Raw genomic sequence first — 226,087 nt, forward strand, 5'->3', positions numbered from 1 at the left:
GTGTAGGGCGCGGCGGGCGCGGTGCACAGCACGGCAGCGCCGTCCTTGAACGTGACCGCGCCCGTGGGGCTGCTCGCGCCCGCCAGCGTGGCGGTGAAGGTCACGCCCTGGCCCCAGGTGCTGGGGCTGGCGGGGGAGGCAGAGAGGCCGAGCGTGGGAGCACCTCTCGGCGTGACCGCGTTGGTGACGGCGGGGTCGGAGAACTGGCCCGCCGAGCCGTTTTTCGCCACCACGCGGAAGGTGTAGCTGGTGCCGTTGGTCAGGCCAGTGACGGTGCAGCTGGACGCGGCCCCGTCGTTGGCGGTGCAGGATTTGGTAGGGGCTTCGACGGCGGTGGCGGTGTAGCTGTCCACCGCGACGCCGTAGGGGTCTGTCCACACAGGCGTCCAGCTCACCTGCGCCGTGGTGTTGCCCGCCGTGGCGGTGACGCTGGCCGGCTGGGGCGGCTTGCCGGCCAGCACGGTGATGGAGAGGGGCTTCTGGGCCGACGCGCAGCCGCTGTTGTCCGAAGCCGTCACGCCGAAATTGAACGTGCCGGTGGCCGTGGGGGTGCCGGAGATGGCGCCGCCGGACGACAGCGCCAGGCCGGGCGGCAAGGCCCCTGCCGTGATGGCGAAGGAGGGCGCGCCCAGCGCGCCCGTCTGCGACAGCGTGGCACCGCCGTACGCCTCGCCAGCCGCCCCGCTGCCCGGCGTGCCGCTGACCGTGAGGGTGGGGCAGACGTAGGGCGTGTACGCCACGTCGTCGAGGCCGATGTAGTCGCTGTTGGTTCCATCGGGTCCGCCGTTGGTCACGAAGTAACGGTAAGCGATGCGGCCGGACGTGGGAGCAGGCAAGCCGGCAACCGTAATCGTGTACTGGGTCCACGTCTGCGGGTAAACGCCCGCTTGCAAGGCGGGGTTGATATCCAACAAAAGCGTTGTGAAGTCGCCCAGGGCGGTGGCACCGGATCCCACGTTCGTGCTCGCGCCATTGGTACTCAATCGGATCTGTAGACGATCAGGGTAGTCGGTCTGGCCGCTGCCAATCGTGGGTTTTCGCGTGTAGAACGTCAGTACGTCGCCATTGCGCAGTGTCCGGTTCGGCATGAGCAGCCAGTTGCTGATGGTGTTGTTGCCGGTGGTGTTTGCGCTGTTGGCCGCGATGTAGGCATTGGCCGCGCCGCTGCGGGCGGGAAATGTAGTGACGTCGACGAGGCCCTGATACCAATTCGGCATGAGGCCGACCGGATTGCTGTTGTTCTGCATGACCCAGCCCTTGCCCGCCAGGGTGGTGACGTCATCGAAGCCCTCGGTGATGGCCTGTGCCCGGGCCACGCCCGGCAATGCGGCGGCGGCTGCCAGCAGCAGGGCCGCCGAGGCGCGCACGGCAGGCGCGTGGATGGATGTGTTCATGGTGTGCCCTTTCCCGTCTCAAGAAGGCGGGCACGGTAACAAACCGCAACCAGCGAAGATTGCACTGGATTACAGTGCCTGGCAGCCGTGCGGATGTTTTAGGTCAAATCAGGCTCAAACCCTTTGCTGGAAAGCGCTGGAAGCTATGAATAGCGAAGCATGCGCCACGCCCCTGCGCCCGGTTTCAGGCGTCGCGCGGCGCCAGCCGCAGCGGCAGGGTCAGCCGGTAGCCCTTGCCGCGCTGGCCGGTGATGGGGTTGCCCGCGCCCGGCGGGTCTTGCAGCTTGTGCCGCAGCCGGCTGATGAGCACGGCCAGGTTTTCGGCCGTCAGCGGGGCGCCCATGTGCCGGCCCAGGGTGTAGAGCAGGCGTTCGCTGTCCATTTCCTGCTGCGGCGCCAGGGCCAGGGTTTCCAGCAGTTGGGCCTCGCGCGCGGTCAGCGCCCAGGCGTGGCCGTCGGGCGCACGCAGTTGCTGCTGCCGGGGCAGCAGCTGGTAGCACGGGCTGGGCTGGGGGCGCTGCACGCGGCGCAGCAGGTTGGCGATGACGGCTTCCAGCTCGACGACGTTGGTGGGCTTGGTGAGGTACACGTCGCCGCCCGCGCGGTAGCCCGTGGAGCGGTCCGAGGGGCGGGTGCGGGCCGTGAGCAGGACGATGCCCAGCTCGGGGTGGGTCGTGCGCAGGCGCTGCGCGATGCTGAAGCCGTCTTCGCCGGGCAGGTTGACGTCCAGCACCGCCACGTCGATGGGGTGCCGCGCGATCAACTGGTTCAGGGCCTCGCCCGAGTCGGCCTCCAGCACGCGCCACTGCGGGCGCTGCAGGTAGTCGCGCATTTCTTCGCGCAGGTCGTCGTGGTCTTCCACCAGGACGACGGTCAGGGGTTCAGGCATAGCTCGAAAACGATGTGGTGGGGGTCGGGCACATGGCGCACGCTGGCATGCATCAGCCGCGCCACCTGGGCCACCCAGTACAGGCCCAGGCCGGTGCCGCTGCAAAAGAGCGCGCCAGGCGCGCGGTAGTACTTCTGGAACAGTTGCGCCGGGTCGGGCCAGCCGCCCCGGCCCGGCGCGTTGCGCACGGTGATACGGGCGCTGGCCGCGCTGGCCGCCAGCTGCAGCGTGACGGGGCGGTCCGGGTCGCCGTAGCGCAGGGCATTGTCCAGCAGGTTGCGCACCATCAGGCGCAGCAGCACGCCATCGACGTGCGCCCGCACCCCGGCTTGCAGCTCCAGCCGCAGCCGCTCGGCCTGCGGCGCCTGCCCGGCGCATTCGGCCAGCAGCGCGGCGAGGTCTTCCGTCCGGGCCTGCACCGTGAGGGCGCCCTGCTCCAGGTGGTCCACGGCCACGCAGCGCTCCAGGATGGTGTCGATGTTGTCCACGGCCCGCTGCATCTTGGCCAGGCGCGCGGCGCGGTCTTCGGGCGGGGCGTGGGGGTCGCGCTGCAGGTGCTGGGTGGCCACCCGCAGCAGGGACAGGGGGTTTTTCAGCTCGTGCAGCACCATGCCGAGGAAGCTGCTGGTTTCCGCGTGGCGCTGTTTCTCGTAGTGCAGCGCCAGATCGGTGGCGTGCTTCTGCTGCGCCACGGCGGCCTGGCGCTGGAATTCGAGCTGCGTGTGCCGGGCCATGATGGCCAGGGTCATCAGCATGGTGAAGAAATTGCTGGGCAGGGTCGGGTACAGCGACAGGGTGGACGGTATGGTGAAAGGCACGATGGCGGGCAGCAGCCACAGCAGCAGGTAGACCACGAGGCAGATGCCGAAGGTCTTGAACAGCACCCGCAGCGCCCGGTCCTCGATGGACACGAACCAGACTACCACCCCGCCCCACAGCGAGATGCACAGCATGCCCAGGTTGTTCAGCGCCATCGCCTTGGCGCCGTGCCCCAGGCCGATCAGCAGCAACTGCGCAGGCAGCAGCGCCATGCAGGCCGTGTAGGCCCAGGTACACCAGGGCGGGACGTGGAACAGGCGCAGCATCTCCCGGAACAGCAGGCAGGCCAGCGTGAAGTGAATGCTGTTGGTGCAGAAAATGGCCAGGTCGAGCACGCCTTGCGACTGGGGCAGCACATACTTCGCGAACAGCCCCATCTGCAAGCCCACCATCACGAAGGTGGCGAAATCGAACCCCGCGGTAATCAGCCACAGGGACTGGCCCGTGGCGCGCCAGCCCAGCAGGGAGATGCACAGCACCACGACGCTGAAGCCGATGTACAGGCCAACGAGCACGTGGGTCTGGATGTCGAATTCGCGGCTTTCCGGCGCCGAGATGACCGTGAAATGCGCAATCGCCGAATCGCTGCGCACCCGGACATACACCGTGGAGCCCTCCCCCGGCGGGCTGTGCAGCAGCACGCTGAACGCCAGCTCGCCACGCTCGCGCGCCTGGTAGGCATGGCTGCTGCCCAGGCGCTGCACCGCCCAGGCGCCATCCTGCGCGCGCTGGAATACCTGGATGTCCTGCAAGAGGCCGGGCTGTACCCGCACGACCCAGTCACCCGCGGGCGGCGGCGGCACCTGCAAGCGCACCCAGAAAGGGGTGCCCTTGTTGCGCAGCGGCAAAAGGCCGGTGAAGGGCTGCCAGCCCTGGGCGTGCTGGATGTCGTCGATCGACAGCGCGCCGCCCGGGTCTTCCAGGTAGCTGCGCTGCTGCACCAGGTCCAGCGCGGCGTGCGCTGGCAGCGCCAGCCCGGCCCACGCCAGCAGCGCGCAGCACAGCCGCCGGACCAAGACGCGGAGGGGATGAAGCCTGGGGGCGGGCGCGAGGGGGAGTGGAAGCATTGCCATGGATTTTCATGGCAACGCCTGCGCCCCATCTAGAACAGCACGCGGCAGCGGATGGTGCCGTCCACCTGCGAGAGTTTTTCCAGCGCCAGTTCGGAGGACTGCGCGTCCAGGTCGATGACCACGTAGCCCAGCTTGTCGTCGGTCTGCAGGTACTGGCCGGCAATGTTGACGCGCAGTTCCGCGAACACCTGGTTGATGGCCGAGAGCACGCCCGGCTGGTTGTGGTGCACGTGCAGGATGCGGTGCTTGCCCGGGTGCGCGGGCAGCGCCACCTCGGGGAAGTTGACCGAGGTGATGCTGGTGCCGTTGTCGCTGTACTTCACCAGCTTTTCCGCCACTTCCAGGCCGATGTTGGCCTGCGCCTCCTGCGTGGAGCCGCCGATGTGCGGCGTCAGGATCACGTTGTCCAGGCCGCGCAGCGGGGAGGTGAATTCGTCCTTGTTGCTCTTGGGTTCGACGGGGAACACGTCCACCGCCGCACCCGCCAGGCGGCCTTCGCGCAGCGCCTGGGCCAGCGGGTCGATCTCGACCACGGTGCCGCGCGAGGCGTTGATGAGGATGGCGCCGGGCTTCATCGCGGCGATTTCGGCGGCGCCGATCATCCACTGCGTCGAAGGCAGCTCGGGCACGTGCAGGCTCACGATGTCGCTTTGCTCCAGCAGCGCGTGCAGCCCCGCCGCCTGGCGCGCGTTGCCCAGCGGCAGCTTGCCCACCACGTCGTGGAAGACGACCTGCATGCCCAGCGCCTCGGCCAGCACCGACAGCTGCGAGCCGATGGCGCCGTAGCCGACGATGCCCAGCGTCTTGCCCCGGGTCTCGTAGGCGCTGTCGGCGCTCTTGAGCCAGCCGCCGCGGTGCGCGGCGGCATTGCGCGCGGGCACGCCGCGCAGCAGCAGGATGGCTTCGGCCAGCACCAGCTCGGCCACCGAGCGCGTGTTGGAGTACGGCGCGTTGAACACCGCGATGCCGCGCTCGCGCGCCGCCTGCAGGTCCGCCTGGTTGGTGCCGATGCAGAAGCACCCGATGGCCACCAGCTTGTGCGCATGCGCCAGCACCTCGGCCGTGAGCTGGGTGCGCGAACGCACGCCGATGAAGTGCGCATCGGCGATCTTGCGCTGCAGCGCCTCGCCCTCCAGCGCGCCGGGCAAGGCCTCGATCTGGGAATAGCCCGCCGCGCGCAGCACCTCCTGGGCACTGGGGTGAATGCCTTCGAGCAACAGGAAACGGATCTTGCTTTTGTCCAGGGATGTCTTGTGCAGCATGGGAGGGCCTTTGGCGGAAAGTGACAGGGGACAAGCATGCTGCATCGCACAAAACCTTAGCGAATGCACCGCTATTGGGCAAGCGCCGCGCCATTCGTCACAATGCGCCCCTGACGGCAGGCTGACGACGGGTTTCCCCCGGTTGTGACCCAGGGGAGGCTTGTGCGACAACGACACCGTTCTGTCATCGGCGCCCCCTACCCTGGGTCGTTTGGTGGCCCTTGCCATCCCAACAGGAGTCTTTCATGCAATTCAAGCAACTGGCCTTGGCCGCAGCCATCGCCGCCACTGCGGCGGCTGCGCAAGCGCAGACCGAAATTCAATGGTGGCATTCGATGACCGCCGTGAACAACGAGTGGGTCAACGACCTGGCCAGGCAGTTCAACGAAAGCCAGAAGGACTACAAGGTGGTGCCCACGTTCAAGGGCTCCTACCCCGAGAGCATGACGGCCGCCATCGCCTCGTTCCGCGCGGGCAACTCGCCGCACATCCTGCAGGTGTTCGAGGTCGGCACGGCCACCATGATGGCCAGCAAGGGCGCCACCGTGCCCGTGGGCAAGGTGATGCAGGACGCCGGCCTGGCGTTCGACCCCAGCGTATACGTGCCGGCCGTGGCCGCCTACTACACGGCGCCCAACGGCCAGATGCTGAGCTTCCCGTTCAACAGCTCCACCACCATCTTCTATTACAACAAGGACGCCTTCAGGAAGGCCGGCCTGAACCCCGACAAGGCCCCCGCCACCTAGCCCGAGGTGTTCGAGGCGGCCAAGAAGCTCAAGGCCAGCGGCCACAGTTGTCCCATGACGCTGGCCTGGAACGGGTGGACGCAGCTCGAATCGTTCTCGGCCTGGCACAACGTCGAGTACGCGACGCACCAGAACGGCCTGGACAAGGAAGGCTACAAGGCGCGCCTGAAGGTCAACTCGCCGCTGCACCTGCGCCACATCGAGAACCTGGCGCAGGCCGCGAAGAACGGCGAGTACGTCTACAAGGGCCGCAACGCCGACGCCGAAGGCTCGTTCGTCTCGGGCGAGTGCGCGATGATCCAGACCTCCTCCGGCTTCTATGGCAACGTGGCGAAGAACGCCAAGTTCACCTACGGCCTGGCTCCCCTGCCCTACTACCCGGACGTGAAGGGCGCGCCGCAGAACACCGTGATCGGCGGCGGCTCCCTGTGGGTCATGGCGGGCAAGAAGCCCGAGGAATACAAGGGCGTGGCCCGGTTCTTCGACTTCCTGTCGCAGACCAAGGTGCAGGCCGCCAGCCACCAGCGCACCGGCTACCTGCCCATCACCATGGGCGCCTACGAGCTGACCGACAAATCGGGCTTCTACCAGCAACGCCCCGGCACCGACGTGGCCGTGACGCAGATGATCCGCAAGGTGACCGACAAGTCGCGCGGCATCCGCCTGGGCAACTACCTGCAGATCCGCACCATCGAAGACGAGGAGCTGGAACTGGTCTGGGCCGGCAAGAAGACGCCCCAGGAAGCGCTGGACGCCATCGTCAAGCGCGGCAACGAGCTGCTCGCGCGCTTCGAGCAGGCCAACAAGGGCAAGTAAGCGGCCTTCCGCCTCGGCCTCCGCCGCCCACGGGCGCGGAGGCTTTTTGCCGTTTCTGGAACGACCTTCATGGAAAAACGTGTCCTCTTCCGCTCCCGCTGGCTGCCCTGGGCGCTGCTGCTGCCCCAGTTGGCCATCGTGGGCGTGTTCTTCTTCTGGCCCGCGAGCCAGGCCATCCTGCAGTCGGTGCAGATGGAGGATGCCTTCGGCATGAGCCGCGAGTTCGTCGGCCTGGAGAATTTCCGGCGCCTGTGGGACGACGCGGCCTACCTGGATTCGTTCAAGATCACCGCGCTGTTCTCGGTGCTGGTGGCGGGCGTGGGCATCGTGCTGGCGCTGGTGCTGGCGATCTTCGCCGACCGCATCACGCGCGGCGCGCTGGTCTACAAGACGCTGCTCATCATGCCGTACGCCGTGGCGCCGGTCATCGCCGGGGTGCTGTGGATGTTCATCTTCTCGCCCTCGATCGGCGTGCTGGCCTACGGGCTGGGCAAGCTGGGCTACACCTGGAACCACCTGATGAACGACAACCAGGCCATGGCGCTGATCGTCATCGCCTCGGTGTGGAAGCAGATCTCGTACAACTTCCTGTTCTTCCTGGCGGGCCTGCAGTCGATCCCCAAGTCGCTGATCGAGGCCGCCTCGATCGACGGCGCCGGCCCGTGGCGGCGCTTCTGGAGCATCCAGCTTCCGCTGCTCTCGCCCACCACCTTCTTCCTCCTGGTCATCAACATCGTCTACGCCTTCTTCGACACCTTCGGCATCGTCGATGCCACCACGCACGGCGGACCGGGGCAATCCACCTCCATCCTGGTCTACAAGGTGTACCAGGACGGCTTCAAGGCGCTCGACCTGGGCGGCTCGGCCGCGCAGTCGGTGGTGCTGATGGTGATCGTCATCGCGCTCACCGTGGTGCAGTTCCGCTACGTCGAAAAGAAAGTGCAGTACTGAAATGACCCCCACGCTCATCGCTTCGCGTATCGCCGCCCCCCGAGGGGGCGAGTCAGTGCCTTCGGGCGGCCGGGCGGCACTGCCATGATCGACCGCCGCCCCTGGCTCACTCTCCTGTCGCACGCCGTCATGGTCCTCGGCGTGGCCGTGGTGGCCTTTCCGCTCTACCTGGCCTTCGTGGCCTCCACCCACACGCCGGACGCCATCGTGCAGGTGCCCATGCCGCTGCTGCCCGGCAGCCACATGTGGGAAAGCTACAAGGCCGCGCTGTTCGGCGCGGGCAAGCTCGGCTCCAACACCACGGCGGCGCACATGATGTGGGTCAGCTTCGTGGTGGCCATGGTCATCACCGTGGGCAAGATCGCCATCTCGCTGCTGTCGGCCTTCGCCATCGTGTACTTCCGCTTCCCGTTCAAGATGCTGTGCTTCTGGGCCATCTTCCTGACGCTCATGCTGCCGGTGGAAGTGCGCATCCTGCCCACCTATAAGGTGGTGGCCGACCTGGGCCTGCTCAACAGCTATGCGGGCCTGACGCTGCCGCTCATCGCCTCGGCCACGGCCACCTTCCTGTTCCGCCAGTTCTTCCTCACCGTGCCCGACGAGCTGGTGGAGGCCGCGCGCATCGACGGCGCCGGCCCCATGCGCTTCTTTCTCGACATCCTGGTGCCGCTGTCGCGCACCTCGATCGCCGCGCTGTTCGTGATCCAGTTCATCTACGGCTGGAACCAGTACCTGTGGCCGCTCTTGATGACCACCACCGAGGACATGTACCCCATCGTCATCGGCATCAAGAGCATGGTGGCCACGGGCGGCGATGCCGCCATCGACTGGAACGTCGCCATGGCCACGGCCATCCTCGCCATGCTGCCGCCCACGGCCGTGGTGATCCTGATGCAGAAGTGGTTCGTCAAGGGCCTGGTCGACACCGAAAAATAAGCATCAAAACCGGCTCCAGCCCTTGCCCATCAAGCGCTGGCAGCTATCAAACCGATTGCAAACATGGCATCCATCTCCCTGCGCAACATCGTCAAGCGCTACGGCCACGGGCCGAAGGCCCACCCGGTGATCCACGGCGTGAACGCCGAGATCGCGGATGGCGAATTCATCGTGCTGGTCGGCCCCTCGGGCTGCGGCAAATCCACGCTGCTGCGCATGATCGCCGGGCTGGAGGAAATCACCGGCGGCGAGCTGCGCATCGGCGACCGCGTGGTGAACGGCCTGGAGCCGGCCAAGCGCAACATCGCCATGGTGTTCCAGAACTACGCGCTGTACCCGCACATGAGCAACTACGAGAACATGGCCTACGGCCTCAAGCTCGCCAAGGTGCCCAAGGACGAAATCCGCCGCCGCGTGGACAAGGCCGCCAGGATCCTCGAACTCTCGCACCTGTTGGAGCGCAAGCCGCGCGAGCTCTCGGGCGGCCAGCGCCAGCGCGTGGCCATGGGCCGCGCCATCGTGCGCGAGCCCCAGGTGTTCCTGTTCGACGAGCCGCTGTCCAACCTCGACGCCAAGCTGCGCGGCCAGACCCGCATCGAGATCCAGAAACTGCACGCCGAGCTGGGCATCACCAGCCTGTTCGTCACGCACGACCAGGTCGAGGCCATGACGCTGGCGCAGCGCATGATCGTCATGAACGCCGGCAACGTCGAGCAGTTCGGCACGCCCGAGGAGGTCTACCACCAGCCCGCCTCCACCTTCGTCGCCAGCTTCATCGGCTCGCCGCCCATGAACCTGCTCAAGCATGCGCCCGGCGGCCAGGCCGGGCGCATCCTGGGCGTGCGGCCCGAGCACATCGACCTGGCGCCCGGCGACGGTAGCGGCGGCTGGGAATTCACCGTCGAAACCGTCGAGCTGCTCGGCGCCGAGCGCCTGCTCTACGGCAAGGTGGGCGGCGAGGACGTGACCGTGCGCGTCGAGGAAGGACGCCCCTACCCCAAGCCCGGCGAAACCACGCGCATCGCCGCGCGCGCCGACCGCCTGCACTGGTTCGACCAGGCGACAGGCCATAGGATCACGGCATGAACACGTCCCTCCCCGCCTGGCCCTACCCCCGCTGGATCGCCCACCGCGGCGCCGGCAAGCTCGCGCCCGAGAACACCCTGGCCGCCTTCCGCCTGGGCGCGCGGCACGGCTGGCGCATGTTCGAGTGCGACGCCAAGCTCAGCAGCGACGGCGTGCCCTTCCTGCTGCACGACGCCACGCTGGAGCGCACCACCAGCGGCCAGGGCACCGCGGGCGACCTGCCCTGGGGGGCGCTGGCCCGGCTCGACGCAGGCGCCTGGCATTCGCGCGCCTACGCGGGCGAGCCCCTGCCCACGCTGGAAAACGTGGTGCGCTGGTGCCTCGCCAATGGCCTGGACCTGAACGTGGAGATCAAGCCCACCCCGGGCACCGAAGACGCCACGGGCCGCGCCGTGGCCGTGCTGCTGGCGCGGCTGTGGCCCGCCGCCCGCACCGCGCCGCTGCTGACCTCGTTCCAGCCCGCCGCGCTGGAAGGCGCGCGCGCCGCCGCGCCGGCGCTGCCGCGCGGCCTGCTGGTGGACCGCCTGGCGCCGGATGGCGGCGACGTGCAAGCCGCCCTGGCCCTGGGCTGCCAGGCCATGGTGCTGAACCACGCACTGTGGGACGCCGCGCTGGTCGCGCACGTGCACGGCACGGGCCTGCGCTGCCTGAGCTACACGGTGAACGACGAAGCGGCGGCGCAGCGCCTGGCCGGCCTGGGCACCGACGGGGTCATCACCGACCGGGTGGATCTGTTCTGCCCCGCAGGCTGAGAAAGCGCCAATTCAGCGCCAGCCACGCTGCAGCAGCCACTGGCAGCTCGCGCACACCAGCACCAGCGCGGCGTAGGTGAGCATCCGGCCGTCGCGCCCCAGCCACCACAGGCCGGCCAGCAGCACGGCGCAGCCCACTACGCTATTGATAGCTGCTTGCGCATACCAGGCAAGGGCCGAGGCCCCTTTGGGCCCAAAGAAACGCCCACCCAGCGCCAGCAGCAGCGCCAGGAACAGCGCGGGCGCGGCGAAGTTGAACAGGTGGCCGAGGAAGGCGAAGAAGTCCACGAGCGTGACGTAAATCAAGACATATGCAGTACCCATTTCCCGGGGCACCGCAGGGGCAGCGGCGAATTTTATAATCCGCCCCCATGGCAGTCTGGGCCCTCGGCATCAACCATACGACCGCGCCGCTTGATCTGCGCGGCCGTTTTGCGTTCGCGCTTGACCAGATCGCGCCCACGCTGCAGGGCCTGCGCCAGGCCTTGACCGAAGGCACGCGCCACCCGGCGGTCGAGACCGCCATCATTTCCACCTGCAACCGCACCGAGATCTACTGCGCCGCCACGCAGCCCGCGCTGGACCACACCCTGGGCTGGCTGGCGCACACGGGCGGCGTGAATGCGTCGGTGCTGCGCTCGCACTCCTACACCCTACAGGACGGACTGGCCGCGCGCCACGCCTTCCGCGTGGCCAGCGGGCTCGACTCCATGGTGCTGGGCGAGGCGCAGATCCTCGGCCAGATGAAGGACGCCGTGCGCGCTGCCGAAGGCGCGGGCGCGCTGGGCACCACGCTGAACCAGCTGTTCCAGCGCAGCTTCGCCGTGGCCAAGGAGGTGCGCACCAGCACCGACATCGGCGCGCACAGCATCAGCATGGCCGCCGCCGCCGTGCGCCTGGCGGGCCAGCTGTTCGAGGACCTGGGCCAGATCCGCGTGCTCTTCGTCGGCGCGGGCGAGATGATCGAGCTGTGCGCCACGCACTTTGCGGCCAAGACGCCGAAGCACATCGCCATCGCCAACCGCACGCTGGAGCGCGGCGAGAAGCTGGCCACGCGCTTCGGCGGCGAGGCCATGCGCATGGCCGACCTGCCCGAGCGCCTGCACGAGTTCGACGCGGTGGTGAGCTGCACCGCCAGCAGCCTGCCCATCATCGGCCTGGGCGCCGTGGAGAGCGCGCTGAAGAAGCGCCGCCACCGCCCCATCTTCATGGTCGACCTGGCCGTGCCGCGCGACATCGAGCCCGAGGTGCAGCAGCTCGAAGACGTGTACCTGTACACCGTGGACGATTTGGCCAGCGTGGTGCAGAAGGCCCACGCCAACCGCCAGGCCGCCGTGGCCCAGGCCGAGGCCATCATCGACGCCGGCGTGCAGAGTTTTCTGCACTGGGTCGAGCTGCGCAGCCCAGCCCAGGGCGGTGCCGGCGGCACCGGCGGCGTGGTGCCGCTGATCCAGCAGCTCAACGCCCAGGCCGACGAATGGCGCGCGCTCGAGATCGCCCGCGCCAAGAAGCGGCTGGCCAAGGGCGAGGACATCGACAGCGTGCTCGAAGCCCTGTCGCGCGGCCTCACGCAGAAGATGCTGCACGGCACCATGGCCGAGCTGCGCGCGGGCGACGCCGAATCGCGCACGCAAACGGCGCAGACCGTCTCGCGCCTGTTCCTGCGCTCGCAGAGCAAGAGCAGCCTGTAGCGGCGCTGCACGCGCCCGCCTTCCGTTTTTCAAGCCTTTTCGGCCTCCAGCGCTTGCCAGGCAAGCGCCATCAGCTACCAAGGTGGTAGCAAAACCCCTCCGATTCCCATGAAATCCTTTCTCCGCAGCCAGTTGGAACGCTACGCGCAGCGCCTCGAAGAGCTGGACTTCCTGCTCTCGCGCGAAGACATCATGGCCGACATGGCGCAGTACCGCGCCATCTCGCGCGAGCACGCCGACGTGACCGCCGTGGCCGGGCGCTACGCACGCTACCGCCAGCGCGAGGCCGATCTGGCGGGCGCGCGCGAGATGCTCGAAGACCCCGACATGGCCGAGATGGCGCAGGAGGAAGTCGCCGCCGCCGAGGCCGAGCTGCTGCAATTGGAAGACGAATTGCAGCGCCTGCTTTTGCCGAAGGACCCCGACGACGCGCGCAACGCCTTCGTCGAAATCCGCGCCGGTACGGGTGGCGACGAATCGGCCCTGTTCGCCGGCGACCTGGCGCGCATGTACACGCGCTACGCGGCCACGCAGGGCTGGAAAATCGAGGTCATGAGCGCCAACGAGAGCGAGATCGGCGGCTACAAGGAAGTGGTGCTGCGCGTGGAAGGCGACCACGTGTACGGCGCGCTGCGCTTCGAGTCGGGCGGCCACCGCGTGCAGCGCGTGCCCGCCACCGAGACGCAGGGCCGCATCCACACCAGCGCCTGCACCGTGGCCGTGATGCCCGAGCCCGACGAGACACAGGCCGTCACGCTGAACCCGGCGGACCTGCGCATCGACACCTTCCGCGCCAGCGGCGCGGGCGGCCAGCACATCAACAAGACCGACTCCGCCGTGCGCGTGGTGCACATTCCCACCGGCATCGTCGCCGAATGCCAGGACGGGCGCAGCCAGCACAGCAACAAGGCCAAGGCGCTGCAGGTGCTGCAGGCGCGCATTCAAGAGAAAGAGCGCAGCGAGCGCGCCGCCAAGGAAGCCGCGCTGCGCAAGGGCCTCATCGGCTCGGGCGACCGCAGCGACCGCATCCGCACCTACAACTTCCCGCAAGGGCGGCTCACCGACCACCGCATCAACCTCACGCTGTACAAGCTGCTGGCCATCATGGAGGGCGACCTGGGCGAAGTGCTGCAGGCCCTGCAGCACGCGCGCGAGGCCGAGCTGCTGGCCGAGCTGGAAACCTCGATTTGAAAGAAAAAGGCCTCCAACCCTTGCCAGGCAAGCGCTACCAGCTCCTGAAACCATAGTGAATACCCCTCTGCACAACGCCTTGCAGCACGCCCAGCAGCACCTGGGTCTGGCGCGCATCGACGCGCAAATGCTGCTGCTGCACAGCCTGGGCCGCGACCCGCACGACCGCGCCTGGCTGCTGGCGCACGACGGCGATGCGCTGCCCGCCGGCACGCTGGCCGCCTACCAGGCCCTGTGCCAGCGCCGCGCCGCGGGCGAGCCCGTGGCCTACCTGACGGGGCGCAAGGCCTTCTATGGCCTGCCGCTGGCCGTGGATGCGCGCGTGCTCGACCCGCGCCCCGACACCGAGACCCTGGTGGACTGGGCGCTGGAGCTGCTCGCGCCGTGCGCCGCGCCGCGCATCGCCGACCTGGGCACCGGCAGCGGCGCCATCGCCCTGGCCCTGCAAAGCCAGCGCCCCGACGCCCAGGTGCTGGCCGTGGACGCCAGCGCCGGCGCGCTGGCCGTGGCGCAGGCCAACGCCGCGCGGCTGGGCCTGCCGGTGCGCTTCGTGCGCAGCCACTGGCTCGACGGCGTGGCCGGGCCGTTCGACGCCATCGTCTCCAACCCGCCCTACATCCGGGCGGACGACCCGCACCTGGCCGCGCTCACGCACGAGCCGCTGTCGGCCCTGGCCAGCGGCGCCGACGGGCTGGACGACATCCGCGCCATCACCGCCCAGGCGCCCGCGCGCCTGGCGCCCGGCGGCTGGCTGCTGCTGGAACACGGCTGGGACCAGGCTGAGGCGGTGCAGGCGCTGCTGCGCGCGGCGGGCTTTGCCGCCGTGGCCAGCCGCCACGACCTGGCGGGCATCGCCCGCTGCACCGGCGGGCGCCGGGACGGCTAGGACGTGTTCAGGGGGGCCGCACCAAAGCCCTTTGGCGCGAAAGATGCACCAAGGGTGAAATAATCGCCCCCACCGCCGCGCGCACCCACACGTCCCCCGCGCGCGGCCCGTTTTCAGGAGTATCCATGGACAACGCTACCCGCGAACGCATCGACCAACTGGTCAAAACCAACGACATCCTGCTGTTCATGAAGGGAACGGCCAGCTTCCCCATGTGCGGCTTCTCGGGCCGCGCGGTGCAGATCCTCAAGGCCTGCGGCGTCGATGCCAAGGACATCGGCGCCGTGAACGTGCTGGAGGACGACGCCATCCGCCAGGGCATCAAGGACTACAGCAGCTGGCCCACGATCCCGCAGCTCTACGTGAAGGGCGAATTCATCGGCGGCTCGGACATCATGATGGAGATGTACGAATCGGGCGAGCTGCAGCAACTGCTGGGCGCGCAGGGCTGATCGCCCCCCGCGCCATGCTTCCGGGCCGCCTTCGGGCGGCTTTTTCGTTCCACATGGCCCCTGGCTACACTGTCACGCATGAGTCTGCTCGAAAGCTTTCTGACCATCGTCCTGCTGATCGCCGCCAGCGCGTTCTTCTCGATCGCCGAGATTTCGCTGGCCGCATCGCGCAAGCTGCGGCTGCGCCAGATGGTGGACGAAGGCGACGCGCGCGCCGGGCTGGTGATGCGCACGCAGGAGCAGCCGGGCGAGTATTTCACCGTGGTGCAGATCGGGGTGAACGCCGTGGCCATCCTGGGCGGCGTGGTGGGCGAAGGCGCGCTCACGCCGTATTTCTCCGGCTGGCTTGCGCCCTGGCTGGCGCCCGAGACGGCGGCCACGGTGGGCTTTCTCGCCTCGTTCGTCCTCATCACCTCGCTGTTCATCCTGCTGGCCGACCTGCTGCCCAAGCGCCTGTCGATGGCCGAGCCGGAGCGGCTGGCGGTTCTGGTGAGCCACCCCATGCAGTGGCTCACGGCGCTGTTCAAGCCGCTGGTGTGGCTGTTCAACTGGCTGGCCAACCGCCTGGCGGCGCTGCTGGGCCTGCCCACGGTGCGCGACGACCGCGTCACGTCGGACGACATCCTGGCCCTGATGGAGGCCGGCGCCCGCGCCGGCGTGCTGGCCGCGCGCGAGCAGCAGGTGATCACCAACGTGTTCGAGCTGGATTCGCGCACCGTGGCATCGGCCATGACGCAGCGCGACCGCATCGCCTACTTCCTGCGCGACGATCCGGACACGGTGATCCGCGTGCGCATCGCCGCCGAGCCGTTCTCCACCTACCCGGTGTGCGACGGCGACATCGACCACGTGGTGGGCTATGTGGATGCCAAGGACCTGTTCCAGCGCGTGCTGAACAACCAGGCGCTTTCGCTGGCCGACGACAGCCTGCTGCGCAAGGTGCTGATCGTGCCCGACCGGCTCACGCTGGCCGAGGTGCTGGAGCAGTTTCAGCAAGTGCACGAGGATTTCGCCGTGATCGTGAACGAATACAGCCTGGTGGTGGGCGTGGTCACGCTCAATGACGTGATGAGCACGGTGATGGGCGGCCTGGTGGGCCCGACGGACGAGGAACAGATCGTGCGCCGCGACGAGAACTCGTGGCTGATCGACGGCGTGACGCCCATCGAGGATGTGCTGCACGCGCTGCAGCTCGATGCGCTGCCGCACGCCGAGGAGTACGAGACCCTGGCCGGCTTCCTGATGGTGATGCTGCGCCGCGTGCCCCGGCGCACTGACAGCGTGACCTTCGGCGGCTACAAATTCGAGGTGCTGGACGTGGACAGCTACCGCATCGACCAGGTGATGGTGTCGCGCCTGCCCCTGGAGGCGGTGTCCCCTCAGAAGGTGTGAATGAATCCGGCGTGCCCGAGCGGGCCGCACAAACGTGCGCCATCAAGGCGCAAAGCGCAGCCATAGCGCGGGCTATGGCGAGCATTTGCAACGCCGAGGGCGTGCGTTTTTGCGGGATGAGCGGGCATGGCGGATTCGTTCACACCTTCTCAGCCGTTTGAGCGCAGTTCCGCCGTCTGCAGCGGCGGCGGAAAGACCCAGTTGCGCTGGGCGCCGAACACCGCGTCCGGGTAGGGCGACTTGCCCCGGCTGCCGTTGTAGCGCCCCAGGGCCATGAACAGGTCGCCACGTTCGCGCTCGATGTAGTGGCGCAGGATGACGCAGCCGAAGCGCAGGTTGGTCTGCATGTGGAACAGCTTGCCGGCATCGCCGTCGCCGATCACGCGCGTCCAGAACGGCATGACCTGCATGTAGCCGCGCGCGCCCACGCTGGAGACGGCGTACTTGCGGAACGCGCTCTCCACCTGGATCAGCCCGAGCACCAGCGACACGTCGAGCCCCGCGCGCTTGGCCTCGTACCACGCGGTCTGCAGGAAGTCGCGGCGCACCTCCCAGTCGGGCTTGCGGCGGCGCAGGCGGTCGCTCATGGTGCCGAGCCAGCGCAGGTAGTGTAGGCGCGCCTCGGTGGTGAAGAAGTCGGGCTCCGGCGGCGCCTGGTTGGCCACAGCGGAACTGAGTGCGGTGCGCACCGAATCCACCAGCGGCTCCTCCAGTTGCCCCCCCGCGTGGGCGGTGCCAGGCAGCGCCAGCCACGAGGCCGGGCCGGCCACGCCCCAGGCGGCGCAGCGCACCAGGCAGTGACGGCGGGATACAGAAGTGCTCATGGCCGTGCTCATGCCGACAGCCGGCCCCTCACATGGGCCGCGATGTCGCCCACCGCCACCTTGGTGGCGGCGGCGTCGCGCCGGTGCTGGTATTCGACCACGCCATCCTTCAGGCTCTTGTCGCCGATGGTGACGCGGTGGGGCACGCCGATCAGTTCCCAATCGGCGAACATGGCGCCGGGGCGCTCGCCGCGGTCGTCCAGGATCACGTCCACGCCCGCCGCGAGCAGGTCGGCGTAGAGCTGCTCGGCCGTGGCCTTCACGGCCTCGCTGCGGTCCATGCCGACCGGGCAGACGACCACGGTGAAGGGGGCGATGGCGTCGGGCCAGATGATGCCGCGCTCATCGTGGTTCTGCTCGATGGCGGCGGCAGGCAGGCGGGTGATGCCGATGCCGTAGCAGCCCATCTCGAAGAACGCCGGCTTGCCGTCCTCGCCGAGGAAGGTGGCGTTCATGGCCTTGGAATACTTGGTGCCGAGGTAGAACACGTGGCCCACCTCGATGCCGCGCTCGATGGCCAGTTCGCCCGCACCGTCGGGCGACTTGTCGCCCGCCACGACGTTGCGCAGGTCGGCCACGGTGTCGGGCTCGGGCAGGTCGCGCGCCCAGTTCACGCCGGTGATGTGGTAATCGGCCTCGTTGGCGCCGCAAATCCAGTCGGCCATCACGGCCACTTCGCGGTCGGCAATCACCTTCACCGGCTTCTTCAGGCCCATGGGGCCCAGGTAGCCCGGCTTGCAGCCGAAATGGTCTTCGATCTCGGCCAGAGTGGCGAAGCGGAAGCCCTTGTCCAGCCCAGGCACCTTGGAGACCTTGATCTCGTTCATGTCATGGTCGCCGCGCAACAGCAGCAGCCAGACCTGCGAGCCCACGATGTCGCCGGCGTCGTTCAGCGTGTCGGTAGCCAGCACCAGCGACTTCACGGTGGTGGACAACGGTACGCCAAGCAACTGCGCCACGTCGGCGCAGGTGGCCTTGCCCGGGGTGGGCGTCCTGGCCATGGGCGCCGAGGCACCCGGGCGCGGGGCGGCGGGCGCGAGCGCCTCGGCCTTTTCCATGTTGGCGGCGTAGTCGCTTTGCGGGCAGTAGACGATGGCGTCCTCGCCGGTCGCGGCGATGACCTGGAATTCCTCGCTCAGGTCGCCGCCGATGGCGCCGCTGTCGGCGGCCACGGCACGGTAGCGCAGGCCGAAGCGGTCGAAGATGCGGCGGTAGGCTGCCGCCATGACCTGGTAGCTGGCCTTGGCGCTGGCCGGGTCGCGGTCGAAGGAATAGGCATCCTTCATGATGAACTCGCGCCCGCGCATCAGGCCGAAGCGTGGACGGCGCTCGTCGCGGAACTTGGTCTGGATCTGGTACAGGTTCTTGGGCAGTTGCTTGTAGCTGCGCAGTTCCTGGCGGGCGATGTCGGTGACCACTTCCTCGCTGGTCGGCTGGATCACGAAATCGCGGTCATGGCGGTCCTTGATGCGCAGCAGCTCGGGGCCCATCTTCTCGAAGCGCCCCGTCTCCTGCCACAGCTCCGCCGGCTGCACCACGGGCATGGCGCACTCCACCGCGCCCGCGCGGTTCATTTCCTCGCGCACGATGGCCTCGACCTTGCGGATGACGCGCAGTCCCATCGGCATGTAGTTATAGATGCCGGCCCCCAGCTTCTTGATGAGCCCGGCCCGCATCATGAGCTTGTGGCTGGCCACCTCGGCGTCCGCCGGGGCTTCCTTGAGGGTCGAGATGAAGAATTGGGAGGCTTTCATGGATGGGCAATCGGGCTATTCGGGCAAGTACCCTTGGCAGGTACAGGGCAGCAGGCATAATGGCTGCAGTTTAAAAATTGGGGTTAGATTATGCTTGACCGGGACGGCTTCAGGCCCAACGTCGGCATCATCCTGCTCAACCACAGGAACCAGGTGTTCTGGGGCAAGCGCATACGCACCCACAGCTGGCAGTTTCCGCAGGGCGGCATCGACCGGGGCGAATCCCCCGAGCAGGCCATGTTCCGCGAGCTGCACGAGGAGGTGGGGCTCCATCCCCACCATGTACGCGTGGTGGCCCGCACCCGGGATTGGTTGCGCTACGAGGTGCCTGACCGGTATATCCGCCGCGACGCGCGCGGCCATTACAAAGGCCAGAAACAAATCTGGTACCTGCTGCAGCTGGTGGGGCACGACTGGGATCTGAACCTGCGCGCCACCGACCACCCCGAATTCGATGCGTGGCGCTGGAACGACTACTGGGTGCCGCTGGACGTGGTGGTCGAGTTCAAGCGCGGGGTCTACGAGATGGCGTTGACCGAGCTGGCGCGCTTCCTTCCACGCCAGGACCAGCGCAACCGGTATCTGCGCAGCGGCATGCGCACCAGGGAACAGCAACCGCCCCACGCTGCGCACAGCCTGCAACGTCCCTCCGGCATGGAGCTGCCGCCGGGAGCGAGCTTCGATCCCGATCCCCAGGCCAGCGAAGCACCTGCCTGCCCTGCCCCTCCCGCCAATTAAGAAAGCCCGCTGCAGCGGGCTTTTTTTCATGCGGGGTCAGCGCCCCACCAGCACCAGGTTGTCGCGGTGCACCATTTCAGGTTCTGCCGCATAGCCCAGCAGTTGCTCGAACGCACTGGACGGCTTGCGGCACAGCAGGCGTGCCTCGGCGCTGGCGTAGTTGGCCAGGCCCCGGGCAATTTCCCGCCCATCCGCATCCCGGATGGCGATCACGTCGCCGCGCGAGAATTCGCCCTCGACCAGGGTCATGCCGATGGGCAGCAGGCTCTTGCCTTCGCCGCACAGCTTGGCGGCGGCGCCGGCATCGACCACGACGGCACCGCGCAGCTGCAGGTGATCCACCATCCACTGCTTGCGCGCCTGGGTCTTGGCGGTTTGGGCCACCAGCAGTGTGCCAATGGCCTCGCCCTGTGCCAGACGCACCAGGACGTCCGGTTCGCGCCCCCAGGCGATCACCGTGGAGGCACCCGAGCCCGCGGCGCGCTTGGCCGCCACGATCTTGGTGATCATGCCACCCTTGCCGATGCTGGAGCCCGCGCCACCGGCCATGGCCTCCAGCGCCGGATCGCCCGCACGCGCCTCATGCACGAACTGCGCGGATGGGTCCTTGCGCGGGTCGGCGGTATAGAGGCCCTTCTGGTCGGTGAGGATGACGAGCACGTCGGCCTCGACCAGATTGGCCACCAGCGCGCCCAGGGTGTCGTTGTCGCCAAACTTGATTTCGTCGTTGACGACGGTGTCGTTCTCGTTGATGACCGGCAGCACGCCGAGTTGCAGCAGCGTCAGCAGCGTGGAGCGCGCGTTCAAGTAGCGCTCGCGGTCGGCCAGGTCGGCGTGGGTGAGCAGCACCTGCGCGCTGCGCAGCCCCTGCTCGCGCAGCTTGGTCTCGTACATCTGCGCCAGGCCCATCTGCCCCACGGCGGCGGCGGCCTGCAGCTCATGCACTTCGCTGGGCCGGGCACTCCAGCCCAGGCGCTTCATGCCCTCGGCAATGGCACCACTGGACACCATGATGACCTCGCGCCGCCCCGCGCCGTCGCCCTGCACCAGCGCCGCCAGCTGGCGGCACCACTGCGCAATGGCCGATTCGTCAAGCCCCCGGCCTTCGTTGGTCACCAGGCTGGAGCCCACCTTCACCACGATGCGGCGGGCATCGCGCAACACACTGGAATTCATTTTTGGTCTTTTTGGGCTCTAGCGCTTACCCAGAAAGCGCCAGAAGCTATCAAACAATGAGCAAAATCACTGGGGTGCATCGTCCACGAAGCGGGGATCGACCTCCACCACGCCATGCTCGGCCTGCTGCTGGTCGTGCACATGCTGGTAGATCGCCTTGATCAACGGCTCGCAGCCTTCGCGCGTGAGCGCGGAGATCTCGAACACCGGCCCCTTCCACTTGAAGCGCTTGACGAAATCCTTGACCTTCGCCGCGCGCTCATCGGCGGGCACCATGTCGAGCTTGTTGAGTACGAGCCAGCGCGGCTTGTCGTGGAGCTGCGCATCATATTTTTTCAGCTCGCCCACGATGGCCTTGGCCTGCGCCACCGGATCCACCGCGTCGTCAAAGGGCGCCAGGTCCACGATGTGCAGCAGCAAGCGCGTGCGCTGCAGGTGGCGCAGGAACTGGTGGCCCAGGCCCGCGCCCTCGGAGGCGCCCTCGATCAGGCCCGGAATATCGGCCACCACGAAGCTCTGCTCCGGCCCCACGCGCACCACGCCCAGGTTCGGGTGCAGGGTCGTAAAGGGGTAGTCGGCAATCTTCGGCCGCGCGTTCGACACGGCTGCGATGAAGGTGGACTTGCCCGCATTGGGCATGCCCAGCAGCCCGACGTCGGCCAGCACCTTGAGTTCCAGCTTCAGGTTCTTGCGCTCGCCCGGCCAGCCTGGCGTCTTCTGACGCGGTGCGCGGTTGATGGCGCTCTTGAAACGCAGGTTGCCAAAACCGCCGTCCCCGCCCTTGGCGATCGTGATGCACTCTCCGGGCGTCAGCAGCTCATAAAGCACCTGCCCCGTCTGCGCATCGGTGATGATGGTGCCGACGGGCATCTTCAGGGTGATGTCGTCACCAGCAGCACCGAACATGTCGGAGCCCATGCCGTGCTCGCCGCGCTTGGCCTCGTGGCGGCGCGAATAGCGGTAGTCCACCAGGGTGTTCAGATTGAGATCGGCCACCGCATAGACATGGCCGCCACGCCCACCATCACCGCCATTGGGGCCGCCGAACTCCTTGTACTTCTCGTGCCGGAACGACACGCAGCCGTTGCCACCATCGCCTGCGGCGATGTCAATATAGGCTTCATCGACGAATTTCATGGGGTATCCAGTTTAGACAAAACAGCCGCCCTGCCCTGAAAAGCACAAAGCCCCGCAAGGCGGGGCTTCGCAACAGCTTGCAGTGACAGGGCCTCAGGCGGCCGGGGTCACGTTCACCGTATGCTTGCTCAGCGCACCCTTGGTGCCGAACGACACATGGCCGTCCACCAGGGCGAACAGGGTATGGTCCTTGCCCACGCCCACGTTGAAGCCGGGGTGGAACTTGGTGCCGCGCTGGCGCACGATGATCGAGCCGGCGCTGATCAGCTCACCGCCGAAGGCCTTCACGCCGAGCATCTTGGGCTTGGAATCGCGCCCGTTTCGCGTAGAGCCGCCGCCTTTTTTCTGTGCCATGACTCAGACTCCGATTAAGCAGTGATCGCACCGATTTGCAGCTCGGTGAACTGCTGGCGGTGGCCTTGGCGTTTCTGATAATGCTTACGGCGACGCATCTTGAAAATGCGCACCTTGTCGTGCTTGCCGTGGGCCACGACGGTGGCTTTCACGGTGGCGCCGGACACCAGGGGCGTGCCCACCTTCAGTTCAGCGCCGTTGCCGACAGCCAGAACCTGGTCGATCACGATCTCCTGGCCAACGTCCGCAGCAATCTGTTCTACCTTGATTTTTTCGCCGGAAGCAACGCGATACTGCTTGCCGCCGGTTTTTATGACCGCGTACATGGATAACCTCTTGGATTGGAGAGTTCTGCAGACGGATTTCCGCAGAGCCGAGTATTGTAGCACGGACACCAATTTGCACCATCGCCTGCCCTGTGCACGGCTGCCCTTCCTATAATCCCGGGCACACCGCGTGCCTCCATCTTCCCGCGAGCGCTTCCCATCTTGACCTCGACCCCCAACCCCGCCATTTCGCCCCTCGCCCTCATCGCCGACGATATGCGCGCGGTCGATCGCGTCATTGCCCAGCGTCTCACCACCAGCGTGCCGCTGATCGGGCAAATATCGCACTACATCATCGCCGCTGGCGGCAAGCGCCTGCGCCCGGCATTGCTGCTGCTGGTGTGCGGCGCGCTGGGCTACCGCGGAGAACAACGCTTCAATCTCGCCGCCGTCGTGGAGCTGATCCACACCGCCACCCTGCTGCACGACGATGTCGTGGACGAATCCACAATGCGGCGCGGCCGTGCCACCGCCAACGAAAGCTTCGGAAACCCCGCCAGCGTGCTGGTGGGAGACTTCCTGCACACGCGCTCGTTCCAGATGATGGTCGAAGCAGGCAGCATGCGCATTATGGAAATCCTGTCGGAAGCGACCAACGTGATCGCCGAAGGGGAAGTACAACAGCTCATCAACATGCATGACGCATCCCTGGATGAAGCGGGCTACCTGCGCGTCATCCGGTCCAAGACCGCCAAACTGTTTGAAGCCAGCGCCCAATTGGGCGCCATTCTTGCAAGCAGCTCGCCTACCGTCGAGGCGGCCTGCGCCACCTACGGGCAGGCCCTGGGCACCGCATTCCAGATCATCGACGATGTACTGGACTACGACGGCGAAGCGGTAGAAATGGGCAAGAACATCGGCGACGATCTGCGCGAAGGCAAATCCACCCTGCCATTGATCGCCGCCATGCAGCGCGGCACACCGGAGCAGGCAGCCACGGTGCGCCATGCCATAGAGCAAGGCTCCACCGAGTCCTTGGAAGCAATTGTTGCCATCGTCAAGGAAACGGGCGCACTGGAGGTCGCACGCACAGCCGCCCATGCGGAAGCACAGCGCGCCATCGCGGCATTGGATTGCATTCCACGCAATATGCACTCTGCAAGTTTGCTACAATTAGCGGCTCAGCTGTTGTCGCGCCGAACTTGAAGCACAACGGCAGAGCACCATCGGGGTGTAGCTTAGCCTGGTAGAGCGCTACGTTCGGGACGTAGAGGCCGGAGGTTCGAATCCTCTCACCCCGACCAGACATCGAAAGCCCAGTCGCCGCCAAGGCGGCTGGGCTTTTTGCATTGCCCTGCCAGCAGCGCCTTCCACAAGGCCGCAACAGCTACAAGTTATGTAGCAATTCCACGCATTTGCACGCTGTACATGCACCCACGCTATCGGCGATGATAGGATCGTTTGTCACCTCTAAACGTTTTCGGTTACATGGCAGCTGTTGATACCGCACAAAAAGACGCTCCGGCCGTCGCTCTCCCTGGCCTGGGGCGGGCATTGATGTCTGCGGGCAAGTTGACGCAAAAAGCCGCCGAGGACATTTATAAGAAGTCGCAAACCGGCAAAACAAGCTTCATTGCCGAACTCACCGGCTCAGGCACCGTCTCCGCCGCGGACGTTGCCTACACCATGGCCACCATGTTTGGCGCACCATTGCTGGATCTGGGGGCCTTTGACCCAGCGCGCCTGCCCAAAGATCTGCTGGACGCCAAAATCTGCCAGGCCTATCGGGTGCTGCCGCTGAGCAAGCGCAACAACCGCCTGATCGTCGCCACCGCAGACCCTACCGACCAAGAAGCGGCAGAAAAGATCAAGTTCACCACGCAAATGGGCGTGGACTGGATCGTTGCCGAATACGACAAACTCTCAAAGCTCGTAGAAACAGCCTCAAAGAGTGTCAGTGAATCCATGGAGTCGCTGACCAGTGGTGGCGACTTCGAATTCGGCGACATTAACGTCGAAGAGTCCACGGAATCCAACGAGGCAGAAACCTCCGACGTGGAGGACGCCCCGGTCGTCAAGTTCCTGCACAAGATGCTGATCGATGCATTCAACATGCGCGCATCGGATTTGCATTTTGAGCCTTACGAACACACTTATCGCGTGCGCTTTCGCGTGGACGGCGAATTGCGGGAGATCGCTTCGCCCCCCATCGCCATCAAGGACAAACTCGCTTCGCGCATCAAGGTGATCTCGCGCCTGGACATCTCGGAAAAGCGCATCCCCCAAGACGGCCGCATGAAACTCAAGGTCGGCCCGGACCGGGTGATCGATTTCCGCGTCAGCACCCTGCCCACATTGTTCGGGGAAAAGATCGTGATCCGTATCCTGGATCCGAGCAGTGCCAGGCTGGGCATCGATGCGCTGGGCTATGAGCCTGAAGAGAAAGAGCGCTTGCTGCATGCCATTGGACGGCCCTACGGCATGATTCTGGTCACCGGCCCGACGGGCTCGGGCAAAACGGTGTCGCTTTACACCTGCCTGAACCTGCTGAACAAACCCGGGGTGAACATCGCGACGGCAGAAGATCCATCGGAAATCAACATGCCCGGCGTCAACCAGGTCAACGTCAATGAAAAGGCGGGCCTGACCTTTGCAGCGGCACTCAAGTCATTTCTGCGCCAGGATCCAGACATCATCATGGTCGGCGAAATCCGTGACCTTGAAACGGCGGACATCGCGATCAAGGCCGCCCAGACCGGCCACTTGGTGCTGTCGACGCTGCACACAAACGATGCACCCACCACGCTGACCCGCATGCGGAACATGGGCATCGCCCCCTTCAACATTGCCTCCAGCGTGATCCTCATCACTGCGCAGCGCCTTGCCCGCAGGCTGTGCGCCCAATGCAAGGCACCGGCCGATATTCCGCACGAAGCCCTGATCGAGGCCGGATACAGCGACAGCGAAATCGACGGCAGCTGGGTTACCTACCGGCCCGTGGGCTGCTCGGCCTGTAACAACGGCTACAAGGGGCGGGTCGGTATCTACCAGGTCATGCCGATTTCCGAGGAGATGCAGCGCATCATCCTGCAGGACGGCAGTGCGCTCGAAATTGCCGAGCAGGCCAAGCGCGAAGGAGTGCGCTCCCTGCGGGCATCCGGACTGCACAAGGCCAAGATGGGGCTGACCTCGCTTGAAGAAGTGCTGGCTGTCACCAACGAATAAGAAATAGCAGCAACCACAGGGAACCACGAGGGAGCACCATGGCAACCGCCGCATCCAAGGACATCAAGGATTTCGTCTTCGAATGGGAAGGCAAGGACCGCCACGGCAAAGTCGTGCGCGGCGAGGTCCGCGCCGTTGGTGAAAACCAGGTGCAGGCCACCTTGCGGCGCCAAGGGGTTTTGCCCACCAAGATAAAGAAACGGCGCATGCGCGCGGGCAAGAAGATCAAGCCCAAGGACATTGCGCTGTTCACCCGCCAGATGGCCACGATGATGAAGGCGGGCGTGCCTTTGCTGCAGGCTTTCGACATCGTGGGGCGCGGAAATGCCAATGCCAGCGTCACCAAGCTGCTCAACGATATCCGTTCGGATGTGGAAACCGGAACCTCGCTGAACGCAGCCTTCCGCAAATACCCGATGTACTTCAACAGTCTCTACTGCAACCTGGTCGAGGCCGGTGAAGCCGCCGGTATCCTCGAAACGCTGCTCGACCGGCTGGCGGCCTACATGGAAAAGACCGAAGCCATCAAGGCCAAGATCAAATCGGCGCTGATGTACCCGATCTCGGTGATCATCGTGGCGTTCGTCGTGGTCACCGTGATCATGATCTTCGTGATCCCAGCGTTCAAGGAAGTGTTCACCTCATTTGGTGCCGATCTGCCAGCGCCCACGCTTTTCGTGATGGGCATGAGCGAGATTTTCGTGAAGTGGTGGTGGCTGATCTTCGGCGTCATCGGCGGCGGCGGCTATTTCTTCATGCAGGCCTGGAAGCGCAGCGAGAAAATGCAAATTGCCATGGATCGGTGGCTGCTGCGCATTCCCATCTTTGGCCCGCTGATCAACAAGGCCGCCGTGGCGCGCTGGACGCGCACGCTCTCGACGATGTTCGCTGCAGGTGTTCCCCTGGTCGAAGCACTTGACTCCGTCGGCGGTGCCGCTGGCAATGCGGTCTATGCCATAGCCACGGACAAGATCCAGCAGGAAGTCTCCACCGGCACCAGCCTGACTGCAGCCATGGGCAACGCCAACGTCTTCCCCACCATGGTGCTGCAAATGTGCGCCATCGGCGAGGAGTCCGGCTCCATCGACCACATGCTGGGCAAGGCAGCGGATTTCTACGAGGAAGAAGTCGATGACATGGTGGCAGGCCTGTCCAGCCTGCTGGAGCCCATCATCATCGTGTTCCTGGGCGGTCTGATCGGCGGCATCGTGGTATCCATGTACCTGCCCATCTTCAAACTCGGCCAAGTGGTCTGATGGCGTTCGATCCCTGGGCCAGCGCCGCGTTGGCTGGCGTATTCGGTCTGCTCATCGGCAGTTTTCTGAACGTCGTCATCCACCGGCTGCCCAAAATGCTGGAGCAGCAATGGGCCGCCGAATATGCCCACTATGCGGCCGAAGGCGCCGAAGTGCCCGAGGCGAAAGCGCCCGCCATTAGCCTGTCGCACCCCCGCTCGGCCTGCCCCCATTGTGGCCACACCATCCGGTGGTACCAGAACATCCCCGTCCTCAGCTACCTGGCCTTGCGCGGGCGCTGCGCGGGTTGCAGCATGCGCATCAGCCTGCGCTACCCGTTGGTCGAGCTGACCACGGCGGCACTGTTCGCTTTTTGCGCCTGGCGCTGGGGCATCACGCCCACGGGCGCGGCCTGGTGCCTGTTCTGCGCGCTCATCGTGGCCTTGGCGGGGATCGACTGGGACACGACCTTGCTGCCCGACGATCTCACCCTGCCCCTGCTGTGGGCCGGGCTGCTGGCATCGGCCCTGCAATGGACCGACGTGCCGCTGTTCTCCGCCGTCATGGGCGCGGCGGCCGGTTACCTGTCGCTCTGGTCGGTCTATTGGGGCTTCAAACTGGCAACCGGCAAGGAAGGCATGGGCTACGGCGATTTCAAGCTCTTCGCCGCCCTGGGCGCCTGGTTCGGCTGGCAGGCGCTGGTGCCCATCATCCTGATGGCCTCGGTCATCGGCGCCATCGTCGGCATCGCCATGAAGCTGACCAGCGGGCTGCGCGAGGGCGGCTATGTTCCCTTCGGCCCCTTTCTGGCCGGAGCAGGGCTCACGGCCCTGGTTTTCGGACCGCAAGCCGTGATGCAGCATCTTCTGGGCTGGCTGGGACTGTGACTGGCCCCGTTTCCATGGTGCGGTTGGGCGTGACGGGCGGCATCGGCAGCGGCAAGAGCACGCTGGCTGACATGCTCGCACAACGCGGCGCCGCCTGGATCGACGCCGACCGGATCGCCCGTGGCGTGACGGCCCCTGGCGGTGCTGCCATCCCCGCCATCCGGCAGACCTTCGGCGACGCGCTGATCGGCGCCAGCGGCGCCCTGGATCGTGCGCGCATGCGTGCGCTGGTCTTTGCCCAGCCCGCCGCACGCCAGCAGCTCGAAGCCATCGTCCACCCCCTGGTCGGCCAGCAGACCGCGGCCCAGGCCACCGCTGCCGCCGCGCAGGGCGTGCGCCTGGCGGTGTTCGACATCCCCCTGCTCGCGGAATCTGGCCACTGGCCGGCACGGCTCAACGCCGTGGCCGTGGTCGATTGCACGCCGGAAACCCAGCTCCAGCGCACCATGGCGCGCAGTGGGCTGGACCGTGCCACCGTGCAAGGCATCATGGCCTCGCAGGCATCGCGCGCGCAGCGCCGTGCCGTGGCCGACATCGTGGTCTGCAACGACGTGCCATCGCTGCAGGAACTGCAAGCCCAGGCAGACCGGATCGCCGCATGGTTCGGGCTATGATTCTTTTCTTGAGTGCCTCCAGGAATCCGGCAGCGTGATCCTTTACGAATACCCTTTCAACGAACGGCTGCGAACCTACTTGCGCCTGGAGCAGCTGTTTCGCCGCCTGGGCGAACTGGTCTCCCGCACGCACCCGCTCGACCACCACTTCGCGCTGGTCACCCTGTTCGAGATCATGGACGTGGCGGCGCGCGCCGACCTCAAGGCCGACGTGCTCAAGGACCTGGAGCGCCAGAAGCACCTGCTCGACAGCTACCGGGGCAATCCATCGATCTCCGAATCGGCGCTCAACGCCATCATCGCCCAGCTCGACCGCTGCTTCACCGCCCTGAGCAACCAGAGCGGCAAGGCCGGCCAGGCGCTGACCGACAACGAATGGCTGATGGGCATCCGCAGCCGCCTAGGCATTCCCGGCGGCACCTGCGGCTTCGACCTGCCCGGCTACCACGCCTGGCAGCACAGCGACCCGACCTATCGCCAGCGCGCCCTGGAAACCTGGGCCAGCACCATGGCCCCGCTGGCCGAGTCGATCTACCTGCTGCTGAAAATGCTGCGCGATGCCGGCGTGCCGCAGCGCGTGGCGGCCGAGCGCGGCCAGTTCCAGCAAAGCCTGCCGCAAGGCCGCACCTTCCAGTTGCTGCGCCTGCGCATCGACCCGTCCCTGGGCCTGGTGCCCGAGATCAGCGGCAACCGGCTGCTCGTTTCGGTGCGCCTGATGCGCATGGACGGCGATGGCCGCCTGCAGTCCTGCCAGGATGACGCGGCCTTTGAACTGACGCTGTGCGCCTGAGCGCCATGGACAACACGCCAGCCCGCACTGTCCCCTGCCCCACCTGCGGCGGCGACAGCGTTTTCAGCCCGGCCAACCGCTTCCGGCCGTTCTGCAGCGCGCGCTGCAGGCAGATCGACCTGGGCGCCTGGGCCACGGAAGAGTTCCGCGTGCCCTCGGAAGCGCCGCCTGAGGACGCCGCCTACGGCGACCCCAGGCGCGAAGACGGCTGATTTCAAGCCAAATCAGCCTCCAGGGCACATGCAGCAAGCGCCAGCAGCTCTCAACTCGATAGCATTTCAGGATCGAATACCTGGCCGCGTTCCTCGGCCAGCCAGCGCAGCACCTCGTACGCGCCGGGCAGCACGGGCCGCACGTCCAGCGGGAACTGCTGCCACGCCATCTGCTGGCCCTCGCGCATCTCGAAGTCGCCCTCCCACGCCTGCACCTTGCACCAGTGCAGGCGCACCAGGGCATGCGGGTAGTCGTACTCGGTGACCTTCCAGGCCTGCACCGCGCCAATGGTGACGCCCAGTTCCTCGATGAGCTCGCGGCGCAGCGCCTGCTCCACGTTCTCGCCCGGCTCGATCTTGCCGCCCGGGAACTCCCAGTAGCCCGCATACGCCTTGCCCGGCGGGCGCGTGGACAGCAGCATGGCGCCGTCGCCGCGCAGCAGGATGCCGACGGCCACCTCGGTGTGCTTGCGTGCCGGCGTCATGCGTCCTGCCGTCCTGCGAAGTCACGCGCAAACTGGTAGGCCACGCGGCCGCTGCGCGAGCCGCGCTCCAGCGCCCAGACCAGCGCCTCGGGCCGCGCCGCGGCGATCGCCGATTCCGCCACGCCCAGCGCCGCCAGCCACTGCGCCACGATGGCCAAGTATTCCTCCTGGCTGAACGGGTAGAAGCTCACCCACAGGCCGAAGCGCTCGGACAGCGAGATCTTTTCCTCGACCACCTCGCCGGGGTGGATCTCGCCATCGGCCGAAGTGGTGTAGCTCAGGTTGTCCTTCATCTGCTCGGGCAGCAGGTGGCGGCGGTTGCTGGTGGCATAGACCAGCACATTGGGCGTGCTCGCGGCCACCGTGCCGTCGAGGATGGACTTGAGCGCCTTGTAGCCGCCCTCGCCTTCCTCGAAGCTCAGGTCGTCGCAGTAGACGATGAATTTCTCGGGCCGCCCGGCCACCACCTCGACGATGTCGGGCAGGTCCGTCAGGTCGGCCTTGTCCACCTCGATCAGGCGCAGGCCCTGCGGCGCATAGGCATGCAGGCAGGCGCGGATCAGCGAGGACTTGCCCGTGCCGCGCGCGCCGGTCAGCAGCATGTTGTTGGCGGTGCGGCCCTGCACGAACTGCGCGGTGTTGCGCTGGACTTTTTCCTTTTGCGCGTCGATTTCCTTCAGGTCTTCCAGGCGCATCGGCGCCACCTGGCGCACCGGCTCCAGCACGCCATGGCCGCTGCTGCGCTTGCGGTAGCGCCAGGCCACGGCGGCCGACCAGTCGGGCGCGCCCAGGGGCTGCGGCAGCACCGATTCGATGCGCGCCATCAACTGCTCGGCGCGGGCCACGAGTCGTTCAAATTTTTCGTTCATTTTGGCCTCCAGCCCTTGCTGGTCAAGCGCAAGCAGCTATCAAAAACAAAGCAAACAAGGAGCTGTTCAAGAGCGGTAGTCGGCGTTGATGCTCACGTAGTCGTGGCTCAGATCGCAGGTCCACACGGTGTCCTGCGCCTCGCCGCGGCCCAGCCCGACGCGCACGGTGATTTCGCTTTGCCGCATCACGCGCTGGCCATCTTCCTCGCGGTACGCGGGGTTGCGCCCGCCCTGCGTGGCAACGTGCACGTCGTCCAGGTGCAGTTCGATGCGCGTCTGGTCCAGGTCGTCGATGCCGGCGTAGCCCACGGCCGCGAGGATGCGGCCCAGGTTCGGGTCGCTGGCGTAGAACGCCGTCTTGACCAGCGGCGAATGCGCGATGGCATAGGCCACCTGGCGGCATTCGGCAGCGGTCTTGCCGCCTTCCACGCGCACGGTGATGAACTTGGTCGCGCCCTCGCCGTCGCGCACGATGGCCTGGGCGAGCTGGCGCGCAACGCCGAGCAGCGCGGCCTGCAGCGCGCGGCCCTCGCTGCTGTCGAGCGCCGTGATGGGCGCATGCCCGGCCTGGTGCGTGGCCATGAGCACGAAGGAGTCGTTGGTCGAGGTGTCGCCGTCGATGGTGACGCGGTTGAACGAGCCATCGGCCAGCGTGCGCACCAGCGGCTGCAGCAGTTCGGGGGCGATGGCCGCGTCGGTGGCCAGAAAGCCCAGCATGGTCGCCATGTTCGGGCGGATCATGCCCGCGCCCTTGCTGATGCCGGTGATGCGCACCGTGGCGCCGCCGATCACCACCTGCGTGCTGTAGGCCTTGGGCAAGGTGTCGGTGGTCATGATGCCCTCGGCGGCGCGCGCCCAATGGCCGGGCTGGGCGTCGGCGAGGGCGGCGGGCAAGCCCGCCTCGATACGCTCCACGGGCAGCGGCTCCATGATGACGCCAGTGGAGAACGGCAGCACCTGCTGCGGCGCCAGGCCCAGGCGGCCCGCCAGTGCGACGCAGGTGGCGCGCGCGCGCGCCAGGCCGTCGGCGCCCGTGCCCGCGTTGGCGTTGCCGGTATTGACCACCATGGCGCGGATGCCCTGGCCCGCCGCCAGGTGCTCGCGGCAGACCTGCACCGGCGCGGCACAGAAGCGGTTCTGCGTGAACACGCCGGCCACGCTCGTGCCCTCGTCGAGCAGGAACACGGTCAGGTCTTTGCGGTCGGCCTTGCGCACACCGGCTTCGGCAACGCCGATGCGCACGCCGGGCACGGCATGCAGGTCTGCGGCTTGGGGGCTGGAGAGGTTCACGGGCATGGGTGTTCCTGGAAAGGGGTGGGAAAAGGGGCACAAAAGCAAACACGGGCCGCAGCCCGTGTCGTGCAGCGCTACGCCATCAGGTCAATTTGCCGTGGCATTGCTTGTACTTCTTACCGCTGCCGCACGGGCAGGGGTCGTTGCGGCCCACGCGCACGCCCGCGGGCACGACGGAAGCCACGGTGCTCGGATCGACGGTGGATTCGGCTTCGCCGCTCTCGGTCGGCGCGGTGTAGGTGACGTTGGTGATGGCCTCGGCGCGGCTCTCGAAGGCTTCGGTGGCCTGGCCGATCTGTGCGGGCGACTGCACCTGCACGGTGAGCAGGATGCGCGTGACCTCGTTCTTCACCTGGTCCAGCAACTGGCGGAACAGCTCGAAGGCCTCGCGCTTGTATTCCTGCTTAGGCTGCTTCTGCGCGTAGCCGCGCAGGTGGATGCCCTGGCGCAGGTAGTCCAGCGCGGACAGGTGGTCGCGCCAGTTGCTGTCGAAGCTCTGCAGCAGCACGGCGCGCTCGAACTGCATGAAGTTCTCGCGCCCCACCAGCTCGAGCTTGGCATCAAACAAGGCCTTGGCGGCCTGCAGCACTTTTTCGAGGATTTCGTCGTCGGTGATGCTCTCCGAGCCCGCCACTTCCTGCTGCAGAGCCAGATCGAGCTGCCACTCGCCCGCCAGCGCCTTTTCCAGGCCCGGCAGGTCCCACTGCTCCTCGACCGAATCGGCGGGCACGTACTGGCGCACCACATCGGCCAGGCAATCGTCGCGCATGGCGGCGATCATGTCGGACAGGTCGGTGGCGTCGAGGATCTCGTTGCGCTGCTGGTAGATGACCTTGCGCTGGTCGTTGGCCACGTCGTCGTATTCCAGCAATTGCTTGCGGATGTCGAAGTTGCGCGCCTCGACCTTGCGCTGCGCGCTCTCGATGCTGCGCGTGACGATGCCGGCCTCGATGGCTTCGCCGTCGGGCATCTTCAGGCGGTCCATGATGGCGCGCACGCGGTCACCCGCGAAGATACGCATGAGCTGGTCGTCCAGGCCCAGGTAGAAGCGCGAGGAGCCGGGGTCGCCCTGGCGGCCCGAGCGGCCACGCAGCTGGTTGTCGATGCGGCGCGACTCGTGGCGCTCGGTGGCGATGATGCGCAGGCCGCCCAGCGCCATGACCTTCTCGTTGTCGAGCTTCCACTGCGCGCGCAGCTCCTCGATACGCTTGGCGCGGTCTGCTTCTGACAGCGATGCGTCCGCCTCGATCGCCGCCACGGCCTTCTCGACGTTGCCGCCGAGCACGATGTCGGTGCCGCGGCCCGCCATGTTGGTAGCGATGGTGATCATGCCGGGCCGGCCGGCCTGGGCCACGATGTCGGCCTCGCGCGCGTGCTGCTTGGCATTGAGCACCTGGTGCGGCAGCCCGGCCTTGTTCAGCAGTTCGTCGATGATCTCGGAGTTCTCGATCGATGTCGTCCCCACCAGCACCGGCTGGCCGCGCTCGTGGCATTCGCGGATGTCGGCAATCGCGGCCTCGTACTTCTCGCGCGTGGTCTTGTACACGCGGTCGAGCTGGTCCTGGCGCTTGCTCGGGCGGTTCGGCGGAATGATGACGGTTTCCAGGCCGTAGATTTCCTGGAACTCGTAGGCCTCGGTGTCGGCCGTGCCGGTCATGCCGCCGAGCTTGGCGTAAAGGCGGAAGTAGTTCTGGAAGGTGATGGACGCCAGGGTCTGGTTCTCGGCCTGGATGTTCACGCCCTCCTTGGCCTCGACGGCCTGGTGCAGGCCTTCGCTCCAGCGGCGGCCAGCCATCAGGCGGCCCGTGAATTCGTCGACGATGACGATCTCGCCGTTCTGCACCACGTAGTGCTGGTCGCGGTGGTACAGGTGGTGCGCGCGCAGCCCCGCGTACAGGTGGTGCACGAGCGTGATGTTGGCCGGGTCGTAGAGCGACGCCCCTTCGGAGATCAAGCCGGCCTGCGCCAGGATGCGCTCGGCGTTCTCGTGGCCCTGCTCGGTCAGGAAGACCTGGTGCGATTTTTCGTCGAGTGTGAAGTCGCCGGGCTTGGTCACGCCCTCGCCCGTGCGCGGGTCGGCCTCGCCCTCCTGGCGCGTGAGCAGGGGCACGACCTTGTTGATCGCCAGGTACATGGCCGTGTGGTCCTCGGCCTGCCCGCTGATGATCAGCGGGGTGCGCGCTTCGTCGATCAGGATGGAGTCCACCTCATCCACGATGGCGTAGTTCAGCCCGCGCTGCACGCGGTCGCGCACCTCGTAGACCATGTTGTCGCGCAGATAGTCGAAGCCGTACTCGTTGTTCGTGCCGTAGGTGATGTCGGCGCCGTAGGCGGCCTGCTTTTCCTCGCGCGGCATCTGCGGCAGGTTGATACCGACCGTGAGCCCCAGGAAGTTGTACAGCCGCCCCATCCACTGGGCGTCGCGGCCGGCCAGGTAGTCGTTCACCGTGACCACGTGCACGCCCTGGCCCGACAAGGCGTTGAGGTACACCGGCAGCGTGGCCGTCAGGGTCTTGCCTTCGCCCGTGCGCATCTCGGCGATCTTGCCGTGGTGCAGCGCCATGCCGCCGATGAGCTGCACATCGAAGTGGCGCATCTTCATCACGCGCTTGGAGCCTTCGCGCACCACGGAGAACGCCTCGGGCAGCAGCGCATCGAGCGATTCGCCCTTGGCCACGCGGTCCTTGAACTCCTGGGTCTTGGCACGCAACTGCTCGTCGTTCAGCTTCTCGTACTCCGGCTCCATGGCATTGATGCGCGCCACTGTCTTGCGGTATTGCTTGAGAAGCCGGTCGTTGCGGCTGCCGAAAATTTTGGTGAGAAAGTTGGTGGCCATGCGAGCAAGAGCCGCCGCCGCCGCATCGCGCCGGAACAACGACCCAAAATCCCTAAAAAATGTGGAATTCAATTGGGGCCGCTATCCGGCAATGCAAGCCTGCCCATCTGGCAGCGGGACCCAAACCGGGAATTCTACTGTGCGCCCCATGCCCGCCTTCCTGCTGCAGGCCAGGGGCAGGTCAAGGTCCGGGATAATTCGCCTGTTCCCTGCCTTCACCGCCATGCACCGACGCCACCACGCCATCACCCTGCAGCAAGCCACCGAGGAATCGCCCGCGCTGGCCCAACTGGTGGCGCTCACGCGCGACTCCAGCGCGCGCCTGCAGGCCATCCAGGCGCTGCTCCCGCCCGCGCTGCGCGGCGCCATCCAGGCCGGGCCGATCGAAGGCCAGGGCTGGTGCCTGCTGGTCAAGGGCAATGCGGCCGCCGCCAAGCTGCGCCAGCTGACGCCGGCCTTGGCGGCGCATTTGCGCAGCAAGGGCTGGGATGTGCAGACGATCCGCCTCAAGGTCCAGTAGCTGAAACGGTGGCCTTGGCATTGCGGCAGGCGGCATCCGTGAGGGGCGTGACGGCATCTCCATGGGCTGGTGGGAGAGGTACCGTCAATAAAGTACCGGATGCAAGCGGCTGTGATGCACTTCGGCGGACTCCGCAGAGCGCGCCACAGAGGGGAAAAAGAAAAAGGCCGCACGTTCATGGAACTGTGCGGCCTTCAATATGGTGCCGGTTGTCGGATTCGAACTGACGACCTACCGCTTACAAGGCGGGTGCTCTACCAACTGAGCTAAACCGGCGAAAGCGCGGATTCTATACCGGCCGGAACCCAAGAATCCAGCCAGGCGCCATCGGCCTCGACTTACTTGATACGCTTGAGCGCGGGCCGCCCGCCACCGCCCGCCGGTGGCACCGGGCGCGGCTCCTCGTCATCGCCATCCGCCGCATCGGCCACAGCCAACTGCACCACCCGTTCCTCGACAGGAGCCGGAATGGAAGGCTCCACCTGCGGCAGCAATGCCGGCACGCCCTCGGGCACATCTTCAGGAGGAGGAAAGGCCATGCCCTGGCCGTTCTCGCGCGCATAGATGGCGACGACACGACTGACAGGCACGATGATTTCCCGCGGCTGCCCGCCAAAACGCGCCTTGAACTCGATGTAGTCGTTACCCAGCTGCAATGCGCTCGTGGCGTCGTAGCTGACGTTGAGCACGATCTCCCCATCCTTGACGTACTCCCGCGGCACCTGCACCGAGGCGTCCACGCGCACCACGACATAGGGGGTGAATCCATTGTCGGTGCACCACTCATAGAGGGCGCGGATCAGATAGGGGCGCGTCGAAGCGGTGTCCTGGGTATGCATGGCGTCAAGAGTCGATGGCGAAACGAGAAAGCGCTTACTTGCGCATGACCTTTTCGGACGGTGTGAGCGCCTCGATGTACGCCGGGCGGGAAAAGATGCGTTCGGCATACTTGAGCAGCGGCGCGGCGTTCTTCGACAGCTCGATGCCGTAGTAATCCAGGCGCCACAGCAGCGGGGCGATGGCCACGTCGAGCATCGAGAAGTTCTCGCCCAGCATGTACTTGTTCTTGAGGAACACGGGCGCCAGCTGCGTCAGACGGTCACGGATGTGGGCCCGTGCCTTCTCGAGCGCCTTTTCGTTGCCCTTGGTCGCACGCGACTCCAGGGCGCTCACGTGCACGAACAGTTCCTTCTCGAAGTTGAGCAGGAACAGGCGCACGCGCGCGCGATCCACCGGGTCGCCGGGCATCAGTTGCGGATGCGGGAAGCGCTCGTCGATGTATTCGTTGATGATGTTCGACTCGTACAGGATCAGGTCGCGCTCGACCAGGATGGGCACCTGGCCGTAGGGGTTCATCACGCTGATGTCTTCCGGCTTGTTGTACAGATCCACGTCGCGGATCTCGAAGTCCATGCCCTTCTCGAACAGCACGAAGCGGCAGCGGTGGGAGAAGGGGCAGGTCGTTCCCGAGTAAAGCACCATCATGGTGAAAGGCTCCTAAAAATCAAAAAGAGTGGGATGCGCGAAGCACCCACTCTGCAAAGATGACGCCCCGGCCCGCGCCTGCGAGCCGGGGTACGCCCTATGGTGTTATTTGACGTCTTTCCAGAAGGCCGCGTTGAGTCGCCACGCAATGACCGTGAACAGCGCCAGGTATAGCAGCACCCACACGCCCAGGCTCTTGCGCTTGTCCTGCGCGGGCTCGCCCATCCACTGCAGGTAGTTCACCAGGTCGCCGACGGCCTGGTCGTACTGCTGCTGCGTCATGGCGCCGGGGGTCAGTTGCTCCCAGCCCTTGAAGACATGGCTCTTCTGGCCGTGGCTCTCGACCTCTTCGAAGACGGCGCGGCGCTCGCCCTGCAGCTGCCACAGCGCGTGCGGCATGCCCACGCTGGGGAAGGCCAGGTTGTTCCAGCCCGTGGCCTTGGCATCGTCGCGGTAGAAGGTGCGCAGGAAGGTGTACAGGTAGTCGGCACCCGTGCCGTTGTGGCCCGCGCGCGAACGCGCGATCACGGTCAGGTCGGGCGGGTTGGCACCGAACCATTCGGAAGCCTGCTTGGGATCAATGGCCGCCTTCATGGTCTCGCCGATCTTGTCGGTGGTGAACAGAAGGTTGTCCTTGATCTCCTGGTCCGTGAGGCCGATGTCCTTCAGGCGGTTGAAGCGCATGAACGCCGCCGAGTGGCAGCTCAGGCAGTAGTTGACGAACAGCTTGGCGCCGTTTTGCAGCGACGCCTTGTCGGTGGTGTTCACGGGCGCCTTGTCCCAGGCGATGCCGCCCTCGGAGGCTTGCGCCCCGGTAGCGATACCCAATGCTGCGATCAGCGAAAAAAGCACTTTTTTCATTGTTGTTCTCTCCGGCTCAGTGGGGCTTGAAGGTCACGCGATCAGGCACGGGCTTGGGCGTGCCCAGACGGGTCCACCAGGGCATCAGCAGGAAGAAGCCGAAGTAGAACAGCGTGCCGACCTGCGAAACGCGCTCGCCCACCGGCGACGGCGGCTGCACGCCCAGATAGGCCAGGATCACGAACACGACCACGAACACGGCATACAGCCACGTGTGCCAGCCCGGACGGTAGCGGATCGAACGCGCCGGGCTCTGGTCGAGCCAAGGCAGGAAGAACAGGATGATCACGGCACCACCCATCACGACCACGCCCCAGAACTTGGCGTCGATCGACAGCATCAGCGCGATGACCACGGCGGCAGCGACCACGATGCCGCCCTTGATGAAGCCGGGCAGCTTGGCCTTGAGCACGCCAAAGCCGGCGCCCAGCACCACGCAGGCGATCAGGGCGTACATCATCTCGCTGGTGATGGCACGCAGCATGGAATAGAACGGCGTGAAGTACCACACCGGAGCGATGTGGTTGGGCGTCTTCAGCGGGTCGGCCGGGATGAAATTGTTGTACTCCAGGAAGTAGCCACCCAGCTCGGGCGCGAAGAACACCACGGCCGAGAAGATGAACAGGAACACACCGACGCCGAAGATGTCATGCACCGTGTAGTACGGGTGGAAGGGGATGCCGTCCAGCGGATGGCCCTTGGCGTCCACCGGCTTGCCGGAGCCCTTGATCTCGATGCCGTCGGGGTTGTTGGAGCCCACGTCGTGCAGGGCCAGCAAGTGGGCCACGACCAGGCCGATCAGGACCAGCGGCACGGCGATCACGTGGAAGCTGAAGAAGCGGTTCAGCGTCGCGTCGCCCACCACGTAGTCGCCGCGGATCAGCAGCGCCAGGTCAGGACCGACGAAGGGGATGGCCGAGAACAGGTTCACGATCACCTGCGCGCCCCAGTACGACATCTGGCCCCAGGGCAGCAGGTAGCCCATGAAGGCTTCGGCCATGAGCGCCAGGAAGATGGCGCAGCCGAAGATCCACACCAGCTCGCGCGGCTTGCGGTACGAGCCGTAGAGCAGGCCGCGGAACATGTGCAGGTACACGACCACGAAGAACGCCGAGGCGCCCGTGGAGTGCATGTAGCGGATCAGCCAGCCCCAGGGCACGTCGCGCATGATGTACTCGACCGACTCGAACGCCTTGGCGGCGTCGGGCTTGTAGTGCATCACGAGGAAGATGCCGGTGACGATCTGGATCACCAGCACCAGCAGCGCCAGCGAGCCGAAGATGTACCAGAAGTTGAAGTTCTTCGGAGCGTAGTACTCCGACATGTGCACCTTGTAGGCATCGAAGGCCGTCGGGAAACGGTTCTCGAACCAGTTGGTGAGTTTCGCGCCCGCCGAGGCGTTGGGCGAGAGTTCCTTGAATTCGCGGTAAGCAGCCATGTGTACTGTCTCCCTCAGGCCTTCTTGTCTTCACCGATCAGGAGCTTGGTCTCCGACAGGTACATGTGCGGCGGCACTTCGAGGTTGTCGGGCGCGGGCTTGTTCTTGAACACGCGGCCGGCCATGTCGAAGGTGGAGCCGTGGCAGGGGCACAGGAAGCCGCCCCTCCAGTCGTCGGGCAGCGAAGGCTGCGGGCCAGCGACGAACTTGTCGGACGGCGAGCAGCCCAGGTGGGAGCAGATGCCCACGGCCACCAGCACCTCGGGCTTGATGGAGCGCCACTCGTTGCGCGCGTACTCGGGCGTGAGCTCCGCCGGGTTGCGCTTGGATGCAGGATCGGCCAGCTGGCCATCGAGCTTGGGCAGCTCGGCCAGTTGCTCCGGCGTGCGCTTGACGATCCACACCGGCTTGCCGCGCCACTCCACGGTGATCTTCTCGCCGGGCTTGAGGCTGGAGATGTCGACCTCGACGGCCGCACCTGCCGCCTTGGCCTTCTCAGAGGGCTGGAACGTACTCACAAAGGGGACGGCAGCAGCCACGCCGCCCACCGCGCCAGCGCAGCCGGACGCGATCAGCCACGTCCGTTTGCCGGAGTCGATCGGAGTTTCACTCATGGGGGGATCCTCGGTATGCAACGCTATTAGGGTCAACCACAAATTGTAGCGGAGTGATAATCGCGGCCGGGGGGCTGTCGCGTGCCAAGGCGCTGCCCTATGTCAAGCAATAGGGCGGTTTTTCAAGTCCGCCACCACCGGAGCGCGCTGCAATGAGCATGTTGAAAGAATTCAGGGAGTTCGCCGTCAAGGGCAACGTCATCGACCTCGCCGTGGGCGTGATCATCGGCGGCGCGTTCGGCAAGATCGTCGATTCGGTCGTCGCCGACCTCATCATGCCGCTGGTCGGCCTGGTCTTCGGCAAGCTCGATTTCTCCAACCTCTTCGTCGTGCTGGGCACGGTGCCCGAAGGCACGGCGCGCACGCTGGACGCGCTGAAGAAGGCCGGCGTGCCAGTGTTCGCCTACGGCAGCTTCATCACCGTGGCGGTCAACTTCCTGATCCTGGCCTTCATCATCTTCATGATGATCAAGCAGATCAACCGCCTCAAGCGCGAAGCGCCCGCCGCCGAGCCCGCGCCCGAACCCGCGACGCCGGAAGACATCGTGCTGCTGCGCGAGATCCGCGACAGCCTCAAGCGCTGAAAGACACCGGCCCGCACAGCGCCCGTGGCATCCGCGCCACGGGCGTTTTGTTTTGCTTCACGCGGCCAGCGCGCGCGCCATGCGCACGGCCTCGATCAGGCTGGCCGCGTCGGCCACGCCGCGCCCCGCGATGTCAAAGGCCGTGCCATGGTCGGGGCTGGTGCGCACCAGCGGCAGGCCCAGGGTGACGTTCACGCCCTTGTCCACGCCCAGGTACTTGACCGGGATCAGCCCCTGGTCGTGGTACATCGCCACCACCACGTCGAACTCGCCCGGGCGCGCGCTGGTGGCGCGCGCGCGCATGAACACCGTGTCCGGCGCGTAGGGGCCGTGCACGTCGAGCCCCTCGGCGCGCGCCTGCGCCATGGCGGGCGCGATCACCTCGATCTCCTCGCGGCCGAACAGCCCGCCCTCGCCCGCGTGCGGGTTCAGCCCGGCCACCGCGATGCGCGGCGCGCGGCCCAGGCTGCGCACCAGCGCGGCATGGGTGATGCGCAGGGTCTGCAGCACGTTGCCGAAGGTCACCGCCGCCAGCGCATCGCGCAGCGACACGTGGATGCTGACCAGCACGGTGCGCAGTTCGTCGCTGGCCAGCATCATGCGCACCGGCATGCCGGCCAGCGGCACGCCCGCGTGCTGCGCCGCCTCGGCCTGGAGCAGCTCGGTGTGGCCGGGAAAATCCACGCCCGCCGCCGCCAGCGCCTCCTTGTGCAGCGGCGCCGTCACCAGCGCCGCCAGCTCGCCGCGCAGCGCCGCGCGCGCCGCCCATTGCACGCAATGCGCGGCAGCGCGCCCCGCCTCGGCGCTGACCTGGCCCCAGGGCTGCGGCCCGGGCAGGCCGGGCAGCGCCAGCACCGGCAGGCAGCGCGGCGGCATGTCCCACGCCGCGCGCGGGTGCGCCAGCAGCGCCACGGGCAAGGGCGGGCGGCCCGGCCCCTCGATGCACGCGGCAGCGCGGCACAGCGTGGCCAGCTCGCCCGCCACGAAGCAGCCGCGCAGCAGGTCTGGCGCGTCGCGGAACGCCTGGGCGATGATTTCCGGCCCGATGCCGGCGCTGTCGCCCTGGGTGATGGCGATGGGTTTTTCCGCGTGCGTGGAATTCATGGTCAGAAGTGGCTCAAATGCCCGCCAGTCAAGCGCTGGCAGCTATCAAAAAAGTATCAAGCCGGGTTGGCGATGTCGATGAACTGGTGCGCCAGCCCATGCAGCGCCGCCATGTGCGCGGCCACGGCGGGCGCGCCGTAGCGCTCGGTGGCGTGGTGCCCGGCGGCGATGAAGGCCACGCCGGTCTCGCGCGCCAGGTGGGCCTGCGGCTCGGAGATTTCGCCGGTGATGAAGGCATCGGCCCCGGCGGCGATGGCGGCCTCGAAGAAACCCTGCGCGCCGCCCGTGCACCAGGCCACGCGGCGGATGGCGCGCGCGCCCTCGCCCGGCGCCAGCGTGGCCGCGCGCCCCAGCGCACGCTCCACATGGGCAGCCAGCGCCTGGGCATCGGCGAACGCCGCCGGGGCCACGCAGCCCAGTTCCTGTTCGCCAAAGCGCTGGTCGGCCTGCCAGCCGAGCACGCGCCCGAGCTGCGCGTTGTTGCCCAGTTCCGGGTGGGCGTCGAGCGGCAGGTGGTAGGCGAACAGGCTGATGTCGTGCGCCAGCAGCAGGCGCAGGCGCTCCTTCATCCAGCCGACGACGCGCCCGTCCTGGCCGCGCCAGAACAGGCCGTGGTGCACGAACAGGGCATCGGCGCGCGCGGCAATGGCGGCCTCGATCAAGGCGCGGCTGGCCGTGACGCCGCTGACGATGCGCTGGATGCCGTCCTTGCCCTCGACCTGCAGGCCGTTCGGGCCGTAGTCCTTGAAGCGCTCGGGCTGCAGCAGCCCGTCCAGGCCGCGCAGCAGTTCGTTTCGGGAAATGCTCATGCGCCGATTGTCTCAGCCTGCGCCGGGCGCGGGGATACCGCACAATGCCGGTTTCACTGCCTCCCAAAAGAATCCATGAAGCGCTTCTGGCTGCTGTTCTCGCAGGCCGTGACCGTGCTGGTCGCGGCCTATTTCGTCGTCGCCACGCTGCAGCCCGATTGGCTGCGACGCGGCCAGCGCGTGTCCAGCGCCGGCATCACGCTGCTGGAGGCGGCGCCGCAGCCCGAGGGCGCGACCGCGCCGGGCAGCTTCAGCACGGCCGCGCGCAAGGCCGCCCCGGCGGTGGTGAGCATCAACACCAGCAAGGCCGTGCGCCACCCGCGCAGCAACGACCCGTGGTTCCAGTTCTTCTTCGGCGACCCCGGCCCGCAGGCGCAGGTGGGCCTGGGCAGCGGCGTGATCATCAGCCCCGACGGCTACATCCTGACCAACAACCACGTGGTCGAGGGCGCCGACGAAATCGAGGTCACGCTCACCGACAGCCGCCGCGCCCAGGCGCGCGTGATCGGCACCGATCCGGAGACGGACCTGGCGATCCTCAAGATCGAACTCGACAAGCTGCCCGTGATCGTGCTGGGCAACTCCGACCAGCTCGCCGTGGGCGACCAGGTGCTGGCCATCGGCAACCCGTTCGGCGTGGGGCAGACGGTGACCAGCGGCATCGTCTCGGCGCTCGGGCGCAGCCAGCTCGGCATCAACACCTTCGAGAACTTCATCCAGACCGACGCGGCCATCAACCCCGGCAACTCCGGCGGCGCGCTGGTGGACGTGCTGGGCAACCTGCAGGGCATCAACACCGCCATCTACTCGCGCTCGGGCGGCAGCATGGGCATCGGCTTCGCCATTCCCGTGTCCACGGCGCGCATGGTGCTCGACGGCATCGTGCGCGACGGCCACGTCACGCGCGGCTGGATCGGTGTGGAGCCGAACGAGCTCTCGCCCGAGCTGGCCGAGACCTTCGGCGTGAAGGCCTCCGAGGGCGTCATCATCACCGGCGTGCTGCAGGGCGGCCCCGCCGCCGAGGCGGGCCTGCGGCCGGGCGACGTGATCGTGCAGGTGGCAGGCCACCCGGTGCGCAACGTGTCGGAGCTGCTCACGGCGGTGGCGGCGCTCAAGCCCGGGCAGCCCGTGCCCTTCATGCTGCAGCGCGGCGACGGCCCGGTGGAGCTGCAGGTGTCGCCCGGCGTGCGCCCGGCCCAGCGCGCGGCGCGGCGTTAATTTTCGCCAAGCGCTATCAAAAAAGAAGCTGCCAGCGCTTGCCACACAAGCGCTGGCAGCCTTTTTGATGCCTGCTCAGGATTCCTCGGCTTCTTCCGGTGCCTTGGACACCTTGAGGAACCAGCCCGCGCCGAGAATGCCCACCTCGTACAGCAGGCACATTGGAATCGCCAGCGCGAGCTGCGAGATCACGTCGGGCGGCGTGACCACGGCGGCGATGACGAAGGCCACGACGATGAAGTAGCCGCGAAAGCTCTTGAGCTTGTCGACCTCGACGATGCCGAAGCGCACCAGCAGCATCACCACGATGGGCACCTGGAACGCCATGCCGAACGCCAGGTACAGCGACAGGATGGATTCGACGTACGAGGCGATGTCCGGCGTGGCCGCCACGCTCGCCGGCGTGAAGCCCTGGATGAAGCCAAACATCTTGTCGAGCACGAAGAACTGCACGAAGGCGATGCCGACGTAGGCCAGCAGGCTGCCGAAGAGGATCAGCGGCAGCGCGAACTTCTTCTCGTGGCTGTACAGGCCGGGCGCGACGAAGGCCCAGAGCTGGTAGATGATCCACGGCAGCACGGCCAGCACGGCCACCAGCATCAGCACCTTGAGCGGCACGAAGAACGGCGTGAACACCCCCACGGCGATCAGCTTGGCGTCGGGCGGCATGTGGGCGCGGATGGGCTGGGCGATGAAGTCGATCAGCCCGTTCGGGCCGGGCCAGATGGCGAGCACGATCAGCGCCACGGCCACGCCGTAGAGGCAGTACAGCAGGCGGTCGCGCAGCTCCATGAGGTGCTGCACGAAGGGCTGCTCGGTGCCCGCGAGCTCGTCGTCTTGGGAAGGGTTCTCGGACATGGGAGGGGTGTTTTCAGGGGCGGGCGCAACCTGGCTTGCGCTGCGGCCCCGGGCCGCGCGGCGGCCGGATCAATGGAATTTCTTGGGCCGGTAGCGCGCCACGCGCGCCGCGCCCGACAGAACCTTGGTGCGCACGCCGGCGCGTGCCTTGTACCACTGCGGCGTGGCGCCGCGCTTGAGGCGCCAGTTCTTGCCGGGGTGCTTGTAGGCCGGCGCGGGCGGCGTGTCCTCGAATGCGGAAGACGCACCATCGGCGGAGGACACAGCACCCGTGGCCTCGTTCCAGTCCTTCTCGAACGCGCGCGCCTCGGTCTGGATGGACTGCTCGACGTTGCGCGCCGCGCCCTCGACCTCGTCCTTCATCTTGCGCAGTTCGTCCAGCTCCATGCTGCGGTTCACTTCGGCCTTGACGTCGGCCACATAGCGCTGCGCCTTGCCCAGCAAGGTGCCGACGGTGCGCGCCACGCGCGGCAGCTTCTCGGGGCCGATGACGATCAGCGCCACGGCGCCGACCAGCGCCATCTTGGACAGGCCAATGTCGATCATGGCGTGGGTCAGCTCTTTTGTTTGGCTTCCACGTCGATGGTGGTCTTGTCAGCGGCCTGCTGGTTGGCCACCTGCCCCGCGGGCTTGCCTGCGGCCTCCTCGGTGGCACCGCCGTCCTTCATGCCGTCCTTGAAGCCCTTGACTGCGCCGCCCAGGTCGGAGCCGATGTTCTTGAGCTTCTTGGTGCCGAACACCATGACGACGATCAGCAGCACGATCAGCCAGTGCCAGATGGAAAACGAGCCCATGAAATTCTCCTAACGAATCCGTTCATTGTAGAGGGCGGACATGGCACCGCCCGCGCATACCCGGACGGGCGTGCGGGGCGTGAACCTCACCCCTTGAGCCAGGGGCGCGGGCCGCCCATCACGTGGATGTGCAGGTGGTGGATCTCCTGGCCGCCCTCGTCGCCCGTGTTCACCACGATGCGGAAACCGCCCTGCGGGTAGGGGCCGCAGCCCTGCTCCAGCGCCAGCCTGGGCGCCAGGGCCATCATGCGGCCGAGCAGTGCCTCGTGCGCGTCGCCCACCTGGGCCATGGAGGGCACGTGGTGCTTGGGCACCATGAGGAAATGGACCGGCGCCCAGGGGTGGATGTCGTGGAACGCGAAGACGTCGTCGTCTTCGTAGACCTTCTTCGAAGGGATCTGGCCCGCGATGATCTTGCAGAAAAGGCAGTTCGGATCGTGCATGGGGTGGAGAAGCGAGATCAGGGAATGTCGGCGATGTTGATGGTCGGGCGCAGGCCCACGTCAGAGGCATGCGCGCCCAGCCAGCGCTCGCCCTCGGCGCGGCCGAGCGCGAACAGCTGGCGCACGAAGGCCAGGTCGGCGCGCGTCTTGCTGGCGGCGCCGAAGCCCTCCAGCAGCGCGCCGCCGTCGATGCGGTGCAGGCGCACGTCCTTGTAGCGCCGGGGGTCGAGCCGCCCTTCGGCCAGCAGCCGGCGCACAAACTCGATGGCGCGCATCTCCGCCAGCAGGCTGGCGTTGAAGGTCACCTCGTTGGTGCGCTCCATGATGTCCTGCGCCGTCTCCGGCAGCGCGCGGTGCTCGATCGGGTTGATCTGCACCAGCAGGATGTCGGCGCACTCGGTGTGGTAGATCAGCGGGTGCAGGGCCGGGTTGCCCGAGTAGCCGCCGTCCCAGTAGTGCTCGCCGTCGATCTGCACCGCCTTGAACAGCAGCGGCAGGCAGGCCGACGCCATCACCGCGTCGACCGACAGGCGCGGCCCCGAGAAGATCTCGCCGCGCCCCGTGCGTACGTTGGTGGCGCACACGAACACCCGGGGGCCGCGCGCGCCGCGCACGTGGCACAGCGCGTCGAAATCCACCTCGCGCTCCAGCAGGCGGCGCAGCGGGTTGATGTCGAGCGGATTGGTCTGGTAGGGCGACAGCCACTGCGCCATGAGGCCGAGCACCGGGTTGTTCTGCAGCGGCACGCCCCACAGCAGGCTGCCCAGCGTGCCCACGCCCTCCCACAGCCGCGCCAGGGTCTGGCGCGCCAGCACGCAGCCGGCCGCGTGCGCGTCGCGCGCGTCCTGGTGCTGCAGCGCGGCCTGGGCAAAGCCATGGGCCACGGCCACGGCGTTCATGGCGCCCGCGCTGGTGCCGCTGATGCCTTCGAGCGCGAAGCGCCCGTCTTCGAGCAGCGCATCCAGCACGCCCCAGGTCAGCGCGCCGTGCGAGCCCCCGCCCTGCAGGGCCAGGTTCAGGGGCGCCAGCGGGGCCGCCGCGCGGGTGGTGTCGTCAGGCATGGACCGGGCGGTCCTGGTTCATGGCCACCATGCCGCGCACGATGCGGTACAGGAACCAGATGGAGATCAGCCCCCAGGCGATCCAGCCCGGGACGAAGAACAGCAGCCACAGCGGCGCGGTCACCAGGTACAGCACCCCGGCCCACAGCACGGTGCGGATGCGCCAGGAGAAGTGCGAGCCCTGCCAAGTGCCCTCGGCGTCGCCGCGCTTCACCAGGTCGAGCACCAGCGCGATGATGAGCAGCGCCGCGCTGGGCTGCGCGCCGGGCACGACGGCGGCCACGGCCACGATGAGGTGCAGCACGTAGCTGACCCAGCCCCAGGCCTTCAGGCCCTCGGCCTTTTCCTCGCTGGTCTGCACGTCGATGATGTCGCTCATGGAGAACCCTCCTCGGTGGCACGCGCAACCGCCTTGCGCAAGGCTTTTTCCTCGATGCCGCTGGTGCCTTCGCGGCGCTCCAGCTCGGCGATCACGTCGGCGGGCGCCAGGCCGTAGTGGGCCAGCGCCACCATGGAATGGAACCACAGGTCGGCCACCTCGTACAGCAGCTTGGACTTGTCCGCGCCATGGTCCACGTCCTTGGCGGCCATGACGACCTCGGTCGCCTCCTCGCCGATCTTCTTGAGGAAGGCGTCCGGCCCCTTGTGCAGCAGGCGCGCGACGTAGCTCTTGTCGGGGTCGCCAGCCTTGCGGCTTTCGATGACGGCGGCCAGGCGCGCGAGCGCGTCTTGCGGCGCGGGGGCCAGGGAATCGTTGGAACGCATGGGTCTTACTTGTAGATGGATTCAGGGTCTTTCAAGACCGGATCGACGGCCTGCCACGCGCCGTCCTTCAGCACGCTGAAAAAGCAGCTGTGGCGCCCCGTGTGGCAGGCGATGCCGGGCGCGTGGCCGAGTTGCGTGACCTTGAGCAGCACCACGTCGCTGTCGCAGTCGAGGCGGATCTCGTGCACGGTCTGCACGTGGCCCGACTCCTCGCCCTTGAACCACAGCTTGCCGCGCGAGCGGCTGAAGTACACGGCGCGGCCCAGCTCGGCCGTCCTGGCCAGGGCCTCGCGGTTCATCCAGGCGAACATCAGCACGTCGCCCGTGCCCTGCTCCTGCGCGATCACGGGCACCAGGCCCTGCGCATCCCATTTCACTTGATCCAACCAGTTCATGCTCTTGAATATGTAGCTGCTTGCGCGCTCTGGACAAGCGCTGGAGGCCTATTTTGCTTAGAACGTGTTCACGATCTTAAAGCCGCACCGGAATGCCGCGCTCGGCCATGCGCTGCTTGGCCTGGCCCACGGTGTATTCGCCGTAGTGGAAGATGCTGGCAGCCAGCACGGCGTCGGCGCCGCCCTGCTGCACGCCGTCGGCTAAATCGTCCAGGTTGCCCACGCCGCCCGAGGCGATCACGGGCACCTGCACGGCGTCGCTCACGGCGCGCGTGAGCTGCAGGTCGAAGCCGCTCTTGGTGCCGTCGCGGTCCATGCTGGTGAGCAGGATCTCGCCCGCGCCGCGCCGCGCCATCTCCATGGCCCACTGCACGGCGTCCAGGCCGGTGTTCTTGCGCCCGCCGTGGCTGTACACGTCCCAGCCCGGGCCGCGCTGCGCCAGGTCGTCGCCCTGGCGGCGCTTGGCGTCGATGGCCACGACGATGCACTGCGCGCCGTACTTGCCCGAGGCCTGGTCGATCACCTCGGGGTTGGCGATGGCGGCGGAGTTGAAGCTGGTCTTGTCGGCGCCGGCGTTGAGCAGGCGGCGCACGTCTTCCACGGTGCGCACGCCGCCGCCCACGGTGAGCGGAATGAACACCTGGCTGGCCACGGCCTCGATGATCGGCAGGATCAGGTCGCGCCCGTCGCTGGTGGCGGTGATGTCGAGGAAGGTGAGTTCGTCGGCGCCCTGCGCGTTGTAGCGCGCGGCGATCTCTACGGGGTCGCCCGCGTCGCGCAGCTCGACGAAGTTGACGCCCTTGACGACGCGGCCGCCGGTCACGTCAAGGCAGGGAATGATGCGTTTGGCAAGCATGCGCCGGCACTCTGGAGGTTGGGAACAAGGTGCGCAAGATACCACGGGCCGCCGCGCCTTGCGCTACCAAAAAAGTAGCTGGGTGCGCTTGGTATTCCTCGATTTCCAACGTGATTGATGGAAAAAACAAGGCCCATCAAGCGCTGCCAGCTATCAATAAAGGAGCATCGGCCAGCCTGCGCGCCTCGCCGTCCTGCCAGCGCCAGGCATCGCGGCACATGGCATCGACGCCCCGGCGCGCGCGCCAGCCCAGCAGGCGCCCAGCCAGCGCGGGGTCGGCCCAGCAGGCCGCCACGTCGCCGGGGCGGCGCGCCACGATGCGGTAGGGCACCGGGCGCCCGCTGGCCTGCTCGAAGCCGCGCACCATCTCCAGCACCGACACCGGCTGGCCCGTGCCCAGGTTCACCGTGAGCAGGCCCGGGTGCTGGCGCAGGTAGCGCAGCGCCGCCACGTGGCCCTCGGCCAGGTCGCAGACGTGGATGTAGTCGCGCACCCCGGTGCCGTCCACCGTGGGGTAATCGCCGCCGTACACGCTCAGCACCTCGCGCTGGCCCGCGGCCACCTGTGCCACGTAGGGCAGGAGGTTGTTGGGAATGCCCTGCGGGTCCTCACCGATGAGGCCGCTCTCGTGCGCGCCCACCGGGTTGAAGTAGCGCAGCCGCGCGATGCGCCACAGGCCCGGCTCGGCCGCCGCCACGTCAGCCAGCACCTGCTCCATCATCAGCTTGCTCCAGCCGTAGGGGTTGGTGGCCGAGAGCGGGAAGTCCTCGCGGATCGGCAGGCTGGCCGGGTCGCCATAGACCGTGGCCGACGACGAGAACACCATGCTGCGCACGCCCGCGTCGCGCATGGCCTGCAGCAGCGCCACCGTGCCGGCCACGTTGTTGCCGTAGTACATCAGCGGCTCGCGCACCGACTCGCCCACGGCCTTGAACGCCGCCAGGTGCACCACCGCCGAGATGGCGTGGCGCGCGAACAGCTGTTGCAGCAGGGCCACATCGCGCACATCGCCCTCGACGAAGGCAGGCGCCTGGCCCGTAATGCGCGCCACCCGCTCCAGCACCGAGGGCCGGCTGTTGCTGAAGTTGTCCACCACCAGGTACGGCTCGCCCGCCTGGGCCAGGGCCACGCAGAGGTGTGAACCGATATAGCCGCAGCCACCCGTCACAAGAATCACACAGCACCTCTTTCTTCTGCACCGCCGTGACAAACCACGGCAGGAAATTCAACTATTGTTAACAAATGAATGATTTGAAAAATCTATTAACATCTTAATAGAATCCCCGCACGCCCCAGCCTCCAGGACCTCTCTTGCCCGCCACTGAATCTAACGCAATGACGACTCTCGCCATGGCGCGGCACCTTGGGCGGCGCCTGGCGCAAGGCCTCGTGCGCCTGCTGGCGTGCTGGCTGCTGCCCGCGGCCCTGCATGCCGCCACGCCCGCCGTCGCGCTGTACTACGGCCAGGAGCTGCCGCTGTCCGACTTCCGCGCGTTCGACATCGTGGTCGTCGAGCCGGACCACGCCGCCAGCGGCACCGGCGACGCCCGCGCCCAGCTCGCGCCCACGCGCTTCTACGCCTACGTCTCGGTGACGGAGGTGCTGCCCTCGCGCGCGCACTACGCCGGGATTCCGCCGGCCTGGAAATTCGCGCGCAACAAGGACTGGCAGTCCGACGTGATCGACCAGAGCGTGGCCGCCTGGCCCGATTTCTTCGCCAGCCGCGTGGTCGCCCCGCTGTGGGAGCGCGGCTACCGGGGCTTCTTCCTCGACACCCTGGATTCCTACCGCCTGGCGGCACAGTTCGACGAACAGGCCCAGCAGGAAGGCCTGGTGCGCGTGATCGAGACCCTGCACGGGCGCTTTCCCGGCATCCGGCTCATCCTGAACCGGGGCTTCGACATCGTGCCCCGCGTGCGCGACAAGATCGAGATGGTGGCAGCCGAGTCGCTGTACCGCGGCTGGAACGCCCGCACCCGGCGCTATGAGGAAGTCGCGCCCCAGGACCGCGCATGGCTGCAGGCGCAGCTGCGCACCATCCAGCAGCGCGACGGCCTGCCCGTGCTGGCCATCGACTACGCGCCGCCGCACGACCGGGCGCTGGCGCGCGCCACGGCCGCGCGCATCGCCGCCGACGGCTTCATTCCCTGGGTCAGCGACGCGGCCCTGTCCACCATCGGCATCGGCAGCATCGAGCCCGTGCCGCGCCGCGTGCTGGTGGTCTACAACGGCGCCGAGACACCCTCGCTCAACTACGCCCTGGCGCACCGCTTCCTGCAGATGCCGCTGAACCACCTCGGCTACGTGGTGGATTTCGCCGACATCCGCGATGGCGCGCCGCCCGCCGCCGGCCGGGACCGCTACGCCGGGGTGGTGACCTGGTTCACCGGCTACGTCCAGGAAGACCGCGTGGCACCGCTGGCGCGCTGGCTGCAGGCGCGGCTGGACGAGCAGATGCCCCTGCTCGTGCTGGGCGACTTCGGCTTTCTGCTCACGCAGTCGCTGTCGGAACGCCTGGGCATCCAGCCCGTGCGGGTGAGCGGGCTGCAGCGCATCGCGCGCAAGAGCCCGCTGCTCGGCTTCGAGGCCGACCCCGAGCCGCTGGACGGCCCGCGCTTCGTCTGGAGCACCCCGGACGCGCCGCCGGGCGACGCCGCGGAGCTGCTGGTCGAGGTGCGCGACGAACGCGGCCAGGCGTTCATCGGCGGCGCGCTCATGCCCTGGGGCGGCTTCCTGGCCAACCCCTTCGTGACCGCCGAGGTGCCCGGCACCGAGTTCTCGCACTGGGTGGCCGATCCCTTCACGCTGCTGCAGCGCAGCCTGGGCCTGCCCGCGCTGCCCGTGCCCGACGCGACCACCGAGAACGGGCGCCGCCTGCTGTTCGCCCACGTGGACGGCGACGGCTTCGCCTCGCGCGCCGAACTGGCCGGCAGCCCGCTGGCCGCCGACGTGATGCGGCGCGAAATCATCGAGAAGTACCGCATTCCGCACGCCGTCTCCGTCATCGAGGCGGAAACCGCGCCGCACGGCCTGTACCCGGAGCTCAGCCCGCAGCTCGAAGACGTGGCGCGCAAGCTCTTCCGGCTGCCGCACGTGGAGATCGCCAGCCACACCTTCTCGCACCCGTTCCTGTGGGACACCAAGGTGCGCCACGGCGTCTTCGGCGACAAGTCGGAGGCAGCCGAGGGCCTGCGCATCCCGGGCTACACCATGGACCTGCGGCGCGAGATCATCGGGTCGAGCCAGTACATCAACGAGCGGCTGGCGCCGCCCGACAAGAAGGTGCGCATCCTGTTATGGTCGGGCGATACCGCGCCCAATGCCGAGGCGCTGGAGATCACCGAGCGCGCCGGGCTGCTGAACATGAACGGCGGAGACACGTCGATCACCGACAACGTGCCCACGCTGACCGAGGTCGGCCCCCTGGGCATCACGAAGAACGGCTTCCTGCAGGTGTACGCCCCGATCACCAACGAGAACATCTACACCGCGCTGTGGAAAGGCCCCTTCTACGGCTACCAGCGGGTGCTGCAGACCTTCGCGCTGACCGAATCGCCGCGCCGCCTCAAGCCGGTGGACATCTACTACCACACGTACTCGGCCAGCAAGCGCGCCGGGCTGAACGCGCTGCACAAGGTCTACGGCTGGGCCGTGGCGCAGCCGCTGCACCCGGTCTTCCCCTCGGAGTACATCCACAAGGTGCAGGACTGGCACGGCATGGCCATCGCGCGCGACGGCGCGGGCTGGCGCATCCGCGGCAATGGCGCATTGCGCACCGTGCGCGTTCCCGCGGCGCTCGGCACGCCACTGCCCGCCGCGAGCCGGGGCGTGGCCGGCTGGCATGAAGGCCCCGCAGGCTCCAGCGAAGGCAGCTACGTGCACCTCACGGGCGGCGACGCCTGGCTGCGCACCGGCACGGCCGCGCAGCCCGCCGTGCGCCCTTCGCTGTACGAGGCCAATGCGCGCCTGACCGCCTGGCAGGCCGAGGGCGCTTCGGTGCGCTTCTCGCTGCAAGGCCATGCGCCGCTGGAATTCAGCCTGCGCGACGCCGACGCCTGCCAGGTGCGCGCCGATGGCCGCGCGCTCAGCCCCCTTTCTTCGTCCCGCGCCTCCGGCCCCGCCGCGCGCGCCTACCGGCTTTCCCATGCTGCAGCAGACATCCAGGTTCAATGCACAGTCCGCTGAGCGGCCGGTCCTGGCCCCGGCCTGGCTGATCGCGCTGCTGGCCGGACTGATCGGCGGCGCGCTCTGGCTGCTGTACCCGCGCCAGGACCTGGAGCGGCGCCTGGCCACGGCCACGGCGGGCACCGACATCGCGCTGTCGGTGGTGTACCTGCAGAACCTGCTGCGCAGCGACCCGGCGAACATGCACCTGCACCTGCTGCTGGCGCGCCAGCACCTGCTGCTGGGGGAACTGCCCGAGGCACGCGAGGAACTGCAGCGCGTGCGCGGCAGCGCCGACCCGCAGATCCAGCGCGAGCTGGCATGGCTGGACTGGGAGCTCGACTACGCCGCGTACATCGCCCTCGCCGCCGATGGCGAGGAACGCGCCCGGCTGCGCCCCGCGATGAAGCAGAAACTGCAGGCGCTGCGCCAATACGACTGGCCCGCGGACCGGCTGGCGCGCCTGGGCCAGTGGGGCGCGCAATTCCACGACCCGGCCTTCGCGCAGCAAAGCGCGCGCGAGCTGGCGGCGCGGCAGGCCGACCCGGACGAAGCCGCGCGCCTGTACGAGCAGGCCGCGCGCGAGGCCCTGGGCGTCTCTGACTACGAAACCTGCGCGCAGCTCTACATCCTGGCGCGGCGCGTCACCACCGACCCGCAGCACGCCAAGGCCTACTTCCTCGCCGCCCTGGCCGCGCTGCAGTCCGGCAACCGGCTGGCCGACGCGGTGGCCCTGGGCGAGCAGGAGATCGGCGCGCTCGCCGACGACCCGCAGGTGCTGCTGCGCATGACCGAGCTGGCCCGCGCCGCGGCGCGCCCGGACGTGGCCGACCGCTACGTGCGCAAGCTCCTGCGCATGGCCCTGCTGCGGCCTGCCGAAGACGCACCGCCCCCCGTGCTGGCAGCAGCCCGCCCGTTCATGCAGCCCGCCGCGCTGCGCGCGCCGGCGCCGCGCCCGGCCCCGGTTTTCGACGACGGCGCGCACTGGCTGCTGCCGCCGGGCGCCATCGCCAGCGCGCCCCTGGGGCCATGGCGCATGATGCGCGCGGCCGATGGCGCGGCGGCGCAGCCCCGCGCGCCCGGCCTGCCCTTCGACGACAAGGTCTACAGCCTGGCCTACGAGGTCTTCCTGGAAAACCGCAAGCAGGACGACGCCTGGGCCATCGCGCGCGCCGCCGTGCGGCAGCGGCCGCAGGACATCGCCTGGCGCGAGCGCCTGGCACGGGTGTCGGAATGGACCGAGCGCGCCGACGTGGCCCTGGAGAACTGGCTCGCCATCGCGCGCCAGACGCAGCGCCCCGATGCCTGGCAGGCCGTGCTGCGCATCGCACCCGGACAGTTCGACGACGCGGCGCTGGCCCAGGCCCTGCTGTACCAGTTGCGCAGCCGCCCGTCGGACATGCGCCTGGTGCGCGAGCTGGTCGATGCCTACGAACGCCTGGGCGAGCCCCAGCCCGCCATCGACTACCTGCAGGCGCACGGCCAGGGCGCCGAGGCGCAGGAACTGCTCGCCCAACTGGCCGAACGCGCCGGGCAGCCCGCGCTGGCCCTGCAGGAATGGCGCAAGCTGCTCGCCCAGCCCGGCACGCTGACGCCCCAGCGCGCCATGCAGGCCGCCGTGCTGGCCCTGCTGCTGCGCCAGCCCCAGCTCGGGCTGCCCTGGCTCGAAGCCGCGCGCCACGGCGACATGCCGCAGACGCACGCCCAGGACTACTGGCGCATGACCGGCCAGCTGGCCGAGAGCCGCCAGCGCCAGGCCCTGGCCGTGGAGGCGTACCGCAAGCTCATCGCGCTGCCCGAGGCGGAGCCCTCGGACTTCGAGGCGCTGGTGCGCCTGCTGCGCGACGACTACCCGCTGGAGGCGGCGCGCATCAGCGAAATGGCGTGGCAGCGCTATGCCCGGCCCGAATACCTGGTGGACGCGCTCACCTTCCACGTCAGCCGCAGCCGCTGGGCCGACACCGCCCGCCTGGTGCGCGACGTGGACGCCCCCACGGCCGCGCAGCGGGAGGCCGCCGCCGCGCTGCTGGCCACGCCGGAATACCTGCGCCTGGCCGGCACCTACTACCAGAACACCGGCGCCACGGGCCGTGCGCGCGCCTACTTCGAGAACGGCCTGCGCGCCGCGCCCAGCTCCACCGACATGCGCAGCGCCCTGCTCTGGCTGTTCATCGACAGCAACGACGCCGCGGCGCTGCGCCAGTTGCTCGCCACGCACGAGGCGCGCTGGAGCGCCGACCCGGAGCTGCACGACTCCCTGGCCGCCGCCTACCAGGCGCTGTCCCTGCCCCAGACGGCCCTGGACCGCTACCTGACGCCGCAGGTGCACGCGCACCAGAGCGACTTCCTGTGGCTCATGAACTATGCCGACGCGCTGGACCAGAACCAGCAGGCCGACCAGGCGTGGCGCCTGCGCCGCCACCTCCTGATGCAGCAGCGGCAGCAGATGCACGCGGCCTCGGCCGCCGAGGCGCGCCAGCGCTGGCTGACCGAGGAGGGGCTGGACACCACGCGGCGCATCGCGCGCGCGCGCCTGCTCATGACGCAGCGGCCCGGCGACCCGGCGCTGGCCATCCTGCGCGAGCTGCTGCGCCTGGACCAGGACGCGGAGGCCAGCCTGTCGAACGCGGCGGCGGAAACCGCCATCGGCTGGCTGCAGGACGCCGGCGAATACACGGCGGAGCGTGGCTACCTGTGGCACCAGTACGCGCGCACCCACGGCCTGCGCGCCAACCGCCCGCTGTGGGCCGACATCACCGTGGCCCTGGCCGAGGACGACAAGGCCGCCACGGGCCAGCTGCTGCAGGAATTCGACGAGCGCCTGCCGCGCTACGACCGCGTGAACGCCGCCGCCGCCGTGCACGACGTGCGCCTGGCCCAGACCGCGGCCTTCGAGACGCAGCACGACCAGCACGACGATGCCCCGCTGCACCTGCAGCTGACCGAGAACCTGCTGGCCTTCAGCGACCAGGCAGGCGCCAGCACGCAGTACAGCCAGCTCGGCGGCATGGACGAAGCGCGCAACGCCGCGCTGCTGCACCTGGCGGTCAGCCCCCGGCTGTCACTCGACATGGAGCTGGCCAGCATCCGCCGCCTGCGCACGGCGCCGAACCTGCTGCGCAACGTGCCCGACGAGGAAGTGGCGCAGGTGCTGCTGCGCTGGCGCCACACCGACGGCGAGACCCAACTGCGCGCCGCCGCGCGGCACGGCTACGCCACCACCTACCCGCGGCTGCTGGCCCACGAGCAGCGCCTGGACAACCGGCTGACCCTGGGCGGCGAAGTCGGCACCCAGCAGCCCAGCGAGGAAAGCCTGGCGCTGCGCATCGGCGGCATGAAGGACCGCGCCGCCGCGAACCTGCGCTACCAGGCCACGCGCCAGGACCAGTTCACGCTCATGCACTGGGCCGAGCGCTACATGCTGCAGACCGGCGCCGTGGTGGGCACCGGGCGCCACAGTTCGCTCCAGTACAGCCACACCTACCGGCAGGACGCGCCCGGGCTGGCGTTCGGCGCGTTCTGGTCCCGCCACGCGTTCGAGCGCCGCGACCCCGGCAACTTCCTCGGCCCGCAGGGCCAGCAGTTCCAGAACCTGCTGCCGCCCGGCACCGCCATGGGGCCCGATTTCTTCCTGCCCGAGAGCTTCCGCTTCTACGGCGTCGAACTGTCCAGCAACATGCGCTACGCGCAGGAATACACGCGCGCCATGCGCCCCTACGCCAGCGTGAGCCGCACCTGGCACAGCAGCATGGGCCCCGGCTACGGCCTGCGCCTGGGGCTGTCGGGCAGCGTGTTCGGCCCGGACCACCTGAACCTGGACTGGAACCTGACCAAGTCCGGCGTGCAGTCCCTGGGGCTCACGCGCTCCTTGCAACTGTCGTACCGGCTCCATTTCTGAATTTGAATGAAAATGGCCTCCAACCCTTACCAGACAAGCGCAAGCAGCTATCAAAAAAAGAGTCACCCCGATACTGCCCGTCCCCACCCCGCCTCTTTCCAGTGCTTCCCAAGGAGAAACCACATGCTCCCTCGCCCATCGCTCACCCGCCGCCTGCGCATGCTGGCCACCGCTGGCGCCCTCTTGCTGCTGGCGGCCTGCTCCACCATCGACCGCGGCACCCCGCCCGCGCTGGAACGGCAGGCCAGCTGGGTCGTGTTGCCCTTCGCCAACCACACCGAAACGCCGCTGGCGGGCAACCGCGCCGAAGCCATCGCCCAGGCCCTGCTGCACGCCCAGGACGTGGGCGCGGTGCGGCGCGCACCCAGCACCACGCAGCAGGAGGCCCTGTTCAACGCCGGTGACAGCGCGCGCATGAACGACGCCCTGAACTGGGCGCGCGAGCAGCAGATCCGCTACGCGCTGGCCGGCACCGTGGAGGAATGGCGCTACAAGGTCGGCGTGGACGGCGAGCCCGCCGCCGGCGTCACGCTGCAGATCCTGGACGTGGCCACGGGTGACATCCTGTGGAGCGGCTCCGGCGGCCAGAGCGGCTGGAGCCGCGAGGCGCTCTCCGCCGTCGCGCAGAAGCTGATCCGCAAGCTGCTGCAATCGGGCCTGTCGGGTGCCCGCTGATCCGCCGCGCCATGGCCGCTGACCCCACCAGCTCCTCCACCGCCGGCGCCGCGCGGCGCCAGGTGGCCCACCAGGCCGACGGCCCGCTGGCCCGCAGCGGCAAGGGGCTGCACCTGCCCGTGCACCTGCTGGGCAAGCTCGCCGCCACCAGCACCCGCCCCGCCGTCATGGCGGGCGAAACCCTGGTGCTGCCGCTGATCGCGCTGGCGCTGGGCCTGCTCTGGGCGCCCGAGGACCCGCTGCAGGCGCAGGGCGCGTTCCCCTGGCCCTGGCTGGCGCCGGTCGTGCTGGCGCTGCGCTACGGGCCCATGGCCGGGCTGGGCGGCGCCTGCGTGCTGCTGGCGGGATGGCTGGCGCTCAACCTGGGCCACTTCGACGCTTTCCCGCAGCTGTACTTCCTGGGCGGCCTGATCCTGGTGCTGCTGGTGGGCGAGTTCTCCAGCCTGTGGCACGCGCGCACGCGGCGCGCGGAAACCCTGCAGTTGTACCTGGACCAGCGCCTGGAGCACCTGGTGCGCCAGCACTACCTGCTGCGCCTGTCGCACGACCGGCTGGAGCAGGAGCTGATTGGCCGCCCGATGTCGATGCGCGACGCGCTGTCCACCCTGCGCGAGGTCGGCCGCAGCGAGCGCGCGGAAGAAGAAGGCCCGGCCACCCTGCTGCGCCTGCTGGCGCAGTACTGCCAGCTCGAATCCGCCGCGGTGTACCCGGTCGCGGGCGAGCAGCCCGTGCCGCAGGCGCTGGCCAGCATCGGCACGGCCAGCGCCCTGCAGGCAGACGACCCGCTGGTGCAGCAGGCGCTGCAAACGCGCAGGCTGTGCCACATCAGCCAGACCCTGGCCGCCCAGCGCGAATCGCGCTACCTCGTCGTGGCCCCGCTGCTGGACCTGGCGGGCGAGCTGTACGGCCTGCTGGTGGTCGAGGAACTGCCGTTCTTCGCGCTGCAGGCGGAGAACCTGCAGACCATCCACCTGCTGCTGGGCTACTACACCGACGGCCTGTCGGTGCAGACGCTGGCCCGCCCCATCGTGCAGGAATTTCCCGGCTGCCCGGCGCTGTTCGCCTTCGAGGTGCAGCGCCTGGCGCACATCCACGCCAGCACCGGCGTGCCCAGCATCCTCGTGGCGCTGGAGTTCCACGCGCGCGCCGTCTCGCAGGACATACCGCAGCAGATCCAGCGCCTCAAGCGCGAGCTGGACGAGATCTGGCGCATCGAGGCGCCGCAGCGCGAGGTGCTGGCGGTGCTGATGCCCCTGGGCGACGCCGCCACAGCCGAAGGCTACATCGCGCGGCTGGAGGGCTGGATGCACCAGAAGGCCGGGAAGTCGCTGGCCGAGGCCGGCGTCTTCGCCCACGTGGTGGCGCTCGACAGCAACGCGCCCATCCACACGGTGCGCCACATCCACGGCATCGCCCATGCTTAACCTCAAGCTCGGCCTGTCGGCACTGGGGCTGGAGCTCAGCGCCTGGAGCACGCTGATCCTGCTGCAGGAGCGCTCCGACGGCGCGCTGCTCAGCTACCTGCTGCTGCACGCGCTGGCCAGCGTGGCCCTGTCGCTGACGCTGCTGCCGCTGCTGCCCAAGCGCTTGGCCAACCCGCGCTGGGCCGCGCTGCTGCTGATGGTGGCCTGCAGCTACGCCGTGCCGGTGGCGGGCTTCCTGGGCGTGGTGGCCGCCTTCGTGGTGCTGCGCCTGTACCGCCAGGGCCACACGCAGGAGGATTTCGAGTCCCTGCAGATGCCGGAATTCGACCAGCACCAGCGGCGCCAGGGGAGCTTTCGCCACGTCGGCCTGCGCTCGTTCCTGGGCAACACGCAGGCGCCGCTGCAGGCGCGCATGCGCGCCATGGCGGCGCTGCAGTACGTCTCGGGGCGCACGGCCTCGCCGCTGCTGCGCTCGGTGCTGAGCGACCCGAGCGAGGATCTGCGCCTGCTCGCCTACGGCATGCTGGACAACCTGGAAAAGCGCATCAACCGCGCCATTGACGGCGAGCTCGACGCCCTGGGCGCGGCGCAGGCCGAGGACGCCACCGGCGCCCGCGCGCTGGAGTCGGCGCGGCGCCTGTCGGACCTGTACTGGGAGCTGATCTACCAGGAGCTGGTGCAGGGCGACCTGCGCGAGCATGCCATCAAGGAATCGCTGCGCTACTGCGAGCAGGTGCTGCAGACCCAGGGCGACAACGCCCCGCTGATCCTGCGCAAGGGGCGGCTGCTGCACGCCCAGGGGCATGCCGACGCGGCGCAGGCCGCCTACGCGCAGGCCCGCGCGCTCGGCCTGCCGGCCACCCGGGTGCTGCCCTACCAGGCCGAGCTGTGTTTCGAGCGCGGCGACTTCGCCCAGGCGCGCGCGCTGATGCAGGAGCTGGGGCAGTGGGGCGCCCTGCCACGCCTGCGCCCCGTGATCGACTACTGGAACCAGCCATGAACCACCCCAAGAACGTGTTGACGGTTTTTTCATGGAGCCCGCAAGGCAGCAAACAGCCGCAATCGAGGCGCGCGCCGCAGGCCATGCTGGCGGCCTGGCCAAGGCGCGCAACGGCGAGTGCGGCTGTTTGCTGCCTTGCCCGAAGGGTTGCCCCGCAAAAGTGGCATCTGCGGCGTTGCAAATGCTCGCCGGGCCACCAGCCCGGCTGTGCTTTGCGTCTGGCACCTGCCACTTTTGCGGGGCAACGGGCTCCATGAAAAAACCGTCAACACGTCCTGAAGCACAGGCAGCCGACATCGCCCTGCTGCTCGAGGGCACGTTTCCCTACGTCAGCGGCGGCGTGTCGAGCTGGATCAACCAGATCATCCGGGCCTACCCGGAGTACCGCTTCGCCATCGTCTTCCTGGGCAGCCGGCGCGAGGACTACGGCGAATTCCGCTACGCCCTGCCCGACAACGTGGTGCACTTCGAGGAGCACTACCTCTACGCGCCCATCCACTGGCACCAGCAGCCTGCGCCGCGCCAGGGCAGCGCGCGCGGCGAGGCCCTGGCGCTGCGCCTGATCGACGCCTTCGGCCAGGGCGTGGACAGCCCCCAGGCCATGGAGGTGTTCCGCGAAGCCGCGCTGGAGCTGCTGCCCGGCGGGGCCCTGCGGCTGGAGGATTTCCTCTACAGCCAGAGCGCCTGGAACATCATCTGCGACATCTACCGCAAGCACTGCGCCGACCCGTCGTTCGTGGACTTCTTCTGGACCGTGCGCATCATGTACCAGCCCCTGTGGATGCTGGCGCGGGTGGCGCGCGAGCTCATTCCGGTGCGCGCGGTGCACTGCGCCTCCACGGGCTACGCGGGCTTCCTGGGCGGCCTGATGGCGCAGACGCGCGGCACGCCGCTGATCCTGTCGGAGCACGGCATCTACACCAAGGAACGCAAGATCGACCTGTTCAAGAGCGAGTGGATCCGCGACAACCGCAACATCTTCCAGCGCGACCCGACCGAGCTGTCGTACTTCCGCCAGATGTGGATCCAGTTCTTCGAGTGGATCGGCCGCTACTGCTACCACTGCGCCGACCCGATCATCGCGCTGTACGAAGCCAACCGGCTGCGCCAGGTGCTCGATGGCGCGCCGGCCGGGCGCACCTTCAACATTCCCAACGGCATCCAGCTGGCGCGCTTCGCGCCGCTGCGCGCGCAGCGCCCCGAGGCGCCGCCGCCCGTGCTGTGCCTGATCGGCCGCGTGGTGCCCATCAAGGACATCAAGACCTTCATCCGCGCCATGCGCCGCGTGGTCAACCAGCGCCCCGACGCGCAGGGCTGGATCGCCGGGCCCGAGGACGAAGACCCGGCCTACGCCACCGAGTGCCACAACCTGGTGCGCAGCCTGGGGCTGCAGGAGCACATCCGCTTCCTGGGCTTCCAGCGCGTCGAGGCCCTGATGCCGCAGATCGGCCTGGTGGTGCTGTCCTCCATCAGCGAGGCCCTGCCGCTGGTGCTGCTCGAAGGCTACGCCGCCGGCGTGCCCACGGTGACGACCGACGTCGGCTCGTGCCGCCAGCTGGTGGAAGGGCTGGACGACGAGGACCGCGCGCTGGGCCACTCGGGCACGGTGGTGCCGATCGCCGACCCGCAGCGCCTGGCCGACGCGGCGCTGGCCCTGCTCGGCGACCCCGCCGCCTGGCAGGCGGCCAGCCAGGCGGCCATTGCCCGCGTGGAGCGCTACTACACCGACACGCTGATGTTCGCGCGCTACCGCAAGGTCTACGAGACCGCGCTGGAGCGCACACCCCAAGCACCCCACGCCCCCGGAGGCCCCGCATGGCAGGCATAGGATTCGAGCTGCGCCACATGCTGCGCAAGAACACCCTGCTGGGGCTGGTGCAGGCCTACGCCTACGCCGGCGTCATCGGCTCCGGCCCCTGGGTGCTGTCCATCGTCGGCATCCTGCTCATCGGCATCTTCAGCGCCAGCGTGGTGGTGCCCGGCCACCTGGTGACGCAGTTCCAGACCTCGGTCACCTACCTCGTCGCCTGCAGCCTGATCTACACCGGGCTGGTGCAGCTGGCGTTCACCCGCTTCATCTCGGACCGGCTGTTCGAGAAGCAAAGGCAGCTCGTCCTGCCCAACCTGCACGGCCTGATGGTGTTCGTGCTGCTCGGCGCGGGCCTGCTCGGCTCGCTGGCGCTGTTCGTGCTGCTGCCCGGGCAAAGCCTGCTGTACCGGCTGCTGATGCTCGCCGGGTTCACGCTGCTGTGCGGCGTCTGGGTGCTCACGGTGCTGCTGTCGGGCATGAAGCGCTACAAGGCCATCGTGGCGCTGTTCGGCCTGTCGTACGGGCTGATCGTGGCCGCCTCGCTGCTGATGCGCGCCTGGGGCCTCGAAGGGCTGCTGGGCGGCTTCGTGCTGGGCCACTACGTGCTGCTGGCGGGCATGTGGCTGCTGGTGGTGAAGGAGTTCAGCCCCGCCAGGCGCCTGGTGGCGTTCGATTTCCTGCAGCGCGACAAGCTCTACCCCTCGCTGATCGCCATCGGCTTTCTCTACAACCTGGGCATCTGGGCCGACAAGTTCATGTTCTGGTTCTTCCCGCCCACCTCGGACGAGATCATCGGCAGCCTGCGCGCGTCGCTCATCTACGACCTGCCGGTGTTCCTGTCCTACCTGTCGATCATCCCCGGCATGGCGGTGTTCCTGGTGCGCATCGAGACCGACTTCGTCGAGTACTACGACAAGTTCTACGACGCCGTGCGCAGCGGCGGCTCGCTGGAATACATCGAGTCGATGCGCGACGAAATGGTGTACTCCATCCAGCAGGGCCTGGGCGAGATCGCCAAGATCCAGACCCTGGCCGTGCTGACCACCTTCGTGGCCGGCCCGGCGCTGCTCGACGCCCTGGGCATCTCGCGCCTGTACCTGCCGCTGCTGCATGTGCAGGTGGTCGGCGCGGGCCTGCAGGTCGGGCTGATGGCGGTGCTCAACGTCTTCTTCTACCTCGACCAGCGGCGCACCGTGCTGCTGCTGTGCGCCCAGTTCGTGCTGCTCAACGTGCTGCTCACCGGCTACACGCTGCTGTACGGCGCGGCCCTGTACGGCTACGGCTTCGCGCTGGCCACGCTGCTGACGCTGGGCACCGGCCTGGCCCTGCTGACGCGCCGCCTGAACCAGCTCGAATACCAGACTTTCATGCTGCAATAGAGGCCCGCGAGCCGTCACAATCGCGGCATTCCCGCCAACTCCCTGGAATCCCTCCCCATGCACCACACACCACGCGCACCCTATCGCCTCGCGGCCTCCCTGCTGGCCCTGACCGCCGCACTGGCGGGCTGCGGGGGCGGGTCGAGCGACTCCGGCGGCGGCACGACGCCCCCCACGCCAACGCAGCAGATCGACCTGGCATTCACCAGCCCCGCCGCGGCGCTGAACGTGTACGACGCCAACACCCCCGTGTACCTGGAAGTGCGCGTGGACGTGAACGGCAACCCCGCGGCCAACAACACGCCCGTGACCTTCAACGGCGCCGCCGCCAGCTTCGCGCCGGTACAGGCCATGACCGTGGGCGGCAAGGCGACCTCCACGCTCCAGGGCAACCAGATCGGCCCGCTGCAGGTGCAGGCCACGGCCACCGTGTCCAGCCAGTCGGCCAGCGTCAGCCGCACGCTGTACATCCGTCCCAAGCGCGAGCCGCTGGAAGTGCTGGTGCCGGCCTACTTCAACCCCGGCAAGGACTCCCCCTGGGACACCCTGGTCAGCGGCGCCAGGAGCTACCCGGACGTGCGCATCACCGCCATCCTGAACCCGAACAACGGCATCTTCACCAAGGAAGACGCCAAGTTCACCGAGGCCATCACGGCCTTCAAGGCCCAGGGCGGCAAGGTGATCGGCTACGTCTCCACCGCCTACGGCGACGGCAAGCGCTCGGTGGCCGACGTCAAGGCGAACATCGACAACTACCTCACCTATTACCCGTCCATCGAAGGCATCTTCCTCGACGAGATGGCCTCCGGCACCAACCGGCTCGACTTCTACCGCGACATCTACAGCTACATCAAAGGCATCAATCCGAACCTGCGCGTGATCGGCAACCCCGGCACCTTCCCCTCGGCGGCGTATGCCGGAGTGGCCAACGCGCTGGTCACGTTCGAGGGCAAGGAAGCGGCGTACCGCAGCATCGACCCGCAGCCCGGCAACACCTGGGTCTACGACCGGGCGAACAGCGCGCAGGTCATGCTGGCGCACAACGCCAACACCTGCACCGCCATGCAGAACGCGGTGAAGACCGCCGACCTGGCCCGCACGAACGCCGGCGTCGTCTACGTCACCGACCTGGAATACGACTACGCCACCGATACCGGCAACCCCTGGGCCAAGCTGCCCACGTACTGGACCCAGTTGCTGGGCACGGTGGACGCGATCAACAAGAGCCGCGCCCTGCCGTCCTGCTGATAACGGCGAGGCCCTCTGCCGCTTGCACGGCAGAGGGCCTCGAAAATGATAGCTGCCCGCGCTTGCTGCAAGCGCCCTGGCAGCCAAAAAGACGCTTAAACCGTCAGCTCATCGGCGCGTTCCTGCGCGGCGGCGAAGTCGAGGTCGCCCGAATAGATGGCGCGGCCGCAGATGACGCCCTCCACGCCCTCGGACTCCACGGCGCACAGTTGCTCGATGTCGGCCATGCCCGCCAGGCCGCCCGAGGCGATCACCGGAATGCTCAGCGCCTGCGCCAGCCTGACCGTGGCCTCGACGTTGATGCCCGAGAGCATGCCGTCGCGGCCGATGTCGGTGTAGATGATCGACTCGACGCCCCAGTCCTCGAACTTCTTCGCCAGGTCCACCACCTCGTGGCCGGTGAGCTTGCTCCAGCCGTCGGTGGCCACCTTGCCGTCCTTGGCGTCGAGGCCGACGATGATGTGGCCGCCGAAGGCGCTGCAGGCGTCCTTCAGGAAGCCGGGGTTCTTCACCGCGGCGGTGCCGATGATGACGTAGCGCATGCCGCCGTCGATGTACTTCTCGATGGTGTCGAGGTCGCGGATGCCGCCGCCGAGCTGCACCGGGATCTCGCCGCCCACCTCCTTGAGGATGGACTTGATGGCGCCGTGGTTCTTGGGCTGGCCGGCAAAGGCGCCGTTCAGGTCCACCAGGTGCAGGCGGCGCGCGCCGGCGGCGACCCACTTGCGCGCCATCGCGGCCGGGTCTTCGCCGAACGTGGTCGATTGGTCCATATCGCCCTGCTTGAGGCGAACGCAGTGGCCGTCCTTGAGGTCGATGGCAGGAATGAGCAGCATGGTCGTGCGGATGGGTGGAAAGAAGAAAAAACGGGCGCCTTCGCCGCCCAGGGAAAAAACGCTCTCAGGGATTCCAGTGCAGGAAGTTGCGGTACAGCCGCAGGCCGTGGCCGGCGCTTTTCTCGGGGTGGAATTGCGTGGCGAAAATATTACCGCGTGCCACCGCCGCCGCAAAGCGGCCGCCGTAGTCGGACTCGCCCGCGCAGTGCGCGGCATCCAGCGGCCGGGCGTAGAAGCTGTGCACGAAGTAGAAGTACGCGCCGTCGGGAATGCCGTCCCACACCGGGTGCAGCACGCCGCCGTGCGGCACCGGGTGCACGCGGTTCCAGCCCATTTGCGGCACCTTGTAGCGGCTGCCGTCGGGCTGCAGGCGCCCGGCGAGGTCGAAGCGGCACACCTGGCCGGGAATCAGGCCCAGGCCGGCCACGTCGCCCTCCTCGCTGTGGTCGAGCAGCATCTGCATGCCCACGCACACGCCGAACAGCGGCTTGGTGGCGGCGGCCTCCAGCACCGGCTCCAGCAGGCCGGATTCGCGCAGCTCGCGCATGCAGTCGGGCATGGCGCCCTGGCCCGGCAGCACCACGCGCTGGGCGGCGCGCACGGCCTCTGGCCGGGCCGTCACGACGACCTGCCAGCCCGAGCCCTCGGCGGCAGCCTGCACGGCCTGCGAGACCGAACGCAGGTTGCCCATGCCATAGTCCACCACCGCAACGGTTTTTGCTTCCATTTTCATAGCTGCCAGCGCTTATTCAGTAAGCGTCAGAGGCACTTTTCATCAATGATTTCTACAACGAACCCTTGGTCGAGGGGACGACGCCCGCGCTGCGCGGGTCGAGCTCCAGCGCCGCGCGCAGCGCGCGTGCGAAGGCCTTGAACACCGTCTCGCACTGGTGGTGCGCGTTGATGCCCTTGAGGTTGTCGATGTGCAGCGTGACCCCCGCGTGGTTCACGAAGCCCTGGAAGAACTCGTAGGTGAGCTGGGTGTCGAAGCCGCCGATGCTCGCCGCCGTGAACGGAATGTGCAGGTGCAGCCCCGGGCGGCCCGAGAAATCGACCACCACGCGCGACAGCGCTTCGTCCAGCGGCACGTAGGCGTGGCCGTAGCGGCGGATGCCCTTCTTGTCGCCCACGGCGCGCGCGAAAGCCTGGCCCAGGGTGATGCCCACGTCCTCCACGGTGTGGTGGCCGTCGATGTGCAGGTCGCCGTCGCAGCGCACCTCCAGGTCGATCAGGCCGTGGCGCGCAATCTGGTCGAGCATGTGGTCGAAGAAGCCGATGCCGGTGTTGAGGCGGGCTTCGCCGCTGCCGTCGAGGTTGACGCGCACGTGGATGCGGGTTTCGGCCGTGGTGCGGCTGACTTCGGCCGTGCGGGCCGTGGCGGCGGAGGGAACGAGTGCGGAAGACGTCATAGGGAGGCCTGGAGCGCGGCGAGCATCTGGGCGTTGTCGGCGGCGCTGCCGACCGTCAGGCGCAGGCAGCCCGCCAGCAATGGGTGCATTGTAGAAACGTTCTTGACGAGGACCTTGCGGTTTTTCATGCCCTCGAAGGTGCGTGCGGCATCGGGCACGCGCAGCAGCACCATGTTGGCCTCGCTGTCCCACACCTTCAGCACGCCCGGCAGCGCGCGCAGCTGCGCCACCAGCCGGTCGCGCCCGGCACGCAGCTCGGCGGCCTGGGCGGCGAACACGTCGGCATGCTCCAGCGCGAACAGCGCGGCCTCGGCGTTGAGCACGCTCACGTTGTAGGGCGGGCGCACCTTGTCGATCTCCTGCACCAGCGCCGCCGGGCCGATGAGGTAGCCCAGGCGCACGCCAGCCAGGCCGAACTTGGAGAGCGTGCGCATCAGCAGCACGTGGCCGTGGCGCGCCGGCTCGGCGCGCATGCGGTCGAGCCAGGTGCGGCTGGCGAAGGGCTGGTACGCCTCGTCGATGACCACGATGCCGCCCTGCGCGCCCGCCGCGTCGATGGTGCGCAGCACCGCCGCGTCGTCCCACAGCGTGGCCGTGGGGTTGTTCGGGTAGGCGATGTAGGTGATGGCCGGGCGGTGCCGCGCGATGGCGGCCTCCATCGCCGCCACGTCGAGCGCGAAATCGGGCGTCAGCGCCACGCCGGTGAAGCCCAGGCCCTGCAGCTGCGCGCTCATGCCGTACATGACGAAGCCCGGCAGCGGCGCCAGCACCTGCGCGCCGGGCCAGGCGCAGGCCAGGGCCACCAGGCTGATGAGCTCGTCCGAGCCGTTGCCCAGGACCAGCGCGCAGCCCTCGGGCATGTCCGCGTGCCGCGCCAGCGCGTCGCGCAGCACCTCGGTGCGCGGGCCCGGGTAGCGGTTCAGCGCCAGGGCGCCGAGGCGCTGGCCCAGCGCGGCCTGCAGCGCGGGCGGCAAGCCGAAGGGGTTCTCCATGGCGTCCATCTTCAGCAGGCCGTCGGCGGCCTGCACGGTGTAGGCGTGCATGGCGCGCACGTCGGCGCGGATGCGGGACAGGGCGGTTTCGGTCAGTGCGGCGGTCATGGCTCGGTGGCCTCCCCACCGGGGGCCTGCAATGCGGGGTGGACGACCTGCACGCCGCCGAACGCCGCGCCGTGCGCCAGCGTGGTGGACAGCAGCAGCGCGCAGCCGCTGTGCTGGGCGGCGGCCAGCGCCAGGCAGTCGCCAAAGGCCAGCTGGTGGCGCGCCTCGATGGCCCAGGCCGTCTCCAGCGTGGCGGCGTCGGTCTGCCAGGGCGTCCAGGCGTGGTAGCGGCGGATGGCGGCGCGCGCATCGCCCTGCGGCATGGCGCCCTCGGGGCGGGTGGTCACGTCGTCGTAGAACTCGGCCAGCGCCTGCATGCTGGTGCAGCCGCTGCGCGTGCGCCACAGGTGGTCGAGCCAGGCGCAGAGGGCGCCTTGCAGGGCCGCATCGGCCCCGTCCTCGGCGGCGATGAGCGCCGAGGTATCGACGAACACCGCGCTCATGCCGGCGCCTTGCGCGACAGCGCCGCGCCGCGCGGGCCGCCCCGGCCCGGGGCCTGTGCAGCGCCCGAGCGCCAGGTGCGCTCATCGGTGCGCCAGGCCAGGTAGGCGCGCTCGTAGGCATCCTCGCGGCGCTGCATCTCGGCCAGGAAATCGCCCACCATGCGCGACACGCTGGTGCCGCGGCGCGCGGCTTCGATGCGCGCCCATTCGAGCACGCCGTCGTCCACGGTGATGGTGAGGTTCTTCATGCCGGGCAGTTTACACGAAGTTCGTGCAACACGAAATTCGTGTTACGGACAACATCACGGATTTCCCATCCCCACCGGCCGGGGCCTGATACTGGCAGCCCTTTTGGACACAGGAGTTTCCATGCCCGCTTCGCTCACACGCCGCCAGGCGCTCACCCACACCCTGGCCCTGGGTGGCGGCCTGGCGCTGCCTTTCGGCGCCAGCGCCGCCGCCACGGCCCGGAACCGGATCCTGCAAGCCGCGCGCCAACTGCCCGCGCTGGCCCGGCAACTGCAGCGCGCTACCGGCGTTCCGGGCCTGGCCTGGGCCGTGGTGCATGGCGGCCAGACCCTTGCCGCCCAGGGTCTGGGCGTGCGCCGCCTGGACCACCCTGGCAGCGTGGATGCCGACACGGTGTTCCAGCTCGCCTCGCTGTCCAAGCCGCTGGGCGCCACGGTGGTGGCGCGCCAGGTGAGCCTGGGGCGGGTCGGCTGGGACAGCCGCATGCGCGACCTGCTGCCCTGGTTCGCCCTGTCGGACGCACAGGCCACGCAGCGCCTCACCGTGGGCGACCTCTACGCCCACCGCAGCGGCCTGCCCGACCACGCCGGCGACAAACTGCAGGAGCTGGGCTACGACGCGTTCGAGGTGATGCGGCGGCTGCACCTGCTGCGCACGGCGCCGCTGGGAAGCGCGTACGCCTACACCAACATGGGCCTGACGGCCGCGGCCCAGGGCGTGGCGCAGGCCGCCGGGCAGGACTGGGCCGGCCTGTCGCGCACCAGCCTGTATGCGCCCCTGGGCATGGGGCGCACCACCTCGGTCTACGAGGAATTCGCCGCGCAGCACAACCGCGCCTGGGGCCACGTGCGCGCACCCGGCGGCGGCTGGGCGGCGGGCCAGCCCTTCAACGCCAATGCGCAATCGCCCGCCGGCGGCGCCAGCTCCAGCGTGCGCGACATGGCGCGCTGGCTCGCACTGCTGCTGGCGCAGGGCCGCTGGCAGGGCCGCAACCTGATCGCCACGACGGCGCTGCAGCCCCTGTGGAAGCCGCAGGCCCCGGGCGGGCACTACGGCTACGGCTTCAACCTCGGCACCACCGAGGCGGGGCTGGAGTTCACCGGCCACTCGGGCGCCTTCATGCTGGGCGCGGCCACGTCCTTCACGCTGGTGCCGGCGCTGGACGCCGCCATCGTGGTGCTGACCAACGGCATCCCCATCGGCGTGCCGGAGACGCTGTGCCGCCAGTTCGTGGACCTGGCGGCCGAGGGCCGCCTCACGCAGGACTGGTGGCCGCGCTACAGCCAGGCCATCGCCCCGCTGATGGCGCCCGAAGGCCGCCTGCTGGGCCAGCAGCCCCCGGCCATGCCCGCGCCCGCCGGGACGCTGGCGCGCTACACGGGCCGCTACCACAACGCCTACTACGGCACGCTGGAGGTGGAACAGGCGCAGGACGGGCTGCAGCTCACCCTGGGCCCGGTGCGCCAGCACTACCGGCTGCGCCATTGGGACGGCCCGCGGTTCAGCTTCGCCCCGGCGCTGGAAAGCGCGCCGCCCGGCAGCCTGTCGCAGGCCACCTTCACGCTGGCGCCGGACGGCGCGGCCCCGGCGCAGCGCCTGTGGCTGGAGTACTACGACGACGAAGGCTGGGGCACCTTCGAGCGGATTTAGGCAACGAATCGGCCCCTAGCCCTTTCCTGGAAAGCGCTGGCAGCTATCAAACACGGAGCAAAAATCACCCCTGCGCGGCCAGCTCGCCCACGCGGCGCAGCGCGTCCAGGTGCTGCGCCGTCCAGTCGCCGCCCAGCCCCAGGCGCAGGCCGTTGCGAAAGCGCCCGGTGGTGCTGAACACCGTGCCCGGCGCCACCAGGATGCCTTCGGCCAGGCAGGCTTCGTGCAGTTGCACGGCGTCGCGCCCGCGCGGCAGCTCCAGCCACAACAGCAGGCCGCCGGGCGGGTCGCTCACGCGCGTGCCCGGCGGGAAGTGCCGCGCGATGACGCCGCGCGCCGCCTCGATGCGCGCGCCCGCCTGCGCGCGCAATTGGCGCATCGCCGCCGCGTGCCCGGCCTGGGTGATGAGGTCGGCCAGCGCCAGCTCCAGCACGGCCGACTGGCCGCCCGACTGCGCGTCCTTGATGCCGTGCACCGCCTGCGTCCAGCGCCCGGCCTCGACCCAGCCCAGGCGCAGGCCCGGCGCCAGCGTCTTGGAAAACGAGTGGCACAGCATGACGTGGCCGCTGGCGTCGAAGGACTTGACGCTGCGGCGCAGCTCGTCCGGCCCGGCCAGGTCGTTATAGATCGCGTCCTCGATCACCGCCAGGCCGTGGCGCTGCGCCATCTGCGCCAGGCGCCGGCGCTCGGGGAGCGGCATGCTGGCGCCCAGCGGGTTGCTCAGCGTGGGCACCACCAGCAGCGCCTTCACGGGCTGGGTGTCGAGCGCCAGCTGCAGCGCGTCGAGCGACAGGCCGTGGCGCGGGTGGGTGGGGATCTCGAGCGCGCGCAGGTGCAGGCTTTGCAGCACCTCCAGGAACGAGAAATGCGTGGGCGACTCCAGCGCCACCACGTCGCCCGGCTGCGTCACTGCGCGCAGGCACAGGGCCACGCTGTCCATGCAGCCGCTGGTGACGATGACGTTCGCCGGGTCCAGCGTACAGCCCAGCCCGACGGCGTAGCGCGCGATGGCGCGGCGCGTTTCCTCCTGCCCGGTGAACGAGGGGTAGGTGCACAGCAGGTGGCGGTGGCGCTGCACGGCGCGCGTGACGGCGCGGCGCACGCGGTCGGGGTTGAGCATCTCGGGCCCGGGCGTGCCGCTGCTGAACGACACCAGGCCGGGCGGCTGCGCGTGCCCCAGGATGCGCTGGCCCAGCCAGTCCACCGACACCGCGCGCGGACGCTGGCGCGGGCGCGATGCCGCGGGTTCCGCGGGCTCGGGCAGCGCCGCCGCGCGCGGCGCCACGAAGAAGCCCGAGCGCGGCCGCGCGACCACCAGGCGCGCGTCCTCCAGCCAGTGGAAGGCCTGTACCACCGTGCTCTGGGCCACGCCATGCTGGCGCGCCAGGGCGCGCACCGAGGGCAGTTTCTCGCCGCGCGCCAGGGTGCCGTTGCGCACGAGTTCGGCCAGTTGGCCGGCGATCTGCTGGTACAGGGGCGGGGCTTCGTCGATGGGCATGCGCGCATTCTGTACTGCCCCGCTGCCGCACAGGCAGTACAGACAGGCGCCATGCCAGCCAGTACAGCCCCCATGCACGCCCAGGCTGTACGGCCCCAGGTGGCGCGCGCCTGCGGCTGGCGCGCATGCCGTGGCGCCCGCACAGTGCAAGCCATGGCATACACCGCACTCCTCCTCCCTCCAGCCCCCCGTTCCACGCCCTGGCAGCAGACCGCGCTGGCGCCCCGCCAGCCGGTGCAGACGCTGGCCGTGCGCCGGGGCGAAACCGCCCTGGTCGAGGCCACGCAGGGCCGCATCTGGCTGACCCGCGACGGCCAGCCGCAGGACCACATCCTGGAGGCCGGGCAGCGCCTGGCGTTCACCGGCCCGGCGCGGCTGCGCGTCAGCGCCGAGGACGGCGGTGCGCAGCTGCGCTGGGCCAGGGTGCGGGCTTAGCCCTCCTGCTGGAGCCGCATCTCGGCCGCGCGGGCGTGGCCCTGCAGGCCCTCGCCGTGGGCCAGCACGCTGGCGATCTCGCCCAGCGCCTGCGCGCCCTGGGCGCTCACCTCGATGAGGCTGCTGCGCTTCTGGAAGTCGTACACGCCCAGCGGCGAGGAAAAGCGCGCCGTGCCGCTGGTGGGCAGCACATGGTTCGGGCCGGCGCAGTAGTCGCCCAGGCTCTCGCTGGTGTAGGCGCCGAGGAAGATGGCACCCGCGTGCTTCAGCAGCGGCTCCCAGCGGTGCGGGTCGTTGCTGCTCACCTCCAGGTGCTCGGGGGCGATGCGGTTCGAGATGGCGCAGGCTTCTTCCATGCTGCGCGTGTGGATCAGCGCGCCGCGCCCGCTCAGGCTCTTGGCGATGATCGCGGCGCGCGGCATCTCGGGCAGCAGGCGGTCGATGGCGGCCTGCACGGCGTCGATGTAGGCGGCGTCCGGGCACAGCAGGATGCTTTGCGCCAGTTCGTCGTGCTCGGCCTGGCTGAACAGGTCCATGGCCACCCAGTCGGGCGGCGTGCTGCCGTCGGCCAACACCAGGATTTCGCTCGGCCCGGCAATCATGTCGATGCCCACCAGGCCGAACACATGCTTCTTGGCGCTGGCCACGTAGGCATTGCCGGGGCCGGTGATCTTGTCCACCTTCGGCACCGTGGCCGTGCCGTAGGCCAGCGCGGCCACCGCCTGCGCGCCGCCGATGGTGAAGGCGCGCGTGACGCCGGCCACGTAGGCGGCGGCGAGCACCAGCTCGTTGCGCTCACCGCGCGTCGCCGTGGCGGCGCCGGTGCCGCCCGTGGCCACGCTGCCGCGCACGGGCGTGGGCACGGCCATGATGATTTCCTGCACGCCCGCCACGTGCGCGGGGATGGCGTTCATGAGCAGGCTCGACGGGTACGCGGCCTTGCCGCCGGGCACGTAGATGCCCACGCGGTCCAGCGGTGTGACCTTCTGGCCCAGCAGCGTGCCGTCCTCGTCGCGGTAGCTCCAGCTCTCGCCGCTGGCGCGCTTTTGCGCCTCGTGGTACTTGCGCACGCGGTCAGCGGCCGCCTGCAGCGCGCTGCGCTGGGCGGCGGGGATGGCGTCGAACGCGGCCTTGAAGTCGGCCTGGGTCAGTTCCAGCGCCACCATGTCGGGGGCCGAGAGGCCGTCGAAGCGGGCGGTGTATTCCAGCACCGCGGCGTCGCCGCGCTGCCGCACGTCGGCCAGGATGCCGGCCACGCGCTGCTCGATAGCGGCATCGGTGTCGGCCGACCAGTGCAGGCGCTGCGCGAAATCTTGCTCGAAAGTGGCGCTAGACGTTGACAGGCGTTCGGGAGTAGCTACAAAAGTCATAGTCCTCAATCCTGGGGTATGGCTGACGCGAAGACATCGATGATGCGCTTGAGCGGCGCCTGCTTGAGCTTGAGCGCGGCCTGGTTGACCACCAGGTGCGAGCTGATGTCCATGATGCGCTCGACTTCCACCAGGTGGTTGGCCTTGAGCGTGTTGCCGGTCGAGACCAGATCGACGATGGCGTCGGCCAGCCCGGTGAGCGGCGCCAGCTCCATGGAGCCGTAGAGCTTGATCATGTCCACGTGTACGCCCTTGGTGGCGAAGAAGTCGCGCGCGATGCTGGTGTACTTGGTGGCCACGCGCAGGCGCCCGCCCTGGCGCACGGCCTGCTGGTAGTCGAAGTCGGCGCGCACGGCCACGCTCACGCGGCACTTGGCGATCTGCAGGTCCAGCGGCTGGTACAGGCCCTGGGCGCCGTGCTCGATCAGCGTGTCCTTGCCGGTCACGCCCAGGTCGGCGCCGCCGTACTGCACGTAGGTGGGCACGTCGGTGGCGCGCACCAGCACCACGCGCACGCCGGGCTGGTTGGTCGGCAGGATGAGCTTGCGCGACTTTTCCGGGTCTTCCAGCACCTCGATGCCGGCGGCGGCCAGCAGCGGCAGGGTCTCGTCGAAGATGCGGCCTTTGGAGAGGGCGAGGGTGATCATGCGGAGATTCTTTCGATGTCTGCGCCCAGGCCGCGCAGCTTGGCTTCCATGGCGTCGTAGCCACGGTCGAGGTGGTAGATGCGGTCCACCACGGTGTCGCCGCGCGCCACCAGCCCGGCGATGACCAGGCTGGCCGAGGCGCGCAGGTCGGTGGCCATGACGGTGGCGCCCGAGAGCTGCGCGCCGCCCGTGACGGTGGCCACGCGCCCGTCGATGGCGATGCGCGCGCCCAGGCGCGCCAGCTCGTTGACGTGCATGAAGCGGTTTTCAAAGATGGTTTCGGCCACCGTCGCCGTGCCCTGGGCCACCACGTTCAGCGCCATGAACTGCGCCTGCATGTCGGTGGGAAAGCCGGGGTACTCGGTGGTGCGAAAGCCCTGCGCCTTGAGCTGGGCGGCGCCGGGGCTGTGGATGCGGATGCCGCCCTCCACCGCCTGCACGGCCACGCCGGCGTCGTGCAGCTTGTCGATCACGGCGTCGAGGTGGTCGGCGCGGGCGTGGCGCAGCAAGGCCTCGCCGCCCGTGGCCGCCACGGCGCACAGGAAGGTGCCGGCCTCGATGCGGTCGGCCACCACCTGGTGCGTGCAGCCGTGCAGCGTGGCCACGCCCTGGATGCGGATGCGGCTGGTGCCGTGGCCTTCGATCTTCGCGCCCATGGCGATGAGCATCTCGGCCAGGTCGGTGATTTCGGGCTCTTGCGCGGCGTTTTCCAGCACGGTTTCGCCCTCGGCCAGCGTGGCGGCCATGAGCAGGTTCTCGGTGCCGGTGACGGTGACCATGTCGGTGGTGATGCGCGCGCCCTGCAGGCGCTCGCGCCCGGCGGGCAGTGCCGCGACCATGTAGCCGTGCTCGACCACGATGTCGGCGCCCATGGCTTGCAGGCCCTTGATGTGCTGGTCCACCGGGCGCGAGCCGATAGCGCAACCGCCCGGCAACGACACGCGCGCGCGGCCGAAGCGCGCCAGCAGCGGGCCCAGCGCCAGCACCGAGGCGCGCATGGTCTTGACCAGTTCGTAGGGCGCCTCGGGGTTCAGCCCGCCGGGCGCAGTGAAGCTCATGCCGCCGCGCTCGCCGTGCGTCTCGGTGGCCACGCCCATGTGGTCGAGCAGGCGGCGCATGGTGCGCACGTCGTGCAGGCGCGGCACGTTGACCAGGTGCACCGGCTCGGCCGTGAGCAGTGCGGCGCACATCTCGGGCAGCGCGGCGTTCTTGGCGCCGGAGATGGTCACCTCGCCCTGCAGGGAGCGGCCGCCGCGTACCAGTAATTTATCCATGATTTTTAAGCCAAATCGGGCCCTAGCCCTTGTGCAGCAAGCGCCAGCAGCTATGAAGTAAGAAGCAATCTCAGGCCGCTTGCGCGGCCGACCACTCGGCGGGCGTGAAGGTCTTCATCGACAGCGCGTGCACCTCGTCGCGCTGCATCTTGTCGCCCAGCGTGGCGTACACGCGCTGGTGGCGCTGGATGGGGCGCTTGCCCTCGAACTCGGCCGAGACGATGGTGGCGTACCAGTGGCGGCCGTCGCCCTCGAGCGCGAGGTACTCGCAGGGCAGGCCTGCGCTGATGATGTCCTTGAGGTGGTCTGCGGTCATGGCGGTGAAATTAATTGCGGATTTTGTAACCCGTGCGCAGCAGGTGCACGGCGAGCGCGCTCACGGCCAGCCAGGCCGTGCCGACGATGGCCAGGCTGAGCCACGGCGAGGTGTCGCTCTGCCCGAAGAAGCCGTAGCGGAAACCGTCCACCATGTAGAAGAACGGGTTCAGGTGGCTCACCTGCTGCCACAGCGGCGGCAGGGACTGGATCGAATAGAACACGCCCGAGAGGAAGGTCATGGGCACGATGATGAAGTTCTGGAACGTGGCCATCTGGTCGAACTTGTCGGCCCACAGCCCGGCCACCACGCCCAGCGTGCCCAGCAGCGCCGCGCCGAGGAAGGCGAACACCACGATCCACACGGGCGCGGCGAACTCCGGCCGCGCGAACGCCAGCGTGACGGTGAACACGCCCAGCCCCACCAGCAGCCCGCGCAACACCGAGGAACCGACGTAGGCCACGAACCAGGCCCAGTGCGACAGCGGCGTGAGCAGCACGAACACCAGGCTGCCCATGATCTTGCTCTGGATGAGGCTGGACGAGCTGTTGGCAAAGGCGTTCTGCAGCACGCTCATCATCACCAGCCCCGGCACGAGGAAGGCGGTGTAGCTCAGGCGGTCATACACCTTGACGTGGTCTTCCAGCACGTGGCCGAAGATCAGCAGGTAGAGCACGGCGGTAAGCACGGGCGCGGCGACGGTCTGGAAGGCCACCTTCCAGAAGCGCAGCACCTCCTTGTAGAACAGCGTGCGCCAGCCGGTCATGCGGCCTCCGCGCGGGTATTGCTTGCGCCCATCACCTGCAGGAACACGTCCTCCAGGTCGGCGCGGCGGATCTCCACATCCTCGGGGGCGATGCCGGCCTGGCGCAGCGCCGCCAGGTGGTGCTCGATCTCGGCGGCGTCGTGCGCGGGCAGTTGCACGATGCGCCCGGTCACGCGCGCCTGCGCGGCCACGGCGGGCGGCAGCGCCGCGTCGGTCTTGAATTGCAGCACGTTGGACGTGGCGGTCTTGAGCAAATCGGACGTGCGCGACAGGGCCACCATGCGCCCGTTCTTCAGCATGGCGATGCGCTGGCACAGCGCCTCGGCCTCTTCCAGGTAATGCGTGGTCAACAGCACCGTGTGGCCCTGCTTGTTGAGTTTGTCGATGAAGTGCCACAGCGTCTGGCGCAGCTCCACGTCGACGCCGGCCGTGGGCTCGTCGAGCACGATGATGGGCGGCTTGTGCACCAGCGCCTGGGCCACCAGCACACGGCGCTTCATGCCGCCCGAGAGCTGGCGCATGTTGGCCGTGGCCTTGTCGGCCAGGCCGAGGTTTTCGAGCAGTTCGTCGATCCAGGCGTCGTTGCGCTGCACGCCGAAGTAGCCGGACTGGATGCGCAGCGTCTCGCGCACGTTGAAGAACGGGTCGAACACCAATTCCTGCGGCACCACGCCGAGCTGGCGGCGCGCGTTGGCGTAGTCGGCCTGCACGTCGTGCCCGCGCACCAGCACGCGCCCCTGGCTGGCGCGCGCCAGCCCGGCGAGGATGCTGATGAGCGTGGTCTTGCCCGCGCCGTTGGGGCCGAGCAGGCCGAAGAATTCGCCCTCTTCAATGTCCAGGCTGACCTGGTGCAGTGCCTGGAAAGGGCCCTTGGGCGTGGCGTAGGTCTTGGAGACCGATTGGAAGGAGACGGCGGCGGGCATGGGAACCTGCCATTTTACGGTTTCAACCACGGCACTGCTGCCGCGGGGTCAGGCAGCGGCGGGCAGCAAGCCGTCTACGCCATACAGGCCGGCCATGCTCGCCAGGCCGGCGGGCAGGCCCTTGACGGCGAAATCCTTGCCCCGGGTGAGGGCCTCGCGGCGGCATTCGAGCAGCACGGCCAGCGCGGCGCTGTCGAATACCGCCAGGGGTCCGGCATCGACGACGAGGCGCGGCCCCTGCAGCGCCTGCAGTCCCTGCAGCAGCAGGCGCAGGCAGGCACTGGCCTGGCGGTGGGTCAGCTCGGGCGGCAGGACCAGCATGGCGGCGGGGCTTACTTGCTCTCGCCCGTGGCGTTGCGCTGGGCCAGGGTGGCGATCAGGCCATCGACGCCCTTGGCGTTGATCTCCTGCGCGAACTGGTTGCGGTAGGTCTCGACCAGCCACACGCCCATGACGTTGAGGTTGTAGATCTTCCAGCCCGCGCCCTCGCCCGGGGTCTTTTCCAGGCGGTAGTCAAGCTGCACCGGGTCGCCCCGGCCACGCACCTCGGTGCGCACCAGCACGTCGGTGTCGCCGGGCTTGGCGCGCAGCGGCTTGACGGTGACGCGCTCGTCCTTGACCTGGGCCAGCGCACCCGCGTAGGTGCGCACCAGCAGGGTCTTGAACTCCTGCTGCAGGCGTGCCTGCTGCTCAGGCGTGGCCTTGCGCCAGCCCGGGCCCACGGCGGAGGAAGTCATGCGGCGGAAGTTCACGTGCGGCATGACCACCTTGTCCACCAGCGCGACGATCTTTGGAATGTCGCCGTTCTGGAACGACTTGTCGGTGCGCAGGGTTTCCAGCGCGTCGGCGCTGACGCGCTGGATCAGCGCATCGGGCGCCTCGTCGGCGGCCCATGCGGGGGCGGCCAGGGCCAGCACGGTGCTGGCGCCCAGGCCCAGGGCCAGGCGGTGGAGGGAGCGGCGGTTCATCATGGCGGGCATCCTTTTCTTTTCATTCCTCGGGCGGCAGGCGCCCCGCGTCGTCATCGGCGTCATCCAGCAGCAGCTCCTGGCCGGCCTGCTGGGCACGCATCTGCAGGTAGGCGTCGCGCGTGAAGGCGTATTTGTCGAGCGCGGCGTAGTCCAGCACCGAGGTCACGCCGAGCAGGTTGGCGCGCTTGTTGACGGCGCGCAGCACGTACAGCGAATTGCGCACCGGGATGTCGTTGACCCGGCGCGAGACGATGTCGCCCTCCCAGTCCACGACGAAGCCCGCAGTGTCGCGCACGCTCGACGGCCCGAGCAGCGGCAGCACCAGGTACGGGCCGCTGGGCACGCCCCAGCGCGCCATGGTCAGGCCGAAGTCCTGCTTGTGCCGCTCGACGCCAGCCTCGGAGGCGATGTCGAACAGGCCGCCGATGCCCAGCACCGTATTCACGCTGAAGCGCACGGCGCTGTTGAAGGCGCCTTCGAGCTGCAGCTGCAGCAGGTTGTTGACGAAGGACCAGGCATCGCCCAGGTTGGCGAACACGTTGGTCACGCCCTGGCGCGCCACGCCGGGCACCACGTCCTTGTAGGCCGTGGCCACGGGCTTGACGACGGCGCCGTCCACGTCGTCGTTGAAGCGGGACATGGCGCGGTTGTAGCCCTCGAAAGGGTCGGCGGGGTTGGCCTGCGGGCCGCTGGCGCAGCCGGCCAGCAGCGCGGCGCCGAGCAGCGCGGCGGCCGCAACGTGGCCGCGCGCAGCGGCGGAGGGGGTCGTCGTGGAGGTCATTTCTTGTTGGAGTTTCCGGGGGCGCTGCCGCCCTCCTCGGCCTTGCCGTAGAGGAACTGGCCGATGAGGTTTTCCAGCACCACGGCGGACTGGGTGGAGGTCACCTTGTCGCCGTTGGCGAGGTTCTTCTCGTCGGCACCGGGGTCGATGCCGATGTACTGGTCGCCCAGCAGGCCGCTGGTCAGGATCTTGAGCGAGCTGTCGCGGGGAAACTTGTAGCTGTCCTGCAGCGACAGCGTCACCTGGGCCTGGTAGGTGGTGTCGTCGAACGCGATCGACTCCACGCGCCCGACCACCACGCCGGCGCTGCGCACCGCCGCCTTGGGCTTGAGCCCGCCGATGTTGTCGAACAGCGCCGTAACGCGGTAGCCCGACTGGAAGCTGATATTGAGCAGGTTGGCCGACTGCAGCGCCAGGAAAACCAGCGCCGCAGCGCCGATCATGACGAACAGGCCGACCCAGACATCGTTCTTGGAATGCTGCATGGTTGTTTTGTCTTTCAAATGCTGAACATCAGGGCCGTGAGGACGAAGTCCAGGCCCAGCACGGCCAGCGACGCCATGACCACGGTGCGCGTGGTGGCACGCGACACCCCCTCGGGCGTGGGCTTGGCGGCGTAGCCCTGCAGCAGCGCCACGAAAGTCACCGTGAGGCCGAACACGAAGCTCTTGAGCACGCCGTTGCCCAAATCCTGCCAGACATCGACACCGCTTTGCATCTGGCCCCAAAAGGCCCCACCGTCAACCCCGATCATCAGCACGCCCACGATCCAGCCGCCGATCACGCCCACGGCGCTGAACACCGCCGCCAGCAGCGGCATCACGATCACGCCGGCCCAGAAGCGCGGCGCCAGGATGCGGCTGACCGGGTCCACCGCCATCATTTCCATGGCACTGAGCTGCTCGCCCGCCTTCATCAGGCCGATCTCGGCCGTGAGCGAGGTGCCCGCACGTCCGGCGAACAGCAGTGCCGTGACCACGGGCCCGAGCTCGCGCACCAGCGACAGCGCCACGAGCAGGCCCAGCGCCTCGGCCGAGCCATAGCGCTGCAGCGTGTAGTAGCCCTGCAGCCCGAGCACGAAGCCCACGAACAGGCCCGACACGGCGATGATGGACAGCGAGTAGTTGCCCAGGAAGTGGATCTGGTCGCCCACGAGCTGCGGACGGCGCAGCGCCGTGCCCAGCAGGCGCAGCAATTGCACGAACAGGCGCGTGCCCTGGCCGACGTCCGCCAGCTTGCCGCGCACGGCATGGCCCACATGGGCGGGGTGCCACCAGCTCATCGGCCACCTCCACCGTAGGACGTTCCGGCCGGACCGAAATCCTGCGCCACCTCGGGGCCGGGGTAATGAAAGGGCACCGGCCCCGTGGGCAACGCGTTGACGAACTGGTGCACCAGCGGGTCCTGGCTGGCGCGCACCTCTTCGGGCGTGCCCTGGGCGGCCACGCAGCCGGGGCCCAGGACGATGACGTGGTCTGCCACGCGGAAGGTTTCGTCGAGGTCGTGCGACACCAGGATGGTGGTCAGCCCCATGGCATCGTTGAGGCGGCGGATGAGCTGGGCCGCCGTGCCCAGGGAAATCGGGTCGAGCCCGGCGAAAGGCTCGTCGTACATGACCAGTTCCGGGTCCAGGACGATGGCCCGCGCCAACGCCACGCGCCGCGCCATGCCGCCCGAAACCTGGCTGGGCATCAGGTCGCGCGCGCCGCGCAGCCCGACGGCGTGCAGCTTCATCAGCACGATGTCGCGCACCAGCTCGTTCGGCAGATCGGTGTGCTCGCGCAGCGGAAAGGCCACGTTCTCGAACACGCTCATGTCGGTGAACAAGGCGCCGAACTGGAACAGCATGCCCATGCGGCGGCGCGCTGCGAAAAGCTGCTCGCGCGCCATGGCGCCCACGTCCTGCCCGTCGAACAGCACCTGGCCCTGCTGCGCGCGCTGCTGGCCGCCGATCAGGCGCAGCACCGTGGTCTTGCCGCCGCCCGAGGCGCCCATCAGCGCCGTGACCTTGCCACGCGGCACCTGCAGCGAGACGTCGCGCAGGATCACGCGCTCGCCATACGAGAACGTGACGTTGCGCAGTTCCACCAAAAGAGCGGGTTCAGCCATGCTGCGGAGGGGTTGGGGGTGTTGGGATGGAGGCGATTGTCAGGGCAAACCCGGAAACCGCGATGGTAACAGAACATACATTCATGCATGTTTGTAAGTTGCATCACAACATGCTCTGCAGAAACGCCCGCGTGCGCGCATGGCGCGGCCGGGCGAAGAACTCGGCGGCGGGGGCCTGCTCGATGAGTTCGCCCCCGTCCATGAACGCGACGCGGTGCGCCACTTCGCGGGCAAAGCCCATCTCGTGCGTGACCACCAGCATGGTCATGTGTTCCTGCGCCAGCTCGCGCATCGTGCGCAGCACTTCCCCGGTGAGCTCGGGGTCGAGCGCCGAGGTGGGCTCGTCGAACAGCATGATGTCCGGCTCCATGCACAGGGCCCGGGCAATGGCCACGCGCTGCTTCTGGCCGCCGGACAGGCGCGCCGGGTAGTTGTCGCGCTTGGCCGACAGGCCGACCTTGGCGAGCAGCTTTTCCGCCCGCGCCACGGCCACGCCGCGCGCCGCGCCCTGGACCACCAGGGGCGCCTCGATGAGGTTCTCCAGCACCGTGAGGTGCGGGAACAGGTTGAAATGCTGGAACACCATGCCCGTCTTGGCGCAGATGCGGCGCACCTGCGCCTCGGCCGGGTAGCGGCAGTGGCCCTGGGCGTCGGTACTGGCCAGCACCTCGCCCTCGATGGCGATCTGGCCGCCGTCGATGGTCTCCAGGTGGTTCAGGCAGCGCAGGAAGGTGCTCTTGCCCGAACCGGACGGCCCGATCACCGCCACCACCTCGCCGCGCGCCACCGAGAGCGACACGCCGCGCAGCACCTCGTGGTGGCCGAAGCGCTTGCGCAGGTCGCGCGCGTCGATCATCGGGGCCTCACTGGTCGAATTTGGCATAGCGTTGCTCCAGGCGCTGGAAGGCCCAGGTGAGCACCAGGGTCATGACGAGGTAGAAAGCCGCGGCCACGATGAACGGCGTGGTCGTGAAGTCGCGCTGCACGATGCCGCGCGCGGCGCGCAGCAGGTCGTTCAGCGCCAGCACGTAGATCAGCGAGGTGTCCTTGACCAGCGTGATGGTCTCGTTGCTCATGGGCGGCAGGATGTTGCGCACCATCTGCGGCAGCACGATGCGGCGCATCGTTTGCCCATAGTTCATGCCCAGCACCTTGGCAGCCTCGTACTGGCCACGGTCCACCGACTGGATGCCGGAGCGGAAGATCTCGGCGAAGTACGCCGCGTAGTTCAGGGCGAACGCCGCCACGGCGGCCGGAAAGTCCGGCAGGCGCACGCCGATCACCGGCACGAACGGCAGCGCGAAGTAGATGAAGAGCATCTGCAGCATGAGCGGCGTGCCGCGCATGAGCCAGATGTAGCCGTTGACGCATGCCGACAGCGGCTTGAGGCGCGACACCCGCGCCAGCGCCAGCGCCAGTCCCAGGGGCACCGCCAGCGCCAGCGTGATGAGAAACAGCTTCAGGGTGACTGCGGCGCCTTGCGCCAACGGCCCCAAAAGAGAGAGTACGTAATCCATGGGGTCACGACAGTTCAGTGTTTTGCACGGCCCGCAGCCGTTGCAACTGGCGCGCCCTAAGCCAGCAGACGCCGCGCAAGGGCCGCCCCGCCGCGCTGGCGGCGTCCCCCTTCCCGCAAAGCGCAGCTTTGCGAGAGAAGGGGGAAGGAGCGAAGCGACACAGGGGGTTGTTCGCTATTACTTGATGATGTTTTTGCCGAACCACTGCTCGGCGATCTTCGCGGCGCTGCCGTCGGCCTTCATGTCGGCCAGGGCCTTGTCGATCTTGCCGTGCAGCTCGGTGTCGTCCTTGCGCAGGCCGACGCCGTATTCCTCGGTGCCGAAGTTGTCCTCCAGCACGGCGTACTGGTCAGGCTTCTTGGCCACGTAGTAGCGGCCCACCACTTCGTCCACCACCACGGCTTCGAGGCGGCCGGTGGTCAGGTCCATCAGCGCGGTCACGTTGTCGCCGAAGGTCTTGAGTTCCTTGAACGACTTGTAGACGGCCTCTTCCTTCTTGATGGCGTCCACGGCGCTGGAGCCTTCCTGGGCGCCCACCACCTTGCCGGCCAGGTCGGCCTTGGCCTTGATGGCCGAGCCCGCTGCCACCACGATGATCTGGTGGTTTTCCATGTAGGGCGCGGTGAACAGGATGTTCTGCTTGCGCTCCTCGGTAATGGTCAGGCCGTTCCACAGCGCGTCCACGCGCTTGCCGGAGAGTTCGGCTTCCTTGGCGCTCCAGTCGATGGGCTTGAACTCGACTTCCAGGCCCAGGCGCTTGGCGGCTTCCTTGGCCATGTCGATGTCGAAGCCGACGAGCTGGTTCTTCTCGTCGCGGAAGCCCATGGGCGGGAAGTTGTCGTCCAGGCCCACGACGATCTTGGTCACCGCGGCTGGGGCAGGCGCGGGGGCGGCGGCGGGCGCGGCGGGCTCCTGCTTGGAGCAACCGGCGAGCACGGCGCCCAGGGTGAGCAGGGCTACGGTAGCAAACTTCTTCATGGCGTGGCGATCCTTGAAAAGAACGGACAAGGGGAAATCCCCGAACAAAACCCAGCATTGTCCCACCGAAGCAGCCGCGCGGGGCCCATGCCCCGCAAAGTCACCCGGCCCTAGCCCGGCCCCGCCGCGCCCCCGTCCATCAGCAGGCCCTGGTGGCGCGCCACCACGTCGCGCAGGAAATCCCACAGCGCCCGCACCCGCGCCAGGTCGCGGCGGTTCGCGGGCGCAGCGATCCAGAAGGTGCGCTGCACGTCGATCACCTCGGGCAGCACGGGCACCAGCTGCGGGCTGTGCGCCGCCATGAAGCACGGCAGCACCGCCAGCCCGCGCCCGGCGCACGCCACGTTGTACTGCGCCACCACGCTGGTGCTGCGCAGGGGCGTGTGCGCCTGCGGCACGACGGCGGCCAGGTAGCGCAGCTCGTTGCTGAACACCAGCTCCTCGACATAGCCCACGAAGCGGTGCCCGCGCAGGTCGCGCGGATGGGTGATGGGCGCATGGCGCGCCAGGTAGTCCCGGCTGGCGTACAGGCGCAGGCGGTAGTCGCACAGCTTGCTGCACACCTGGCCGCTGCTGTGCGGGCGCTCCACGTTCACGGCCAGGTCGGCCTCGCGCTGCGAGAGGTTGATGAAGCGCGGCACGATGAGCAGCTCGACCTGGATGCCCGGATGGCGCTCGGTGAAGTGGCTCAGGTGCTGGGCCAGGAAGAAGCTGCCGAACCCTTCGGTGGCCCCCAGGCACACGTGGCCGGTCAGCGCATGGCGCTCGCCGCCGATGTCCTCGCCCACCCGCACCATGGAGTTCTCCATCTGCTCCACATGCTCCAGCAGGCGGTGCCCGGCCATGGTCAGCACATGGCCGGCGGGGGTGCGCTCGAACAGCTGCGCCCCCAGCTCCTTCTCCAGCCGGTGCAGCCGGCGCGTGATGGTGGAGTGATCCACCTCCAGGCGGCGCGCCGCCTCCTGCGCGGACTGCGCGCGCACCACGGCGAGAAACAGGCGCAGGTTGTCCCAGTTGGTGTGCTCGATAGCCATGGCGCTGCCGGTTGGTGGTGCAAATTTGCAAGAAGGATATGCCCAAAAACCGTATCCGTTTGCAGAAGTGCTGAATTAAAGTGGCCCTGGGCATGGCGCGCGCCAGAGACCCGCAAGACACCAAGGAGACATTTCATGCGATTCATCCGACATTCGTTGGCCCTGGCCGTGCTCGCGCTCGGCGCCACGGCCCAGGCCCAGATTTCCGGCGACATGGTCAAGATCGGTGTGTTGACCGACATGGCCGGCCCCTACTCCGGCATGGGCGGCGCGGGCTCCGTGGTGGCCGCGAAGATGGCCGTTCAGGACTGCCTGCAGGCCGAGTGCAAGGGCATGAAGATCGAGGTGGTGAGCGCCGACCACCAGAACAAGGCCGACATCGCCGCGACCAAGGCGCGCGAGTGGCTGGACCGCGACGGCGTGGACGCCATCGCCGACATCACCAACTCCGCCGCCGCGTTGGCCGTGCAGAAGCTGGTGCGCGAAAAGGGCGGCATCGCCATGCACAGCGGCCCGGCCACCACGCGCCTGACCGACGACGAGTGCGCGGAGAACGGCTTCCACTGGATGTTCGACACCTACTCTTCGGCCTCCGGCGCGGCCACCGCGCTGACGAAGAACGGCGACAAGAGCTGGTTCTTCGTCACGGTGGACTACGCCTTCGGCCACTCGCTGGAAAAGGACGCCACCGAGATGGTGCAGGCCAACGGCGGCACGGTGCTGGGCAGCGTGCGCCACCCGCTGAACGCGAGCGACTTCTCCTCCTTCATCCTGCAGGCGCAGAACTCCAAGGCCCAGGTGATCGGCCTGGCCAACGGCGCGCAGGACACGGTGAACGCCATCAAGGCGGCGCGCGAGTTCGGCATCGGCGGCAAGGGCCAGAAGGTGGCTTCACTGCTCATGTTCCTGACCGACGTGCACTCGCTCGGCCTGCGCCAGGCGCAGGGGCTGATGTTCTCCGAGGGCTTCTACTGGGACATGGACGAGAAGACCCGCGCCTTCGCCACCCGCTTCGAGAAGCTGCACAAGGGCTTCAAGCCCACCATGGTGCAGGCCGGCGTGTATTCCAGCGTGCGCCACTACCTGAAGGCCGTGGCGGCGGCCAAGACCGATGACTCCAAGGTCGTGGCCCCAAAGATGCGCGAGCTGCCCATCGACGACCCGGTGATGCGCAACGCCAGCATCCGCCCCGACGGCCGCGTGATCCACGACATGTACCTGTTCCAGGTCAAGGCCCCGAACGAATCCAAGGGCCCCTGGGACTACTACAAGACCGTCAGCACCATCCCCGCCAACATCGCCTTCAAGCCCCTGGCGCAGTCGAGCTGCCCGCTGGTGAAGAAGTGAACCCCGGAGCCCTCCACATGACCACCCCGACAACCATCCACCACTTCATCGGCGGCAAGCCCTACCCCTCCCAGGCCACCGCGTGGCGCGACGTGACCAACCCCGCCACGCAGGAAGTCGTCGCCCGCGTGCCCTTCGCCACGCGCGACGAGGTGAACCTGGCCGTCGCCAACGCGCAAGAGGCCTTCCATACTTGGCGCAGCACCTCGCTGGGCGCGCGCATGCGCATCATGCTCAAGCTGCAGCACCTGATCCGCGAGCACACGGCCGAGCTGGCCCAGCTCATCACGCGCGAGCACGGCAAGACCCTGCCCGACGCCGAAGGCGAAGTGGCGCGCGGCCTGGAGGTGGTGGAGCACGCCTGCTCCATCACCACGCTGCAACTGGGCGAGATTGCCGAGAACGCCGCCACGGGCGTGGACGTGTACAACCTGCTGCAGCCGCTGGGCGTGGGCGCGGGCATCACGGCGTTCAACTTCCCCGTGATGCTGCCCTGCTTCATGTTCCCCATGGCCATCGCCTGCGGCAACACCTTCGTGCTCAAGCCCTCGGAGCAGGACCCCAGCTCCACCATGCGCCTGGTGGAACTGGCGCACGAGGCCGGCGTACCGCCCGGCGTGCTCAACGTGGTGCACGGCGGCCCGGAAGTGGCCGACATGCTCTGCGACCACCCCGACATCAAGGCGCTGTCGTTCATCGGCTCCACGCACGTGGGCACGCACATCTACCGCCGCGCGAGCGAGGCGGGCAAGCGCGTGCAGTCGATGATGGGCGCCAAGAACCACTGCGTGGTGATGCCCGACGCGCCCAAGGAGCATGCGCTGAACAACCTGCTGGGCTCGGCCTTCGGCGCCGCCGGCCAGCGCTGCATGGCGAATTCGGTGGCCGTGTTCGTGGGCGCCGCGCGCGACTGGCTGCCCGAGCTGGTGGAAAAGTCCAAGGCCATGAAGGTCGGCCCCGGCACCGACCGCGGCGCCGACCTGGGGCCGCTGGTCAACCCGCGCGCCAAGGAGCGCGTGGTGGGCCTGATCGACTCCGGCGTGGCGCAGGGCGCCAAGCTGCTGCTGGATGGCCGCGGCTGCGTGGTGCCCGGCTACGAGAAGGGCAACTTCGTCGGCCCCACGGTGTTCGCCGACGTAACCGACGCCATGGACATCTACCAGCAGGAGATCTTCGGCCCCGTGCTCAACGTGGTCTGCGTGGACACGCTGGAAGACGCCATCGCCTTCATCAACCGCAACCCCAACGGCAACGGCACCTCCATCTTCACCAGCAGCGGCTGGGCGGCGCGCAAGTACCAGCACGACATCAATGTGGGCCAGGTGGGCATCAACGTGCCGATCCCCGTGCCCGTGGCCTATTTCAGCTTCACCGGCTCGCGCGCCTCCAAGCTCGGCGACCTGGGCCCCAACGGCAAGCAGGCGGTGCAGTTCTGGACGCAGACCAAGACCGTCACCGCCCGCTGGTACGAGGAAGGCAGCCGCTCGGACGGGGTGAACACCACCATTTCGATGAAGTAGGCCCAGCCCCTCCCCTCCTCCGGCAAGCGCTGGCGTCCCTGCGTTGCATGGCTGCCAGCGCTTTTTCAATGGCGTGCGCCATTGCAGACAAAAATAGCCTGTAGCCCGCTCCAGGAAAGCGCCAGCAGCTATGAAAATAAAAGCGTCTGCAGCACCTGCATAGCCTGCACGTCAGCGTGAATGCTGCGCCACATACTCCCGCAGGACGCCGTCCATGCGCGACTGCCAACCATCGCCTGTGCTGCGAAAGAACGCCACGACCTCTGGCGACAGCCGGATGGTGGTCGGCACCTTGGTAGGCGTCTTTTGCGGCCCGCGCCGGCGAATGCCCAGTGTTTCCTGCAACGCCGGCGGCAGCACCTCAACGGCAGGACGGAACCTGGCCAAATCCTCCACCGTCAGTTCGCGGATCTCGCCATCCGCATCAATGAGGGGTTTGCGCTTGCTCATATGCCTTGACCTCCCGGCTGTTCGCCCTGCGAAAGCTGATAACACGAATGCCACCGTCGATAGGAGTGAAGCAAAGCATGTGCAGACGCTGGCCAAGATAGCCGGCAGCCACATAACGCACCTCCGGGTAGGCCTTGCGTCCATCCACTGCAACGATGGCGCTGCTGAAATCGAATTCGGCGGCACGCACGAACGACAGGCCGCGCTCGGCAATGTTCCGCTCGTCCTTGGCGGGGTCGAACTCAATCAGCATAGGTTAATCGTACATACACCCAGAGGTCGAAGCAAGCAAAATGTATGTACATAAATAGTGTTACCCCAAGAGCACAGTGACGGCCTCAGAAACGCCGGCTGATGGTGAAGCTGCCGTACACCGGCACCTCCTGCTGCCCCCGGAACTCGCGGCTGCGGTGGTAGCGCGCGAAGGCGAACTTCCATTCGTCCCAGGTCACCGCGAGGCCGTAGCCGACATCCGCCACCAGCGCGCGCTTGTCCACGTGGTGGCTGGCCTTGAAGGTATTGCCGTCCAGGCTGATGTCGCGCAGCACCCACCGGGCGTCGGTGGCCACGAACAGGTGCCCCGCCCAGCCCTGCAGGCGCCCGGCCGCCCGCAGGGGCGTGGTGTTCTCGCCCGCCGGGCGCAGCGGCGCCGTGCCCAGGTCGTCGGGCAGGCGGTAGCCCCAGCGCAGTTCGGCCCCGGCATTGGCATAAGTGGCGAAATTGCCCAGGCTCGCACCCCAGTGGCCGGTGGCGTCCCAGCCCCACCCGTCGGTGGGCGCATACCGCACGCCGCGCCGGCGCTGCTCGTACAGCAGCTGCGCCACCGGCTCGTCACGCAGCTGGTTGTCCCAGCCGTCGAACGGGTCCACGCCGATGATGTGGTGCCAGCCGTTCTGCACCTGCCGCCCGCGCGCCGACGGCCCGACGATGCCCAGGCGCAACTGGGCCGTGTGCAGCGTGCCGTCGCGCCGGGCGTTGTAGCCCACGCTGAACAGCAGCGCGGCGGCATAGGGGCGGTCCTCGGCAATCAGGTCGGTGCGCGTGCGATCGGTGGGGGTGTAGAGCACCTGGCCGAAGCCGAGCACCATGTTCTGCTCGTCCTGCCCGCTGTGCTGCAGCCAGGACAGGTGCTTGTTCAGGCTGCGTACGGCCTCGGGCAGGCAAGGATCGTCCAGATCACGCGCGAGATTGGGCGAAACCCAGGTGGCCAGGAAGCCGTTGGAATAGCCCTGGTCCTGCCCCACGCCGCCGAACATGTCGTTGTCGATGCGCAGGTTGAACGTGGCGCCCGCGCCGGGGCCAGGGCATTCGTGCGCTCCCGCCTGGGCGGGCCATGGCAGGCAGGCGGCGGCCAGTGCCAGCACCAGCGCGCGGCCATGTGGATGCATGCGTTGAAGCGTGTTCATGGCCTGACAGCATAAGGGGCCCACGGAATGACGCCCTGCGAACGCCAAGGATATCTATTCATATTTCCGCATGATCGCAGAGTAATATCCGTCGGAACGCTTTATTTTATCTATTCAAAAATTCATTCCACCATGGCCCGTGACCGCGACTTCGCTCTTCTGGCGCTGCAGGCATTGCGCCGCCAGGGCTGCGTGCTGGCCAGCGCCGAACTGCAGGCCGCGCTGGGCGTGAGCCAGCCCACCGTATCGCGCACGCTGGCGCCGCTGATCCAGGCGGGCCAGGTGCGCAAGGTGGGCGCGGCGCGCTCGCAGCGCTATGTGCTGCCACGCCACGTGCCCGGCGTGGGCAGCGAAGTGCGCGTGATGCGCATCGACGGCTTGGGCCAGCCCTCGCCGTTCGCGCGCATGGTGCCGCTCGAAGGCGGCGCCTTCTGGGTAGAGGAGGCCGATGGCCTGAACGCCCGGCACGATGGCCTGCCCTGGTTCCTGGAAGACATGCGCCCGCAGGGCTTCATGGGCCGTACCTTCGCGCATGCCCATCCCGAACTGCAACTGGGCAGCGACCCGCGCCACTGGAGCGACGACGACGTGCTGCGCGCCATGACGCTGTACGGCGACGACCTGCCCGGCAACCTCATCATGGGCGACGGGGCCTTCCAGCGCTTTCATGCGCTGGCGCGGCGCGCGTCGCGCGTGGCCTGCGCGCACGACTACCCGCTGCTGGCCGACCAAGCCATGCGGGGCGCGCACCCCGGCTCCTCCGCCGGGGGAGAGCAGCCCAAGTTCTGCACCATCGCCGCAGGGCGGCACGTGATCGTGAAGTTCTCGCCTGGCGGCAACGCCCCCACCGACCAGCGCCTGCGCGACCTGCTGGTGTGCGAGCACCTGGCGCTGTGCACACTGGCGCAGGCCGGGCTGCCCGCGGCGCGCACGCAGCTCTTCGAGGGCGCGGGGCGCGTGTTCCTCGAATCCGAGCGCTTCGACCGCACGCCGCTGCGCGCCGAAGACGGCGATACGGGCCTGGGCGGGCGCATCGGCATGGTGTCGCTGCAGGTCTACAACGCCGAGTACGTGGGCGACATCGACAACTGGGCCGCCACCGCCGACCGCATGGCCGCACGCGGCCTGCTCACCCCGGCCGACGCGCGCACGCTGCGCCTGCTGGAGGCCTACGGCCAGCTCATCGCCAACACCGACCGGCACTACGGCAACATCTCGCTGGTGCTGCGTGACGACGATTGGGCGCTGTCGCCCACCTACGACATGCTGCCCATGCTCTACGCCCCGGTGGGCGGTGAACTGGTGCCGCAAGACTTCGCCAGCCGCCCGCTGCAACCCGCGGCCGCCACGCTGGGCGAGTGGCCCGAAGCGCAGGCGCTGGCGCAGCGCTTCTGGCGGGCGGCGGCGGCGGACGAACGGGTGTCGGCCGGCTTTCGCGCCATCGCGGCCGAGAATGCAGACATCGTCAGGCGCCACTGAACCCGTGCTGCGCAGCCTTCACGGCTGCGCAGACCACCAGCCCCGCCTGCGCAGCGCCCCAGGCTGAACAGCGGCGCTGCGCCGCCCGGGTTCCAGACCACGCCGTCTCCCGTCACGCCGCGATCGCCCTCCCAGCCGGCAGTCCCCCTGCGATGGGCAGGCAGCCGCAGCATGCAGCGAATCAGGCCAAAACAGCCCCCAGCCCTTGGCAGACAAGCCCTGGCAGCTATCAAATTTGTACATCGGTGTACACATCGGCCAGCGGCAGGTCGATGTCCGGGCCATCGATGCGGTGCCGGGATACCTGCTTGCTGTCCCCGCTTTCTTCGCTTCCCTTTTTTTGAAACCATGAACTTCCCGGAACAAGCAGCCGCCTTCCTCACCCACTGCGGCAGCGCCATCAGCCTTTCCAAGCACACGCTCAGGGCCTACGCCTCGGACCTCAAGGACGCGGGCGCCTTCTTCATGCGCAAAGGCAGGCAGGACGCCATCGCCAAGGACGACATACGCCAGTACATCCGGCACATGCGCGAGGAACGCGCACTCAAGGAAAGCACGATCAAACGGCGCCTGGCGTCACTGAAACTGCTGTTTCGCTGGCTGTGCGAGGAAGAGGCCATCACGAGCAACCCCTTCACCGGCCTGAACGAACGCATTCGCCTGCCGCGCCAGTTGCCCAGAACCCTGGACCGCTCGCACACCGCCCTGCTCCACCGCGCCGTCAGCCGGCCCAGCGGCGCGCACGACTTTGACGCCTTCAGCCGGCGAACCGCCATCCAGCTCTTGCTGGAAACGGGAATCCGCGTGGGCGAGCTGTCGAACATCCTCGTGGACGACCTGTCCCTCGCCGACCATGTTCTGAGGATTCGTGGAAAAGGCAACCGGCAAAGAATCGTCTACATCCTGGCCGCGCCCCTGCGCCATGCACTCCAGCGGTACCTGGAGCAGCGGCAGAAGGTACAGGCCACTGGCGCGCGGCTGTTCGTCACCGCCAACGGCCACAGCCTCACCCCGCCCAGGCTGCGCCAGTCGCTGCGGGAAATCGCCGCCACCGCCGGAATCCAGCGCCGCGTCACCCCACACATGCTCCGGCACACGCGCGCGACCCGCTGGCTGGAGGCGGGGCTGGACATCCGGCACGTCCAGAAACTGCTGGGGCATCACAGCATCTCCACGACGGAGATTTATACGCATGTATCGGATCAGGGGTTGCTGGAGGCGTTGCGGCGTGTGAAAGGAGGGTGATAACTAGGAATTATGGATGACCGCCCCAACAAGACAATCCCTGCAAATTGCCGACCTTGAGAACTTAATCCATGGCGTGCGCGGCATCCGCGAAGACATCGCCATCGTCGTGCTGGCCGAAGACGCACACATGGCACAGGAGCGTCCCGCCCTGCACAGCGTGCGATTTCTCGAACGCATAGACCACATGAATGAATTAAGCCGGATGGAGCGCATCTACATGGAGAACGGGTTTTACTGCCGCGTTGTCTTCGGTGTTTCCCGGTTCCTGGAAATGGCGGTAGCTCAGAGCTTGTTTCCCGAGTGGGCAAAAATAAAATTAGTTATTGACAGAACAGAAGGCGGGGGACATCGTGATGGATTCGGCCCGGCCCGAAGATCGCTCGGGGCATTGCTTTGCAAACAGTTCGGTTTCCATTATGGGCATGCAGACGCCTATTCCGCCGCCATCACGCGGCACAAACACCATCAGGCACTCATAATGCATGCGGCTGGTATTCCGGCTCCGGCCACGTGGTCGTATGACGTGCGTTCAGGATGGGTGACCGGCCTCCCGCCGAAGGGCCTGAAAGTCATTGCCAAATCCACTTTCGAGGCATGGAGCATTGGCGTCAGCGAGGACACAGTCGGACCATTCAATCCAGCCATTCAAGAGAAAATTCAAGACCTTGCCGAGGAACTAGGCCAACCTATCTGTGTGCAGGAATTCATCGAAGGCAGAGAAGTTTATGCACTCGTTCTGGACATTGAATCGCCAGCAGTCGCGGGCTTGGTCGAGGCCAGATCTTCGGAAGGCCCAAAACCCAATGGCGATTACCTCGTCTTTGAAGATCACCGCCGCCCGGGCGGTATCATCTATGAAAAGTGCAACGACCTTCCTGCCGATACGGTCGATTCATTAAAGACTGCTGCCGTAGAAACATTCCGACTTCTCGGAATGACTGCCTACGGTCGCATTGATTTTCGCGTCGACAACGCGGGAAAGCCCTTCGTTATGGATATCGCCGACAACCCCGGAACGTCTCCGGCAAGCTCGCTGGCCAGGATTTTGGGTGATCGCGAGGTTGACTTGCAGGACATCCCCATATTGCTCCTAGCCGTCAGTCTGAGAGCGACGAGGCTGCTTTAATACATCGACCAGAACTGCACATCTGGCATTCTAAAACCCCGGCCTATCTCAGGCCAGATAGCGCTGGGTTCACGGGGCTTATTCTCCAGGGGGTAACGATCCCATTCCACGGGAGACATGCGAATATCTTTCTCGAAAACCTGACGAAGTACGTCGTGGCGGGTTCTGAGCAACTCTTTCGTCTCGTAAGGATTTTTATCCACCAATTGAGACAGATTGTCCCATTTGGCAAGACATTCACTGGCAGGGGCACCAAGAAGGTACTTTGCGCTGCAAAGGTTGGAGCACACAAAATATAATGGATTAGGCTCTGGGTCGACAATATTAATCAGCTCTTTTTCAAGCTCCTTGAATATTTCAATGCCTTCCGCAAGTCGCCCATCAAGACAAAGATAAACCCCAAGATGGTTCTTGGTGTAGTATGGATCAGAGGAGATGCCGAAACATTCCACCACCGCCCGCTGTAACCCTTCGGCCTCTGACGCTGAAACAACCCCGACTCGATAGCGGGCCATGACGTTCAAGGTGTGAACCATATCCTTCCGGGGGAAGGTCACCCCGCTATAACGATCCGCCAGTGCAATCGCCTTTTCGGATGCATTGATCGCTTTAAAATAATCGCCCGTCGATATGAAAAGTGCTGCTAGATTATTAAGGCAGCGGAAATATTCCGATGGTTCAAGGGGGTCACAGCCATCCTCGGGGCGATGAAAACGCTCGGCATCCATCACTCTTTGCAAAGCCACGTCTGGCATATTAAGGCTTTCCGCACTGCGTTCCAGGACATAAATACTGTATTCTGCGCTCTTGTCATAGTCCAGACGGTTGCTCAATTTTTCTCTGAGCTCATGATCTAATGTATAGGCTGGCCCCTTGTCCCGCTCAAGAACGAGGGCCGAGCGGAGGACTGACTGCAAGCGCAGTCCCTGCTCAAATTCAATATCGATATGCTTTGCCGATAATTGAAGCTCCCTTATCAATTTCTTGCGAAGCTTCTCACTCCTAGAATTCAGCTCAGCCAATGACTTGACATACAAAATTTCAGCCGAAATGATCTTGGAATGCACCGCCCCAAGGGAATTTACTATACGCAAGGTATTTTCATTATCCCCAAGGGCAAGGCTATGGTAGGCCCGCGAAAGCTCATCAATCAATCTTGCGCACCCACCTGTTTCGATAAGCACGGCGCTCTCTGCAGATGCATAGCTGGAGCTTTGATTTCCGCGCCTGAAATCGGCTGCTGCTGCGGCAACGAGAAGATCGGCAGCTTGCCTGCATTCCCCCGCTCGGAAAAGATTAGCGCTGCGGCGCACATAATCTCCCGGAGTCAATTTTCGCAGGCATTCCGCAAATGCGATCCGCAAGGTACTCTCATGAATACCCAGCTTGTCATGGAAAACATTTCTCGTCGCGTCATCCCTGAACTCTATGAGGTTGCCATTGCAATTGATGAAATTCAGTTCGCTGCACAGCTTGATGGCATTGCCAATCTGAACTCTGTCATTCAGGAGGCATGAAATCTCGTCCCGAATCGCAATCGTGCCGATAATGGTTACCGCCTGCAGAAGGGCTTCTATGGCTTCGCGGTTACCTCCTGTCTTTTTCAATCGCGCCATCAACAAGTTCCCAAAGAAATTGGTCTTGTCACTCTTCTCTATGGATGACAAGTCCCCGCCATTTTTCGATAGAAAATGACACGCCTCGCCAAGTATGGAGAGATTGCCCCCGCTCATTTCAAAGATGATTCTCCTGTCATCTTCTCCAATGGCTTGAGGAAGGCCGAGCGTCTCGGCTATTTCATTGAATTTATTTTTCTCAAGGTATTTTGTCCTTATCCTGTGATGAAATGCAGGGAGCACATCGTTGAATCGACCATCTTCCCAGATGGGGCGCGGTAGCGCTCCATCCGTAGTCACGGCAAGCAAATAGAAATTCGAAACGAATGGAAAGGTTCCTTCTATCTCTTTTTTCAATATCATGGCCAGTATGCTCAGGGAGCGGCCGTCCCACCACTCAATGTCGTCTGCAATCATGAGCACGGGACGGCCTCTCGCCTGCTGATTGAAAACGGTCAGGAGCGACACTTCTTCATCGTATAGAAAAGCAACGCCCTGCTGACTCCTGCGCTTTCCCACGTCGTACAGCTTATGCAAGTCCTGAGCATCCAGAACGCCATGGCTCATGAACTTTACAGAAATATTTACCACCGCCTTGATCACTGCCTCGATTGACGGGAAGTGGTCTGACTCCTGGGCCTGGGCTTTTTTCCAGGCATACAGCTCCCGGCCCATCTCACCTGGGCCGCTGACCCCCCGAATGACGTAGCCCCCATATTTGAGAAAAATGGCCCCGATGCTCTTGGCAAGCCACGTTTTCCCACTCCCCGGCGGGCCGGAAATCAAGGCGGATTGGGTGCTTCCGGACAGGAGGCCATTGGTGATCTTATGGATTTCATCTGTCAGCCCCATGGCATCCCATATCTGCGGGCTTGGCTCATATTCATTCATCCATAATTCCTAGTTATCGTTCATTGATTTAAAACGGCAGTCAGGTTCCACACTGTGCAGCATCTTTTTTGATACTGTTCATGTGGTAACTTTATGTATCTTGTCAGACAAGGACGCATCCGTCTATAGAACCCACAAATCCGCCGAGTCCACCTTGCGGCAATACTTATAAAAATAGCTGCTAACCCTTGCTACACAAGCGCTAGCAGCTATCAAAATAGAAGCTGATGTAGTGGGGCTATCCAAGTCCCAGTCAGGGACGGAACAGGCCCGTCTTCAGGGAACCTCTCAAAACCCATCCGATCTCTTCCTGACCCGAGAAGCCTGACCCGCCCCTTGCCATGATCACACCCCGCAGCGCGCTGAAGTTTGACCTGTTCGCCGAGGCCTCGCGCCAGCACAAGAGGGACGAGGTGGGCGATCCGCTGCAGGTGATCGCGCGGCACATCGACTTCGGAGCCCTGGCCGGGCTGGTGGATGCCTTGATCGAGCGTGGCGATGGCCGCCGGGGTGGCCGGCCGGCCTATCCCACCGAGGTGATGGTGCGCATCCTGGTCTTGAAGCGGCTGTACAACCTGTCCGATGAGCAGATGGAGTACCAGTTGCTGGATCGGGCGAGCTACCAGCGCTTTTGCCTGCTGCAGGATGCGATGAACGTGCCGGACCGCAACACGATCTGGCGCTTCGGCGAGCGGCTGGGCGTGGATGGGGCCACGGTGCTGTTCCAGGGAGTGGATGCGCAACTGCACCGCCATGGCTACATGGCCCGGGGCGGACAAGCCATCGATGCGACGCTGGTGCCCGCGCCGCGCCAGCGCCTGGACAGGCCGGAGCGCGAGGCCCTGGCCGAAGGCAGAACGCCCGATTGGAGTGAGGCCGAGCGCCGGCAAAGGGATGTGGATGCCACACACACGAAAAAGCACGGCAAGAGCTACTTCGGCTACAAGCTCAGCGTGAGCGTGGACCTCAAGCACGGCTTCATCCGCCGCATCGCCACGGGCACGGCCAGCGAGCACGACGGACACCACTTCGACGAGGTGCTGGACATGCACAACACCGGGCGCAGCGTGCACACGGACAAGGCCTACGCGAGCCGGCAGCGCCGGCAGATGCTGCAAGTGCTGGGCTTCGTGGACGCGATGCAGCGCCGGGCCCAGCCGGGCCAGCCCCTGAGCGAGTGCCAGAAGCGGCGCAACCAGCGCATTGCCAGCAAGCGTGCCCGGGTCGAACATGCGTTTGCCGGCATCCGGCACCTGGGCGGCAAGTTCGTACGCACGATCGGGCAGGCGCGGGCCACGGTGGCGATGACGATGATGGCTGCCTGCTACAACATGAAGCGCCTGGCCTCGTTCCTTGAGCGAGGCGTGGATGCGTTCTTCAAACCGGCGACCACCAAGGCACAGGTGCGCCTGCAAACGGCGAAAGCCTGAGCCATCGGGGCTGCAAGGCCCCTCAATGCACGAGGTGCAGACCGCCGTAAGGCCTCATCGCGCATTCAAAACGGCTGGCGTCCAATCGTGCCTATTCGGATCCGTCAATCATGGGGTTGTGAGAGGTTCCCTTCAGGCTCGCCTGCGCACCACCCCCAGGCGGAACAAGCCCAACAAGCCCGCCAGCAACATCAGCGCCCACTGGTTCAGCGTAGGAATCGCGTTCGCCCCGCCCGGTCCAAAGCCTGGCCCGCCAGGGTCTTGGATCACGCTCGGCGTCAAATCGGTGTCGCCCGCGCCGTTGTCCACCAACCGCAACGTGACGGTGTTGCCGCTGATCTGTGCGCGCGGGTACACATACCAGCCCGTGGCAGGGCTGTATTTGTAATAGGCCATGCCCTGCACACTTTGCGGGTAGGTCAGCACCACCGTGGCCTCGCTGCCCGCCGTGCCATTCACCAGCCGCAGGCTGACCACGCCGTGCGGCAGGGTCACGCCTGCGGGTAATGCGGGCGCGTTCAGGCTGGCAACGGTTTGCGTGCCCGCCTGGGCAAGCTGCCAGCCGTTGGTGGGCTGGGCGGCTAGCGTCAGGGGCAGGCCTTGGTGTGGACCTTCGGGCAGGGTCAAGTTCGCCGGTGCTGGCAAGGGCGCAAATGTGGCGCTGACCGTGCAGTTCGCCGTGACGGGGCCAGAAGTAAAGGTGTTGCCCGCCAAGCTGCCGCCGCAGCCCGTCACCGTATCCACTTCATGCGTCCCGGCGGGCGTAACGGTGAACGCGGGCGTGGCGTGGTAAGCCACGGTTTGCGCCGTGCTGGGGCTGATGCTGCCGCCTGCGCCTGCGCCTGCGCTGGGGGTGACGGTATACCCGCGTGGAGCCTGGCAGGTGGCTGTGGTGCTGGCGGCACACGTCCAGCCCCAGGTGCTGGTGCCGCTGGTGATGCCGCTGGGCGTGCCTGCGGCGCACAGGTTGGCTGCCGGGGCTGGGTCAGCAACGGGGCGGCGGCGGGGTTGTGCGCGCTGCCGCAGACGCCCGCCAGCGGCGCAGGCAGGGGCGCAAAAGTAGCGCTGACCGTGCAGTTAGCCGTGTTTCTTCGGCGCGATTTGCGGCGCGCGCGGGCCGATTACTTCGCTAACACATGGAAATACTCAATGGACGATCTTACGCTGTCGGGTGTAAAAAAATATGGACAACCTGGGCCTTTCACAGGCATCTGCACGGCGGAAGGTGTGCACGGCGCAAGCTGCGAACCTGCGATGGCAGGCCGCCGAGCACCACGGCGCATATGCTTTGCGTGGGCATTCGCGGCCAAGGCCGCTCCTACGGCGGCGGGGCATGCGGGGGTTGCGGCTTGCCTTGTGGGGGCGGCGGCCTTGGCCGCAAACTCTGCCTTGACCGCTGCGGAGAATGGGGCGCTGAAATGGCTTCCAGCCGTTGCCTGGCAAGCGCTGGCAGCTATGTTTTTTGAAGAGCCACGAAAAAAAACGGCCCCTGCGGTAATCCGCCGGGGCCGTTTTCCTTGATTCGCCAGGGATGCGACAAACCGTCAGGGCGCGCGGAATACCTCGTCCAGCGTGCTGGCATCCAGGATGTTGTCGGCCCATTGCTCCAGTTCGGCCAAACTGGCCTGCCGTACCCGCTGCGTCATGAGCGCCCCCAGGGGGCCGAAGCGGCGCGTGAACAAGCGCAGCAGGACGGTGGCTTCGCCTTCCTGGCGGCCTTCCTGGCGGCCTTGGCTCCACATGCGTTGGCTCAATGTCGTCATGGTCTTGTCCTCTTGCGGATGGTCCAGGATCAGGTTCTTGAAGTTCTGGTCGTGGCTGGGTATGTCGGGCATGGCGGCATGGCGGCATGGCGGCATGGCGGCATGGCGGCATGGCGGCATGGCGGCATTGTCAGGCAATTGAGGTCAAATTGGCCTTCAGCGCTTATCCAGAAAGCGCTGGCAGCTATCAAATTTGCACATCGGCGTACACGTCGGCCAGCGGCAGGTCGATGTCCAGGCAGTCGATGCGGATGCTGCCTTGCTCCACGTACTCGACGCGCCAGCCGGTGGCACGCCGGTAAACCTCGGCGCGAACCACGTCCTGCTCCAGCAGCACATAGGTTTGCAGGCTGGGCAGGGTCTGGTAGGCCAGCAGTTTCTCGCGCCGGTCGATGCGGGCGGTGGATTCGGACAGGACTTCGACGATGAGGCAGGGCGCGCGCCGGAAATAAGGCGCCCTGTCCTGCGGGTCGCACGAGAGCAGCAGGTCAGGGTAATAGAACACGGTCTTGCCGCCAATCTCCAGCCGCAGCTTCATGGCCGACGTGAACACGTGACAGCCCTTACGCCGTGCTGCCGGGATCAGGCCAAAGGCCAGGGCGGTAGCGATCAGGTTATGCGCCGCAGTGCTTTCGGCCCTGGCATACATGCGCCCGTCGATGTACTCATGGCGCCACTCGCTGCGCTCCTCATGGGCCAGGTACTCTTCAATGTTGATCGCTCGTGTGGACATGCGCGCCTTTTTGACGATGGCTTCTCGCAATGTAGCGGCCCCAAGCAAAACGGCACCTCACGGTGCCGTTTTGCATGAAGCGCCGAAACCTCAGCGCGGCAGATCCGAGTACCCCATCAGGAACTCATCCACCGCACGCGCGGCCTGGCGGCCTTCGCGGATGGCCCAGACCACCAGCGACTGGCCCCGGCGCATGTCGCCGGCGGCGAACACCTTCGGAACGCTCGTGGCGTAGCCGCCGGTGAAGTCGGTGCTGGCGCGGGCATTGCCGCGTGCGTCCTTGTCCACGCCAAAGGCGTCGAGCACGGCGGCCACGGGTGCCGTGAAGCCCATGGCGAGCAGCACCAGGTCGGCCTTGTATTCCTTCTCGGTGCCGGCAATCTCGACGAACTTGCCGTCCTTGAACTCGATGTGCACGGTCTTCAGGCCCGTGACCTTGCCCTTGCTGCCGATGAACTCCTTGGTGGCGATGGCGAATTCGCGCGCGCAGCCTTCCTCGTGGCTGGAGCTGGTGCGCAGCTTGGTGGGCCAGTAGGGCCACACCAGCGGCTTGTTCTCCTGCGCGGGCGGCATGGGCATGAGCTCGAACTGGGTGACGCTCACGGCGCCATGGCGGTTGCTGGTGCCCACGCAGTCGCTGCCGGTGTCACCGCCACCGATGACGATGACGTGCTTGCCGTCCGCGCGCAGCTGGCCCTTGAGTTTGTCGCCCGCGTTGACCTTGTTTTGCTGCGGCAGGAACTCCATGGCGAAGTGGATGCCATCGAGGTCGCGGCCGGGCACCGGCAGGTCGCGGCTTTGCTCGGCGCCGCCAGTGAGCAGCACGGCGTCGAATTCCTTCTGCAACTGCTCGGGCGTCACCGTTTCCTTGGCCCAGTTGGTGACCTTGCTGCCCTTGCCCAGGCCGTCCTTCTCGCTGCCGACGAACACGCCGGTGCGGATCTGCACGCCCTCGGCCACGAGCTGCGCCACGCGGCGGTCGATGTGCGCCTTGTCCAGCTTGAAGTCGGGGATGCCGTAGCGCAGCAGGCCGCCCACGCGGTCGTTCTTCTCGAACAGCGTCACGTCGTGGCCGGCACGGGCGAGCTGCTGCGCCGCCGCCAGGCCCGCGGGGCCCGCGCCGACCACGGCCACCTTCTTGCCGGTCTGGTGCGCGGCGGGCTGGGGCTGCACCCAGCCTTCTTCCCAGGCGCGGTCGATGATGGCGTGCTCGATGCTCTTGATGCCCACCGCGTCGTTGTTGATGTTCAGCGTGCAGGCGGCCTCGCAGGGCGCGGGGCAGATGCGGCCGGTGAATTCGGGGAAGTTGTTGGTGCTGTGCAGCACCGCGATGGCGCTCTTCCAGTCCTGGTGGTAAACGAGGTCGTTGAAGTCCGGGATGATGTTGTTCACCGGGCAGCCGTTGTTGCAGAACGGCGTGCCGCAGTCCATGCAGCGCGCGCCCTGGGTCTTGGCCTGCTCGGCGTCCAGGCCGATAACGAACTCCTTGTAGTGCTTCACACGCTCGGCGGCGGGCGCGTAGCCCTCCTCGATGCGCTCGTATTCCATGAAACCGGTGGTCTTGCCCATGATCGTGGTGTCCTGTTCTTGTGGTGGGAGGGCGCCTCAGCGGGACGCAACCGCTTCCGTTTTAGGAGCTGCTACCGCAGGTGTGGCCTGCTCTTGCAGCACTTTACGCTCATAAATTTCCGACAACGCGCGCTTGTACTCGGTTGGGAAGACCTTGACGAACTTGCTGCGCGAAGCGGCCCAGTTGTCCAGGATGTCGCGGGCACGGCGCGAGCCGGTCCAGCGGCTGTGGTCTTCCAGCAGCTTCTTGAGCTGCTCTTCGTCGGTCTGGCCACGGTGCCAGGTGCCACGGCCCACGCTGGCGATCTGCTCCTCGGCCGGCAGGATGCGCTCCAGCGACACCATGGAGAGGTTGCAGCGCGAGTCGAAGCGGCCGTCTTCGTCGTAGATGTAGGCCACGCCGCCGCTCATGCCCGCCGCGAAGTTGCGGCCGGTCTTGCCCAGCACCACCACGGTGCCGCCCGTCATGTACTCGCAGCCGTGGTCACCCACGCCTTCGACCACGGTGGTGGCCCCCGACAGGCGCACCGCAAAGCGCTCGCCCGCCACGCCGGCGAAGAACGCCTCGCCGCTGGTGGCACCGAACATGACGGTGTTGCCGACGATGGTGTTGGCCGAGGCCTCGCCCCGGAACTCGTGGCTGGGGCGCACGATGACGCGGCCGCCCGACAGGCCCTTGCCGGTGTAGTCGTTGGCCTCGCCCGTCAGGTTCAGCGTGATGCCCTTGCACAGGAAGGCGCCGAACGACTGACCGCCCGTGCCCTCGAAGTGGATGCGGATGGTGTCTTCCGGCAGGCCCTCGGGGTGTGCCTTGGTGACCGCGCCCGACAGCATGGCGCCGACGGAACGGTTCACGTTCTTGGCCACTTCCATGATGCGCACGCTCTCGCCGCGCTCGATGGCGGGGCGGCAGCGCTCGATCAGCTTCACGTCCAGCGCCTGGTCCAGCTTGTGGTCTTGCGACTCGACATGGAAGCGCGGCACATCGGCAGCGACTTGCGGCTGGGCAAACAGGCGCGAGAAGTCCAGGCCCTGCGCCTTCCAGTGCTGCAGGCCCTTGCGCATGTCGAGCAGGTCGGTGCGGCCAATGAGGTCGTCGAACTTGCGAATGCCCAGCTGCGCCATGATCTGGCGCGCCTCTTCGGCAACGAAGAAGAAGTAGTTCACCACGTGCTCGGGCTTGCCCGAGAACTTGGCGCGCAGCACCGGGTCTTGCGTGGCCACGCCCACCGGGCAGGTGTTCAGGTGGCACTTGCGCATCATGATGCAGCCCTCGACCACCAGCGGCGCGGTGGCGAAGCCGAACTCGTCGGCGCCCAGCAGCGCGCCGATGACCACGTCGCGGCCGGTCTTCATCTGGCCGTCGGCCTGCACGCGGATGCGGCCGCGCAGGCGGTTGAGCACCAGGGTCTGCTGGGTTTCGGCCAGGCCGATTTCCCACGGAGAGCCGGCGTGCTTGATGGACGACCAGGGCGAGGCGCCGGTGCCGCCGTCATGGCCAGCGATCACCACATGGTCGCTCTTGCATTTGGCCACACCGGCCGCGATGGTGCCCACGCCCACTTCGGACACCAGCTTGACCGAGATGTCGGCGTGCGGAGCCACGTTCTTCAGGTCGTGGATGAGCTGCGCCAGGTCTTCGATGGAGTAGATGTCGTGGTGCGGCGGCGGCGAGATCAGGCCCACACCCGGCACGGAGTGGCGCAGCTGGCCGATGTAGTCGGACACCTTGCCGCCAGGCAGCTGGCCACCTTCACCGGGCTTGGCGCCCTGCGCCATCTTGATCTGGATCTGGTCGGAGGACGACAGGTACTCGGCCGTCACACCGAAGCGGCCCGATGCCACCTGCTTGATCTTGGAGCGCAGGGAGTCGCCATCGCGCAGCGCGATGTCGCTCTCGACCTTGTCGGCCCCGATGATCGACGCCAGGCTTTCGCCCTGCACGATCGGGATGCCCTTGAGCTCTTTGCGGTAGCGCGCCGGGTCTTCGCCGCCTTCGCCGGTGTTGCTCTTGCCGCCGATGCGGTTCATGGCCACGGCCAGGGTGGCGTGCGCTTCGGTGGAAATCGAGCCCAGCGACATGGCGCCGGTGGCAAAACGCTTGACGATCTCGGCGGCGGGCTCCACCTCTTCCACGGCAATGGCCTGGGCCGGGTCCACCTTGAACTCGAACAGGCCGCGCAGCGTCATGTGGCGCTTGCTCTGGTCGTTGATGAGCTGGGCGTACTCCTTGTAGGTGCTGAAGTTGCCCGAACGGGTGGAGTGCTGCAGCTTGGCAATGGCGTCGGGCGACCACATGTGCTCTTCACCGCGGGCACGCCAGGCGTACTCGCCCCCGGCGTCCAGCATGGTGGCCAGCACCGGGTCGTTGCCGAAAGCGGCCACGTGGTTGCGAATGCCTTCTTCGGCGATCTCGAACACGCCAATGCCTTCCACGCGGCTGGCGGTGCCGGTGAAGTACTTGTCCACGGTGTCGCTGTTCAGGCCCACGCACTCGAACAGCTGCGCGCCGCAGTAGCTCATGTAGGTGGACACGCCCATCTTGGACATGATCTTCGACAGGCCCTTGCCCACCGCCTTGACATAGTTGTAGATGGCCTTGTCGGCCGACAGCTCGCCACTCAGGTCCTTGTGCATGTCCACCAGCGTTTCCAACGCCAGGTAGGGGTGCACGGCCTCGGCGCCATAGCCGGCCAGCACGGCGAAGTGGTGCACTTCGCGCGCAGTGCCGGTTTCCACCACCAGGCCCGCGCTGGTGCGCAGGCCCTCACGCACCAGGTGCTGGTGGATGGCCGACAGGGCCAGCAGCGCCGGAATGGCGACCTGCGTGGCCGAGAGGTTGCGGTCGCTGACGATCAGGATGTTGGCGCCGCCCTTGATCTGGTCCACGGCCTGCGCGCACAGCGACGCCAGCTTGGCTTCCACGCCCTGCTTGCCCCAGGACAGCGGGTAGGTGATGTCGATGGTGGCGCTCTTGAACTTGCCGTGCGAGAACTTCTCGATCTGGCGCAGCTTGGCCATGCCCTCGAAGTCCAGCACCGGCTGGTGCAGCTCCAGGCGCATCGGCGGGTTGATCTGGTTGATGTCCAGCAGGTTGGGCTTGGGGCCAACGAAGGACACCAGGCTCATCACGATGGCTTCGCGGATGGGGTCGATCGGCGGGTTCGTCACCTGCGCGAACATCTGGCGGAAGTAGTTGTACAGCGGCTTGTTCTTGTCCGACAGCACGGCCAGCGGGCTGTCGTTGCCCATGGAGCCGATGCCTTCCTCGCCGTTCTTGGCCATGGGGGCCAGCAGGAACTTGATGTCTTCCTGCGTGAAGCCGAAGGCCTGCTGGCGCTCCAGCAACGGCAGCTGCGAGGCGGCCGGTGCCTGGAAGTCGGCCGGCACTTCCACCTGGTCGAGCTTGATGCGCAGGTTCTCGATCCACTGCTTGTAGGGCTTGGTGTTGACGATGTTGGCCTTGAGCTCGTCGTCTTCGATCAGGCGGCCCTGCTCCAGGTCGATCAGCAGCATCTTGCCGGGCTGCAGGCGCCACTTGCGCACGATCTTGCCGTCCGGCACGGGCAGCACGCCCGCTTCCGACGCGAGGATCACCAGGTCGTCTTCGGTGACCACGTAGCGCGAGGGGCGCAGGCCGTTGCGGTCCAGCGTGGCGCCGATTTGGCGGCCGTCGGTGAACACGATGGAGGCCGGGCCGTCCCAGGGCTCGATCATGGCGGCGTGGTACTCATAGAAGGCGCGACGGCGCTCGTCCATGGCCTCGTGCTGCTCCCAGGGCTCGGGGATCATCATCATCACGGCCTGGCTGATGGGGTAGCCAGCCATGGTCAGCAGCTCCAGGCAGTTGTCGAACGTGGCGGTGTCGGACTGGCCGGCGAAGCTGATGGGGTAGAGCTTCTTCAGGTCTTCGCCCAGCACGGGCGAGGCCATCACGCCTTCGCGTGCCAGCATCCAGTTGTAGTTGCCGCGCACGGTGTTGATTTCCCCGTTGTGCGCCACGTAGCGGTAGGGGTGGGCCAGCGGCCACTCGGGGAAGGTGTTGGTGGAGAAGCGCTGGTGCACCAGGCCGATGGCGGAGACACAGCGCGTGTCGGCCAGGTCGAGGTAGTACACGCCCACCTGGTCGGCCAGCAGCAGGCCCTTGTAGACCACGGTGCGGCTGCTCATGCTGGGCACGTAGTACTCTTTGCTGTGCTTGAGCCCCAGGGCCTGGATGGCGGCGCTGGCGGTCTTGCGGATGACGTACAGCTTGCGCTCCAGCGCGTCCTGCACGATCACGTCGGTGCCACGGCCGATGAACACCTGGCGCAGGATGGGTTCCTTTTCCTGCACGGTGGGCGACATGGGCATGTCGCGGTTCACCGGCACATCGCGCCAGCCCAGCAGCACCTGGCCTTCGGCCTTGATGGCGCGCTCCATCTCCTGCTCGCAGGCCATGCGGCTGGCATGTTCCTTGGGCAAAAAGATCATGCCCACGCCGTATTCGCCGGCCGGCGGCAGCTCCACACCCTGCTTGGCCATTTCTTCGCGGTACAGCTGGTCGGGGATCTGGATCAGGATGCCTGCGCCATCGCCCATGAGCTTGTCGGCCCCCACGGCACCGCGGTGGTCGAGGTTTTCCAGGATCTTCAGCGCGCCGGTGACGATGTCATGGCGCTTGTGCCCCTTGATGTGGGCAACAAAGCCCAGGCCACAGGCATCGTGTTCGTTGCTGGAGGCATACAGGCCGTGCTTTTGCAGATGCTGGATTTCGGTTGCCGTTGTCATGGGGCTTTCCTTAGTGAAAATTCTCAGAAACGCAGCGTAATGCATCAACCCATGCACTGCAAGCATAATAATTAGGGTCAGATACAAATTAACTACCAAGCAGTTTCATCGCTTATTAATAAGGGACACATCAAATTCAGGAGCAGCTAGCGCTTTGTGTGAAAGGCCCTATGCCCTATTCGGTGGTTTTTTCTTCAGCGCGCTCCGCCATGCGAGGACGTCCGGCACGCGCCTTGGCCACGCGGCGGCCGGTGCGTTGCTGCAACGCGGTCACGAATTCCGCCCCCCCCAGAACCCAGCCGGTGTGGGCCGCGCGGCCCAGTTGCTCGGCCATTTGTGTGCCAATGCCCGCCCGCACCAAGGCGGCATAGGCAGCCTCGCGCGCGAACGGCGTATTGCCCAACCCCCAAAGCAGCGCATGGGGCGTGACCAGCGGGTCTGCGCGCAAGCCCAGGCCATGGGCGTGGCTCGACCAGGGGTAATCGCCCGGCTGCTGCGCCAGTCCGGCGCGCACCGGGTTCCAGTCCATGTAAACCATGCAGGGCAGCAGGTAACGCTCGGGCTCCAGCACGGTGCAGCGGTAGCGGCCCTCCCACAGGGTGCCGGTACGCTGGTGGCGTTGGTTGAAGTAGCGCACGTAGTCACGCCCCACAGCCTGCATCATCGCGGGCAGGCCCTCGGCCGTGGCCGGCGTGGCGAGCAGATGGAAATGGTTGGGCATGAGCACGTAGGCATGCACCGCCACGCGGTGCTTGCGCGACTGGCTGGCCAGCAGCGCCAGCATGTGCTCGTAGTCCTGCGCATCGCGGAAGATGGCCTCGCGGTTGTTGCCCCGCTGCAGCGCGTGGTGCACGAAACCAGGAACGGTGAGACGGGGAAGGCGGGCCATGGCGCGATTGTCGCGTAGCGCGGCGCTATTTTTTCCAGAGCGGCTAGCGCTTACCATACCTTGGCTTCAGGGCAAAAAGAGCCTAAAACCCTCTCCTATCAAGCGCTAGAAGCTACGTTTTCAGGAGCAATCAGCGCCGCACCCCAGGCTTGCAGGCGTGCCACACGCGCCAGCCCAGCAGCAGCCCCAGGATGGACGCGTACACCGCGACCTCGCTGAAATCATTCTTGCCCGCACGCATCCAGAAGAAATGCAGCAGCGACAGGCCGGCCACCACGTACACGCTGCGGTGCAGCGCCCGCCAGCGCGCGCCCCCGAGCCAGCGCATAGCCCCCTGGAACGATGTGGCGGCCAGCAGCGCCAGCAGCACCAGCGCCAGGGTGCCGACGAGGATGAACGGCCGCTTGGCGATGTCGTGCAGCATCTCAGCCAGCTCCAGCCCCATGTCGAACCATGCGTAGGCCAGCAGATGCAGCAGCGCATAGAAGGCCACGAACAGCCCCAGCATGCGCCGAAAGCGTGCCAGTTGCGGCGTGGCGGTGAGCACACGCAGGGGCGTCACGGCCAGCGCCAGGCACAGGAAGCGCAGCGTCCAGCGCCCGAGCGCACGCTCCAGCGCCTCGGCCGGGTTGGCGCCCAGCTGGTCGGTAAACGCCGCCGTGACAAGCCAGGCCAGCGGCCACAGGCAGAGCACAAACAGCACGGGCTTGGCCCAGGGGCGCTGCAGCGCCGCACGCAACACCGGCAGCCCCGCCATTCAATAGAACTTCTGCAGATCCATGCCCGCGTACAGCTGGCCGACCTGGGCTTCATAGCCGTTGAACAGGAGCGTCTTGCGGCGCTTGGCGAACAGGCCGCCCTCGCCAATGCGGCGCTCGGTGGCCTGGCTCCAGCGTGGGTGGTCAACCTGCGGGTTGACGTTGGAATAGAAGCCGTACTCGTTGCGCGCGGCCTTGTTCCAGGCGGTCGCGGGCTCCTTCTCGGTGAAGCGGATCTTGACGATGCTCTTGGCGCTTTTAAAGCCGTACTTCCAGGGTACGACGAGGCGCACGGGTGCGCCGTTCTGGTGCGGTAGCACCTCGCCATACATGCCGAAGGCCAGCAGCGTGAGCGGGTGCATGGCTTCGTCCATGCGCAGACCCTCGGTATAGGGCCAGTCGAGCACGCGGGAGCTCACGCCGGGCATGGTGGCCTTGTCGGCAAGGGAGACGAACTCCACGTACTTGGCGCTGCCCAGGGGCTCGACGCGCCGGATCAGCTGGGCCAGCGAGTACCCCACCCACGGGATGACCATGGACCACCCTTCAACGCAGCGCAGGCGGTAGACGCGCTCCTCCTGCGCACTGAGGCGAATCAGGTCGTCGATACCCCATGTGCCAGGCTTCTTGACCAGGCCTTCGACCTCCACCGTCCAGGGCCGGGTCTTGAGCGTGTGGGCGTTGCGCGCGGGGTCGGACTTGTCGGTGCCGAACTCGTAGAAGTTGTTGTAGCCCGTCGCGTCCTGGTAGGCGGTGGCGTTTTCCATGGTCACCGCGCCATCGACGGCCGACCGAGCGCCCGGCAGGGGTGCCAGCTTGCCAGGCGGCGTGGCGGCGGCCAGCGCATCGCGCGCGGCCCAGGCGGCCAGGGTGGCGCCGGCGGCGCCGCCAGCCAACTGGCGCAGCAAGGTGCGGCGGCTTTCATAAACGGCACGCGGGGTAATTTCGCTGCCTTGCGGGTGGACAAAACCTGTATCGCGGCGAGGTATCAGCATGGGTGGGCGCTCGGTGTGGTGTCTGGTGTGATGGTAGAGACACCCTGCCACCCCTGTGGTTCCGGGGATTTACGCCCCCACGCCGCGGCTGAACGCCCGTTCAGGCGCCCTGCGGCACGCCGAAGCGTGGGCCCAGCGCTTCAAGCAAGCCAAATTCCGCCAGGATGGCGCGCAGCCGCTCGGCGGCGCTGCGCTTTTTCTGGCCGGTGTAGCGCGCGATGATGAGCTCGTTCTTCATGCTGTGCTCCCAGCCCACCAGCTCGGTCACGGTCACCTGGTAGCCACTGGCTTCCAGATACAGGCAGCGCAGCACGTTGGTCAGTTGGCTGCCCAGTTCGCGCGTGTGCAAGGGGTGGCGCCACAGTTCGGCCAGCGGCGTGCGCGCCAGCTGCAGCGCCTTGGTCTGGCGCAGGCAGGCGGCCACTTCGGCCTGGCAGCAGGGCACCAGCACCATGGCGCGGGCGCGCTTTTGCAGGCCGAAGGCAATGGCGTCGTCAGTGGCGGTGTCGCAGGCGTGCAGCGCGGTCACGATGTCGAAGCGCTCGGGCATGGCCGCGAGCTGGGCCGACTCGGCCACCGACATGTTCAGGAAACGCATGCGCTCGAAGCCCAGCGTGGCGGCCAGCTTCTGCGACGCCTCGACCAGCGGCGCGCGAGTCTCGATGCCGTAGATGCTGCCGCGCCCGAGCGCGCGGAAGTACAGGTCGTACAGGATGAAGCCGAGGTAGGACTTGCCCGCGCCATGGTCGGCCAGCACCGGCGCATGGCCGTCGGCGGACAGTTCCTGCAGCAGCGGCTCGATGAACTGGAACAGGTGGTAGACCTGCTTGAGCTTGCGGCGCGAGTCCTGGTTGATGCGCCCATCGCGCGTGAGGATGTGCAGCGCCTTGAGCAGCTCCAGCGATTGCCCGGGGCGCAGCTCCAGCTGCTCGGCCACCGAAGGCGCAGGCGCGCCCGTGCCGCCGCGCGCGGTGCGGCCAGCGCCCTTCACTGCCCGCCCGCCTTGGCGCCGGTGACGGGGCAGCGCGGCCCCACGTCGAGCGCAGCCCAGCCTTGCGCGCCGAGTTCGCCCAGCACCTGCATGTTGCGCTCGTAGATGGTTTCGGCCTCGGGGAAGGCTTCCACGGCCTGGTCGATGCTGTCCTCGCGCAGCAGGTGCAGCGTGGGATAGGGCGCGCGGTTGGTGGCATTGGTGACGTCGTCCTCGGCCGTGCCGTCGAACTGGAAGCGCGGGTGGAACGACGCGACCTGCAGGATGCCGCCCAGATCCATGGCCTCCACCAGTTCGTCCACCAGTTCCAGGAAGTCGTTGAAGTCGAGGAAATCCTCCAGGCACTGCGGCGCCATGAGCAGCGTGGTGTCGCGCTTGGCGGGCGAGATCTCGGCCAGGGCCTCCAGCTCACGCTGCAGGTCTTCGAGCAGGCCGCGCGCGTCCGTGGCCTCGCTCACCACGTAGTGGATCTGCCCCTTGGTGTGTACGCCCTTGGCGAACGGGCACAGATTGAGCCCGATGACGGCACGCTCCAGCCAGCGCACGGTGTCCGCGATGACGGTTTCAGGGGGGAATTCAGCGGAAGTGGACATGGCGCAGGCAAGTGGAGGAAAGGGGCCGATTTTACCGGGCACACCCTCTGCCCCTGCGCCCTTCGCCGGCCTACATCAGCAACTGCTGGCCGGTGATACGGGCGTGCTCGCTGGCCGCGTAGCGGTCGGTCATGCCGGCGATGAAATCGGCCACCACGCGGGCACGGGCACTGTCGCCGTCGCTGGCCTGGGCACGGGCAGCGAAGGCAGGCTTCATCTGCGCGGGCTGGGCCAGGTACGCCGCGAACAGCTCGCGCACCACCTGCTGCGCGCGCGCCGTGGTGGCCATGACCTGCGGGTGCCGGTACAGGTTGCGAAACAGGAAGCGCTTGAGCCCCAGCGACTGCTCGCGCATGGCGGCGCTGAAGCACACCAGCGCGGGGGCGACGCGCACGTCGTCCACCTGCTGCGGGTTGGCCTGGGCCAGCGCCTGCCGCGTGGCGTCGATCACGTCGTACACCTGGTCGCTGAGCATGCGCCGGATGGCCTCGTACAGCAGGCGCCGCGGCGCGCGCGCCAGCGCCGGATGGTCCACCAGCGCCTGGGCGCGGTAGCGCTCGAACAGGGGCACTTCCTGCAACTGCTCCAGCGTGAGCAACCCGGAGCGCACGCCATCGTCGATGTCGTGCGCGTTGTAGGCGATTTCGTCGGCCAGATTGCACAGCTGCGCCTCCAGGCTTGGGCGCTGCCCGAGCAGAAAGCGTTGCCCCACCCCACCAGGCTCGCGCACCTGCAGCAGCTCGGCATTGGCACGCGAACAGTGCTTGAGGATGCCTTCGCGCGTCTCGAAGGTCAGGTTCAGCCCGTCGAACGCAGGGTAGCGCTCCTCGAGATGGTCTACCACGCGCAGGCTCTGCAGGTTGTGCTCGAAGCCACCATGGCCTTCCATGCAGGCATTGAGCGCATCCTGCCCGGCATGGCCGAAAGGGGTGTGGCCCAGGTCGTGCGCCAGGGCGATGGTTTCGACCAGGTCTTCGTTCAGCCCCAGCGAGCGCGCGATGGAGCGCCCGAGCTGCGCCACCTCCAGCGAGTGCGTGAGGCGGGTGCGGAACATGTCGCCTTCGTGGTTCAGGAACACCTGGGTCTTGTAGACCAGACGCCGGAATGCGGTGGAGTGGACGATGCGGTCGCGGTCACGCTGGTAGTCGGTGCGCGTGGGCGCCACGGGCTCGGGGTAGCGGCGCCCGCGCGAGCGCGCGGGGTGGCAAGCGTAGGCAGCAAGCGTGTTCATCGGGGCAGCCTCAGGGCAATGGTTTGATGGTCAAATCGGCCTCAAAGCCTTATGAGATAAGCGCTAGCAGCTATTATTTAAGGAGCGCAACAGGCGTCAATCACTTCACGCACCAGGGCGTCGGGGGCAGCGAGCACGCAGGCTTGGCCGGGGCCGTCGATGAGGACGAAGCGGATTTCGCCGGCTTCGGCCTTTTTGTCCACGCGCATCAGCTCCAGGTAGCGGCCAGCGTTGTCTTGGGCGTCGAGGATGGCGCCGCGCACGGGCAAGCCCGCACGGGCAATCAAGGTGGTGAGGCGCTGCACAAACGCAGCATCCACCAGCCCCAGGCGCTGCGACAGGTGCGCGGCCATCACCATGCCTGCCCCCACGCCTTCGCCATGCAGCCACTGGCCGTAGCCCATGCCCGCTTCAATGGCGTGGCCAAAGGTGTGGCCAAAGTTCAAGATGGCGCGCAGGCCCGCTTCGCGCTCGTCGCTGCCCACCACGGCGGCTTTGATTTCACAACTGCGGCGCACCGCATGGGCCAGGGCGGTGCGATCGCGCGCCACCAGGGCGTCGATATGCTGCTCCAGCCAGTCAAAGAAGGCCATGTCGGCAATGGGGCCGTATTTGATGACTTCGGCCAGCCCGGCGCTGAGTTCGCGCGGCGCCAAAGTGTCGAGCGCCTCCAGGTCGCACAGCACGCGCTGGGGCTGGTAGAAGGCGCCGACCATGTTTTTGCCCAGCGGGTGGTTGATGGCGGTTTTGCCGCCCACCGAGGAGTCCACCTGCGCCAGCAGCGTGGTGGGCAGTTGCACAAAGGGCACGCCACGCATGTAGCAGGCGGCAGCAAAGCCGGTGATATCGCCCACCACACCACCGCCCAAGGCGAACAGCACGGTTTTGCGATCGCAGCCGTGCTGCAACAGGGCATCAAAAATCAGGTTCAGGGTGGGCCAGGTTTTGTGCTCTTCACCATCGGGCAGACGCACTTCATGCACCTGGGCGTACTGGCCTTGCAGCGCGGTGCGCACGCGCTCGGCGTACAAGGGCGCGACGGTGGTGTTGCTGACCAGCAAGGCCGCACTGGCGCGCGGCAAACCGGCGTAGCTGGCGGCATCGCCCAGCAGGCCGATACCAATGTGAATGGGGTAGCTGCGCTCGCCCAGGTCAATGCCCAGGGTGTGAAGAAGGTGGCTCATGGGGGAGTTGAGAGAGGCTCTAGGGAGTATCAGAAGAAGGCGCGGTGGCAGCCCCTACTGTAGCGGCGCCAGCGGCGGGCGTGGCGGCCCACTGCAGCTGGTCGAGCTGCATGGTCATCAGGTTCACCACGGCGTGGGCCGTGCCATGGCCTGCATCGACCACGCTGTGCGCCACTTCGCGGTACAGCGGATCGCGCTGGGCGTACAGGTCGCGCAGGCGCTGCAAGGGGTTGGCCACTTGCAGCAGCGGGCGCTTGGTGTCGTGGCGCACACGGCGCCAAATTTCATCGGGGGTAGCGCGCAAATAAAACACCTGCGCCGCCGTGCGCAGGAGCGCGCGGTTCGCACTGCGCAACACCGCGCCGCCGCCCGTGGCCAACACACCGTGCGCGCCACCTGCCAGCAACTCAGCCAACACGTTTTGCTCGACATCGCGAAATGCCTCTTCGCCATGGCTATCGAAATAGCTGCGAATCGTGCATCCCAAATGTTGCTCGATGCGCTGGTCCGCATCGACAAAGTCCAACTGCAACCTGCGCGCCAGCAAGCGCCCAATGGTCGATTTGCCGCAACCCGGCATGCCAACGAGAACGATCATAAAAACAGGGCAAAAAAATCCCCGGACGGGCCGGGGATAGGGAGGAAATTCAACCGTCGGGCAGAAGGCCCACCCGACGGGAAAATGCTTCAGGTATCAAGCTTCATTTCATGTTACGGGCTGACCGTGACGAGAATATCTACCCGACCTGCTGCTACATCACGGACAGTGACCGTCGCCGAACCCACAGCCAAGCCCGTGATGCTGAAACCGTTTTGACTGGACAAAACCACACGGGCTACAGCAGGGTTGCTCGACTCAACGGTATACGGTTGCACGCCACCGCTAATTGAGTAAGTGCGCGAGCTACCAAGCAACACCGAAGTAGCAGGCCCTGCGGTTGTCGTAAACCCAGAAGAGGCTGGACAAACGCCAGGCATACCAGAACCGTTATCACGGATGCTCATCACGCTGGTGGCAAAGGCACCACCGGAATCCACTACGGTCAAGGTAACGTCAAACTTCTCCCTGGGAAGGTAGTTGCCACTGCTATCGACAGGGTTGATACAGCGATTGCCTCGAGTCCCCAAACCAACCGTGAACTCACTGCTATTCACCTGCACACTGGACAGGGTCAGATCACTCGTCAGCGCTCGGTAAGGAGGTGTGCCACCGAACACCGTCAAGGTGATTGCTTGTAGTTCATCTTCACCCACTTCAAACGCAGTCGGTGCAAAGCGCAACGAGGCTGTTTGTGCCTGGTTCACTTTCACCGGAATCTCCAGTGTCTGCCCCTTAGCATCTGTAACTACCAATGTGGTTTCACCCGCTTGCAACAGCGTGGCCACCACCTGATGAGCCACTACCGGCACTTGTACAGAGGCAATGCTGGGGTTAGACACCACCACACTGTAAGGGGCAGTACCGTTTTGCAGCAGGAAGCGCAGTGTTTCGGAGACAGCACCTGTTGCAGAAGCGGGCAATGAAGTCATGGGCTCAACAGGCGGCGGTGCAGAGGTGACGGTGACAGGAATCACCACACTGCGTGTAGCGTCTGCTTGGTCGCGCACCGTCACGGTAGCGCTACCAGCAGTGGTACCAGCAGTCACCGTCAGCTTGCTGCCGTTCAATACTGCCGTTGCAACAGCCGAATTGCTCACTGCAAAATCGTACTTACCCGAACCACCGCTGAGCAGCACATCAGCAGACGCACCAGTACTCAGGTTCAACGACTGCGGCGATGCTGTCACCGGCGGTGTTCCCGGCGTGGTGTCAGAGACGACGGTCACTGGCAGGGTTGCCACTTTGGATGTGTCTGATTGGTCGCGCAGCGTAATGATGGCGCTGCCCGTGCGGTTGCCAGCGGTGACCACCATAACAACACCAGTCGCCGTTGCCGTGGCAACTGCGGGGTTGTCAGAGGACACCACATACCTTCCTGAGCCGCCCTCAATTGCCAGTTGCATGCTTGCACCGACACGCACTTGGGCTGTGGCTGGCAATATGGTGAGCTTGCCGCAACTACCGTTATCCAGAATGGTAACAACAGCAGTCCCAACAGATTTGTTTTCGTCCACCACCGTCAGGGTGACTTCAGTATCGCCATTTACGCAGCGGCTGCCACGGGTACCTGTATCCAAAGTCACATTGCTGCGGGTGGCACAACCGGGTACCGTCGCCTGCATGAAAGAGGGATCAGAGGTGAAGACACAGGTGGCACCCACAGCACCAAAAATGCCGAACTGAATGGGCTGGGTGTCACTTTCGGAAATCACTACAGCATTGGGTGCAAGGCGGATAGAGGTAGTTGCCGTGTTAATTTCGACTTCAATCTTGACAATCTGCCCTGCAGCATCCATCACAGAAACATCTAACTTGGATGCCAAATTTCCCTTGATACGTAATTCATCACCAACAATGGTGGCGGTGATGGCCGCAGGGATACCACCAGCAACGCGGTAAGGTGGCTGACCACCTGAAAGCTTGGCCACAGCCTCAAGGCCCACAGGGATGGTCAACTTATCAGGGGATATACGCAGTTCAGGGGAACCCACCTCTAATGCAATCGAGAGTTCCTCACCAGCAGCATCGCGGATTTTGATGGTGGTAGAGCCCTTAGCTACCCCTGTGACACGCCATTGGGTATCGCTCAACATACGCACCAGAGCGACGTTGCTGTCGCCACCCTCTACGGTATAAGGAGCGCCACCGCCACCCACCCAGAAAGTGCGCGCTGCGTCAGCACCGACACCAACCGTCAAACTACCCGGTGCGGTGGTGTAGAGAGGAATGCTAGAGCCGACTTTGACGTTAATGGCTACAGAGATACCGCTGTTGTCGAAGACCCTCACCTCAGTGGCCCCTGCAGAAACGGCACCAATCGTCAGGATATCACCGCTGATTTGCCCAACTGCAACAGCTTGATCCATGTTACCAACACGATAAGGAGGCACACCACCAGTCACTTGGTAATTGCGTGCGGCCCCCACCGGAAGGACTACTTCACTACCAGCAGTTGTCACCAAGAAAGGTTGATTCGGATTTCCACCCGAGCTCCCCCCCCCTCCTCCACAAGCCACTAATGTAGCTATAGCAAATAAGGCAATTAAATATTTAAATATATTTTTCATCACAACCTCAAAAAAACATCACCACCATTTTTAATTTGCAGCGACGCGATCGGTCACAACCTTGGGCGTCACAAAAATCAACAATTCACGCTTCTCTGCCTCTTTGGTTTGACTCTTGAAAAGATTCCCCACCACAGGCACATCGCCCAGCACAGGAACCTTGTTTTCCGTGTTGGTTTCTTCCATTTCAAAAACACCGCCAATAGCCACAGTTCCGCCGTTCTCAACCAGCACCTGCGTCTGCACATGGCGCGTATTCACCGAAATACCCCATGGCGTAATATCACCACGGTTATCTCGCGTGATATCAAGATCCATAATAATATTTCCCTCGGGCGTGATTTGCGGCGTCACCTCCAGCTTCAATACAGCCTTCTTCCACAAGATTTTGTAAGTATTATTCTCAAACGCCTGCGTCGGAAACTCGTTACCCTGCTCAATAATCGCCTTTGTTTGATCCGCCGTAATCAACCGCGGGCTAGAAATCACCTTACCTTTACCATCCGCCTCCATTGCAGACAGTTCCAGCGTGAGGAATCTATTGGCAGCAGAATTAAAAATAGAGAGCGCAAAAGAGGCGGCCGTAGGAACACTCGAAAGCGTCGCCGGCAAGTTCACAAAATTGCCTTGCGGATTGGTAGTGCCACCTGCTCCACTAGAACCTACGGCATTGCCGTAATCCGTACCCCACGCAACCCGGTTACCACCGTTACCAAGCGCATAGCCTCCATCGCCGCCACGGTTGGCGCGTAAGTCCGACGCACCCAGACGCACGCCCAACGAGCGGCCAAAAGTTTCTCGTGCCTCAACGATACGCGCCTCGATCAAAACCTGCCGAACCGGAATATCCAACTTAGCAAGGAGCGCCCTGATCTCTTCAAGTTTGCTTGGTGTATCCGTAACAAACAGCTGATTGGTGCGCGGCTCTGCAATTGCGGAGCCACGTTCAGTAAGAAAACGAACACGGTTACCACCAGTCGCCGAACCCGGCGCTGAAGCCGTCAAACGCAGAGCAAGGTCAGAAGCCTTGGCATAGTTCAGTTGAAATGCTTCCGTACGCAGGGGCTCAAGCTTTTGAATTGCTTGTATGGCCTCGTAATCCTTTTTTGCCCGCTCGTCAATTTCGTCTTTTGGGGCAATCCAGAGCACAGACCCTGTTTTGCGCATCCCCAAGCCCTTAGAGTCCATGACGATCTGCAGCGCTTGATCCCAAGGGACGTCCTTCAACCGCAAGGTCAAAGAACCCGTGACCGTATCGGACGTCACAATATTGAAGTTGGTAAAATCAGCGATTACCTGCAACAAAGAGCGAACTTCAATATTTTGAAAATTCAGTGACAGCTTTTCACCATTAAAACCTGGTCCCTGGGTAAGCTTATTGAGGTCAACCTTCTTCTGCCGCACCTCTACCACAAATTGGGTGTCACTTTGGTAGGCGTTGTGCTCCCACTCTCCCGCAGACTCCACATGCATCCGCACCCTGTCGCCCTGCTGCGCCGTGGTGACCACTTGCACAGGGGTACCAAAGTCCGCCACATCCAATTTACGGCGCAGCCCTTCAGGCAAAGAAGAGTGCAGAAAATCGACAACCAACCCCTTGCCTTCTTGGCGCAAGTCAACTCCGACCTGGCTATTGGGAAGATTGACCACGATACGCCCTGCGCCATCGGGACTGCGACGGAAATCGACGTCACGCAAAGGCAAAGTCTCGTTATTGCCATCCTGGGCAAACAGCGTGCCAACCCGCGTTGCCGTCGATGCACTCGCAGTGCTGGCTACAGGATCCAAAATGATCAGCAACACTTTGCCTTGCAATTCAGCCTTGTACGAAGTCGGCTGTTTCAAATTCAGTACAAGGCGGGCACGCTCGCCACCTTCAACGACGTTGATGGTTTTCAAGTTTCCCTGGTTGACATCCACCAAGGTCTTGCCCAGGGAGTTCGTTGCATTCGGGATATCCAAGGCGATGCGCGCAGGCGCTTGGATTGCAAAACCCGTGGGAAGCACACTCAAAGGCTCCGCCAACTCGACACGAACAATCTCCGTACCGCCTTGCAGTGCACCTGCAATAGACTGGATTTTATTCTGCGCCCACGCAGAAAAAGGCATTGCACCCAAGGCAAATAAACCAACGGCAGCAGCGCAGCGCGTAAGCATACGGCTTGTATTTTTATTGATCATTTTTTCCCCTCTTGCAAATCAAGCGTTGCCTGACGTTCCACCCAATCCCCGGATGCATCCTGAACGATTTCCCGGAGCTGGACTGCATTTTCGGTAATCTTCACAATCTTCCCGTAATTCAATCCAAGGTAGTTCCCAAGCTTCACGGGATAAATAAGGCCATCCACCTTCAACAAAGCAGTCGGCCCGCTCGCTTTGTCAAGATACCCGACCATAGCCATCGTATCCAGAGGAAATGCCTCCAACGGCTCCTTGCGGCGCGCCATCTCAGGTGCAATCAACGCAGCGTTCGAAGCAATCTGCGCTGAATCGCGTCGCAATGCTTGGGTCAGTCTTGCAGCAGCGAACGGATCCAGCGCCCCGTCACCGCCATACCCCTGCGGCTTAAAATCTTTAGGCTCCGTCAGCGGGGTAACCCGTGGCCGGGCAGCTGCCCGCTGTTCAGCAATCCATTCCTGCAGCTCCTCTTCTCCAGACGTCCCACAGGCTGTCAGCAGCGCCAGCAAACCGAAGAGCAAACTTACTTTAAAGAAGCGGTTCATTTCTTCTTCCCCTCAGTCGCTTTGCGCTGCGCTTGGATTTCTTCAGAATCCAAATATCGGAAGGTGCGTGCGGTGGCGTCCAAGGCCAGCATTCCCGAGGCATCTTTGGTTGTAGGTGCCAGCGATAAGTTATTGAGGGTAACGATGCGTGACAAATGGGCAATATCCGAGGCAAAAGCGCCAATGTCATGGTATTTACCCGTCACCCGGACGGCAATCGGCAATTCCGCATAATAGTCACGCACAACCACTTGCCCAGGGCGGAAGAGTTCAAATTGCAAGCTACGACCCAAGCCCGCTTGGTTGATATCGGAAAGCAATGCTGCCATTTCCGCCTTGCTGGGCAGCTGCTTTTCCAGTTGAATCACGTATTGCTGGATCTGCTCGCGCTGCTTCTTCAACAAGTCGAGGCTCACCGCTTTTTGTAGCTTCTTTTGGTAATCGTCTCGCAAGGTTGCTTCCTTGGCACGCTCCGCTTCCAGTTCTACTTCGTAATCAGACAGCAAAGTGAACCACAAAGCGGCAGCGACGCCAATCGCAATCATTGCGCACAAAAATACACGCGGAATGATGGGCCACAGTGATGGATCCTTAGGATCCAAATTTGTGAACTGGCGCTGCACTTGCTGCGCCAGTTCGGCCACATTGATAGAGGGAAGTTTGTCTTTCTTGGCCATGTATCCCCCTATTTGCCACCGCCAGCAGCACTGGCAGCATCGGCGGCTTTCTGCGCTTCACTGGTGCGCATCAGGCGAAAACGCAGATTGAAGGAAGCGACACGACGCTGGTCGCGCGGCGTCAACGCGACATTGGCAGCAACGATCTCCACCAGTTCAGGCTTGGAAATCCATGGCGTGTTGTCGGCAAGATTGCGCAGCATCTCTGACACGCGCTCGTTCGACTGGGCCATCCCCTGCATGGCAACGACTTGGTCCGTTTGCTTGAGGCTGGTGATATAGACACCGTCGGGCAACTGCTTGACAAGTTCGTTCAACAAATGAACGGGCAGGTTGCGGTCGGACTGGAGATCCTCCACCGCCTTTTGCCGTGCACGCAGCGCAGTAATTTCGTCCTCAATCGTGGCAATCTCTTTGATCTGCCCTTCCAAGACCTTGATCTCGCCCGCCAAAAAGTTATTGCGCTGCTGCTGCTGCTCGATCATGGCCTGGAACCATGAATAGATACCTCCCGCAATCAAGAGGCCAACCAGGAAAGAGGCAAACATCGTCGCCTGGAACATCTCCTTGCGACGTTTGCGCGCGGCCTCGCGGTGCGGTAACAGATTGATCAGGATCACTGCAAGAACCTCCGCATGGCCAAGCCACAGGACGTGAGGTATGAGGGCGCTTCACGTACCATTTTTTTCAGCCGCACACCACTGCCGATCTCCATGCCATCAAACGGGTTGATCGTGCTGCAGGCAAAGCCAGTTTGCTGGGTCACCGCTTCGGTTAAACCCGCCAAAGGTGCCGAGCCTCCGGCGAGCATGATGTGATCGATCCGGTTGTACGGTGTGCTGGTAAAGAAGAACTGCAGCGCCCGGCCAATTTCCTGCGCCAGACTCTCGACAAAAGGACGCAGCACTGCCGACTGGTAGTCGTCTGGCAGTTCTCCGCTGCGCTTCTTGGCTTCTGCCTCCTCCGTGGAAAAACCATACTGGCGCACGATGAGTTGAGTGAGTTGCGCCCCCCCAAAAGCCTGGTCTCTGTCGTAAAGCACCTCGTCATTGCGCATGACCTGCATGCTTGTGGTCAGTGCACCAACCTCGAACAATGCCACCAGTGCATCCACCCCCTTGTTGGGCAGCGCCTCGATGAGGCGCCCCGTGGCCAACCGGGCTGCGTTGGATTCAATATCCAGGATGACTGGCTTCAGGCCCGCGGCCTCTGCCAGACCCTGGCGGTCTTGCACTTTCTCACGCCGCGAAGCTGCGATGATCACATCGACGTCGCCAGGCGAGTTCTTGGTCGGCCCGATCACGCAAAAATCCAGACTCACTTCCTCCAGCGAGAAAGGGATGTACTGGTTGGCCTCGGACTCGACCTGGACTTCGAGTTCCTGCTCGGTCATTCCACCCGGCAAGGAAATGCGCTTGGTGATGACCGCAGACGGCGGAAGTGCCAAGGCGACGTTTTTGGTGCGCGTGCCGCTCTTCTTCACCAGACGACGCAGCGCCTCTGCGACTTCATCGAATTTTTCGATGTTGCCATCCGTGATCCAGCCGCGCTCCAAGGGCTCGATCGCACAGCGTTCAAGCACCAGCGCACCGGCCTTGTCGCGCCCCAACTCGACCAGCTTGACGCTTGAGGAGCTGATGTCGATACCCAGCAGCGGCGCGGGCTGGCGACTGAACAAAGTCCCCATTGAGATCAAGATTGGCCCTCCGAAATGTGCGCAGGAAGCGCAGCGATACTTAATACTTCACATGAATACTATCAGTAAGATAGTTATCCAACCAAGATTTTCAGACTGGCGCGCTGCGCCAGACGTTGTCAAAAGCAGACGTTGGACAAAACCTCCCTATGCCCCTGGCAACTGCTTCAGAGCACCGCGCAGCCGCCCGACGGCACAAAGGAGACGTTTTTATAATGCCTTTCCTTTGCTGCCAAGCGCGCCATGCCCCCCTCTCAAGCCCCGGAAAAAAACACGTCAGCACGTACAAAAGCGCGCACCTCTTGGCCACGCTGGCTCCTCAAAGGCCTGTTCTGGATCGCGGGCTTGGCCACCGCAGGGGCCTTGGCACTGGCCCTCACTATCGCTGTGGCGTTGGCTATGGCATATCCGAATTTGCCCGATGTCTCCGACCTTGCAGACTACCGGCCCAAGCTGCCGATGCGCGTGTACTCCGCCGAAGGCGCACTGCTGGGCGAATTTGGCGAGGAGCGGCGCAACCTGACTCCGATCGATGACATCCCGCAGGTCATGAAGGATGCCGTGCTGGCGATCGAAGACTCCCGCTTCTTCGAGCACGGCGGGGTGGACTACAAAGGCCTGTTGCGTGCCGCGCTCGCCAACCTGGGCAAGGCCAAGAGCCAGGGCGCCTCCACCATCACCATGCAGGTGGCGCGGAATGTGTACCTTTCCTCAGAGAAAACATTCACGCGTAAAATTTACGAAATATTACTCACATTCAAACTCGAACATCTGCTTACGAAAAACCAGATCCTCGAGATTTACATGAACCAGATTTACCTGGGCAACCGCGCTTACGGGTTTGCCGCGGCAGCCGAAACGTATTTCGGCAAGCCGCTTAAATCCATCTCCGTTGCCGAGGCCGCCATGCTGGCGGGCCTGCCCAAGGCACCTTCCGCCTACAACCCCATCAGCAACCCCAAGCGCGCACGTGCGCGCCAGCTCTACATCATCGAACGGATGGAGGAAAACGGCTTCATCACCGGTCTGCAGGCACAGGAAGCCAAGCAGGAAAATCTCAAGATCCGCACCAATGCGAACAGCACGCGCGTGCATGCCGAGTACGTGGCCGAAATGGCGCGTCAGTTGATCTTTGCACAATACGGCAACGAGGCCTACACGCGCGGCCTCAACGTCTATACCACGCTGCGGGCAAGCGAGCAGGACGTTGCCTACCAAGCGCTGCGCCGGGGCATCATGGATTACGAGCGGCGCCAGCACTACCGCGGCCCGGAACAGTTCATCCAGTTGCCCACGTCGGCCGAGGACGCCGAGGATGCCATCGACGATGCCCTGGCCAACCACCCAGACAACGGCGACCTGCTGGCCGCGGTGGTGCTGGACGCCAGCCCGCGCAGGATCATGGCCGCGCGCGCCGACGGAGAACAGATCGAGATCACGGGCGATGGGCTCAAGCCTGCGCAGTCGGGCCTGAGCGACAAGGCGCCGCCCAACATCAAGATCCGGCGCGGTGCCGTGATCCGCGTGGCCAAGACCGTCAAGAACACGTGGGAAATCACGCAGCTTCCGCAGGTGGAGGGCGCGTTCATCGCGCTGGACCCACGCGACGGTGCGATCCATGCCCTGGTCGGTGGCTTCGACTTCGACAAGAACAAGTTCAACCATGTGACGCAAGCCTGGCGCCAACCGGGGTCGAGCTTCAAGCCCTTCATCTATTCCGCCGCCCTGGAGAAGGGCTTCACCCCCGCCACCGTGGTCAACGATGCCCCGCTGTTCTTCGATGCCGGCACGACCGGCGGTCAGGCCTGGGAGCCGAAGAACTACGACGGCAAGTACGACGGCCCCATGACCCTGCGCACCGGCCTGGCCAAATCGAAGAACATGATTTCGATCCGCGTCCTGCAGGCCGTAGGCCCGAAAACGGCGCAGGAATGGGCCAGCCGCTTCGGCTTCGACGCCGACAAGCACCCGCCCTACCTGACCATGGCGCTGGGCGCGGGCTCGGTCACGCCGATGCAGATGGCAACGGCCTATTCGGTGTTCGCCAACGGCGGCTACCGCGTCACCCCCTGGCTCATCACCCGTGTGACGGACCACAAGGGCCGGGCGCTTTCCGAGTTCACGCCACCACCGTTGGCCGAGCAGCCGCGCGCCATCGATGCACGCAACGCTTTCGTCATGGACAGCCTGCTGCAGGAAGTCACGCGCGCCGGCACCGCAGCCCGTGCCCAGGCCACGCTGAAGCGCCCGGACCTGTACGGCAAGACCGGAACGACGAACGACTCCGTGGATGCATGGTTTGCCGGCTTCCAGCCCACCCTGACGGCAGTGACCTGGATTGGCTACGACCAGCCACGCAATCTGGGCAGCCGCGAGACCGGCGGGGGGTTGAGCCTCCCCATCTGGATCAGCTTCATGGAAAAGGCCCTCAAAGGCGTTCCCGTGGCAGAAACCGCCGTGCCGCCTGGGGTGGTCAACGTAGGCGGTGAATGGTTCTATGAGGAATACGCCCGCAATGCAGGAGTCGCCAACCTGGGCCTAAACGATGGCGGGGCAGCGGCGAGTGGTGCCGCGCCTGGCCAGGTTGCCCCCCCGGCCCCCGAGGAGCGCAACCGTATTCTTGACCTGTTCCGCAACTGAGGTTCACGCCCGGCCCGTCCATCAGTCGGGCCGGGAACGATCAGGCGGTAAAAACCAGTGCCTGTCCCGCTTGCTCGCTCGCGCATTGGCTCAGGTGCGCAAAGAATTCGCCGGCCCCTTTGGTATCCATCCAGCACTGGCCATCGAAACGGTAGTGAAAGCCGCCCGAACGTGCCGCCATCCAAACCTCGTGCAACGGCTTTTGCAAATTGATCACGATCTGGCTGCGGCTGGCGAAAGTCAGGGTGACCAAGCCGCCCGAGCGCTGCGCATCCAGGTCCGCGTCGGTTTCTTCGTTGAGGCGGTCGCATGTCTGCTCCACCGCCAGCAGCAGTCGCTCGGCACGGTCCATGAATTCAAGGTCGGTCATACAATTTATATATGTTGAGAGCCACCCAAATTTTAGTCAGGGCGCTTGCCCTTGCTGCCAGTGCGGCGGCCCTCCTCGCAGGCTGCGGGCAGCGCGGCCCGCTGTACCTGCCCACAGACCCCGCCGCGAACGAGCGCGCCAGCCTCCCGCAATCACTCACGCCTGCCAGCGCCCCCGCCTCCAAAGGCTCCCCTCCCTCTGCCGATACCCCATGAACGCTCCCCTCCTGCCTGGCCATCCCCATATGGCCTACCGTGGCACAGACTTGTTTTGCGAGCAGGTTCGCCTCGCCGACCTGGCACAAGCCCATGGCACCCCGCTGTACGTGTACTCAAAGGCCGCCATGCTCGATGCGCTGGCGGCCTATCAGCGCGGCTTCGCCGGCCGCAAGGTGCAGATTTGCTATGCCATGAAGGCCAACTCCTCCCTGGCCGTACTGCAGCTCTTTGCGCGCGCGGGCTGCGGCTTCGACATCGTCTCAGGCGGAGAGCTGGCGCGCGTTCTGGCCGCAGGCGGTGATGCCAGCAAGGTGATCTTCTCTGGCGTCGGCAAGACACGCGCCGAAATGCGCCAAGCGCTTGCCGCAGGCATCGGCTGCTTCAACGTTGAGAGCGAAGCTGAGCTGGAAGTACTCAACGAGGTGGCGCTGGACATGGGCGCGCAGGCCCCCGTGAGCATCCGCGTCAATCCCAACGTCGATGCCAAGACCCACCCTTACATCTCCACCGGCCTCAAAGGCAACAAGTTCGGCGTGGCCCATGAGCGCACACTGGCTACCTACCAGCGTGCTGCTGCGCTGCCAGGCCTGCGTGTCGTGGGCATCGACTGCCACATCGGATCGCAAATCACCGAGGTCAGCCCCTACCTCGACGCCGTGGACCGCGTGTTGGATCTGGTGCAGGGTATCGAGGCAGCAGGTATCGCCATCCACCACATTGACTTTGGTGGTGGCTTGGGCATTACCTACAACGACGAAACTCCGCCGGCCGCCGATGCGCTCTGGCAACAGCTGCTGGCCAAGCTCGACGCACGCGGCTATGGCGACCGCCAGTTGATGATCGAGCCCGGCCGTTCCCTGGTGGGCAATGCCGGCGTTTGCCTGACCGAAGTGCTGTACCTCAAGCCGGGCGAACAAAAGAACTTCTGCATCGTGGATGCCGCCATGAACGACCTGCCGCGCCCCGCCATGTACGAGGCGTTCCATGGCATCGTTCCTCTGCATGCACGCTCTGGCGCCACCACCACCTACGACGTCGTCGGCCCCGTCTGCGAAAGTGGCGACTGGCTCGGGCGCGACCGCGCGCTCGCCGTGCACAGCGGCGATCTGCTGGCCGTGCTGTCCGCGGGCGCCTACTGCGCCTCCATGGCCAGCACCTACAACACCCGGGGCCGCGCGGCAGAGATTCTCGTTGACGGCAGCCAGGCGGTACTCATCCGCCCACGCGAAAGTGTGGCCGACACCTTCAAAAACGAGATACTGCCTTCGTGACAAATAGGTGAAAACCCGGGCTTCGATTGACTCGCATCAAATCAACTTTTGATGCTTGTCATACATTAGGGCCATTCTTGCGCTTCCTCCCGCACCATGGCCCCGATTGAGCTTTACCGCGACAGCAACCACGCCTGCCTGATGTTCACCGACCTCATTGAAGAGGACGGGCAGGCGATTCAGGCCAACCAGTTTCTTATCGTCGATGGCGACACCGGCGCCGTCATTGATCCGGGCGGCAACCTGGCATTCAACGAGTTGTTCATGGGCATGGGGCGCTACTTTTCGCCACAGAAGCTCTCGTACGTGATCGCCTCGCACGCGGACCCCGACATCATTGCCTCGCTCGACCGCTGGCTGACCAGCACCAACGCCACCCTGGTGATCTCGCGCATCTGGGAACGCTTTGCCCCCCACTTCACCAAAGCCGGCAAGACCGAGAACCGCGTGATCGGCGTGCCCGACAGCGGCGGTCACCTGCCCCTGGGGCGCCATGAACTGGTACTGTTGCCCGCGCACTTCATGCACTCGGAAGGCAATTTCCATTTCTATGACCCGGTCAGCCGCATCCTCTTCACCGGCGACCTGGGCGTGTCGCTCACCACCGGCGCCGAAGCGCGCGTGCCCGTGACGGACCTGGCGGCACATATCCCGCGCATGGAAGGCTTCCACCGCCGCTACATGGTCTCCAACAAGATTCTGCGGCTGTGGGTGCGCATGGCGCGGCAGCTCGACATTGCCATGCTCGTGCCACAGCACGGCGCGCCGATCCTGGGCAAGCCCGCCATCAACGCCTTCTTCGACTGGCTGGAAAACCTGCCATGCGGCATTGATCTGTTCGACGAGCGGGCTTACCAAGTCCCCACGGGCCACATCGACCCGGTAACGCGCCAGATGCGCGCGCCGCTGCGCCCGGCCCAGGCGGCCTGATCCAGGCAGCCCAAGAAATTTAATCAAATACGCCTCTAGCCCTTATCCAGCAAGCGCTAGCAACTATCAAAAGAATAATAAAAAGGCCCTGCACTGCAGGGCCTTTTTATTGCCGAAGCACATGCCTCACAGGGTGCCGTAGCTGTGCAGGCCCGAGAGGAACATGTTCACGCCAAGGAAGGCGAACGTCGTCACCACCAGCCCCGTGAGCGCCCACCATGCCGACACTGTGCCACGCAGCCCCTTGACCAAGCGCATGTGCAGCCAAGCGGCGTAATTCAGCCAGACGATCAGCGCCCAGGTTTCCTTCGGGTCCCAGCTCCAGTAGCCGCCCCAAGCTTCGGCCGCCCAGAGCGCCCCCAGCACGGTGGCGATCGTGAAGAAAGCGAACCCGACGGCGATCGACTTGTACATCAGGTCGTCAAGAATCTCAAAATCCGGCAGTTGCGCCGCAATGCGCTTGCGCGCCAGCAGGATGCCGCCCACGATCAACGCCGAGATGCCGAAGTACACCATCCAGTAGCTGCTGCCGCCATCGGCCGCACCCTGGCGGAACACGATCGGCTCAAAGCACAGCACTACGCCCAGCAACCACAGCGGCGCGAGCTTGTACCAGCGCGTCTCGCCAGCCTGCTGTTTGATGAGGTAGGCAAACGCCACCATGGCCGCGAGCGCAAAGGTGCCATAGCCGATGAAGTTGGCCGGTACGTGCAGCTTCATCCACCAGCTCTTGAGCGCAGGCACCAGCGGTTGGATCTCGTGCGCCTCGCGCACCACCGTGTACCACAGCAGGAAGCCCACCGCCGCGCTGACCACCAGCATGACGAAGGCGCCCAGCGCACGCGTGGCGTAGTGCTGCTCGTAGTACAGGTAGAACAGCGCCGTCATCCAGCAGAACATGATGAACACCTCGTAGAGGTTGCTCACCGGGATGTGGCCCACGTCCGGGCCGACCAGATAGCTCTCGTACCAGCGCACCATGGTGCCAATGAGCGCCAACGTCACGCCCACCCAGGCCAGGCGCGAGCCAATCAGCGCCATCACCTCGCCACTGCCCTGCCCCTGGCCGCCACGCGTGAACATGCCGATCCAATAGAACAGCGTACTCATGAAGAACAACATGCTCATCCAGAGAATGGCGGACTGGCTCGACAGGAAGTACTTGAGCCCGAACACGGTGTCGGCGCGCGCCAGGCTGCCCGCACCGTCCTGCTGGTACAGGCCCACAGCCAGCAGCGACAGCGCGGCCACTCCCAGCATGAGCACCGACAGCGGGCGCCAGAACCATCCCAGCCAGATGGCACAGGGAATGGAGCCGAGCAGAATGCCCTTCTCGTACACGTCCATGTACGCACCGTAGCGCTGCAGCGCCCACAGCCCACCCGCGACGACGAGTACGGCGAACAGCCAGTCGAACCCGTTGCGGCGCGCGAAATAGCCTTCGTTCAGGGTCAGCGTGGTGGTGGTCGCGGTGTTCATGCGGAGGCTCCTGGCGGTGAAGACGATGGCGGGGTGCCGATGAGTTTCTGGCTGAGCTGGGCGAATTCCCGGTTGCCGTCGAACGTCTTGCGGTTCGACGACAGGGCCATGGTGGCGTGGGTACGGCCGCCTTGCGGTGCCAGCCACACCCAGATGCGCCGGTCGCGCACGTAGAGCATGGCAAAGACGCCCAGGATGAGCAAGGCACACCCCAGGTACACCACGTTCTTGCCAGGGGCACGTGCCACCTGGAACACACTGGCCTGCACCTGCTTGAAGTCCTGCAGCTCAAATGCCATGGGTGCGGGGTAGATCTGCGCATCGCTGAGCGCAAACACCGCCTGCGTCATGAAGGTCTGGGTTTGCGCACCAGGCTCCATGGGCGCCAAGCCTGCGCGCTCGCGGGCAAGCTGCGCCAACTCGTACAGCACACCGTTGAGGATGCGCACCAGCACCTCGCCAGCACGCTCGCGCTCGCCCTCAGGCACGTTGGCCTCCATGAAATCGGAGATCGCCGGGAAGCCGCCGCGCCACTTGCCGTCCTCGCCGCGCCCGCCGGCGTACAGAGCCAGGGCACGCTGCGCCGAAAGGGTGAGCTGCTCGGCCAGCTCCTTGCGCGTGCCATCGACTGCACGCCCGACGTAGTTGCGCACGGCCCGCTCACGCAGGGCGGGATCGTTCAGCGCGGCGCGCAACTGCACGAAGCCCTGCATGCTGCCCTGGTCATCAACAGGAACGCGCAGGTAGCGGAAGGGCTCGGCCGGGGTCTCGCGCACGCCCAGCAGGAAGACAGACCCACCGTCCCCCATGTCCACGGGCAGCATGTAGTTGTGGAATTCGCGCGCCTGCCCCGCCGCGTCGCGCAGCTTGTAGCTGATGCTGGGCCCGACGTTGCGCAGCTCCTTCTTGCTTACGGTCTTGTTGCCCGCGCCCAGGCGCGCGTCGATGGACGAGCGCAAGTCAACCTTACGCGCATCGGCACCGGAGCTGGTGCCGTCATCGCCGAAGTTCTCCACGTTAATGGTGCGCAGCGCGGTGAACTCCAGCGTCAGCGCCTGGCCGGCCTCGTCGCTGGTCAGACGCGTCTGCCCGCCAATCGTGCCCTGCACGTAGAAAGGCTGCACGCCCGCCGCCATGGGTACGGCGCGCAGCTTCACCAGCGAGCCGCCATCGTCGAAGCTGGACTGGTAAATCTCGATGCCTTTGTAGCCGAAAGGATGGTTGACCTCGATGCGCGCGGGCACCTGCGCGCCCGTCGCCTTGTCGTGGATCACCACCTCGCTGGCGAAGAGCTTGGGCATGCCGGTGGAATAGTGCTCAACGATGAACTTCTTCAGCTCCACGGCGAAGGGCAGCTCCTGCAGCAGCACCCCGTCGGACTGCGCCAGGATGGCCGTGCTCGACTGCGTGCCTTCGGCAACCAGCAGGTTGCCGCGGAAAGTGGGATTACGCTCGGACAGGATGTGCTCAGGCTTGACCTCGGAAATCAGCCCGCCGCCCGCGTAGGGCGTCTTGCCGCCCAGCCACATCTGCGCGCGCACGATGAGGTCGCCATCGAGCAGCCCCCCCAGACAGATCAACACAATGGCACTGTGTGCAGCGATGTAGCCGATCTTGTGTGCGCCCCCCGTCTTGGCGGCCACCATCCAGCCCTCGCCCTGCGGCGTCTGGCGCTGCTGCAGGCGCACCTTCCAGCCGCCCCCCACCAGCATGCCGCCGATGCGGCGTGCTGCCACTTCGGCAGTTTCGCCCTCAAGGTCCGCCTGGGCCTTGTGGTGAAAGGCCTGCAGGTTCTGCACCCGGATGTTTTCCTTGTAGTTGCGCAGATCGGCCAGGTATTTGGGCGTGTGGCGTGCGATGCACAGGGACGTGCTGACGACCAGGAAGGCCAGGATCAGCAGGAACCACCAAGCGCTGTAGACAGCGTTGAGCTTGAGCGCCAGAAACAGCTCTGCCCAGAAGGGGCCGAACTGGTTCACATAGTTGTTGACCGGTTCCTGCTGCTTGAACACCGTGCCGATGACCGAGGCAATGCAGATCACCGTCAAGAGCGCGATGGCAAAACGCATCGAAGACAGCAGCTCCACGGCAGCGCGCAGCGCCTGCGAACGGGATTGGATGCGTAGGCCGTGGGTGGAGTCGGTCATGGCGGAGGCCAAAATAAAAAGGCGGGGCCATCTTTTGCGATGGGCCCGCCCTTTTTGGGGTTGTGCGTGGGCGAAAGGTTCCGGGGCCGATGACTGCAGCGCCCGAAACGTTGATTTATATCAATTAACGCAAACCAGCAATGTAATCGGCCACGGCCTTGATTTCACGGTCGCTCATCTTGGCTGCCACACCCGCCATCTGGGCGCTGTTGGCGCGCTTGCCGTCGCGGAAAGCGACCAGCTGCGTCACCGTGTAGTCAGCGTGCTGGCCTGACAGGCGCGGGTACTGCGCCGGAATGCCAGCGCCATTGGGGCTGTGGCAGCCTGCGCAGGCAGCGATGTGGCGGTCTTGCAGGCCGCCGCGGTAAATGCGCTCACCCAGGGAGACGAGCTCCTTGTCCTTGGCGGCACCCGGCTTGGCCTTCTGGGACGCGAGCCAGTAGCTGACGTTCTTCATGTCCTCGTCGGACAGGATGGCGGCCATGCCAGCCATGATGGGATCGGCGCGCTTGCCGGACTTGAATTCCTGCAGCTGCTTGACCAGGTATTCAGGATGCTGCTGCGCCAAGCTCGGCTGGGTCACGACCGACGAATTGCCGTCCGCGCCGTGGCAGGCGGCACAGACTGCGGAGTAGCTGGCCTCGCCCTTGACCAAGTCAGGCTTGGCGGGTGCGGGATCTGCCGCAAAGACCGGGAAAGCGGGAGCTACCAGCACGGCAGCCGTCAGCAGGGAGGCGAGCAACTTCATATCGAGGGACGTCTGGTTATGTCAGCAAAAATCTGCGCGATTCTACAATGAGGGATTACAGCACCTCCATCTTCCATGACCAAGCTTTGCGCTGCATCTAAAGCGGCTTCGATTACGCCCACTTCGCAAGCCAAATTGGCCGTGAACTGGATGCACACGGCCCGTTTCTTCACCACGGCCGCCCAGTTGCACCAATTGCCTGCCGTCGAGGTGCCCGAAATCGCCTTCGTGGGCCGCTCCAACGCGGGCAAGTCCACCTGCATCAACACCCTGACCCAGCAGCGCCAACTGGCCTTCGCCTCGAAGAAGCCGGGGCGCACGCAGCACATCAACCTGTTCGCCCTGGGCAAGCAGGGCCAGATGGACGCGGTGCTGGCCGACCTGCCAGGCTATGGCTACGCTGCCGTGTCGCGCAGCGACAAGCAGCGCTGGCAACAGGTCATGGCCAACTACCTCGTAAGCCGCAAGGGCCTGACCGGCATCGTGCTGCTGTGTGACCCGCGCCTGGGAATGACCGAGCTCGACGAAGCCTTGCTCGAAGTCGTGCGCCCGCGCGTGGAAGAGGGCCTGAAGTTCCTCGTGCTCCTGACCAAGGCCGACAAGCTCACCCGCGCGGAGCAGGCCAAAGCACTGTCGATCGCGCGACTGCAAGCAGGCGGCGGCGAGGTGAAGATGTTCTCCGCGCTGAAACGGCAAGGCGTGGACGAGGTGGCTGAGCTGCTGTGGCAGTGGTCGCACCCGGCCACCACGGCCACGCAGGCCGGCGGCATGCCGCCGGATACCGCAGCCGACACTGAACCCGATTCGCCATCGAAAACCACCTGAGCGCACACCCCATGTGCGCTACCAGCTCCTGAAAGCATAGCGCCATGATCGAATCCATCGTCCACACGCTGCCGCACGGCATCACCCTGCACTGCCACGCCAGCGGTGCGCCTGGCCGCCCCGTCCTGCTGTTCCTGCACGGGTTTCCCGAAGGGGCCTTCATCTGGGACGAACTCCTGGCCCACTTCGCCCGCCCCGAACACGGCGGCTACCGCTGCGTGGCCCCCTTCCTGCGCGGCTTCGGACGCTCCAGCGCGCCCGCCGAGGCCGAGGCCTACCGCGCCAAGCACCTGGTGCGCGACCTCGCCGCGCTGATCGCACTGGAGAGCCCGAACGCGCCGCTGGCCGCGCTGGTGGCCCACGACTGGGGCGGCGCCGTGGCCTGGAACCTGGCGAGCCAGCAGCCCCAGCGCATGGAACGCCTGGCCATCATCAACTCGCCCCACCCCGGCGCGTTCCTGCGCGAGCTGCAGCACAGCCCGGCACAGCAGGCCGCGAGCCAGTACATGCACTTCCTGTGCCGCCCGGATGCCGAGGCCTTGCTGTCCGCCAACGATCACCAGCGCCTGTTCGGCTTCTTCGACACCCGCGCAGGCCAGCCCCCCGCCTGGCTGACCGGCGCCGTCCGCGCGCAGTACCGCAGCCTGTGGGCGCAAGGGCTCACAGGGGCCTGCAACTACTACCGCGCCAGCCCCCTGCGCCCGCCGCGCGCGGGAGACGACAGCGTCATGGCGCTGGCCCTGCCGCCGGAGATGCTCACGGTGTCGGTGCCCACGCTGGTGCTCTGGGGCATGGACGATCCAGCGCTACTGCCCGGCCTGCTCGATGGACTACCCGGCTGGGTGCCCCAGTTGCACCTGCGGCAGGTGGAAGGGGCATCGCACTGGATCGTGCATGAGCAGCCGGAGCGTGTCGCGCAGGAACTGGGCCGTTTTTTACTCCTGAATCAATAGCTTTCAGCGCTTACCACCAAAGGGCTAGAGGCCAAAAACATCAGTAAATCGACGGCTCGCCCTCGGGCCGTGTCTTGAAGCGCTTGTGCACCCAGTAGTACTGGCCCGGCATGGTGTCGATGACAGCCTGCAGCTCGCGGTTCATGCGCGCGGTGTCGGCATCCACGTCGTCGGTCGGAAAGCCTTCCCAGGCCGGCGTGATCTCGGCCACATAGCCCGTGGGCGTCATGCGCGTGTACATGCCCAGCACCTTGGCCCGGCCCAGGCGCGCGAAGCGCGACAGCGAGGGCACCGTGGCAGCGGGCACGCCGAAGTAGGGCACGAAGATGGACTCCTTGCGGCCGAAGTCCATGTCCGGCAGCAGGTATAGCAAGCCGCCCTTGCGCAGGTTGGCGATGATGGGCTTCACGCCATCGGCGCGGTTGAGCATGCGCACGTCGCCAAAGCGCTGGCGCCCGGCCATGAACCATGCGTCCACCACCGGATCGGGATGCGTGGAGAAGATCGACGTGAACGGCCGCATGGTGTGCAGCGGCAGCGCCAGCCCGCCCGCGTCCATGCCGTAGAAGTGCGGTGCGAACAGGATGGTGGGCGCATCGCCCTCCAGCTCGTGCAGCGCGCCTTGCAACTGCACGCGCGCGCTCACCACAGCCTGCGGCGCCGACCAGAGCCAGCTGCGGTCGAACCAGGCCTGGCAAAAGCGCACGAAGGTCTCTCGCGCCCAGGCACGGCGCTGCGCGGCACTGGCCTCGGGGTAGCACAGCTCCAGGTTGCGCAGGGCGACGCGGCGGCGCGGCACGGCCAGCACGTACAGCAGCCGGCCCAGCAGCCACCCGAGCCCACGCAGCAGCGGCAGCGGCAGCACCGCCATGCGGCGCATGAGCCAGACACCCAGACGCGACATCATGGGCTGACCTCGCCGCGCGGCTGCTTGTAGCGCGCATAGCCCCACAGGTATTGCGCCGGGCAGGCGCGCACGACCTGCTCCATGGCCTGGTTGATCTGCAACACGGCGGCGTCCAGGGATTCAGACAGGGGCACCGGCAACTCCTCCAGATACAGCACGTAGCCCTGCCCCCAGGGTTCGCGCTCGCAACGCGCCAGCACCACCGCGGCGCCGGTCTGCTGCGCCAGCCGGGCAGCCAACGTCATGGTGTAGGCATCGCGGCCAAAAAAAGGGGCCCACAGGCCCTGCCCCTGCGGCGGCACCTGGTCGGGCAGCAGCCCCACGGCTTCGCCCCGGCGCAGCGCCTTGATCATCCGGCGCACCCCCGTCAGCTCGGTGGGCACGGCCTGCACACCCGGACGGTTGCGCGCCGTGCGCATCACCCGCGCCAGCCAGGGCTGGCGCGCCGGCCGGTACAGGATGGTGATCGGGCCATGCGCGGCAGACCAGCGCTGCGCCGCTGCCTGCACCGACAGCTCGAAGCAGCCGATGTGCGGCGTCAGGAAAACGATGCCCTTGCCCGCGGCCCAGGCACGCTCGACGCATTCGGCGTTCTTCAAGCGGCAGGCCGGCAGTTCGCCCAGCCACAGGCGCGGCAGCTCGACCGCCATGCGCCCCGCGTGCCCCACGGCCGCACGCACCTGTGCAAAGCCATAGCCCGCCCGGGCCGCGTTCTCGACGAAACGGTGCCGGTAGCTGGGCGAGAGCACGAAGACCAGCCACCCCATGGCCCAGCCCAGGCCATGGAGCAGCCACAAAGGCAGTACGGAGAGGAGGCGCAACAGCGTTGGCATTAGAATGGAAAGGTCGCTGAGTTAACTGAGCAACTTGCAGGGCGACGGTAAAAAACACTGCTAAAGCGTTCGCCAAAGCTCCAAAGGCCGAGGGCAACGCCCCAAATGCCAGAACACCGGAGTTTATTCACAAATGGCGAACGACTTTCTCTTCACTTCCGAATCCGTCTCCGAGGGCCATCCCGACAAGGTCGCAGACCAGATCTCGGACGCCATCCTCGACGCAATCTTTGAACAAGACCCGCGCTCGCGCGTGGCCGCCGAGACGCTCACAAACACCGGCCTGGTAGTGCTGGCCGGCGAGATCACCACCAACGCCCACGTGGACTACATCCAGGTGGCGCGCGACACCATCAAGCGCATCGGCTACGACAACACCGACTACGGCATCGACTACAAAGGCTGCGCCGTGCTCGTGGCCTACGACAAGCAGAGCAACGACATCGCCCAGGGCGTGGACCACGCCAGCGACGACCACCTGAACACCGGCGCCGGCGACCAGGGCCTGATGTTCGGCTACGCCTGCGACGAAACGCCCGAGCTGATGCCCGCGCCGATCTACTACGCGCACCGCCTGGTCGAGCGCCAGGCGCAGTTGCGCAAGGACGGCCGCCTGCCCTTCCTGCGCCCCGACGCCAAGAGCCAGGTCACGATGCGCTACGTGGATGGCAAGCCCCACAGCATCGACACCGTGGTGCTCTCCACCCAGCACAGCCCCGACCAGAGCGAAACGCCCACCAAGATGAAGGCCAGCTTCACCGAAGCCATCATCGAGGAGATCATCAAGCCCGTGCTGCCTTCGGCCTGGCTGCAGGACACCAAGTACCTGATCAACCCCACGGGCCGCTTCGTCATCGGCGGCCCGCAGGGCGACTGCGGGCTGACGGGCCGCAAGATCATCGTGGACACCTACGGCGGCGCCTGCCCGCACGGCGGCGGCGCGTTCAGCGGCAAGGACCCGACGAAGGTGGACCGCAGCGCCGCCTACGCTGCGCGCTACGTGGCCAAGAACATCGTGGCCGCAGGCCTGGCGCGCCAGTGCCAGATCCAGGTGGCCTACGCCATCGGCGTGGCGCGGCCGATGAACGTCACGGTCTACACCGAGGGCACGGGCGTGCTCCCCGACGAACAGCTCGCCCAGCTGGTGCTGGAGCACTTCGACCTGCGGCCCAAGGGCATCATCCAGATGCTCGACCTGCTGCGCCCGATCTACCAGAAGACCGCCGCCTACGGCCACTTCGGCCGCGAGGAGCCCGAGTTCACCTGGGAAAAGACGGACAAGGCCGCCGCACTGCGCGCAGCCGCAGGACTTTAAGAAGAAATCGGCTGCCAATGCGCTCCCAGAAAGCGCCAGCAGCTCTTTTTTCAATAGCAAACGGCGCGCGCCTATGTATGACACCGCCATCCTCATCGGCCGCTTCCAGCCGGTTCACGCCGGCCATGTCGCCCTGCTGCGCGAGGCGCTGGCGCGCGCGCACCGCGCCATCGCCATCGTCGGGTCGGCCCACCAGGCGCGCTCCGCCAAGAACCCATTCACCTGGGAAGAGCGCGCGGCGATGCTGCGCAACGCCCTGCCCGCGCAGGATGCCGCACGCCTGACCGTGCTGCCCGTGCGCGACTGCTACGACGAACCCGCCTGGGCCCAGGCCGTGCGTGAGGCCGTGGCGCACCACACCGCGCCACAGGCGCGCATCGGCCTCGTGGGCCACTTCAAGGATGCCAGCAGCGATTACCTGCACGCCTTTCCCGGCTGGGCATTGATCCGCATGGAGCGCCAAGGCGGCATCGACGCCACCGCGATCCGCGACGCCTATTTCAGTGCCACGCCCGAGACCATCGCCGCGGCGCTCGCGCCCTTCGCGACCGACATTCCGCCAGCGACGCAAGCGCTGCTGACGCAGTTCGCCCGCCAGCCAGACTATCTGGCACTGCAAGAGGAGTGGCACATGCTGCGCGGCTACCGCGCCGCCTGGGCGGGCGCGCCCTACCCGCCAGTCTTCGTCACCGTGGATGCCGTTGTGCGCTGCCAGGACCATGTCCTGCTGATCCGCCGCGCCCACGCCCCGGGCAAAGGGCTGTGGGCCCTGCCTGGCGGATTCCTGGAGCCGCGCGACACACTCTGGCAATCGTGCCTGCGCGAACTGGCGGAAGAAACCCACTGCGCCCTGCCCGAGGCCACCTGGCGTGCCGCGTTGCAACAGGTCGCCGTATTCGACCACCCGGACCGCAGCCAGCGCGGGCGCACCATCACGCATGCGCATTACTTCGCGCTGCCCGATGCGTTACCCCGGCCTGCGGTGCAGGGTGGGGATGATGCGGCCCAGGCCACATGGCTCTCCCTGCGTGACGTGGCGGATCTGGAGGAATGCTTCTTTGAAGACCATTTCCACATCCTGCGGCATTTCACGTCACACTCCGCCAGTACCATCGCCCACTCCGCACAGCCCCCTGCGGAACACCCCAACCACTGAATGCCAACGCTTACGATGAAGCAATTTTTCCAGGCGCGCTACGGGTTCGCCCTCTTCCTGGCCGTTGTGACACTGGGGATCTACCTTCCAGGTCTGCAAAACACCCTACTCTTCGACGACAACCTGCTCAAGAATGGAACCATATTCTCGGGCTATGGCAGCCTGACCGAATTCAAGCAGCGCATGCTCTCGTACGGAAGCTTTGTCTGGCTCGAGGGGATTTTTGGCGAAGGCTGGTGGAAACAGCGTCTGTTCAACATCGCCATCCACCTGGCGAACATATTCGCCATTCACGCCCTCATCAGCCGCATCCTCGCCCACGCGCAGTTTTCCGGGGAAACCACCGCGCTACCGCACTTCACGGCCTCGCGCAGCGCCGCCAGCCAGGTCGCACTGGTCATTTTCGCGCTCAATCCGGTGGCCGTTTATGCCGTGGCGTACCTGATCCAGCGCTCCATCCTGATGGCCACGCTCTTTTCCGTGGTGGCGTGCTGGGCCTTCGTTCGCTGGCTCGAATCCAGAAAACCCGGCTGGATCGCCCTGGCGGTGTGCGCATATATCGTTGCCATCCTCTCCAAGGAATACGCCCTGGCCACCCTCGTCTTGATGGTGCCGATCTATATCTTCATCCGCCGCCCCAATAAAAAGACGCTTGCCATTGCCACGGCCATCGCCCTGTCCATTTCCGGGATGGCTGCGGCCATGTTCTTTCACATTTACGGCCATCTGATCGGGAAGCCTTTCGACGGACAGTCGGTGGCCTTCGTCCAGCAACTGGAGAGCATTCACCCCGGGGTTTCCGACAGGATTTATCCGTTGAGCATTCTCAACGAAGCCGCGCTTTTCATTGCCTACGGCGTACGCTGGGTTCTGCCCTATGCGGGCTGGATGTCCGTCGATCTACGGCCAGCCTTTCCCTTGGGGTTTGCCTCGCCGTGGCACCTGGCCGGCGCCTTGCTGTATGTCGGCCTGGGCGTGGCGGCCCTTTGGGCGGTACTGCAGCGGCGGGACGTCTGGTCTGCCGTGGGCCTGTTCACCCTGTTTCCGGTGCTGTGGTACGTCACCGAATTTTCCACCGTATGGATTCAGGACCCTTTCGTGCTCTACCGCAGCTACCTTTGGGCTGTGGCGCTGCCGGGCCTGCTTGCCATTGTCCTGACCGGGCTCAAGCCACGTACCATTTACACCCTGGGCATCGTTCTGGGGCTGGCACTGGGCGCACTGGCCTTTGAAAGGGCTTGGTCGCTGAAAGACGAAGGCACAGCCTGGCAGGACGCAGCGGAGAAGGTAGACCTCGACGCGCCCGCGAATGCCGTGGGGCGCAGCCGTGCATTCAACAATCTCGGATCCTATTACCTGCGCCAACGTCTTTTCGACCAGGCGGAACGCCATTTCAAGACCGCCCTGTCGCTGAATGACCCGGGCGTCACGGGCGCCCTTGCCAATCTGAACATGGGAGCCACGCTGCAGCACAAAGGCCAGCACGTGGAGGCCCTGAAATTCCTCGCCGCCGCCCAAGCCATGGGCAACCGCAGTGCCGCGCTCTCGTACCATATCGGTGAGTCCCAGCTTGCCCTTGGCCAAATCGCACCGGCACTCGCCAACCTGGGCAATGCACTGGCGCAGCTCGACGCGGACCCGATCAACCGCCACCTGGAACCAACGATCCGGCAGCGCCGCGCCGAGGCCGCGTTGGCAGCGCAGCAATTCAAGATCGCCATCGACGACTACCGCGACCTGCTGGCCCGTAGCCCGAATGACGCCCAGCTCAGCTTGAAGCTGGGCATCGCACTGGGGCGCGCAGGCCAATCCGCCGAAGCCATGGAGCTTCTGAACAAGCTGATTGCGCAGTCCCCCTCGGCCCTCGCTTTCTACGGGCGTGCCATGGTGCATTACAACCTGGGCGAGCGCAGCAGCGCCCTGGATGACCTGGACCAAGCCATTGCCCTGGATCCACGCAATGCGCAGTACCGCGCCGTAAGAAACCAGTTGGCATCCCCTCCACCTGCACCCAAGCGCTGAAGCGCTTCGCATCCCATGCGCGTACTCCATGTGGGCAAATTCTTTCCCCCGCACCGTGGCGGCATGGAAGTCTTTCTGGCCGACCTCGTTGCCGAACAACAGCGCCAAGGCATTGAGGCCCATGCCCTGGTACACGGTACACCCCAGCCAGACGACCCACCCTGGCTAGAGCGGGTGCCTGTGCAATTTACTGTCACTTACGCCCCCATCGCACTGGGCTTCAGGCGCGCACTGGATCGCGCCATACGCAGGCTCCAGCCAGACATCCTTCATCTGCACATGCCCAACAACTCCGCGCTGTGGGTGCTGACCCTTGCATCTGCGCACAAAGTGCCCTGGATCGTGCACTGGCAGTCCGACGTGGTGGTCTCCAAGATCCGTCTCACCGTTGCACTGGCATACCGGCTCTATCGGCCCTTCGAGCAAGCCCTTTTGCGGCGGTCGGCGCGCGTGATCGTCACATCCCCCCCCTATCTGCAAGGCAGTGAACCCTTGCGAACTTGGCATGACCGCTGCACCATCGTGCCGCTGGGCCTGGGCCATACGGCAGAGCCACCAGCCAAGGCTCCCCCTGGCACGAACCACTGGCACGGCAGTGCATTGCGGCTGCTGTCAATTGGCCGGCTCACCTACTACAAGGGGTTTGAAACACTCATCCAGGCAGTCGCCCCTCTGCCAAACGTGGAGCTCCTCATCATTGGCGAGGGTGAATTGCGTGATGCGCTGCAGGCCCTCATCGCTGGCAGCCTGCCTGCGGGCCGCCCCTCCAATATCCAGCTCCTGGGCAATGTTGACGACGAGGAGAAACATGCACTGTTGGCGCATTGCGACGTTTTCTGCCTCGCATCCCGTGAGCGCACCGAAGCTTTCGGCGTTGCGATACTCGAAGCGATGCAACACGCCAAGCCCTGCATCGTTTCAGACCTTGCAGGCTCTGGCATGCCCTGGGTCGTGCAGACCGCTGGCGCCGGCCTTCTCGCCCCCCCGGAAGACTTGACTGCATGGCAGACAGCCATCGTCCAGATGCAAAACGAACCCACATTGCGCACCCGCCTGGGGCGCGCCGGCCAGCAGGCCCTGCGGCAACAGTTCTCGATGGCCGCCTGCGCACGGCGCATAGCAGACCAATACACGCTGGCGCTGCCAGACCCCGCACCCTCTTCCGCAAGCAAAGAGATTCTCATCGTCATTCCCGCGCGCAATGAGGCCACCACCATCGGCGACGTGCTGCAAAGTCTCAGCGCAACAGGCTGGCGTGACGTGCTGGTCGTCAACGACCAGAGCACCGATGACACGGGCGCCATCGCCAGGGCCGCTGGTGCACGGGTACTCACGCCCGTGCTGCCAGTAGGTGCATGGGGCGGTATGCAGGCCGGCATACGCTATGCCCTGCGCCATGGCTACCAGGCCGTCATCACCATGGACGCCGATGGGCAGCATGAAGTGGACGAGATTCCCACCTTGCTGAACGCCCGAGACCAAGCCGACCTGGTGATAGGTGCCTTTCCCGAACGCGCCAGCCAGTTGCGTCAATTGGCCTGGCACTGGTTCCGCCAGCTGGCCGGGTTTGACCTGCGTGACCTCACCTCGGGTTTTCGCCTGTACAACCGCGGCGCGATGGGCGTTCTGGCCTCTCGTGAAGCCACCCTGCTGGACTACCAGGATCTGGGCGCGCTACTGCTGGTTCGTCAAACTGGGCTTCACATCAAGGAAGTTGCGGTCTCGATGAACCTGCGAAGCACGGGCAAGTCACGCATTTTCAACTCCTGGTTCAGTGTGGCACGTTACATGCTCGCAACCACACTGCTGTGCCTGGCAAGGTGGCAGATACCACTCACTCAAAAAAGCCCTCAGATTCATGGCAATAGGTGAAAACCATATGAATTCTTCACAATTCTTCACCAACACTACGAGAAGTTTCACGCGCACACGCGCTCGATCAACCAAGCCATTGCCTGCCATGCCCCTCTCACCCAGCACAGCTATCGCGGCGGCCATCACGGGGCTGCTGCTCTCCGGGTGCGCCGCTCCTCCAAACACCTCGGAAAGGGGCCAGGCCCCAGCCAGCAAGCCCGTTGCCCAAACGACGCGCGGAGCCACCACCACCCCACAGGGCGGCATGATGGGCTACATCGACCCCGAAACTGGTCAGATTACCGACACACCACCCACCACGAAGCAGGCACCGATCGAACTATCGCCCGAACTTCAGAACGCAATGAGCACCTCCAGTGAAGATCTTGCGGAAGAAAAAAGTCCGCTGCCAGGCGGCGGTCACTTCATTGATCTGAAGGGCAGGTTCCAAAGCCCTCTCCTGGGGACCCAAGACAAAGACGGGAAAATCAACTTCATCCACCCCGTCCATGACAGCAACCATTCCAAGCCTGGAAACAATGATGAAAAAAAATAACAAAAACCCAGCCCTGTCATTCTTTGTCAGCGTAGTTCTTGCCGCCACGGCAGCCACTCAGGCCCCGATTGTCAGCGCGGCGACATTCCAAATCATCAATACCAATGACCCAGGAATTGGATTCAATGAGGGCACTGCCGCAACCCCTGTAGGAGGCAACACTGGCACCACCATTGGACAGCAGCGACTGATTGCCTTCCAATATGCTGCCGATATATGGGGACGCTATCTTTACAGCAACACACCCATCAGAATTGGAGCAAAATTCACCCCACTCGACTGTTCTGCCTTCAGCGGAATTTTAGGCAGTGCAGGCCCAAAAGTTACCTATAGAGATTTTAACGGCGCACCGTACTCTTCGACATATTACCCCGTAGCCTTGGCCAATGCCCTCTATGGCTCGGATCTCTTGCAAGGAGCAAGCTACCACATCGAAGCGAATTTCAGCAGCACGATTGGCAAACCGGGTTGCATGGAAAATTCAGGTTGGTACTATGGCTTGGATGGCTCGCCGCCCCAGGGGAAATTTGACCTCGTAAGTGTCATCCTGCATGAACTGGGCCATGGGCTGGGATTTCTATCATTGGCTGATTTGACTACAGGTCAAAAACCCAACGGCTATGATGATGCATATATTCGCAACCTGGAAAGGCATGGGGCCACTCCTTCGGCATACACCGCAATGAACGACGCGCAACGCTCGGCCGCGAATGCCGCAGGCCCGGATCTGCATTGGATTGGAGCGAATGTAAAGGCAGCCACCTCCATTCTTTCGGCCGGGAAAAATGGCGACCACGCCATCATGTATGCGCCCTCACCCAAAGAGGAAGGCTCCTCCGTCTCCCATTGGGACAAGTCAATGACGCCCAATCAAATGATGGAGCCTGTTTATACAGGCCCCATTCATACACCCGGGCTAGAGTTGGCTCTTTTCAAAGACATTGGCTGGAAGATCAATTACACATTGAATACCTCGAAAAATGGTTCGGGCGCCATTTCCAGCAGCCCCAGCGGCATCAATTGTGGCGACACCTGCAGCAGCAGCTACGCCAGCGGAACACTGGTAAACCTTTACGCAACACCCGCCTCGGGATACACCTTTAATGGCTGGTCAGGCAATTGCTCTGGAACCGGGGCATGCGCAGTGACAATGGACGACAATAAGTCCGTTACCGCGAGTTTTGCCGTGGACACATCAAGAGTCGTCTCCATCGGGAAAATCGGCACAGGAGACGGCACAGTAACCCGAACCAGCGGTAGCCTGAATTGCGGCTCGATATGTGCGGAAACAATGACGCAAGGCACGACGGTAAGCCTCAGCGCCACCGCAGCGGCCGGCAGCACCTTTGCTGGCTGGTCTGGAGGGATATGCTCTGGCACGGGCTCTTGCGCATTCACGGTGAACTCCAACACTACTGTAAATGCGACCTTTAACGCTACTTCAGGGGGCGAAACCACCACCCCACTCATCGAAACCACTCTCCTGAGTGGCGTCGGCGTGAATCTATATTACAGCATCAATATTCCACCCAACGCAAAGAATCTAGTCATCAGAACTGGCGGAGGTACAGGAGATGCCGATCTTTACGTAAAATACGCCCAAACACCAACAACAAGCTCCTATGACTGCGCACCATTGAATACGGGCAATGATGAGTCGTGTACATTCACGTCACCTAGCGCTGGAGTTTATTACATCATGCTGAGGGCACGCACGGAATTCAGTGGCGTAACCTTATCCGCAAGCTATCAAAAAACCGACAATTTAACACCCATCATCAATCTTCTTTTGCTCGATTAAGGCAATTATCATGAAAATTTCACAAACTGCACTTATCTCCTCTCTACTTCTCGCGTTTGCTGGAGCCACCCAAGCACAAATTGCCTTCATCAACGAGAGTCCTACATACATTAGATTCGAACAATATACAGGAAGCTTTGGGGATATCGTTTTCTGGAGGCTCCCCTATCCTGGCTCCTCCGTTTTTCCTGGCACATCATGTACCTCCGTAACAATACCCAGCAACAAACCAGAACATGCATCAAGATTCATGGCCCTATATTTATTCGCAAAAAACAGCAACAAACATGTATTTTACCAAATAAACCCCTCCTGCAACATTCTTAGCTTCGGCATGGATGGCTGATATTTGCAGATGAATCAAGTCATGTAACTTTTCATCAAATTCGCTTGAAATGTCCATCTTTAGCATCAAGCTACCATTTTGTACACTTCAAGCGTCTGCCGCACACAATGTTCCCAGGTCATCTCACCTGCACGCCTCAATCCGCTGGGTACAGCTTGAGTGCGCCATGATTCATCCTCCAAAAGACGCATCAGCTGCATACGTATCGCTGCCACGTCGCCCGATTCCGCCAGCAGTGCAGCCCCATCGACCACCTCTGGCATACATGAACAATCGGAGGTGAGAACCGGCACGCCACAAGCCATAGCCTCAACCAGAGGTAAACCAAAACCTTCATACACCGACATCATCGCAAAAGCATGCGCACCTGCGTAGAGCGCAGGCAGATCTGCCTGCGGTACATAACCAAGATAGCGCAGCCAACCTTGAGAACGGCCGCGCTCAATGAGAGGTTGCACTCGATCATTAAGCCAGCCGCTGGAACCCGCCAGAACCAGCGGATAGCGCCCGCGCAGCGGCGCAGGTAGATCTGCATAGGCTGTGATGAGTTGATCCAACCGCTTACGCGGCTCCAGTGTGCCCACACTCAACAAATACCGTGATGGCGCCAGGCCATGCCGAGACAACACTGGTGCCAGCGCATCCGCAGCCTGCGGCCGGAACGCCGAATCAACCCCCAGATGAATCGCCCGCACCCGCTCTGGCGGCACCGCATAATCGGCAATCAGTTCCTGACGCACCGCTTCCGAATCTGTAATCAACGCATCAGCCCGGCACAGCGAACGCTCAAAAGCCAAGTCAAAATAGCGCCTGCGCGCAGCTGGATGGGTTTCCGGAAATCGGTGGATCGACAGATCATGCACGGTTGCGACCGATGGGCCATCGTATGCAGGCAGAAAATAGTTGGGCGAATGAAATACCGCCCCACGCCCCTGCTGCAACAACCGCTTGCGCCATACCTCCGATATCGCGTCATAGACCTCCACGGCCCACATCTTGGTGGCCATGGCGCGACGTAGATGCCCGAGCCATTGCGACATGGCAGACGCCCCGCCCCCCCCCGAAGAAGATGCTCCCGCCGACGAGATGTCTGCCCATGACCACATTCCCAGGTAACGCAACTCTTCGAAATCCCCCTGCATTGGCAAGCGGGTGGCCAACTCATACGCATAGCGGCCAATGCCGGTGAGTGGAGGAAAGATCGCGTCAATCGCGAGGATAAGCCTCAAGGTACAGACCTTCTAAGCTTCGCCAGCATCCGTGCCAGCGTAGCGTCCATTGCGCCTCCACCGGGCCATGCATCTGCGGCTCTTCGCCAAATCTCCTGCAGTCGGGCCGGATCACCACACAGTCGCTGAATCTCATCGGCTCGCACGAAAGCCGGATTAACACGCACGTCGATCTGGTGCCCCGTCAAATGCTGCAGTCGCCCTATCACGTCATTGAGCGTGTAGGTAATGCCGGTGCAAATGTTGTACACACCCTGCGGCTCGCCATGCTCCAACAGATGCAGGTAAGAACGACACACAAAATCTACATCGTTGTACTCTCGCTCAACATGCAAATTACCCAGTTCCACTACCGGCGCGCGGCACGCGAAATGATTCACCAGCTTCGGAATCAGGAATTGCGGTGCCTGTCCTGGCCCGGTGTAGTTAAACGGGCGAGCAAAAATCAATGGAAAGCACCGGGCATAAGTACGGGCCAGTTGCTCCATCGCCAGTTTGCTCGCACCGTAATGATTGACTGGCGCTGGTACTTGCGACTCTGCAATGGGTGAATGCTCGCAATTACCATAAATATTCGCACTACTGGCGATTAGCACGCTAGCGGGCGGAATCGGTTGAGCCGCAACAGCCGCCAACAGATTTATCGTACCCAACACATTGACGCCATAGAACGCCAATTCATCGGCATGGCCCACAAAGCTCAATGCCGCCAGATGCACCACCGCCCAGCTCTGGGCCGATGGCATCGCTGCAACCGCAGATAACACCCCAGCAGACACCTCAGCAGGCCGGGTCAGGTCTGCGGCAAGCGCTACCACAGTGTGCCCCTGATGCCGCGCCAGCACCGCAAAGTGCTGGCCAGTAAACCCGTCGGCGCCAGTCAACAGGATATTCAAAACGATGCCCCTTCTCGATTGCGACGCAGATCGGCCTCGACCATCATCTGGCACAACTGCTCCAGCGTGGTCTGGGGCTCCCAACCCAGGGTAGCCTTGGCCTTGGCAGGGTTGCCAATCAGCAAATCCACTTCCGCCGGACGATAGAACTTGGGATTGACACGCACCACGACCCTACTGGTCGCCGCGTCCACCGCGGTCTCAGCCTCACCGACGCCCTTGAAATCCACCTCGATACCAGCGCCCTTGAATGCCATGCGTACAAAGTCGCGAACCGTCTCGGTACGATTCGTAGCCAACACGAAAGTGTCGGGTGCATCGGCCTGCAACATACGCCACATGCCCTCCACATATTCCTTGGCGAAGCCCCAATCGCGCTTGGCGTCCATGTTGCCCAGTTCCAGTACATCCAGCTTGCCGAGCTTGATTTTGGCCACACTGTCGGTGATCTTGCGCGTGACGAACTCACGCCCACGCAGCGGGCTTTCATGATTGAACAGAATACCGCTGCTGCCGAAGATGCCATAACTCTCGCGGTAATTCACCGTCATCCAGTGTGCGTAGAGCTTGGCCACGCCGTAAGGGCTGCGCGGGTAGAACGGCGTGGACTCGATCTGCGGAATAGCCTGTACCTTGCCAAACATTTCCGAGGTGCTGGCCTGGTAGAAGCGAATTCTGGGGTTCACCAAACGGATGGCTTCGAGCAAATGCAGGGCCCCCACACCGGTGATCTGTGCAGTGGTGCTAGGTTGCTCAAAGCTCACACCGACAAAGCTCTGCGCGGCGAGGTTGTAGATTTCGTCGGGCTGCGTTTTTTGTACCAAGGCGATGCTAGCGCCCAAATCGGTCAGATCATATTCGACTAGATGCAGGCTGGGGTGGTTTTGTATGCCCAGTTCTTCCATGCGCCAAAAATTAACCGAACTGGTACGGCGGTAGGTGCCATAGACGACGTATCCTTTCTCCAACAACAGTTGCGCAAGGTAAGCGCCGTCTTGGCCAGTGATGCCGGTGATGATTGCTCGCTTCATAAAATAAAGATTCCCCAAAACTCAATAACACTTACGCATCACTGTACGAAGGATGCGTTCCCAATCGAAATGCAGACTTTTTCTGCCGACCACTCTAGTTGAAAACCTGTTATCACGTTCGATCCTCCAAAGCATCCCCCACGGCAGCAATTACGTTGTTAATATACTCATCCAGACCAACCCACAAAGGTAAACGCACGAGACGATCCGACAGGTCATCAGTACGAGCCATCTCACCCCAAACTCTTCCGTACTCTTTTCCAGCAGGCGCAGAGTGCAAAGGGACATAATGAAACACAGCCCCGATACCGCGAGTCTTCAATTTCTCAATAAATCGTGTACGCCTAACCAAGTCTGGCAACAGCAAGTAGTACATATGTGCGTTGTGCTGGCAATGCCCGGGCAGTATCGGACGCCGAATCAAACCTGCATTCTCGAACACAGAAAAAGCATGGTGGTAGCGCTGCCACAGCGCCATGCGCTGCTGGGTGATGTCGTCCGCAGCCTCCATCTGAGCCCACAGAAAAGCTGCGATCAGCTCTCCTGGCAAGAAACTTGACCCTAGGTCACACCAGGTATATTTATCAACTTGACCACGGAAAAACTGACTACGATTTGTTCCTTTTTCTCGAATAATTTCCGCACGCTGCACGAATTCCGAATCATTCACCAGCAAAGCCCCACCTTCCCCTGAAATGATATTCTTGGTTTCATGAAAGCTCAGACAACCCATATGCCCAATCGAGCCGAGCGGCCTCCCCTTATAGGTTGACATAATTCCCTGCGCGGCATCTTCTATCACAATCAATTGATTCCGGCGCGCAATCGCCATGATGGCATCCATCTCGCAGGCGATACCGGCATAATGCACTGGCACAATAGCCCGTGTCCGCGGAGTAATAGCCGACTCTATCAGACTCTCATCGATATTCAGCGTATCCGGCCGGATATCAACGAATACAGGTTTCGCCCCACGCAAAACAAATGCATTGGCGGTGGAGACAAAGGTATACGATGGCATGATGACTTCATCACCCGGCCCAATATTTGCGAGAATCGCAGCCATTTCAATAGCTGCAGTACACGAATGCGTTAACAGCGCTTTTTCACAGCCTTGCCGTTGCTCCAACCATTGCGAACAGCGCCGGGTGAACTGACCATCACCAGAAAGATGCCCCGCTGTATGCGCCTGGGCGATATACCATAGCTCCTTGCCCGTCATATAGGGCTTATTGAACGGCACTTTCATTCTTCATTTCCTATTCTTAACAAGAGGCATGGAATCAGGACTCACCGCCCCTAAAAACCCAGAATTTCTGGAGTGTAAAAAGCAGCATAGCGACTACAATAACCATGCACACTTGGACTGCTTGATGTGACCAACCGAGCTGGTCCACAAACAACCAAAGCGCCAAGAAATTCACCGCATAGCCCAGAAAATAGGCCACACAGTACCGTACAAATGTTTCCCGACTATCGCCACCATAACGAAACGTCCAGCGCTTATTAAAAACAAATGTCTGCGCAACCCCGAGTGCATACGTCATCGTCATTGCAAGCTTGTGCTCTACCCCCGATGCAGTTATTACAAGATAAAGCAGATATAGAAGCATATTTGATACGACACCCACTACACCATAGCGAATCAACTGCATTATCAATTTAATATTCACCTAATAATCATCAACCCCGAACCCATCGCTTATGAAAACCCAGCAATAGCACCTCAAACTGAAAATCAAAACGCCGATAGAGATTTATAATCGAAATATTAGCAGCCGAAATCAAAGTTCGTGCCTCAGTTACGCTGCGCAAGCGGTTGAGGCGTAACACCTCTGCCCACAACGAAACACCCAGAAGCGCGTGGCTTCGCCTCACTCCCGTTAAAACAAGATCGACCTTTCCATCTTCTGTACGCTGAATGTGCAACCCAATGACCTCGCCCTTAAGGCGGTAGACAAGGATTTCATACTGCTGAGTGACCAAGTCCGTCAGCCAGTTGCTGTAGCGCTCCGAGGAAATTTCCGGTTCTATCCATGGATCCTCATGCATGCGCCCATGCTCAAAATCCATAGCTAAAATTTTGCGAATTGCATCGTGATCTTCAAAACCCGCAGGCTCCAGCATCGGTCCTGGCCGGATTAGACGATCAAAGGACTCGCTGCCTTGCAACTTGTGGTGACGGATACGATAACTGGCTTCAGCAAAATAGAAACCAGCCTGAGGCATCACCTGCTTCACTAATCGAGAGGACTCAAAACGGCCATAGGCGAACTGAACGCCCTGCGCCTGCGCCCAATCCTCAAACTGATCAAGGATTTTCAAGCCTGCTACTTCATTCTCAGCCTGAAACGAGGTAATCTCAGCACAGGCAAAATTGAAGACGCGCTCGTCCCATAGGGTACGGCGACAATCCAGGGCCGCCTGCTCATTGTGTAGATGGAGCATGAGATTTTCAGAAAGATGGCATTAGCAGTTTACGGCTGAAGGCTGTGATTAGATCCTGGCCGTCCCAAATCGGAGCGAAGGCCAAGGCGTCACCGATGAGGGCGATGTGATCCACCGCACGCGCCGGCAGCATCAAGGCAAAGGCCTTTAACTGATCACGCGTGAAGCCGTGTACCGCGAGAGTTTGTTCCTTGTCACTTAGCTGGGGGGCCAGTTCTTCCAGTTGGTTGAGGAACATTTCCAAAAACAGGCCGTTGCCGCAGTGGATGGTTTTGGCAGCCTCATCCAGCGGCTGCTCCAGCTGCAACCTTAGTGGATGGCCCACTGTCAGACCCGCGTCGCCATCTGGTCGCGCCAGGGCGGCACCCGCGTATTCGAAGCTGGCAGCGACCCGAGCCATACTCATGGCCTCGGAGTTCTCAGGATGGTGACGTGCCAGTTCCTGCTCTAGAGCTGCCCAAAATCGCACACGCGCCGTTTCGATTGATTCCGATGTACCAACCCACGCCACCAAACGCGGTGAGGAACATGCTTGCTGGGCAAACCAGAAAGCATCATTGTAAAAACGCCCAGCCAACTGCGATAATCCCGGTTCATCAAGCGCCAACAAGGCGCCAGCTTCGATAGCACAAGCCGAGAAGCGATCCGGAAAGCAGACTTCAGCAGCCGTCGGCCGAAGCGGGATGGCGCGCAGTTTTTGCACTGTGGCATCTCCGCCCCACACCACACGCAGTTGGCACACCTCAGACAATGCACGGTTAATCAGGTCGTCGTGCGGGTAAGTCAGCAGCACAATGCGGCCCCGAATGGATGCCCCAACCTCCTCAGTCAACGTCTGCGCCAACACAGAGATAAGGAAGGCTTGTGCCGCGCTAGCCTTCTGCGATACACGCACCACATTCACGTTGCCAGCCAGCAACGACAGCAACCAAGAATACATGAATACCGAATCTACGTTACCAGGTGCTACATGAAATGCCAAGCCGCGGCCCAGCACCAGCGCGTCACCAGTGTCGGTCGGGTATTTCTGTGCCAACTGCTGCAGGTTGGCACCACGAAACCAGTGGCCAAGGGCAGCCAACTCAGGATGCTCACGGATCCCTATTGCGGTGAGCAGTTTTTGCGAAAAACGCCTGACGAAATTAACTGCACGGCAATCGAATGGCTGCCAGACTGACACCGAACGCAGAGACTGGAGCACGTCGGTCAGGGGGGTCGTGGCGGTTTCCACGCCCAAAATATATTTCACGCCATTCATGCCGTCACTCTTGTATCGCTGCATCCACGCATCTCCACCTGAGGCAAACGGCCACTCACAGTGAAATAACTACCGGCACGACCACATAGGCAATCATCCTTGCCGTGCAAAATACCCACATCCTCGGTCAATAAGGAATGACCAGGATAGCTGAGCGGTATGGCGCTCTGCACCTGGATGACGCCAGGCTGCCCAGCAGCCAATGGCTGAAATGTATGCGGCTCGCGCATGATTACTTCGGCATAGCTGGGACTGTGCAAATAGCCATGCTCACACTCCATAAAGATGGAGCCGACCTGCTCAACCATGCCGTAGTAGTTGTAAACATGCTTGATGCCAAACTGCTGGTGCAGCCGGGCCTTGAACTCCTCGTTAGTGACACGCTGATCGAGGAGGCGCTTCCATCCACCACCGTGAATCAGCAGGCTCCCAGCCGGAAATTTGATCTGTACGCCTTGTCTCAGTGCGCTCTGATACAACCCCTGCCACACCACAAAGGTAAAACCAAACAGCAGCACAGGTGTATCAGGGTAGCGTTCCAGCCAGGCATTTAGAGCACCGACGTCCAGCTCAAGCACGTCATTCAGACAATAGCAGTGATCACGCCCATAAGTCGAAAAACCCAGGATACCTGCCACTCGGGCATTGAAGCGGCGGCGATCCTTCAACAAATCTGCCGAATCGACGATTACCATCGGCCAGCGCTTTTTTCCGAGAAACGAAGACATGATGGCAGTGAGCACACGAGTCTGTCGTATCGACGTTTCACGATCCAGGTAAATACGCGAAACGGCCTGCCCAGTAGTACCGCTGGAAGTCAAAGTTTTTATGATTTCACTCGCTTGCACGCTGCGCAACTCCAGCGTCTTGAACAGGCGTACCGGCAGATAAGGTACGCTGGAAAGCGTATCCGCATGCGCACCAGCCGGAAACAGGCGCTCGACCATGTTGGCGTATGGCTCGCAACGCTCCATATGCCAGTGTGTCAACGCATTCAACGTGTCCAGTAGCGCTGGGGTTTTAATTTCGTCGCTGTAGCCGTAAGGCCGAGCCATGTCCAGTGACAAAGCAGGGTAGCCCAGTGCGGCCTCAGGCAAGAAAGGCTCGTTTTGCATAATCAGATATGGACGAGGGCGTTATAGTCTTTTTTACCAGAAGGCAATAATGGCAACTGATCCACCAATTGGAGGCGGGTCATGGTGGGGTGAATACCGTACTGCTGGCGCAAATACTCACGCACCGGCCCCAGCAAGGCATCGTGTTGCCCTTCGACAAAGACCACCAGTCGATCATCTGTGCCGCCCACCGCAAGCGGAACGTACAGCAACGCCTGCAAGGCCTGCTCGACTTCGTCCAAACCGATACGGTTACCACTAATCTTGATGAAGCGCTTGAGCCGGCCAGTGATATAGAAGAATCCGTCTTCGTCCATTCGACCAATATCGCCAGTAGGCAAACGCCCCAGGTAGTCATCGCCGCGCGCAAAGTCTGCACGCTGCTCTGCATAGCCGAGCATGACATTGGCCCCCTGGTAGATCAGTTCCCCCAACTCAGCATCAATCGCAAGCGCCCCCCCGGGGATGGGTACACCAATACTGCCAATTTTATCGATCAGGCGCTCTGGCGGCACATAACTGATGCGAGCACAAGCTTCCGTCTGCCCGTACATAACGAAGAAGCGCCGGTTGCTGGCATGCGCGTACTCCGCCACCAGACGGGTGAGTTTTTCATCCAAGCGCCCGCCGGCCTGTGTCAGCGTCCGAAGTGCAGGAAGCTCCTGTTTGAAAAAGGCCGTCCGGTGCAACATCTGGTACATGTACGGCACCCCGGCCAAGGAGGTGACGTTGTGTTCACTCATGCGCTGCAAAAATGCGCGACTCAACACGCTGTCCGTATTCAACACCAAAGTGGCGCCAACCGATAAGTGACTATTAATTACAGAAAGGCCATACGAATACTGCATCGGCAGTGAAGTGATAGCACGTTCCTGCGCCCCAAGGCCCAGGTAACTAGCAATGGACGTCGCGTTCGCTTGCAGTGCAGCGCGCGACAGACGCACCAACCGTGGGCTACCGGTAGTGCCGGAGGTGCTAAGCAGCAAACCCAACGCAGGGTGCAGTTCAGCAGGGTGCGCATCAGGGCAGGCATGGATCTCACCACGCACAGCGATCCACGCTGGCCGGTAATGGGCTTGCAGCGCATCCAACTGCTCAGACGGCATCTGCGCCGCCAGCAGCAATGGCACATGACCTCGCCGCAAGCAAGCCAGATACAGTGCCAGATCTGAGAGCGTGTTGTCGCACAGCAGAAAACCCATGGTACGGGTTCCAAGTGCATCAAGCACCTGCTCCTGCTGAGCGACCTGCTCGAGAAGTGCGGAATAGCTGTGCGTGCGACCATTGCTCTCAATAATGGCGCTGCATTGCGACTTTTCCACACAGAGTTCCCAAAAACTCATAAGCTCATCCCACCATCCACCCCGATCACTTGGCCCGTAATGTAGTCTGCCGCATCGGATGCGAGAAAGCGCACCAAATACGCCACATCTTCAGGTTGCCCCATACGCCCCATGCGTACCCGAGCCAAATTCTGCCCATGCACTTCTTCGGTGTGCTGAGAGTTCAGCTCAGTCTCGATGTAGCCAGGCGCTATGGCGTTGACTCGGATTCTTTGGGCTGCAAGCTCTTTGGCGGCCGATAACGTGGCACCGATAAGTCCAGCCTTGGACGCCGCGTAAGGTACTTGCCCCTCGAATCCGTAACGGCCAACAATTGAAGACATATTGACGATTGCCCCACCTCCGCTACGCGTCATCAACTTGGCCGCACCCTGCATATGGAGAATGGCTGCTGTCAAATTAACCTCTAGTGTGCGCGATAACGCCGCCTGAGAAATCATCCCTAACTTGGCAGGCTCCATGATACCAGCGTTATTAACCAGGACATCCAGGCGACGAAAACGCTTGAAAATCTCTTGAAATGAGCGACTGATTGATTCCTGCTCTGCCATGTCGTAAGTCAGCAGCATGCTCTCTACAGCGCAAGACGGGGGAAGGGCCTCCAACAATTGATTCAAAGACACTGCGGTGCGGGCATGCAACACCAACTTGTAACCCTCTTGGGCCAACGCCTTCGCACAAGCAGCGCCAATGCCACGTGAGGCACCGGTGACAAATGCAACGCGGTTGCTCATTTTACGGGTTCAGATATTTTGCAACAATCAGCTTTGCTTTGGCAAAACTACCCATTTCGATCACATCCTCAGCATCTATCATGATATCAAACGCTTCTTCAATTGCAGCAACAAGAGTCATGTGCGCAACAGAATCCCATTCCGGAATTTCCGAGTACCTTAAATCATCATTTATCGACTCAAAAGTGACACCCAGTGAGCTTGCGAATATATCCTGCAGCTTATTTTCCATATTACAAACCAAAGAAATTATGATCAAATAAAATTCACAAATAATTCGGAAAGTCAAAACCACAATTATTAATTGATAATTGATTTACCCAAACTATCAAACCAAGATTATTTAGAGAGAATTTTTACCCCCCAGCTAGCTCTCGCTCCTCAAAGAAGAATCAACTTCTACCCTATCCCCTACTCTTTCCACAACACTATAAGCTGGCTTCTCCATCGCCCTAGAGTACATCCTGGCAAGATATTCTCCAATGACGCCAAGACAGAATAGTTGTGCGCCAGCAAAAATTGTGACGATTGATGCAATGAAGCTAAACCCTGGGACAGGGGAGTCCACAGCAAGGTAGCGGAAAAGCACATATATCAATATTACGACACCCACCATAGAAAACAGAATACCCAAGATGCTTGCGATCCGAAGCGGAAGAGTAGAAAATCCAGTTGCCATATTAATGGCATGCGCCATTAGTTTTTTTAGCGAATATCCTGACTCGCCTGCAGTACGCGGATCATGTTTAACGACGACATGACCAAATTTGGTTGTACCCCAAGTCAGCAAAACTTCGATATTGACAGCGGGACTCCTGTAGTCAACGAAAGACTCTTTGATATATCCTCTGAATGCACGAAAAGCGCTTGTTTTGCTAGCAACCTCAACCCCCATCATATTTCCGAGCGCAAGTTTTGTAATACGCGAAGCAGAATTCCGAAAGAAACCATGCGTCTGAACCTCAGGATATCCATAGACAACATCACAGCCTCGATTTAATTGATCCAGCAGCTTCGGTATCTCTTCCGGAGGATTTTGCAGATCATCATCCAGCGTGACAATTACGCGCCCCTGCGCCGCTCGGATGCCACAAAGCAACGCATTGTGCTGCCCATAGTTCCTGCCCAACTTGATTCCAAAAATTCTAGAATCCTCAACAGAAATACTCTTAATAATATTCCACGAATCGTCTCCACCACCATCCTCAACAAAAATTATCTCGAATGGAATTCTCGCGAGATCCATTGCCGTCTTTACACGACGATAGAGCTCCCTTAATGTCGATTGAGAACGATAAACAGGAACCACAATGGATAATTCAAGACCCATACCTCCTCCACATTATTAATGCACATCAGAAATGCGCACAATGGAAACCCCTTTGAAAACAACCTCCTCATTTCCAAGGGCGAAAACCCTGAACTCCATAACACTACTCATATTGACAGAAAAATCGATCCACTGCGCTCCAGAACTTTCGGTTATTACTCTTTGACCGAGAACTTCCGCCCCTCCGCTGGACACAACATCCAGCTTGGCGGATCCATTTGGATGATAATTCGTCAAAATATCAAATGTCACCCGATATCGCCCGGGCTCAACATTCACATACGGCCCATAGTGAAGTATACCGATCTCCCCCTTTTGCGCTATCAGCTTTGCTCCGTCTCCTTCTTTAAAGATATGCCCAATCTGATTCAACGATGACGATCCAACAGGGAAAAAGACAGGCATTTTATAACTCATATCCCACCCCGGCAATCTGGCGATATTTTCTGCAAATATGAATATGACATACCCAGCTGCCCTGAGGGTTGCCTGAAGCGGCATTCCAAATTCAGCCATCTTATCCAAACTCACCAAATCAGCTTCTTTTTCATCAAGCAACAAAAAAGTCCTCCCACTCCACGCAGCTGGGCGATACCAGCGATTCGACGAGAGCCAACGATGGGGAGCAGGCATTCCATTCTGAATAACAATTTGCCGAACTCTTACCTCTTCATTACTAAGAACGCTCAATACTCCAGCATTCCAAAAACTGGCATAGCCATACTCCAAACCATTCTCCCTTAAAATTCCGATCAACTCTTGCCTGATCGGATCCGAATAAGAATCAGCTCGCCAGGGGCTGGCGATAGTTCCGCGCGAGAAAGAATTCGGCACGCCGCAAATCACAACAGCATTGGAAACAAGAACAAAAAAAATAGCAGCCACAGCCATTATCAAACCTGGCGACTGCGTCAAAACCAATGGCATGCCCAGCAGACATATTAACCCTAAAACCACACCAGGCACTAGATAACGCGAAACCGAAACAGGATCATTCATATCTGGTATTGTAGTGGCCACCTGCATAAATAAGCTTATCGCAATTATGAAAAAAGCAAACAAACCGATCAGCTTGCCGCCCTCACCTGAACCTCTAAGAAGTCGCACGATAGCAAGAGGAATAATAGCCGATATTAAGCATGCGACAATAAGCCGTACCTCGGAATACAATCCACGCCAGGAAAACAATGGACTATCTGCCGCTGGCAGCCCCCCAAGAAGCCCCAAAAAACCTTTGAAGGCCAACACAATATGACGAAGAATACTTTCAAAAGGCAACCAACGGGCAGAGGCAGTACCATCCACGTTGTTAACCTTCATCATGGTTGCGACATGAAGCCACGTACCTAAAAATGCACCGACACAACTAAAAATAATGAGCATCAAATACAAGCGCCGCTCTTTACCTTCTTTTGCGAGAAACTGATAAACAAACGCAGCAAACAAAGGGGCACCATAGGTTACTATTGCTCTTTTGGGATTCCCCCAATAAACCATTACAAGAAATATAATCAGCAACAATGCCCATATTTTTCCAAATCGATCATCGCCGGATGAATATTTCCACGAAAAGAAGACAAGGCAGCAACAAGAAAAAAATGTTGGCCCATAACTCACTTGACCATACAAATTTTCCGCCATAGGCCCAGAAATTCCAGACAAAACAACTGCGATAATTAAAATTTTGCGCCAGAGAGGAATTCCCATCATTCCGACAACAAGCCATACTCCATAAGCGATCAGGCAAGAAAAGATCAGGCCAGAAATGGCATGCACAACAAAGCCAGCAGGCATAAATGCAAGCAACGGGACGATGAGCATGTGTCCGAAAAACACCCAAAGATCCCCATTGGCATAATTCCACTCGCGCGGAAAAAAATCACCTGTCTCAAAGATCTCCCTGGCCAGCAAAACTTTTGCCGCGCTATCCGAATGGAATAACCCACGGTATCCAAATGCAACATACCACAGCAAACATACCGCATTAACAACCAACAAAACTAACATTAATAATGTTAGCACATGCTCTTTTTTTTGCTTATCGAACATGATTTCCTTCGAATAATTCCAATTCAGATCGGGCAGAAAGAATTGACTAAGAAACCCACCTCGCCCTCCACCGCTTCACAGGGAGAATCTAGCGCCAGAATAGTGTTTGGCACTGAATAAATATGCACGCCTGCCTGCTTCATTGAATACAGATCAGCAGGATATTTTTTCGGCCCATCATCCAACTGTGCACCAAATAAAACATCCCCCGCGCCATAGCTCACCGGCTCGTCTCGCAATGCATCGGATGGACAACCGATTAGCGACAAAGTAAATCTGCGTGCATAACGGTAGCTCTGCTCATCTTCTGAAAAATAAATCGGCTCCACTCTCCATCCTGGAGGAACACCTTGCAGCCATGCTTGAATTTTCTCTCGATACACTGCAGTTTCCACATTACACGGAAGAAGTTCTGACACGTCCACCAGTATTTGTCGCTGGACCAATGAAGGAGGAATAGATTTGTCGATAGCCCGCGCAGCGTCACGCAGTTGGGCATCGTCAGATATTGAATCGAGTGCACCGATTCTTTGAATTAACGAGGGGATGACATTCTTTGAGTTCCGAAAGGCCCGTTCAATGGACTGACGGTAAAGGTCAGCGCAAACAAGCGGATCATGCTGTGTCCGAATGGCTCCCCGGGCACGCGCCCCCAGCACCAGACGATCTGAAGCACTCCGGTATAATGAAACCAGCGCCTCCATTAATTGAGCATCACTGAATTCATCGGGCAGCTTCAAGACGGCATCATCCGGTAGATCTGCCATACTGCCATTGGCATTCACAATAGTGGCCAAGCCATGATTCATACAGTCCAGAACAGCGGCCGATGTCTCTCCACGCGAGAGAGTACGCAGCTGCACCCCCACATCTGCAGCATCCAGGTATCTACGATACAGGGATTCATCCGCCCAGCCTGTGATTCTAATCCGCGGAGCACACCCGCTTTTTCGAATATTCTCCAGCAGATCCACGCCATAAATGCCGCCAGCATTCTCTCCAACAAAGACCAAAACACAACGCTCATCCTTTGCTAAAAGAGAGTTCAACCAAGCGTGAAGAAGGCGATGATTCTGCTTTGTCGGCCCCAGCAGCCCGAAGCTACAAACCACGAACTGATCCGGCATGAGGCCCAGTGCATCACGTGCTTCCTTACGTGATATAGCGTCAGTTTCCACCAATTTGCGCATGAGAGGTACATACGTCCAGTCTCGATCAACATCGGTACCAAACCATTGAGCTGCCAGCCTTCGCGCATACTCAGAATGCACGATAACTCCATCTGCATTTTGCAGTACTGCATAATTACAGGGATACTTCATAATGGTATCTGTTGGATCATCAGCACCAAAACGATGCTGCAGGCCCATGTATCCATGACTCGCGTACAAGGCCTCCGTCCATATTCCTGGCTGAATACCGCCCCGATCCATGTGGGCAATAATTCCGGAGAGAAAGAAATCATGCAAAACAACTGTTCCAGGCACTTCTTTCAGCAAACTGAACATGTGCTGGTGATAGCTTGAATTACCAAAATGATAGACAACCCGGTCATAGTGCGAGGCGTTTTTTAAAAACCAGTCAATTGTCCTTTTTTTGCAATTGGCGTTGACCCATGAATCACTCACATCATCCTGTGCCAAGATAACGTCGATCTCGTAGTACCTTGCCAACGCAGGAAGTAGTTCAGCACTGTAGTCAGCAATACCGCTGCGTTCTGGCGGCAAGGGTGATACGTAGGCCAGACGTGGACGACAGCCTACTTCTGCGAGAAGAATATTATTCTCCCGCGCACGCTGTCTGTGGTAATGCTCCATTGCCTCGATGGTGCATTTTGCCGTTTTTTCCCATGAGAATCTGGCTGCCTGCTTGAGACCAGTATCTTCCAATCTCTTGCGGAACCCGTCATCCATCAAGACCTGCTGCAGCTTGTCTGCAATGGATTGATCACTCAATGGATCAAAGAGCGCATCATCACAGCCGACAACTTCGGGCAAGCTGGAACTGTTGGCCGCTATGACAGCGCGTCCACAGGCCATTGCCTCCAATGCCGGAAGTCCAAAGCCTTCGTGCCAAGATGGGAAGACGAATAGCTTGCACAGGTTATACAAAGCCAGCAGATCTTCTTCCGGGACAAAACCGGTCAGGATCAATTCATCTTCCGCTAGCCCCTCCTGCTGTGCCAATGCCTGCAAGCGTTTGCGATCAGGTAAGTGGATGGAGCAAACAACAGCCAATTGATGGCTGGCTCGCAGTTCCCAAGGCAGCAAAGCATAAGCGCGAATCAATCCTTCGATATTTTTTCGATAATCAATGCCGCCGGTATACATAACAAACGAACGAGACAATCCATAACGCTCACGTAAAGCGTTCTGGAAATCTGGTGCTACGGCCGTAGGGCAAAATATTGGATCGGCTGCAGTAGAAATATTAACGACGGCATCGGCAGGCATATTAAGATGGTCAATGCTCTCCTCGCGAGAGGATGCAGAGATGGCTAGATGCAAGTCTGCCTTACGCATATACGTCAGTTTTTCTTCGTACCAGCGGGAAACAACGGGGTTCGTCAGATAGTGATCCCGATGGATCAATGGAATCAAATCATATAGAACGATTGCGACAGATGGATTCTGCCTAAACAACCCTGTGCTGGTAACTGCATCGTCAGTCAGCCCCTCAAACAAGCTGGTAATGAGCACCATATCCGGCCTCAGGGTGGCTATGAATGCCTCTCGCAATAACTCAGAAGAATGGCGCGACCAGTTGTTTCTTTCCTCAAGGTATGCCGATGCGCCCGTCGGATGCCAGATACGAATGCAATCCTCCGGAAGCAGAGGGGAAAATATTTCCCGGATCTCTGGGACACTCTCCGTGAAGACTCCATTCAGCACCAAAATGATTTCGTGTTCTTTTCTCTGACGCGCAATACTCCCCGCCAAAGCAAGCGAATAACGCCCAATTCCTCGATGGCGCGATCCTGTGGATTGCGCGCCTTGCATATCAATGACAATTCGCATCGTCCACTCCCTCTTCCTTTTTCACCGCTACTTTCAGACTTGCATATATTTCACGCGCTCTTGATGTCATATTTTCCAGAGAACGATCCATGGGAGGTGAAACAGACGCGGCTACAGGAGACGGTACGGTCTGGGCAGTGATGACTATACCCTGTTCGCGGCCTACGGCCAGGAGTTGCCCATGCAGTGCCGGATAGCGTCGAAGCAGCCATTGATTGATGCGATAACTAAGCTGTGGACGGCGGAGCACAGCCACCATGAGGCGTGACAACGGCTTCTGACCAAGCTGGATACTGTTGCGAATCCAATGGTTAGCCGTATTGCGCAAGGTTGCGCCAGGATGAACAAGCAGCCCTCCGCCAAAACGAAAAGGCGCTGTCAGCTTCCAGGAAAGACTTTGATGAACAGCCTGAAGGGCATGCAACCGTGCATCAGCCAGTTGCCAGTGGTGGTGATTTGCCTGATGTATGGCATGCAATTCTTTGCGCGCAGCCCCCAAGTCCGCTTCTACCAGCTTCACCTTGGCTAGCGCTATTTTCGCTTGTTGCCCTTCATGCACACTCATGGCTTCGGCTTGCTCTGCAAGTTGCGTCAGCTCTAGCATTCGGGCTTCAGCCTGCTCCGCGCGCGCCTCCAGCTCTAAAGCACGGGCTTCAGCCTGCCCTATACACTGCTCCGCCCTCTGCGCGCGAGCCTCGCTCACGAAAACACGATCTTCAGCCGCCTTGTATTGGGCACCAAGACTTGTCAGAGCAGTATTGCTCAGAGCCAACTCTCGTTTATGCGACTCCGCTAACGCAGAAAACATTTGCCGGAATTGCTCTCTATCCACAAAAGCTTCAGCTTTTATGTGCCTAGCAAACATTTTTTGAATCTGAACAGCATCTTCCATTGCTTTCATCCAAATCTCACCAGGTTGCTGCAAAGGCACCTCTATGGTGTCGGCAGGAAGACTCAGCAACGATTGGTACATGCACCCAAAAGACCATTCTGCCAAGGGTCGATGCCATAAGCCTTCCGCCCAGGCTCGATACGGTTGAGGCAAACCATATGGACTGATGGAAATCGTGCGCAAAGGTTCTGGCTCATCGACGACTCCAGTGGCGACTTCTCGGACAAGAATCAAAAATGAAAGAAAAATATTATTAGGCCAAACACAATCCTGGGCGCAAGCAGAGATAGAACCATAATCGATCAACCGGGTGGTTCCATCTTCTCCAACAAGCACGTTCCATGTACGAACGTCATCGTGATAAAGTCCTGATTTCTCCAGCAAGGCAAGTTGATGAAGCACCGCCAGCACCACGGCACGTTTATCAAAAGCGATCTCTTCCCGCAGCAAATCAAGCAGTAAACGCCCAGGAAGACGCTGTATCGCCAACCAGGCATTCGTATTTTCTCTACCTGATAAAATAAGATTAGCAGCCTCAAAGCCCTCCGGGGGGTGCTGCAGAAAAATAATCTCTCTTTCAAACTCATCTCGATTACGATCACCAAATCGATGATCGAATCGATACAGTTTTAAGATGTACTCGGCACTAAAAAAGTAACGGCGGCTGCCTTGATGTGCCCCACGCGCAAGTGCGTGAGAATCAGAAGACCAACTATCAAATCTTTCAGCCCTGCCTTCCAGAACCCAATATTGATTGCTCGCGATGAACAGCGGGCGCTGAATGGGGGCTAGATGGGTACTGTGGCGCGCGACTTCATGCACGAAGGCGATTGAGTCAAGAAGGGCACGAGGGTCTTCTGGCTGGGCAGAGGCCCAATACAAGGGCTCTTCGCGCAGGGCCATTTCGACAATTAATATCCCTCCTTGATAAAGGATACGCTCAAAAAATCTCTTGACGGCATCCGTGCCTTTTTCATAAATAATATGATGAAAAACACTCAACCCTAAAACGAGATCATATTGACCGCAAGAAAGTTGCTCAATGATTTCTTCTACTCGGCCCGTTGCAAAGCTGGCCCGTAGTTGAGGATTCTCTTGGGCAAGCGCTTGGCATAATGATATATTTTTATCAAGATAATCGACACCGTGAACCTTTGCCCCTCGCTGAGCAAGCGCAAGACTGAAATAGCCTTGAGCGCATCCAAGGTCGAGTACATTGAGTGGCCTGCCAAGCAGCCGCTCCAACGCATCGTAAGCATCAACGATATTTTTCAGACGATCCAGGCAAGGGCGGGATGCCCCTCCAGAAAGTTCGGGGTGGTTATAAATTGGCTGATAGACTTCCGGCAGATCAGACACAAGCTTTTCAATCATGCCGCAGCACCTTCAGCTTCGACCACATGAAATGATGCTTTCAAATCCACAATTCCCCAAAACGGCAATGCACGCCCCACATGAATCAAAACAGAGTCATAGCGCCGATCAAGTGGCGTTAAATCCTGTAAAGGATTCCCCGATGACACTCCAAAAGAAACCAGATAATTCCCCTCATTGAGGGCAAGCGGCAGCGAAAAACCAAAAATCTTCACATCGCCAGCGCAAGCAGAAATCTGCTCACGCCCTTCACTTACGACGAAAGAGTTCGTGCCATACAAAAAAATACCCTCCAGGGTTTTTATCAAGAAACCCGGCACAATATTTTCAAAGCCAGCATCAAACCTAACCTTGAAGTAGAAATCAGTTCCTGCATTCCCTTCAATACGGGATGGGTAATCTTGTCCGCCTGAGACAATCAGGTAGTCAAGAATCGCAGCCCCTCCTTGCCCCCAGCGATGCTCTGTGCGGAGATAACCTGGACGAGTGTGAAAATCATCATTCAATCCATTCAACAAGGCCTGTTTGGCAGATGTATTATCCACAGGCAGTTGAGCAGCATCGGCTTTGCGTTTGCCAAAAAGTTCGTCCAGATAGCGATTGGTGACGACACGCGATGTATCATCCAATTCAATATTGCCATTTTTCAGCAGAATAGCCCGCTCACAGTGCTTCACCACATCGCCAGGACTATGCGATACGAGGAGCAGCGTTGTACCTTGCTCCTTGAATTGGGCAATTCGCTGATAGCACTTGGCCTGGAAGTAGGCATCTCCTACAGAAAGCGCCTCATCCACAATCAGCACATCAGGCCGTACTGCGGTAGCGACACTGAAGGCGAGGCGCATTTGCATACCGCTAGAATAAGTACGCACTGGGCGGTCGATATATTCACCAATCTCGGCAAAAGCCTCAATGGCAGGCATGCATACAGCAATCTCACCTTGCAACAAGCCCAGCAATTGCCCAGCCATGAAGACGTTCTGCCGCCCTGTAAAGTCAGGATGGAATCCCATGCCCAACTCAAGGAGAGCGGCCACCCTGCCTTCAATGCGCACCTGACCAACCGTCGGCTGTGTGGTGCCTGTAATAATTTTCAACAGGGTGCTTTTACCTGCACCATTCACACCAACGATGCCAACAGCCTCTCCAGGCTTCACATCGAAATTAATATCACTCAGCACCCACTTTTTTTCATGCCTAGAATGGCCAGTAACCCATTCCAGGGTACGCGCCCATTTCCCTGGATAATGCTTATAAGCCTTACCAAGGTGCGTAACATTAATAGAACCCATCAATCAACACCCTGATAAATCAACAATTCCAGAGAGGTACAGCAACCAATCGTCAGACGGGGAAACTTCTTTTCCGCTCAATCGATGATTCATCCACTCCGCAAAAATCAAAAAGAACCGACCCACCAACAAGCTCACCTTTGTGGCCGAAACTTTCATACCCACAAATTCTGGAACATTGGTTTATTTCCGTCAGCCACAACTTCCCATCAAACCTTGAGAAATAATAAGGTACCCCACCGAGATTGGGGGAAACATCGATCCCTCCCGCCTCCAGTTCCTTGACATCTTCAAAAAAAGAAACCCGCCCCCACCAAGAAGTAGCAAAACCTTTCTTCCCATCAAGAAAGAATAGATCATTCATTTCACGGCACTTTTCATGGAGATGAACAACTCCAGAGAAGAACACCCCGTTCCTCCCCAACTCATAGGCCGCAATCTTTGTTTTTCCGGTGACATACAAGGTATTGTTTGTCAATGTGAGGCTCTTACAATATTCCCCTTGCATTTCCTGAAGCGGCATCGACGAACTCAACACCAAAGAGCCGCCCTGCTTCTTTAGAACATGTAAGCTCTGATCGGTAGAGCCCACAACAAAAAACCGGTCACCTTGGTCATCATAAACAGTCCTGTGCGGCCTTTTCCCGACATTTGGAATGGCCTGCACCATCTCAAACCCGTCATTATTTTCCTTGAATACTTTTATGGCATGCCTTCCCGTATCCTCCACGACATAAAATTCCCCGTCCGAAACAATTGAATGAGGCCCAGCAATATCCTCATCAAGTGCCTGCCACTCCTCAATCCGCTTGCCAAGCTCCTTGCTCCATATGACACGATGCTGCCAGCAGTCAACAATGAAATATTTATCCTTTATTTTCACTATCGATGTCGGGGTGTAGAGTCTGCTGCGGAATTCACCTTTATCACCGGGAGTAGCCGAAAATACGGGAAACGAGGAGAGTCCTAATACAGTCCCTCCTCCAGAAAGAATGAATCGCCTTCTCGAAATATCAAATGTGCTCATCGTCACTCCTTCTCAGAGTTCATCTACCAGTTCACCGGCACGGGTCAGAAAAAACCAGGAACCCAGGATCAGAAAGAAAATCGTCAGCCCCATAAGCGGTGCCAGGCTCTCAAGATCAGGCATGCGAAGATCCAGGAAGATGGTCTGGTAGGCCATCACCAATGGCTGCAAGGGGTTGTATTGCAGCACGTTGCGAGCGCCTTCGGGCAGGCTGTCAAACACATAAACGATGGGCGTCAGCCAGAACCAGAACTGCACCACAATGCCGGTGAACTGGCCCACATCCCGAAAGAACACGTTCAATGTGCCCAAAAAGATGCCCAGTCCCAGCGTAAACAGCACTTGCAGCGCCAGCAGAGGCACCACGGCCAACAGCAGCCACCCTGGCCAGTGGCCGATGATCGCCAGGAAGGCTAGGTACAGGCCGAAGACGATGCCGAAATTGATCAACGCCGATGCCGCCACGATAGCCGGCAGGCAAATACGCGGAAAGTTGGATTTTTTAATCAGATTGGCGTGCTCCAAGAACACGCTGTTCAGGCGCCCGAGCATTTCTGCAAACAAGCCCCACGTAATGACCCCGGCGCACAGGTAGATGCTGAATGCGAAGGGCGTTTGTTCATGCCCCGCAAGCTGGGGGCGCATGAGTTGGCCAAACACCACGGTGTAGATGACGATCATGGCCAGTGGATTGGCCACCGACCAGAACGCGCCCAGCAGCGATTCACGGTATTTGCCGTGGAACTCGCGCAGCACGCTGCTCCACACGAATCCCCGGTACGCCCACAGGGCACGGAGCATTTGCATGCCTGGCATGGGGCCTACCCGCTCACGGCAGCCAGCGCGGGGGCGCGGCCATAGGTGTCCTCAAAGCGCACGATGTCGTCTTCTCCCAGGTAGCTGCCGGACTGCACCTCGATGATTTCCAGCGGCACCTTGCCGGGGTTGGCCAGCCGGTGTACGTGGCCTAGCGGGATGAAGGTGGATTCGTTTTCGCCCAGCAAAAAGGTTTTGTCGCCGTTGGTGACCTGGGCCGTGCCCTTGACGACGATCCAGTGCTCGGCCCGGTGGTGGTGCATTTGCAGGCTGAGCTGCGCACCAGGGTTGACCACGATGCGCTTGACCTGGAAGCGTTCGCCGCTGTCGATGCTGTCGTACCAGCCCCAGGGGCGGTGTACCTTGCGGTGGGTGAAGGCCAAAGGGCGCTTCTGCGCCTTCAGCTCGGCAACGATCTTCTTCACGTCCTGCGTCTTGCGCTTGTCGGCCACCAGGATGGCGTCGGGGGTTTCGACGACGACGAGGTTGTCCACGCCCACCGTGGCGACCAGGCAGGTTTCGGAAAACAACAGGCTGTCGCGGGTGTCGATGGCCAAGGTCTGGCCGGTATGGGCGTTGCCCTGGGCATCGCGCGGCAGCACGTCCCACAGGGCATCCCAAGCGCCCAAGTCGGACCAGCCGGCATCCAGCGGTACGACGCGGGCGGGAATGCCCAGCGCCGGGTTGCCGGGCAGGTGCTCCATGACGGCATAGTCGATGGAGTCCGCCGGACAGTTGGCAAAGGTTTCGCCGTGGGGGCGGATGAAATCCATGTCCTGCGCGCACTTGGCAATAGCATCCTGGCACGCGCGCAGCATCTGCGGCTGCAGCGCGGCCATGGCTTTCAGCCATTGGCTGGCCTGCACCATGAACAGGCCGCTGTTCCAAAGATAGTCACCGCTCTCCACGTAGGCCTGGGCAACTTCCAGGCTGGGCTTTTCGGCAAAACTCTGGATGGCAAATGCATTGCCGCCCTCCACCGCCTGCGCCTTCTGGATGTAGCCATAGCCGGTTTCAGGCCGGTTGGCGACGATGCCGAAGGTCACCATGGCGCCATCGCAGGCAAGTTGCCATGCCGCTTCCACGGCCGCGTGCAACTGCGCGGGCTGCGTGATGACATGATCCGCCGGCATGGCCAGCAGGATGGCTTGCGGGTCGGCCACCAGGGCCGCCAGGGTCAGCGCGGGGGCGGTGTTGCGTCCGCACGGCTCCAGGATCAGCCGGGCGCCGTTCACGCCCGCCTCCTGCAGTTGCTGTGCCGCGAGAAAGCGGTGCTCGTGGTTGCATACCACGATGGGCGCCGCCTTGGGCACTTGCGATGCCACGCCATCCAGGCGGCGCGCCGTGTCCTGCAGCATGGAGATGCCGTCGCCGCCGAGGGCCAGGAACTGCTTGGGGTAGGTTTCGCGCGAGAGGGGCCACAGGCGCGTGCCAGAGCCTCCGCACAGGATGACGGGGAGCAAGGGGTGGTTCATGGTTTGGATGCGTCGGAAGTGGTGTGGGCTTGCGCCTCAAGATCCGCCTCCAACATGGCCAGGCGCTGGTTCAGCCTGCGCACGTCACGCTCGATGCGCGTGTTGACCATGTCGGCATGCAGCGCCTTGAGCAATAGCACCATGCAGGCCAGCAGCAGGAGCAGCGCGGGTGGATAGCCGACTCCCGTCCACAGGGCCAGCCGGTCGATCAAGCCTGGCCATGCACCCAGCACGGCGGCGGCGGCGGCCACCGCAACCCAGAACAGGCCGTGCATGAGGTAGAGGTGATCGCGGCGTATCAGGTAAAGGATCAGCACTGCCAGACTGACCCCCATCAAGGCCGTGGTTGCTTGCAAGGACGCCATGGGGCCTGTCCACTCTTTTTCGACATTGGGGGAGAAGGGAAAGTGCGCAAGCCGTGCACGAACGCGCACAAGAACTCGCATAGCACTGCGGGAGGGGTTTGGGGGGCGATTCTATCTATCCCTGTTTATTGCCCCGATACAAAAGCCCAATCAATGCATCTTCCATCATTGCCAGACGCTGCATCAGCCCTTCGGCCAGCGCCCCTTGAAGTGCCCACGATTGCCCTTATCATTAGCACTCGTTGGACCTGAGTGCTAACAAGCGCCATCCACTGATTCCCGGGCCGCCTCTTGGGCGGCCTTCATCCTCCCACTTGTTTGTCTACCTCAAGGAGATGCTATGAACCTGCGTCCTCTGCACGATCGCGTGATCGTCAAGCGCCTCGAAAACGAAACCAAGACTGCCTCGGGCATCGTCATCCCCGACAACGCCGCCGAGAAGCCCGACCAGGGCGAAGTGCTGGCCGTGGGCCCCGGCAAGAAGAACGACAAGGGCGAGCTGATCGCCATGGGCGTGAAGGTCGGCGACCGCGTGCTGTTCGGCAAGTACTCGGGCCAGACCGTCAAGGTCAACGGCGACGAGCTGCTGGTGATGAAGGAAGACGACCTGTTCGCGGTCGTCGAGAAGTAATTCACTCATATTTCCATAGCTTCTTGCGCTTGCCAGGCGGGCACTGGAAGCTGATTTGATCGAAAAATTTTGTAGGAGCCAAACATGGCAGCAAAAGACGTAGTTTTCGGCGGCGAAGCCCGCGCACGCATGGTCGAAGGCGTGAACATCCTCGCGAACGCAGTGAAAGTGACCCTGGGCCCCAAGGGCCGCAACGTGGTGCTGGAGCGCTCGTTCGGCGCCCCCACGGTGACCAAGGACGGCGTGTCCGTGGCCAAGGAGATCGAACTCAAGGACAAGCTGCAGAACATGGGCGCCCAGCTCGTGAAGGAAGTGGCCTCCAAGACCAGCGACAACGCTGGTGACGGCACCACCACCGCTACCGTGCTGGCCCAGGCCATCGTGCGCGAAGGCTCCAAGTACGTGGCCGCCGGCCTGAACCCGATGGACCTGAAGCGCGGCATCGACAAGGCCGTGGCCGCCCTGGTGGAAGAGCTGAAGAAGGCTTCCAAGCCCACCACCACCTCCAAGGAAATCGCCCAGGTCGGCTCCATTTCCGCCAACTCCGACGAATCCATCGGCAAGATCATCGCTGACGCGATGGACAAGGTGGGCAAGGAAGGCGTGATCACCGTGGAAGACGGCAAGAGCCTGAACAACGAGCTCGACGTCGTGGAAGGCATGCAGTTCGACCGCGGCTACCTGTCGCCCTACTTCATCAACCAGCCCGAGAAGCAGGTTGCCCTGCTGGACAACCCCTTCGTGCTGCTGTTTGACAAGAAGATCAGCAACATCCGCGACCTGCTGCCCACGCTGGAAGCCGTGGCCAAGGCCGGCCGTCCGCTGCTGATCATCGCCGAGGAAGTCGAGGGCGAAGCCCTGGCGACCCTGGTGGTGAACACCATCCGCGGCATCCTGAAGGTCGTGGCCGTCAAGGCGCCTGGCTTCGGCGACCGCCGCAAGGCCATGCTGGAAGACATCGCCATCCTGACGGGCGGCAAGGTCATCGCCGAAGAAGTGGGCCTCTCCCTGGAGAAGGTCACGCTGGCCGACCTGGGCCAGGCCAAGCGCATCGAAGTGGGCAAGGAAAACACCACCATCATCGATGGCGCAGGCAGCGCCGCTGACATCGAAGCGCGCGTGAAGCAGATCCGTATCCAGATCGAGGAAGCCACCAGCGACTACGACCGCGAGAAGCTGCAAGAGCGCGTGGCCAAGCTGGCCGGCGGCGTGGCCGTGATCAAGGTCGGCGCTGCCACCGAAGTCGAGATGAAGGAAAAGAAGGCCCGCGTGGAAGACGCCCTGCACGCCACCCGCGCTGCCGTGGAAGAAGGCATCGTGGCCGGCGGCGGCGTGGCACTGCTGCGCGCCAAGCAGGCCGTGGGCACCATCAAGGGTGACAACGCCGACCAGGACGCCGGCGTCAAGCTGATCCTGAAGGCCATCGAAGCGCCGCTGCGCGAGATCGTCAACAACGCCGGCGGCGAAGCCAGCGTGGTGGTGAACGAAGTGCTGAACGGCAAGGGCAACTACGGCTTCAACGCCGCCAACGACACCTACGGCGACATGCTGGAAATGGGCATCCTGGACCCGACCAAGGTGACCCGCACCGCGCTGCAGAACGCCGCATCCGTGGCATCGCTGCTGCTGACCACCGAGTGCATGGTGGCCGAGGCACCGAAGGACGAAGCCGCAGCGCCCGCCATGCCCGACATGGGTGGCATGGGCGGCATGGGCATGTAATCCAGCCCACCCCGTAAAAAGCCCCGCAGGCCGTGCGCCTGCGGGGCTTTTTTCATTCCCTGGATAGCCCGTTGCGCAAAGCTGGTGATGCGCGCTTACAACACTATGATTTCAATAGCTGCCAGCGCTTTCTGGGTAAGGGCCAGAGGCCAATTTGACTCATAAATGTGGATTGTTTCCTGCCTCTTTTTGGGCAGCGCCTGCGATGCAATAAATAAAATGAGAACAGTTTTTATTTGCAACACTCCATCGCAAGAAGCAACACGCATGCAATCCACCCTCCATCGCACCACCCGGCTCACCCCCATCGCCTTCGCACTGCTCGCCTTCAGCGCCACCGTCGCAGCGCAGACCGCCACGCCGCCCAAGGCGGAGGCCACCCTGGAGCAGGTCAACGTGCGCAGCAAGTACGAGCGCGAGGACCTGCCCCAGCGCGCCCCCGGCCACAAGGCTGCCTCGGGCGCGCGCCTGGGCATCCTGGGCGCCACATCCATCATGGAGGCGCCGGTGCACGTCAACGCCTACACGCGCGAGCTGGCCGAGGACTGGTCGGCCCTCACGCTGCAGGACGTGCTGGAGAACGACTCCGCCATCGTCTTCACCACCAACAAGAACCACCTGCTGCAGAACTTCAACCTGCGCGGCCTGGACATGACGGCGATGGACATCGCCACCAACGGCCTGTACGGCATCGCTCCCGCCAACGCGGTGCCGGTGGAAATGTTCGAGCGCATCGAGGTGCTGCGCGGCCCGAACGTGCTGCTCTCGGGCATGCCGCCCCTGTCCAGCGTGGCCGGCACCGTCAACATGGTGACCAAGCGCGCGCTGGCCCAGCCCATCGCCGACCTGACGGTGACCTACGGCTCCAAGTCCTACTTCCAGGGCCATGCCGACGTGGGCAAGCGCTTCGGCGACGAAAAGCGCCTGGGCGTGCGCTTCAACGGCGTCTATGGCGACGGCGAGATGGGCGCCAAGGACGAGAGCCAAAAACGCCAAGTGGGCGCGCTGGCGCTGGACTACATCGGCGACCGCGCCCGCTTCTCGTTCGACCTGTACAACAGCGTCAACAAGATCGACGGCGGCAGCCCCGGCATGTTCAACTTCCTGGGCAACGCCTCGATTCCCGGCGTGGGCACCCTGCTGGCGCCGCCCAAGGGCGACACCAACATGTTCCGCGGCACCCACGGCGAGTACGACAACACGGGCGCGCTGGCCCGCGCCGAGTTCGACTTCACGCAGGACTGGCAGGGCTACCTCGCGCTGGGCGGCTCCCAGGCCGAAGGCAAGGGCCTGCTGTTCGGCACCCGCGCCTTCGTCACCGGCGCGGACGGCACCACGCGCGGCGCCATCTACCACGTGCACACCAAGTCGGAGCGCCGCACGGCCGAGGCCGGCGTGATCGGCAAATTCGACACCGGCAGCGTGAAGCACCGCCTGCAGCTGTCGGCCAACATCCTCAAGCACAAGGAAGGCTCGTACAACACGGCCTGCAACTACTGCTACACCACCAACATGTACGACCCGGTGGTGCCGCCCTTCCCCGCCGCGCCCGTCTGGAAGGACTACACCACCGAGAACGACTACCGCTCGCTGGCCGTGGCCGACACCATGGGCTTCGCCGGCGAGAAGGTGCTGCTCACGGTGGGCGGGCGCCACCAGACCGTGAAGATGCCGCTGTCGAACTACAGCGAAAGCCGCTTCTCGCCCATGCTGGCCGCCGTCGTGCGCCCCTGGGGTGACGACCTTTCGCTGTTCGGCAACTACACCGAAGGGCTGGAGCCGGGCCAGGTCGTGGGCGTGGGCTACACCAACACGGGCGTGGCCCTGCCACCGAAGCAGACCAAGCAGTTCGAGCTGGGCGTGAAGCTGCAGACCGGCGCGCTGACGCACACCGTCAGCGCCTTCGAGATCAAGCGCCCCTCGTTCATCAGCAACAACGCCGCGCCCCTTCCCACCCTGGTGGACGATGGCGAGCAGCGCCTGCGCGGCCTGGAGTGGAGCATGTACGGCCAGGTGGCGCAGACCGTGTCGCTGCTGGGCGGCATTACCCACATCCGGTCCGAGCAGCGCAACACCGGCAAGGACACCTTTGGCACGCCTGAATGGCGCGCGCGCATCGGCGCCGACTGGCAAACGCCGGTGCAGGGCCTGAAGGTGGGCGGCCGCTTCATCTACACCGGCGCGCAGTGGGCCGACTCGGGCAACAAGCTGCGCGTGCCGTCGTGGAACCGGCTGGACCTGAACGCCAGCTACGCCACCCAGTTCGGTACCACGCCCGTGCGCTTCAACGCCAGCGTGGAAAACGTGGCCGACAAGAACTACTGGATCGGCCTGTTCGCCGATGGCTTCGTGATGCCCGGCGCGCCGCGCACCTTCAAGCTCTCGGCCACCGTGTCGTTCTGACATCTCTGCACGATGCAGAAAAGGCCGGTCATATGACCGGCCTTTTTGCTTTCATTTCGATAGCTTCTCACGCTTCATGGGCGCAGCTTCAGGGCGGATTTGATGCCGACCCCAGACGTTGCAGCAAGCCCGCCGTGGAGGCATCCAGCCCCTGCGCGTCGCCCGACTGCATGCGCTGCAACAGGTCTTGCGCCAACTGCTTGCCCAGCTCCACGCCCCACTGGTCGAAGCTGTTGATGCCCCACAGGCTGCCGGTGCTGAACACGCGGTGCTCCTGCAGCGCGATGAACGCCCCCAGCGCCACGGGCGTCAGCGCCTCCAGCAGCACGAAAGTACTGGGCCGGTTGCCCGGAAAGTGGCGGTGGCCACATTCCGTTGCGCGCCCCTGCATCAGCGCCTGCGCCTGCGCCAGGGCATTGGCCAGCAGCAGCGCGTGGTGGCCCTCGAGCGGGTGCGCGCACTGGCGCACGGCGATGATCTCCAGCGGCAGCACGTCGGTGCCCTGGTGCAGCATCTGGAAGAAGGCATGCTGGCCGTTGCAGCCGGGTTCGCCCCACAGCACGGGCGAGGTGGCGATGGGCAGGGTCCGGCCCTCCAGATCCACGCGCTTGCCGTTGCTTTCCATCTCCAGTTGCTGCAGGTAGGCCGGCAGGCGCTGCAGCCCGGCGTGGTAGGGCGCGATGCAGCGGCTGGAAAGGCCGAGGAAATTGCGGTACCAGATGTCGAGCAGCGCCAGGCGCACCGGCAGGTTGGCATGCAGCGGCGCGGTACGGAAGTGCTCGTCCATGGCGTGCGCACCGGCCAGCAGCGCCCGGAACCCCCGGGCGCCGATGGCCAGGGCGATCGGCAGCCCGATGGCCGACCACAGCGAATAGCGGCCGCCCACCCAGTCCCAGAAGCCGAAGGCCGTGGTCATGCCCCAGGCGCGCGCCACGTCGGCACGGGCCGTCAGCGCGACGAAGTGGCGCGCCACGTCGCGCCCCCCCTGGGCGTGGAACCACGCCAGCGCCGAGCGGGCGTTGGTCATGGTCTCCAGCGTGGTGAAGGTCTTGGACGCCACCAGGAACAGCGTGCGCCCGGGCTGCAGTTCGCGCAGCACCGCGTGCAGTTCGTGGCCGTCGATGTTGGAGACGAAATGGAAGCGCTTGCCGGGAATTCGGAAGGCGTCGAGCGCCCGCACCGCCATCTGCGGCCCCAGGTCGGAGCCGCCGATGCCGATGTTCACGATGTCGGTGATCGCCGCATCCTCGCGCACCTGTTCGGCATAGGCCAGCATGGCGTCCAGCGCGGCATGCACGTCCAGCAGCGCGGGGGCGATCTGGGGCGTGTCGCCCGGCAGGGCCAGCCCGGCCGGGCGGCGCAGCAAGGTATGCAGCGCGGCGCGGCCCTCGGTGGTGTTGACCGCCTGGCCGCCGAACATGGCGTCGCGGCGCTGCTCCAGGCCGCTGGCCTGCGCCATGCCGAGCAACAGCGCCTCGGCCTGCCGGTCCCACAGGTTCTTCGACAGGTCGGCGAACACATGCGGCGCCTCCTGGCTGAAGTGCGTGAAACGCTGGCCGTCGCGCGCAAACGCCCCGCGCAAGTCGAACTCCGCGCCCAAGGCGGCGCGATGCGCCTGCAGTTGTGCCCACTGGGGCGTTTCATCACAGCGGGAATGCATGTCAGTTTTCCATCGCGCACGCGCCGCCCACAGCCCATGCAACCGCCGCGGCCCAGGCCAGCGGACGCCGCGCAAGGGCCGCCCCGCCGCGCTGGCGGCGTCCCCCTGCCCGCCACGCGCAGCGTGGCGAGAGCGGGGGGAAGCGGCGCAGCCGCTCAGGGGGGTGTCGCTTCATCTCACCGCTTGCGCACCACCACGCTGCCGACGGAGTAGCCGGCGCCGAACGAGCAGATCACGCCGATGTCGCCCGCGGCCAGGTCGGCCCGGTGCTTGTGGAAGGCGATGATCGAGCCCGCCGAGGCGGTGTTGGCGAATTCGTCCAGGATCAGCGGTGCGCGCTCACGGTCAGCCTCGCCCACCAGCTTCTTGATGACGAACTGGTTCATGCCCTCGTTGGCCTGGTGCAGCCAGTAGCGGCGCACGGCGGCGGGCGCATGCCCCAGGTCGGCGAGATGGCCCTCGATATGGGCCGCGGCGATCGGCACCACCTCCTTGAACACCTTGCGGCCCTCCTGGCGGAACGTCTTGTCGCGCGCCTGCGGGTCGCTGTCCTCGCTGCGGTTGAGAAAGCCGAAATTGTTGCGGATGTTGTTGGAGAACTGCGTGGCCAGGCGCGTGCCCAGCACCTCCCATTGCACGGGGGCCGTGGCGGTGTCCGCACGCTCCACCAGGATGGCCGTGCACACGTCGCCGAAGATGAAGTGGCAGTCGCGGTCATTCCAGGCCTGGTGGCCCGAGGTGATCTCGGGGTTGACCACCAGCACGCAGCGGGCGCTGCCCGTGCGCACCGCGTTCACGGCCTGCTCGATGGCGAAGGTAGCGGAGGAACAGGCCACGTTCATGTCGAAGCCATAGCCCCCGGCACCCAGCGCCTGCTGGACCTCGATGGCCATGGCCGGGTAGGCGCGCTGCATGTTGGAGGCGGCGCACAGCACGGCGTCGATGTCGGCGCCGCGCTTGCCGGCCTGCTGCAGCGCCTGCTGCGCGGCGGCGACGGCCAGCTCGGCCATCATCGACAGCTGGTCGTCGGGCCGCTCCTGGTAACGCGGGTACATGCGCTGGGGGTCGAGAATGCCGGCCTTCTCGAACACATAGCGCTGCTTGATGCCCGAGGCCTTCTCGATGAACTCCACGCTCGACGGCTGCAGGGGCGCGCGCGTGCCCGCTGCGATGGCATCCGCATGGCGCGCGTTCTCCTGCTCCACATAGCGGTTGAAGGATTCGACCAGTTCGGCGTTGGTGATGGTGTGCGGCGGCTGGTACAAGCCGGTGCCGGTGATGACGACTGAATGCATGGCAAGTTTCCGAGGCCCGCGGTGCGGGCGCGAGGCGCAAGTGTAACGAGGGGGCGGCCAGCCGCTCAGGCTGCGGCCTGGATGAGCTGCTCCAGTTTCACCGCGTCGGCGGCGAAGGCGCGGATGCCCTCGGCCAGCTTCTCGGTGGCCATGGCGTCCTCGTTGAGCGCGTAGCGGAAGCCCGCCTCGTCGTACTGCACCGCGGGCAGGTCCATGGCGCGGGCCGCCTCGGCGTCGAGCGCGCACGCAAGCGGCGCCTCGGACTGCGCCAGCTGCGCCAGCAGGTCGGGCGCGATGGTCAGCAGGTCGCAGCCCGCCAGCGCCACGATCTGGCCCAGGTTGCGAAAGCTCGCGCCCATGACCTCGGTGGCGATGCCAAAGCGCTTGTAGTGGTTGAAGATGCGGCGCACCGACTGCACGCCCGGATCATTGGCCCCGGCCATGGCCGCCTCGTCCCACTGGCTGCCCGCCTGTTTCTTGTACCAGTCGTAGATGCGCCCGACGAACGGCGAGATCAGCTGCACCCTGGCCTGGCCGCAGGCCACGGCCTGGGCGAAGGAGAACAGCAGCGTCAGGTTGGTGTGGATGCCCCGGCGCTCCAGCTGGCGCGCCGCCTCGATGCCCTCCCAGGTGGCGGCGATCTTGATGAGCACGCGGTCGATGTGCACGCCCTCGCCCTGGTACAGCTCGATGAGGCGCTCGGCGCGCGCCACGGTGGCGCTGGTGTCGAAGCTCAGGCGCGCATCCACCTCGGTGGAGACGCGCCCCGGGATGAGCGACAGGATCTCGCAGCCGAAGCGCACCAGCAGCCGGTCGATGACCTCCTCCATGGGCGCGCCGCGGTGCCGCGCCACCGTGGCCTGCAGCAGCGGCGCGTACTCGCTCTTTTGCACCGCCTTGAGGATCAGCGAGGGATTGGTGGTGGCGTCGCGCGGCTGGAACTGGGCCAGTTGCCGGAAGTCGCCGGTGTCGGCCACCACGGTGGTGAACTGTTTGAGTGCGTCGAGCTGGTGCATGCGGATTCCCTCGTTGGTCGATGCTGCGGCCCGCAGGCCAAACCTGCGAGTGTATGCCGCGAGGGCGTTACAGGCGGGCAGGAAACCACGTTACATTCACGCCATGCTCGACCGCATCACCGCCTCCCTGCCCTCCCTGGCGCCCGCCGAGCAGCGCGTGGCCAGGCTCGTGCTGCACGACGCGCGCGCCTTCGCGCGCCTGCCGGTGCGCGAGCTGGCGGCACGCGCGCACGTGAGCAAGCCCACCGTGGTGCGCTTTTGCCGCAGCATGGGCTACGACGGCCTGGCCGACTTCAAGCTCAAGCTGGCGGGCAGCGTGAGCGAGGGCGTGCCTTTCATCCACCGCAGCGTGGACGCCGACGACAAGACCGGCGACGTGCTCGTCAAGGTGGTGGACAACGCCGTGGCCGCCTTCCTGCAGTACCGCAACGCCGCCAGCACCACCGCCGTGCAGCGCGCGGCCGAGGCCATCGCCGCCACCTGGCAGACCGGCCGGCGCATCGAGTTCTACGGTGCGGGCAACTCCGGCATCGTCGCGCAGGATGCGCAGCACAAATTCTTCCGCCTGGGCATCACCAGCATCTCGGCCAGCGACGGGCACATGCAGGTCATGAGCGCCACCCTGCTCGGGCCGGGCGACTGCGCCGTCATCATCAGCAACTCCGGGCGCACGCGCGACCTGATGGACGCCGCCGACATCGCGCGCAAGAACGGCGCCACGACCATCGCCATCACCGCCAGCGGCTCGCCGCTGGCCAGCGCCTGCGCCATCCACCTCGCCGCCGACCACCCCGAGGGCTACGACCGCTACAGCCCCATGGTGTCGCGCCTGCTGCACCTGCTGGTCATCGACGTGGTAGCCACCTGCGTGGCGCTGCGCATCGGCCCGCAGCTGCAGCCGCTGCTGCAGCAGATGAAGGACAACCTGCACGCCAAGCGCTATGCTTGAAACACCCCCCTGAGCCGCTGCGCGGCGGCCCATGCTCGGCTGCCCTCGCTCGGGCCGCGCCGGTTTCATGGACTGCGGTTATCCAACCCGTATTAACAGGCGTGTTCACGCCGCTTGCCAGCGGCGCAGCAGCAGTGAGGCGTTCACGCCGCCAAAGCCGAAGCCATTGACCAGCGCGTATTCCATGGCCAGCGGCCGCGCGCTGCCCGCCACCAGGTCGATGCCCTCGGCCAGCGGGTCGGGATCGGCCAGGTTGCGCGTGGCCGGCGCGATCTGGTCGCGCAGCGCCAGCACGGCGAAGATGGCGGCCACCGCGCCGGCCGCGCCGAGCAGATGCCCCGTGGCCGACTTGGTGGAACTGACGACCACGCCGCCTCCGGTGCCGAACAGGCGGCGGATCGCAGCCAGCTCCCCACGGTCGCCCACCGGCGTGGAGGTGGCGTGCGCGTTCAGGTACTGCACCTGGGCGGGCGCCACCTCGGCCATGGCCAGCGCCTGTGCCATGGCGCGCAGCGCGCCGTCGCCATCCTCCGGGCCCGCGGTGATGTGGTAGGCGTCGGCCGAGGTGCCATAGCCCACCACCTCGGCCAGCGGCGTGGCGCCGCGCGCCCGGGCATGCGCCAGCGATTCGAGCACCAGCGCCCCCGCGCCCTCGCCCATCACGAAGCCGTCGCGGCCCATGTCGAAAGGGCGCGACGCTTCCTGCGGCCGGTCGTTGTAGCGTGTGGACAGGGCCTTGGCGGCCGCGAAGGCGCCCAGGCTGACGCGGCCGATGGCCGCCTCGGTGCCGCCGCACAGCGCCACGTCGGCCTCGCCCGAACGGATCAGGCGCAGCCCGTCGCCCACGGCCTGCACGCTGGCCGCACAGGCCGTGACCGGCGTGCCCAGCGGCCCCTTGAGGCCATGGCGGATCGACACGTGCCCGGCCGCCAGATTGGCCAGGAACGAGGGCACGGTGAAAGGCGACAGGCGCTGCGCGCCCCGGCTGTCCGTGGTGCGCACCGCCTGCGCAATGGCGTCGAAGCCGCCGATGCCGGAGGCGATGACGCAGGCCGTGCGCTCGCGCGCGCGCTCGTCCTGCGGTGGCCAGCCCGCCTGGGCCAGTGCCTGGCCGCATGCATCCAGCGCCAGGGGAATGAAGCGGTCCATCTTGCGCAGTTCCTTGGCGGGCGCCACGGCGTCGATGTCCCAGCCGCCCTCGGGGTCCTGCGCCACGCTGGGCACCTGGCCCGCCACCTGCCCGGCCACATCGGGGGCCATGTCCGCGGGCAGCCTCGACAGGCCCGAGGCGCCGGCCAGCAGGCGCTGCCAGCACAGTGCGGTGCCCCGGCCCAGGGGCGACACCATGCCCATGCCGGTGATGACGACGCGGCGGCTGCCGCTCCTGGTCACATCCTTGTCCATCGCGTACCCTTTGCCTTGCGGCTTTATGATGACGACCATCATCATAAACACGTTTGATGACAACCGTAACCAATCCGTCGCCATGAAGGTCTCCAAAGCCCAAGCCGCGCAGAACCGGCAAGACATCCTCGAAGCCGCCGCGCGCCTGTACCGCGCCCACGGCCTGGCCGGCGTGGGCGTGGCCGAGGTCACGCGCGGCGCCGGGCTCACCCACGGCGGGCTGTACCGCCATTTCGAATCCAAGGATGCGCTGGTGCGCGAAGCCTGCGCGCGCGCGTTCGACTGGTCCATCGGGCCGCTGGACGGGGCCGTGGAAGGCAGCGATGGCGGCCTGGCCGCCCGCGTGCAGGCCTACCTGTCGCCCCAACACCGCGACAGCCCCGGCGAAGGCTGCCCCGCCGCCGCGCTGGCTGTGGACGTGGCCCGCGCCGGGGGCGACCTGTCGGCGGTGTTCGCCGCCGGGGTGGAGCGCAACATCACCCGCTTCGCCCGGGTGATCGGCGGGCTGGCGGCGGACGCCGAGCCCTCCGCGGCGCAGCGCGCCGAGGCCATGGCCATGCTCAGCGCCATGGTGGGCGCGCTGGTGCTGGCGCGCGCCACGGCGGCGGCGCGCCCGGCGCTGTCGGATGAGATCCTGGCCACCGTATGCACGCACCTCACCAGCGGCCCTGCGCCCGGCGCATCAAACGCTACCAAATAAAGAGCTGCCAGCGCTTGCAGCATATGGCCTGAAAGCCATTTTTCCTCATAACAACCTATCAGGCCGGCAGCGCCAGGGCGCGCCCGCGCGGCGCCGCTGCGGCCGGCACGAGCACGAAGGCCGACACCGCCCGGCTCAACCGTTCGGACTGCTCGCGCAGGCTTTGCGCGGCGGCCGCGCTTTCCTCCACCAGCGCCGCGTTCTGCTGGGTCATCTGGTCGAGCTGGCTGACCGAGGCGTTGACCTGCGCGATGCCCGCCGACTGCTGGCCCGCCGCCGCCGCGATGCCCGCCACCTCGTCGGTGACGCGCTGCACGGCCGCCACGATCTCGCGCATGGTGTCGCCCGCCTCGTGCACGAGGCGCGAGCCCTCGCCCACCCGCCGCGTGCTGTCGGCGATGAGGTCCTTGATCTCGCGCGCCGCCGCCGCGCTGCGCTGCGCCAGGCTGCGCACCTCGCCCGCCACCACGGCGAAGCCCCGCCCCTGCTCCCCGGCGCGGGCGGCCTCCACGGCGGCGTTCAGGGCCAGGATGTTGGTCTGGAAGGCGATGCTGTCGATCACCCCCGTGATGTCGGCGATGCGCCGCGCGCTGCCGTCGATGGACTCCATGGTGTGCACCACCTGTTCCACCAGCGCGCCGCCCCGGCCCGCCACGGTGGCGGCCGAGCCGGCCAGCGCGCTGGCGGTGCGCGCCGCCTGGGCCGTGTGCTCTACGGTGCCGGTCAGTTCCTCCATCGACGCGGCCGTGGTCTGCAGGTGGCTGGCGGTCTGCTCGGTGCGCAGCGACAGGTCCTGGTTGCCGGTGGCGATCTCGGCGCTGGCCGTCGCCATGCTCTCGGCCGCCTCGCGGATGGTCAGGATGACGCTGGTGAGCGATTGCTGCATGCTGCCCAGGGCTTGCAGCAGGGCGCTCGATTCGTCGCGCGTGTCCTGCGGCGCATCGAGCATGACGGGGCTCAGGTCCCCGGCCGCCACCTGGCGCGCCACGCCCAGCGAGCGGCCCAGCGGACGCACGATGCCGCGCGCGATGGCCAGCGAGGCCCCCACGCCCAGGGCCAGGGTGAGCAGCCCCAGCGCCAGGATGCCCAGGCTGGTGCGGTGGTTGGCCTCGCGGATCGGCGAGGCCGCCTGGTCGAGCGCGTGGCGCTGCAGCTGGAGCAGGTCGTTGACGCGCTCCACGTACACCTTGGCGGCGGGCACGAAGGTGGCTTCGAGCAGGCGCGCCGAATCCTCCGCATGGCCTTCGCGCTTGAGGCGGATGACTTCGTCGCGCGCGGCGACATAGCGCGTGCGCAGCGCGGCGATGTCGCGGAACAGGCGCTTTTCCTCGTCAGTGGCCATCAGGGTCTCGACCTGCTTGTGGATGGCCGTGGTGCTCTCGGCAGACTCCTTCTGCTCGGCTGCGAAATACGTGGCGAGGCTGGGGTCACTGCTCTTGGCAATGGCGGTGGTGCGGCGCACTGCCGTGTGGATGAAGCGGTACCAGTCGGAGATCAAGCGCTCCTTGGCCAGCGGCTTTTCGATGATGGCCTGCGCGCCTTGGCTAGATGCCTGCAGTTGCCAGATGCTCAGGGCGCTGTTGAGCAAGGCGAAAAACAGCAACAGGCCGAAACCCAGTGCCAGCCGGGTGCCTATGGAGAGTTTGTGCATAAGGAGAAGAGTGGGTCGGAAGTCCCATTCTAGGAAGGGGGGGTCACCACCGCTCCGCTTCCCTGGCGCAGCTTGACGTGCATCAACGAAAAACCGCGCCAGCCCAGCGCACCCCGCAGGGTGCGGCCGCCGCCGGGCTCAGGGCCGACCGTAGGTCGCGGTGAAAGACGCCTTGGCCAGCGTGTGCGCGTTCACCATGAAACCCGCCAGCGCTGCGGTGGCGTCGTCGGGAATGTCGAGCCGAGGCACCGACAGCGCGTGCACGGTGAAAACGTAGCGGTGCGGCTTGTCGCCCGGCGGCGGGCACACGCCACCCCAGGCGTGGACGCCGTAGTCGTTGCGGATCTGGCGTGCGCCAGCCGGCAGCCCCTGGCCGCCCTGCGCACCCGCGTGGGCCGCCAGTTGCGTGGTGCCTGCGGGCAGGTCCACCACGAACCAGTGCCACCAGCCCGAGCCGGTGGGCGCGTCCGGGTCGTACACGGTGACGGCGAAGCTCTTGGCCTCCAGCGGCGCCCCGCTCCACTGCAGCACGGGCGAGCGGTTCTGGCCGGAACAGCCGAAGCCGTCGAACTCGAAGTGCTGCGGCACGGTGCCACCGCTCGGAATGTCGGGGCTGGAAAGGGTGAATGCGGTCATGCCTGCTCCTGTCGGTGAAAAAAGAGGTCAAAAATGGCTTCAAGGCTTGCCAGAAAAGCGCCAGCAGCTCCCATTTACATAGCACATCACAGCCGCCCCTCCTGCACCGCGTGGCACGCCACGCGCGTGCCCGCGCCGGCCTCGTGCAGCGCGGGGCGCTCGGCGCGGCAGCGCGCGTTGGCGTGCGGGCAGCGCGGGTTGAAGGCGCAGCCGGGCGGCGGGTCGAGCGGGTTGGGCACCTCGCCCTGCACGGGCGTGCGGGCGCGGCCGGTGTCATGCATCTTGGGGATGGCGTCGAGCAGCATGCGCGTGTACGGGTGGCGCGGGCGGCTGAACAGCGTGTGCTTGTCCGCCAGCTCCACCAGCCGGCCCAGGTACATCACGCCCACCTGGTCGCTCACGTGGCGCACCACTGCGAGGTTGTGGCTGATGAACAGGTAGGTCAGGCCGCGCTCGCGCTGCAGCCGCTTCATGATGTTGAGCACCTGCGCCTGCACGCTCACGTCGAGCGCGCTCGTGGGTTCGTCGCACACCAGGAACTCGGGTTCGGTGGCGAGCGCGCGCGCGATGGAGATGCGCTGGCGCTGCCCGCCCGAGAACTGGTGCGGGTACTTGGCCATGTCCTGCGCGGACAGGCCCACGCACGTGAGCAGTTCGCCCACGCGGGTTTTCAGCCCGGCCTTGCCGGTGATGAGGCCGTGCTCGCGCAGCGGCTCGCCGACGATGTCCTCGACCCGCCAGCGCGGGTTCAGGCTCGCATACGGATCCTGGAAGATCATCTGGATGCGCCGGCGCAGCGCGCGCGCATCGCGGCCCTGGAAGGCAGCATGCGCGTCCTGCCCGTCGAAGGTGAAGCCACCGCGCGTGGGCGCGTACAGGCCCACCAGCAAGCGCGCCACGGTGCTCTTGCCGCAGCCCGATTCGCCCACCAGCGCCAGGGTCTGGCCGCGTGCGATCTCAAAGCCCACGCCGTCCACGGCGTGCAGCAGTGCGCGCGGCTTGCGCTCGATCACGCGGTTGAGCCAGGGGGCCGAGACGTCGAAGGTCTTGGCCAGGTCGTGCGCACGCACCAGGGGTGGCACCAGGGGTTGCATGGCGGTACTCATGCGGTCACCCCGCTCGCCGGGTCGTGCAGCCAGCACGCGGCCTGGGTCGGGCCCGCAGCGATCAACTCCGGGCGCTCGGTGCGGCAGCGCGCCTGGAAGCCGCGCGGGCAGCGCGGATTGAAGGCGCAGCCCGGGGGAATGGCGTCCAGGCGCGGCATGGCGCCGTCGATCTGGTAGAGCGCGTCGCGCTCCGATTCCATGTCGGGAATGGCCGCCATCAGCCCCGCGGTATAGGGGTGCGCGGGGTGGTTGATGACGTCGTGCACCGGGCCGATTTCGGCGATGCGGCCGGCGTACATCACCGCCACGCGGTCGCAGGTCTCGGCGATCACGCCCATGTCGTGCGTGATGAGCATCACGGCCGCGCCGCGCGTCTTGCAGATGCTCTTGAGCAGCTGGATGATCTGCGCCTGGATGGACACGTCGAGCGCCGTGGTGGGCTCGTCGGCCACGATGAGCTGCGGCTCGGCGGCAAGCGCCAGCGCGATGACCACGCGCTGGCGCATGCCGCCGCTGAACTGGTGCGGGTAGTGGCCGATGCGCTGCTCCGCCGCCGGGATGCCCGTGTCCTTGAGCAGTTGCACGGCGCGCTGGCGCGCCTCGGCGGCGCTCACCGGCAGGTGCGTCTGGATGGTCTCGACAAGCTGCTGGCCCACGGTGTAGAGCGGGTTCAGCGAGGTCAGCGGGTCCTGAAAAATGGCGCCGATGCGCCGTCCGCGAATGCGCCGCAGCTGCGCGTGCGGCAGGTGGTCAATGCGCTCGCCTTCCAGCAGGATCTGCCCCGCGGCAATGCGCCCCGGCGGCTCCAGCAGGCCGATGATGGACGCACCGGTGAGCGACTTGCCCGCGCCCGATTCGCCCACCACGCCGAGGATCTCGCCCGGCGCGATGGCAAAGGAAACACCGTCGAGCGCGCGCAGCACGCCACGCCGGGTGGGGAATTCGACAACGAGGTTCTGGACTTCGAGTAATGCCATGTCAGCGCAGCCGTGGATTGAGCGCATCGCGCAGCCAGTCGCCCAGCAGGTTCACTGACAGCGCGATCAGCACCAGCATGATGCCGGGGAAGACGGTGATCCACCACTCGCCCGAGAACAGGTAATCGTTGCCCACGCGGATCAGCGTGCCCAGCGAGGGCGAGGTGGGCGGCGCGCCCACGCCAAGGAAGGACAGCGTGGCCTCGGTGATGATGGCCGTGGCCACCTGGATGGTGGCCAGCACCGTGACGGGGCCGGTGACGTTGGGCAGGATGTGGCGGAACATGATGCGCGCAGGTGGCACACCGGTCACGCGCGCGGCCTGCACGTACTCCTTGCCGCGCTCGACCATGGTGCTCGCGCGCACGGTGCGCGCGTACTGCACCCAGCCATTGCTGCCGGCGAACGCGATGGCCAGGATGAGCACGCCGAAGGCAATGCCCTCCGGCGCGCCGGGGTACAGCGCCCGCGCCACGCCCGCGATGAGCAGCGCCACCAGGATCGCCGGGAAGGACGAGACCACGTCGCACACGCGCATCAGCAACGCGTCCACCCAGCCGCCCGTGGCGCCCGCGAGCAGGCCCAGCGCCACGCCCATCGCCAGCGACAGCGCCACGCCGGCCAGGCCCACGATGAGCGAGATGCGCGTGCCGTAGATCAGCGCCGAGAGAATGTCGCGCCCCTGGTCGTCGGTGCCGAGCAGGTACTTGGCCGAGCCCTCGGGGCTCCACGCGGGCGGCAGGCGCGCGTCCGACAGCTCCAGCGTGGCAAGGTCGAACGGATTGTGCGGCGCCACCCAGCCCGCGAACACCGCGCAGAACACGCACACGGCCGCGACGCAGGCCGCCCCCATGGCCAGGGGCGAAGCGCGCAGGCTGTGGCCCATGTCACTGTCGAGCCAGCGGTGCAGGGGGTTTTTCATCCAGGGTTTCCACAGGCATTCAACGCAGGCCAAAAACTCCTGAAACAGTAGCTGCCAGCGCTTGCCAGTTCTGCGTTTCAGGCACTTTTTCCATCAAACCTCCACCATCGGCATGGCCTGCTCGACCAGGCCCGCATGCAGCGCCGCCCCCAGGGGCAGCACTTCGTCGTTGAAGTCGTAGCGGCTGTTGTGCAGCGCCGCGCCGCCCACGCCGTTGCCCTGGCCCAGGCGCAGGTAGGCGCCGGGCTTGCTTTGCAGCATGAAGGAGAAATCCTCGGCGCCCATGCTCGGCTCCAGGTCGCGCACTACGTTCTCGGCGCCCACGATGGACTCGGCCACGTCGCCAGCGAAGCGCGCGTCGCTTTCGGTGTTGATGGTGGCCGGGTACATGCGCTCGTAGCGCACGGCGGCGGTGACGCCCAGGCCCAGGGCCACGGCGCTGCACAGTTCCTTGAGGCGGGCCTCGACCATGTCCTGCACCACAGGGTCGAAGCTGCGCACCGTGCCCACCAGCGTAGCGCTGCCGGGCTGCACGCTGAAGGCACCCAGGTCGCCCGCTTGCACCGCGCACAGGCTGATGACGGCGCTGTCGAGCGGGCGCACGTTGCGCGCCACGATGCTCTGCACCGCGGTGACGATGTGCGCCGCCGCCAGGATCACGTCCGTCGTCTGGTACGGATGCGCGCCATGGCCGCCGCGGCCGGTGACCTCGATGGTGATGCGGTCGGCAGCTGCCATCATGGCGCCGCCGTTCAGCCCCACGGTGCCGGACTTCATGGCAGGCCAGTTGTGCATGGCGTAGACCGACTGCACGGGGAAACGCTCGAACAGCCCGTCCTCGATCATTGCGCGCGCGCCCGCGCAGCCCTCCTCGCCCGGCTGAAAGATCAGCACGGCCGTGCCGTCGAAATGGCGTGTGGCCGCCAGGTAGCGCGCCGCCCCCACCAGCATGGCCGTATGGCCGTCGTGCCCGCAGCCGTGCATCAGGCCGCTTTTGCACGACTTCCAGGCGAAGTCGTTGTGTTCGGTCATGGGCAATGCATCCATGTCGGCACGCAGGCCGAGCATGGAGCCACTGGACTGCCCGCGCCCGCGCACCACTGCCACCACGCCGGTGCGGCCAATGCCTTCGTGGATCTCATCGACGCCACAGACCTGCAGCGCCTCCTTGACGCGGGCGGCCGTATAGTGCTCCTCGAAACCCAGCTCTGGGTGCGCGTGCAGGTCGCGGCGCAGCGCCGTCAGTTCAGGATGAAACTGGGCGATCTGGGCGAACGCCCGCCCGCCCGCCTTGAAGCGCGGAGCCTGCATCTCAATGTCCTCCCGCCCGGCCGACGCGCAGGCGCGGATCGACCAGGAAATACAACAAATCCACCACCAGGTTGATCACGACGAAGATCAGCGCGATCAGGCACAGGTAGGCCGCCATCACCGGAATGTCGGCAAAGGTCACGGCCTGGATGAACAGCAGCCCCATGCCAGGCCACTGGAACACCGTCTCGGTGATGATGGCGAAGGCGATCAGGCCGCCGAGCTGCAGCCCGGTGATGGTCAGCACCGGCACCAGCGTGTTCTTGAGCGCATGGCCGAAGTAGATCGCCCGGTCAGTGAGCCCGCGCGCCCGCGCGAACTTGATGTAGTCGGTGCGCAGCACTTCCAGCATCTCGGCGCGCACCAGGCGCATGATCAGCGTCAGCTGGAAGATGGCCAGGGTGACGGCGGGTAGCGCAAGATGGTGCCACCCCTTCGCCGTGAGAAGCCCGGTACTCCACCAGCCCAGTTGCACCACCTCGCCCCGGCCGAAGCTCGGGAACCAGCCCAGCGTGACCGAGAACACCAGGATCAGCAGGATGCCGATCAGGAACGTGGGCAACGACACGCCGAGCAGCGACAGCGCCATGAACACCTGGCTGGTAAACGTGCCACGCTTGAGCGCCGCATACACCCCCATCGGAATGCCCACCAGCAGCGCGAGCACGGCTGCCGCCAGCGCCAGCTCTAGCGTCGCCGGGAAGCGTTCGGCGATCAGGCGCGACACCTGCGCGCCCTGGCGCAAGCTGATGCCGAACTCGCCTTGTGCGGCGTTCCACAGGAAATGGCCGAACTGCACGACAAACGAACGGTCCAGCCCCAAGGCCGCGCGCAGCGCAGCCACCTGCTCCGGCGTCGCGTCCTGGCCGAGCAGGATCAACACGGGATCGCCCACAAACTGGAATAGCAGGAAGGCCAGAAAGGCCACGGTGACCATCACGATCACCGCCTGGAGCAAACGGCGGAGGATGAAAGCGAGCATGGGAGGCGAGGCAATGCAACCGCTCCCATGCTAGCAGGCACAGCGTCCCTGGCGTAGCTCGTTCGCCCGGGGAAAACGCCCAGAAAAAAAGCCCCTGCGAGCAGGGGCTTTTTCCAGAGGCAGGCAGCCAAGCTGCCCGGGGATCAGAAGCGGTGGCGCAGGCCGATGGTGAAGCCGGTGCGGCTGCGGGCCTTGCTGGCAGTGTCCAAGTACATGTTGTCGCCGCCGCTGAGGCGCGTGTTGTCGATACCGACGTAAGCATCGGTGCGCTTGCTGAAGGCATAGTCGGCCACGGCCACGACGAAATTAGCCTTGCCGTTGGATAGGCCGGTAGCCGAGCCGGACTGCTTGCCGTGGAAGTAGTGCAGGCCCACGTTGAGCTGCGGCGTGGCCTGGTAGCCCACGCCCAGCTTGACCATCTGGCGCTTGTCGGCATCACCCGGAACGAAGCCGCCGTTGGTCTGACCGGCCCAGAACACGCCCAGAATCGCACCATCCAATTGATTGCGAATAGTCTGGATGGGATTGGCACCTGCAGCCGTGAACTTGGCCTTGTTCAAGCCGTAGCCAGCCGTCAGATACCAGGGGCCGGTGCGATACGAACCACCCAGGGTCCACGCATCGACATCGGTGCCGCCGGGCAGCGTGCTACGCAGATAGCCGCCGCCGACAGCCAGACCGTTGCCAGGGGCGTAGCGCAGATAGCCGCCGACCGTCTTCCATGCGCCGCCATTGATGGTGCTCAGCGCCTTGGCACCAATCAAGGCCGGCAATTGGGCCGCGTTACCAGGGAAACCTGCCTCGATATCTTTGGTATCGTTGTTTTCATCAAACGAATACTGCAGCGAGCCGACCAGGCTGCGGTCCTTCGTGGCGAAGGTGTACTTCAGCATATTGCTGGTACGCGCACCCATGGCCATGCCAAGCTCGGGCTTGTAGGCTTCCATGTAGGGCGAATAGGGGAACGAGGCGTAGGTGCTGGTCACCACATCGAACAGCACGTTCCACTGGCGGCCAGCGGTCAAACGGCCATAGGGGGTTTGCAAGCCCACGTGAGCCAACTGGAAGAAAGGCGCGTTCGCGGCGGAATTTCCGGCATCGGCATCGAAACGGTTTTCCAGCACCACCAGCGCCGTATTGCCGCCGCCCAGGTCTTCCGTGACGTTGATGCCCCAGCGGCTTTGCGACATACCGCCGCCAATCATCTGGGTTTTGCTCTTCTGATCCACGCCTTCGTTATTGGTGTGGCGCACAGCGGCATCCACGATACCCCACAATTCCACCTTGCTGGTTTGGGCCATTGCCACACCGGCACTGCACAGGGCCAGGGCTGCCACAATAATGTTCTTCTGCATTAGATAAACTCCTCTAGGATTGATAACCGGTTTCAGAATTCGCAGCCATTCTAAAAATGAACCGCTCCGAACCATGCAATACCGTTAGATTCACCGCACTAAAAATTCCTCCCAAGGAGGCCCTGCGGCCAAATCGTGTTTTTTGACAGGGGGCGGGGAACCTTGATTGTTAAAAACCGACACAATCCGGGCAAGGGCTTATCGCATTCCTGCCACAGGGGTTAACCCCGAACGCAGTCACGCACGCGACAGATTCCCAAATAAAAAAACCGCTGCACGCGTGCAGCGGTTTGTGTTTCCAAGACAAGCTGGCTCACGCCAGCCTGGCATTAGAAGGAGTGGCTCACGCCCACTTGGAAGCCTTGCTGCTTGCCGCTGTCCTTCAGCACGCCAGCACCCAGCGACGGGATCACGGCATTGGTGCCGTTGTAGTCCTTGTTGTTCAGGTAAGCGTAGGTGCCGTACACAGAAGTGCGCTTGGACAGGCCGTACACATAACCCACGGCGAACTGGTCAGCCTTGAGCTTGGCAGCGCCAGCGGGGGTGTATTCATAGCGGTTGAACGCAGCGCGCACCAGGCCAGGGCCCACAGGAGCGGTCACAGCCAGCATGTAGCCCTTGGTCTTGTCGTCGCCGATGGCGCCGCGCTCACCCTTGGAATCGCGGTAGCCAGCCAGGATCTTGGCCACGCCCAGGTCATACGAACCGCCCAGGCTCCAAACGGAAATCTTGCCCGAGTTGGTAGCGGTGTCCTTGTTCAGACGCTCCAGACCCAGACCCAGGCTCAGAGGGCCGTTGTCGTACGTCAGGCCAGCGCCCAGGTATTGGCGATCGCTGTTAGCGCCAGCCACTTCGCCGAAGCCGTAGTTCACAGCAGCCTTGAAGCCGCTGAAGTTGGGCGACACATAGGTCACGGCGTTGCTCACGCGCTGGTTGGTGGTACGAGCCGTGTTGTAAGCGCCGGTATCGGTCACGCCACCGTCTGCCCACAGGCGGGACTGGGCGATACCCACGGAACCGAACACGTCGTAGCGGGCGGTAGCGTTGTAGGCAGCGGTCAGTTCGCGGCCCAGACGCACTTCACCGAAGCCGCCTTCCAGGCCCACGGTCGATTGACGCTTGAATGCCAGGCCATCACCAGCCTTGGCACCAGCGTAGCCGGAAGCACCGTCGCCGTTGTCCAGGTTCAGACCTGCTTCCAGACGGAAGTTGGCCTTCAGGCCACCGCCCAGGTCTTCCACGCCGCGGAAGCCGATGCGGCTGGTCAGGTTGTTGCCGGAGGTCACGCCGGACCAGTTCTTGTCACCATTGACGTAGGTCACGCCAGCATCGGCCACGCCGTACAGGGTCACGGAAGATTGGGCCATGGCGGCGCCAGAAGCGGCCAGCACGGCCAGGGCGAGCAGGGATTTTTTCATTGCAAGTACTCCAAGGTTTAACTAGAGGGCGCCGACGGCGTTGTGGGTGCGGCACTGACATGCCCCGCCGGTCCCGGGCCAACCTCCTGATGGGGAAGTTCCCCCCATTGCACCAGACGCCACCCTCTTTCGCAAAGGAAATCCCCTCGCTGGTGCATTCAACGGCGCATTTCGTTGTTGTGGTGCAACATACAGGCCACCCCCTGCACCAGGGGGTTTTCACTGATGTGGCGACGCGGGCCTGTGGACGCTTTTTCGCCCCCTCGCCGGTCCGGCCCTCAGACCTCGATCAGATCAAAGCCTGTGGTGATCTGCGCCGTCTTGCCCAGCATGATGCTGGCGGAGCAGTATTTCTCATGGCTCAGGGCGATGGCCCGCTCCACGGCGGCGGCCGGAACACCCTTGCCCGTAACGGTGAAGTGCATGTGGATCTTGGTGAATACCTTCGGTTCTGTATCGGCACGTTCCGACGTCAACTTGACACTGCAGCCCCGCACATCGTGGCGCCCGCGGCGCAGGATCAGCACCACGTCGTACGCGGTACACCCCCCGGTGCCGGCCAGCAGCGTCTCCATGGGACGAGGAGCAAGATTCAGGCCACCTAGCTCGGGCTTGGCTGCATCGGGCGCCCCATCCATGGCCAGGACATGGCCGCTGCCGGTTTCGGCGACAAAGCCCATGCCCGAGCGCGTGCCGCTCGCGCCGGTCCAGCTGACTGTGCATTCCATAAGAGGTCTTTCTCTGACTGAGCGATAAGGGAGCGTGATTGCAGCAAAAAAACAGACCCTTGTGGGGATATGGCTTCCTAATGTTGCAATGCAACATCGCCGCGCTACAATGGCCTCCATGCACAGCAAGTCTGTGCGCCGTTTGTCTCCTCCACCTCCTCTAACGGTGGATTCAGCCCCTAGCCTCACGGCTCGGGGCTTTTTTTTGGCTTTCCTGGGCGCTCCATCGCCCGTCCTATGATGGCGCCCACCATGACCCAGCCCCTTTCCCCGTTCGACTACCTGAAGAAAATCCTCACGGCGCGCGTGTACGACGTGGCCGTGGAGTCCGACCTGCAGCCGGCGCGCGCCCTGAGCCGGCGCCTGCACAACAAGGTGCTGCTCAAGCGCGAGGACCAGCAGCCGGTGTTCAGCTTCAAGCTGCGCGGCGCCTACAACAAGATGGCGCAACTGCCGCCCGAGCAGTTGCAGAAGGGCGTGATCTGCGCCTCGGCCGGCAACCACGCGCAGGGCGTGGCCATGAGCGCGCGCAAGCTCGGCGTGCGCGCCGTGATCGTCATGCCCACCACCACGCCGCAGGTCAAGATCGACGCCGTGCAGGCGCTCGGCGGCGAGGTGGTGCTGGCCGGCGAGAGCTTCACCGATGCCTACCAGCACTCGCTCGAGCTGCAGCAGGCGCAGTCGCTCACTTTCGTCCACCCCTTCGACGACCCGGACGTGATCGCCGGCCAGGGCACCATCGCCATGGAAATCCTGCGCCAGTTGCAAAGCCTGGGCAGCCAGCGGCTTGACGCGGTGTTCGTCGCCATCGGCGGCGGCGGGCTGATCAGCGGCGTGGCCAACTACATCAAGGCCGTGCGCCCCGAGATCAAGGTGATCGGCGTGCAGATGAACGACTCCGACGCCATGGTCCAGTCCGTGCAGGCGGGCGCGCGCGTGACGCTGCAGGACGTGGGCCTGTTCTCCGACGGCACCGCCGTCAAGCTCGTGGGCGAGGAGACCTTCCGCGTCGCCCAGGGACTGGTGGACGGCTACGTCACCGTCAACACCGACGCCGTGTGCGCCGCGATCAAGGACATCTTCGTGGACACGCGCAGCATCGTCGAGCCCGCGGGCGCGCTCGCCGTGGCGGCCATCAAGCAGTACGTGGCGCAGCACAAGACCAAGGGCGAAACCTACGCCGCCATCCTGTGCGGCGCCAACATGAACTTCGACCGCCTGCGCTTCGTCGCCGAGCGCGCCGAGGTGGGCGAGGAGCGCGAGGCGCTGCTGGCCGTCACCATCCCCGAGGAGCGCGGCAGCTTCCGGCGCTTTTGCGAGCTCATCGGCCAGTTGCCTGGCGGCCCGCGCAACGTCACCGAGTTCAACTACCGCATCGGCGACAGCGCGCGCGCCCACGTGTTCGTGGGCCTGACCGCGCACGGCAAGGGCGAGTCGGAAAAGCTCGCCAAGACCTTCCAGCGCCAGGGCTTCGAGGCGCTGGACCTGACGCACGACGAACTCGCCAAGGAACACCTGCGCCACCTCGTGGGCGGGCGCTCGCCGCTGGCGCAGGACGAACGCCTGCTGCGCTTCGAGTTCCCCGAGCGCCCCGGCGCGCTGCTCAAGTTCCTCAGCCTGATGCAGCCGAGCTGGAACATCTCGCTGTTCCACTATCGCAACCAGGGCGCGGACTACGGCCGCATCCTCGTCGGCATCCAGGTGCCGCCCGAGGACTCGGCCGCGTTCGACGCCTTCCTGGCCACGCTCGGCTACCCGTATGCCGAGGAAACGCAGAACCCTGCCTACCGCCTGTTTCTACAAACAAAATAGGCACTAGCCCTTACGGGGGAAGCGCCAGAAGCTATCAAAACAAGAGCATGCAAGCCCTGCGCCACTACCTGCTGGCCGTGCAGTTCTTCACGCGCATCCCCATCACCGGGCGGCTGGCTGATTGGGTGGGCTACAGCCCGGCCATGCTGCGCGCCAGCAGCGCGCACTTCCCCGGCGTGGGCTGGATCGCCGCCGCCGTGGCCGCGGCCAGCTACGCCGCGCTGGCGCTGCTGCTCGCGCCCAGCCCCTGGGCCAGCGCCGTGGCGGCCGTGGGCTGCACGGTGGCCACGGTGCTGCTCACCGGCGGCTTCCATGAGGACGGCCTGGCCGACGTGGCCGACGGCCTGGGCGGCAGCGCCGACACCGAGCGCGCGCTCGACATCATGAAGGACTCGCGCATCGGCGCCTACGGCACGCTGGCGCTGGTGCTGGCGCTGCTGGCCAAGTGCGCACTGCTGGCGCTGCTGGGCACGCACAGCCTGGCGGCGGCGCTGACGGCGCTGGCGGCGGCGCACGTGCTCTCGCGCCTGTGGCCGCTGTTCATCGTGCGCAGCCTGCCGCACGTGGGCGACACCGCGCGCTCCAAGAGCAAGCCGCTGGCTGACCAGATCAGCGGCGCCGCGCTGGCGGCTGCATGTTTATGGTGTTTTCCGGCTCTATGCCTTATCCATCAAGCGCCAGCAGCTCTCTTTCTAGGAGCAGGCATGGCCGCCAGCCTGCTCGCCGCCTGGCGCATGCGGCGCCTGTTCGCGCGCCGCCTGGGCGGCTTCACCGGCGACTGCCTGGGCGCCACGCAGCAGGTGGGCGAAATCGCCTTCTACCTCGGCGCGGCCCTGGCGCTCGGATACCTGTGAAGCTCTGGCTGGCCCGCCACGCCACGCCCCTGGTGCCCGCAGGCACCTGCTACGGCCGCCTGAACGTGGCGGCCGATGCCGCCGCTACCACTGCCGCCGCCGAAGCCCTGGCCGCCGCGCTGCCTGCCGGCGTGCGCCTGCGCGCCTCACCGCTACAAAGATGCGAGCAGCTTGCGCAGTCCCTGCAAGGGCTGCGGCCCGATCTGGCCTGCACCACCGATGCGCGGCTGGCGGAGCTGGACTTCGGCGCCTGGGAGGGGCAGCGCTGGGACGCCATCGCCCCCGCCGCCTACGACGCATGGACGGCGGACTTCGCCCACTACCGCCCCGGCGGCGGTGAAAGCCTGGCCGTGCTGCTGCAGCGCGTGCAGGGCGCGCTGGCCGCTGCGCGCGGCAACGGGGGAGGCGAAGCCTGGATCACCCACGCAGGCGTGGCGCGCTGTGTGCACTGGCTGCTGCGCGCACCGGCGCACACCTGGCCCGCTGCCTCGGAATGGGACATGCCCGCGCCCGCCTTTGGTGCATGGCAGGTGTGGGATATCTAGGAATCTAGCGCTGCGCCGCCGTCCCGCCCGGCGGCACCGGCATGGACAAGACCTGCGTGCTCGGCCCGCCCAGCGCCGCGCCCAGGTGCGCTTCGCGCGCGCCCACGCTCTGCAGCACCAGGCCCGGCTCCACCTGCGCGCCCACGCGGTACGGCTTGGGCGGCTTGCCGTCCACGGCGATGAGCGCCGCGCCGCCGCCACTGCGGCGCCCGGCCACCACGCCCACCAGGGCGAAGCGGCTCGCGGGCACGGCCTCGGGCGCCGTGGCCGCCGCCACCGCCGTGGCGCTGAGCACACCCAACAGCACGCCCAGCGCCTGGGCGTCCGGCGCGGGCACGGCGGGAGGGGCCGCCGCCGCCGCGGGCGGCAAGGGCCGCTGCGTCAGGCGCAGGCCCCAGTAGACCAGGCTGGCCCCCGCCAGAACCCACAGCGCGAAAGTGGCCAGGCGCAGGCCCCAGGCGGCGCCGGACTGCGGGGAGGAAGGGAGCGAAGCGGTTGCCATAGCGCGCGATTATGATTGACCGGATACGCCGACCACCACACCCCCGACCCTGCCGTGACCCTCTCCCTCCGCCCCCCTGCCCGCATGACCGCTCACACGACGGCCCAACGCCTCCTGGCCACCGCCCGCACCGCGCCCACGCTGCGCGCGCGCCTCGCGGCGGGCTTTACCCTGATCGAGCTGATGGTGGTGCTGGTCATCATCGGCGTGCTGGCGGCGCTCATCGTGCCCAACGTGCTGGAGCGCACCGACGATGCCCGCATGACCGCCGCGCGCACCGACATCACCAACATCATGCAGGCGCTCAAGCTGTACCGCCTGGACAACCAGCGCTACCCCACGCCCGAGCAGGGCCTGCAGGCGCTGGTGGCCAAACCCACCAGCGGCCCCATTCCCGGCAACTGGAAGCCCTACCTGGAAAAGCTCCCCAACGACCCCTGGGGCCGCCCGTACCAGTACCTGAACCCAGGCATCAAGGGCGCCGTGGACGTGATGTCCTTCGGCGCGGATGGCCAGTCCGGCGGCGAAGGCAAGGACAGCGACATCGGCAGTTGGCAGTGACCGCGGCAGGAATACAAGCCAAATCGGCCTCCATCCCTTATCCAGCAAGCGCTGGCAGCTATCAAATTCGTACCAACTCACCGCGGACGATCCGGGGCTTCACGCTGCTGGAACTGCTCGTCGTGCTGAGCATCATCGCCCTGGCCACGGCCGGCGTCGGCTTGGCGCTGCGCGACGGCGGCACCCACCGCCTGGAGCGCGAGGGCGAGCGCCTGGCCGCGCTGCTCGAAGCCGCCCGCGCCCAGTCGCGCGCCAGCGGCGTGCCGGTACGCTGGCGCGTGCAGGCACAGGGCTTCCGCTTTGACGGACTGGCCCCGGGCCAACTGCCGCAGGACTGGCTCGACCCCGCCGCGCAGGCGCTGGGCACGCCGGTGCTGGTGCTGGGCCCCGAGCCCCTGATCGCCCCACAGCAGGTGGTGCTCACCCTGGCCGACCTGCCAGGGCGGCAACTGCGCGTGGCCACCGACGGGCTGCGCCCCTTCACCGCCGAGGCGCTGCAGTGACCGCGCGCCGCCCGCACGGCTTCACGCTCATCGAGGTCATGGTGGCCCTGGCCATCACCGCCATCGCCCTCATGGCCGGGCTGCAGGCCACGGGTGCCCTGACGCGCAACGCCACGCGCCAGAGCGACGTGCTGCTGGCCCAGCTGTGCGCCGACAACGCGCTGGCGCAACTGCGCCTGCTGCGCCAGATGCCGGCCATCGGCGACATGGACCAGACCTGCGAGCAGGCCGGGCAGGCGTTCGCGCTGCAGATCCACGTGCGCCCCACGCCGAATCCGCTGTTCCGCCGCGTCGATGCCCAGGTGTTCGCCGAAGGCTACCCGGTGCTGCGCATCTCCACCATCCAGGGACGCTGAATGACCCGCGCCCGTGGCTTCACGCTCATCGAGCTGCTCGTGGCGATTGCCGTGATGGCGCTGATCGCCCTCCTGAGCTGGCGCGGCCTCGACGGCATGGTGCGCGCCCAGGAGCAGACCCGCGCGCGCGCCGAGGCCCATCTGGTGCTGCAAACCACCCTGGCCCAGTGGGACGCCGACCTGGACGCCCTGCAGCCGCTGCTGCACACCACCCCCATCGACTGGGACGGCCAGGTGCTGCGCCTGACGCGCCGCGCCAGCCTCTGGCCCGACCCGGGCGCCCTCGTGGTGGCCTGGACGCGGCGCAACGTCGGCGGCACCGACCTGTGGCTGCGCTGGCAGTCGCCCCCGCTGCGCACCCTGGCGCAATGGCAGCAGGCCTGGCAGACCGCCGCCCAGTGGGCGCGCAACCCCGGCGACGCCGAGCGCCGCGGCGAAGTGGCGCTGCTGCCGCTGGCGCAATGGCGCCTGCTGTTCTACCGCGACGGCGCCTGGACCAACCCCCAGTCCAGCAGCGGCCAGAACCAGGCCGGCACGGCCAGCGACCCCGGCGCCGCGCTGCCCGAGGGCATCCGCCTCGAAATCACGCTGCCCCCCGGGCCCGGCCTGGCCGGCCCGCTGGCGCGCGACTGGTTCAACCCCGTGGTGCGGGACCGGCAGCCATGACCGCGCCCCGCCAACGCGGCGCCGCGCTGCTCGCGGCCATGCTCACCGTCACCCTGGTGGCGGCATTCGCCGCCGCCGCGCTGTGGCAGCAGTGGCGCGCCGTCGAGGTGGAAAGCGCCGAGCGCACGCGCGTGCAGTCGGGCTGGCTGCTGCTGGGCGCGCTCGACTGGTCGCGCCTCATCCTGGTGGAGGACGGGCGCGGCAGCAGCGCCGACCACCTGGCAGAACCCTGGGCCGTGCCGCTGGAGGAAGCGCGCCTGTCCACCTTCCTGGCCGCCGACAAGAACGTCGCCCAGTTCGACGACGCCAGCGTGGACACCACCAACGCCTTCCTCTCGGGCCAGATCACCGACATGCAGGCGCGCCTGAACCTGCGCAACCTGCTGGGCGACGACACCCAGGCCAAGGCGGCGCAGCGCCAGCTCGCCCGCCTGTTCGAGCGCCTGGGCCTGCCCGCGCAGGAGCTGAACCTGCTGGTGGACGGCCTGCGCCACGCCTACAAAGGCACCGGCAACGACGCCCCCCTGCTGCCGCCCACGCCCGACCAGCTCGGCTGGCTCGGCCTCTCGCCGCTCAGCGTCGCCCGGCTCGCGCCGCACGTCGCCCTGCTGCCCATGGCCACGCCGGTGAACGCCAACACCGCCAGCGCCGACGTGCTGTGGGCCGCCATCGAAGGGCTGGACCAGGCCGGCGCGCTGCGGCTGGTGCAGGCGCGCGAGTCGCGCTACTTCCGCACCGTGGAAGACGTCAAGCAGGCGCTGGGCGCCAACTGGGAGTTCCAGGACAGCAACGCCATCGGCACCAGCACCAGCTTTTTCGAGGTGCGCGGGCGCCTGCGCCTGGACGGCACCACCGTGGAAGAGCGCTCGCTCGTGCAGCGCCGCAACGGCCAGGTCTTCGTGCTGTGGCGCCAGCGCAGCGCCCTGCCGCCCGCCGTGCCCGGCAGCGTGCTGGGCCCGGCAAGGTAAAGGCGCGCCCCGAGACAAAGGCGCTCCCCTAGAATCGCCCGCACACCGCCCATGAGCACCCTCCTCCTGATCCTGCCCCCCGCACCGCCGGGGCCCCATACCTCCTTCGGCTACCTGGTCAGCCCCGATGGCCACCAGATCGAGCGCCAGGGCAACGCCGCGCCCGCGCTGCTGCCCACGCCCGGGCGCGCCGGCGAAACCGTGGCCGTGGTGCCCGTGCAGGCGCTGTCGTGGCAGCGCGTCACGCTGCCGCAGAACCTGCCCCTGGCAAACGCCCCGCGCCTGCGCGCCGTGCTCGAAGGCCTGCTCGAAGACCGCCTGCTCGACGACCCGGCGCAACTGCACTTCGCGCTGCAGCCCGGCGCCCGCGCGGGCGAAGCCGCCTGGGTCGCCGTATGCGACCGCGCCTGGCTGCAGCAGCACCTGCAGCTGCTGGAGGCGGCGGGCCGCCCGGTGGCGCGCGTGGTACCCGAATTCGCGCCGCTCGCAGGCGGCACGCCCACCTACTGCGCGCTGGGCACGCCCGACGCCGCCTGGCTGCTGGCCACCGGCCTCGGGGCCGGGCAGGGCGTGGCACTGCTGCCCCTGGCGGCCGCGCCCGCGCTGCTGGCGCCCACGGCGGCGGACGAAGAACCGCCCGCCGTGCTGGCCGACCCCGCCGTGGCGGCACTGGCCGAACAGACGCTGGGCCGCACCGTGGCCCTGGCCACGGCGGGCGAGCGCGCGCTGCGCGCCGCGCGCGGCGCCTGGGACCTGGCCCAGCTCGACCTGGCCAGCCGGGGACGCGCACGGCTGCTGCGCAAATCGGGCAGCCTGGCCGGCGCCTTGCTGCGCGCGCCGCAGTGGCGCGCCGCGCGCTGGGCCCTGGGCCTGCTGGCAGCCGCGCACCTGGTGGGGCTGAACGCCTGGGCCTGGCAGGAGCGCCAGTCGCTCGCGGCAAAGCAGGCCAGCGTGCGCGGCGTGCTCACGCAGACCTTCCCCCAGGTCAAGGTGGTGGCGGACGCCCCGGTGCAGATGGAACGCGAACTTGCCTTGTTGCGCCAGACGGCCGGCAGCCTCGGGCCCGGCGACCTGGAGCCCATGATGGCCGCCACCGGCCAGGCACTGCAGGCGGCCCTGCCGGGCGCGCGTCCGCAGGCGCTGGAATACGCCAACGGCACGCTGCGCCTGCGCGGCATCGACCCCGAGAGCGACGCCCTGGCCACGCTGCAGGAGCGCCTGGCCACGGCGGGCTACCGGGCGCAGCCCGATGACGGCGCCCTCGTGGTGCGCGTGGAGGACGGCCAATGAGTGCCGCAAAGCCCACCGATGCCCTGGCCCCGCTGCAGGCCCGCTGGAAAGCGCTGGCGCCGCGCGAGCAGAACCTGGTGCTGGCAGCCGGCGCACTGCTGGCCATCGCGCTGCTGTGGTGGCTGCTGCTGGCGCCCGCGCTGCAGACCTTGCGCGCCGCCCCGGCGCGCCACGCCGCGCTCGACGCCCAGCTGCAGCGCATGCAGGCGCTGCAGGCCGAGGCGCAGCAGTTGCACGATGCCCCGCCAGTGCGCGCCGCCGATGCGCGCCGCAGCCTGCAGAACACGCTGGCGCAGCAGCTTGGCGACACGGCCCAGATCCAGTTCACCGGCGACCGCGCCACCGTCACGCTCAAGGGCGCCAGCGCCTCGGTGCTGGCGCAGTGGCTGGCGCAGGCCCGCAGCAACGCCCACGCCGCGCCGCTCGAAGCCCGGCTGACGCAGAGCGCCGACGCCGCCCGCGCGGCGCCGGCGGCGGGCGAGGCGCGCTGGAATGGCACGCTGGTGCTGTCGCTGCCCACCCCCGCCGAAAAAGGCCGCGCCCCGTGACGGCACGCACCGCCCCCCGCCCGCGCCCGCAGGCGCCGCGCTCGCCGCGCGGCTGGGCGCTGGCCGGCGCGTTGCTGGGCGCGCTGGGCGCGCTCGTGGCCTTCGCCCCGGCACAGTGGCTGGCGCACGGCCTGGCGCGCGCCAGCGGCGGCCAGGTGCTGCTGGCGCAGGCGCGCGGCACGGTGTGGACCGGCTCGGCCCAGCTCGTGCTCACCGGCGGCGCGCAGAGCCAGGACCGCATCGCCCTGCCCGGGCGGCTGCAGTGGCGCCTGCGCCCCGCGGGCGCGGGCCTGGGGGTGGCGCTGCAGGCCGACTGCTGCACACGCGCGCCGCTGCACATCACCGTCGCCCCGCGCTGGGGCGGCGCCACGGTGGCCGTGGCCGACAGCCAGAGCCAATGGCCGGCCAGCGTGCTCACCGGCCTGGGCACGCCCTGGAACACCCTGCAGCCCCAAGGGCGCCTGGCCCTGCACACGCAGGCCCTGGCGCTGGAGTGGGCCGCCGGACGCCTGCAAATGACCGGGCAAGCGCAACTCGACATGCTGGCCATGTCCTCGCGCCTGTCTACGCTGCGCCCCATGGGCAGCTACCGCCTGCTGCTCGCGGGCGGCGCCGCGCCCACGCTCACGCTGCAAACCCTCGAAGGGCTGCTGCTGCTCAGCGGCAGCGGCCAGTGGGTGGGCCAGCGCCTGCGCTTCACGGGCGAGGCCAGCGCCGCGCCCGACCACGAGGCGCAGCTGTCCAACCTGCTCAACATCATCGGACGGCGCGCGGGACCGCGCTCCGTCATCTCCCTGGGTTGATCCACATGCTCTCCAAGACCCCGCGCATTCTCCGGCTTGCTCTGCATTCGATAGCTGCTGGCGTTTTGCTGGCAAGCGCTAGCGGCCAAATTCATGCAGAACCCTCGAAGAAGGCCAGGAAGGCCGCCGCGCCACCCATGGCCGCCGCCGAGCCGGTGACGCTGAATTTCGCCAATGCCGACATCGAAGCCGTGGCGCGCACCATGGCCACCATCACCGGGCGCAACGTGGTGGTGGATCCGCGCGTCAAGGGCCAGATCAACCTGGTGGCCGAGCGCCCCGTGCCGCCGGCCGTGGCGTTCGACCAGTTCCTGGCGGCGCTGCGCCTGCAGGGCTTCACCGTGGTCGAGGCGGCCGGGCTGTACAAGGTCGTGCCCGAGGCCGACGCCAAGCTGCAGGCCGGCAGCGTGGGCGTGTCGCAGGGCGGCACCGGCACCACGCTGCAGGGCGGGCAGATCGCCACGCAGATCTTCAAGCTCAACTTCGAGAACGCCAACAACCTGGTGCCGGTGCTGCGCCCGCTCATCAGCCCGAACAACACCATCAACGTCAACCCGGGCAACAATTCGCTCGTCATCACCGACTACGCCGACAACCTGCAGCGCATCGCGCGCATCGTCGCGGCCATGGACGTGGCCAACGCCACCGACGTCGAGATCATCCCGCTGCACCACGCCGTGGCCAGCGACCTGCTGCCGCTGCTCACGCGCCTGGTGGAAGGCGGCACGGCCACGGGCGGAGGCGCCGCCGCCGCGCCGGGCCAGAGCGACACCTCGTTCAAGACCACGCTGCTGGCCGAGCCGCGCAGCAACGCCATCGTGGTGCGCGCCGCCAACCCGGCGCGCGTGGCGCAGATCCGCTCGCTGGTGGCCCGGCTCGACCAGCCTGCGGCGCCCGGCAGCAGCGCGGCCACGGGCAACATCCACGTGGTGTACCTGAAGAACGCCGATGCGGTGAAGCTGGCCGTCACGCTGCGCGCCGCCATGGGCGCCATGGGAGGGGCCAGCGCAGGGGGCGGCGGCGCCAGCAGCGCCAGCGGCCTGGCCTCGGCGCTGCCGGCCAGCACCTCCGCCAGCCAGGGGACGGGCCTGTCGAACAACGGCAGCGCGCTCGGCGGCGGCAGCTCGGCGGGGCTGGGCAGCGGCGCCTCGGTGACCAGCGCCAGCACCAGCAACCAGCCGTCCACGGGGGGCTTCATCCAGGCCGACCCGTCGACCAACTCGCTCATCATCACCGCGCCCGACCCGCTGTACCGCCAGCTGCGCGCCGTGATCGACAAGCTCGACGGCCGCCGCGCGCAGGTGCTGGTGGAGAGCATGATCGTCGAGGTCAAGTCGAACAAGCTGGCCCAGTTCGGCGTGCAGTGGCAGGGCGCGTTCGGCAGCAAGAACGACGGCGTGCTCGGCGCCATCGGCACCAACTCCGGCGTGGCCGGGGGCAACATCATCACCCTGACCGGCGCCCTGGCCGGCGTGGCCACCGGCACCGGAACCACTGCCACCAACCCGCTGAGCTCGATCGGCGGCGGCCTGAACATCGGGCTGGCGCCGCGCATCAACGGCCAGTACTACCTGGGCGCGCTGGCCAACTTCCTGCAGAACAGCGGCGAGGCCAACGTGCTCTCGACCCCGAACCTGCTGACCCTGGACAACGAGGAAGCGAAGATCCTGATCGGCAGCAACGTGCCGTTCCTGAGCGGGTCGTACGCCAACGCCACGAGCACCAGCGGCACGGTGAACCCGTTCAACACCGTCGAGCGCAAGGACGTGGGCCTGGTGCTCAAGGTGCGCCCGCAGATCAACGAGAACGGCACCGTCAAGCTCGCGGTGTACCAGGAGGTGTCGAAGATCGACGACTCCACGCGCAACGACCCCAACGGCGCGACCACCAGCAAGCGCTCCATCGAGTCGAACGTGCTGGTCGAGGACGGCGGCATCATCGTCATCGGCGGCCTGCTGGAAGACGACTACTCCCAGGGCGAGGACAAGGTGCCGGTGATGGGTGACATCCCCGTGTTCGGCAACCTGTTCCGCAGCGAGAACCGCAAGCGCACCAAGACCAACCTGATGGTGTTCCTGCGCCCCATCGTCGTACGCGACACGCACGTCAGCGACGCCCTCATGCTCGACCGCTACGAGGCCATCCGCGCGCTGCAGCAGAACACGCAGCCGGAAGACCGCGTGATGCTGCGCGGCGTCTCCGAAGCCCCGGTGCTGCCTGCCATGCGCGGCGACGCCGGCATGCCGCCCAGGATGCTGACCTCGCAGCCCCAGGCGGGCACCGCACCGGCGCCCGTGCCCGTGCCGACACCGGCAACCCCCTTCGATACGGCCCCGCACACGCCGCTGCCCCCGAACTGAGCCCCCGCCCATGCGCTACCCCCTGCCCTATGCCTTCGCGCGCGGCGCGCAACTGCTGCTGGAGGACGACGGCCAGCAGCTCCTGCTCTGGCACGGCACGCAGCCCGGCACCGAGTCGCTGCAGGCGCTGTCGGAAGTGCTGCGCAAGTACCCCGTGCGCCAGTTCCAGGCGCTGGACGCGCCCTCGCTGGCGCAGCGCATCAGCGCGGCCTACGCGCAAGGCGAGTCGAGCGCGGCCATGGTGGTGAGCGAGGTCGAGAGCGACGCCGACCTCTCGCGCATGATGCAGGAGCTGCCCGCCGTGGAGGATCTGCTGGAAACCGCCGACGACGCGCCCATCATCCGCATGCTCAACGCGCTGCTGACGCAGGCGGCGCGCGACGGCGCGAGCGACATCCACATCGAGCCCTACGAGCGGCATTCGAGCGTGCGCTTTCGCGTCGATGGCACGCTGCGCGAGGTGGTGCAGCCGAACCGCGCGCTGCACGCGGCGCTGATCTCGCGCCTGAAGATCATGGCCGACCTGGACATCGCCGAAAAGCGCCTGCCGCAGGACGGGCGCATCAGCCTGCGCCTGGGCACGCGCGCCATCGACGTGCGCGTCTCCACCCTGCCCAGCGCGCACGGCGAGCGCGCCGTGCTGCGCCTGCTGGACAAGAGCGAGAGCAAGCTCACGCTGGAATCGGTGGGCATGCAGGGCGAGACGCTGGCGCGCTTCGAGCAGTTGGTGGTGCAGCCGCACGGCATCATCCTGGTGACCGGCCCCACGGGCTCGGGCAAGACCACCACGCTGTACGCCGCGCTGCAGCGCATGGACGCGACGCAGGGCAACATCATGACGGTGGAGGACCCGATCGAGTACGAGCTGCCGGGCGTGGGGCAGACACAGGTGAACGCCAAGATCGACCTGACCTTCGCCAAGGCGCTGCGCGCCATCCTGCGCCAGGACCCGGACGTGATCATGATCGGCGAGATCCGCGACTTCGAGACCGCACAGATCGCCATCCAGGCGTCGCTCACCGGCCACCTGGTGCTGGCCACGCTGCACACCAACGACGCCACCAGCGCCATCACGCGCCTGACGGACATGGGCGTGGAGCCGTTCCTGCTGTCGTCGTCGCTGCTCGGGGTGTTGGCGCAGCGCCTGGTGCGCAAGTACTGCGGCCCGTGCCATGGCGCGGGCTGCGAACACTGCGGCCACACCGGCTACGCCGGGCGCACCGGGGTGTTCGAGCTGCTGGTGGTTCAGGATGCCATCCGCGCGCAGATCCACAACCAGGCGTCGGAAGCCGACATCCGCGCCCAGGCCATGGCGGGCGGCATGGCGCTGATGCGCCAGGACGCCGAGCGCCTGATCGCCGCCGGCATCACCAGCCGCGAGGAAGTGCTGCGCGTCACGCGCGACTGAGAGCCGCCGGACGGCGGCGGCTGGCCGCCAGGCCGCGCTTGAGCTCCTTGAGCAGCAGCAGCACCTGGCGCGAGGCGTGCTGGCAGCCCTTGAAGGCCTGCTCGGCCAGCTGCGCCTCGCCTGCCTCGGCGTGCAGCAGCATCATGGCTGCCTGCTGGTGGAAGTAGCGGTTGCGCCGCATCAGCATGTCGAAGGCGGGAAAATGCCCGAGCGCGGTGCGGCCGTTGCCATGCAGCCACTGGCCGAGTTCGGAGCAGTTGTCGTCGCGCACCACCTCGGGGCGCAGGCGCTCGTCGGGCACGCCCTGCAGCGCCTGGGACAGCCAGGGCAGCCAGCGCTCGTGGCTGGCGATGGCGGAGTCGATGTCGAACTCCGCCATGAGGCGCACCGCTTCCTCGTCCATCAGGACGAGCTCGCTGGCCTGGCTGTCGGGCAGCGAGGTCCAATCGTCCGCCACGGGCTGCCCATCGGGCCTGGGCTGGAACAGGCGGCTGAAAAATCCCATGCTTACCTCCATCGGCCGCGACACTGCCCCGCGGAGCTGCGGGCAAACGGGGCCTTCATGTGCTTCTTTTGTCGTTGCAGCGATTATCGGCAGGCGGCGCCCCCGCATCATTCACGCACGCTCGCTATGGTGTCAACAATCATTTCTCAGGGCCCTGCACGGACTTGCGCCCCCGCCCACAATGGCCGCATGACCACACCACGCCGCCCCCTTCTCTCCATGCTCGATCTGGTGGCCGTGCGCGAAGGCGGCAGCGTCGCCGACGCGCTCGCCACCGCCCTGGCCACCGCCCGCCACGCCGAGGCGCTCGGCTTCACGCGCTACTGGCTGGCGGAGCACCACAACATGCCCGGCATCGCCAGTTCCGCCACGGCGGTGCTGGTGGGGCACATCGCCGGCGGCACCTCCACCATCCGCGTCGGCTCGGGCGGCATCATGCTGCCCAACCACGCGCCGTTGGTCGTGGCCGAGGCCTTCGGCACGCTGGCCGCGCTGTATCCGGGTCGCATCGACCTGGGCCTGGGCCGCGCGCCCGGCACCGACGGGCCGACCATGCGCGCGCTGCGCCGCGACCGCGCCGAGACCGAGGAGGACTTTCCGCGCGACGTGGCCGAGCTGCAGCGCCTGCTGGGCCCGGCCCAGCCGGGCGCGCGCATCGTGGCCGTGCCCGGCGCGGGCACCAACGTGCCGATCTGGCTGCTGGGCTCCAGCCTGTTCTCGGCCCAGCTGGCCGCGCACATGGGGCTGCCCTATGCGTTCGCCTCGCACTTCGCGCCGCGCCTGCTGCACCAGGCGCTGGACCTCTACCGGCGCCTGTTCCAGCCTTCGGCGCGGCTGGCCCGGCCCTACGCCATCGTCGGCGTGCCCGTCATCGCGGCGCCCACCGACGAGGAGGCGCAGTTCCTCGCCAGCAGCACCTACCAGCGCGTGCTGGGCATCCTCACGGGCCAGCGCGGGCTGCTGCAGCCGCCGGTGGAGGACTACATGGCGCAGTTGCAGGCGCACGAGCGCGCCGCCATCACCGACTTCCTCGCTGCGGGCGTGGTCGGCGGCCCGGCCACGGTGCGCGCGGGCCTGCTGGCCCTGGCGGATGCCACGCAGGCCGACGAGTTCATGCTGGTGAGCGACATGTTCGACCCGCAGCTGCGCCTGCGCTCGCTCGGCATCACGGCCCAGGCGCTGGCGTGAGAGCCGCTACCATGGCGGGTTGAACTTCCGCCGCCCCTACCCGCATGCCCGCGTTTTCGTTTGAAGCCCTGGACGCCCAGGGCCAGTCCCGCAAGGGCACCATCGAGGCCGACACCGCCCGCGCCGCCCGCAGCCTGCTGCGCGCCCAGGCGCTGGTGCCGCTGGCCGTGGAACCCGTGGCCGTCGCGCCTGCGGGCAGCGCCTCGGCGTGGGGCCAGCGCCTGTTCACGCGCCCGGTGTTCAATGCCACGGGCCTGGCGGTGTGGACGCGCCAGCTCGCCGGCCTGGTGGCTTCGGGCCTGCCGCTGGAGCGTGCGCTCACCGCGCTGGCCGACGAGGCCGAGGATGAGCGCCAGCACCACCTGGTGGCGGCCCTGCGCGCCGAGGTGAACGCGGGCTCCACCTTCGCGCGCGCACTGACGCAGCACCCGCGCGAGTTCTCTGATATCTATTGCGCCGTGATCGGCGCGGGCGAGGCCAGCGGCAGCCTGGGCCTGGTGCTGGAGCGCCTGGCCGACGACCTGGAGGAGCGCCAGCAGCTGCGCGCCAAGATCATCGGCGCGGCGCTGTACCCGGCCATCGTCACCGTGGTGGCGGTGGTCATCGTGCTGTTCCTGGTGGGCTACGTGGTGCCGCAGGTGGCCGGCGTGTTCGCGGGCACCAAGCGCGCCCTGCCCTTCCTCACCGTGGCCATGATGGCCGTGAGCGACACCGTGCGCCACTACGGCTGGCTGATGCTTATCGCTCTGGTATTGATAGCTGCTGGCGCAAGGCTGGCGCTGGCCCAGCCGCATTTGCGCCTGAAATTCGACGCCGCCTGGCTGCGCCTGCCGCTGGTCGGGCGCCTGGCGCGGGGCTACAACGCGGCGCGCTTCGCCGGCACGCTGGCGATGCTCGCGGGCGCCGGGGTGCCCATCCTCAAGGCGCTGCAGTCCGCCGCCGAGACGCTGAACAACCGCGCGCTGCGCGCCGACGCGCTCGATGCGCTGGTGCTGGTGCGCGAGGGCGCGCCGCTGGCCTCGGCACTGGCGCAAAAGAAGCGCTTTCCCGGCCTGGTCGCCATGTTCGCCCGGCTGGGCGAGCAGACGGGCCAGCTGCCGCTGATGCTGCAGCGCGCGGCCAACCAGCTCAGCGCCGAGGTGCAGCGCCGCGCCATGCAGCTGGCCACGCTGCTGGAGCCGCTGCTCATCGTCACCATGGGGCTGGTGGTCATGCTCATCGTGCTGGCGGTGCTGCTGCCCATCATCCAGTTGAACCAGCTGGTGAAGTAAGCAGCGGGCCCGTGCCATGCACCAGCATGGCGCGGCGGGTGCCTGCACAAGCCTCCGGCGCTGCCCGCCATGCACGGGAAATGGACGCGGCGGCCTCCAGCAAGCCTTTCTGGCGCATTTTTTGCTTCCCTTTGGTGCATCGCCTGTGGGCACGCAATTTCGCACCAAACCAAGGCAAGTTCAGCGGGAGCGCTCTTATGGAAGCACTGAAACAGGGCATGGATGCCCTGTTCATTTTGTTGGGGGCCGTCATGGTCCTGGCCATGCACGCGGGCTTTGCGTTCCTGGAGCTAGGGACCGTGCGGCGCAAGAACCAGGTCAACGCCCTGGTGAAGATCCTGGTCGATTTCTCGGTCTCCACCGTCGTGTACTTCACGGTGGGCTACGCCGTGGCCTATGGCACGGGCTTCTTCGTGGGCGCCGGGCAGCTGGCGGCGCACAACGGCTATGCGCTGGTCAAGTTCTTCTTCCTGCTGACCTTTGCCGCCGCCATTCCAGCCATCATCTCGGGCGGCATTGCCGAGCGGGCCAAGTTCTGGCCGCAACTGGTGGCCACGGCGGTGATCGTCGGCTTCGTCTACCCGTTCTTCGAGGGCATCGCCTGGAACCAGCATTTCGGCGTGCAGGCCGGCATCCAGGCGCTGACGGGCGCGGAGTTCCACGACTTCGCGGGCAGCGTGGTGGTGCATGCCGTGGGCGGCTGGATCGCCCTGGGCGCCGTGCTGCTGCTGGGCGCGCGCCGCAACCGCTACCGGCAGGGCGGCGCCATGTCGGCCCACCCGCCGTCCAGCATCCCCTTTCTGGCGCTGGGCGCCTGGATTCTCACCGTGGGCTGGTTCGGCTTCAACGTGATGAGCGCGCAGACGCTGGACAAGATCTCCGGCCTGGTGGCGGTGAATTCGCTCATGGCCATGGTGGGCGGCACGCTCGCCGCCCTGCTGCTGGGCAAGAACGACCCGGGCTTCGTGCACAACGGCCCGCTGGCCGGCCTGGTGGCCGTGTGCGCGGGCTCGGACCTGATGCACCCGCTGGGCGCCCTGGTGGTGGGCGGGGTGGCGGGCGCGATCTTCGTGGCCATGTTCACCCTGACGCAGAACAAGTGGAAGATCGACGACGTGCTGGGCGTGTGGCCGCTGCACGGCCTGTGCGGCGCCTGGGGCGGCGTGGCCGCCGGCATCTTCGGCGCCCAGGCCCTGGGCGGGCTGGGCGGGGTGAGCCTGGGCGCCCAGCTCATCGGCACCGCGATGGGCGTGCTCTGGGCCGCGGCGGGCGGGGCCGTGGTCTACGGCGCGCTCAAGGCCACCGTGGGGCTGCGCCTGAGCCAGGAGGAGGAATTCGACGGCGCCGACCTGTCGATCCACCGCATCAGCGCCACGCCGGAGCGCGAAGCCAACTGGTGAGCCGGGCGCGGGCGGCACGAACGCTATTTATTCAATAGCTGTTCACGCTTGCCAGCAAAGGGCTGAGAGCACTTCAGGCCCTCGATCCCTGCTACGGCCCGCCGGTGCGCTTGACCTTCGGGTCCGAGTAGGTCAGGGACTCTTCGCGGATTTCCTGCGCCATGCGCTCCTGCAGGCCGGCCTTGGTCACGTTGTCGGCCATGTCCACCGCCATGGTGCTGCCGCGCCACATGGAATGGATGACCTCCAGCAGCTGCTTGTACAGCGGCTCCTTCGGCGGCTCAGTCTCTTCCTCGTTCTTGGCGTCTTTCTTCTTCTCGGCCTCGGGGATGGTCCAGTCGCGGTTGGCGTTGTCGGCGTTGGACGGCTTGTCGGGCTCGCGCACGATGGCGCCCTCGCCCAGCCGGTCCATGGACTCGACCGGGTTGGGCGCGTTGATGGGACGCACGGGCACGGCACCCGAGGCGCCAGTGGAATACAAATCGGCGCCCTGAGGACGCCAGTACGGCGATCGGTCTACGGGTGGCAATTGCATGGCAGTGGCCCTTGGTTAAGTGGGACGGCAGGGTGGCTTTTCACCCCTCTCGTAAACCATAACGGCAAAAAGAAGGGGAAATTTAGGCCTTTTTGCGCCATCGCAAACCAGCCAAGGGTTAACCCTTATTTTCCACCGCAGACTTACAGGAAACGCTCCAGCAATTTGCGCGAATGCTTGTCCAGGGCCGCGACGTCGCGCACGCGGTACTGCACGCCGTCGGCGCTGGCGATGAGCAGGTGCGTGCGCCCCTGCAAGCGGCGGATGTCTTCCTCGGCCTTGAGCTGCAGGCGCGCGGGGCCGCGGTCGGTCTGCAGCTCCCAGGTGCTGGGCACGGAGAAGCTCGACACGCCGTGGATCTTCTCGATCACCGGCACGAATTCGCGCACGGCCAGCTCTTCCTCGACCAGGGCACGGGCCTCGGCGGGCAACTGCGCCAGGCGCGGCACCCACAGCAGTTCGTGGCCGTCGCCGCCGACCAGCGACAGGCCTTCGTCCGGCGCGGCGATGGGGAAAGCGCGCACCGGCGTGACTTCTTCGGGCAGGGTACTGCCCTCCAGTACCAGCTCCAGGCGCCCGTGGGCATTGCGCTGCAAGGTGAATGGGGGAGGAGTATGCATGGCTGCCCTCACAGTTTGCCCGCCGGGTGGGCGGAATGGGACGGCGGCAGGATGCCGGCCGCCTGGGCGTCTTCCTCGGCGCGGCGGGCCTGGGCCTCGTACAGGCGCCAGTAGGCGCCCTGCTTTTCCATCAGTTCGTCGTGCGGGCCGACCTCGACGATCTCGCCCCGGTCCATGACCACCAGCCGGTCGGCCTTGCGCAGCGTGGACAGGCGGTGGGCGATGGCGATGGTGGTGCGGCCCTTGACCAGGTTGTCCAGCGCCTTCTGGATTTCCTTCTCCGTCTCGGTATCGACGGCGGAGGTGGCTTCGTCGAGGATCAGGATGCGCGGGTCGATGAGCAGCGCGCGCGCGATGCTGATGCGCTGGCGCTCGCCGCCCGACAGGCCCTGGCCGCGCTCGCCCACCAGGCTGTCGTAGCCGTGCGGCAGGCGCAGGATGAATTCGTGCGCATGCGCGGCGCGCGCGGCGGCGACGATTTCCTCGCGCGTGGCCTCGGGCTTGCCGTAGGCGATGTTCTCGGCCACGGTGCCGAAGAACAGGAACGGCTCCTGCAGCACCAGGCCGATGTGGCGGCGGAAGTCGGCCACGGCCATGCGGCGGATGTCCACGCCATCGACCAGGATGGCGCCGTCGCTCACGTCGTAGAAGCGGCTGATGAGGTTGACCAGCGTGCTCTTGCCCGAGCCGCTGTGGCCCACCAGGCCGATCATCTCGCCGGGGCGGATCTGCAGCGACAGGTTGCGCACCACCGTGCGGCTGCCGTAGCGGAAGCCAATGTCGCGCATTTCGATGGCGCCCTGCACGCCATCGACCTTCACGGGATGGGCCGGGTCGGGCACGTTGCTCACGTGGTCCAGGATGTCGAAGATGCGCTTGGCCCCCGCCGCCGCCTTCTGCGTGACCGAGACGATGCGGCTCATCGAGTCGAGCCGCGTGTAGAAGCGCCCGATGTAGGCGATGAAGGCCGCCAGCACGCCGACGGTGATCTGGTTGTGCGCCACCAGCCAGATGCCGAAGCCCCAGACCACCAGCAGGCCGATCTCGGTCATCAGCGACACGGTGGGCGAGAACAGGCTCCAGGTCTTGTTCAGGCGGTCGTTCACCTCCAGGTTGTGCTGGTTGGCGGCGCGAAAGCGCTGCGCCTCGCGCTTTTCCTGGGCGAAGGCCTTGACCACGCGGATGCCGGGGATGGTGTCAGCGAGCACGTTGGTCACCTCGCTCCACACGCGGTCGATGCGCTCGAAGCCGGTGCGCAGGCGGTCGCGCACGTTGTGGATCAGCCAGGCAATGAACGGCAGCGGCACCAGCGTGACCAGCGCCAGCCAGGGGTTGATGGAGAACAGGATCGCCGCCGTCATGCAGATCATGAGCACGTCGGTGATGAAATCGAGTGCGTTGAGCGAGAGAAAGACGTTGATGCGGTCGGTTTCGGAGCCGATGCGCGCCATCAGGTCGCCCGTGCGCTTGCTGCCGAAGTAGTCCAGCGACAGGCGCATCAGGTGCTCGTAGGTGGTGGTGCGCAGGTCGGCGCCGATGCGCTCGGACACCAGCGCCAGGATGTAGGTGCGCGCCCAGCCCAGCCCCCAGGCCAGCAGCGCCGCCAGCAGCAGCCCGCCGAGGTACATGGCCACCAGGGAGGCTGAGATCTGCTGGCCGCTCTGGTACGGAATGAGGATGTCGTCCATCAGCGGAATCGTCATGTACGGCGGCACCAGCGAGGCCGCCGTGGACGCCAGCGTGAGCGCGAAGCCCGCCGCGAGCTGCTTCTTGTACGGGCGCGCGAAGCGCCACAGGCGCAGCAGCACCCAGGTGGAGGTGGGCGGCTGCTGCGCGCGGGCGCAGGCCGGGCAGTCTTCGCTGTCGGGCGGCAGGGGGGCGTGGCAGACGGGGCAGGCGGGACACAGGGCCTCGTCCTCCGGCAGCACCAGCGCCGCGCTGGCGTTGCCCAGGCGCTCCACCTGCTGCTCGAAGCGCTGCACCAGCCGCAGCGCCTGGGCCTGCGCGCCCAGCGTGAAGCGCCACAGTTGCAGGCGCTGGCTGGCGTCGTGCAGCTCCAGCGTGCCAACGCCGCCATGGTCGAGCATGCGCAGCACCATGCCGGGGCGCAGCGGCCAGCTCTGCCATGCCGATTCCCCCGGGGCACGCGCCAGCAAACGCTCGGAAGTGAGGGCCACCAGGCCGCTGCCGAACCGCAGTGCGCCGCAGAGGTCAACCGCCAGGGCGGCCTGGACGTTCTCCTGGGTAGAGAGCTGGGCGCGCAATTCGGCGCCCAGCCCGGTTTCCGACAGCCCCTGAAAGACACCCGAGGCGTCCACTGAATGGTGATGTTGCATTGTGTTTGGTATTCGTGTGCGGCAGGCGGGCCTGCTCCCACCTTAACGCCGCAACCCGCCGCCGCGCTGACACGGCCGTGGTGCGGCCCGCTCGGGCGCGCCGGATTCATTCACACCTTCTGGCTGGGCGCACAATGAAACACCCGAGCCGACCTCTTCTTCAACCGCTTCAATCCATGGCGAAATTCAACGACATCCAACTGCTGCGCACCACCTACCTGCGCGGCCCCAGCGTCTGGACCTACCGTCCCATCCTCGAAGTCTGGCTGGACCTGGGCGAGCTGGAAGACTGGCCGTCGAACAAGCTCCCCGGCCTCAACGAGCGCCTCACGGCCTGGCTGCCCGCGCTGATCGAGCACCACTGCGGCGTGGGCGAGCGCGGCGGCTTCATCCAGCGCCTGGAGGGCGGCACCTGGATGGGCCATGTGCTGGAGCACGTCATCATCGAGCTGCTGAACCTCGCCGGCATGCCGGCCGAGTTCGGCCAGACGCGCGAGATCTCGCAGCGCGGCGTGTACCGCATGGTGTTCCGCTGCCCCGAGGAAGACGTGGCGCGCACCGCGCTGGCCTGGGGCCACCGGCTGCTGATGGCGGCCATCAACGACGAGCCGTTCGACCTCAAGCCCGCCATCCAGGCCATCAAGACCAGCATCAACGACCGGTATCTGGGCCCCAGCACCGGCTGCATCGTCGATGCGGCGAGCGAGCGGCGCATTCCGCACATCCGCCTGAACGACGGCAACCTGGTGCAGCTGGGCTACGGCGCGGCGCAGCGCCGCATCTGGACGGCCGAGAGCGACCAGACCAGCGCCATCGCCGAGGGCATCGCGCAGGACAAGGACTTCACCAAGCGCCTGCTCGCCGCCTGCGGCGTGCCCGTGCCCGAGGGCCGCGTGGTGGCCGATGCCGAGGAAGCCTGGGAAGTGGCCCAGGACATCGGCAGCCCCGTCACCGTCAAGCCGTCCGACGGCAACCACGCGCGCGGCGTGACGCTGGAGCTCACGGGCGAGGCCGAAATCAAGGCCGCCTTCGCGCTGGCCGAGCCCGAGGGCGCGGAAGTCATCGTCGAGAAGTTCATCGACGGCGTGGAGCACCGCCTGCTGGTGGTGGGTGGCAAGGTGGTGGCCGCCACCAAGGGCGAGACGGTGAGCGTGCATGGCAACGGCAAAGCCACGCTGCGCGAACTGGTGGCCGTGCTGAACCAGGACCCGCGCCGCGGCCCCGAGCAGGAATACCCGCTGGACTGGATCAAGCTCGAATCCGGCGCCGTGAAGCTGGAGCTGAACCGCCAGCACGTCACGCCCGACAGCGTGATCCCGCAGGGCCAGAGCATCCTGCTGCAGCGCAACGGCAACATGGCCATCGACTGCACCGAGGACGTGCACCCCGACGTGGCCTACTACGCCCAGCTGGCGGCAAAGATCGTCGGGCTGGACATCGCCGGCATGGACATGATCCTCCAGGACGTGTCGCGGCCCATGAAGGAGCAGGGCGGCGCCATCCTCGAAGTCAACGCCGGCCCCGGCCTGCTGATGCACCTCAAGCCCACCAGCGGCACGCCGCGCCCGGTGGGCATGGCCATCGTGGACCACCTGTTCCCGCGCACCGAAGAGGCCACTGGCGCAGGCCGCATTCCGCTGGTGGGCATCGCCGGCACGCAGGGCAACGCCTTCATCGCGCGCCTGGTGGGCTGGCTGCTGCAGCTGTCGGGCAAGCTCACCGGCGTGGCCAGCAGCGAGGGCATGTTCCTCGCCAACCGCCAGACGCAGAAGACCGACACCGCCCATTGGGCCGGCGCGCACCGCCTGCTGACCAACCGCCTGGCCCAGGCCGCCGTGGTGCAGACCACGGCGCGCTCCATCCTCGAAGAGGGCCTGGCCTACGACCGCTGCCAGGTCGGCGTGGTCACCGACATGCGGGGCTGGGAGCAGCTCGCCGACCACGACGTGCGCGAAGCCAAGCAGATGACGCGCGTGCTGCGCACCCAGATCGACGTGGTGCTCGACGAAGGCGCCGGCGTGCTCAACGCCGACGACGCCCAGGTGGCCGACCTGGCGCGCCTGTGCGACGGCGAGGTGCTGTTCTACAGCCTGGACGCCGGCAACCCGCTTGTGGCCGCGCACCGCGCCGAAAAGGACGGCCGCGCCGTGTTCGTGCGCGACGGCCAGGTGGTGCTGGCCACCGGCGCCAAGGAGCGCCTGCTCGGCCGCCTGGCCAGCCTGAGCCTGGCGGGCGGCGCGCAGCCCGACACGGCGGCGCTGCTCGCCGCCATCGCGACGGCATGGGCCATGGACATCACGCCCGACCTCATCGCCGCAGGCATCAAGACCTTCGAGTACTGATTCAAAAACCATAGCTGCCAGCGCTTGCCAGATAAGCGTTTGATGCCAATTTGGCTTGAAACCTGCTGAAAGAACACCCCATGCAGATCACCCGTATCCGCGCCCTGCGCGGCCCCAACATCTGGACCCGCAGCACCGCCGTCGAGGCCATCGTGCAATGCGACGCCGCCGAGCGCGACATCAGCCTGCTGCCCGGTTTCGAGGACCGCCTGCGCGCACGCTTCCCGCGCATCGGCGCGCTGCGCCCCGAGGGCGCGGGCCAGCCCGTGTCGCTGGCCAACGTGCTGGAGGCCGCCGCGCTGTCGCTGCAGGCCCTGGCCGGCTGCCCCGTCACCTTCAGCCGCAGCCACGCCACGGTGGAGGAAGGCACGTACCAGGTCGTCGTCGAGTACACCGAGGAGGCCGTGGGCCAGCAGGCCATGGAGCAGGCCGACAGGCTGGTGCAGGCCGCGCTGGCCGACGCCCCGTTCGACGCCGACGCCGTGATCGTCCAGCTGCGCGCGCTGGACGAGGATGAACGCATCGGCCCTTCCACCGGCGCCATCGTCGATGCGGCCGTGGCGCGCGGCATTCCGGTGCGGCGCCTGACCAGCGGCTCGCTGGTGCAGCTCGGCTGGGGGTCGAAGGCGCGCCGCATCCAGGCCGCCGAACTGGACACGACCAGCGCCGTGGCCGAGTCCATCGCGCAGGACAAGGACCTGACCAAGCGCCTGCTGCACGCCGCCGGCGTGCCCGTGCCGCTGGGCCGCCCCGTGGCCGACGTGGAGGATGCCTGGAAGGTGGCCGAGGAAGTCGGCCTGCCCGTGGTGGTGAAGCCGCAGGACGGCAACCAGGGCAAGGGCGTGACGGTGAACATCACCACGCGCGCCCAGCTCGAGGCCGCCTACGCCACCGCGCAGGGCTACAGCGACGAGGTGATGGTCGAGCGCTTCCTGCCTGGGCACGACTTCCGCCTGCTGGTGGTGGGCCACCAGCTCGTGGCTGCCGCGCGGCGCGAGCCGCCGCAGGTGCTGGGCGACGGCGTGCACACTATTTCGCAGTTGGTGGACATCGTGAACCAGGACCCGCGCCGCGGCAGCGGCCACGGCACAGCGCTGACCAAGATCCGGCTCGACGACATCGCCATCGCGCGCATCGCCGCCGAAGGCCTCACACCCGACTCCGTGCCGGCCCAGGGCCAGCGCGTGGTACTGCGCAACAACGCCAACCTCTCCACCGGCGGCAGCGCCACCGACGTGACCGATGACGTGCACCCCGAGGTGGCGGCGCGCGCCATCGAGGCGGCGCAGACCATCGGCCTGCACATCTGCGGCGTGGACGTGATCTGCGAAAGCATCCTGCGCCCGCTGGAGGAGCAGAACGGCGGCATCGTCGAGGTGAACGCCGCGCCCGGCCTGCGCATGCACCTGGCGCCCTCGTTCGGCCGCCCGCGCAACGTGGGCGTGCCCATGGCCGATGCACTGTTCCCGCCCGGCGAGAACGGCCGCGTGCCGCTGGTGGCCGTCACGGGCACCAACGGCAAGACCACCACCACGCGCCTGATCGCGCACCTGTTCACCGCGCACGGCTGGCGCACCGCCATGACCAACACCGACGGCGTGTACGTGAACGGCCGCCAGATCGACAGCGGCGACTGCTCGGGCCCGCGCAGCGCGCGCAACGCCCTGGCCCACCCCGAGACGGACGCCGCGGTGCTCGAATGCGCGCGCGGCGGCCTGCTGCGCGAAGGCCTGGGCTTCGACCGCTGCCAGGTGGCCGTGGTCACCAACGTGGGCGAGGGCGACCACCTGGGCCTGAACTTCATCACCACGGTGCACGACGTGGCCGTGCTCAAGCGCGTGATCGTGCAGAACGTGGCCAACGACGGCTACGCCGTGCTCAACGCCGCCGACCCGCACGTGGCCGCCATGGCCGGCGCCTGCCCCGGCAAGGTGATCTTCTTCGCGCTCGACCGCCACCATCCCGTGATGGCCACGCACCGTGCCCAGGGCCAGCGCGTGGTGTACGTGGACGGCGAGCACATCGTCGCCGCCGAGGACTCGTGGCGCGAGCAGATCGCGCTGCGCGACATCCCGCTCACGCGCGGCGGCACCATCGGCTTCCAGGTGGAGAACGCCATGGCGTCCATCGGCGCGGCCTGGGGCATCGGCCTGCCGTGGGACACCATCCGCCGCGGGCTGGCGGGTTTCGTGAACGACAGCGACAACGCGCCCGGCCGCTTCAACGTGATGGACTACCGCGGCGCCACGCTGATCGCCGACTACGGCCACAACCCCGACGCCATCCGCGCCCTGGTGCAGGCCGTGCAGGCCATGCCGGGGGCAAAGCGCAGCGTGGTCATCAGCGGCGCGGGCGACCGGCGCGACCAGGACATCACCGAGCAGACGCGCATCCTGGGCGAGGCCTTCGACGACGTGGTGCTCTACCAGGACGCCTGCCAGCGCGGCCGCGCCGACGGCGAGGTGCTGGCCCTGCTGCGGCGCGGCCTGGAGGGCGCGCCGCGCACGCGCTACGTGACCGAGGTCCACGGCGAGTTCCTGGCCATCGACCACGCGCTGGCGCGCCTCGCGCCCGGCGACCTGTGCCTGGTGCTGGTGGACCAGGTGGAAGAAGCGCTGGCCCACCTGGCGCGGCGCTGCGCGGAGGCCGCATGATGCGCCGCCCGCTCGCCGCCGCTGCGGCTACTGCCGCGCTGCTGCTGGCCGCCCACGGCGCACAGGCGGCCAGCGAGAAGATCGGCACCGTGGACACGGCCTTCCAGTGGATCGGCCGCGACCACGACATCATCGTCGAGGCCTATGACGACCCGGCCGTGCAGGGCGTGACCTGCTACGTCTCGCGCGCGCGCAAGGGCGGCATCAAGGGCACGCTCGGCCTGGCCGAGGACCGGGCCGAGGCCTCGATCGCCTGCCGCCAGGTCGGGCCGATCAGCTTTCCGAAGGCACCCGTCAAGCAGCAGGAGGAAGTGTTCAGCGAGCGCATGTCGCTGCTGTTCAAGCGCCTGCGCATCGTGCGCATGGTGGACGTGCAGCGCAACACGCTGGTCTACCTGACCTACTCGGACAAGCTCATCGACGGTTCGCCGCAGAACAGCATCACGGCCGTGCCGGTGGACCGGGGCACGCCGATTCCCGTGAAGAATTGACGAAAAATGGCGCTAGCGCTTATGCAGCAAGCGCTAGCAGCTACTAAAAACGAAGCACTCATACGGGCGCATTCAACCGTATAACGAGGCGGGAAGCCTACGATCAGTGCTGTAGCACGGCAAGGCGAACCAACGACGTTAGACGGTTGAAGGCAAATCCGTATCAAGCCGTCTCCGCCAGGATCTGGCGCAGCGCCTGCTCGAACACCTCGGGCGGCTGGCCGCCCTGGATCAGGTGGCGCCCGTTGACGATGACCGACGGTACCGAGCGGATGCCGTTGGCCTGCCAGAACTGCGCCTGCGCCCGCACCTCCTCGGCATGGGCCCCGCTGTCCAGCACCTGCCGCGCCTGGGCGCCGTCCAGCCCCGCGTCCACCGCCAGGCGCACCAGCACCTCGTGGTCGGACGGGTTCAGCCCGTCGGTGAAATAGGCCTTGAACAGGGCCTGCTTCAGCGCTTTCTGCGCGCCCGGCGCCCCGCACGCCCCCGCCCAGTGCAGCAGGCGGTGCGCGTCGAACGTGTTGTAGATGCGGTTGCGCGCGCTGCCGAAGACAAAACCCAGCGCCGCGCCCCGCGCCGCGATGGCGTCGTGGGTCTGGCGCACCTGCTCCGGCGTCACCCCGTACTTTTCCTGCAGGTGCTCGCCAATGTCCTGGCCTGCGGCGCCCATCTGCGGATTCAGCTCGAAGGGCTGGAAACGCAGCGTCACCGCAGCCTCGGCGGGCAGGCGTGCCAGCGCCTGGTCCAGCGACTGCAGGCCAATCGCGCACCAGGGGCACGACACATCGGAGACGAAATCAATCGAGAGCGCAGAAGAAGTCATGGCAGCAGTCCACCCGGCAGGAAAAGCGCCATGGTAGCCCGGCGCACCCGCGGGCGGCGCGCAGGCAAAGCTTGCACACATACCCCTTGCGGGCACATGGGAGTCACATGCATGACCAGACAATAGTTGCCTAGTCAATTAAATTACGCGGCGTGAACGAAGACACTCCCACGTCCTGCGGCCCCTACACGCCCGGCACCTTCACGCCCGACCAGAGCGTAGGCTACCTGATGCGCCAGGTGCTGAACTCGATCCGCTCCCAGGTCGATACGCGCCTGACCTCTTGCGACATGACCTACGTGCAGTGGCTGCCGCTGTACAAGCTGATGCTGCAGGAAGGCGCGACCACGGCCAGCCTGTCGCGCGAGCTGGCCATCGACCCCGGCGCCATGACGCGCTCGGTGGACCGGCTGGTCGCCAAGGGCCTGGTGCAGCGCGAGCGCTCGCAGCAGGACCGCCGCGTCGTGCACCTGGTGCTGACCGCCGAGGGCCGCAGCGCGGCGCAGCGCGTGCCGGCCGTGCTGTCCGAGGTGCTCAACGCCCACCTGCAAGGCTTTTCCGACGCCGAATGGCGCCAACTGCTGCAGCTCCTGCAGCGCATGCAGGCCAACGGCGAGGCCCTGCGCCAAGCCCCCACCGACTGAGCCCAGAAACCATGTCCTTCTCCTCCACCGTCCGGGGCGCCCTGTGGCGCCCGCAGGCCGCGGCCCTGGCCGCAGCCCTCCTGCTTGCCGCCTGTGCCAGCCCCGGGCCCGATACCCGGCCGCTCGACGCCCTCACGCCCGCGCAGCTGGCGCTGGCCACGCAGGCCAGCCCCGAAGTTCAGCCACAGTGGTGGCGTTCCCTGGGAGACAGCCAGCTCGACGCGCTCGTGGCCCAGGCCCTGCAAGGCAGCCCGAACCTGGCCGTGGCCCGCGCGCGCACCCAGCGCGCCCAGGCGCTGGCCCTGGCACTGCAGGCCGCCAACGGCCCGCAGGCCACCCTGGGGGCGGACGCCTCGCGCCAGCGCTACACCGCCAACGGGCTGGTGCCGCCGCCCGTGGCGGGCAACTGGTGGAACAGCGCCTCCGTGCAGGCGGGCCTGGCATGGTCGCCCGACTTCTTTGGCCAGCACGCGGCGGAAGAAGCCTCGGCCCTGGGCCAGGCCCATGCCATGCAGGCCGATGCCGCGGCCGCAGAAACGCTGCTGGCGCTGCAGGTGGCCCGTGGCTACGTGGCGCTGGCCCGCACCCTGGCACAGCAGGACCTGGCCCGCCGCACCCTGGCGCAGCGCCAGGAGATCCGCGACATCACGCGCCAGCGCCTGGGCGCCGGCCTGGACAGCCGCGTGCAGGACACCCAGGCCGCAGCCGCCCTGCCCGACATGCGCGCGCAGATCGAAGCACTGCAGGAACAGGCGGTGCTCACCCGGCGCCAGCTGGCCGTGCTGGCCGGCCAGGCCCCCGATGCGCTGAGCGCCCTGGCGCCAGGGCTGGCGGCGCTGACCCTGCAAACCCCGCCGCAAGCCCTGGGCGCCGACCTGCTGGGCCGGCGCCCCGACGTGGTGGCGGCCCGCTGGCGCGTGGAGGCCGCCACGCAGGACGTGGCCGTGGCGCGCACGCAGTTCTACCCCAACGTCAACCTCAGCGCCTTCATCGGCCTGAACGCGCTGGGCATGGACCAGCTGCTGCAGGCCAGCAGCCGCCAGATGGGCGTGAGCCCGGCGCTGCGCCTGCCGCTGTTCGACGGCGGCCGCCTGCGTGCGCAGCTGGGCGGCAAGCGCGCCGACCTGGACGCGGCCATTGCCCAATACAACGCCACGGTGCTCGACGCGGTGAAGGAAGCGGGCGATGCCATCGCCTCCGGCCAATCGCTCGAACGCCAGCATGCCGAACAAGGCCAGGCGCTGGGCGGCGCGGAACAAGCCTACGCGCTGGCGCTGGAACGCTACCGCGCGGGCCTGGACAGCTACCTGGTGGTGCTCAACGCCGAATCCCAGGTGCTGGCCCAGCGCCGGCTGGCGGCGGACCTACGCGCGCGCCAGTTCGACACCTACCTGGCCCTGATGAAAGCCCTGGGAGGCGGCTGGAACGATGCCGCCCTGCAACCGCATGCCCTTGCCGCCGAGTAACCCTGGATACCCACCACCATGAGCGATACCCCCAAGCACACCCCCGCCGCCACGCGCCGCCGTGGCCTTTCCGTGATCGCTGCCGCCGTGGCCGTCGCAGGCCTGGCCTGGGGCGGCTGGCACTGGATGCACGCGCGCCACTTCGAGACCACGGACAACGCCTACGTGGCCGGGAACGTGGTGCAGATCACCCCGCAGATCGGCGGCACGGTCGTGGCGATCGCCGCCGACGACACCGACTTCGTCAAGGCCGGACAGCCCCTGGTGCGCCTGGACACGGCGGACATGCAGGTAGCGCTCGAGCAGGCCAGCGCCCAGCTGGCGCAGACCGTGCGCGAAGTCCGCACGCTGTTCGCGAACAACGCGGCGCTGAAGGCGCAAGTCAGCCTGCGCGAAGCCGACCTGGCGCGCCTGCAAGCCGACTTGGCGCGCGCACAGGACGACGTGAACCGGCGCGCGCCGCTGGTAAGCACCGGTGCCGTGGGCAAGGAAGAGTTCCAGCACACCCAATCGCAACTGGCGGCGGCGCGCAGCGCCGGGGCGGCGGCCCAGGCCGCCGTGCAGGCCGCGCGCGAGCAACTGGCCGCCAGCCAGACGCAGACCGAAGGCACCACGGTAGAGGCGCACCCGAACGTCCTGCGGGCCGCCGCCAAGGTTCACGAGGCCTACTTGGCGCTGCAGCGGGCCACGCTGCTCGCGCCGCTCGACGGCCACGTGGCCAAGCGGGGCGTGCAGATCGGCCAGCGCATCGCGGCCGGCGCGCCGCTGATGACCCTGGTGGCCCTGGACCAGCTCTGGGTGGACGCCAACTTCAAGGAAAGCCAGTTACAGCAACTGCGCATCGGGCAGAAAGCCGAGCTGCACGCCGACGTGTACGGCACCAAGGTGGCGTACCACGGCACCGTCGTCGGCCTGGGGGCCGGCACCGGGGCTGCCTTCGCGCTGCTGCCGGCGCAGAACGCCACGGGCAACTGGATCAAGGTGGTGCAGCGCGTGCCCGTGCGCATCACCCTGGACGCCCAGGAGCTGGCCAGCCACCCCCTGCGCGTGGGCCTGTCGATGGAGGCCACGGTGGACATCCGCGACCAGGAGGGCAAGAGCCTGTCGGACATCCCGCGCACCACGCCGGTCGCCGCCACGGCGGTGTTCGATGACCAGATGCGCGACGCCGACGCCTACGTGGCCAAGATCATCAGCGCCAACCTGGGCCGCAGGCAAATCGCCGCCGCCCCCACGGGCACCCACCAGCACTGAGCCCGCGCAGGGCGCCGCACACCATGTCTAATTCCACCACGGCCAGCCCGCGCGCGGAGCCCACGCCACTGCATGGCGCACAGCTGCTGCTGGGCACCCTGTCGCTGTCGCTCGCCACGTTCATGAACGTGCTCGACTCCTCGATCGCCAACGTATCGCTGCCAGCGATCGCCGGAGACCTGGGCGTGAGCCCAAACCAGGGCACCTGGGTGATCACCAGTTTTGGCGTGGCCAACGCCATCTCGGTGCCGCTGACGGGGTGGCTGACCCAGCGCTTCGGCGCGGTACGCCTGTTCACCCTGAGCGTCCTGCTTTTCGTGCTGACCTCCTGGCTGTGCGGATTCGCCCCCTCGCTGGACATGCTGGTGTTCTTCCGGGTGCTGCAGGGCCTGGTGGCCGGGCCGATGATTCCCCTGTCGCAAACCCTGCTTCTCGCCAGCTACCCGCGGGCCAAGGCCGGCACGGCCCTGGCGCTCTGGGGGGTCACCACCCTGGTGGCCCCGGTGGTAGGGCCTCTTCTGGGCGGCTGGATCACGGACAACATCTCCTGGCCGTGGATCTTCTACATCAACGTGCCCGTGGGCCTAGTGGCGGCGCTGCTGACCTGGAGCATCTACCGCCACCGGGAGACACCCACGCGCAAGCTGCCTATCGACACCGTGGGGCTCACGCTGCTGGTGCTGTGGGTGGGTGCGCTGCAGCTCATGCTCGACAAGGGCAAGGAGCTGGACTGGTTCGCGTCCGGTGAGATCATCGCTCTGGCCGTGGTGGCCGTGGTGGCCTTCGCGGTGTTCCTGGTATGGGAGCTGACCGAGGAGCATCCGGTGGTGGACTTGCGCCTCTTCAAGCGCCGCAACTTTGCCTTTGGCGCGCTGGCGCTGTCCGTGGCCTATGCGCTGTTCTTTGGCAACGTGGTGCTGATGCCCCTATGGCTGCAGCAATGGATGGGCTACACCGCGACATCCGCCGGCATGGCCCTCGCACCCGTGGGACTGTTCGCGATCCTGCTGACGCCGCTGGTCGGCCGCAAGGTGGGCCAGTGGGACCCGCGGCGCATGGCCACGGCCGCCTTCATCGTCTTTGCCCTGGTCCTGTGGCTGCGGTCGCAGTTCACGGTGCAGACGGATTTCATGCACGTACTGGTTCCGACGCTGATTCAAGGCGCGGCGATGGCGTTTTTCTTTATCCCGCTCACCACCATCACCCTCGCCGGGCTGGCGCCGGACCGCATTCCGGCCGCAGCGGGCCTGAGCAACTTCACCCGGATCACGGCCGGCGCCATGGGAACCTCCATCGCCACCACCCTGTGGGACGACCGGGCCGCCATGCACCACGCGCACATGACCGAGCCGCTGGTGCAGGGACAGGGCCCCTTCGCCATGGCCCTCGACAGCCTGAGGGCTACCGGTCTGAGTGCGGAACAAGCGCTGGCGCAGATCAACCGGCTGATCGACCAGCAAGCGTACACGCGCGCGGTGGATGACATTTTTCTCGGCTCAGCCTACCTTTTCATCGCCCTGATCAGCCTGATCTGGCTGACGCAGCGGCCCCCGAAGCTCACGGGGGCAGCGCCAGCCGACACGGGAGGCGCTCACTGATCGCTGCCCGCCCTTTTGGTAATACCTGCTCAACCCCGGCACTGCCGGGGTTTTTTATGGGTGCGCATTCAGCTCGGACCAGCCAGTCCAGAGGATTTCAATGCCAATGCAAAAGAGAATGAACGCCACCAGACGCATCATGACCAGCGTGCCCACAGGCCCGAGGCGCCGCAGCAAGGTCGATGCATTGCGGTAAATCAGGTACACCACCGCCATCGTCAGCGTGGCTCCCAGCACCGCAACGACCGCGCCGAGCAGGTACAGGGCTGGCGTCTTTGGAAGCTTGGCGCCGAGTGCAATCGACGCGGCAATGGCGCCCGGCCCCGTGGTCAATGGAAAGGACAACGGGAAAAAGCTGCGGCGCACGATCTCCTCATCCGACAACGGCAAGGATTCACGCGCCACTGCGGCTGTCACATCGTCCTCGGCGTTGGTATTCAACATGCGCCAGCCGGTGGCAGCCACCAGCAAGCCACCTCCAATGCGGACGATCGGCAGCGAAATGCCAAAAAGCTCCAGAACGTAAGTGCCCACAAGCATCGAAACGATCAGGACGATCCAGCCATTGATGGCCACTTGCCATGCCAGGCGTTGGGTCACCAGCGGATTGCCCCCAGCCGTTGCCGTGAAGATCGGCGCCGTCCCCAATGGGTTGATGATGGGCAGCAACGTCAGTGGAACGATGATGAAAGCCTGAAAGAAATCGATCGCAACTTGCATACGGCCCTCTGGTTCGAGGAGAAATATTTTCCACCAAAACGAAAACCCCCCGTAGCTTGGTAGCTGCGGGGGGTTTCACAATATTAGCCTGACGATGACCTACTTTCACACGGGAATCCGCACTATCATCGGCGCGAAGTCGTTTCACTGTCCTGTTCGGGATGGGAAGGAGTGGTTCCAACTTGCTATGGTCATCAGGCTTAAACGGTTGCTTTCCTGGTTTTTGCCAGGAGAGCGAATTCATAGAGACGAATCATTCATTTGATTGCGTGCTTGGCATAACTGTCTGACGGTATGTCAAAGTTATAGGGTCAAGCCGCACGAGCAATTAGTACTGGTTAGCTTAACGCATTACTGCGCTTCCACACCCAGCCTATCAACGTCCTGGTCTAGAACGACTCTTCAGGGGGCTCAAGGCCCCGGCAGATCTCATCTTGAAACGAGTTTCCCGCTTAGATGCTTTCAGCGGTTATCTCTTCCACACTTAGCTACCCTGCGATGCCACTGGCGTGACAACAGGTACACCAGAGGTGTGTCCACTCCGGTCCTCTCGTACTAGGAGCAGGCTTCCTCAAATCTGCAGCGCCCACGGAAGATAGGGACAAAACTGTCTCACGACGTTTTAAACCCAGCTCACGTACCTCTTTAAATGGCGAACAGCCATACCCTTGGGACCGACTACAGCCCCAGGATGAGATGAGCCGACATCGAGGTGCCAAACACCGCCGTCGATATGAACTCTTGGGCGGTATCAGCCTGTTATCCCCAGAGTACCTTTTATCCGTTGAGCGATGGCCCTTCCATACAGAACCACCGGATCACTATGTCCTGCTTTCGCATCTGCTCGACTTGTCAGTCTCGCAGTTAAGCACGCTTATGCCATTGCACTATCGTCACGATGTCCGACCGTAACTAGCGTACCTTCGAACTCCTCCGTTACGCTTTGGGAGGAGACCGCCCCAGTCAAACTGCCTACCATGCACTGTCCCCGATCCAGCTAATGGACCTAGGTTAGAACCTCAAACGCACCAGGGTGGTATTTCAACGTTGGCTCCATGAGATCTAGCGACCTCACTTCAAAGCCTCCCACCTATCCTACACAGATCCGTTCAAAGTCCAATACAAAGCTACAGTAAAGGTTCATGGGGTCTTTCCGTCTTTCCGCGGGAGATTGCATCATCACAAACATTTCAACTTCGCTGAGTCTGCGGAGGAGACAGTGTGGCCATCGTTACGCCATTCGTGCAGGTCGGAACTTACCCGACAAGGAATTTCGCTACCTTAGGACCGTTATAGTTACGGCCGCCGTTTACTGGGACTTCAATCAAGAGCTTGCACCCCATCATTTAATCTTCCAGCACCGGGCAGGCGTCACACCCTATACGTCCACTTTCGTGTTTGCAGAGTGCTGTGTTTTTATTAAACAGTCGCAGCCACCGATTTTTTGCAACCCCTTTTGGCTCCCTCTGTACGAGTTCACCTACTTGGGGCATACCTTCTCCCGAAGTTACGGTATCAATTTGCCGAGTTCCTTCTCCGCAGTTCTCTCAAGCGCCTTAGAATACTCATCTCGCGCACCAGTGTCGGTTTGCGGTACGGTCGTGTGTAGCTGAAGCTTAGTGGCTTTTCCTGGAAGCAGGGTATTACTCACTTCGTCTGCAAGCAGACTCGTTATCACCCCTCATCTAAGCCCGGCGGATTTGCCTACCGGGCACGACTACAGGCTTGAACCAACATGTCCAACAGTTGGCTGAGCTAACCTTCTCCGTCCCCACATCGCACTACACATCGGTACAGGAATATTGACCTGTTTCCCATCAACTACGCATCTCTGCCTCGCCTTAGGGGCCGACTCACTCTACGCCGATGAACGTTGCGTAGAAAACCTTGCGCTTACGGCGAGGGGGCTTTTCACCCCTTTAACGCTACTCATGTCAGCATTCGCACTTCTGATACCTCCAGCATCCGTTACCAGACACCTTCACAGGCTTACAGAACGCTCTCCTACCACGCACAGTAAACTGTGCATCCGCAGCTTCGGTAACTGGCTTAGCCCCGTTACATCTTCCGCGCAGGACGACTCGATCAGTGAGCTATTACGCTTTCTTTAAATGATGGCTGCTTCTAAGCCAACATCCTGACTGTTTTAGCCTTCCCACTTCGTTTCCCACTTAGCCAATTTTAGGGACCTTAGCTGGCGGTCTGGGTTGTTTCCCTCTTGAGTCCGGACGTTAGCACCCGGTGCTCTGTCTCCCAAGCTGTACTCTTCGGTATTCGGAGTTTGCATAGGTTTGGTAAGTCGCCATGACCCCCTAGCCTAAACAGTGCTCTACCCCGAAGGTAATACTTGAGGCACTACCTAAATAGTTTTCGGAGAGAACCAGCTATTTCCAGGTTTGTTTAGCCTTTCACCCCTATCCACAGCTCATCCGCTAATTTTGCAACACTAGTCGGTTCGGACCTCCAGTACCTGTTACGGCACCTTCATCCTGGCCATGGATAGATCACCTGGTTTCGGGTCTACACCCAGCGACTCAACGCCCTGTTCGGACTCGATTTCTCTACGGCTTCCCTATTCGGTTAACCTTGCCACTGAATGTAAGTCGCTGACCCATTATACAAAAGGTACGAAGTCACCCTTGCGGGCTCCTACTTTTTGTAAGCATGCGGTTTCAGGATCTATTTCACTCCCCTCCCGGGGTTCTTTTCGCCTTTCCCTCACGGTACTTGTTCACTATCGGTCGATGATGAGTATTTAGCCTTGGAGGATGGTCCCCCCATGTTCAGACAGGGTTTCTCGTGCCCCGCCCTACTTTTCTCTAGCTTAGTACCACCGGTCAGTTTTCGCATACGGGGCTATCACCCACTATGGCCGGCCTTTCCATGCCGCTTTGCTAACTGTCCGACTATCACTAGAAGGCTGTTCCGATTTCGCTCGCCACTACTTTCGGAATCTCGGTTGATGTCTTTTCCTCGAGCTACTTAGATGTTTCAGTTCACTCGGTTCGCCTCGCTGACCTATGTATTCAGTCAGCGATACCCTTGCGGGTGGGTTTCCCCATTCAGATATCTCCGGATCAAAGCTTATTTGCCAGCTCCCCGAAGCTTTTCGCAGGCTATCACGTCTTTCGTCGCCTATC

At 65.1% G+C, this 226,087-nt stretch carries 199 protein-coding genes, 2 tRNA genes, 2 rRNA genes and 2 pseudogenes (2 of these 205 running past the window's edge); 77 read left to right on the forward strand and 128 right to left on the reverse strand.

Annotated elements, in window-relative coordinates; translation table 11 throughout:
* The 4 genes from YS110_10350 to serA form a co-directional block, all read right to left on the reverse strand.
* Window positions 1–1,394: the 5' portion of an IPTL-CTERM sorting domain-containing protein gene (locus YS110_10350; GenBank protein UJB65122.1), read on the reverse strand. The gene continues 1,081 nt to the left of window position 1, outside the view; 1,394 of the gene's 2,475 nt are visible here — the first part of the coding sequence; its start codon is at window positions 1,392–1,394; its stop codon lies beyond the left edge, outside the window.
* A 184-nt stretch (window positions 1,395–1,578) separates the two neighbouring features.
* A complete protein-coding gene (locus YS110_10355) occupies window positions 1,579–2,283 on the reverse strand; it encodes a response regulator transcription factor (GenBank protein UJB65123.1) in 705 nt (234 codons plus the stop codon).
* Window positions 2,268–4,169: a hypothetical protein gene (locus YS110_10360; protein ID UJB65124.1), complete on the reverse strand. Its 1,902-nt coding sequence runs from the start codon at window positions 4,167–4,169 to the stop codon at window positions 2,268–2,270. The genes YS110_10355 and YS110_10360 overlap by 16 nt, the downstream gene beginning before the upstream one ends.
* A gap of 35 nt (window positions 4,170–4,204) precedes the next feature.
* Window positions 4,205–5,437: a phosphoglycerate dehydrogenase gene (gene serA / locus YS110_10365; GenBank protein UJB65125.1), complete on the reverse strand. Its 1,233-nt coding sequence runs from the start codon at window positions 5,435–5,437 to the stop codon at window positions 4,205–4,207.
* A gap of 245 nt (window positions 5,438–5,682) precedes the next feature.
* On the opposite strand from serA, the pseudogene ugpB reads away from it, so the two are divergent.
* The 5 genes and pseudogenes from ugpB (at window position 5,683) to ugpQ (ending at window position 10,724) form a co-directional block, all read left to right on the forward strand.
* Window positions 5,683–6,999: pseudogene (gene ugpB, locus YS110_10370) on the forward strand (sn-glycerol-3-phosphate ABC transporter substrate-binding protein UgpB).
* A gap of 69 nt (window positions 7,000–7,068) precedes the next feature.
* Window positions 7,069–7,950 (forward strand): sn-glycerol-3-phosphate ABC transporter permease UgpA, encoded by an 882-nt coding sequence (ugpA, locus tag YS110_10375; protein UJB65126.1) that lies wholly within the window; start codon window positions 7,069–7,071, stop codon window positions 7,948–7,950.
* An 84-nt stretch (window positions 7,951–8,034) separates the two neighbouring features.
* A complete protein-coding gene (gene ugpE, locus YS110_10380; GenBank protein ID UJB65127.1) occupies window positions 8,035–8,886 on the forward strand; it encodes a sn-glycerol-3-phosphate ABC transporter permease UgpE in 852 nt (283 codons plus the stop codon).
* A 63-nt stretch (window positions 8,887–8,949) separates the two neighbouring features.
* Entirely contained in the window at window positions 8,950–9,972 is a 1,023-nt protein-coding gene (locus YS110_10385; protein ID UJB65128.1) for a sn-glycerol-3-phosphate import ATP-binding protein UgpC, read from the forward strand.
* Window positions 9,969–10,724, forward strand: coding sequence for a glycerophosphodiester phosphodiesterase (gene ugpQ, locus YS110_10390; GenBank protein UJB65129.1), 756 nt, complete (start codon window positions 9,969–9,971; stop codon window positions 10,722–10,724). The genes YS110_10385 and ugpQ overlap by 4 nt, the downstream gene beginning before the upstream one ends.
* Window positions 10,725–10,736: 12 nt before the next feature.
* On the opposite strand, the gene YS110_10395 is transcribed toward ugpQ, so the two are convergent.
* Complete coding sequence (locus YS110_10395; GenBank protein UJB67417.1) at window positions 10,737–11,012, reverse strand: hypothetical protein; 276 nt, start codon at window positions 11,010–11,012, stop codon at window positions 10,737–10,739.
* A gap of 83 nt (window positions 11,013–11,095) precedes the next feature.
* Between YS110_10395 and YS110_10400 the strand changes: the two genes are divergently transcribed.
* The 5 genes from YS110_10400 to YS110_10420 all read left to right on the forward strand — a co-directional run bounded on the left by YS110_10400 (window position 11,096) and on the right by YS110_10420 (window position 16,336).
* Entirely contained in the window at window positions 11,096–12,415 is a 1,320-nt protein-coding gene (locus YS110_10400; protein ID UJB65130.1) for a glutamyl-tRNA reductase, read from the forward strand.
* 108 nt (window positions 12,416–12,523) lie between these two features.
* The gene (gene prfA, locus YS110_10405; GenBank protein UJB65131.1) at window positions 12,524–13,606 is read left to right on the forward strand and encodes a peptide chain release factor 1; all 1,083 of its coding nucleotides are present in this window, start codon (window positions 12,524–12,526) and stop codon (window positions 13,604–13,606) included.
* A 55-nt stretch (window positions 13,607–13,661) separates the two neighbouring features.
* Complete coding sequence (gene prmC / locus YS110_10410; GenBank protein ID UJB65132.1) at window positions 13,662–14,492, forward strand: peptide chain release factor N(5)-glutamine methyltransferase; 831 nt, start codon at window positions 13,662–13,664, stop codon at window positions 14,490–14,492.
* Window positions 14,493–14,617: 125 nt separating this feature from the next.
* On the forward strand, window positions 14,618–14,944 hold the full coding sequence (gene grxD, locus YS110_10415; protein ID UJB65133.1) for a Grx4 family monothiol glutaredoxin: 327 nt from the start codon (window positions 14,618–14,620) through the stop codon (window positions 14,942–14,944).
* A 78-nt stretch (window positions 14,945–15,022) separates the two neighbouring features.
* The gene (locus YS110_10420) at window positions 15,023–16,336 is read left to right on the forward strand and encodes an HlyC/CorC family transporter (protein UJB65134.1); all 1,314 of its coding nucleotides are present in this window, start codon (window positions 15,023–15,025) and stop codon (window positions 16,334–16,336) included.
* Window positions 16,337–16,485: 149 nt separating this feature from the next.
* On the opposite strand, the gene YS110_10425 is transcribed toward YS110_10420, so the two are convergent.
* Together YS110_10425 and YS110_10430 are read right to left on the reverse strand one after the other, a co-directional pair.
* Window positions 16,486–17,160 (reverse strand): lytic transglycosylase domain-containing protein, encoded by a 675-nt coding sequence (locus YS110_10425; GenBank protein UJB65135.1) that lies wholly within the window; start codon window positions 17,158–17,160, stop codon window positions 16,486–16,488.
* A gap of 8 nt (window positions 17,161–17,168) precedes the next feature.
* Window positions 17,169–18,914, reverse strand: a complete 1,746-nt coding sequence (locus YS110_10430; protein UJB65136.1) for a proline--tRNA ligase — start codon at window positions 18,912–18,914, stop codon at window positions 17,169–17,171.
* Between the two features lie 90 nt (window positions 18,915–19,004).
* Here YS110_10430 and YS110_10435 point away from each other — a divergent pair, with 90 nt between their 5' ends.
* Window positions 19,005–19,652 (forward strand): RNA pyrophosphohydrolase, encoded by a 648-nt coding sequence (locus YS110_10435; GenBank protein UJB65137.1) that lies wholly within the window; start codon window positions 19,005–19,007, stop codon window positions 19,650–19,652.
* Between the two features lie 36 nt (window positions 19,653–19,688).
* Here YS110_10435 and YS110_10440 read toward each other — a convergent pair whose 3' ends face one another.
* From YS110_10440 to rplU, 4 genes are all read right to left on the reverse strand, one after another.
* Window positions 19,689–20,828: a glutamate 5-kinase gene (locus tag YS110_10440; GenBank protein ID UJB65138.1), complete on the reverse strand. Its 1,140-nt coding sequence runs from the start codon at window positions 20,826–20,828 to the stop codon at window positions 19,689–19,691.
* Window positions 20,829–20,894: 66 nt separating this feature from the next.
* Entirely contained in the window at window positions 20,895–21,965 is a 1,071-nt protein-coding gene (gene obgE / locus YS110_10445) for a GTPase ObgE (protein ID UJB65139.1), read from the reverse strand.
* A 93-nt stretch (window positions 21,966–22,058) separates the two neighbouring features.
* On the reverse strand, window positions 22,059–22,319 hold the full coding sequence (gene rpmA / locus YS110_10450; protein ID UJB65140.1) for a 50S ribosomal protein L27: 261 nt from the start codon (window positions 22,317–22,319) through the stop codon (window positions 22,059–22,061).
* Between the two features lie 14 nt (window positions 22,320–22,333).
* Window positions 22,334–22,645 carry a 50S ribosomal protein L21 gene (gene rplU, locus YS110_10455; GenBank protein UJB65141.1) on the reverse strand — a complete coding sequence of 104 codons (312 nt, stop codon included), beginning with the start codon at window positions 22,643–22,645 and terminating at the stop codon, window positions 22,334–22,336.
* Between the two features lie 216 nt (window positions 22,646–22,861).
* Here rplU and YS110_10460 point away from each other — a divergent pair, with 216 nt between their 5' ends.
* From YS110_10460 to YS110_10495, 8 genes are all read left to right on the forward strand, one after another.
* Window positions 22,862–23,791, forward strand: coding sequence for a polyprenyl synthetase family protein (locus YS110_10460; protein ID UJB67418.1), 930 nt, complete (start codon window positions 22,862–22,864; stop codon window positions 23,789–23,791).
* 21 nt (window positions 23,792–23,812) lie between these two features.
* Window positions 23,813–23,889: transfer RNA gene (locus YS110_10465), tRNA-Pro, on the forward strand.
* A 184-nt stretch (window positions 23,890–24,073) separates the two neighbouring features.
* A complete protein-coding gene (gene pilB, locus YS110_10470; GenBank protein UJB65142.1) occupies window positions 24,074–25,810 on the forward strand; it encodes a type IV-A pilus assembly ATPase PilB in 1,737 nt (578 codons plus the stop codon).
* A 38-nt stretch (window positions 25,811–25,848) separates the two neighbouring features.
* Entirely contained in the window at window positions 25,849–27,066 is a 1,218-nt protein-coding gene (locus YS110_10475) for a type II secretion system F family protein (GenBank protein ID UJB65143.1), read from the forward strand.
* Window positions 27,066–27,932, forward strand: a complete 867-nt coding sequence (locus YS110_10480; GenBank protein ID UJB65144.1) for a prepilin peptidase — start codon at window positions 27,066–27,068, stop codon at window positions 27,930–27,932. The genes YS110_10475 and YS110_10480 overlap by 1 nt, the downstream gene beginning before the upstream one ends.
* Before the next feature lie 14 nt (window positions 27,933–27,946).
* Window positions 27,947–28,546: a dephospho-CoA kinase gene (locus YS110_10485; GenBank protein UJB67419.1), complete on the forward strand. Its 600-nt coding sequence runs from the start codon at window positions 27,947–27,949 to the stop codon at window positions 28,544–28,546.
* A gap of 34 nt (window positions 28,547–28,580) precedes the next feature.
* Window positions 28,581–29,336: a cell division protein ZapD gene (zapD, locus tag YS110_10490; GenBank protein ID UJB65145.1), complete on the forward strand. Its 756-nt coding sequence runs from the start codon at window positions 28,581–28,583 to the stop codon at window positions 29,334–29,336.
* A gap of 5 nt (window positions 29,337–29,341) precedes the next feature.
* Window positions 29,342–29,548, forward strand: coding sequence for a DNA gyrase inhibitor YacG (locus tag YS110_10495; GenBank protein ID UJB65146.1), 207 nt, complete (start codon window positions 29,342–29,344; stop codon window positions 29,546–29,548).
* Window positions 29,549–29,598: 50 nt separating this feature from the next.
* Here the strand turns inward: YS110_10495 and YS110_10500 are convergent, their stop codons facing one another.
* From YS110_10500 to secA, 4 genes are all read right to left on the reverse strand, one after another.
* Window positions 29,599–30,033 carry an NUDIX domain-containing protein gene (locus tag YS110_10500; protein ID UJB65147.1) on the reverse strand — a complete coding sequence of 145 codons (435 nt, stop codon included), beginning with the start codon at window positions 30,031–30,033 and terminating at the stop codon, window positions 29,599–29,601.
* Window positions 30,030–30,902, reverse strand: a complete 873-nt coding sequence (locus YS110_10505) for an ATP-binding protein (protein UJB65148.1) — start codon at window positions 30,900–30,902, stop codon at window positions 30,030–30,032. Before YS110_10505 ends, YS110_10500 begins: the two co-directional genes overlap by 4 nt.
* 66 nt (window positions 30,903–30,968) lie before the next feature.
* Window positions 30,969–32,198, reverse strand: a complete 1,230-nt coding sequence (argJ, locus tag YS110_10510; GenBank protein ID UJB65149.1) for a bifunctional glutamate N-acetyltransferase/amino-acid acetyltransferase ArgJ — start codon at window positions 32,196–32,198, stop codon at window positions 30,969–30,971.
* Window positions 32,199–32,277: 79 nt separating this feature from the next.
* Window positions 32,278–35,031, reverse strand: coding sequence for a preprotein translocase subunit SecA (secA, locus tag YS110_10515; GenBank protein UJB65150.1), 2,754 nt, complete (start codon window positions 35,029–35,031; stop codon window positions 32,278–32,280).
* Between the two features lie 223 nt (window positions 35,032–35,254).
* On the opposite strand from secA, the gene YS110_10520 reads away from it, so the two are divergent.
* Window positions 35,255–35,551, forward strand: coding sequence for a hypothetical protein (locus YS110_10520; protein ID UJB65151.1), 297 nt, complete (start codon window positions 35,255–35,257; stop codon window positions 35,549–35,551).
* Window positions 35,552–35,751: 200 nt separating this feature from the next.
* On the opposite strand, the gene YS110_10525 is transcribed toward YS110_10520, so the two are convergent.
* The 6 genes from YS110_10525 to petA form a co-directional block, all read right to left on the reverse strand.
* Window positions 35,752–35,827, reverse strand: a tRNA-Thr gene (locus YS110_10525).
* A 62-nt stretch (window positions 35,828–35,889) separates the two neighbouring features.
* Window positions 35,890–36,390, reverse strand: a complete 501-nt coding sequence (locus YS110_10530) for a ClpXP protease specificity-enhancing factor (GenBank protein UJB65152.1) — start codon at window positions 36,388–36,390, stop codon at window positions 35,890–35,892.
* Between the two features lie 34 nt (window positions 36,391–36,424).
* Entirely contained in the window at window positions 36,425–37,036 is a 612-nt protein-coding gene (locus tag YS110_10535; GenBank protein UJB65153.1) for a glutathione S-transferase N-terminal domain-containing protein, read from the reverse strand.
* Window positions 37,037–37,141: 105 nt separating this feature from the next.
* Entirely contained in the window at window positions 37,142–37,897 is a 756-nt protein-coding gene (locus YS110_10540) for a cytochrome c1 (GenBank protein UJB65154.1), read from the reverse strand.
* Window positions 37,898–37,913: 16 nt separating this feature from the next.
* Window positions 37,914–39,335: a cytochrome bc complex cytochrome b subunit gene (locus YS110_10545; protein ID UJB65155.1), complete on the reverse strand. Its 1,422-nt coding sequence runs from the start codon at window positions 39,333–39,335 to the stop codon at window positions 37,914–37,916.
* A 14-nt stretch (window positions 39,336–39,349) separates the two neighbouring features.
* Window positions 39,350–39,949, reverse strand: a complete 600-nt coding sequence (gene petA, locus YS110_10550) for a ubiquinol-cytochrome c reductase iron-sulfur subunit (protein UJB65156.1) — start codon at window positions 39,947–39,949, stop codon at window positions 39,350–39,352.
* 152 nt (window positions 39,950–40,101) lie between these two features.
* Between petA and mscL the strand changes: the two genes are divergently transcribed.
* Entirely contained in the window at window positions 40,102–40,533 is a 432-nt protein-coding gene (gene mscL / locus YS110_10555; protein UJB65157.1) for a large conductance mechanosensitive channel protein MscL, read from the forward strand.
* Window positions 40,534–40,590: 57 nt separating this feature from the next.
* Here the strand turns inward: mscL and pdxA are convergent, their stop codons facing one another.
* Both pdxA and YS110_10565 read right to left on the reverse strand, forming a co-directional pair.
* Window positions 40,591–41,637, reverse strand: a complete 1,047-nt coding sequence (gene pdxA, locus YS110_10560) for a 4-hydroxythreonine-4-phosphate dehydrogenase PdxA (GenBank protein ID UJB65158.1) — start codon at window positions 41,635–41,637, stop codon at window positions 40,591–40,593.
* Between the two features lie 56 nt (window positions 41,638–41,693).
* A complete protein-coding gene (locus YS110_10565) occupies window positions 41,694–42,446 on the reverse strand; it encodes a Nif3-like dinuclear metal center hexameric protein (GenBank protein UJB65159.1) in 753 nt (250 codons plus the stop codon).
* 75 nt (window positions 42,447–42,521) lie between these two features.
* On the opposite strand from YS110_10565, the gene YS110_10570 reads away from it, so the two are divergent.
* Window positions 42,522–43,664 (forward strand): trypsin-like peptidase domain-containing protein, encoded by a 1,143-nt coding sequence (locus YS110_10570; protein UJB65160.1) that lies wholly within the window; start codon window positions 42,522–42,524, stop codon window positions 43,662–43,664.
* A gap of 75 nt (window positions 43,665–43,739) precedes the next feature.
* Here YS110_10570 and tatC read toward each other — a convergent pair whose 3' ends face one another.
* The 10 genes from tatC to galE all read right to left on the reverse strand — a co-directional run bounded on the left by tatC (window position 43,740) and on the right by galE (window position 50,013).
* Window positions 43,740–44,522: a twin-arginine translocase subunit TatC gene (gene tatC / locus YS110_10575; protein ID UJB65161.1), complete on the reverse strand. Its 783-nt coding sequence runs from the start codon at window positions 44,520–44,522 to the stop codon at window positions 43,740–43,742.
* A 69-nt stretch (window positions 44,523–44,591) separates the two neighbouring features.
* Window positions 44,592–45,068 (reverse strand): Sec-independent protein translocase subunit TatB, encoded by a 477-nt coding sequence (gene tatB / locus YS110_10580; GenBank protein UJB65162.1) that lies wholly within the window; start codon window positions 45,066–45,068, stop codon window positions 44,592–44,594.
* 8 nt (window positions 45,069–45,076) lie between these two features.
* Window positions 45,077–45,316, reverse strand: coding sequence for a Sec-independent protein translocase subunit TatA (gene tatA, locus YS110_10585; protein UJB65163.1), 240 nt, complete (start codon window positions 45,314–45,316; stop codon window positions 45,077–45,079).
* 86 nt (window positions 45,317–45,402) lie between these two features.
* The gene (locus tag YS110_10590) at window positions 45,403–45,759 is read right to left on the reverse strand and encodes a histidine triad nucleotide-binding protein (GenBank protein UJB65164.1); all 357 of its coding nucleotides are present in this window, start codon (window positions 45,757–45,759) and stop codon (window positions 45,403–45,405) included.
* Between the two features lie 17 nt (window positions 45,760–45,776).
* Window positions 45,777–46,820: a patatin-like phospholipase family protein gene (locus tag YS110_10595; protein UJB65165.1), complete on the reverse strand. Its 1,044-nt coding sequence runs from the start codon at window positions 46,818–46,820 to the stop codon at window positions 45,777–45,779.
* Window positions 46,813–47,199: a hypothetical protein gene (locus YS110_10600; protein UJB65166.1), complete on the reverse strand. Its 387-nt coding sequence runs from the start codon at window positions 47,197–47,199 to the stop codon at window positions 46,813–46,815. Before YS110_10600 ends, YS110_10595 begins: the two co-directional genes overlap by 8 nt.
* Window positions 47,196–47,585 carry a phosphoribosyl-ATP diphosphatase gene (locus YS110_10605; GenBank protein ID UJB65167.1) on the reverse strand — a complete coding sequence of 130 codons (390 nt, stop codon included), beginning with the start codon at window positions 47,583–47,585 and terminating at the stop codon, window positions 47,196–47,198. Before YS110_10605 ends, YS110_10600 begins: the two co-directional genes overlap by 4 nt.
* Before the next feature lie 5 nt (window positions 47,586–47,590).
* On the reverse strand, window positions 47,591–47,980 hold the full coding sequence (gene hisI, locus YS110_10610; protein UJB65168.1) for a phosphoribosyl-AMP cyclohydrolase: 390 nt from the start codon (window positions 47,978–47,980) through the stop codon (window positions 47,591–47,593).
* 76 nt (window positions 47,981–48,056) lie between these two features.
* On the reverse strand, window positions 48,057–48,836 hold the full coding sequence (hisF, locus tag YS110_10615; GenBank protein ID UJB65169.1) for an imidazole glycerol phosphate synthase subunit HisF: 780 nt from the start codon (window positions 48,834–48,836) through the stop codon (window positions 48,057–48,059).
* Between the two features lie 136 nt (window positions 48,837–48,972).
* Complete coding sequence (galE, locus tag YS110_10620) at window positions 48,973–50,013, reverse strand: UDP-glucose 4-epimerase GalE (protein UJB65170.1); 1,041 nt, start codon at window positions 50,011–50,013, stop codon at window positions 48,973–48,975.
* Window positions 50,014–50,186: 173 nt separating this feature from the next.
* Here galE and YS110_10625 point away from each other — a divergent pair, with 173 nt between their 5' ends.
* From YS110_10625 to YS110_10660, 8 genes are all read left to right on the forward strand, one after another.
* Window positions 50,187–53,021: an endo alpha-1,4 polygalactosaminidase gene (locus tag YS110_10625; GenBank protein ID UJB67420.1), complete on the forward strand. Its 2,835-nt coding sequence runs from the start codon at window positions 50,187–50,189 to the stop codon at window positions 53,019–53,021.
* Complete coding sequence (locus tag YS110_10630) at window positions 52,981–56,898, forward strand: tetratricopeptide repeat protein (protein UJB65171.1); 3,918 nt, start codon at window positions 52,981–52,983, stop codon at window positions 56,896–56,898. The genes YS110_10625 and YS110_10630 overlap by 41 nt, the downstream gene beginning before the upstream one ends.
* Before the next feature lie 123 nt (window positions 56,899–57,021).
* Window positions 57,022–57,573, forward strand: coding sequence for a penicillin-binding protein activator LpoB (locus YS110_10635; GenBank protein UJB65172.1), 552 nt, complete (start codon window positions 57,022–57,024; stop codon window positions 57,571–57,573).
* Between the two features lie 11 nt (window positions 57,574–57,584).
* The gene (locus tag YS110_10640; protein ID UJB65173.1) at window positions 57,585–58,997 is read left to right on the forward strand and encodes a hypothetical protein; all 1,413 of its coding nucleotides are present in this window, start codon (window positions 57,585–57,587) and stop codon (window positions 58,995–58,997) included.
* Entirely contained in the window at window positions 58,990–59,997 is a 1,008-nt protein-coding gene (locus YS110_10645; protein ID UJB65174.1) for a hypothetical protein, read from the forward strand. Before YS110_10640 ends, YS110_10645 begins: the two co-directional genes overlap by 8 nt.
* Window positions 59,998–60,250: 253 nt before the next feature.
* The gene (gene pelF / locus YS110_10650; protein ID UJB65175.1) at window positions 60,251–61,825 is read left to right on the forward strand and encodes a GT4 family glycosyltransferase PelF; all 1,575 of its coding nucleotides are present in this window, start codon (window positions 60,251–60,253) and stop codon (window positions 61,823–61,825) included.
* Entirely contained in the window at window positions 61,813–63,186 is a 1,374-nt protein-coding gene (pelG, locus tag YS110_10655) for an exopolysaccharide Pel transporter PelG (GenBank protein UJB65176.1), read from the forward strand. The genes pelF and pelG overlap by 13 nt, the downstream gene beginning before the upstream one ends.
* A 57-nt stretch (window positions 63,187–63,243) precedes the next feature.
* Window positions 63,244–64,434: a hypothetical protein gene (locus YS110_10660; protein ID UJB65177.1), complete on the forward strand. Its 1,191-nt coding sequence runs from the start codon at window positions 63,244–63,246 to the stop codon at window positions 64,432–64,434.
* A gap of 95 nt (window positions 64,435–64,529) precedes the next feature.
* Here the strand turns inward: YS110_10660 and hisA are convergent, their stop codons facing one another.
* From hisA to YS110_10690, 6 genes are all read right to left on the reverse strand, one after another.
* Window positions 64,530–65,270 (reverse strand): 1-(5-phosphoribosyl)-5-[(5-phosphoribosylamino)methylideneamino]imidazole-4-carboxamide isomerase, encoded by a 741-nt coding sequence (hisA, locus tag YS110_10665; protein ID UJB65178.1) that lies wholly within the window; start codon window positions 65,268–65,270, stop codon window positions 64,530–64,532.
* 64 nt (window positions 65,271–65,334) lie between these two features.
* Window positions 65,335–66,003 (reverse strand): imidazole glycerol phosphate synthase subunit HisH, encoded by a 669-nt coding sequence (gene hisH / locus YS110_10670; GenBank protein UJB65179.1) that lies wholly within the window; start codon window positions 66,001–66,003, stop codon window positions 65,335–65,337.
* 52 nt (window positions 66,004–66,055) lie between these two features.
* On the reverse strand, window positions 66,056–66,679 hold the full coding sequence (gene hisB / locus YS110_10675; protein UJB65180.1) for an imidazoleglycerol-phosphate dehydratase HisB: 624 nt from the start codon (window positions 66,677–66,679) through the stop codon (window positions 66,056–66,058).
* Window positions 66,676–67,779 carry a histidinol-phosphate transaminase gene (locus tag YS110_10680; GenBank protein ID UJB65181.1) on the reverse strand — a complete coding sequence of 368 codons (1,104 nt, stop codon included), beginning with the start codon at window positions 67,777–67,779 and terminating at the stop codon, window positions 66,676–66,678. The genes hisB and YS110_10680 overlap by 4 nt, the downstream gene beginning before the upstream one ends.
* Window positions 67,776–68,222 (reverse strand): PIN domain-containing protein, encoded by a 447-nt coding sequence (locus YS110_10685; GenBank protein UJB65182.1) that lies wholly within the window; start codon window positions 68,220–68,222, stop codon window positions 67,776–67,778. The genes YS110_10680 and YS110_10685 overlap by 4 nt, the downstream gene beginning before the upstream one ends.
* Window positions 68,219–68,470: a hypothetical protein gene (locus tag YS110_10690; protein ID UJB63257.1), complete on the reverse strand. Its 252-nt coding sequence runs from the start codon at window positions 68,468–68,470 to the stop codon at window positions 68,219–68,221. The genes YS110_10685 and YS110_10690 overlap by 4 nt, the downstream gene beginning before the upstream one ends.
* Window positions 68,471–68,591: 121 nt before the next feature.
* Between YS110_10690 and YS110_10695 the strand changes: the two genes are divergently transcribed.
* Window positions 68,592–70,121, forward strand: a complete 1,530-nt coding sequence (locus YS110_10695; protein UJB65183.1) for a serine hydrolase — start codon at window positions 68,592–68,594, stop codon at window positions 70,119–70,121.
* Window positions 70,122–70,185: 64 nt separating this feature from the next.
* Here YS110_10695 and YS110_10700 read toward each other — a convergent pair whose 3' ends face one another.
* Window positions 70,186–71,619 (reverse strand): PLP-dependent aminotransferase family protein, encoded by a 1,434-nt coding sequence (locus YS110_10700; protein UJB65184.1) that lies wholly within the window; start codon window positions 71,617–71,619, stop codon window positions 70,186–70,188.
* A 153-nt stretch (window positions 71,620–71,772) separates the two neighbouring features.
* On the opposite strand from YS110_10700, the gene YS110_10705 reads away from it, so the two are divergent.
* On the forward strand, window positions 71,773–72,054 hold the full coding sequence (locus YS110_10705) for a DUF2917 domain-containing protein (protein ID UJB65185.1): 282 nt from the start codon (window positions 71,773–71,775) through the stop codon (window positions 72,052–72,054).
* On the opposite strand, the gene hisD is transcribed toward YS110_10705, so the two are convergent.
* The 16 genes from hisD to YS110_10785 form a co-directional block, all read right to left on the reverse strand.
* Window positions 72,051–73,424: a histidinol dehydrogenase gene (gene hisD, locus YS110_10710; protein ID UJB65186.1), complete on the reverse strand. Its 1,374-nt coding sequence runs from the start codon at window positions 73,422–73,424 to the stop codon at window positions 72,051–72,053. The two genes, YS110_10705 and hisD, sit on opposite strands and share 4 nt — an antisense overlap.
* A gap of 5 nt (window positions 73,425–73,429) precedes the next feature.
* On the reverse strand, window positions 73,430–74,071 hold the full coding sequence (locus YS110_10715) for an ATP phosphoribosyltransferase (GenBank protein ID UJB65187.1): 642 nt from the start codon (window positions 74,069–74,071) through the stop codon (window positions 73,430–73,432).
* A complete protein-coding gene (gene murA, locus YS110_10720) occupies window positions 74,068–75,345 on the reverse strand; it encodes a UDP-N-acetylglucosamine 1-carboxyvinyltransferase (protein UJB65188.1) in 1,278 nt (425 codons plus the stop codon). Before murA ends, YS110_10715 begins: the two co-directional genes overlap by 4 nt.
* 70 nt (window positions 75,346–75,415) lie before the next feature.
* Window positions 75,416–75,661 carry a BolA family transcriptional regulator gene (locus tag YS110_10725; GenBank protein ID UJB65189.1) on the reverse strand — a complete coding sequence of 82 codons (246 nt, stop codon included), beginning with the start codon at window positions 75,659–75,661 and terminating at the stop codon, window positions 75,416–75,418.
* A gap of 10 nt (window positions 75,662–75,671) precedes the next feature.
* The gene (locus YS110_10730) at window positions 75,672–76,427 is read right to left on the reverse strand and encodes an ABC transporter permease (GenBank protein UJB65190.1); all 756 of its coding nucleotides are present in this window, start codon (window positions 76,425–76,427) and stop codon (window positions 75,672–75,674) included.
* On the reverse strand, window positions 76,424–77,350 hold the full coding sequence (locus YS110_10735) for an ABC transporter ATP-binding protein (GenBank protein UJB65191.1): 927 nt from the start codon (window positions 77,348–77,350) through the stop codon (window positions 76,424–76,426). The genes YS110_10730 and YS110_10735 overlap by 4 nt, the downstream gene beginning before the upstream one ends.
* Before the next feature lie 48 nt (window positions 77,351–77,398).
* Entirely contained in the window at window positions 77,399–77,671 is a 273-nt protein-coding gene (locus tag YS110_10740) for an STAS domain-containing protein (protein ID UJB65192.1), read from the reverse strand.
* A gap of 11 nt (window positions 77,672–77,682) precedes the next feature.
* Entirely contained in the window at window positions 77,683–78,321 is a 639-nt protein-coding gene (locus YS110_10745; GenBank protein ID UJB65193.1) for an ABC transporter substrate-binding protein, read from the reverse strand.
* Between the two features lie 19 nt (window positions 78,322–78,340).
* Window positions 78,341–79,102, reverse strand: a complete 762-nt coding sequence (locus YS110_10750; GenBank protein UJB65194.1) for a VacJ family lipoprotein — start codon at window positions 79,100–79,102, stop codon at window positions 78,341–78,343.
* Window positions 79,099–79,587: an outer membrane lipid asymmetry maintenance protein MlaD gene (gene mlaD / locus YS110_10755; protein ID UJB65195.1), complete on the reverse strand. Its 489-nt coding sequence runs from the start codon at window positions 79,585–79,587 to the stop codon at window positions 79,099–79,101. Before mlaD ends, YS110_10750 begins: the two co-directional genes overlap by 4 nt.
* A 14-nt stretch (window positions 79,588–79,601) precedes the next feature.
* The gene (gene mlaE, locus YS110_10760; protein UJB65196.1) at window positions 79,602–80,384 is read right to left on the reverse strand and encodes a lipid asymmetry maintenance ABC transporter permease subunit MlaE; all 783 of its coding nucleotides are present in this window, start codon (window positions 80,382–80,384) and stop codon (window positions 79,602–79,604) included.
* Window positions 80,381–81,211, reverse strand: coding sequence for an ABC transporter ATP-binding protein (locus YS110_10765; GenBank protein ID UJB65197.1), 831 nt, complete (start codon window positions 81,209–81,211; stop codon window positions 80,381–80,383). The genes mlaE and YS110_10765 overlap by 4 nt, the downstream gene beginning before the upstream one ends.
* Window positions 81,212–81,314: 103 nt before the next feature.
* Window positions 81,315–82,067, reverse strand: a complete 753-nt coding sequence (locus YS110_10770) for an amino acid ABC transporter ATP-binding protein (protein UJB67421.1) — start codon at window positions 82,065–82,067, stop codon at window positions 81,315–81,317.
* 7 nt (window positions 82,068–82,074) lie between these two features.
* Window positions 82,075–82,728: an amino acid ABC transporter permease gene (locus YS110_10775; GenBank protein UJB65198.1), complete on the reverse strand. Its 654-nt coding sequence runs from the start codon at window positions 82,726–82,728 to the stop codon at window positions 82,075–82,077.
* A 177-nt stretch (window positions 82,729–82,905) separates the two neighbouring features.
* A complete protein-coding gene (locus YS110_10780; GenBank protein UJB65199.1) occupies window positions 82,906–83,706 on the reverse strand; it encodes an amino acid ABC transporter substrate-binding protein in 801 nt (266 codons plus the stop codon).
* Between the two features lie 110 nt (window positions 83,707–83,816).
* Window positions 83,817–84,740, reverse strand: a complete 924-nt coding sequence (locus tag YS110_10785; protein ID UJB65200.1) for a LysR family transcriptional regulator — start codon at window positions 84,738–84,740, stop codon at window positions 83,817–83,819.
* A 135-nt stretch (window positions 84,741–84,875) separates the two neighbouring features.
* Between YS110_10785 and YS110_10790 the strand changes: the two genes are divergently transcribed.
* Together YS110_10790 and YS110_10795 are read left to right on the forward strand one after the other, a co-directional pair.
* On the forward strand, window positions 84,876–86,087 hold the full coding sequence (locus YS110_10790) for an ABC transporter substrate-binding protein (GenBank protein ID UJB65201.1): 1,212 nt from the start codon (window positions 84,876–84,878) through the stop codon (window positions 86,085–86,087).
* Between the two features lie 17 nt (window positions 86,088–86,104).
* On the forward strand, window positions 86,105–87,607 hold the full coding sequence (locus YS110_10795; GenBank protein ID UJB65202.1) for a CoA-acylating methylmalonate-semialdehyde dehydrogenase: 1,503 nt from the start codon (window positions 86,105–86,107) through the stop codon (window positions 87,605–87,607).
* A gap of 171 nt (window positions 87,608–87,778) precedes the next feature.
* Here the strand turns inward: YS110_10795 and YS110_10800 are convergent, their stop codons facing one another.
* The 3 genes from YS110_10800 to YS110_10810 form a co-directional block, all read right to left on the reverse strand.
* On the reverse strand, window positions 87,779–88,057 hold the full coding sequence (locus YS110_10800; protein ID UJB65203.1) for a BrnA antitoxin family protein: 279 nt from the start codon (window positions 88,055–88,057) through the stop codon (window positions 87,779–87,781).
* Window positions 88,032–88,310: a BrnT family toxin gene (locus YS110_10805; GenBank protein UJB65204.1), complete on the reverse strand. Its 279-nt coding sequence runs from the start codon at window positions 88,308–88,310 to the stop codon at window positions 88,032–88,034. Before YS110_10805 ends, YS110_10800 begins: the two co-directional genes overlap by 26 nt.
* Before the next feature lie 85 nt (window positions 88,311–88,395).
* A complete protein-coding gene (locus tag YS110_10810; protein UJB65205.1) occupies window positions 88,396–89,463 on the reverse strand; it encodes a lipid A deacylase LpxR family protein in 1,068 nt (355 codons plus the stop codon).
* 132 nt (window positions 89,464–89,595) lie between these two features.
* Here YS110_10810 and yjjJ point away from each other — a divergent pair, with 132 nt between their 5' ends.
* The 3 genes from yjjJ to YS110_10825 all read left to right on the forward strand — a co-directional run bounded on the left by yjjJ (window position 89,596) and on the right by YS110_10825 (window position 93,316).
* Window positions 89,596–90,942 (forward strand): type II toxin-antitoxin system HipA family toxin YjjJ, encoded by a 1,347-nt coding sequence (gene yjjJ / locus YS110_10815; GenBank protein UJB65206.1) that lies wholly within the window; start codon window positions 89,596–89,598, stop codon window positions 90,940–90,942.
* A 348-nt stretch (window positions 90,943–91,290) separates the two neighbouring features.
* Window positions 91,291–92,187 carry a tyrosine-type recombinase/integrase gene (locus tag YS110_10820; GenBank protein ID UJB65207.1) on the forward strand — a complete coding sequence of 299 codons (897 nt, stop codon included), beginning with the start codon at window positions 91,291–91,293 and terminating at the stop codon, window positions 92,185–92,187.
* 16 nt (window positions 92,188–92,203) lie between these two features.
* Window positions 92,204–93,316 carry a hypothetical protein gene (locus YS110_10825; protein UJB65208.1) on the forward strand — a complete coding sequence of 371 codons (1,113 nt, stop codon included), beginning with the start codon at window positions 92,204–92,206 and terminating at the stop codon, window positions 93,314–93,316.
* Here YS110_10825 and YS110_10830 read toward each other — a convergent pair.
* The gene (locus YS110_10830; GenBank protein ID UJB65209.1) at window positions 93,313–95,823 is read right to left on the reverse strand and encodes an AAA family ATPase; all 2,511 of its coding nucleotides are present in this window, start codon (window positions 95,821–95,823) and stop codon (window positions 93,313–93,315) included. The genes YS110_10825 and YS110_10830 overlap by 4 nt on opposite strands.
* A gap of 344 nt (window positions 95,824–96,167) precedes the next feature.
* Here YS110_10830 and YS110_10835 point away from each other — a divergent pair, with 344 nt between their 5' ends.
* The gene (locus YS110_10835; GenBank protein ID UJB67422.1) at window positions 96,168–97,253 is read left to right on the forward strand and encodes an IS5 family transposase; all 1,086 of its coding nucleotides are present in this window, start codon (window positions 96,168–96,170) and stop codon (window positions 97,251–97,253) included.
* Window positions 97,254–97,385: 132 nt separating this feature from the next.
* Here the strand turns inward: YS110_10835 and YS110_10840 are convergent, their stop codons facing one another.
* The 19 genes from YS110_10840 to YS110_10930 form a co-directional block, all read right to left on the reverse strand.
* A complete protein-coding gene (locus YS110_10840; GenBank protein ID UJB65210.1) occupies window positions 97,386–98,051 on the reverse strand; it encodes an IPTL-CTERM sorting domain-containing protein in 666 nt (221 codons plus the stop codon).
* A gap of 746 nt (window positions 98,052–98,797) precedes the next feature.
* Entirely contained in the window at window positions 98,798–99,016 is a 219-nt protein-coding gene (locus YS110_10845; GenBank protein ID UJB67423.1) for a DUF4351 domain-containing protein, read from the reverse strand.
* 187 nt (window positions 99,017–99,203) lie between these two features.
* Window positions 99,204–99,749 (reverse strand): Uma2 family endonuclease, encoded by a 546-nt coding sequence (locus YS110_10850; protein ID UJB65211.1) that lies wholly within the window; start codon window positions 99,747–99,749, stop codon window positions 99,204–99,206.
* A 90-nt stretch (window positions 99,750–99,839) separates the two neighbouring features.
* On the reverse strand, window positions 99,840–101,318 hold the full coding sequence (locus tag YS110_10855; protein ID UJB65212.1) for a glutamate synthase subunit beta: 1,479 nt from the start codon (window positions 101,316–101,318) through the stop codon (window positions 99,840–99,842).
* A gap of 36 nt (window positions 101,319–101,354) precedes the next feature.
* Window positions 101,355–106,088, reverse strand: coding sequence for a glutamate synthase subunit alpha (locus YS110_10860; protein ID UJB65213.1), 4,734 nt, complete (start codon window positions 106,086–106,088; stop codon window positions 101,355–101,357).
* A 175-nt stretch (window positions 106,089–106,263) separates the two neighbouring features.
* A complete protein-coding gene (locus tag YS110_10865; GenBank protein ID UJB65214.1) occupies window positions 106,264–106,977 on the reverse strand; it encodes a transposase in 714 nt (237 codons plus the stop codon).
* Window positions 106,978–107,107: 130 nt separating this feature from the next.
* Window positions 107,108–107,734, reverse strand: a complete 627-nt coding sequence (locus YS110_10870; GenBank protein UJB65215.1) for a sulfoxide reductase heme-binding subunit YedZ — start codon at window positions 107,732–107,734, stop codon at window positions 107,108–107,110.
* A complete protein-coding gene (msrP, locus tag YS110_10875; GenBank protein UJB65216.1) occupies window positions 107,735–108,730 on the reverse strand; it encodes a protein-methionine-sulfoxide reductase catalytic subunit MsrP in 996 nt (331 codons plus the stop codon).
* 100 nt (window positions 108,731–108,830) lie between these two features.
* Window positions 108,831–109,721: an SAM-dependent methyltransferase gene (locus YS110_10880; GenBank protein ID UJB65217.1), complete on the reverse strand. Its 891-nt coding sequence runs from the start codon at window positions 109,719–109,721 to the stop codon at window positions 108,831–108,833.
* Window positions 109,718–110,314, reverse strand: coding sequence for a DUF1415 domain-containing protein (locus YS110_10885; protein UJB65218.1), 597 nt, complete (start codon window positions 110,312–110,314; stop codon window positions 109,718–109,720). Before YS110_10885 ends, YS110_10880 begins: the two co-directional genes overlap by 4 nt.
* A gap of 70 nt (window positions 110,315–110,384) precedes the next feature.
* Entirely contained in the window at window positions 110,385–111,545 is a 1,161-nt protein-coding gene (locus YS110_10890) for a deoxyguanosinetriphosphate triphosphohydrolase (GenBank protein UJB65219.1), read from the reverse strand.
* A gap of 77 nt (window positions 111,546–111,622) precedes the next feature.
* The gene (gene aroB / locus YS110_10895; GenBank protein UJB65220.1) at window positions 111,623–112,729 is read right to left on the reverse strand and encodes a 3-dehydroquinate synthase; all 1,107 of its coding nucleotides are present in this window, start codon (window positions 112,727–112,729) and stop codon (window positions 111,623–111,625) included.
* A gap of 19 nt (window positions 112,730–112,748) precedes the next feature.
* Window positions 112,749–113,309, reverse strand: coding sequence for a shikimate kinase (locus YS110_10900; protein UJB67424.1), 561 nt, complete (start codon window positions 113,307–113,309; stop codon window positions 112,749–112,751).
* Between the two features lie 131 nt (window positions 113,310–113,440).
* Window positions 113,441–115,897 carry a pilus assembly protein N-terminal domain-containing protein gene (locus tag YS110_10905; protein UJB65221.1) on the reverse strand — a complete coding sequence of 819 codons (2,457 nt, stop codon included), beginning with the start codon at window positions 115,895–115,897 and terminating at the stop codon, window positions 113,441–113,443.
* Between the two features lie 30 nt (window positions 115,898–115,927).
* Window positions 115,928–118,078, reverse strand: a complete 2,151-nt coding sequence (locus tag YS110_10910; GenBank protein UJB65222.1) for a type IV pilus secretin PilQ — start codon at window positions 118,076–118,078, stop codon at window positions 115,928–115,930.
* Window positions 118,075–118,620, reverse strand: coding sequence for a pilus assembly protein PilP (locus YS110_10915; GenBank protein UJB65223.1), 546 nt, complete (start codon window positions 118,618–118,620; stop codon window positions 118,075–118,077). Before YS110_10915 ends, YS110_10910 begins: the two co-directional genes overlap by 4 nt.
* Complete coding sequence (locus tag YS110_10920) at window positions 118,617–119,297, reverse strand: type 4a pilus biogenesis protein PilO (GenBank protein UJB65224.1); 681 nt, start codon at window positions 119,295–119,297, stop codon at window positions 118,617–118,619. Before YS110_10920 ends, YS110_10915 begins: the two co-directional genes overlap by 4 nt.
* Before the next feature lie 8 nt (window positions 119,298–119,305).
* Window positions 119,306–119,917 (reverse strand): PilN domain-containing protein, encoded by a 612-nt coding sequence (locus YS110_10925; GenBank protein UJB65225.1) that lies wholly within the window; start codon window positions 119,915–119,917, stop codon window positions 119,306–119,308.
* Window positions 119,914–120,993, reverse strand: a complete 1,080-nt coding sequence (locus tag YS110_10930; protein UJB65226.1) for a pilus assembly protein PilM — start codon at window positions 120,991–120,993, stop codon at window positions 119,914–119,916. The genes YS110_10925 and YS110_10930 overlap by 4 nt, the downstream gene beginning before the upstream one ends.
* A gap of 243 nt (window positions 120,994–121,236) precedes the next feature.
* On the opposite strand from YS110_10930, the gene YS110_10935 reads away from it, so the two are divergent.
* Entirely contained in the window at window positions 121,237–123,633 is a 2,397-nt protein-coding gene (locus YS110_10935) for a penicillin-binding protein 1A (GenBank protein UJB65227.1), read from the forward strand.
* Between the two features lie 40 nt (window positions 123,634–123,673).
* Here the strand turns inward: YS110_10935 and cyaY are convergent, their stop codons facing one another.
* The gene (gene cyaY / locus YS110_10940) at window positions 123,674–124,003 is read right to left on the reverse strand and encodes an iron donor protein CyaY (GenBank protein UJB65228.1); all 330 of its coding nucleotides are present in this window, start codon (window positions 124,001–124,003) and stop codon (window positions 123,674–123,676) included.
* Window positions 124,004–124,014: 11 nt separating this feature from the next.
* On the opposite strand from cyaY, the gene YS110_10945 reads away from it, so the two are divergent.
* From YS110_10945 to YS110_10955, 3 genes are all read left to right on the forward strand, one after another.
* A complete protein-coding gene (locus YS110_10945) occupies window positions 124,015–124,218 on the forward strand; it encodes a lipoprotein (protein ID UJB65229.1) in 204 nt (67 codons plus the stop codon).
* The gene (gene lysA, locus YS110_10950; protein UJB65230.1) at window positions 124,215–125,492 is read left to right on the forward strand and encodes a diaminopimelate decarboxylase; all 1,278 of its coding nucleotides are present in this window, start codon (window positions 124,215–124,217) and stop codon (window positions 125,490–125,492) included. Before YS110_10945 ends, lysA begins: the two co-directional genes overlap by 4 nt.
* A 96-nt stretch (window positions 125,493–125,588) precedes the next feature.
* On the forward strand, window positions 125,589–126,422 hold the full coding sequence (locus tag YS110_10955) for an FprA family A-type flavoprotein (GenBank protein UJB65231.1): 834 nt from the start codon (window positions 125,589–125,591) through the stop codon (window positions 126,420–126,422).
* Between the two features lie 126 nt (window positions 126,423–126,548).
* Here the strand turns inward: YS110_10955 and ccsB are convergent, their stop codons facing one another.
* From ccsB to YS110_10970, 3 genes are all read right to left on the reverse strand, one after another.
* The gene (gene ccsB, locus YS110_10960; GenBank protein UJB65232.1) at window positions 126,549–127,901 is read right to left on the reverse strand and encodes a c-type cytochrome biogenesis protein CcsB; all 1,353 of its coding nucleotides are present in this window, start codon (window positions 127,899–127,901) and stop codon (window positions 126,549–126,551) included.
* Complete coding sequence (locus YS110_10965; GenBank protein UJB65233.1) at window positions 127,898–130,048, reverse strand: cytochrome c biogenesis protein ResB; 2,151 nt, start codon at window positions 130,046–130,048, stop codon at window positions 127,898–127,900. Before YS110_10965 ends, ccsB begins: the two co-directional genes overlap by 4 nt.
* A 124-nt stretch (window positions 130,049–130,172) precedes the next feature.
* Window positions 130,173–130,796, reverse strand: coding sequence for a cytochrome c4 (locus YS110_10970; protein ID UJB65234.1), 624 nt, complete (start codon window positions 130,794–130,796; stop codon window positions 130,173–130,175).
* Between the two features lie 75 nt (window positions 130,797–130,871).
* Here YS110_10970 and YS110_10975 point away from each other — a divergent pair.
* A pseudogene (locus tag YS110_10975) lies at window positions 130,872–131,537 on the forward strand (YihA family ribosome biogenesis GTP-binding protein).
* A 128-nt stretch (window positions 131,538–131,665) separates the two neighbouring features.
* The gene (locus YS110_10980; GenBank protein UJB65235.1) at window positions 131,666–132,574 is read left to right on the forward strand and encodes an alpha/beta fold hydrolase; all 909 of its coding nucleotides are present in this window, start codon (window positions 131,666–131,668) and stop codon (window positions 132,572–132,574) included.
* Window positions 132,575–132,614: 40 nt separating this feature from the next.
* Here YS110_10980 and YS110_10985 read toward each other — a convergent pair whose 3' ends face one another.
* Both YS110_10985 and YS110_10990 read right to left on the reverse strand, forming a co-directional pair.
* Complete coding sequence (locus YS110_10985) at window positions 132,615–133,481, reverse strand: lipid A biosynthesis acyltransferase (GenBank protein ID UJB65236.1); 867 nt, start codon at window positions 133,479–133,481, stop codon at window positions 132,615–132,617.
* Entirely contained in the window at window positions 133,478–134,314 is an 837-nt protein-coding gene (locus YS110_10990) for a lysophospholipid acyltransferase family protein (protein UJB65237.1), read from the reverse strand. Before YS110_10990 ends, YS110_10985 begins: the two co-directional genes overlap by 4 nt.
* Before the next feature lie 133 nt (window positions 134,315–134,447).
* Between YS110_10990 and YS110_10995 the strand changes: the two genes are divergently transcribed.
* The 6 genes from YS110_10995 to YS110_11020 all read left to right on the forward strand — a co-directional run bounded on the left by YS110_10995 (window position 134,448) and on the right by YS110_11020 (window position 143,018).
* Window positions 134,448–135,629, forward strand: coding sequence for a methionine adenosyltransferase (locus tag YS110_10995; GenBank protein UJB65238.1), 1,182 nt, complete (start codon window positions 134,448–134,450; stop codon window positions 135,627–135,629).
* Between the two features lie 73 nt (window positions 135,630–135,702).
* Window positions 135,703–136,785, forward strand: a complete 1,083-nt coding sequence (locus YS110_11000) for a bifunctional nicotinamide-nucleotide adenylyltransferase/Nudix hydroxylase (GenBank protein UJB65239.1) — start codon at window positions 135,703–135,705, stop codon at window positions 136,783–136,785.
* A gap of 15 nt (window positions 136,786–136,800) precedes the next feature.
* The gene (locus YS110_11005; protein ID UJB67425.1) at window positions 136,801–138,807 is read left to right on the forward strand and encodes a tetratricopeptide repeat protein; all 2,007 of its coding nucleotides are present in this window, start codon (window positions 136,801–136,803) and stop codon (window positions 138,805–138,807) included.
* Between the two features lie 63 nt (window positions 138,808–138,870).
* Window positions 138,871–140,679, forward strand: a complete 1,809-nt coding sequence (locus YS110_11010; GenBank protein UJB67426.1) for a glycosyltransferase — start codon at window positions 138,871–138,873, stop codon at window positions 140,677–140,679.
* An 88-nt stretch (window positions 140,680–140,767) separates the two neighbouring features.
* Entirely contained in the window at window positions 140,768–141,217 is a 450-nt protein-coding gene (locus YS110_11015; protein UJB65240.1) for a hypothetical protein, read from the forward strand.
* On the forward strand, window positions 141,171–143,018 hold the full coding sequence (locus tag YS110_11020) for a pre-peptidase C-terminal domain-containing protein (protein UJB65241.1): 1,848 nt from the start codon (window positions 141,171–141,173) through the stop codon (window positions 143,016–143,018). The genes YS110_11015 and YS110_11020 overlap by 47 nt, the downstream gene beginning before the upstream one ends.
* A gap of 411 nt (window positions 143,019–143,429) precedes the next feature.
* Here the strand turns inward: YS110_11020 and YS110_11025 are convergent, their stop codons facing one another.
* The 20 genes from YS110_11025 to YS110_11120 all read right to left on the reverse strand — a co-directional run bounded on the left by YS110_11025 (window position 143,430) and on the right by YS110_11120 (window position 167,058).
* Window positions 143,430–144,593, reverse strand: a complete 1,164-nt coding sequence (locus YS110_11025; protein UJB65242.1) for a glycosyltransferase family 4 protein — start codon at window positions 144,591–144,593, stop codon at window positions 143,430–143,432.
* Window positions 144,590–145,489 (reverse strand): GDP-mannose 4,6-dehydratase, encoded by a 900-nt coding sequence (locus tag YS110_11030; protein UJB65243.1) that lies wholly within the window; start codon window positions 145,487–145,489, stop codon window positions 144,590–144,592. The genes YS110_11025 and YS110_11030 overlap by 4 nt, the downstream gene beginning before the upstream one ends.
* Window positions 145,486–146,520 (reverse strand): GDP-mannose 4,6-dehydratase, encoded by a 1,035-nt coding sequence (gmd, locus tag YS110_11035; GenBank protein UJB65244.1) that lies wholly within the window; start codon window positions 146,518–146,520, stop codon window positions 145,486–145,488. The genes YS110_11030 and gmd overlap by 4 nt, the downstream gene beginning before the upstream one ends.
* Window positions 146,521–146,632: 112 nt before the next feature.
* The gene (gene rffA, locus YS110_11040; GenBank protein UJB65245.1) at window positions 146,633–147,769 is read right to left on the reverse strand and encodes a dTDP-4-amino-4,6-dideoxygalactose transaminase; all 1,137 of its coding nucleotides are present in this window, start codon (window positions 147,767–147,769) and stop codon (window positions 146,633–146,635) included.
* A 34-nt stretch (window positions 147,770–147,803) separates the two neighbouring features.
* Window positions 147,804–148,193 carry a GtrA family protein gene (locus YS110_11045; GenBank protein UJB65246.1) on the reverse strand — a complete coding sequence of 130 codons (390 nt, stop codon included), beginning with the start codon at window positions 148,191–148,193 and terminating at the stop codon, window positions 147,804–147,806.
* A gap of 10 nt (window positions 148,194–148,203) precedes the next feature.
* Window positions 148,204–148,968, reverse strand: a complete 765-nt coding sequence (locus YS110_11050; protein ID UJB65247.1) for a hypothetical protein — start codon at window positions 148,966–148,968, stop codon at window positions 148,204–148,206.
* Window positions 148,969–148,975: 7 nt separating this feature from the next.
* Window positions 148,976–150,226 (reverse strand): gamma-glutamyl phosphate reductase, encoded by a 1,251-nt coding sequence (locus YS110_11055; protein UJB65248.1) that lies wholly within the window; start codon window positions 150,224–150,226, stop codon window positions 148,976–148,978.
* Window positions 150,223–151,281: an acyl-protein synthetase gene (locus tag YS110_11060; GenBank protein ID UJB67427.1), complete on the reverse strand. Its 1,059-nt coding sequence runs from the start codon at window positions 151,279–151,281 to the stop codon at window positions 150,223–150,225. Before YS110_11060 ends, YS110_11055 begins: the two co-directional genes overlap by 4 nt.
* A gap of 62 nt (window positions 151,282–151,343) precedes the next feature.
* A complete protein-coding gene (locus YS110_11065; protein UJB65249.1) occupies window positions 151,344–152,663 on the reverse strand; it encodes an AMP-binding protein in 1,320 nt (439 codons plus the stop codon).
* Between the two features lie 17 nt (window positions 152,664–152,680).
* On the reverse strand, window positions 152,681–153,418 hold the full coding sequence (locus YS110_11070; GenBank protein ID UJB65250.1) for a 3-oxoacyl-ACP reductase FabG: 738 nt from the start codon (window positions 153,416–153,418) through the stop codon (window positions 152,681–152,683).
* 1 nt (window position 153,419) lies between these two features.
* Window positions 153,420–153,650 (reverse strand): acyl carrier protein, encoded by a 231-nt coding sequence (locus tag YS110_11075; GenBank protein UJB65251.1) that lies wholly within the window; start codon window positions 153,648–153,650, stop codon window positions 153,420–153,422.
* Window positions 153,651–153,785: 135 nt separating this feature from the next.
* Window positions 153,786–154,748, reverse strand: coding sequence for a glycosyltransferase family 2 protein (locus tag YS110_11080; GenBank protein ID UJB65252.1), 963 nt, complete (start codon window positions 154,746–154,748; stop codon window positions 153,786–153,788).
* A gap of 15 nt (window positions 154,749–154,763) precedes the next feature.
* On the reverse strand, window positions 154,764–156,797 hold the full coding sequence (locus YS110_11085) for a hypothetical protein (protein ID UJB65253.1): 2,034 nt from the start codon (window positions 156,795–156,797) through the stop codon (window positions 154,764–154,766).
* 23 nt (window positions 156,798–156,820) lie between these two features.
* A complete protein-coding gene (locus tag YS110_11090; GenBank protein ID UJB65254.1) occupies window positions 156,821–159,814 on the reverse strand; it encodes a glycosyltransferase in 2,994 nt (997 codons plus the stop codon).
* The gene (locus YS110_11095) at window positions 159,798–162,080 is read right to left on the reverse strand and encodes a methyltransferase domain-containing protein (protein ID UJB65255.1); all 2,283 of its coding nucleotides are present in this window, start codon (window positions 162,078–162,080) and stop codon (window positions 159,798–159,800) included. Before YS110_11095 ends, YS110_11090 begins: the two co-directional genes overlap by 17 nt.
* On the reverse strand, window positions 162,077–163,375 hold the full coding sequence (locus YS110_11100; protein ID UJB65256.1) for an ABC transporter ATP-binding protein: 1,299 nt from the start codon (window positions 163,373–163,375) through the stop codon (window positions 162,077–162,079). Before YS110_11100 ends, YS110_11095 begins: the two co-directional genes overlap by 4 nt.
* 52 nt (window positions 163,376–163,427) lie before the next feature.
* Window positions 163,428–164,402, reverse strand: coding sequence for a hypothetical protein (locus YS110_11105; protein ID UJB65257.1), 975 nt, complete (start codon window positions 164,400–164,402; stop codon window positions 163,428–163,430).
* Between the two features lie 12 nt (window positions 164,403–164,414).
* The gene (locus tag YS110_11110) at window positions 164,415–165,218 is read right to left on the reverse strand and encodes an ABC transporter permease (protein ID UJB65258.1); all 804 of its coding nucleotides are present in this window, start codon (window positions 165,216–165,218) and stop codon (window positions 164,415–164,417) included.
* Between the two features lie 5 nt (window positions 165,219–165,223).
* Window positions 165,224–166,693, reverse strand: coding sequence for a mannose-1-phosphate guanylyltransferase/mannose-6-phosphate isomerase (locus YS110_11115; protein UJB65259.1), 1,470 nt, complete (start codon window positions 166,691–166,693; stop codon window positions 165,224–165,226).
* Window positions 166,690–167,058, reverse strand: coding sequence for a DUF2304 domain-containing protein (locus tag YS110_11120; GenBank protein UJB65260.1), 369 nt, complete (start codon window positions 167,056–167,058; stop codon window positions 166,690–166,692). Before YS110_11120 ends, YS110_11115 begins: the two co-directional genes overlap by 4 nt.
* A 340-nt stretch (window positions 167,059–167,398) precedes the next feature.
* On the opposite strand from YS110_11120, the gene groES reads away from it, so the two are divergent.
* From groES to YS110_11135, 3 genes are all read left to right on the forward strand, one after another.
* Window positions 167,399–167,689, forward strand: a complete 291-nt coding sequence (gene groES, locus YS110_11125) for a co-chaperone GroES (protein UJB65261.1) — start codon at window positions 167,399–167,401, stop codon at window positions 167,687–167,689.
* Window positions 167,690–167,773: 84 nt separating this feature from the next.
* A complete protein-coding gene (groL, locus tag YS110_11130; protein UJB65262.1) occupies window positions 167,774–169,411 on the forward strand; it encodes a chaperonin GroEL in 1,638 nt (545 codons plus the stop codon).
* Between the two features lie 267 nt (window positions 169,412–169,678).
* Window positions 169,679–171,814, forward strand: coding sequence for a TonB-dependent receptor (locus YS110_11135; GenBank protein ID UJB65263.1), 2,136 nt, complete (start codon window positions 169,679–169,681; stop codon window positions 171,812–171,814).
* 88 nt (window positions 171,815–171,902) lie between these two features.
* Here YS110_11135 and pgi read toward each other — a convergent pair whose 3' ends face one another.
* The 3 genes from pgi to tal form a co-directional block, all read right to left on the reverse strand.
* A complete protein-coding gene (gene pgi / locus YS110_11140) occupies window positions 171,903–173,474 on the reverse strand; it encodes a glucose-6-phosphate isomerase (protein ID UJB65264.1) in 1,572 nt (523 codons plus the stop codon).
* A 176-nt stretch (window positions 173,475–173,650) separates the two neighbouring features.
* Window positions 173,651–174,769: a beta-ketoacyl-ACP synthase III gene (locus YS110_11145; GenBank protein UJB65265.1), complete on the reverse strand. Its 1,119-nt coding sequence runs from the start codon at window positions 174,767–174,769 to the stop codon at window positions 173,651–173,653.
* Window positions 174,770–174,834: 65 nt separating this feature from the next.
* Complete coding sequence (gene tal, locus YS110_11150; protein UJB65266.1) at window positions 174,835–175,785, reverse strand: transaldolase; 951 nt, start codon at window positions 175,783–175,785, stop codon at window positions 174,835–174,837.
* Between the two features lie 103 nt (window positions 175,786–175,888).
* Between tal and YS110_11155 the strand changes: the two genes are divergently transcribed.
* Window positions 175,889–176,734 carry an SIS domain-containing protein gene (locus YS110_11155; GenBank protein ID UJB65267.1) on the forward strand — a complete coding sequence of 282 codons (846 nt, stop codon included), beginning with the start codon at window positions 175,889–175,891 and terminating at the stop codon, window positions 176,732–176,734.
* A gap of 105 nt (window positions 176,735–176,839) precedes the next feature.
* On the opposite strand, the gene fabF is transcribed toward YS110_11155, so the two are convergent.
* Window positions 176,840–178,138 carry a beta-ketoacyl-ACP synthase II gene (gene fabF, locus YS110_11160; GenBank protein UJB65268.1) on the reverse strand — a complete coding sequence of 433 codons (1,299 nt, stop codon included), beginning with the start codon at window positions 178,136–178,138 and terminating at the stop codon, window positions 176,840–176,842.
* Between the two features lie 82 nt (window positions 178,139–178,220).
* Between fabF and YS110_11165 the strand changes: the two genes are divergently transcribed.
* Window positions 178,221–178,838 (forward strand): TetR/AcrR family transcriptional regulator, encoded by a 618-nt coding sequence (locus YS110_11165; GenBank protein UJB65269.1) that lies wholly within the window; start codon window positions 178,221–178,223, stop codon window positions 178,836–178,838.
* Window positions 178,839–178,896: 58 nt separating this feature from the next.
* Here YS110_11165 and YS110_11170 read toward each other — a convergent pair whose 3' ends face one another.
* From YS110_11170 to YS110_11215, 10 genes are all read right to left on the reverse strand, one after another.
* A complete protein-coding gene (locus tag YS110_11170; protein ID UJB65270.1) occupies window positions 178,897–180,489 on the reverse strand; it encodes an MCP four helix bundle domain-containing protein in 1,593 nt (530 codons plus the stop codon).
* Window positions 180,490–180,627: 138 nt separating this feature from the next.
* On the reverse strand, window positions 180,628–181,125 hold the full coding sequence (locus YS110_11175) for a YbhB/YbcL family Raf kinase inhibitor-like protein (protein UJB65271.1): 498 nt from the start codon (window positions 181,123–181,125) through the stop codon (window positions 180,628–180,630).
* An 86-nt stretch (window positions 181,126–181,211) separates the two neighbouring features.
* Window positions 181,212–182,219, reverse strand: a complete 1,008-nt coding sequence (locus YS110_11180; GenBank protein ID UJB65272.1) for an ATP-binding cassette domain-containing protein — start codon at window positions 182,217–182,219, stop codon at window positions 181,212–181,214.
* A gap of 8 nt (window positions 182,220–182,227) precedes the next feature.
* Entirely contained in the window at window positions 182,228–183,208 is a 981-nt protein-coding gene (locus YS110_11185) for an ABC transporter ATP-binding protein (GenBank protein UJB65273.1), read from the reverse strand.
* Window position 183,209: 1 nt separating this feature from the next.
* Window positions 183,210–184,130, reverse strand: coding sequence for an ABC transporter permease (locus YS110_11190; GenBank protein ID UJB65274.1), 921 nt, complete (start codon window positions 184,128–184,130; stop codon window positions 183,210–183,212).
* Window positions 184,131–184,223: 93 nt separating this feature from the next.
* A complete protein-coding gene (locus tag YS110_11195; GenBank protein UJB65275.1) occupies window positions 184,224–185,441 on the reverse strand; it encodes an amidohydrolase in 1,218 nt (405 codons plus the stop codon).
* 1 nt (window position 185,442) lies between these two features.
* Window positions 185,443–186,423 (reverse strand): ABC transporter permease, encoded by a 981-nt coding sequence (locus YS110_11200; protein UJB65276.1) that lies wholly within the window; start codon window positions 186,421–186,423, stop codon window positions 185,443–185,445.
* A 143-nt stretch (window positions 186,424–186,566) separates the two neighbouring features.
* The gene (locus YS110_11205; protein UJB65277.1) at window positions 186,567–187,778 is read right to left on the reverse strand and encodes a porin; all 1,212 of its coding nucleotides are present in this window, start codon (window positions 187,776–187,778) and stop codon (window positions 186,567–186,569) included.
* A 329-nt stretch (window positions 187,779–188,107) separates the two neighbouring features.
* Complete coding sequence (locus tag YS110_11210; protein ID UJB65278.1) at window positions 188,108–189,196, reverse strand: porin; 1,089 nt, start codon at window positions 189,194–189,196, stop codon at window positions 188,108–188,110.
* A gap of 278 nt (window positions 189,197–189,474) precedes the next feature.
* The gene (locus YS110_11215; GenBank protein UJB65279.1) at window positions 189,475–189,924 is read right to left on the reverse strand and encodes an OsmC family protein; all 450 of its coding nucleotides are present in this window, start codon (window positions 189,922–189,924) and stop codon (window positions 189,475–189,477) included.
* Between the two features lie 252 nt (window positions 189,925–190,176).
* Here YS110_11215 and ilvA point away from each other — a divergent pair, with 252 nt between their 5' ends.
* Genes ilvA through YS110_11230 form a run of 3 tightly spaced genes read left to right on the forward strand, consistent with a single transcriptional unit; the run spans window position 190,177 to window position 193,135 of the window.
* Window positions 190,177–191,736 (forward strand): threonine ammonia-lyase, biosynthetic, encoded by a 1,560-nt coding sequence (gene ilvA / locus YS110_11220; GenBank protein ID UJB65280.1) that lies wholly within the window; start codon window positions 190,177–190,179, stop codon window positions 191,734–191,736.
* A 47-nt stretch (window positions 191,737–191,783) separates the two neighbouring features.
* On the forward strand, window positions 191,784–192,590 hold the full coding sequence (locus YS110_11225; protein ID UJB65281.1) for an adenosylcobinamide-GDP ribazoletransferase: 807 nt from the start codon (window positions 191,784–191,786) through the stop codon (window positions 192,588–192,590).
* On the forward strand, window positions 192,587–193,135 hold the full coding sequence (locus YS110_11230) for a histidine phosphatase family protein (protein ID UJB65282.1): 549 nt from the start codon (window positions 192,587–192,589) through the stop codon (window positions 193,133–193,135). Before YS110_11225 ends, YS110_11230 begins: the two co-directional genes overlap by 4 nt.
* A 4-nt stretch (window positions 193,136–193,139) precedes the next feature.
* Here the strand turns inward: YS110_11230 and YS110_11235 are convergent, their stop codons facing one another.
* Window positions 193,140–193,637: a general secretion pathway protein C gene (locus YS110_11235; GenBank protein ID UJB65283.1), complete on the reverse strand. Its 498-nt coding sequence runs from the start codon at window positions 193,635–193,637 to the stop codon at window positions 193,140–193,142.
* Window positions 193,638–193,721: 84 nt separating this feature from the next.
* On the opposite strand from YS110_11235, the gene gspG reads away from it, so the two are divergent.
* The 9 genes from gspG to tadA all read left to right on the forward strand — a co-directional run bounded on the left by gspG (window position 193,722) and on the right by tadA (window position 203,100).
* The gene (gene gspG, locus YS110_11240; GenBank protein ID UJB65284.1) at window positions 193,722–194,198 is read left to right on the forward strand and encodes a type II secretion system major pseudopilin GspG; all 477 of its coding nucleotides are present in this window, start codon (window positions 193,722–193,724) and stop codon (window positions 194,196–194,198) included.
* Window positions 194,199–194,263: 65 nt separating this feature from the next.
* Window positions 194,264–194,701, forward strand: coding sequence for a prepilin-type N-terminal cleavage/methylation domain-containing protein (locus YS110_11245; protein ID UJB67429.1), 438 nt, complete (start codon window positions 194,264–194,266; stop codon window positions 194,699–194,701).
* Window positions 194,702–194,739: 38 nt separating this feature from the next.
* A complete protein-coding gene (locus YS110_11250; GenBank protein UJB67428.1) occupies window positions 194,740–195,057 on the forward strand; it encodes a type II secretion system protein in 318 nt (105 codons plus the stop codon).
* Window positions 195,058–195,723 (forward strand): prepilin-type N-terminal cleavage/methylation domain-containing protein, encoded by a 666-nt coding sequence (locus YS110_11255; protein UJB65285.1) that lies wholly within the window; start codon window positions 195,058–195,060, stop codon window positions 195,721–195,723.
* The gene (gene gspK / locus YS110_11260; protein ID UJB65286.1) at window positions 195,720–196,691 is read left to right on the forward strand and encodes a type II secretion system minor pseudopilin GspK; all 972 of its coding nucleotides are present in this window, start codon (window positions 195,720–195,722) and stop codon (window positions 196,689–196,691) included. Before YS110_11255 ends, gspK begins: the two co-directional genes overlap by 4 nt.
* A 51-nt stretch (window positions 196,692–196,742) precedes the next feature.
* Complete coding sequence (locus YS110_11265) at window positions 196,743–197,981, forward strand: general secretion pathway protein GspL (GenBank protein UJB65287.1); 1,239 nt, start codon at window positions 196,743–196,745, stop codon at window positions 197,979–197,981.
* Entirely contained in the window at window positions 197,941–199,332 is a 1,392-nt protein-coding gene (gene gspN / locus YS110_11270) for a type II secretion system protein N (GenBank protein UJB65288.1), read from the forward strand. Before YS110_11265 ends, gspN begins: the two co-directional genes overlap by 41 nt.
* A 5-nt stretch (window positions 199,333–199,337) precedes the next feature.
* Window positions 199,338–201,692, forward strand: a complete 2,355-nt coding sequence (gene gspD, locus YS110_11275) for a type II secretion system secretin GspD (GenBank protein UJB65289.1) — start codon at window positions 199,338–199,340, stop codon at window positions 201,690–201,692.
* 10 nt (window positions 201,693–201,702) lie between these two features.
* Complete coding sequence (gene tadA / locus YS110_11280) at window positions 201,703–203,100, forward strand: Flp pilus assembly complex ATPase component TadA (GenBank protein UJB65290.1); 1,398 nt, start codon at window positions 201,703–201,705, stop codon at window positions 203,098–203,100.
* Here the strand turns inward: tadA and YS110_11285 are convergent.
* Window positions 203,087–203,605, reverse strand: coding sequence for a CZB domain-containing protein (locus YS110_11285; GenBank protein ID UJB65291.1), 519 nt, complete (start codon window positions 203,603–203,605; stop codon window positions 203,087–203,089). The two genes, tadA and YS110_11285, sit on opposite strands and share 14 nt — an antisense overlap.
* Window positions 203,606–203,794: 189 nt before the next feature.
* On the opposite strand from YS110_11285, the gene YS110_11290 reads away from it, so the two are divergent.
* From YS110_11290 to YS110_11300, 3 genes are all read left to right on the forward strand, one after another.
* Complete coding sequence (locus tag YS110_11290; GenBank protein UJB65292.1) at window positions 203,795–204,793, forward strand: LLM class flavin-dependent oxidoreductase; 999 nt, start codon at window positions 203,795–203,797, stop codon at window positions 204,791–204,793.
* Between the two features lie 44 nt (window positions 204,794–204,837).
* Entirely contained in the window at window positions 204,838–206,064 is a 1,227-nt protein-coding gene (gene gspF, locus YS110_11295) for a type II secretion system inner membrane protein GspF (protein UJB65293.1), read from the forward strand.
* A 197-nt stretch (window positions 206,065–206,261) separates the two neighbouring features.
* Window positions 206,262–207,464 carry an ammonium transporter gene (locus tag YS110_11300; GenBank protein ID UJB65294.1) on the forward strand — a complete coding sequence of 401 codons (1,203 nt, stop codon included), beginning with the start codon at window positions 206,262–206,264 and terminating at the stop codon, window positions 207,462–207,464.
* Window positions 207,465–207,555: 91 nt separating this feature from the next.
* Here YS110_11300 and YS110_11305 read toward each other — a convergent pair whose 3' ends face one another.
* The 3 genes from YS110_11305 to YS110_11315 form a co-directional block, all read right to left on the reverse strand.
* Window positions 207,556–207,999 (reverse strand): hypothetical protein, encoded by a 444-nt coding sequence (locus YS110_11305; protein UJB65295.1) that lies wholly within the window; start codon window positions 207,997–207,999, stop codon window positions 207,556–207,558.
* Between the two features lie 143 nt (window positions 208,000–208,142).
* Window positions 208,143–208,619 (reverse strand): DUF1854 domain-containing protein, encoded by a 477-nt coding sequence (locus tag YS110_11310; protein UJB65296.1) that lies wholly within the window; start codon window positions 208,617–208,619, stop codon window positions 208,143–208,145.
* A gap of 8 nt (window positions 208,620–208,627) precedes the next feature.
* A complete protein-coding gene (locus YS110_11315) occupies window positions 208,628–210,955 on the reverse strand; it encodes an ABC transporter ATP-binding protein (protein UJB65297.1) in 2,328 nt (775 codons plus the stop codon).
* A 176-nt stretch (window positions 210,956–211,131) separates the two neighbouring features.
* Here YS110_11315 and cphA (YS110_11320) point away from each other — a divergent pair, with 176 nt between their 5' ends.
* From cphA (YS110_11320) to YS110_11330, 3 genes are all read left to right on the forward strand, one after another.
* Window positions 211,132–213,297 (forward strand): cyanophycin synthetase, encoded by a 2,166-nt coding sequence (gene cphA, locus YS110_11320; GenBank protein ID UJB65298.1) that lies wholly within the window; start codon window positions 211,132–211,134, stop codon window positions 213,295–213,297.
* A gap of 80 nt (window positions 213,298–213,377) precedes the next feature.
* Window positions 213,378–215,951: a cyanophycin synthetase gene (gene cphA / locus YS110_11325; GenBank protein UJB65299.1), complete on the forward strand. Its 2,574-nt coding sequence runs from the start codon at window positions 213,378–213,380 to the stop codon at window positions 215,949–215,951.
* The gene (locus YS110_11330) at window positions 215,951–216,442 is read left to right on the forward strand and encodes a CreA family protein (GenBank protein UJB67430.1); all 492 of its coding nucleotides are present in this window, start codon (window positions 215,951–215,953) and stop codon (window positions 216,440–216,442) included. The genes cphA (YS110_11325) and YS110_11330 overlap by 1 nt, the downstream gene beginning before the upstream one ends.
* Window positions 216,443–216,605: 163 nt before the next feature.
* On the opposite strand, the gene YS110_11335 is transcribed toward YS110_11330, so the two are convergent.
* Window positions 216,606–217,265, reverse strand: a complete 660-nt coding sequence (locus YS110_11335) for a DsbA family oxidoreductase (protein UJB65300.1) — start codon at window positions 217,263–217,265, stop codon at window positions 216,606–216,608.
* A gap of 230 nt (window positions 217,266–217,495) precedes the next feature.
* Here YS110_11335 and YS110_11340 point away from each other — a divergent pair, with 230 nt between their 5' ends.
* The 4 genes from YS110_11340 to YS110_11355 are packed head-to-tail and all read left to right on the forward strand — an operon-like array spanning window position 217,496 to window position 222,227.
* Window positions 217,496–217,909 (forward strand): MarR family transcriptional regulator, encoded by a 414-nt coding sequence (locus tag YS110_11340; GenBank protein UJB67431.1) that lies wholly within the window; start codon window positions 217,496–217,498, stop codon window positions 217,907–217,909.
* A gap of 11 nt (window positions 217,910–217,920) precedes the next feature.
* Window positions 217,921–219,375 (forward strand): efflux transporter outer membrane subunit, encoded by a 1,455-nt coding sequence (locus YS110_11345; protein UJB65301.1) that lies wholly within the window; start codon window positions 217,921–217,923, stop codon window positions 219,373–219,375.
* 18 nt (window positions 219,376–219,393) lie between these two features.
* The gene (locus YS110_11350) at window positions 219,394–220,629 is read left to right on the forward strand and encodes an efflux RND transporter periplasmic adaptor subunit (GenBank protein ID UJB65302.1); all 1,236 of its coding nucleotides are present in this window, start codon (window positions 219,394–219,396) and stop codon (window positions 220,627–220,629) included.
* Window positions 220,630–220,652: 23 nt separating this feature from the next.
* Window positions 220,653–222,227, forward strand: a complete 1,575-nt coding sequence (locus YS110_11355; protein ID UJB65303.1) for a DHA2 family efflux MFS transporter permease subunit — start codon at window positions 220,653–220,655, stop codon at window positions 222,225–222,227.
* A gap of 54 nt (window positions 222,228–222,281) precedes the next feature.
* Here the strand turns inward: YS110_11355 and YS110_11360 are convergent, their stop codons facing one another.
* The 3 genes from YS110_11360 to YS110_11370 form a co-directional block, all read right to left on the reverse strand.
* Window positions 222,282–222,947 carry an NAAT family transporter gene (locus YS110_11360; protein ID UJB65304.1) on the reverse strand — a complete coding sequence of 222 codons (666 nt, stop codon included), beginning with the start codon at window positions 222,945–222,947 and terminating at the stop codon, window positions 222,282–222,284.
* An 86-nt stretch (window positions 222,948–223,033) separates the two neighbouring features.
* Window positions 223,034–223,146 (reverse strand): 5S ribosomal RNA (gene rrf / locus YS110_11365).
* Window positions 223,147–223,245: 99 nt separating this feature from the next.
* A 23S ribosomal RNA gene (locus tag YS110_11370) occupies window positions 223,246–226,087 on the reverse strand (it continues 47 nt past the right edge of the window).

The sequence above is a fragment of the Acidovorax sp. YS12 genome, from assembly GCA_021496925.1.
Taxonomy (GTDB): domain Bacteria; phylum Pseudomonadota; class Gammaproteobacteria; order Burkholderiales; family Burkholderiaceae_C; genus Paenacidovorax.

Excerpts from the sequence above, each read along its gene's own strand:
- YS110_11345 (UJB65301.1), top strand. The coding sequence starts at position 217,921 with ATGTCCTTCTCCTCCACCGTCCGGGGCGCCCTGTGGCGCCCGCAGGCC.
- YS110_10740 (UJB65192.1), bottom strand. The coding sequence starts at position 77,671 with ATGCTGGTCCTGCCGCCCGAGCTGACCCACCGCCAGGCCAGTGCCTGC.
- grxD (UJB65133.1), top strand. The coding sequence starts at position 14,618 with ATGGACAACGCTACCCGCGAACGCATCGACCAACTGGTCAAAACCAAC.
- YS110_10505 (UJB65148.1), bottom strand. The coding sequence starts at position 30,902 with ATGAACGAAAAATTTGAACGACTCGTGGCCCGCGCCGAGCAGTTGATG.
- YS110_11340 (UJB67431.1), top strand. The coding sequence starts at position 217,496 with ATGCGCCAGGTGCTGAACTCGATCCGCTCCCAGGTCGATACGCGCCTG.
- argJ (UJB65149.1), bottom strand. The coding sequence starts at position 32,198 with ATGCCCGTGAACCTCTCCAGCCCCCAAGCCGCAGACCTGCATGCCGTG.
- YS110_11105 (UJB65257.1), bottom strand. The coding sequence starts at position 164,402 with ATGAGCACATTTGATATTTCGAGAAGGCGATTCATTCTTTCTGGAGGA.
- YS110_10745 (UJB65193.1), bottom strand. The coding sequence starts at position 78,321 with ATGATGAACCGCCGCTCCCTCCACCGCCTGGCCCTGGGCCTGGGCGCC.
- gspK (UJB65286.1), top strand. The coding sequence starts at position 195,720 with ATGACCGCGCCCCGCCAACGCGGCGCCGCGCTGCTCGCGGCCATGCTC.
- YS110_10530 (UJB65152.1), bottom strand. The coding sequence starts at position 36,390 with ATGCATACCCAGGACACCGCTTCGACGCGCCCCTATCTGATCCGCGCC.
- msrP (UJB65216.1), bottom strand. The coding sequence starts at position 108,730 with ATGCTGATACCTCGCCGCGATACAGGTTTTGTCCACCCGCAAGGCAGC.
- YS110_10775 (UJB65198.1), bottom strand. The coding sequence starts at position 82,728 with ATGGATTACGTACTCTCTCTTTTGGGGCCGTTGGCGCAAGGCGCCGCA.
- YS110_10440 (UJB65138.1), bottom strand. The coding sequence starts at position 20,828 with ATGAATTCCAGTGTGTTGCGCGATGCCCGCCGCATCGTGGTGAAGGTG.
- tatA (UJB65163.1), bottom strand. The coding sequence starts at position 45,316 with ATGGGCTCGTTTTCCATCTGGCACTGGCTGATCGTGCTGCTGATCGTC.
- YS110_10565 (UJB65159.1), bottom strand. The coding sequence starts at position 42,446 with ATGAGCATTTCCCGAAACGAACTGCTGCGCGGCCTGGACGGGCTGCTG.
- YS110_11180 (UJB65272.1), bottom strand. The coding sequence starts at position 182,219 with ATGCAACCCCTGGTGCCACCCCTGGTGCGTGCGCACGACCTGGCCAAG.
- YS110_10540 (UJB65154.1), bottom strand. The coding sequence starts at position 37,897 with ATGAAAAAAGTGCTTTTTTCGCTGATCGCAGCATTGGGTATCGCTACC.
- YS110_10915 (UJB65223.1), bottom strand. The coding sequence starts at position 118,620 with ATGAACCGCTTCTTTAAAGTAAGTTTGCTCTTCGGTTTGCTGGCGCTG.
- rpmA (UJB65140.1), bottom strand. The coding sequence starts at position 22,319 with ATGGCACAGAAAAAAGGCGGCGGCTCTACGCGAAACGGGCGCGATTCC.
- cphA (UJB65299.1), top strand. The coding sequence starts at position 213,378 with ATGCAGATCACCCGTATCCGCGCCCTGCGCGGCCCCAACATCTGGACC.
- YS110_10945 (UJB65229.1), top strand. The coding sequence starts at position 124,015 with ATGTTGAGAGCCACCCAAATTTTAGTCAGGGCGCTTGCCCTTGCTGCC.
- YS110_10865 (UJB65214.1), bottom strand. The coding sequence starts at position 106,977 with ATGGCCCGCCTTCCCCGTCTCACCGTTCCTGGTTTCGTGCACCACGCG.
- ugpE (UJB65127.1), top strand. The coding sequence starts at position 8,035 with ATGATCGACCGCCGCCCCTGGCTCACTCTCCTGTCGCACGCCGTCATG.
- YS110_10825 (UJB65208.1), top strand. The coding sequence starts at position 92,204 with ATGACCGCCCCAACAAGACAATCCCTGCAAATTGCCGACCTTGAGAAC.
- YS110_11155 (UJB65267.1), top strand. The coding sequence starts at position 175,889 with ATGCTCGACCGCATCACCGCCTCCCTGCCCTCCCTGGCGCCCGCCGAG.
- YS110_11360 (UJB65304.1), bottom strand. The coding sequence starts at position 222,947 with ATGCAAGTTGCGATCGATTTCTTTCAGGCTTTCATCATCGTTCCACTG.
- YS110_10435 (UJB65137.1), top strand. The coding sequence starts at position 19,005 with ATGCTTGACCGGGACGGCTTCAGGCCCAACGTCGGCATCATCCTGCTC.
- YS110_10485 (UJB67419.1), top strand. The coding sequence starts at position 27,947 with ATGGTGCGGTTGGGCGTGACGGGCGGCATCGGCAGCGGCAAGAGCACG.
- YS110_10695 (UJB65183.1), top strand. The coding sequence starts at position 68,592 with ATGCCCGCTTCGCTCACACGCCGCCAGGCGCTCACCCACACCCTGGCC.
- YS110_10995 (UJB65238.1), top strand. The coding sequence starts at position 134,448 with ATGGCGAACGACTTTCTCTTCACTTCCGAATCCGTCTCCGAGGGCCAT.
- YS110_11210 (UJB65278.1), bottom strand. The coding sequence starts at position 189,196 with ATGAAAAAATCCCTGCTCGCCCTGGCCGTGCTGGCCGCTTCTGGCGCC.
- YS110_10860 (UJB65213.1), bottom strand. The coding sequence starts at position 106,088 with ATGACAACGGCAACCGAAATCCAGCATCTGCAAAAGCACGGCCTGTAT.
- YS110_11290 (UJB65292.1), top strand. The coding sequence starts at position 203,795 with ATGACCACACCACGCCGCCCCCTTCTCTCCATGCTCGATCTGGTGGCC.
- YS110_10660 (UJB65177.1), top strand. The coding sequence starts at position 63,244 with ATGCACCACACACCACGCGCACCCTATCGCCTCGCGGCCTCCCTGCTG.
- YS110_10680 (UJB65181.1), bottom strand. The coding sequence starts at position 67,779 with ATGACCGCCGCACTGACCGAAACCGCCCTGTCCCGCATCCGCGCCGAC.
- YS110_10900 (UJB67424.1), bottom strand. The coding sequence starts at position 113,309 with ATGCCGGGTTGCGGCAAATCGACCATTGGGCGCTTGCTGGCGCGCAGG.
- YS110_10420 (UJB65134.1), top strand. The coding sequence starts at position 15,023 with ATGAGTCTGCTCGAAAGCTTTCTGACCATCGTCCTGCTGATCGCCGCC.
- prfA (UJB65131.1), top strand. The coding sequence starts at position 12,524 with ATGAAATCCTTTCTCCGCAGCCAGTTGGAACGCTACGCGCAGCGCCTC.
- YS110_10855 (UJB65212.1), bottom strand. The coding sequence starts at position 101,318 with ATGGGCAAGACCACCGGTTTCATGGAATACGAGCGCATCGAGGAGGGC.
- hisA (UJB65178.1), bottom strand. The coding sequence starts at position 65,270 with ATGCTGCTCATTCCTGCCATCGACCTCAAGGACGGCCACTGCGTTCGC.
- rplU (UJB65141.1), bottom strand. The coding sequence starts at position 22,645 with ATGTACGCGGTCATAAAAACCGGCGGCAAGCAGTATCGCGTTGCTTCC.
- ilvA (UJB65280.1), top strand. The coding sequence starts at position 190,177 with ATGACCCAGCCCCTTTCCCCGTTCGACTACCTGAAGAAAATCCTCACG.
- YS110_10520 (UJB65151.1), top strand. The coding sequence starts at position 35,255 with ATGCACCGACGCCACCACGCCATCACCCTGCAGCAAGCCACCGAGGAA.
- YS110_11015 (UJB65240.1), top strand. The coding sequence starts at position 140,768 with ATGCCCCTCTCACCCAGCACAGCTATCGCGGCGGCCATCACGGGGCTG.
- pelF (UJB65175.1), top strand. The coding sequence starts at position 60,251 with ATGAAAAAACCGTCAACACGTCCTGAAGCACAGGCAGCCGACATCGCC.
- YS110_10765 (UJB65197.1), bottom strand. The coding sequence starts at position 81,211 with ATGGCTGAACCCGCTCTTTTGGTGGAACTGCGCAACGTCACGTTCTCG.
- YS110_10905 (UJB65221.1), bottom strand. The coding sequence starts at position 115,897 with ATGAAAAATATATTTAAATATTTAATTGCCTTATTTGCTATAGCTACA.
- YS110_11205 (UJB65277.1), bottom strand. The coding sequence starts at position 187,778 with ATGCAGAAGAACATTATTGTGGCAGCCCTGGCCCTGTGCAGTGCCGGT.
- serA (UJB65125.1), bottom strand. The coding sequence starts at position 5,437 with ATGCTGCACAAGACATCCCTGGACAAAAGCAAGATCCGTTTCCTGTTG.
- YS110_10820 (UJB65207.1), top strand. The coding sequence starts at position 91,291 with ATGAACTTCCCGGAACAAGCAGCCGCCTTCCTCACCCACTGCGGCAGC.
- YS110_11020 (UJB65241.1), top strand. The coding sequence starts at position 141,171 with ATGACAGCAACCATTCCAAGCCTGGAAACAATGATGAAAAAAAATAAC.
- cyaY (UJB65228.1), bottom strand. The coding sequence starts at position 124,003 with ATGACCGACCTTGAATTCATGGACCGTGCCGAGCGACTGCTGCTGGCG.
- YS110_10690 (UJB63257.1), bottom strand. The coding sequence starts at position 68,470 with ATGAAGAACCTCACCATCACCGTGGACGACGGCGTGCTCGAATGGGCG.
- ccsB (UJB65232.1), bottom strand. The coding sequence starts at position 127,901 with ATGAACACCGCGACCACCACCACGCTGACCCTGAACGAAGGCTATTTC.
- YS110_10965 (UJB65233.1), bottom strand. The coding sequence starts at position 130,048 with ATGACCGACTCCACCCACGGCCTACGCATCCAATCCCGTTCGCAGGCG.
- YS110_11170 (UJB65270.1), bottom strand. The coding sequence starts at position 180,489 with ATGCACAAACTCTCCATAGGCACCCGGCTGGCACTGGGTTTCGGCCTG.
- YS110_11200 (UJB65276.1), bottom strand. The coding sequence starts at position 186,423 with ATGCTCGCTTTCATCCTCCGCCGTTTGCTCCAGGCGGTGATCGTGATG.
- YS110_10385 (UJB65128.1), top strand. The coding sequence starts at position 8,950 with ATGGCATCCATCTCCCTGCGCAACATCGTCAAGCGCTACGGCCACGGG.
- aroB (UJB65220.1), bottom strand. The coding sequence starts at position 112,729 with ATGAGCCACCTTCTTCACACCCTGGGCATTGACCTGGGCGAGCGCAGC.
- YS110_11135 (UJB65263.1), top strand. The coding sequence starts at position 169,679 with ATGCAATCCACCCTCCATCGCACCACCCGGCTCACCCCCATCGCCTTC.
- YS110_10795 (UJB65202.1), top strand. The coding sequence starts at position 86,105 with ATGACCACCCCGACAACCATCCACCACTTCATCGGCGGCAAGCCCTAC.
- mlaE (UJB65196.1), bottom strand. The coding sequence starts at position 80,384 with ATGAGCTGGTGGCACCCCGCCCATGTGGGCCATGCCGTGCGCGGCAAG.
- YS110_10970 (UJB65234.1), bottom strand. The coding sequence starts at position 130,796 with ATGAAGTTGCTCGCCTCCCTGCTGACGGCTGCCGTGCTGGTAGCTCCC.
- YS110_11145 (UJB65265.1), bottom strand. The coding sequence starts at position 174,769 with ATGCATTCAGTCGTCATCACCGGCACCGGCTTGTACCAGCCGCCGCAC.
- yjjJ (UJB65206.1), top strand. The coding sequence starts at position 89,596 with ATGGCCCGTGACCGCGACTTCGCTCTTCTGGCGCTGCAGGCATTGCGC.
- YS110_10500 (UJB65147.1), bottom strand. The coding sequence starts at position 30,033 with ATGACGCCGGCACGCAAGCACACCGAGGTGGCCGTCGGCATCCTGCTG.
- YS110_11100 (UJB65256.1), bottom strand. The coding sequence starts at position 163,375 with ATGGGTTCTATTAATGTTACGCACCTTGGTAAGGCTTATAAGCATTAT.
- YS110_11075 (UJB65251.1), bottom strand. The coding sequence starts at position 153,650 with ATGGAAAATAAGCTGCAGGATATATTCGCAAGCTCACTGGGTGTCACT.
- hisB (UJB65180.1), bottom strand. The coding sequence starts at position 66,679 with ATGACGTCTTCCGCACTCGTTCCCTCCGCCGCCACGGCCCGCACGGCC.
- YS110_10595 (UJB65165.1), bottom strand. The coding sequence starts at position 46,820 with ATGCCTGACGACACCACCCGCGCGGCGGCCCCGCTGGCGCCCCTGAAC.
- YS110_11165 (UJB65269.1), top strand. The coding sequence starts at position 178,221 with ATGAAGGTCTCCAAAGCCCAAGCCGCGCAGAACCGGCAAGACATCCTC.
- YS110_11095 (UJB65255.1), bottom strand. The coding sequence starts at position 162,080 with ATGATTGAAAAGCTTGTGTCTGATCTGCCGGAAGTCTATCAGCCAATT.
- YS110_11120 (UJB65260.1), bottom strand. The coding sequence starts at position 167,058 with ATGGCGTCCTTGCAAGCAACCACGGCCTTGATGGGGGTCAGTCTGGCA.
- tal (UJB65266.1), bottom strand. The coding sequence starts at position 175,785 with ATGCACCAGCTCGACGCACTCAAACAGTTCACCACCGTGGTGGCCGAC.
- YS110_10750 (UJB65194.1), bottom strand. The coding sequence starts at position 79,102 with ATGACCTCCACGACGACCCCCTCCGCCGCTGCGCGCGGCCACGTTGCG.
- mlaD (UJB65195.1), bottom strand. The coding sequence starts at position 79,587 with ATGCAGCATTCCAAGAACGATGTCTGGGTCGGCCTGTTCGTCATGATC.
- YS110_10770 (UJB67421.1), bottom strand. The coding sequence starts at position 82,067 with ATGATCGACGCGCGCGACCTGCGCAAGCGCTTCGGCCACCACGAGGTG.
- YS110_10630 (UJB65171.1), top strand. The coding sequence starts at position 52,981 with ATGCTGCAGCAGACATCCAGGTTCAATGCACAGTCCGCTGAGCGGCCG.
- YS110_10460 (UJB67418.1), top strand. The coding sequence starts at position 22,862 with ATGCGCGCGGTCGATCGCGTCATTGCCCAGCGTCTCACCACCAGCGTG.
- YS110_10850 (UJB65211.1), bottom strand. The coding sequence starts at position 99,749 with ATGTCCACACGAGCGATCAACATTGAAGAGTACCTGGCCCATGAGGAG.
- YS110_10885 (UJB65218.1), bottom strand. The coding sequence starts at position 110,314 with ATGTCCACTTCCGCTGAATTCCCCCCTGAAACCGTCATCGCGGACACC.
- YS110_11250 (UJB67428.1), top strand. The coding sequence starts at position 194,740 with ATGGTGGCCCTGGCCATCACCGCCATCGCCCTCATGGCCGGGCTGCAG.
- pelG (UJB65176.1), top strand. The coding sequence starts at position 61,813 with ATGGCAGGCATAGGATTCGAGCTGCGCCACATGCTGCGCAAGAACACC.
- mscL (UJB65157.1), top strand. The coding sequence starts at position 40,102 with ATGAGCATGTTGAAAGAATTCAGGGAGTTCGCCGTCAAGGGCAACGTC.
- YS110_10715 (UJB65187.1), bottom strand. The coding sequence starts at position 74,071 with ATGATCACCCTCGCCCTCTCCAAAGGCCGCATCTTCGACGAGACCCTG.
- YS110_10355 (UJB65123.1), bottom strand. The coding sequence starts at position 2,283 with ATGCCTGAACCCCTGACCGTCGTCCTGGTGGAAGACCACGACGACCTG.
- YS110_11175 (UJB65271.1), bottom strand. The coding sequence starts at position 181,125 with ATGACCGCATTCACCCTTTCCAGCCCCGACATTCCGAGCGGTGGCACC.
- YS110_10570 (UJB65160.1), top strand. The coding sequence starts at position 42,522 with ATGAAGCGCTTCTGGCTGCTGTTCTCGCAGGCCGTGACCGTGCTGGTC.
- YS110_10785 (UJB65200.1), bottom strand. The coding sequence starts at position 84,740 with ATGGCTATCGAGCACACCAACTGGGACAACCTGCGCCTGTTTCTCGCC.
- rffA (UJB65245.1), bottom strand. The coding sequence starts at position 147,769 with ATGAAAGTGCCGTTCAATAAGCCCTATATGACGGGCAAGGAGCTATGG.
- hisI (UJB65168.1), bottom strand. The coding sequence starts at position 47,980 with ATGAACTGGTTGGATCAAGTGAAATGGGATGCGCAGGGCCTGGTGCCC.
- gspN (UJB65288.1), top strand. The coding sequence starts at position 197,941 with ATGACGGCGCCCTCGTGGTGCGCGTGGAGGACGGCCAATGAGTGCCGC.
- YS110_10700 (UJB65184.1), bottom strand. The coding sequence starts at position 71,619 with ATGCCCATCGACGAAGCCCCGCCCCTGTACCAGCAGATCGCCGGCCAA.
- YS110_10430 (UJB65136.1), bottom strand. The coding sequence starts at position 18,914 with ATGAAAGCCTCCCAATTCTTCATCTCGACCCTCAAGGAAGCCCCGGCG.
- YS110_11110 (UJB65258.1), bottom strand. The coding sequence starts at position 165,218 with ATGCCAGGCATGCAAATGCTCCGTGCCCTGTGGGCGTACCGGGGATTC.
- YS110_10635 (UJB65172.1), top strand. The coding sequence starts at position 57,022 with ATGCTCCCTCGCCCATCGCTCACCCGCCGCCTGCGCATGCTGGCCACC.
- YS110_10870 (UJB65215.1), bottom strand. The coding sequence starts at position 107,734 with ATGGCGGGGCTGCCGGTGTTGCGTGCGGCGCTGCAGCGCCCCTGGGCC.
- petA (UJB65156.1), bottom strand. The coding sequence starts at position 39,949 with ATGAGTGAAACTCCGATCGACTCCGGCAAACGGACGTGGCTGATCGCG.
- YS110_11255 (UJB65285.1), top strand. The coding sequence starts at position 195,058 with ATGACCCGCGCCCGTGGCTTCACGCTCATCGAGCTGCTCGTGGCGATT.
- gspG (UJB65284.1), top strand. The coding sequence starts at position 193,722 with ATGACCGCTCACACGACGGCCCAACGCCTCCTGGCCACCGCCCGCACC.
- gspD (UJB65289.1), top strand. The coding sequence starts at position 199,338 with ATGCTCTCCAAGACCCCGCGCATTCTCCGGCTTGCTCTGCATTCGATA.
- ugpQ (UJB65129.1), top strand. The coding sequence starts at position 9,969 with ATGAACACGTCCCTCCCCGCCTGGCCCTACCCCCGCTGGATCGCCCAC.
- groL (UJB65262.1), top strand. The coding sequence starts at position 167,774 with ATGGCAGCAAAAGACGTAGTTTTCGGCGGCGAAGCCCGCGCACGCATG.
- YS110_10790 (UJB65201.1), top strand. The coding sequence starts at position 84,876 with ATGCGATTCATCCGACATTCGTTGGCCCTGGCCGTGCTCGCGCTCGGC.
- fabF (UJB65268.1), bottom strand. The coding sequence starts at position 178,138 with ATGGACAAGGATGTGACCAGGAGCGGCAGCCGCCGCGTCGTCATCACC.
- YS110_11225 (UJB65281.1), top strand. The coding sequence starts at position 191,784 with ATGCAAGCCCTGCGCCACTACCTGCTGGCCGTGCAGTTCTTCACGCGC.
- YS110_11315 (UJB65297.1), bottom strand. The coding sequence starts at position 210,955 with ATGCAACATCACCATTCAGTGGACGCCTCGGGTGTCTTTCAGGGGCTG.
- pdxA (UJB65158.1), bottom strand. The coding sequence starts at position 41,637 with ATGAATTCCACGCACGCGGAAAAACCCATCGCCATCACCCAGGGCGAC.
- YS110_11190 (UJB65274.1), bottom strand. The coding sequence starts at position 184,130 with ATGAAAAACCCCCTGCACCGCTGGCTCGACAGTGACATGGGCCACAGC.
- YS110_11330 (UJB67430.1), top strand. The coding sequence starts at position 215,951 with ATGCGCCGCCCGCTCGCCGCCGCTGCGGCTACTGCCGCGCTGCTGCTG.
- YS110_10645 (UJB65174.1), top strand. The coding sequence starts at position 58,990 with ATGCTTAACCTCAAGCTCGGCCTGTCGGCACTGGGGCTGGAGCTCAGC.
- YS110_10400 (UJB65130.1), top strand. The coding sequence starts at position 11,096 with ATGGCAGTCTGGGCCCTCGGCATCAACCATACGACCGCGCCGCTTGAT.
- YS110_11050 (UJB65247.1), bottom strand. The coding sequence starts at position 148,968 with ATGCTCCATCTACACAATGAGCAGGCGGCCCTGGATTGTCGCCGTACC.
- YS110_11185 (UJB65273.1), bottom strand. The coding sequence starts at position 183,208 with ATGGCATTACTCGAAGTCCAGAACCTCGTTGTCGAATTCCCCACCCGG.
- YS110_10980 (UJB65235.1), top strand. The coding sequence starts at position 131,666 with ATGATCGAATCCATCGTCCACACGCTGCCGCACGGCATCACCCTGCAC.
- YS110_10495 (UJB65146.1), top strand. The coding sequence starts at position 29,342 with ATGGACAACACGCCAGCCCGCACTGTCCCCTGCCCCACCTGCGGCGGC.
- YS110_11060 (UJB67427.1), bottom strand. The coding sequence starts at position 151,281 with ATGGCTCGGCCTTACGGCTACAGCGACGAAATTAAAACCCCAGCGCTA.
- YS110_10730 (UJB65190.1), bottom strand. The coding sequence starts at position 76,427 with ATGACCGGCTGGCGCACGCTGTTCTACAAGGAGGTGCTGCGCTTCTGG.
- YS110_10780 (UJB65199.1), bottom strand. The coding sequence starts at position 83,706 with ATGAAGAAGTTTGCTACCGTAGCCCTGCTCACCCTGGGCGCCGTGCTC.
- YS110_10935 (UJB65227.1), top strand. The coding sequence starts at position 121,237 with ATGCCCCCCTCTCAAGCCCCGGAAAAAAACACGTCAGCACGTACAAAA.
- hisH (UJB65179.1), bottom strand. The coding sequence starts at position 66,003 with ATGAAAATGGAAGCAAAAACCGTTGCGGTGGTGGACTATGGCATGGGC.
- ugpA (UJB65126.1), top strand. The coding sequence starts at position 7,069 with ATGGAAAAACGTGTCCTCTTCCGCTCCCGCTGGCTGCCCTGGGCGCTG.
- YS110_11310 (UJB65296.1), bottom strand. The coding sequence starts at position 208,619 with ATGCATACTCCTCCCCCATTCACCTTGCAGCGCAATGCCCACGGGCGC.
- YS110_10985 (UJB65236.1), bottom strand. The coding sequence starts at position 133,481 with ATGATGTCGCGTCTGGGTGTCTGGCTCATGCGCCGCATGGCGGTGCTG.
- tatB (UJB65162.1), bottom strand. The coding sequence starts at position 45,068 with ATGATCGACATTGGCCTGTCCAAGATGGCGCTGGTCGGCGCCGTGGCG.
- obgE (UJB65139.1), bottom strand. The coding sequence starts at position 21,965 with ATGAAATTCGTCGATGAAGCCTATATTGACATCGCCGCAGGCGATGGT.
- YS110_10545 (UJB65155.1), bottom strand. The coding sequence starts at position 39,335 with ATGGCTGCTTACCGCGAATTCAAGGAACTCTCGCCCAACGCCTCGGCG.
- YS110_10805 (UJB65204.1), bottom strand. The coding sequence starts at position 88,310 with ATGCTGATTGAGTTCGACCCCGCCAAGGACGAGCGGAACATTGCCGAG.
- YS110_10600 (UJB65166.1), bottom strand. The coding sequence starts at position 47,199 with ATGAGCGACATCATCGACGTGCAGACCAGCGAGGAAAAGGCCGAGGGC.
- secA (UJB65150.1), bottom strand. The coding sequence starts at position 35,031 with ATGGCCACCAACTTTCTCACCAAAATTTTCGGCAGCCGCAACGACCGG.
- hisF (UJB65169.1), bottom strand. The coding sequence starts at position 48,836 with ATGCTTGCCAAACGCATCATTCCCTGCCTTGACGTGACCGGCGGCCGC.
- YS110_11005 (UJB67425.1), top strand. The coding sequence starts at position 136,801 with ATGAAGCAATTTTTCCAGGCGCGCTACGGGTTCGCCCTCTTCCTGGCC.
- YS110_11195 (UJB65275.1), bottom strand. The coding sequence starts at position 185,441 with ATGCAGGCTCCGCGCTTCAAGGCGGGCGGGCGGGCGTTCGCCCAGATC.
- hisD (UJB65186.1), bottom strand. The coding sequence starts at position 73,424 with ATGACTTTTGTAGCTACTCCCGAACGCCTGTCAACGTCTAGCGCCACT.
- YS110_11055 (UJB65248.1), bottom strand. The coding sequence starts at position 150,226 with ATGAATGGCGTGAAATATATTTTGGGCGTGGAAACCGCCACGACCCCC.
- YS110_10920 (UJB65224.1), bottom strand. The coding sequence starts at position 119,297 with ATGGCCAAGAAAGACAAACTTCCCTCTATCAATGTGGCCGAACTGGCG.
- YS110_10480 (UJB65144.1), top strand. The coding sequence starts at position 27,066 with ATGGCGTTCGATCCCTGGGCCAGCGCCGCGTTGGCTGGCGTATTCGGT.
- YS110_10705 (UJB65185.1), top strand. The coding sequence starts at position 71,773 with ATGGCATACACCGCACTCCTCCTCCCTCCAGCCCCCCGTTCCACGCCC.
- YS110_11085 (UJB65253.1), bottom strand. The coding sequence starts at position 156,797 with ATGTTCGATAAGCAAAAAAAAGAGCATGTGCTAACATTATTAATGTTA.
- YS110_11080 (UJB65252.1), bottom strand. The coding sequence starts at position 154,748 with ATGGGTCTTGAATTATCCATTGTGGTTCCTGTTTATCGTTCTCAATCG.
- YS110_10955 (UJB65231.1), top strand. The coding sequence starts at position 125,589 with ATGGCCCCGATTGAGCTTTACCGCGACAGCAACCACGCCTGCCTGATG.
- YS110_11305 (UJB65295.1), bottom strand. The coding sequence starts at position 207,999 with ATGCAATTGCCACCCGTAGACCGATCGCCGTACTGGCGTCCTCAGGGC.
- YS110_11010 (UJB67426.1), top strand. The coding sequence starts at position 138,871 with ATGGAAGTCTTTCTGGCCGACCTCGTTGCCGAACAACAGCGCCAAGGC.
- YS110_10910 (UJB65222.1), bottom strand. The coding sequence starts at position 118,078 with ATGATCAATAAAAATACAAGCCGTATGCTTACGCGCTGCGCTGCTGCC.
- YS110_10890 (UJB65219.1), bottom strand. The coding sequence starts at position 111,545 with ATGAACACGCTTGCTGCCTACGCTTGCCACCCCGCGCGCTCGCGCGGG.
- pgi (UJB65264.1), bottom strand. The coding sequence starts at position 173,474 with ATGCATTCCCGCTGTGATGAAACGCCCCAGTGGGCACAACTGCAGGCG.
- YS110_10640 (UJB65173.1), top strand. The coding sequence starts at position 57,585 with ATGGCCGCTGACCCCACCAGCTCCTCCACCGCCGGCGCCGCGCGGCGC.
- murA (UJB65188.1), bottom strand. The coding sequence starts at position 75,345 with ATGGATAAATTACTGGTACGCGGCGGCCGCTCCCTGCAGGGCGAGGTG.
- YS110_11350 (UJB65302.1), top strand. The coding sequence starts at position 219,394 with ATGAGCGATACCCCCAAGCACACCCCCGCCGCCACGCGCCGCCGTGGC.
- YS110_10605 (UJB65167.1), bottom strand. The coding sequence starts at position 47,585 with ATGCGTTCCAACGATTCCCTGGCCCCCGCGCCGCAAGACGCGCTCGCG.
- groES (UJB65261.1), top strand. The coding sequence starts at position 167,399 with ATGAACCTGCGTCCTCTGCACGATCGCGTGATCGTCAAGCGCCTCGAA.
- YS110_11235 (UJB65283.1), bottom strand. The coding sequence starts at position 193,637 with ATGGCAACCGCTTCGCTCCCTTCCTCCCCGCAGTCCGGCGCCGCCTGG.
- cphA (UJB65298.1), top strand. The coding sequence starts at position 211,132 with ATGGCGAAATTCAACGACATCCAACTGCTGCGCACCACCTACCTGCGC.
- gspF (UJB65293.1), top strand. The coding sequence starts at position 204,838 with ATGCCCGCGTTTTCGTTTGAAGCCCTGGACGCCCAGGGCCAGTCCCGC.
- YS110_10535 (UJB65153.1), bottom strand. The coding sequence starts at position 37,036 with ATGATGGTGCTTTACTCGGGAACGACCTGCCCCTTCTCCCACCGCTGC.
- YS110_10360 (UJB65124.1), bottom strand. The coding sequence starts at position 4,169 with ATGCTTCCACTCCCCCTCGCGCCCGCCCCCAGGCTTCATCCCCTCCGC.
- YS110_11265 (UJB65287.1), top strand. The coding sequence starts at position 196,743 with ATGAGCACCCTCCTCCTGATCCTGCCCCCCGCACCGCCGGGGCCCCAT.
- YS110_11070 (UJB65250.1), bottom strand. The coding sequence starts at position 153,418 with ATGAGCAACCGCGTTGCATTTGTCACCGGTGCCTCACGTGGCATTGGC.
- YS110_10845 (UJB67423.1), bottom strand. The coding sequence starts at position 99,016 with ATGACGACATTGAGCCAACGCATGTGGAGCCAAGGCCGCCAGGAAGGC.
- YS110_10735 (UJB65191.1), bottom strand. The coding sequence starts at position 77,350 with ATGCCCGCCGCCGTCTCCTTCCAATCGGTCTCCAAGACCTACGCCACG.
- tadA (UJB65290.1), top strand. The coding sequence starts at position 201,703 with ATGCGCTACCCCCTGCCCTATGCCTTCGCGCGCGGCGCGCAACTGCTG.
- YS110_10425 (UJB65135.1), bottom strand. The coding sequence starts at position 17,160 with ATGAGCACTTCTGTATCCCGCCGTCACTGCCTGGTGCGCTGCGCCGCC.
- YS110_10800 (UJB65203.1), bottom strand. The coding sequence starts at position 88,057 with ATGAGCAAGCGCAAACCCCTCATTGATGCGGATGGCGAGATCCGCGAA.
- lysA (UJB65230.1), top strand. The coding sequence starts at position 124,215 with ATGAACGCTCCCCTCCTGCCTGGCCATCCCCATATGGCCTACCGTGGC.
- YS110_11285 (UJB65291.1), bottom strand. The coding sequence starts at position 203,605 with ATGGGATTTTTCAGCCGCCTGTTCCAGCCCAGGCCCGATGGGCAGCCC.
- tatC (UJB65161.1), bottom strand. The coding sequence starts at position 44,522 with ATGTCCGAGAACCCTTCCCAAGACGACGAGCTCGCGGGCACCGAGCAG.
- YS110_11090 (UJB65254.1), bottom strand. The coding sequence starts at position 159,814 with ATGCGAATTGTCATTGATATGCAAGGCGCGCAATCCACAGGATCGCGC.
- YS110_10590 (UJB65164.1), bottom strand. The coding sequence starts at position 45,759 with ATGCACGATCCGAACTGCCTTTTCTGCAAGATCATCGCGGGCCAGATC.
- YS110_10725 (UJB65189.1), bottom strand. The coding sequence starts at position 75,661 with ATGACCGCAGACCACCTCAAGGACATCATCAGCGCAGGCCTGCCCTGC.
- YS110_11215 (UJB65279.1), bottom strand. The coding sequence starts at position 189,924 with ATGGAATGCACAGTCAGCTGGACCGGCGCGAGCGGCACGCGCTCGGGC.
- pilB (UJB65142.1), top strand. The coding sequence starts at position 24,074 with ATGGCAGCTGTTGATACCGCACAAAAAGACGCTCCGGCCGTCGCTCTC.
- YS110_10830 (UJB65209.1), bottom strand. The coding sequence starts at position 95,823 with ATGAATGAATATGAGCCAAGCCCGCAGATATGGGATGCCATGGGGCTG.
- YS110_10475 (UJB65143.1), top strand. The coding sequence starts at position 25,849 with ATGGCAACCGCCGCATCCAAGGACATCAAGGATTTCGTCTTCGAATGG.
- YS110_11115 (UJB65259.1), bottom strand. The coding sequence starts at position 166,693 with ATGAACCACCCCTTGCTCCCCGTCATCCTGTGCGGAGGCTCTGGCACG.
- YS110_10990 (UJB65237.1), bottom strand. The coding sequence starts at position 134,314 with ATGCCAACGCTGTTGCGCCTCCTCTCCGTACTGCCTTTGTGGCTGCTC.
- YS110_11300 (UJB65294.1), top strand. The coding sequence starts at position 206,262 with ATGGAAGCACTGAAACAGGGCATGGATGCCCTGTTCATTTTGTTGGGG.
- YS110_11355 (UJB65303.1), top strand. The coding sequence starts at position 220,653 with ATGTCTAATTCCACCACGGCCAGCCCGCGCGCGGAGCCCACGCCACTG.
- gmd (UJB65244.1), bottom strand. The coding sequence starts at position 146,520 with ATGAAGCGAGCAATCATCACCGGCATCACTGGCCAAGACGGCGCTTAC.
- YS110_11335 (UJB65300.1), bottom strand. The coding sequence starts at position 217,265 with ATGACTTCTTCTGCGCTCTCGATTGATTTCGTCTCCGATGTGTCGTGC.
- YS110_10685 (UJB65182.1), bottom strand. The coding sequence starts at position 68,222 with ATGAGCGCGGTGTTCGTCGATACCTCGGCGCTCATCGCCGCCGAGGAC.
- YS110_10810 (UJB65205.1), bottom strand. The coding sequence starts at position 89,463 with ATGAACACGCTTCAACGCATGCATCCACATGGCCGCGCGCTGGTGCTG.
- YS110_10625 (UJB67420.1), top strand. The coding sequence starts at position 50,187 with ATGGCGCGGCACCTTGGGCGGCGCCTGGCGCAAGGCCTCGTGCGCCTG.
- YS110_11000 (UJB65239.1), top strand. The coding sequence starts at position 135,703 with ATGTATGACACCGCCATCCTCATCGGCCGCTTCCAGCCGGTTCACGCC.